This is a genomic window from Uliginosibacterium sp. 31-16 (assembly GCF_030730865.1).
GTDB lineage: Bacteria > Pseudomonadota > Gammaproteobacteria > Burkholderiales > Rhodocyclaceae > Uliginosibacterium.
This window is the reverse complement of the sequence record NZ_JAVALZ010000002.1, coordinates 452,888-680,254: the sequence shown is the minus strand read 5'-3', so window position 1 is coordinate 680,254 and position 227,367 is coordinate 452,888. Positions and strand designations below refer to the sequence as shown.

At 59.3% G+C, this 227,367-nt stretch carries 205 protein-coding genes, 2 tRNA genes and 1 pseudogene (2 of these 208 only partly in view); 129 read left to right on the top strand and 79 right to left on the bottom strand.

From position 1 onward, the window contains the following. From Q9Q94_RS10895 to Q9Q94_RS10880, 4 genes are all read left to right on the top strand, one after another. A protein-coding gene (locus Q9Q94_RS10895; protein ID WP_305980089.1) for a Ni/Fe hydrogenase subunit alpha crosses the window boundary here: on the top strand, positions 1–414 show its final stretch. 894 nt of this gene lie to the left of the window's left edge; only the last 414 of its 1,308 coding nucleotides appear in the window; its start codon lies off the left edge, out of view; it ends in the stop codon at positions 412–414. Between the two features lie 118 nt (positions 415–532). Further along, complete coding sequence (locus Q9Q94_RS10890; RefSeq protein WP_305980088.1) at positions 533–955, top strand: hydrogenase maturation protease; 423 nt, start codon at positions 533–535, stop codon at positions 953–955. Between the two features lie 381 nt (positions 956–1,336). Further along, positions 1,337–2,167, top strand: coding sequence for a hypothetical protein (locus Q9Q94_RS10885; RefSeq protein ID WP_305980087.1), 831 nt, complete (start codon positions 1,337–1,339; stop codon positions 2,165–2,167). 2 nt (positions 2,168–2,169) lie between these two features. Beyond that, complete coding sequence (locus tag Q9Q94_RS10880) at positions 2,170–2,580, top strand: hypothetical protein (protein WP_305980086.1); 411 nt, start codon at positions 2,170–2,172, stop codon at positions 2,578–2,580. A 153-nt stretch (positions 2,581–2,733) separates the two neighbouring features. Here Q9Q94_RS10880 and Q9Q94_RS10875 read toward each other — a convergent pair whose 3' ends face one another. The 3 genes from Q9Q94_RS10875 to Q9Q94_RS10865 are packed head-to-tail and all read right to left on the bottom strand — an operon-like array spanning position 2,734 to position 5,864. After that, positions 2,734–4,752 carry a CHASE2 domain-containing protein gene (locus Q9Q94_RS10875; protein ID WP_305980085.1) on the bottom strand — a complete coding sequence of 673 codons (2,019 nt, stop codon included), beginning with the start codon at positions 4,750–4,752 and terminating at the stop codon, positions 2,734–2,736. Between the two features lie 18 nt (positions 4,753–4,770). Further along, positions 4,771–5,415 (bottom strand): OmpA family protein, encoded by a 645-nt coding sequence (locus Q9Q94_RS10870; protein WP_305980084.1) that lies wholly within the window; start codon positions 5,413–5,415, stop codon positions 4,771–4,773. A gap of 2 nt (positions 5,416–5,417) precedes the next feature. Then, on the bottom strand, positions 5,418–5,864 hold the full coding sequence (locus tag Q9Q94_RS10865) for a FecR domain-containing protein (RefSeq protein ID WP_305980083.1): 447 nt from the start codon (positions 5,862–5,864) through the stop codon (positions 5,418–5,420). Between the two features lie 392 nt (positions 5,865–6,256). On the opposite strand from Q9Q94_RS10865, the gene Q9Q94_RS10860 reads away from it, so the two are divergent. From Q9Q94_RS10860 to Q9Q94_RS10835, 6 genes are all read left to right on the top strand, one after another. Beyond that, complete coding sequence (locus tag Q9Q94_RS10860; RefSeq protein ID WP_305980082.1) at positions 6,257–7,471, top strand: acetylornithine/succinyldiaminopimelate transaminase; 1,215 nt, start codon at positions 6,257–6,259, stop codon at positions 7,469–7,471. Between the two features lie 69 nt (positions 7,472–7,540). Next, positions 7,541–10,129 carry a PAS domain-containing hybrid sensor histidine kinase/response regulator gene (locus Q9Q94_RS10855; RefSeq protein ID WP_305980081.1) on the top strand — a complete coding sequence of 863 codons (2,589 nt, stop codon included), beginning with the start codon at positions 7,541–7,543 and terminating at the stop codon, positions 10,127–10,129. A gap of 173 nt (positions 10,130–10,302) precedes the next feature. Next, positions 10,303–11,448, top strand: a complete 1,146-nt coding sequence (gene carA, locus Q9Q94_RS10850) for a glutamine-hydrolyzing carbamoyl-phosphate synthase small subunit (RefSeq protein WP_305980080.1) — start codon at positions 10,303–10,305, stop codon at positions 11,446–11,448. A gap of 63 nt (positions 11,449–11,511) precedes the next feature. Beyond that, entirely contained in the window at positions 11,512–14,721 is a 3,210-nt protein-coding gene (carB, locus tag Q9Q94_RS10845) for a carbamoyl-phosphate synthase large subunit (RefSeq protein WP_305980079.1), read from the top strand. Positions 14,722–14,726: 5 nt separating this feature from the next. Next, positions 14,727–15,203: a transcription elongation factor GreA gene (greA, locus tag Q9Q94_RS10840; RefSeq protein ID WP_305980078.1), complete on the top strand. Its 477-nt coding sequence runs from the start codon at positions 14,727–14,729 to the stop codon at positions 15,201–15,203. A gap of 5 nt (positions 15,204–15,208) precedes the next feature. Continuing rightward, positions 15,209–15,661, top strand: coding sequence for a DUF4149 domain-containing protein (locus tag Q9Q94_RS10835; protein WP_305980077.1), 453 nt, complete (start codon positions 15,209–15,211; stop codon positions 15,659–15,661). Positions 15,662–15,712: 51 nt separating this feature from the next. Here Q9Q94_RS10835 and Q9Q94_RS10830 read toward each other — a convergent pair whose 3' ends face one another. Next, a complete protein-coding gene (locus Q9Q94_RS10830; protein ID WP_305980076.1) occupies positions 15,713–16,183 on the bottom strand; it encodes a YhbY family RNA-binding protein in 471 nt (156 codons plus the stop codon). Between the two features lie 45 nt (positions 16,184–16,228). Between Q9Q94_RS10830 and Q9Q94_RS10825 the strand changes: the two genes are divergently transcribed. The 25 genes from Q9Q94_RS10825 (at position 16,229) to fusA (ending at position 43,239) form a co-directional block, all read left to right on the top strand. After that, complete coding sequence (locus Q9Q94_RS10825) at positions 16,229–16,852, top strand: RlmE family RNA methyltransferase (protein WP_305980286.1); 624 nt, start codon at positions 16,229–16,231, stop codon at positions 16,850–16,852. Between the two features lie 111 nt (positions 16,853–16,963). Further along, positions 16,964–18,859 (top strand): ATP-dependent zinc metalloprotease FtsH, encoded by a 1,896-nt coding sequence (gene ftsH / locus Q9Q94_RS10820; RefSeq protein ID WP_305980075.1) that lies wholly within the window; start codon positions 16,964–16,966, stop codon positions 18,857–18,859. A gap of 68 nt (positions 18,860–18,927) precedes the next feature. After that, the gene (gene folP / locus Q9Q94_RS10815) at positions 18,928–19,782 is read left to right on the top strand and encodes a dihydropteroate synthase (RefSeq protein WP_305980074.1); all 855 of its coding nucleotides are present in this window, start codon (positions 18,928–18,930) and stop codon (positions 19,780–19,782) included. A gap of 99 nt (positions 19,783–19,881) precedes the next feature. Beyond that, a complete protein-coding gene (glmM, locus tag Q9Q94_RS10810; RefSeq protein WP_305980073.1) occupies positions 19,882–21,234 on the top strand; it encodes a phosphoglucosamine mutase in 1,353 nt (450 codons plus the stop codon). Between the two features lie 100 nt (positions 21,235–21,334). Further along, a complete protein-coding gene (locus Q9Q94_RS10805) occupies positions 21,335–22,342 on the top strand; it encodes a PstS family phosphate ABC transporter substrate-binding protein (protein WP_305980072.1) in 1,008 nt (335 codons plus the stop codon). A gap of 188 nt (positions 22,343–22,530) precedes the next feature. Then, positions 22,531–23,382, top strand: a complete 852-nt coding sequence (pstC, locus tag Q9Q94_RS10800; protein ID WP_371929841.1) for a phosphate ABC transporter permease subunit PstC — start codon at positions 22,531–22,533, stop codon at positions 23,380–23,382. A gap of 1 nt (position 23,383) precedes the next feature. Then, positions 23,384–24,307: a phosphate ABC transporter permease PstA gene (pstA, locus tag Q9Q94_RS10795; protein ID WP_305980070.1), complete on the top strand. Its 924-nt coding sequence runs from the start codon at positions 23,384–23,386 to the stop codon at positions 24,305–24,307. A gap of 46 nt (positions 24,308–24,353) precedes the next feature. Then, positions 24,354–25,136: a phosphate ABC transporter ATP-binding protein PstB gene (pstB, locus tag Q9Q94_RS10790; RefSeq protein ID WP_305980069.1), complete on the top strand. Its 783-nt coding sequence runs from the start codon at positions 24,354–24,356 to the stop codon at positions 25,134–25,136. A gap of 83 nt (positions 25,137–25,219) precedes the next feature. Further along, entirely contained in the window at positions 25,220–25,576 is a 357-nt protein-coding gene (gene secG / locus Q9Q94_RS10785) for a preprotein translocase subunit SecG (RefSeq protein ID WP_305980068.1), read from the top strand. A 74-nt stretch (positions 25,577–25,650) separates the two neighbouring features. Next, positions 25,651–25,735: transfer RNA gene (locus Q9Q94_RS10780), tRNA-Leu, on the top strand. A 68-nt stretch (positions 25,736–25,803) separates the two neighbouring features. Beyond that, positions 25,804–26,178, top strand: coding sequence for an NADH-quinone oxidoreductase subunit A (locus Q9Q94_RS10775; protein ID WP_305980067.1), 375 nt, complete (start codon positions 25,804–25,806; stop codon positions 26,176–26,178). A 49-nt stretch (positions 26,179–26,227) separates the two neighbouring features. Continuing rightward, complete coding sequence (locus tag Q9Q94_RS10770) at positions 26,228–26,719, top strand: NADH-quinone oxidoreductase subunit B family protein (RefSeq protein WP_305980066.1); 492 nt, start codon at positions 26,228–26,230, stop codon at positions 26,717–26,719. Beyond that, positions 26,719–27,318: an NADH-quinone oxidoreductase subunit C gene (locus Q9Q94_RS10765; protein WP_305980065.1), complete on the top strand. Its 600-nt coding sequence runs from the start codon at positions 26,719–26,721 to the stop codon at positions 27,316–27,318. Before Q9Q94_RS10770 ends, Q9Q94_RS10765 begins: the two co-directional genes overlap by 1 nt. Then, complete coding sequence (locus Q9Q94_RS10760) at positions 27,311–28,564, top strand: NADH-quinone oxidoreductase subunit D (RefSeq protein ID WP_305980064.1); 1,254 nt, start codon at positions 27,311–27,313, stop codon at positions 28,562–28,564. Before Q9Q94_RS10765 ends, Q9Q94_RS10760 begins: the two co-directional genes overlap by 8 nt. 19 nt (positions 28,565–28,583) lie before the next feature. Then, a complete protein-coding gene (gene nuoE, locus Q9Q94_RS10755; RefSeq protein ID WP_305980063.1) occupies positions 28,584–29,060 on the top strand; it encodes an NADH-quinone oxidoreductase subunit NuoE in 477 nt (158 codons plus the stop codon). Further along, positions 29,057–30,373, top strand: coding sequence for an NADH-quinone oxidoreductase subunit NuoF (gene nuoF / locus Q9Q94_RS10750; RefSeq protein WP_305980062.1), 1,317 nt, complete (start codon positions 29,057–29,059; stop codon positions 30,371–30,373). The genes nuoE and nuoF overlap by 4 nt, the downstream gene beginning before the upstream one ends. 2 nt (positions 30,374–30,375) lie before the next feature. Further along, a complete protein-coding gene (gene nuoG / locus Q9Q94_RS10745) occupies positions 30,376–32,712 on the top strand; it encodes an NADH-quinone oxidoreductase subunit NuoG (RefSeq protein ID WP_305980061.1) in 2,337 nt (778 codons plus the stop codon). Next, positions 32,712–33,761, top strand: coding sequence for an NADH-quinone oxidoreductase subunit NuoH (gene nuoH, locus Q9Q94_RS10740; protein WP_305980285.1), 1,050 nt, complete (start codon positions 32,712–32,714; stop codon positions 33,759–33,761). Before nuoG ends, nuoH begins: the two co-directional genes overlap by 1 nt. Before the next feature lie 3 nt (positions 33,762–33,764). Then, positions 33,765–34,253: an NADH-quinone oxidoreductase subunit NuoI gene (gene nuoI, locus Q9Q94_RS10735; RefSeq protein ID WP_305980060.1), complete on the top strand. Its 489-nt coding sequence runs from the start codon at positions 33,765–33,767 to the stop codon at positions 34,251–34,253. A 39-nt stretch (positions 34,254–34,292) separates the two neighbouring features. Further along, positions 34,293–34,931 (top strand): NADH-quinone oxidoreductase subunit J, encoded by a 639-nt coding sequence (locus Q9Q94_RS10730; RefSeq protein ID WP_371929847.1) that lies wholly within the window; start codon positions 34,293–34,295, stop codon positions 34,929–34,931. Further along, a complete protein-coding gene (gene nuoK, locus Q9Q94_RS10725; RefSeq protein WP_371929846.1) occupies positions 34,931–35,236 on the top strand; it encodes an NADH-quinone oxidoreductase subunit NuoK in 306 nt (101 codons plus the stop codon). Before Q9Q94_RS10730 ends, nuoK begins: the two co-directional genes overlap by 1 nt. A 7-nt stretch (positions 35,237–35,243) precedes the next feature. After that, positions 35,244–37,274 carry an NADH-quinone oxidoreductase subunit L gene (gene nuoL / locus Q9Q94_RS10720; protein ID WP_305980057.1) on the top strand — a complete coding sequence of 677 codons (2,031 nt, stop codon included), beginning with the start codon at positions 35,244–35,246 and terminating at the stop codon, positions 37,272–37,274. Positions 37,275–37,317: 43 nt separating this feature from the next. Next, positions 37,318–38,799, top strand: a complete 1,482-nt coding sequence (locus Q9Q94_RS10715) for an NADH-quinone oxidoreductase subunit M (RefSeq protein WP_305980056.1) — start codon at positions 37,318–37,320, stop codon at positions 38,797–38,799. A 40-nt stretch (positions 38,800–38,839) separates the two neighbouring features. Further along, positions 38,840–40,399 carry an NADH-quinone oxidoreductase subunit NuoN gene (gene nuoN / locus Q9Q94_RS10710; protein WP_305980284.1) on the top strand — a complete coding sequence of 520 codons (1,560 nt, stop codon included), beginning with the start codon at positions 38,840–38,842 and terminating at the stop codon, positions 40,397–40,399. Positions 40,400–41,190: 791 nt separating this feature from the next. Continuing rightward, positions 41,191–43,239 carry an elongation factor G gene (gene fusA, locus Q9Q94_RS10705; RefSeq protein WP_305980055.1) on the top strand — a complete coding sequence of 683 codons (2,049 nt, stop codon included), beginning with the start codon at positions 41,191–41,193 and terminating at the stop codon, positions 43,237–43,239. 64 nt (positions 43,240–43,303) lie between these two features. Here fusA and ubiG read toward each other — a convergent pair whose 3' ends face one another. Both ubiG and Q9Q94_RS10695 read right to left on the bottom strand, forming a co-directional pair. Continuing rightward, positions 43,304–44,008, bottom strand: a complete 705-nt coding sequence (ubiG, locus tag Q9Q94_RS10700; protein WP_305980054.1) for a bifunctional 2-polyprenyl-6-hydroxyphenol methylase/3-demethylubiquinol 3-O-methyltransferase UbiG — start codon at positions 44,006–44,008, stop codon at positions 43,304–43,306. 99 nt (positions 44,009–44,107) lie between these two features. Next, positions 44,108–44,833, bottom strand: coding sequence for an OmpA family protein (locus tag Q9Q94_RS10695; RefSeq protein ID WP_305980053.1), 726 nt, complete (start codon positions 44,831–44,833; stop codon positions 44,108–44,110). Between the two features lie 817 nt (positions 44,834–45,650). On the opposite strand from Q9Q94_RS10695, the gene gyrA reads away from it, so the two are divergent. The 22 genes and pseudogenes from gyrA (at position 45,651) to ilvN (ending at position 73,741) form a co-directional block, all read left to right on the top strand. Then, positions 45,651–48,257 (top strand): DNA gyrase subunit A, encoded by a 2,607-nt coding sequence (gene gyrA, locus Q9Q94_RS10690; RefSeq protein ID WP_305980052.1) that lies wholly within the window; start codon positions 45,651–45,653, stop codon positions 48,255–48,257. Then, a complete protein-coding gene (gene pheA / locus Q9Q94_RS10685; RefSeq protein ID WP_305980051.1) occupies positions 48,254–49,318 on the top strand; it encodes a prephenate dehydratase in 1,065 nt (354 codons plus the stop codon). The genes gyrA and pheA overlap by 4 nt, the downstream gene beginning before the upstream one ends. Before the next feature lie 42 nt (positions 49,319–49,360). Then, a complete protein-coding gene (gene hisC, locus Q9Q94_RS10680) occupies positions 49,361–50,461 on the top strand; it encodes a histidinol-phosphate transaminase (RefSeq protein ID WP_305980050.1) in 1,101 nt (366 codons plus the stop codon). A 1-nt stretch (position 50,462) separates the two neighbouring features. Next, positions 50,463–51,332 (top strand): prephenate dehydrogenase/arogenate dehydrogenase family protein, encoded by an 870-nt coding sequence (locus tag Q9Q94_RS10675; protein WP_305980049.1) that lies wholly within the window; start codon positions 50,463–50,465, stop codon positions 51,330–51,332. Between the two features lie 4 nt (positions 51,333–51,336). Continuing rightward, positions 51,337–52,623 (top strand): annotated as a pseudogene (aroA, locus tag Q9Q94_RS10670) (3-phosphoshikimate 1-carboxyvinyltransferase); the annotation flags it as partial. A 7-nt stretch (positions 52,624–52,630) separates the two neighbouring features. Further along, positions 52,631–54,349: an arginine--tRNA ligase gene (gene argS / locus Q9Q94_RS10665; RefSeq protein WP_305980048.1), complete on the top strand. Its 1,719-nt coding sequence runs from the start codon at positions 52,631–52,633 to the stop codon at positions 54,347–54,349. Next, positions 54,349–55,026: a (d)CMP kinase gene (gene cmk, locus Q9Q94_RS10660; protein ID WP_371929840.1), complete on the top strand. Its 678-nt coding sequence runs from the start codon at positions 54,349–54,351 to the stop codon at positions 55,024–55,026. The genes argS and cmk overlap by 1 nt, the downstream gene beginning before the upstream one ends. A gap of 106 nt (positions 55,027–55,132) precedes the next feature. Next, complete coding sequence (rpsA, locus tag Q9Q94_RS10655; protein WP_305980047.1) at positions 55,133–56,842, top strand: 30S ribosomal protein S1; 1,710 nt, start codon at positions 55,133–55,135, stop codon at positions 56,840–56,842. Positions 56,843–56,862: 20 nt separating this feature from the next. Then, a complete protein-coding gene (locus tag Q9Q94_RS10650) occupies positions 56,863–57,147 on the top strand; it encodes an integration host factor subunit beta (RefSeq protein WP_305980046.1) in 285 nt (94 codons plus the stop codon). 86 nt (positions 57,148–57,233) lie between these two features. Continuing rightward, the gene (locus Q9Q94_RS10645) at positions 57,234–57,542 is read left to right on the top strand and encodes a lipopolysaccharide assembly LapA domain-containing protein (protein WP_305980045.1); all 309 of its coding nucleotides are present in this window, start codon (positions 57,234–57,236) and stop codon (positions 57,540–57,542) included. A gap of 6 nt (positions 57,543–57,548) precedes the next feature. Further along, the gene (lapB, locus tag Q9Q94_RS10640) at positions 57,549–58,724 is read left to right on the top strand and encodes a lipopolysaccharide assembly protein LapB (RefSeq protein ID WP_305980044.1); all 1,176 of its coding nucleotides are present in this window, start codon (positions 57,549–57,551) and stop codon (positions 58,722–58,724) included. Positions 58,725–58,763: 39 nt separating this feature from the next. After that, on the top strand, positions 58,764–60,086 hold the full coding sequence (locus Q9Q94_RS10635) for a UDP-glucose/GDP-mannose dehydrogenase family protein (RefSeq protein WP_305980043.1): 1,323 nt from the start codon (positions 58,764–58,766) through the stop codon (positions 60,084–60,086). Then, positions 60,083–61,033, top strand: a complete 951-nt coding sequence (gene rfaE1, locus Q9Q94_RS10630; RefSeq protein WP_305980042.1) for a D-glycero-beta-D-manno-heptose-7-phosphate kinase — start codon at positions 60,083–60,085, stop codon at positions 61,031–61,033. Before Q9Q94_RS10635 ends, rfaE1 begins: the two co-directional genes overlap by 4 nt. 5 nt (positions 61,034–61,038) lie before the next feature. Next, the gene (gene rfaD / locus Q9Q94_RS10625; protein ID WP_305980041.1) at positions 61,039–62,043 is read left to right on the top strand and encodes an ADP-glyceromanno-heptose 6-epimerase; all 1,005 of its coding nucleotides are present in this window, start codon (positions 61,039–61,041) and stop codon (positions 62,041–62,043) included. 45 nt (positions 62,044–62,088) lie between these two features. Continuing rightward, positions 62,089–62,520 carry a helix-hairpin-helix domain-containing protein gene (locus Q9Q94_RS10620; RefSeq protein WP_305980040.1) on the top strand — a complete coding sequence of 144 codons (432 nt, stop codon included), beginning with the start codon at positions 62,089–62,091 and terminating at the stop codon, positions 62,518–62,520. Positions 62,521–62,660: 140 nt separating this feature from the next. Then, positions 62,661–62,984, top strand: a complete 324-nt coding sequence (gene fdxA / locus Q9Q94_RS10615) for a ferredoxin FdxA (RefSeq protein WP_305980039.1) — start codon at positions 62,661–62,663, stop codon at positions 62,982–62,984. Between the two features lie 97 nt (positions 62,985–63,081). Continuing rightward, positions 63,082–65,769 (top strand): PD-(D/E)XK nuclease family protein, encoded by a 2,688-nt coding sequence (locus Q9Q94_RS10610; RefSeq protein ID WP_305980038.1) that lies wholly within the window; start codon positions 63,082–63,084, stop codon positions 65,767–65,769. After that, the gene (locus tag Q9Q94_RS10605) at positions 65,766–69,044 is read left to right on the top strand and encodes an exodeoxyribonuclease V subunit beta (protein ID WP_305980037.1); all 3,279 of its coding nucleotides are present in this window, start codon (positions 65,766–65,768) and stop codon (positions 69,042–69,044) included. The genes Q9Q94_RS10610 and Q9Q94_RS10605 overlap by 4 nt, the downstream gene beginning before the upstream one ends. 143 nt (positions 69,045–69,187) lie before the next feature. Continuing rightward, on the top strand, positions 69,188–69,667 hold the full coding sequence (locus Q9Q94_RS10600; protein ID WP_305980036.1) for a CBS domain-containing protein: 480 nt from the start codon (positions 69,188–69,190) through the stop codon (positions 69,665–69,667). Between the two features lie 92 nt (positions 69,668–69,759). Further along, the gene (locus Q9Q94_RS10595) at positions 69,760–71,460 is read left to right on the top strand and encodes an AMP-binding protein (protein ID WP_305980035.1); all 1,701 of its coding nucleotides are present in this window, start codon (positions 69,760–69,762) and stop codon (positions 71,458–71,460) included. A 333-nt stretch (positions 71,461–71,793) separates the two neighbouring features. Next, on the top strand, positions 71,794–73,458 hold the full coding sequence (ilvB, locus tag Q9Q94_RS10590) for an acetolactate synthase large subunit (RefSeq protein WP_305980034.1): 1,665 nt from the start codon (positions 71,794–71,796) through the stop codon (positions 73,456–73,458). 1 nt (position 73,459) lies between these two features. After that, positions 73,460–73,741 carry an acetolactate synthase small subunit gene (gene ilvN, locus Q9Q94_RS10585; RefSeq protein ID WP_305980033.1) on the top strand — a complete coding sequence of 94 codons (282 nt, stop codon included), beginning with the start codon at positions 73,460–73,462 and terminating at the stop codon, positions 73,739–73,741. A gap of 118 nt (positions 73,742–73,859) precedes the next feature. On the opposite strand, the gene Q9Q94_RS10580 is transcribed toward ilvN, so the two are convergent. Then, a complete protein-coding gene (locus Q9Q94_RS10580) occupies positions 73,860–74,705 on the bottom strand; it encodes a Smr/MutS family protein (protein ID WP_305980032.1) in 846 nt (281 codons plus the stop codon). Between the two features lie 129 nt (positions 74,706–74,834). Beyond that, entirely contained in the window at positions 74,835–75,791 is a 957-nt protein-coding gene (gene trxB, locus Q9Q94_RS10575) for a thioredoxin-disulfide reductase (protein WP_305980031.1), read from the bottom strand. A 277-nt stretch (positions 75,792–76,068) separates the two neighbouring features. On the opposite strand from trxB, the gene Q9Q94_RS10570 reads away from it, so the two are divergent. From Q9Q94_RS10570 to Q9Q94_RS10555, 4 genes are all read left to right on the top strand, one after another. Then, positions 76,069–76,743, top strand: coding sequence for a Crp/Fnr family transcriptional regulator (locus tag Q9Q94_RS10570; RefSeq protein WP_305980030.1), 675 nt, complete (start codon positions 76,069–76,071; stop codon positions 76,741–76,743). Between the two features lie 86 nt (positions 76,744–76,829). Beyond that, positions 76,830–79,151, top strand: a complete 2,322-nt coding sequence (locus Q9Q94_RS10565; RefSeq protein WP_305980029.1) for a DNA translocase FtsK — start codon at positions 76,830–76,832, stop codon at positions 79,149–79,151. A 19-nt stretch (positions 79,152–79,170) separates the two neighbouring features. After that, entirely contained in the window at positions 79,171–79,782 is a 612-nt protein-coding gene (lolA, locus tag Q9Q94_RS10560; RefSeq protein ID WP_305980028.1) for an outer membrane lipoprotein chaperone LolA, read from the top strand. A 9-nt stretch (positions 79,783–79,791) separates the two neighbouring features. Continuing rightward, positions 79,792–81,117 (top strand): replication-associated recombination protein A, encoded by a 1,326-nt coding sequence (locus Q9Q94_RS10555; RefSeq protein WP_305980027.1) that lies wholly within the window; start codon positions 79,792–79,794, stop codon positions 81,115–81,117. Here the strand turns inward: Q9Q94_RS10555 and Q9Q94_RS10550 are convergent. Continuing rightward, positions 81,111–81,374 carry a hypothetical protein gene (locus Q9Q94_RS10550; RefSeq protein WP_305980026.1) on the bottom strand — a complete coding sequence of 88 codons (264 nt, stop codon included), beginning with the start codon at positions 81,372–81,374 and terminating at the stop codon, positions 81,111–81,113. The two genes, Q9Q94_RS10555 and Q9Q94_RS10550, sit on opposite strands and share 7 nt — an antisense overlap. 270 nt (positions 81,375–81,644) lie before the next feature. On the opposite strand from Q9Q94_RS10550, the gene serS reads away from it, so the two are divergent. From serS to Q9Q94_RS10530, 4 genes are all read left to right on the top strand, one after another. Next, entirely contained in the window at positions 81,645–82,934 is a 1,290-nt protein-coding gene (gene serS / locus Q9Q94_RS10545) for a serine--tRNA ligase (protein WP_305980025.1), read from the top strand. A 182-nt stretch (positions 82,935–83,116) separates the two neighbouring features. Beyond that, positions 83,117–84,241 carry a hypothetical protein gene (locus tag Q9Q94_RS10540; protein WP_305980024.1) on the top strand — a complete coding sequence of 375 codons (1,125 nt, stop codon included), beginning with the start codon at positions 83,117–83,119 and terminating at the stop codon, positions 84,239–84,241. A gap of 20 nt (positions 84,242–84,261) precedes the next feature. Next, positions 84,262–85,179 (top strand): zinc-ribbon domain-containing protein, encoded by a 918-nt coding sequence (locus Q9Q94_RS10535; RefSeq protein ID WP_305980023.1) that lies wholly within the window; start codon positions 84,262–84,264, stop codon positions 85,177–85,179. Positions 85,180–85,203: 24 nt separating this feature from the next. Next, positions 85,204–85,794 (top strand): hypothetical protein, encoded by a 591-nt coding sequence (locus Q9Q94_RS10530; protein ID WP_305980022.1) that lies wholly within the window; start codon positions 85,204–85,206, stop codon positions 85,792–85,794. Positions 85,795–86,079: 285 nt separating this feature from the next. Here the strand turns inward: Q9Q94_RS10530 and Q9Q94_RS10525 are convergent. Then, a tRNA-Val gene (locus Q9Q94_RS10525) sits at positions 86,080–86,155 on the bottom strand. A 125-nt stretch (positions 86,156–86,280) separates the two neighbouring features. On the opposite strand from Q9Q94_RS10525, the gene gltX reads away from it, so the two are divergent. Beyond that, on the top strand, positions 86,281–87,669 hold the full coding sequence (gltX, locus tag Q9Q94_RS10520) for a glutamate--tRNA ligase (protein ID WP_305980021.1): 1,389 nt from the start codon (positions 86,281–86,283) through the stop codon (positions 87,667–87,669). Positions 87,670–87,844: 175 nt separating this feature from the next. Here gltX and Q9Q94_RS10515 read toward each other — a convergent pair whose 3' ends face one another. The 3 genes from Q9Q94_RS10515 to pflB all read right to left on the bottom strand — a co-directional run bounded on the left by Q9Q94_RS10515 (position 87,845) and on the right by pflB (position 91,736). Beyond that, positions 87,845–88,348, bottom strand: coding sequence for a hypothetical protein (locus Q9Q94_RS10515; protein WP_305980020.1), 504 nt, complete (start codon positions 88,346–88,348; stop codon positions 87,845–87,847). Between the two features lie 88 nt (positions 88,349–88,436). Beyond that, positions 88,437–89,270 carry a pyruvate formate-lyase-activating protein gene (gene pflA / locus Q9Q94_RS10510; protein WP_305980019.1) on the bottom strand — a complete coding sequence of 278 codons (834 nt, stop codon included), beginning with the start codon at positions 89,268–89,270 and terminating at the stop codon, positions 88,437–88,439. Positions 89,271–89,474: 204 nt separating this feature from the next. Then, positions 89,475–91,736, bottom strand: a complete 2,262-nt coding sequence (gene pflB, locus Q9Q94_RS10505) for a formate C-acetyltransferase (RefSeq protein WP_305980018.1) — start codon at positions 91,734–91,736, stop codon at positions 89,475–89,477. Between the two features lie 558 nt (positions 91,737–92,294). Here pflB and Q9Q94_RS10500 point away from each other — a divergent pair. Beyond that, positions 92,295–93,707, top strand: coding sequence for an MBOAT family protein (locus tag Q9Q94_RS10500; protein ID WP_305980017.1), 1,413 nt, complete (start codon positions 92,295–92,297; stop codon positions 93,705–93,707). 2 nt (positions 93,708–93,709) lie between these two features. Then, complete coding sequence (locus Q9Q94_RS10495; RefSeq protein ID WP_305980016.1) at positions 93,710–94,837, top strand: DUF459 domain-containing protein; 1,128 nt, start codon at positions 93,710–93,712, stop codon at positions 94,835–94,837. Here Q9Q94_RS10495 and Q9Q94_RS10490 read toward each other — a convergent pair. The 3 genes from Q9Q94_RS10490 to rquA form a co-directional block, all read right to left on the bottom strand. Next, the gene (locus Q9Q94_RS10490) at positions 94,834–95,901 is read right to left on the bottom strand and encodes a hypothetical protein (protein WP_305980015.1); all 1,068 of its coding nucleotides are present in this window, start codon (positions 95,899–95,901) and stop codon (positions 94,834–94,836) included. The genes Q9Q94_RS10495 and Q9Q94_RS10490 overlap by 4 nt on opposite strands. An 80-nt stretch (positions 95,902–95,981) precedes the next feature. Then, a complete protein-coding gene (locus tag Q9Q94_RS10485) occupies positions 95,982–96,185 on the bottom strand; it encodes a cold-shock protein (protein WP_305980014.1) in 204 nt (67 codons plus the stop codon). A gap of 239 nt (positions 96,186–96,424) precedes the next feature. After that, on the bottom strand, positions 96,425–97,183 hold the full coding sequence (gene rquA / locus Q9Q94_RS10480) for a rhodoquinone biosynthesis methyltransferase RquA (protein WP_305980013.1): 759 nt from the start codon (positions 97,181–97,183) through the stop codon (positions 96,425–96,427). A 165-nt stretch (positions 97,184–97,348) separates the two neighbouring features. Between rquA and Q9Q94_RS10475 the strand changes: the two genes are divergently transcribed. Continuing rightward, on the top strand, positions 97,349–97,756 hold the full coding sequence (locus Q9Q94_RS10475; protein WP_305980012.1) for a bacteriohemerythrin: 408 nt from the start codon (positions 97,349–97,351) through the stop codon (positions 97,754–97,756). 112 nt (positions 97,757–97,868) lie between these two features. Here the strand turns inward: Q9Q94_RS10475 and Q9Q94_RS10470 are convergent, their stop codons facing one another. Next, positions 97,869–99,830: a U32 family peptidase gene (locus Q9Q94_RS10470; protein ID WP_305980011.1), complete on the bottom strand. Its 1,962-nt coding sequence runs from the start codon at positions 99,828–99,830 to the stop codon at positions 97,869–97,871. A gap of 91 nt (positions 99,831–99,921) precedes the next feature. On the opposite strand from Q9Q94_RS10470, the gene Q9Q94_RS10465 reads away from it, so the two are divergent. Then, complete coding sequence (locus Q9Q94_RS10465; protein WP_305980010.1) at positions 99,922–100,821, top strand: DMT family transporter; 900 nt, start codon at positions 99,922–99,924, stop codon at positions 100,819–100,821. After that, a complete protein-coding gene (locus Q9Q94_RS10460) occupies positions 100,814–101,377 on the top strand; it encodes a hypothetical protein (protein ID WP_305980009.1) in 564 nt (187 codons plus the stop codon). The genes Q9Q94_RS10465 and Q9Q94_RS10460 overlap by 8 nt, the downstream gene beginning before the upstream one ends. A gap of 122 nt (positions 101,378–101,499) precedes the next feature. Here the strand turns inward: Q9Q94_RS10460 and Q9Q94_RS10455 are convergent, their stop codons facing one another. From Q9Q94_RS10455 to Q9Q94_RS10410, 10 genes are all read right to left on the bottom strand, one after another. Further along, positions 101,500–102,483 (bottom strand): phosphatidate cytidylyltransferase, encoded by a 984-nt coding sequence (locus Q9Q94_RS10455; RefSeq protein WP_305980008.1) that lies wholly within the window; start codon positions 102,481–102,483, stop codon positions 101,500–101,502. A 53-nt stretch (positions 102,484–102,536) separates the two neighbouring features. Then, positions 102,537–103,160, bottom strand: a complete 624-nt coding sequence (locus tag Q9Q94_RS10450) for a 1-acyl-sn-glycerol-3-phosphate acyltransferase (protein ID WP_305980007.1) — start codon at positions 103,158–103,160, stop codon at positions 102,537–102,539. Continuing rightward, positions 103,147–103,584 carry a hypothetical protein gene (locus Q9Q94_RS10445; RefSeq protein WP_305980006.1) on the bottom strand — a complete coding sequence of 146 codons (438 nt, stop codon included), beginning with the start codon at positions 103,582–103,584 and terminating at the stop codon, positions 103,147–103,149. The genes Q9Q94_RS10450 and Q9Q94_RS10445 overlap by 14 nt, the downstream gene beginning before the upstream one ends. A 26-nt stretch (positions 103,585–103,610) precedes the next feature. Further along, entirely contained in the window at positions 103,611–104,057 is a 447-nt protein-coding gene (locus Q9Q94_RS10440; RefSeq protein ID WP_305980005.1) for a hypothetical protein, read from the bottom strand. Continuing rightward, complete coding sequence (locus tag Q9Q94_RS10435; protein WP_305980004.1) at positions 104,033–105,520, bottom strand: dual specificity protein phosphatase family protein; 1,488 nt, start codon at positions 105,518–105,520, stop codon at positions 104,033–104,035. Before Q9Q94_RS10435 ends, Q9Q94_RS10440 begins: the two co-directional genes overlap by 25 nt. 118 nt (positions 105,521–105,638) lie before the next feature. Beyond that, positions 105,639–107,393, bottom strand: a complete 1,755-nt coding sequence (locus Q9Q94_RS10430; RefSeq protein ID WP_305980003.1) for a bifunctional alpha/beta hydrolase/class I SAM-dependent methyltransferase — start codon at positions 107,391–107,393, stop codon at positions 105,639–105,641. 175 nt (positions 107,394–107,568) lie between these two features. Beyond that, positions 107,569–108,177, bottom strand: coding sequence for a CDP-alcohol phosphatidyltransferase family protein (locus Q9Q94_RS10425; protein ID WP_305980002.1), 609 nt, complete (start codon positions 108,175–108,177; stop codon positions 107,569–107,571). 60 nt (positions 108,178–108,237) lie between these two features. After that, complete coding sequence (locus Q9Q94_RS10420; RefSeq protein ID WP_305980001.1) at positions 108,238–108,636, bottom strand: hypothetical protein; 399 nt, start codon at positions 108,634–108,636, stop codon at positions 108,238–108,240. A 148-nt stretch (positions 108,637–108,784) separates the two neighbouring features. Further along, a complete protein-coding gene (gene recJ / locus Q9Q94_RS10415) occupies positions 108,785–110,494 on the bottom strand; it encodes a single-stranded-DNA-specific exonuclease RecJ (RefSeq protein ID WP_305980000.1) in 1,710 nt (569 codons plus the stop codon). Beyond that, on the bottom strand, positions 110,491–111,624 hold the full coding sequence (locus Q9Q94_RS10410) for a hypothetical protein (RefSeq protein ID WP_305979999.1): 1,134 nt from the start codon (positions 111,622–111,624) through the stop codon (positions 110,491–110,493). Before Q9Q94_RS10410 ends, recJ begins: the two co-directional genes overlap by 4 nt. Before the next feature lie 69 nt (positions 111,625–111,693). On the opposite strand from Q9Q94_RS10410, the gene Q9Q94_RS10405 reads away from it, so the two are divergent. Both Q9Q94_RS10405 and lolD read left to right on the top strand, forming a co-directional pair. Then, positions 111,694–112,953: a lipoprotein-releasing ABC transporter permease subunit gene (locus Q9Q94_RS10405; protein WP_305979998.1), complete on the top strand. Its 1,260-nt coding sequence runs from the start codon at positions 111,694–111,696 to the stop codon at positions 112,951–112,953. Beyond that, entirely contained in the window at positions 112,946–113,656 is a 711-nt protein-coding gene (gene lolD / locus Q9Q94_RS10400) for a lipoprotein-releasing ABC transporter ATP-binding protein LolD (protein WP_305979997.1), read from the top strand. The genes Q9Q94_RS10405 and lolD overlap by 8 nt, the downstream gene beginning before the upstream one ends. Before the next feature lie 134 nt (positions 113,657–113,790). Here the strand turns inward: lolD and Q9Q94_RS10395 are convergent, their stop codons facing one another. Together Q9Q94_RS10395 and Q9Q94_RS10390 are read right to left on the bottom strand one after the other, a co-directional pair. Beyond that, the gene (locus tag Q9Q94_RS10395; protein WP_305979996.1) at positions 113,791–114,489 is read right to left on the bottom strand and encodes a hypothetical protein; all 699 of its coding nucleotides are present in this window, start codon (positions 114,487–114,489) and stop codon (positions 113,791–113,793) included. An 89-nt stretch (positions 114,490–114,578) separates the two neighbouring features. Further along, on the bottom strand, positions 114,579–115,136 hold the full coding sequence (locus Q9Q94_RS10390) for a DUF2062 domain-containing protein (protein WP_305979995.1): 558 nt from the start codon (positions 115,134–115,136) through the stop codon (positions 114,579–114,581). 43 nt (positions 115,137–115,179) lie between these two features. On the opposite strand from Q9Q94_RS10390, the gene Q9Q94_RS10385 reads away from it, so the two are divergent. The 4 genes from Q9Q94_RS10385 to Q9Q94_RS10370 all read left to right on the top strand — a co-directional run bounded on the left by Q9Q94_RS10385 (position 115,180) and on the right by Q9Q94_RS10370 (position 118,452). After that, on the top strand, positions 115,180–116,010 hold the full coding sequence (locus Q9Q94_RS10385; protein WP_305979994.1) for a ComEC/Rec2 family competence protein: 831 nt from the start codon (positions 115,180–115,182) through the stop codon (positions 116,008–116,010). Between the two features lie 47 nt (positions 116,011–116,057). After that, entirely contained in the window at positions 116,058–117,632 is a 1,575-nt protein-coding gene (locus Q9Q94_RS10380) for a recombinase family protein (RefSeq protein WP_305979993.1), read from the top strand. Between the two features lie 100 nt (positions 117,633–117,732). Beyond that, a complete protein-coding gene (locus Q9Q94_RS10375; RefSeq protein WP_305979992.1) occupies positions 117,733–118,092 on the top strand; it encodes a hypothetical protein in 360 nt (119 codons plus the stop codon). A gap of 3 nt (positions 118,093–118,095) precedes the next feature. Continuing rightward, positions 118,096–118,452, top strand: a complete 357-nt coding sequence (locus Q9Q94_RS10370) for a hypothetical protein (RefSeq protein WP_305979991.1) — start codon at positions 118,096–118,098, stop codon at positions 118,450–118,452. Here Q9Q94_RS10370 and Q9Q94_RS18035 read toward each other — a convergent pair. Both Q9Q94_RS18035 and Q9Q94_RS10365 read right to left on the bottom strand, forming a co-directional pair. Further along, positions 118,428–118,802: a GIY-YIG nuclease family protein gene (locus Q9Q94_RS18035; RefSeq protein WP_371929839.1), complete on the bottom strand. Its 375-nt coding sequence runs from the start codon at positions 118,800–118,802 to the stop codon at positions 118,428–118,430. The two genes, Q9Q94_RS10370 and Q9Q94_RS18035, sit on opposite strands and share 25 nt — an antisense overlap. Before the next feature lie 3 nt (positions 118,803–118,805). After that, on the bottom strand, positions 118,806–119,087 hold the full coding sequence (locus Q9Q94_RS10365) for a hypothetical protein (protein WP_305979990.1): 282 nt from the start codon (positions 119,085–119,087) through the stop codon (positions 118,806–118,808). 18 nt (positions 119,088–119,105) lie between these two features. On the opposite strand from Q9Q94_RS10365, the gene Q9Q94_RS10360 reads away from it, so the two are divergent. Continuing rightward, positions 119,106–119,621, top strand: coding sequence for a thermonuclease family protein (locus Q9Q94_RS10360; RefSeq protein WP_305980283.1), 516 nt, complete (start codon positions 119,106–119,108; stop codon positions 119,619–119,621). On the opposite strand, the gene Q9Q94_RS10355 is transcribed toward Q9Q94_RS10360, so the two are convergent. The 17 genes from Q9Q94_RS10355 to Q9Q94_RS10275 all read right to left on the bottom strand — a co-directional run bounded on the left by Q9Q94_RS10355 (position 119,608) and on the right by Q9Q94_RS10275 (position 137,641). After that, entirely contained in the window at positions 119,608–119,829 is a 222-nt protein-coding gene (locus Q9Q94_RS10355) for a holin (RefSeq protein WP_305979989.1), read from the bottom strand. The genes Q9Q94_RS10360 and Q9Q94_RS10355 overlap by 14 nt on opposite strands. Next, positions 119,826–120,224 (bottom strand): hypothetical protein, encoded by a 399-nt coding sequence (locus Q9Q94_RS10350; protein WP_305979988.1) that lies wholly within the window; start codon positions 120,222–120,224, stop codon positions 119,826–119,828. The genes Q9Q94_RS10355 and Q9Q94_RS10350 overlap by 4 nt, the downstream gene beginning before the upstream one ends. 5 nt (positions 120,225–120,229) lie before the next feature. After that, the gene (locus tag Q9Q94_RS10345) at positions 120,230–122,062 is read right to left on the bottom strand and encodes a phage tail fiber protein (protein ID WP_305979987.1); all 1,833 of its coding nucleotides are present in this window, start codon (positions 122,060–122,062) and stop codon (positions 120,230–120,232) included. 57 nt (positions 122,063–122,119) lie between these two features. After that, the gene (gene terL / locus Q9Q94_RS10340; protein WP_305979986.1) at positions 122,120–123,661 is read right to left on the bottom strand and encodes a phage terminase large subunit; all 1,542 of its coding nucleotides are present in this window, start codon (positions 123,659–123,661) and stop codon (positions 122,120–122,122) included. Then, positions 123,631–124,134, bottom strand: coding sequence for a hypothetical protein (locus tag Q9Q94_RS10335; RefSeq protein WP_305979985.1), 504 nt, complete (start codon positions 124,132–124,134; stop codon positions 123,631–123,633). The genes terL and Q9Q94_RS10335 overlap by 31 nt, the downstream gene beginning before the upstream one ends. Next, positions 124,127–124,405, bottom strand: coding sequence for a hypothetical protein (locus tag Q9Q94_RS10330; RefSeq protein ID WP_305979984.1), 279 nt, complete (start codon positions 124,403–124,405; stop codon positions 124,127–124,129). Before Q9Q94_RS10330 ends, Q9Q94_RS10335 begins: the two co-directional genes overlap by 8 nt. A 3-nt stretch (positions 124,406–124,408) precedes the next feature. Next, a complete protein-coding gene (locus Q9Q94_RS10325; RefSeq protein ID WP_305979983.1) occupies positions 124,409–127,567 on the bottom strand; it encodes a hypothetical protein in 3,159 nt (1,052 codons plus the stop codon). Continuing rightward, positions 127,567–130,035, bottom strand: a complete 2,469-nt coding sequence (locus Q9Q94_RS10320; RefSeq protein ID WP_305979982.1) for a hypothetical protein — start codon at positions 130,033–130,035, stop codon at positions 127,567–127,569. Before Q9Q94_RS10320 ends, Q9Q94_RS10325 begins: the two co-directional genes overlap by 1 nt. Before the next feature lie 8 nt (positions 130,036–130,043). Next, on the bottom strand, positions 130,044–130,613 hold the full coding sequence (locus Q9Q94_RS10315) for a hypothetical protein (RefSeq protein WP_305979981.1): 570 nt from the start codon (positions 130,611–130,613) through the stop codon (positions 130,044–130,046). Between the two features lie 9 nt (positions 130,614–130,622). Beyond that, positions 130,623–131,084 carry a GNAT family N-acetyltransferase gene (locus Q9Q94_RS10310; RefSeq protein WP_305979980.1) on the bottom strand — a complete coding sequence of 154 codons (462 nt, stop codon included), beginning with the start codon at positions 131,082–131,084 and terminating at the stop codon, positions 130,623–130,625. An 11-nt stretch (positions 131,085–131,095) separates the two neighbouring features. Next, positions 131,096–133,063 carry a hypothetical protein gene (locus Q9Q94_RS10305; RefSeq protein WP_305979979.1) on the bottom strand — a complete coding sequence of 656 codons (1,968 nt, stop codon included), beginning with the start codon at positions 133,061–133,063 and terminating at the stop codon, positions 131,096–131,098. A 3-nt stretch (positions 133,064–133,066) separates the two neighbouring features. Further along, on the bottom strand, positions 133,067–133,624 hold the full coding sequence (locus tag Q9Q94_RS10300; RefSeq protein WP_305979978.1) for a hypothetical protein: 558 nt from the start codon (positions 133,622–133,624) through the stop codon (positions 133,067–133,069). Between the two features lie 91 nt (positions 133,625–133,715). Further along, positions 133,716–134,522 (bottom strand): phage capsid protein, encoded by an 807-nt coding sequence (locus Q9Q94_RS10295; protein ID WP_305979977.1) that lies wholly within the window; start codon positions 134,520–134,522, stop codon positions 133,716–133,718. A 201-nt stretch (positions 134,523–134,723) separates the two neighbouring features. Beyond that, a complete protein-coding gene (locus Q9Q94_RS10290) occupies positions 134,724–135,437 on the bottom strand; it encodes a hypothetical protein (protein ID WP_305979976.1) in 714 nt (237 codons plus the stop codon). Continuing rightward, positions 135,427–135,663 carry a hypothetical protein gene (locus tag Q9Q94_RS10285; RefSeq protein ID WP_305979975.1) on the bottom strand — a complete coding sequence of 79 codons (237 nt, stop codon included), beginning with the start codon at positions 135,661–135,663 and terminating at the stop codon, positions 135,427–135,429. Before Q9Q94_RS10285 ends, Q9Q94_RS10290 begins: the two co-directional genes overlap by 11 nt. A 49-nt stretch (positions 135,664–135,712) precedes the next feature. Further along, the gene (locus Q9Q94_RS10280; protein ID WP_305979974.1) at positions 135,713–137,356 is read right to left on the bottom strand and encodes a portal protein; all 1,644 of its coding nucleotides are present in this window, start codon (positions 137,354–137,356) and stop codon (positions 135,713–135,715) included. Between the two features lie 3 nt (positions 137,357–137,359). Beyond that, positions 137,360–137,641 (bottom strand): hypothetical protein, encoded by a 282-nt coding sequence (locus tag Q9Q94_RS10275; protein ID WP_305979973.1) that lies wholly within the window; start codon positions 137,639–137,641, stop codon positions 137,360–137,362. 84 nt (positions 137,642–137,725) lie between these two features. Between Q9Q94_RS10275 and Q9Q94_RS10270 the strand changes: the two genes are divergently transcribed. The 3 genes from Q9Q94_RS10270 to Q9Q94_RS10260 all read left to right on the top strand — a co-directional run bounded on the left by Q9Q94_RS10270 (position 137,726) and on the right by Q9Q94_RS10260 (position 140,329). Next, a complete protein-coding gene (locus Q9Q94_RS10270) occupies positions 137,726–138,541 on the top strand; it encodes an FRG domain-containing protein (protein ID WP_305979972.1) in 816 nt (271 codons plus the stop codon). Between the two features lie 375 nt (positions 138,542–138,916). After that, positions 138,917–139,678 carry a hypothetical protein gene (locus Q9Q94_RS10265; protein WP_305979971.1) on the top strand — a complete coding sequence of 254 codons (762 nt, stop codon included), beginning with the start codon at positions 138,917–138,919 and terminating at the stop codon, positions 139,676–139,678. Continuing rightward, positions 139,679–140,329, top strand: coding sequence for a hypothetical protein (locus tag Q9Q94_RS10260; RefSeq protein ID WP_305979970.1), 651 nt, complete (start codon positions 139,679–139,681; stop codon positions 140,327–140,329). A gap of 547 nt (positions 140,330–140,876) precedes the next feature. On the opposite strand, the gene Q9Q94_RS10255 is transcribed toward Q9Q94_RS10260, so the two are convergent. Then, positions 140,877–141,101, bottom strand: a complete 225-nt coding sequence (locus Q9Q94_RS10255) for a hypothetical protein (protein WP_305979969.1) — start codon at positions 141,099–141,101, stop codon at positions 140,877–140,879. Positions 141,102–141,662: 561 nt separating this feature from the next. On the opposite strand from Q9Q94_RS10255, the gene Q9Q94_RS10250 reads away from it, so the two are divergent. From Q9Q94_RS10250 to Q9Q94_RS10225, 6 genes are all read left to right on the top strand, one after another. Further along, on the top strand, positions 141,663–142,124 hold the full coding sequence (locus Q9Q94_RS10250; protein ID WP_305979968.1) for a hypothetical protein: 462 nt from the start codon (positions 141,663–141,665) through the stop codon (positions 142,122–142,124). Next, positions 142,125–142,757 (top strand): hypothetical protein, encoded by a 633-nt coding sequence (locus Q9Q94_RS10245; protein ID WP_305979967.1) that lies wholly within the window; start codon positions 142,125–142,127, stop codon positions 142,755–142,757. It abuts the gene before it with no gap. Positions 142,758–142,885: 128 nt separating this feature from the next. Then, on the top strand, positions 142,886–143,194 hold the full coding sequence (locus Q9Q94_RS10240; RefSeq protein WP_305979966.1) for a hypothetical protein: 309 nt from the start codon (positions 142,886–142,888) through the stop codon (positions 143,192–143,194). Continuing rightward, a complete protein-coding gene (locus tag Q9Q94_RS10235; protein ID WP_305979965.1) occupies positions 143,194–143,478 on the top strand; it encodes a hypothetical protein in 285 nt (94 codons plus the stop codon). Before Q9Q94_RS10240 ends, Q9Q94_RS10235 begins: the two co-directional genes overlap by 1 nt. After that, the gene (locus Q9Q94_RS10230) at positions 143,475–144,539 is read left to right on the top strand and encodes a hypothetical protein (RefSeq protein WP_305979964.1); all 1,065 of its coding nucleotides are present in this window, start codon (positions 143,475–143,477) and stop codon (positions 144,537–144,539) included. The genes Q9Q94_RS10235 and Q9Q94_RS10230 overlap by 4 nt, the downstream gene beginning before the upstream one ends. Before the next feature lie 14 nt (positions 144,540–144,553). After that, on the top strand, positions 144,554–146,035 hold the full coding sequence (locus Q9Q94_RS10225; RefSeq protein WP_305979963.1) for a DUF5906 domain-containing protein: 1,482 nt from the start codon (positions 144,554–144,556) through the stop codon (positions 146,033–146,035). 82 nt (positions 146,036–146,117) lie between these two features. Here the strand turns inward: Q9Q94_RS10225 and Q9Q94_RS10220 are convergent, their stop codons facing one another. Next, positions 146,118–146,423, bottom strand: a complete 306-nt coding sequence (locus tag Q9Q94_RS10220; RefSeq protein WP_305979962.1) for a GIY-YIG nuclease family protein — start codon at positions 146,421–146,423, stop codon at positions 146,118–146,120. Positions 146,424–147,111: 688 nt separating this feature from the next. On the opposite strand from Q9Q94_RS10220, the gene Q9Q94_RS10215 reads away from it, so the two are divergent. Genes Q9Q94_RS10215 through Q9Q94_RS10205 form a run of 3 tightly spaced genes read left to right on the top strand, consistent with a single transcriptional unit; the run spans position 147,112 to position 148,277 of the window. Further along, positions 147,112–147,309, top strand: coding sequence for a hypothetical protein (locus Q9Q94_RS10215; protein WP_305979961.1), 198 nt, complete (start codon positions 147,112–147,114; stop codon positions 147,307–147,309). Then, on the top strand, positions 147,306–147,572 hold the full coding sequence (locus Q9Q94_RS10210) for a hypothetical protein (RefSeq protein ID WP_305979960.1): 267 nt from the start codon (positions 147,306–147,308) through the stop codon (positions 147,570–147,572). The genes Q9Q94_RS10215 and Q9Q94_RS10210 overlap by 4 nt, the downstream gene beginning before the upstream one ends. Positions 147,573–147,632: 60 nt before the next feature. Beyond that, the gene (locus Q9Q94_RS10205) at positions 147,633–148,277 is read left to right on the top strand and encodes a tyrosine-type recombinase/integrase (RefSeq protein ID WP_305979959.1); all 645 of its coding nucleotides are present in this window, start codon (positions 147,633–147,635) and stop codon (positions 148,275–148,277) included. 97 nt (positions 148,278–148,374) lie between these two features. On the opposite strand, the gene Q9Q94_RS10200 is transcribed toward Q9Q94_RS10205, so the two are convergent. Then, complete coding sequence (locus tag Q9Q94_RS10200) at positions 148,375–149,130, bottom strand: hypothetical protein (protein ID WP_305979958.1); 756 nt, start codon at positions 149,128–149,130, stop codon at positions 148,375–148,377. A 109-nt stretch (positions 149,131–149,239) separates the two neighbouring features. Here Q9Q94_RS10200 and Q9Q94_RS10195 point away from each other — a divergent pair, with 109 nt between their 5' ends. The 7 genes from Q9Q94_RS10195 (at position 149,240) to Q9Q94_RS10165 (ending at position 156,887) form a co-directional block, all read left to right on the top strand. After that, entirely contained in the window at positions 149,240–149,446 is a 207-nt protein-coding gene (locus tag Q9Q94_RS10195) for a hypothetical protein (protein WP_305979957.1), read from the top strand. A 308-nt stretch (positions 149,447–149,754) separates the two neighbouring features. After that, complete coding sequence (locus Q9Q94_RS10190; RefSeq protein ID WP_305979956.1) at positions 149,755–151,398, top strand: DNA internalization-related competence protein ComEC/Rec2; 1,644 nt, start codon at positions 149,755–149,757, stop codon at positions 151,396–151,398. Positions 151,399–151,464: 66 nt separating this feature from the next. Then, positions 151,465–152,310 carry an alpha/beta fold hydrolase gene (locus Q9Q94_RS10185; protein ID WP_305979955.1) on the top strand — a complete coding sequence of 282 codons (846 nt, stop codon included), beginning with the start codon at positions 151,465–151,467 and terminating at the stop codon, positions 152,308–152,310. Between the two features lie 111 nt (positions 152,311–152,421). Further along, positions 152,422–153,255 carry a helix-turn-helix domain-containing protein gene (locus Q9Q94_RS10180; RefSeq protein ID WP_305979954.1) on the top strand — a complete coding sequence of 278 codons (834 nt, stop codon included), beginning with the start codon at positions 152,422–152,424 and terminating at the stop codon, positions 153,253–153,255. Between the two features lie 123 nt (positions 153,256–153,378). Next, positions 153,379–155,241, top strand: coding sequence for an ABC transporter substrate-binding protein (locus Q9Q94_RS10175; protein ID WP_305979953.1), 1,863 nt, complete (start codon positions 153,379–153,381; stop codon positions 155,239–155,241). 263 nt (positions 155,242–155,504) lie between these two features. Further along, entirely contained in the window at positions 155,505–156,218 is a 714-nt protein-coding gene (locus Q9Q94_RS10170; protein WP_305979952.1) for a DUF599 domain-containing protein, read from the top strand. Positions 156,219–156,293: 75 nt separating this feature from the next. Beyond that, entirely contained in the window at positions 156,294–156,887 is a 594-nt protein-coding gene (locus tag Q9Q94_RS10165) for a YigZ family protein (RefSeq protein ID WP_305979951.1), read from the top strand. 30 nt (positions 156,888–156,917) lie between these two features. Here Q9Q94_RS10165 and Q9Q94_RS10160 read toward each other — a convergent pair whose 3' ends face one another. Beyond that, positions 156,918–157,307, bottom strand: a complete 390-nt coding sequence (locus tag Q9Q94_RS10160; RefSeq protein WP_305979950.1) for a hypothetical protein — start codon at positions 157,305–157,307, stop codon at positions 156,918–156,920. Between the two features lie 414 nt (positions 157,308–157,721). Continuing rightward, on the bottom strand, positions 157,722–158,120 hold the full coding sequence (gene msrB, locus Q9Q94_RS10155) for a peptide-methionine (R)-S-oxide reductase MsrB (protein WP_305979949.1): 399 nt from the start codon (positions 158,118–158,120) through the stop codon (positions 157,722–157,724). Between the two features lie 135 nt (positions 158,121–158,255). Between msrB and purL the strand changes: the two genes are divergently transcribed. Continuing rightward, positions 158,256–162,182: a phosphoribosylformylglycinamidine synthase gene (gene purL / locus Q9Q94_RS10150; RefSeq protein WP_305979948.1), complete on the top strand. Its 3,927-nt coding sequence runs from the start codon at positions 158,256–158,258 to the stop codon at positions 162,180–162,182. Positions 162,183–162,356: 174 nt separating this feature from the next. On the opposite strand, the gene Q9Q94_RS10145 is transcribed toward purL, so the two are convergent. Beyond that, complete coding sequence (locus Q9Q94_RS10145; RefSeq protein WP_305979947.1) at positions 162,357–163,646, bottom strand: alginate lyase family protein; 1,290 nt, start codon at positions 163,644–163,646, stop codon at positions 162,357–162,359. Positions 163,647–163,827: 181 nt separating this feature from the next. Between Q9Q94_RS10145 and Q9Q94_RS10140 the strand changes: the two genes are divergently transcribed. Together Q9Q94_RS10140 and Q9Q94_RS10135 are read left to right on the top strand one after the other, a co-directional pair. Beyond that, the gene (locus Q9Q94_RS10140) at positions 163,828–164,289 is read left to right on the top strand and encodes an anti-virulence regulator CigR family protein (RefSeq protein ID WP_305979946.1); all 462 of its coding nucleotides are present in this window, start codon (positions 163,828–163,830) and stop codon (positions 164,287–164,289) included. A gap of 120 nt (positions 164,290–164,409) precedes the next feature. Beyond that, positions 164,410–164,631, top strand: a complete 222-nt coding sequence (locus tag Q9Q94_RS10135) for a DUF1161 domain-containing protein (RefSeq protein WP_305979945.1) — start codon at positions 164,410–164,412, stop codon at positions 164,629–164,631. Between the two features lie 67 nt (positions 164,632–164,698). On the opposite strand, the gene Q9Q94_RS10130 is transcribed toward Q9Q94_RS10135, so the two are convergent. The 4 genes from Q9Q94_RS10130 to Q9Q94_RS10115 are packed head-to-tail and all read right to left on the bottom strand — an operon-like array spanning position 164,699 to position 169,717. Further along, complete coding sequence (locus Q9Q94_RS10130; protein ID WP_305979944.1) at positions 164,699–166,213, bottom strand: glycosyltransferase family 39 protein; 1,515 nt, start codon at positions 166,211–166,213, stop codon at positions 164,699–164,701. Then, entirely contained in the window at positions 166,213–167,769 is a 1,557-nt protein-coding gene (locus Q9Q94_RS10125) for a glycosyltransferase family 39 protein (RefSeq protein WP_305979943.1), read from the bottom strand. The genes Q9Q94_RS10130 and Q9Q94_RS10125 overlap by 1 nt, the downstream gene beginning before the upstream one ends. A gap of 8 nt (positions 167,770–167,777) precedes the next feature. Next, positions 167,778–168,794: a glycosyltransferase family 2 protein gene (locus Q9Q94_RS10120; RefSeq protein ID WP_305979942.1), complete on the bottom strand. Its 1,017-nt coding sequence runs from the start codon at positions 168,792–168,794 to the stop codon at positions 167,778–167,780. Next, positions 168,791–169,717: a lysylphosphatidylglycerol synthase transmembrane domain-containing protein gene (locus Q9Q94_RS10115; protein WP_305979941.1), complete on the bottom strand. Its 927-nt coding sequence runs from the start codon at positions 169,715–169,717 to the stop codon at positions 168,791–168,793. The genes Q9Q94_RS10120 and Q9Q94_RS10115 overlap by 4 nt, the downstream gene beginning before the upstream one ends. A gap of 190 nt (positions 169,718–169,907) precedes the next feature. Between Q9Q94_RS10115 and Q9Q94_RS10110 the strand changes: the two genes are divergently transcribed. The 4 genes from Q9Q94_RS10110 to Q9Q94_RS10095 all read left to right on the top strand — a co-directional run bounded on the left by Q9Q94_RS10110 (position 169,908) and on the right by Q9Q94_RS10095 (position 173,625). Further along, a complete protein-coding gene (locus Q9Q94_RS10110) occupies positions 169,908–171,206 on the top strand; it encodes a threonine/serine exporter ThrE family protein (RefSeq protein WP_305979940.1) in 1,299 nt (432 codons plus the stop codon). After that, positions 171,203–172,123 (top strand): arginase, encoded by a 921-nt coding sequence (rocF, locus tag Q9Q94_RS10105; protein ID WP_305979939.1) that lies wholly within the window; start codon positions 171,203–171,205, stop codon positions 172,121–172,123. The genes Q9Q94_RS10110 and rocF overlap by 4 nt, the downstream gene beginning before the upstream one ends. Before the next feature lie 153 nt (positions 172,124–172,276). Then, positions 172,277–173,227 (top strand): diguanylate cyclase, encoded by a 951-nt coding sequence (locus Q9Q94_RS10100; RefSeq protein ID WP_305979938.1) that lies wholly within the window; start codon positions 172,277–172,279, stop codon positions 173,225–173,227. Beyond that, positions 173,227–173,625 (top strand): response regulator, encoded by a 399-nt coding sequence (locus Q9Q94_RS10095; RefSeq protein ID WP_305979937.1) that lies wholly within the window; start codon positions 173,227–173,229, stop codon positions 173,623–173,625. The genes Q9Q94_RS10100 and Q9Q94_RS10095 overlap by 1 nt, the downstream gene beginning before the upstream one ends. 146 nt (positions 173,626–173,771) lie before the next feature. Here Q9Q94_RS10095 and gloB read toward each other — a convergent pair whose 3' ends face one another. Then, positions 173,772–174,545: a hydroxyacylglutathione hydrolase gene (gene gloB, locus Q9Q94_RS10090; RefSeq protein ID WP_305979936.1), complete on the bottom strand. Its 774-nt coding sequence runs from the start codon at positions 174,543–174,545 to the stop codon at positions 173,772–173,774. Positions 174,546–174,571: 26 nt separating this feature from the next. Between gloB and Q9Q94_RS10085 the strand changes: the two genes are divergently transcribed. Further along, on the top strand, positions 174,572–175,303 hold the full coding sequence (locus Q9Q94_RS10085; RefSeq protein ID WP_305979935.1) for a class I SAM-dependent methyltransferase: 732 nt from the start codon (positions 174,572–174,574) through the stop codon (positions 175,301–175,303). A gap of 37 nt (positions 175,304–175,340) precedes the next feature. After that, positions 175,341–175,814, top strand: coding sequence for a ribonuclease HI (rnhA, locus tag Q9Q94_RS10080; protein WP_305979934.1), 474 nt, complete (start codon positions 175,341–175,343; stop codon positions 175,812–175,814). Between the two features lie 118 nt (positions 175,815–175,932). Here rnhA and Q9Q94_RS10075 read toward each other — a convergent pair whose 3' ends face one another. The 3 genes from Q9Q94_RS10075 to Q9Q94_RS10065 all read right to left on the bottom strand — a co-directional run bounded on the left by Q9Q94_RS10075 (position 175,933) and on the right by Q9Q94_RS10065 (position 178,618). Then, entirely contained in the window at positions 175,933–176,325 is a 393-nt protein-coding gene (locus Q9Q94_RS10075; protein ID WP_305979933.1) for a VOC family protein, read from the bottom strand. Between the two features lie 14 nt (positions 176,326–176,339). Beyond that, entirely contained in the window at positions 176,340–177,116 is a 777-nt protein-coding gene (locus Q9Q94_RS10070; RefSeq protein ID WP_305979932.1) for an SDR family NAD(P)-dependent oxidoreductase, read from the bottom strand. A gap of 143 nt (positions 177,117–177,259) precedes the next feature. Next, positions 177,260–178,618, bottom strand: a complete 1,359-nt coding sequence (locus tag Q9Q94_RS10065) for a hypothetical protein (protein WP_305979931.1) — start codon at positions 178,616–178,618, stop codon at positions 177,260–177,262. A 240-nt stretch (positions 178,619–178,858) separates the two neighbouring features. Here Q9Q94_RS10065 and Q9Q94_RS10060 point away from each other — a divergent pair, with 240 nt between their 5' ends. Together Q9Q94_RS10060 and Q9Q94_RS10055 are read left to right on the top strand one after the other, a co-directional pair. After that, positions 178,859–180,223, top strand: a complete 1,365-nt coding sequence (locus tag Q9Q94_RS10060) for an MATE family efflux transporter (protein WP_305979930.1) — start codon at positions 178,859–178,861, stop codon at positions 180,221–180,223. A 491-nt stretch (positions 180,224–180,714) separates the two neighbouring features. Further along, on the top strand, positions 180,715–181,962 hold the full coding sequence (locus Q9Q94_RS10055) for an OmpP1/FadL family transporter (RefSeq protein ID WP_305979929.1): 1,248 nt from the start codon (positions 180,715–180,717) through the stop codon (positions 181,960–181,962). A 216-nt stretch (positions 181,963–182,178) separates the two neighbouring features. On the opposite strand, the gene Q9Q94_RS10050 is transcribed toward Q9Q94_RS10055, so the two are convergent. Continuing rightward, positions 182,179–182,412, bottom strand: a complete 234-nt coding sequence (locus tag Q9Q94_RS10050) for a hypothetical protein (RefSeq protein ID WP_305979928.1) — start codon at positions 182,410–182,412, stop codon at positions 182,179–182,181. Between the two features lie 19 nt (positions 182,413–182,431). On the opposite strand from Q9Q94_RS10050, the gene Q9Q94_RS10045 reads away from it, so the two are divergent. The 6 genes from Q9Q94_RS10045 (at position 182,432) to Q9Q94_RS10020 (ending at position 188,414) form a co-directional block, all read left to right on the top strand. Next, positions 182,432–183,100: a DedA family protein gene (locus Q9Q94_RS10045; RefSeq protein ID WP_305979927.1), complete on the top strand. Its 669-nt coding sequence runs from the start codon at positions 182,432–182,434 to the stop codon at positions 183,098–183,100. 43 nt (positions 183,101–183,143) lie between these two features. After that, positions 183,144–183,785 carry a phosphoribosylglycinamide formyltransferase gene (purN, locus tag Q9Q94_RS10040; protein ID WP_305979926.1) on the top strand — a complete coding sequence of 214 codons (642 nt, stop codon included), beginning with the start codon at positions 183,144–183,146 and terminating at the stop codon, positions 183,783–183,785. Positions 183,786–183,794: 9 nt separating this feature from the next. After that, positions 183,795–184,856 carry a DUF3108 domain-containing protein gene (locus Q9Q94_RS10035; protein WP_305979925.1) on the top strand — a complete coding sequence of 354 codons (1,062 nt, stop codon included), beginning with the start codon at positions 183,795–183,797 and terminating at the stop codon, positions 184,854–184,856. 154 nt (positions 184,857–185,010) lie between these two features. Next, positions 185,011–186,276, top strand: coding sequence for an RsmB/NOP family class I SAM-dependent RNA methyltransferase (locus Q9Q94_RS10030; protein ID WP_305979924.1), 1,266 nt, complete (start codon positions 185,011–185,013; stop codon positions 186,274–186,276). Positions 186,277–186,288: 12 nt separating this feature from the next. Continuing rightward, entirely contained in the window at positions 186,289–187,527 is a 1,239-nt protein-coding gene (locus tag Q9Q94_RS10025) for a mechanosensitive ion channel family protein (RefSeq protein ID WP_305979923.1), read from the top strand. Between the two features lie 62 nt (positions 187,528–187,589). Continuing rightward, the gene (locus Q9Q94_RS10020; RefSeq protein WP_305979922.1) at positions 187,590–188,414 is read left to right on the top strand and encodes a mechanosensitive ion channel family protein; all 825 of its coding nucleotides are present in this window, start codon (positions 187,590–187,592) and stop codon (positions 188,412–188,414) included. Positions 188,415–188,517: 103 nt separating this feature from the next. Here the strand turns inward: Q9Q94_RS10020 and leuA are convergent, their stop codons facing one another. Next, complete coding sequence (gene leuA, locus Q9Q94_RS10015; RefSeq protein ID WP_305980282.1) at positions 188,518–190,173, bottom strand: 2-isopropylmalate synthase; 1,656 nt, start codon at positions 190,171–190,173, stop codon at positions 188,518–188,520. A gap of 227 nt (positions 190,174–190,400) precedes the next feature. Then, the gene (locus tag Q9Q94_RS10010; RefSeq protein WP_305979921.1) at positions 190,401–190,538 is read right to left on the bottom strand and encodes a hypothetical protein; all 138 of its coding nucleotides are present in this window, start codon (positions 190,536–190,538) and stop codon (positions 190,401–190,403) included. Between the two features lie 137 nt (positions 190,539–190,675). Here Q9Q94_RS10010 and Q9Q94_RS10005 point away from each other — a divergent pair, with 137 nt between their 5' ends. The 3 genes from Q9Q94_RS10005 (at position 190,676) to Q9Q94_RS09995 (ending at position 193,871) form a co-directional block, all read left to right on the top strand. After that, entirely contained in the window at positions 190,676–191,140 is a 465-nt protein-coding gene (locus Q9Q94_RS10005; protein WP_305979920.1) for a MarR family winged helix-turn-helix transcriptional regulator, read from the top strand. Beyond that, complete coding sequence (locus Q9Q94_RS10000; RefSeq protein ID WP_305979919.1) at positions 191,137–192,213, top strand: HlyD family secretion protein; 1,077 nt, start codon at positions 191,137–191,139, stop codon at positions 192,211–192,213. Before Q9Q94_RS10005 ends, Q9Q94_RS10000 begins: the two co-directional genes overlap by 4 nt. Before the next feature lie 137 nt (positions 192,214–192,350). Further along, positions 192,351–193,871: a DHA2 family efflux MFS transporter permease subunit gene (locus tag Q9Q94_RS09995; protein WP_305979918.1), complete on the top strand. Its 1,521-nt coding sequence runs from the start codon at positions 192,351–192,353 to the stop codon at positions 193,869–193,871. Positions 193,872–193,924: 53 nt separating this feature from the next. On the opposite strand, the gene Q9Q94_RS09990 is transcribed toward Q9Q94_RS09995, so the two are convergent. The 6 genes from Q9Q94_RS09990 to Q9Q94_RS09965 all read right to left on the bottom strand — a co-directional run bounded on the left by Q9Q94_RS09990 (position 193,925) and on the right by Q9Q94_RS09965 (position 199,665). Further along, positions 193,925–194,782, bottom strand: a complete 858-nt coding sequence (locus tag Q9Q94_RS09990) for a D-hexose-6-phosphate mutarotase (RefSeq protein WP_305979917.1) — start codon at positions 194,780–194,782, stop codon at positions 193,925–193,927. A gap of 80 nt (positions 194,783–194,862) precedes the next feature. Beyond that, positions 194,863–195,477 (bottom strand): DNA-3-methyladenine glycosylase I, encoded by a 615-nt coding sequence (locus Q9Q94_RS09985; protein ID WP_305979916.1) that lies wholly within the window; start codon positions 195,475–195,477, stop codon positions 194,863–194,865. Further along, on the bottom strand, positions 195,474–195,785 hold the full coding sequence (locus tag Q9Q94_RS09980) for a putative quinol monooxygenase (protein WP_305979915.1): 312 nt from the start codon (positions 195,783–195,785) through the stop codon (positions 195,474–195,476). The genes Q9Q94_RS09985 and Q9Q94_RS09980 overlap by 4 nt, the downstream gene beginning before the upstream one ends. Before the next feature lie 35 nt (positions 195,786–195,820). Beyond that, the gene (locus tag Q9Q94_RS09975) at positions 195,821–198,523 is read right to left on the bottom strand and encodes a bifunctional acetyl coenzyme A synthetase (ADP forming), alpha domain/GNAT family N-acetyltransferase (RefSeq protein ID WP_305979914.1); all 2,703 of its coding nucleotides are present in this window, start codon (positions 198,521–198,523) and stop codon (positions 195,821–195,823) included. 106 nt (positions 198,524–198,629) lie between these two features. Continuing rightward, a complete protein-coding gene (locus Q9Q94_RS09970) occupies positions 198,630–198,872 on the bottom strand; it encodes a hypothetical protein (RefSeq protein ID WP_305979913.1) in 243 nt (80 codons plus the stop codon). A 181-nt stretch (positions 198,873–199,053) separates the two neighbouring features. Beyond that, positions 199,054–199,665 carry an acetate uptake transporter gene (locus tag Q9Q94_RS09965; RefSeq protein ID WP_305979912.1) on the bottom strand — a complete coding sequence of 204 codons (612 nt, stop codon included), beginning with the start codon at positions 199,663–199,665 and terminating at the stop codon, positions 199,054–199,056. Positions 199,666–199,866: 201 nt separating this feature from the next. On the opposite strand from Q9Q94_RS09965, the gene Q9Q94_RS09960 reads away from it, so the two are divergent. Further along, on the top strand, positions 199,867–202,551 hold the full coding sequence (locus tag Q9Q94_RS09960) for a cation-transporting P-type ATPase (RefSeq protein ID WP_305979911.1): 2,685 nt from the start codon (positions 199,867–199,869) through the stop codon (positions 202,549–202,551). Positions 202,552–202,887: 336 nt separating this feature from the next. After that, a complete protein-coding gene (acs, locus tag Q9Q94_RS09955; protein WP_305979910.1) occupies positions 202,888–204,870 on the top strand; it encodes an acetate--CoA ligase in 1,983 nt (660 codons plus the stop codon). A gap of 244 nt (positions 204,871–205,114) precedes the next feature. Here the strand turns inward: acs and Q9Q94_RS09950 are convergent, their stop codons facing one another. Next, a complete protein-coding gene (locus Q9Q94_RS09950; protein WP_305979909.1) occupies positions 205,115–206,149 on the bottom strand; it encodes a hypothetical protein in 1,035 nt (344 codons plus the stop codon). Between the two features lie 361 nt (positions 206,150–206,510). On the opposite strand from Q9Q94_RS09950, the gene Q9Q94_RS09945 reads away from it, so the two are divergent. The 3 genes from Q9Q94_RS09945 (at position 206,511) to Q9Q94_RS09935 (ending at position 209,542) form a co-directional block, all read left to right on the top strand. Then, complete coding sequence (locus Q9Q94_RS09945; RefSeq protein WP_305979908.1) at positions 206,511–206,888, top strand: PH domain-containing protein; 378 nt, start codon at positions 206,511–206,513, stop codon at positions 206,886–206,888. 302 nt (positions 206,889–207,190) lie between these two features. Beyond that, the gene (locus Q9Q94_RS09940) at positions 207,191–208,147 is read left to right on the top strand and encodes a hypothetical protein (protein ID WP_305979907.1); all 957 of its coding nucleotides are present in this window, start codon (positions 207,191–207,193) and stop codon (positions 208,145–208,147) included. Positions 208,148–208,993: 846 nt separating this feature from the next. Continuing rightward, positions 208,994–209,542, top strand: coding sequence for a transposase (locus tag Q9Q94_RS09935; RefSeq protein WP_305979906.1), 549 nt, complete (start codon positions 208,994–208,996; stop codon positions 209,540–209,542). A 402-nt stretch (positions 209,543–209,944) separates the two neighbouring features. Here the strand turns inward: Q9Q94_RS09935 and Q9Q94_RS09930 are convergent, their stop codons facing one another. The 5 genes from Q9Q94_RS09930 to Q9Q94_RS09910 all read right to left on the bottom strand — a co-directional run bounded on the left by Q9Q94_RS09930 (position 209,945) and on the right by Q9Q94_RS09910 (position 216,472). Then, positions 209,945–210,817 carry a formate dehydrogenase accessory protein FdhE gene (locus Q9Q94_RS09930; RefSeq protein ID WP_305979905.1) on the bottom strand — a complete coding sequence of 291 codons (873 nt, stop codon included), beginning with the start codon at positions 210,815–210,817 and terminating at the stop codon, positions 209,945–209,947. A gap of 305 nt (positions 210,818–211,122) precedes the next feature. Next, positions 211,123–211,743, bottom strand: coding sequence for a formate dehydrogenase subunit gamma (locus tag Q9Q94_RS09925; RefSeq protein WP_305979904.1), 621 nt, complete (start codon positions 211,741–211,743; stop codon positions 211,123–211,125). After that, the gene (fdxH, locus tag Q9Q94_RS09920; protein WP_305979903.1) at positions 211,740–212,642 is read right to left on the bottom strand and encodes a formate dehydrogenase subunit beta; all 903 of its coding nucleotides are present in this window, start codon (positions 212,640–212,642) and stop codon (positions 211,740–211,742) included. The genes Q9Q94_RS09925 and fdxH overlap by 4 nt, the downstream gene beginning before the upstream one ends. 12 nt (positions 212,643–212,654) lie before the next feature. Then, positions 212,655–215,711: a formate dehydrogenase-N subunit alpha gene (gene fdnG, locus Q9Q94_RS09915; RefSeq protein WP_305980281.1), complete on the bottom strand. Its 3,057-nt coding sequence runs from the start codon at positions 215,709–215,711 to the stop codon at positions 212,655–212,657. Between the two features lie 485 nt (positions 215,712–216,196). Beyond that, positions 216,197–216,472: a DUF2917 domain-containing protein gene (locus Q9Q94_RS09910; RefSeq protein WP_305979902.1), complete on the bottom strand. Its 276-nt coding sequence runs from the start codon at positions 216,470–216,472 to the stop codon at positions 216,197–216,199. Positions 216,473–216,571: 99 nt separating this feature from the next. On the opposite strand from Q9Q94_RS09910, the gene gcvA reads away from it, so the two are divergent. After that, on the top strand, positions 216,572–217,528 hold the full coding sequence (gene gcvA / locus Q9Q94_RS09905) for a transcriptional regulator GcvA (RefSeq protein ID WP_305979901.1): 957 nt from the start codon (positions 216,572–216,574) through the stop codon (positions 217,526–217,528). Between the two features lie 113 nt (positions 217,529–217,641). On the opposite strand, the gene Q9Q94_RS09900 is transcribed toward gcvA, so the two are convergent. Further along, positions 217,642–218,253: a TetR/AcrR family transcriptional regulator gene (locus tag Q9Q94_RS09900; RefSeq protein ID WP_305979900.1), complete on the bottom strand. Its 612-nt coding sequence runs from the start codon at positions 218,251–218,253 to the stop codon at positions 217,642–217,644. A gap of 183 nt (positions 218,254–218,436) precedes the next feature. On the opposite strand from Q9Q94_RS09900, the gene Q9Q94_RS09895 reads away from it, so the two are divergent. From Q9Q94_RS09895 to Q9Q94_RS09880, 4 genes are all read left to right on the top strand, one after another. After that, on the top strand, positions 218,437–220,515 hold the full coding sequence (locus Q9Q94_RS09895; RefSeq protein ID WP_305979899.1) for a VIT and VWA domain-containing protein: 2,079 nt from the start codon (positions 218,437–218,439) through the stop codon (positions 220,513–220,515). After that, positions 220,512–221,171 (top strand): rhombosortase, encoded by a 660-nt coding sequence (gene rrtA / locus Q9Q94_RS09890; protein WP_305979898.1) that lies wholly within the window; start codon positions 220,512–220,514, stop codon positions 221,169–221,171. Before Q9Q94_RS09895 ends, rrtA begins: the two co-directional genes overlap by 4 nt. A gap of 159 nt (positions 221,172–221,330) precedes the next feature. Beyond that, positions 221,331–224,012, top strand: coding sequence for a hypothetical protein (locus tag Q9Q94_RS09885; RefSeq protein WP_305979897.1), 2,682 nt, complete (start codon positions 221,331–221,333; stop codon positions 224,010–224,012). A gap of 290 nt (positions 224,013–224,302) precedes the next feature. Next, positions 224,303–225,208 (top strand): patatin-like phospholipase family protein, encoded by a 906-nt coding sequence (locus Q9Q94_RS09880; protein WP_305979896.1) that lies wholly within the window; start codon positions 224,303–224,305, stop codon positions 225,206–225,208. Between the two features lie 91 nt (positions 225,209–225,299). Here Q9Q94_RS09880 and Q9Q94_RS09875 read toward each other — a convergent pair whose 3' ends face one another. After that, on the bottom strand, positions 225,300–226,028 hold the full coding sequence (locus tag Q9Q94_RS09875; RefSeq protein ID WP_305979895.1) for a pectate lyase: 729 nt from the start codon (positions 226,026–226,028) through the stop codon (positions 225,300–225,302). Positions 226,029–226,512: 484 nt separating this feature from the next. On the opposite strand from Q9Q94_RS09875, the gene Q9Q94_RS09870 reads away from it, so the two are divergent. Beyond that, the gene (locus Q9Q94_RS09870; RefSeq protein ID WP_305980280.1) at positions 226,513–226,851 is read left to right on the top strand and encodes a helix-turn-helix transcriptional regulator; all 339 of its coding nucleotides are present in this window, start codon (positions 226,513–226,515) and stop codon (positions 226,849–226,851) included. A gap of 41 nt (positions 226,852–226,892) precedes the next feature. Then, on the top strand, positions 226,893–227,367 hold the 5' portion of the coding sequence (locus Q9Q94_RS09865; RefSeq protein WP_305979894.1) for an SRPBCC family protein. 26 nt of this gene lie beyond the right edge of the window; 475 of the gene's 501 nt are visible here — the first part of the coding sequence; it begins with the start codon at positions 226,893–226,895; its stop codon lies beyond the right edge, outside the window.

The window sequence follows — 227,367 nt, the reverse complement described above, 5'->3', positions numbered from 1 at the left end:
AAATTCCCCTCGCACAACATGTTCATGAACGTCGCCGCGCGTGCGCTGGAATGCTATCTGGCGATTGTCGACACGCTCGACATCCTGCAGCACTACAAGCTGCCGACCCGCCCCTGGCGCGATTTCACCCCGCGTGCCGGCGTTGGCCATCACTGCACCGAAGCCCCGCGCGGCATGATCTATCATCGCTTCGAGCTGGCCAGCGATGGCCGGGTAAAGACCGCCACCATGATCCCGCCCACCTCGCAGAACCAGGCCCGGCTCGAGCAGAACCTGCATTCCGCGGTCGAACACTATGGTCTCGATCACCCGGATGACGATCTGCGCCAGCTATGCGAAAAGGTCATCCGCAACTACGATCCCTGCCTGTCGTGCTCCACGCACTTTCTCAAGCTGACGGTCAATCGCGGGTGAGCATGGCAGCCTGGGTTCATGCGCCGTCATCCCGGCGAAGGCCGGGATCCAGTGCCACGCGCCAAAGCTGGATTCCGGCTTGCGCCGGAATGACGCCAATTGATGGGCGTGGCCGGACATGAGCTTCACCCTCATCGCCGGCATCGGCTCTCCGCACTGCGCGGACCGCCTCGGCTGGGCGGTGATCGAAGCACTGCAGGCAGAAGCGTTGCCCGTGCCGGTGAAGCTCGTCGCCTGCAGCCTGCCGACCGAACTCACCCCGCTGCTGCTCGACGCATCGCGCGCCATCGTCATTGATGCGCTGCTCGGCGGCGGCCCCGCCGGCACGATCCATCAACTGCGCACCGAGGACCTCCCGCAAGCCGCGCTGCGCCTGTCTTCCCACGGCGTCGGGCTGGTGGACGCCGTCCTGCTTGCCTCTGCGCTGGGCATGCCTGCAGACCGGCTCTGCGTGCTGGCTCTGGACGTGGTGCATCACGACGCCCCCATTCAGCCCGAGTGGGTGGAGGCGCTCGTCCGGCGGGTGAGGGCGCTGCTCTGAGCGGGCAAGCCTTACACTGCCGCATGCTCTCTCGCCCTGCCATCGAGTCCTTCTGTCGCCAAGCCGCGCGGGCCGATGCGCAGGCTTATGCGCTGGCGGCAGGCTTGCGAGCCTATGAGCATCTGCTTGGCCTGTCGGTGCTGCTTCGCCCGGCGCAGGCAGCAAGCGAGGTGGCTGCATCAACGGGCGTTTCGCTCGTGATCCAGGCCTTGCCCCGTCAGCCGCATCCATGGCCAATCTTCAGCCATGCCGGCCACAAACGTCCGCCCCGCGCGGCTGCGCAGGCAGAGTGGCTGCACAAGCCCGCCCGATGCGGCTCTCCAGCATGCCCGTGGCCGCCCGGCCCGAACTTCCCGTTTCTCCATTCAAGGAGCTTTGCGTATGAATGCCCGCCCAAACCGTTTGCCCCTGCGTGCCTTCGCCCTGGCGTGGCTGGCCCTGCCGTTGCTCGCCGCCTGCGCCGTGCTGCCCAGCCCCGGCCTGCAGCGCGCCAAGGCCGGCGAAGCCTTGTTCGAAGACCGCTGCAAGAATGTGGCCGGCATCAAGATCTACAAGACGGTCGCGGATGTGGAGGGGATTGTGTTGCTGAAGGTGAGGCCCACGGCAGGGGATCGGGAATGGGCTGATCCGATGTGGCCGGGGGCTGCGTTTGCGGGGGAGGCAAAGGAGAAGGAGTACATCGACACATTTCTTTGGTATGAAAACGCGTTCGGTACGTCCAATAGCCCAAGGCTGATCACCCCGAAAGATCGAGGCTATATCAGCTCGAACCCTTCCGATCATCCCGGCTACCGCTATGTGGATGTGGTGGATGCGGCGACGGGGAAAAGGGAGAGGTTTTCGGGGTTCTATGACCGGCCTTGGGAGCGCGACCCTGAGCGCTATTCCTCAAAGAACCTCTATTCATTCTGGAAATTGAAGCATGAGCCGGCACCGGCGGACGGGCCGCGGTATGGGGTGACGTATGAAGATCATGTAATCCCCGAAGAGCGGGCGCTGGGGCTGGCGAGCAGCACGGTGAAGGTGCTGGACCTGAAGACCAACGAAGTGCTGGGTGAGATGACGCGCTATGCGTGGACATCCGCCTCACCGAATCCGGCGAATCCGACTCCATGGCTGACTGCCCGTACCTGTGGTAGTGGATTCAATACCCGTGAAACGCAAACGCGTTTGTTTGTTGATCAAGTTCTGCAACCGCGCAAGGACAAGTAATCATGAGCACTCTTGATATCACAACCGCCTACAAATACATCAACCTGCAGATGGCGGCAGAGGTTTTGTATGACTTTAATGCAGTGGAAAATGGCTTAACGCTCGTTCCTGGCGCGGTAAGAGCGTATCCAACGATTCGTGAAGAGCCCCTTAAGCTGGGCAACCTCCACGCCTCCAAATTCACCGCCACGCAGGCGGCGGAGTTTTCCGCGCACTGGAAAGTCGTCGAGCATAAGTCGAACACCACCACAGGCTTCTCCGGCACCTTGCTGCAATGCTACAAAGACGATCCCGCCACGGGCGCGAAAGCCGGTGAACTCGTCCTCTCCATGGGAATGGTGCGCGGAGCGCTCCCTACAGCCAATGCCATTAAGTTAGCCGTTCGTGCTGAGCGTAAGGAGCAAAGCGACTGAAGTCGAAGCATGATCGGCGGGGCCCAGACCCTTCGACTTCGCTACGCGCAGATCTGAGCTCGCAAAACCTTCCCCGTCCTATTCAACCGGCCGAACGGCAGACGAACCATTGGAAGGGTGCGCGGTGCGCACCCTGCAGCTGATGGCCTCTCGCTACTGATCTGAGCACGCGGGCGGGTCTGCGAAGGTCTGGGCCGCCTTCAGGAATTCCTGGTTCCTTGCCTGGAAGGCTGCCACCAGATCGGGGTCGAACTGGGTGCCGGATTGTTGCGTGATGAATTCGCAGACCTCGGCGTGTGTCATGGCTTTCTTGTACGTACGCTGGCTGATCAGGGCGTCGTAGACGTCGGCCAGGGCCATCAGGCGTCCGGCCAGCGGGATGTCCTTTTTCTGCAATTGGTGCGGATAGCCGTGGCCATCCCAGCGCTCGTGGTGGGATTCGATCATCTGCCGGGCGTAGTTGAGAAAGGCCTGTTTTTCGGGATGGCCTGAATCTGCGACGATCCTTGAGATGGCCGTGGCCCCGATCAGGGGGTGAGTTTGCATGAGCTTGTATTCGTCTGCGTCGAGCTTGCCGGGTTTCTGCAGGATGCGGTCCGGGATGCCGACCTTGCCGATGTCGTGCAGCGGGGCGGATTTGGCCAGCAGTTCGATGTCGGATTCGGTGAGCTGGCGGTAATCCGGGGTGGTCGCCAGTTGCCGGGCCAGAATTTCGACATAGCGCTGGGTGCGGCGGATATGTCCGCCGGTTTCCTTGTCGCGTGCTTCGGCCAGCACGGACATGCTGACGATGATTTCATCCTGCGCTTCAAACAGATCCTGAGTGCGCAGGCGCAGCTTGCGGGCCTCTATGCCGTATTTCAGCAGGCTCAGGATGCTGGTGGTGAGGATCAATACCAGGATTGGCAGGAGTGGCGAGAGGTGCAGGCCCCGCACAATCAGCAACTGGCCGGCGCCCCAGTACAGCCCGACGATGCCGGCACCGAGCGCGAGCAGCGACAGGACAAAGCCGGCGCGACTCAGCAGCAGGGTTGCCAGAAGCCCGGCCAGCAGGATGAGGAAGAGTTCTGCTGCATTGGCCCAGTCGGGGCGCGCAAGGAAGGTGCCCGCGAGGATGTTGTCGATGATTGTGGCGTGGACTTCCAGCCCGTAAATGGATTGACCGAAGGGGTTCAGGTGCAGATCGCCCAGCCCCTTGGCGGCGGCTCCGACGAGAACAATCTTGCCTTCGAGGCTGCCTGGCGGTTGCGTGCCATTCAGGATCATCAGGGCGGAGAGGGTGCGATGGCGCGCACTGCGAAAATCCACCAGCAGATTGCCGGCCGCGTCGGTGGGGATGCGCCGTTCGCCCCAGTACAGCGCCGTTTCTGAAGGGTTCCGGATCTGCCTGAGATGGCGTTGTGGCGAGGCGAGGAGCAGGGCGCTCATGGCCAGCGAAGGGAGCGCGTCTCCGTTCATCTGAAGCAGCAAGGGGGTGCGGCGGAAGGTGCCGTCGATATCTTCCTGTGCGTTGGTAAAGCCTTCGGCGCTGGCGGCTTCGGTCAGGATCGGCAAGCTGCGGATGGCTCCCTGAGGCTTGATCAGGGTGTCGCCAGCATTGGCCGAGCGGATCAGTACCATGCCTGCCGGGGCGGCCGGTGGTGCCCGGTTGCCGGGTGTGGGGCGGGAAAAGTCGAGGTAGTAACCCAGCACCGTATTGCCTTTGGCGATGGCATTGGCGAGGCGTTGCGAATTGCTGTCCTGCGTGGAGGTTTGCGGTGTGGCGGCGGTGAGCAGATCGCGCTGGCGTTCCTGCTGGATGACTTCGGGCGAGGTGCGGTCTGGCTCCGGCATCAGGAAATCCAGTGCGATCACCTTGGCGCCCAGACCCTGCAGGCGCTCGACGAGCATGGCCAGGCGGTAGCGCGGCCAAGGCCACTGCCCGAAGGCTGCGAGGCTTTCTTCGTCAATCTCCACCAGAACGGGAACGTCGGATTGCGGTGGCGTAGCGCGACGCGTCGCCAGCTGATCGTAGACGAACAGATCTGCCATCTGCACCAGCCGGGGCTGGAGGATGGACAGCAGGGCGACGAACAGGGTCAGGCACAGTCCTGTCGCGTAGAGCGGGAGTCGTTTTGTCCACCAGAGGCCAGACTCCGCAAAAGCCGGTGAGGTGTCGGAGGTTTCCGGCATGAAATGGACAGCTGAGGGTTAGTGAACGACGACCACAACGCGCCGGTTGCGCGGCTCTGCGACTCCGTCTGGCGTGGGGATGAGAGGATTGCCCTTGCCGTGGGAACTGACAGAAATCAGCTCGGGTTTGACGCCGCTTTGCAGCAGCAGGCTCTTGATCTGTCTGGCCCGATCCAGCGAGAGGGCATCATTGAGCTTGTCCGAGCCGGTGGCGTCGGTATGCCCGCTGATGCTGACGCTGATCGCTATCGGCCTTTGGCTGGCGGACACGATATCCGGGATGATTTTCTGCGAGTCTGCCGTCAGTTTTGTGCCGGATTCGAACATCAGGGTGAAGGTTTGCGCAGGCGGTGGCTCGATCGCCAGAACTTCCCGGAAGGTGCTGGCGATGTACTCCGGCGATGCGGTGGTGATGGCCGAGGGAGGCTTGCTGCTGCCGCTGGTCCGGGTCATGTCGCCGGGCTTTTCGAGCGTCTGCGAGCCGGCAGTGGTACTGACCTCCGCTTTGCCGACGTGACCATTCGCGTCCGGGACGAGAATGATCGATTGTCTGGCGCAGCCGGTGAAGAGGATGAGAAGCAGGCCGAACAACAGGCCGAATAACAGGATGACCGGTTTGCATGCTGAGGGGCATTCCGCCCGGGGCGGTCTCTGATTGTTCATGGCTACTCCTTGATTTCGATGAGTAGTTTGGTGCCGCGCACGGCGATGGTGGCATCGGGGGTTTGCAGTTGAACCTTGTCCGGGGCAAGCTTGACGATCTGCCCGGAGATATAGGAGAGGGTGCCCTTTACGAATTGCAGCGCCAGAGCAAACTTGCTCTCTTTGGGTTCAAAGGCGTAGTCGACCAGCGTCATCTCGCTGCCTGAGCCCAGCGAGATGGTGGTGTCGTCAGTCAATACGATGCCAAGCGCACCGGGCTTTCCGGTGCGGATCCGGTCGCCGCGCAGCAGCGTCGCGCCAGCCTTGCCGGGCAGGGTGCTTCCGTCACGATGGATGGTGGCGAGTCCCTCGATGGTCTGGATGTGGCCGATCGTTTCGGCCGGCGGATCGGCGATGGCCGGGGTGGATAGCAGTAGCGCGAAGAGAACGGTACAGACGGATGTTTTCATGGCAAGGCATCCTGCAGTCAGCATTGATGAAGCGGATGCGCCTCTTGTGCCTGGCAATCCTGCACTGGGGGCATCGGCGATAAATCAATCTAGCAGGAGCGGTCCGGCAGAGCTGCCGGAGTGTCCCAAGGGGCGAGAGCGGCCTGATTCCTGCAGGTTTCCGGCTTCTGCAGGAGGCAGGCCGGAAACCCGCTGTTCGCTTGCCTTGCGGCCGTGCCTGCCTGAAGAGGTCCGCCACGCGCGGCTCTCCGGGCATACTCCCTTCATCTCAAGCGGAGTTGTCCTGAAATCAGGCCTGCCCGCTGGTCACGCTTGCGGCCGGATGGGGTGCTTTGCCCGTAAAATGCGGGCAGGCTGCCACGGGGCGGCCGTTCAGAAGAAAGGATTTGCAAGTGAAGCCCGCTGTTCAACGCGCCGATTTCGATCGCTACATGGTTCCCGTGTTTTCCCCTCTCGACATGATTTTTGTGCGAGGCGAGGGATCGCGCCTGTGGGATCAACAGGGCCGCGATTACATTGATTTTGGTGCGGGCGTGGCGGTCACTTCGCTGGGGCACGCGCATCCGGTGCAGGTGCAGGCGCTGACCGAGCAGGCGGCCAAGCTGTGGCATGTGTCGAACTACTACACCAATGAGCCGGCGCTGCGCCTGGCGAAGAAACTGTGTGAAGCGACTTTTGCCGAGCGGGTGTTCTATTGCAATTCGGGTGCCGAGGCGAACGAGGCGGCCTTGAAGCTGGCGCGCAAGCGTGCGGTGGATAAATACGGCCCCGAGAAGATCGACATCATTGCCTTCAATGGCTCGTTCCACGGCCGGACCTTCTTCACCGTGTCGGTGGGCGGGCAGGCGAAGTACTCTTCGGGCATGGGCCCGAACCCGGCCGGCATCGTGCACATCGATCTGCACGATGAAGCCGCGCTGCGCCGCGTGGTGGGCAAGAACACCTGCGCGATCATCGTCGAGCCGGTGGTGGGTGAGAGCGGCGTGGTGCCGGTGAAACCGGAGTTCCTGAAGCTGCTGCGCGAGTTGGCAACGGAAGTCGATGCGACGCTGATCTTTGACGAAGTGCAATCCGGCAACGGCCGCACCGGCGCGCTTTACGCCTATATGAACACCGGCGTCGTGCCGGACATCCTGACGACGGCGAAGGGTATCGGCGGCGGTTTTCCGATTGGCGTGATGCTGACCACCGCTGCGGTGGCGGACAAGCATTTCACCCCCGGCGTGCATGGCAGCACCTTTGGCGGCAACCCGCTGGCCTGCGCGGTGGCCGAAGCCGTGTTCGACGTGATCAGCCAGCCCGAAGTGCTGGCTGGCGTGAAGCGCAAGGCCGCGCATGCCGCGCAACGCCTGCGCGCGATGGGCGAGCAGCATGGCTGCTTCGCGGAGGTGCGCGAATCCGGCCTGTGGCTGGGCTGCGAGCTGACGCCGAAGTTTGCCGGCAAGGCGGGCGCTTTCATGGCGGCGGCAGCGAGCAACGGGGTGCTGCACATCGTGGCCGGACCGAACGTGGTGCGGATCGCGACCTCGCTGATCATTTCCGACGCCGAGCTGGACGAGGGGCTGGATCGCCTTGAAAAGACCTGCGTGCAGATGGCAGCGGGCTGAATGGGTGACGGGGTGAAAGTCCCGTCTTTCTGTATTCCCTGTCTCAAAACCTAAGCGACCCCGGTATTCATGCCTCCTGAGTTCTCCAGCCAGCCAGCTCCGGATCTGACGACACTGCGCGATGCCTTGCGGGCACTGGCGGTGCGTGCCGGGCTGAGTGATGGTTTCGAGGACCCGGGCGCCGAGCCGCTGCGCCTGATCTGGCGCCTGATGCGGGTGATGGATCAGCAGTTGCGTGAGAAGGATCGTCTTTCGCTGGCCCTGGATAATCGCCACGATGGTTTGTGGGACTGGGATTTGCGCAGTGGCCAGTTCTTTCTCAGCGAGCTGTGGACGCGTGGGCTGGGTTATTCCGAGGGCGAGTTTGGCAATACCCGGGCGGACTGGGAGGCGATGATCCATCCCGAGGATGTGGCGGCGGTGCGCGAGCGCATTGAGTTGCATCTGGCCGGGGGCAGCGAGGACTTCGAGTCTGAATACCGCCTGCGTGCGCAGAACGGAGACTGGCGCTGGATCGCGACCCATGGCCGGGTGGTGGCGCGTACGGCAGATGGCCAGCCGGTGCGGGTGGTGGGGACGCACCGCAACGTGACCGAGCGCAAGGGCTGGGAGCTGGAGATGCTGCGTGCCAAGGAAGCCGCAGAGTCCGCGAGCCGCGCCAAGGGTGATTTTCTGGCCAACATGAGCCATGAAATCCGCACGCCAATGAACGGCATCATCGGCATGACCGAGCTGGCGCTGGATACCCAGCTGGATGCGGAGCAGCGTGGCTATCTGCAGACGGTGAAGTCCTCGGCCGAATCCTTGCTGGCTATCATCAACGACATTCTGGACTTCTCGAAGGTCGAGGCCGGCAAGCTGGAGCTGGAGGATATCGAGTTCTCTCTGCCTGCCGTGATCTCCGATACCTTCAAGGCGCTGGCCTTGCGGGGGCACCAGAAAGGCCTGGAACTGGTGTTCGGCATTGCGCCGGGTACGCCGCATGTGTTGCGTGGCGACCCGAATCGCTTGCGGCAGGTGTTGATGAACCTGTTGGGCAATGCGATCAAGTTTACCGAGCAGGGAGAGGTGGAAATATCGGTCAGATCGGTGCTGCGTGAAGGGACGCATGTGCGCTTGCAGTTTGACGTGCGCGATACCGGCATCGGCATTTCGCGCAGCAAGCAGGGCGAGGTGTTCGGGGCTTTCTCGCAGGCTGATACGTCGACGACCCGGCGTTATGGGGGCACAGGTCTGGGTCTGGCGATTTGCCGGCGTCTGGTGGAATTGATGCGCGGGCGGATCTGGCTGGTCAGCGAGCAGGACAAGGGCAGTACTTTCTCGTTCACGGTGGAAGTGGATGCCGTGCGCAATACCGTGAAGACGGAACGGCTTGACCCGCGCTATGCGCGCATGAATGTGCTGGTGGTGGAGGATAACGCCGCGGCGGCGCGAGGTTTGATCGAAAATCTGCGGGGCTGGGGGTTCTCGGTGGATCGGGCGGCGACTGGCGAAGAGGCCGAGGCGCTGCTCAAGCAGGCCAGCAAGAGCGGCTTTCCCTTTGACATCATGCTGGTCGACGCCAACATGCCGGAGCCGGGCGGTTTTGCCCTGCCGGCGTATTTTCACGGGGAAGGTGCGTCTTGCGACCGCATCATCATGATGCTGACCTCCGATAGCCAGCGTAATGATGCGGCACGCTGCCGTCAGTTCAGCGTGCGTTCAAATGTGGTCAAGCCGGTCTCGCCGAATGATTTGCTGGATGCGGTCCGCTTGGCTTTGACGCCGGCGCAGGACGAGGAACCGGAAAGCCCGCTGGCTGAATTCCAGATTGATGAGAAGCTGATTCGCGCTGCGGGCTTGCCGCAGAAGGCCAAGTCAGTGCTGCTGGTTGAGGACAATCCGGTGAATCAGACCGTAGCAACCAAGATCCTGCAGCGTGCAGGGTATGAGGTGGTGGCTGCGGGAGACGGGCAGGAAGCGATTGAATGGTTCGAGAAGCGACGCTTTGATCTGATCCTGATGGATGTGCAGATGCCGGTACTGGGCGGGCTGGATGCGACCAAGGCGATCCGTGCCCGTGAAGCCCGGCGCAGCTGGGCAATGTCGGGCCGCTGGGAAGTGACACCAATCATCGCCATGACGGCGCACGTGATGCAAGGGGATCGTGAGCGCTGCCTTGAAGCCGGGATGGATGATTATGTTTCCAAGCCAGTTCAGCCCAATGAATTGTTTGCGGCCATCGAACGGGTGACGCGGCGTCTTGAAGCGACTGATTTTGAAGGCAATCTGGCGGCCATGGCGGCTGGTGTGGATGTGGAAGCGAACGATGCGCCGGTCGCCGATTTGTCGCAGACCCGCGCCCTGCTGGATGGTGATGAGGATTCGCTTCTGTCGTTGATCAGGATTTTTCTTTCCGACTATGCCAAAAACTGTACCCTGCTGGAGCAGGCTGCCCGCAAGAAAGATGGCAAGGTTCTGTGTTCGGTCGCGCATTCGCTTAAGTCTTCGGTAGGGGTGTTTGGTGCGGCAACTGCTGCGGAACTTGCTCAGCAGGTAGAGGTTGCGGCCCGCAAGGGAGACGTCGACAAGGCGGCTCACGGGGTGTCAGGCCTGCTTGCCGAGTTGTCACGCGTGGCTGCTTATCTGCGCGCACAATTGCCCGATGACAATGCCTGAACCTGCGACGGGCATTGCTGAAAGCATCGGTTTCAAGCTATAATCGCCAGAGTTTTCAAGCGGGACTTGTCTGGAAAGACGGGTCCCGTTTTTCACGTCGGACCCATCGACTTGGCTGTCATGACTGACAGTCCGGGGGAGGGTCCGATTTCACAGGAATTCAGGAGTCATCGATGACGGACACCCTTTACGCCCTTCTTGCCCTTGCTGATGGTACTGTTTTTCAGGGGCAAGGCATTGGCGCTGTGGGCAAAAGCGTTGGCGAGGTGGTGTTCAATACCGCCATCACCGGCTACCAGGAAATCCTCACCGACCCCTCCTATACCCGCCAGATTGTCACGCTGACGCATCCGCACATCGGCAATGTGGGAGTGAACCGCGAAGACTGCGAGGCGGGCAAGGTTTACGCTGCCGGTCTGGTCATTCGCGATCTGCCTTTGCTGGTGTCGAACTTCCGCTCCGAGCAGACGCTGGACGCCTACATGAAGACCGAAAACATGGTCGGGATTGCCGGGATTGATACCCGCAAACTCACTCGCATCCTGCGGGAGAAGGGCGCCCAGGCCGGCTGTCTGGTTACCGCAACGAATGCCAAGGATCTGAATGCCGAGGCGGCGATTGCCGAAGCACGTGGTTTCCCCGGGCTGGCGGGCATGGATCTGGCCAAGGTGGTGACGACGGACCAGTCCTACACCTGGACTTCGGGCGAATGGAAGCTGGGTAAGGGGTTTATCGAGCAGGCCCAGGCGAAGTTCCACGTCGTGGCCTATGACTTTGGCGTGAAACGCAACATCCTGCACATGCTGGCAGAGCGTGGCTGCAAGCTGACCGTGGTGCCGGCGCAGACCTCGGCTGCCGAAGTGCTGGCGCTGAATCCGGACGGGGTGTTCCTGTCCAATGGGCCTGGCGATCCGGAGCCTTGCGATTACGCGATTGCTGCTGCCCGCGAATTTCTCGACCGCAAATTGCCGACCTTTGGTATCTGCCTGGGGCACCAGATTCTGGGCCTGGCAGCAGGCGCCAAGACCCTGAAGATGAAGTTTGGCCATCACGGCGCGAACCATCCTGTGAAGGATCTGGATAGTGGTCGCGTGCTGATCACCAGTCAGAACCACGGTTTTGCTGTAGATGAAAAGACGCTGCCTGCGAATGTGCGGGCCTCGCATGTGTCCTTGTTTGACGGAAGCCTGCAGGGGCTGGTCTGGACGGATCGCCCGGCACTGTGTTTTCAGGGGCATCCGGAAGCGAGCCCGGGCCCGCATGATGTGGCCTACCTGTTCGATCGGTTCATCGATTTGATGGCCGCAGCCAAGCAATAAGCTTCATGGTAGGGCGCGGCTGTGGTGCGGCGCTCCAAACAGTAACGAAATTCAGGTGTTGATATGCCCAAGCGGACAGACATTCAATCCATCCTCATCATCGGCGCCGGCCCGATCATCATTGGTCAGGCCTGCGAGTTCGACTATTCCGGCGCCCAGGCTTGCAAGGCCCTGCGCGATGAGGGTTACAAGGTCATTCTGGTCAACAGCAATCCCGCGACGATCATGACTGATCCGAACATGGCGGATGTGACCTATATCGAGCCGATCACCTGGCAGGTACTGGAACGCATCATCGACAAGGAACGTCCGGACGCAGTGTTGCCGACCATGGGTGGCCAGACCGCATTGAATGCCGCGCTGGACCTGTGGCGCCATGGTGTGCTGGACAAGTACAAGGTCGAATTGATCGGGGCGACGCCGGAAGCCATCGACAAGGCTGAAGACCGCCAGAAGTTCAAGCAGGCGATGGAGAAGATCGGCCTGGAGTCGGCCCGCTCCGGTATCGCTCACAGCATGGAAGAGGCACTGGCCGTGCAGGCCAAGGTCGGTTTTCCGGCGATCATCCGTCCGTCATTCACCATGGGTGGCACCGGCGGTGGCATTGCTTACAACATCGAAGAATTCAACGAGATCTGTACGCGTGGTCTGGACCTGTCTCCGACGCGTGAGTTGCTGATCGAAGAATCGCTGCTGGGGTGGAAAGAGTTCGAGATGGAGGTTGTGCGCGACAAGCACGACAACTGCATCATCGTGTGCTCTATCGAGAATCTTGATCCGATGGGTGTGCATACCGGCGACTCGATCACCATCGCACCGGCTCAGACCTTGACCGACAAGGAATATCAAATCATGCGTAACGCCTCGGTGGCGGTGCTGCGTGAAATCGGCGTGGATACGGGTGGCTCGAATGTGCAGTTCTCGGTAAATCCGGCTGACGGTCGACTGATCGTGATCGAGATGAATCCTCGCGTTTCGCGTTCTTCCGCTCTGGCATCAAAAGCCACCGGTTTTCCGATTGCCAAGGTTGCGGCCAAACTGGCCGTTGGCTTTACGCTGGACGAGCTCAAGAACGACATCACTGGCGGAGCGACTCCCGCTTCGTTCGAGCCCTCCATTGACTACATCGTCACCAAGGTGCCGCGGTTTGCCTTCGAGAAATTCCCGCAGGCCAATTCACGCCTTACCACCCAGATGAAGTCGGTGGGCGAGGTAATGGCCATGGGGCGTACCTTCCAGGAATCTTTCCAGAAGGCTTTGCGTGGCCTGGAAGTCAGTTCCTACGGACTGGATGAAGTCGAGTGTGATCGCGAAGAGCTGGAGCATGAGCTGGCCAACCCCGGTGCCGAACGCATCTGGTACGTGGGTCAGGGTTTCCGCGAGGGCATGAGCCGCGAGGAACTGCACAGCCTGACCAAGATCGATCCGTGGTTCCTCGCGCAGATCGAGGATCTGGTGCTGACCGAGAAGAATCTTGCCGGTCGCTCCCTGAAGAGTCTGGATGCTGCTGCGTTGCGCGCTCTCAAGCGCAAAGGGTTCTCTGATCGTCGTCTGGCCAAGTTGCTCGGGTCGGATGAAACCGCTGTGCGCCTGCATCGTCATTCGCTGGGTATTCGTCCTGTGTACAAGCGGGTTGATACATGTGCCGCAGAATTTGCCTCGAATACGGCGTACATGTATTCCTGTTACGACGAAGAGTGCGAATCGCAACCGACCGACAAGAAGAAGATCATGGTGCTGGGCGGTGGCCCGAACCGGATCGGCCAGGGCATCGAATTCGACTACTGCTGCGTGCATGCAGCGCTGGCCATGCGTGAAGATGGTTACGAAACCATCATGGTCAATTGCAATCCGGAAACAGTGTCCACTGATTACGACACTTCTGATCGTCTGTATTTCGAGCCCCTGACGCTTGAAGATGTGCTCGAAGTTGTTGCTATCGAGAAGCCGGTTGGTGTGATCGTGCAGTTTGGTGGTCAGACTCCGCTCAAGCTGGCCCGTGATCTGGAAGCCAATGGCGTGCCGATCATTGGTACCAGCCCGGACATGATTGATGCTGCTGAAGATCGCGAGCGGTTTCAGAAGCTGCTGCACGATCTGGGTTTGCGCCAGCCGCCCAATCGTACGGCTCGCAACGAAGCCGATGCCTTGCGCCTGGCGGCCGAAATCGGCTACCCGCTGGTGGTTCGCCCGAGCTATGTGCTGGGCGGTCGCGCGATGGAAATCGTGCACGAGCAGAAGGATCTGGAGCGCTACATGCGCGACGCGATCAAGGTGTCCAACGATTCTCCGGTACTCCTCGACAGGTTCCTCAATGATGCGACCGAGATTGATGTGGATGCGCTCTCCGATGGCTCGCAGGTGATCATTGGCGGCATCATGCAGCACATTGAGCAAGCCGGCGTTCACTCGGGTGATTCGGCTTGTTCACTGCCGCCCTATACTCTGTCGAAGGAATTGCAGGACGAACTGCGTCGCCAGACCGAGTTGATGGCTCGCGGACTGAGCGTGTGTGGTCTGATGAACGTGCAGTTTGCGATTCAGGGCGAGACTGTCTACGTGCTGGAAGTGAATCCGCGTGCGTCGCGGACTGTACCTTTCGTGTCGAAGGCCTGTTCGTTGCCGTTGGCCAAGATTGCTGCCCGCTGCATGGCTGGCCAGTCTCTGGCTTCTCAAGGCGTGACTCGCGAAGTCATTCCACCGTATTACTCGGTGAAGGAAGCTGTCTTTCCGTTCAACAAGTTCCCCGGTGTGGATACCATCCTCGGCCCGGAGATGAAGTCGACCGGCGAAGTCATGGGTGTGGGCAAGACATTTGCCGAGGCCTTCGTGAAGAGTCAGCTGGCGGCCGGTACACGTCTGCCGTCGTCGGGTACTGCCTTCGTCAGCGTCAAACAGACGGATCGCCCGAAAGCAGTGGATGTGGCACGTGAACTGGTTGATCTGGGCTTCAAGGTGGTGGCAACCAAGGGGACTGCTGCCTATCTGCAGGAAGCCGGCGTAACGGCGGTGACGGCAGTCAACAAAGTCGGTGAGGGGCGTCCGCACATCGTCGACATGATCAAGAACAACGAAATTTCACTGGTGATCAATACGGTCGAAGAAAAGCGTCAGGCCATCATGGATTCGCGCTCCATCCGTACCAGCGCACTGGCTGCGAAGGTGACCGTGTTCACCACAATCGAGGGTGCACGTGCCGCTTGCATGGGCATCCGCCATCTGAATGATCTCGAACCCTACGCGCTGCAAGAACTGCATGCGCAGCTGAGCTGATTGCCATGATCAAGACCCCGCTGACTGTAAATGGCGCAGAGTTGCTGCGCGTTGAACTGCATCGCCTGAAAACGGTTGACCGTCCGAATGTGATTGCGGCAATTGCCGAAGCCCGTTCGCATGGTGATCTGTCGGAAAACGCCGAATACGATGCTGCCAAGGAACGACAAGGCTTTGTGGAAGGCCGGATTGCCGAAGTTGAGAGCAAACTGTCGACGGCTCAGATCATCGATCCGAAGACTCTGGATGCAGATGGACGTTGTGTGTTCGGCGCCACGGTTGATCTGGAAGATCTGGCCTCGGGAGCCCGCGTGGTCTACCAGATTGTTGGCGAAGACGAAGCCGATCTTAAAGCTGGCAAGATTTCCATCAACTCGCCGATTGCGCGAGCTCTGGTAGGCAAGTTCGCGGGCGATGTGGCCGAGGTTCAGGCGCCTGGCGGAGTGCGCGAATACGAAGTCATCGACGTTCGCTACATCTGACGACGATGTCCCGTTTGGCGGATTATCTCTATGCGGTCGCCATTACCCTGTGGGTCGGGGCCCTATGGTCCATTGGGTACATTGCGGCACCGACCCTGTTCATGTTTGTGGCTGACCGTGGTTTTGCCGGAACACTTGCGGGCAAGCAGTTTGCCATCGTGGCCTGGCTGGGGATGGGGTGTTCGATTTACCTGCTGACCTACCTGTTTTTCAGGGATGGCGTACGGGCTTTCAAGCTTCTGGTTTTGTGGTTGATAGTCCTGATGCTCGTCCTGACGCTGGCAGGCCATTTCGGCGTCGCACCGATTGTCGAGAAGTTGCGTATCGAGATTGCGCGCGAGATGGTTGAGAGCGTCGTACGCAGTCGATTCCAGACTTGGCATGGAATTGCCAGTGTTTTGTGGATGGTCCAGAGCGTGTTGGGCGTGTTGCTGGTTACTCAGGTATTCAGGCGCTGATAAACAAAACGGGCAGTTTCCGGATGGGAACTGCCCGTTGAATTTTGTTAATCAGCGTGCACTCTTGCGTGCCCGGCCACTACCTGCGGTAGGCTTGCGGTAACGAGCCTCTGGCGCTCCGGCCATGGATTTGCGCGGGGCGTTGCTGGTTGTCGGGCGGCCCGGGCGCTTGTCAAAAGCCGCGTCCTTGCCGGCTGATTTGCCGCGGGACGAGCGTTTGGGCGCTGTGACGGTTTTGTTCGCATGCAGGTCCGGGTTGAGGCGGTAAACAACCAGTAGCTTGCCAATATTCTGCACGGCGGCGCAATTCAGCTCGGCGCAAATTTGCAGAAGATAGGTAGCGCGAGCCTCGCGATCGTCGCCGTATACCCGGATCTTGATCAATTCGTGGGCTTTGAGGGCAACATCGATTTCCTTCAGGACTGCCGTGGTCAGGCCGTTGCCGGCGATGCTTACGACAGGGTCTAGATGGTGTGCTTTTGCGCGCAGTTCGCGTCGCTGAACAGATGAAATATCAGACATTGAGTGCAATTCCTTTTCCAAACATCGATTTTACCTTTATCGGCCATGAAACGCAGTAAAACCAGCAAAGGCTGGATGCAGGAGCATCTGAACGACCCTTGGGTTCTCAAGGCTAAGGCCGAAGGCATGCGTTCGCGCGCGGTCTACAAACTTCTGGAAATTGACAAGAAGGATCGTCTTCTGAAGCCGGGAATGGTTGTGGTGGATATGGGGTCAGCGCCCGGTTCCTGGTCACAGGTCGCGGCCCCGCGTATCAAACCGGGGGGGGAGTTGTTCGCGCTGGATATCCTGCCGATGGACCCGTTGCCGGAAGTGACCTTCTTGCAAGGGGATTTTCGTGAAGAGTCGGTTCTGGCCGAATTCGAACGTTTGCTTGCCGGGCGTGTCGTAGACCTTGTACTTTCAGATATGGCCCCCAATATGTCAGGCAATGCAGTCAGTGACGATGGCCGGATGATGTGTCTGGCCGAGTTGGCTCTGGATTTTGCTCAGCAGCATCTGCGCCCTGGCGGCAATATGCTGATCAAACTGTTTCAGGGAGCCGGGTTCATGGAGTATCGGGCCGCAATGATGAAGATGTTTCATACGGTTCATTCGCGCAAACCCGAGGCTTCCAGAGATCGTAGCGCCGAGGTTTACCTGCTGGGACTGGACAAACGGCAGGTCTGATAGAGAGAGTCCATGGTTCCGATTGATTGTTGCCAGGAACCATTCGGACATAGAATCGGTCCAGTATGTGATGTGTCCGGTCTTTTCGGCCGGATCGAATCGGGAGTTGCCTTGAACAACAACGTTTTCAAAAACATTGCCATCTGGCTGCTGGTGCTGGTAGTGGCTTATTCCGTTTTCAGTCAGTTCGGCAACCGTCAGGCTGCCCAGAACACGCTGGATTACTCCCAATTCATGGAAGAGGCCAAAGCAGGCCGAATTTCCAAGGTGGTTCTGGATACCCAGAATTACATAGCGCTGGCGCAGACCCAGGAGGGGCGCCAGGTGACGGTGAACTATCCGCCGAACATGTGGATGGTTGATGACCTGCAGAACAAGTACGGTGTGGCTATTTCGGTCAAGCCGAAGGAAGAACAGTCTTTCCTTGTCAGTCTGCTGATCCAGATGTTGCCGATTGCCTTGTTGGTGGGGCTGTTCTTCTTTTTCATGCGACAGATGCAGGGCGGCGGCAAAGGCGGAGCGTTCTCGTTTGGCAAGAGCAAGGCACGCATGCTGGACGAATCGGCCAATTCCATCACCTTTGCGGATGTTGCGGGCTGCGATGAAGCCAAGGAAGAGGTGGCAGAACTGGTCGAATTCCTGCGAGATCCGTCGAAATTCCAGAAGCTTGGCGGCCGTATCCCGAAGGGCGTGCTGATGGTCGGCTCGCCGGGAACCGGCAAGACCTTGCTGGCCAAGGCGATTGCTGGTGAAGCCAAGGTGCCGTTCTTCAGTATTTCAGGTTCGGATTTTGTCGAGATGTTTGTCGGTGTTGGCGCCGCACGCGTACGCGACATGTTTGAAAACGCCAAGAAACACGCGCCTTGCATCATCTTTATCGATGAAATCGACGCGGTGGGTCGTCAGCGTGGTGCCGGTCTGGGGGGCGGAAATGATGAGCGTGAGCAGACCCTGAACCAGTTATTGGTTGAGATGGATGGTTTTGAAGGGCAGACCGGGGTGATCGTGATTGCCGCGACCAACCGGCCGGATGTGCTGGACCCCGCCTTGCTGCGCCCTGGCCGCTTCGACCGTCAGGTAACGGTACCGCTGCCCGATATTCGCGGTCGCGAACAGATTCTCAAGGTGCACATGCGCAAGGTGCCGGTTGCTCCCGATGTGGACCCGACCGTGCTGGCGCGTGGTACGCCCGGTATGGCGGGTGCGGATCTGGCCAATCTGGTGAACGAGGCGGCCCTGTTTGCGGCACGCAGCAACAAGCGGCTGGTCGATATGGACGACTTCGAGCGAGCCAAGGACAAGATTTTCATGGGTGCCGAGCGCAAGTCCATGGTGATCATGCCTGAAGAAAAGAGAGCAACGGCTTATCACGAGTCTGGCCATGCCATCATTGGCTCGCTGCTGCCTGGGTGTGATCCGGTGCACAAGGTCAGCGTGATTCCGCGCGGCCGTGCCTTGGGCGTAACCCTGTCACTGCCGGAGCGGGATCGTTTCAGCTGGTATCAGGATCAGATGCTGGCACAGATCAGCATGCTGTTCGGTGGCCGTGTGGCCGAAGACCTGTTTGTCGGCAAAGTGTCGACCGGTGCTTCGAATGACTTCGAACGCGCAACAGGCATTGCCCGTGACATGGTTACCCGCTACGGGATGTCCGCGGCGATGGGGCCGATGGTGTACGCCGAGAACGACGGCGAGGTCTTCCTGGGGCGCTCGGTGACTACTCACAAAAATGTGTCTGAAGCCACGTTGCAGCAGGTGGATGCCGAGATTCGCCGCATTATCGACGAGCAGTACGCACTGGCGGAGCGCCTGCTTGAAGAGAATCGCGACAAGGTCGAAGCCATGACGGCAGCGCTGCTGGAATGGGAAACCATTGATGCAGACCAGATCAAGGACATCATGGAAGGTCGTTCTCCGCGGCCTCCCAAACCGTCTTCAAGCATCGTTCCGCCTAAACCCGATGAAGGCCCGGGAGCCGAGCCGAACGCGCCGGCACCTGCCGCATGAGCATTTGCTGATGTTGTTCCAGCCCCGCTTTGGCGGGGCTTTTCATTTTTTACTTGTGTGGTTCGATCATGACTAGTCTTGTCCCTGTCTGGCAGTGCGGCCAGTTCGAGTTGAAATTCGATCTGCCGGCGATCATGGCGATCATCAACGTGACGCCGGACTCTTTTTCCGGTGACGGGCTTTCCGGCTCCATCGAAGCCTCGTTGCGTCAGGCAGAGCTTGCTTTGTCGAATGGCGCCCGGATTCTGGATGTGGGTGGGGAGTCCTCGCGCCCAGGCTCCGAATCGGTCTCGGTAGAACAGGAGCTGGAGCGAGTGATACCGGTAGTCGAGGCTCTGGTTCAACTCGGGGCTCCGGTGTCGGTGGATACGGTCAAGCCGGAGGTGATGTGTGCCGCGATTGCGGCAGGTGCGACCATCATCAACGATATCAATGCCTTGCGTGCTCCGGGGGCCATCGACGTGGTGGCTGCTTCCGATGCCGGGGTTTGCCTGATGCACATGCAGGGGCAGCCACGCAGCATGCAGCAGGCGCCGAGCTACGATGATGTGGTGGCCGAGGTGGATGCCTTCCTGCTGGAGAGGTGCGCCGCGCTTGAGTCTGCAGGGGTAAGGCGGTCAAGAGTGGCGCTGGATCCGGGTTTTGGTTTTGGGAAGTCGCTAGAGCACAATCTGCGCCTCTTTCGGGGCATGCCACTTGTAAACGCCCATGGATACCCGCTTTTGGTGGGGGTGTCCCGCAAAACCATGCTGGGTGCGGTGACCGGGCGAGCAGTGAATGAGCGTATGCCCGCGAGCATTGTGACAGCGGTGTTGGCCGCTCAGCGGGGGGCGTCGATCCTGCGTGTGCATGACGTGGCGGCAACCCGGGACGCCCTGGCAATGTGGGCGGCGATTGAGCATGACCGCTTGAACGCCTATTGAGACTTGGCCAAGTCAGTCGACGATCTCCCATCGGCCGGTGTGTGATTGTCAGCAGTCCTTGCGGCAGGCACAATCCGCCTCCACTCAAAGGAGATCAGCGTGGCGCGTAAATATTTCGGTACGGATGGTGTGCGTGGGCAGGTGGGTGTCAGCCCGATCACGCCGGATTTCGTGATGCGCCTAGGCTATGCGGCGGGTAAAACGCTGGTGGCACGTGAGCATCTGAAGGAGGGCGAGCATCCTGCTGTGCTGATCGGCAAGGACACCCGGATCTCTGGTTACATGCTGGAAGCTGCGCTGGAGGCCGGTTTTGCCGCTGCGGGCGTGCATGTGATCCTGGCTGGGCCGATCCCGACGCCGGCCGTGGCCTACCTTACCCGTGCGCTGCGTCTGCAGGCAGGGGTAGTGATCTCCGCTTCGCACAACCCGTACTACGATAACGGGATCAAATTCTTCTCGGCAGGCGGCTCCAAGTTGCCGGATGCGGTGGAAGAAGATATCGAACGGCATCTGGACGAGCCGATGGGCTGTGCTGAATCCGCCGCTCTGGGACGAGCGCGCCGGATCGAAGATGCTGCCGGGCGCTACATTGAATTCTGCAAGAGCACCTTCCCGAATGATCTGAACCTGCGTGGCCTGAAAATTGCGCTGGACTGCGCCAACGGTGCGGCCTATCAGATTGCGCCCAAGGTTTTTCACGAGCTGGGCGCCGAGGTTGTCAGTGTTGGCATCGCTCCGAATGGTTTGAACATCAACGATGGCGTAGGGGCTACCGTGCCGTCCAGCCTGCGCGAAGCCGTGCTGAAGCATGGCGCGGATATTGGCATTGCTCTGGACGGCGACGCAGACCGGTTGCTGATGTGCGATCGCTCTGGCGAACTGTATGACGGAGACAAGCTGTTGTTCGTGATCGCACGTGCCCAGCAGGTGGAAGGCCGGCTGGATGGGGTGGTTGGCACCTTGATGAGCAATCTGGGGTTCGAGCATGCGGTCAAGCGACTGGGCGCCGATTTCGTGCGTGCCAAAGTGGGCGACCGCTATGTGCTGGAGCAGCTTATCGAGAAGAGCTACAAGCTGGGCGGCGAAAACTCCGGGCACATCATCTGCCTGGATCGACATACCACCGGGGATGGCATCGTGTCGGCGCTACAGGTGCTGGCGGCACTTTGCCTGCGCAATGAAACCTTGCCAGAGGCCTGTGCCGATTTGGTGTTCTACCCGCAAAAGCTGATCAATGTGCGGATGAAGGCCGGATTCGACTGGAAAGCTGATCAGGGCATTGCTGCCGCACAGAAAGAGGCCGAAGCCGAGTTGGGCAATGAAGGCCGGGTGTTGTTGCGGGCTTCGGGTACCGAACCCTTGTTGAGGGTGCTGGTTGAAGGTGCGGATGGTGAGAAAGTCGAACGCTTGGCGAGGCAGATCGCTGCGGCAGTGAGTAGGGCTGTCGAGTGAAGACGACCATCTGACTACTTTGTTGCTTGTAGCAAAGCTGTAACAAAGCATTCATATACTGAGTCCGTTGGTTCTTGTTCCAACTAATCAGGAGATTGCGATGAATGGTTTCAAGCTGGTCGTGACGGCCGCACTGGCGGCAGCAGGTTTTGTTTCTGTGGGCGCTCACGCCCAATCCGTGATCAAGATCGACGGTTCTTCTACCGTTTTCCCGATTTCCGAAGCCGCCGCCGAAGATTTCCAGAAGCTCAAGAAGGGTGCCGTGAAGGTGACTGTGGGTATGTCCGGCACCGGCGGTGGTTTCAAGAAGTTCTGTGTGGCAGATGCCTCGTTGCGCACGGACATTTCGGACGCTTCGCGCCCGATCACGGCCAAGGAAATGGAAGCCTGCAAGGCTGCCGGGGTCCGGTATATCGAACTGCCGGTGGCATTTGATGCCCTGACGGTTGTGGTGAGCAAGAAGAACCCGCTCAACAGCATCTCGGTTGATGATCTGAAGAAGATGTGGGAGCCGGCCGCCCAAGGCAAGATCACGACCTGGAAGCAGGTTAATCCCGATTTCCCTGATGGCGCATTGAAGCTGTACGGCCCGGGTACCGACTCCGGAACGTTTGAGTACTTCACTGAAGCCACCGTTGGCAAGGCCAAGTCTTCCCGTGGCGATTACACTGCTTCGGAAGATGACAATGTACTCGTTCAGGGCGTCTCGCGTGACACTGGCGGCATCGGCTACTTCGGGTATGCCTATTACGCCGAGAACATGGACAAGCTGAAGGCTCTGGCCATTTCCCCCGCAGCCGGCAAACCTGCTGTACTGCCTTCCGAAAAGGCGGTGATCGATGGTTCCTACAATCCCTTGTCGCGTCCGATCTTCATCTATGTGAATGCGGATTCTGCCAAGCGCCCGGAGGTCAAGGAGTTTGTTGAGTTCTACGTAAAGAACGCCGGCAAGTTCTCCAAGGAAGTGAAATACGTGCCGCTCTCCGATGCTGACTATAAGCATGCACTGGATAACTTCGGCAAGGTTCGTACCGGTACCGCCTTTGGTGGCCACAATGAGGTCGGCGTGAAGGTTTCTGATCTTCTCAAGCGCGAACCGAAGGAATAATCCTGTCCCGAGATCAGGCCCCGGTAAAAACCTGTTGCAAGGTTTTCCGGGGCTTTTTTAGTGATTTGAACGCCTTCGCTTGGTAGACTGGAATGATTCAAACCGCTGTAGCAGAGAGTGAGAGCGCCATGAGCGTGGTAAGTGACAGGCTGAAGCGTAGCCGAATGCGCAATTTGCAGGAAACCTGTGTGGAAACCCTGCTGTTTCTGGCAGCCTTTATCTCGGTCGTTGTCACCTTGGGAATTGTTTACATCCTGGCGTCGGAGTCCCTTGTCTTTTTCAAGTCGGTTTCGCTGGTTAGCTTCCTGACCGATACCCAGTGGACGCCGCTATTTGATGATGCGCATTACGGCATTCTGGTGCTTATCTCTGGCACGCTGACAAGCTCTGCCGTTGCTCTTGCCGTTGCATTGCCGTTAGGGACGGTGATTGCCATCTATCTGTCCGAATTTGCTTCATTCCGGGTTCGCGAAATGGTCAAACCGGTACTGGAGCTTCTGGGGGGCGTGCCGACCATCGTATTCGGTTATTTTGCCCTGATCACCGTGACGCCTATCCTGCAGAAGATCTACCCGGATCTGCCCGGCTTCAACATTCTTTCCGCAGGCTTGGTCATGGGCGTGATGATCATTCCTTATGTCAGCTCACTTTCGGAAGACGCCATGCGTGCTGTTCCGATGAGTCTACGCGAAGGCGCATATGCCATGGGCTCCACTCGACTGCAGACTGCTTTGCGCGTGGTCTTTCCTGCTGCATTTTCCGGCGTGGCATCGGCTTTCGTGCTCGCAATTTCGCGTGCAGTCGGTGAAACCATGATCGTGACGGTAGCCTCTGGCGGGCAGCCGAACCTCACCATCAATCCCGCCGAGTCTGCCATGACCCTGGCCTCCTATATTGCGGGGGTTTCGCAAGGCGATCTTCCACATGATTCGATCGGTTACCAGACTATTTTTGCAGCCGGCCTGACGCTGTTCGTGATTACGTTGCTGTTGAATATATTTGGTCACTGGATGCGCAAGAAGTATCGCGAGGTGTATTGAAATGCAAGAAAACGATCTGCAAGCCATTCGCGCCTTGATCGCAACTCACAAGCGTTGGGACTGGGCTTTTGGTGTTTTGGGGTTGGCCTGCTTGATGCTGGGGGTGCTGACACTGGTAGCCCTGTTCAGCGACATGTGGATGGCAGGGGCTGAGCGCCTGAACCTTGACTTCATGACGAGCTTCCCTTCACGCCGTGCTGGTCAGGCGGGGATTCTCGCTGCCTGGGTTGGTTCCGTGCTGGTCATGCTGGTGACTGCTGCTGTTGCGATTCCTCTGGGGGTAGCAGCGGGGGTTTATCTCGAAGAGTACGCGCCGAAGAACTGGATGACTGACATCATTGAGATCAACGTATCGAATCTGGCCGGGGTGCCTTCCATCGTTTATGGCCTTCTCGGTTTGGGCATGTTTGTGTACACCTTCGGATTGGGACGCAGCATCCTGACTGCCGGGCTGACCTTGGCGCTGTTGATCCTTCCGGTGGTGATCGTTGCGACGCGTGAATCCATTCGTTCCATACCCCAGATGATCAGGGAGGGTGCTTATGCTTGTGGAGCCACTACCTGGCAGACGGTGCGTGACCACATCGTGCCGTATTCGAGTGCTGGGATACTGACTGGAGTGATTATTGGCATGGCGCGTGCGATTGGTGAGACAGCGCCCTTGATCGTGGTGGGGGCTGTAACTTTCATTGCGTATCTGCCGCCCGTACCGATGACGGGCGAGCCTGCGGCAGGCCTGTTTGACTGGGCTTCCGCCGCCTTCACGGTGCTTCCGATCCAGATGTTCAACTGGACTTCGCGTCCAGATGCAGCGTTTCATGCCAATGCCGCCGCCGCAGGTCTGGTGCTGGTTTGCATGACCTTGCTGATGAATGCCACCGCGATCTGGCTGCGCTACCGACTGCGCAAGAACATAAAGTGGTAAGGCGGTTTTTTGCCTCCCCTGAACCGAATTAGCAGAGAAATTTCAAATGAGCATCCAGACAACTCCTGAACGCATCAAGGCTGAAGTGAAAGATTTCAACTTTCATTACGGAGCATTCCACGCGCTGAAAAATGTGAGCATGCCTATCCATGAGCGCAAGGTCACTGCGCTGATCGGCCCTTCTGGTTGTGGAAAGTCGACCTTGCTGCGTTCATTCAATCGCATGCACGATCTATATCCAGGCAACCGCTATGAGGGCGAGATCCGCCTGCATCCAGACAACACCAATTTGCTTGATCAGGAGGTAGATCCGATCGAGGTTCGCATGCGCATCAGCATGGTGTTCCAGAAACCGAACCCATTTCCGAAGTCGATTTACGAAAATGTTGCCTACGGGTTGCGTGTGCGTGGCGAGCGGAGCAGGGCGGTACTGGATGAAAAGGTGGAGCAGGCATTGCGCGGCGCAGCCTTGTGGGATGAAGTCAAGGATCGGCTGAGCAGCTTGGGCGCAAACTTGTCTGGTGGGCAGCAGCAGCGTCTCTGCATAGCACGTGCCTTGGCGACAGATCCGGAAATCATCCTGTTCGACGAACCGACTTCAGCGCTGGATCCGATCGCGACGGCCAGTATCGAGGAATTGGTGACCGAACTGAAGAGCAAGGTCACGATTCTCATCGTGACGCATAACATGCAGCAGGCCGCTCGTGTCTCGGATTACACTGCCTATATGTACCTGGGTGAGATGGTGGAGTTTGGCGTTACCGACCAGATGTTCATCAAGCCACAGAAGAAGCAGACCGAAGATTACATTACAGGTCGTTTTGGCTAAGATTGGCGCGGTTTTCGTTGACCTGACGAACTGCGCTGTCTATAATCCGCGCTTCATTTCAACAGCACCTTGCGTCCAAAAAAATGGGTAGCTACTGGTTCAATCTTCTGCTTGTGCTGCACATCCTGATCGGGTGTTCCGTCATCGGCTTCGTGCTGCTTCAGCACGGTAAGGGGGCGGACATGGGTGCTGCCTTTGGTAGTGGTGCGTCAGGTAGTCTGTTTGGGTCGTCTGGTTCTGCGAACTTCCTCAGTCGCACAACGGCGATTCTTGCTGCTTTGTTTTTTGTTTCCAGTCTTGCACTTAGCTATTTTGCCTCGAAGTCGCATGTGCAAGGCCCCAGTAACTTGATGGAAGGTGTGGTTGCTCCCGTCGTTCCTGGTGTGGTTCCAGCTTCGGCGCCGGTTTCCAGTACTCCGGCCCAGGATGTTCCCAAGTAAATCTATAGTGTAGATGTGGATGTGCGTGGCGATCTTGAAGGTCGCTGCATATAATCCCTAAGTGTTTAAGTAGTGCCGACGTGGTGAAATTGGTAGACACGCCATCTTGAGGGGGTGGTGGCGCAAGCCGTATGAGTTCGAGTCTCATCGTCGGCACCAAATTGATTGAAACGCCCGCCTACCCAGCGGGCGTTTTGCGATGGACAGTTTTTTCGTAGGAAGCAGAGATGCTAGATAACTACTTTCCTGTTCTGATGTTCATCGCAATTGGCTTGTCCATTGGCGTACTGCCTATGGTTCTGGGCCGCCTGCTAGCACCCAACAGACCTGACCCACAAAAAATATCTCCCTACGAATGCGGATTTGAACCGTTCGAGGAAGCGCGCATGCGCTTCGACGTACGCTACTATCTGATTGCGATACTCTTTATCCTGTTTGATCTTGAGGTGGCATTTTTGCTGCCTTGGGCATCTATCGTCAAAGAGTTGGCGGGTACCGAGTCGGTACGGCTGTTCGGGTTCTATGAAATGTTTGTGTTTCTCGGAATTCTCGTAATCGGATACGTGTACGTCTGGAGGAAAGGCGCGCTCGACTGGGAGTGATCCTGCGTCGTGTCTGAGTCCGGACGCCCGTGTAAGCAAGGGGCGCTCTGTGAGCATCGAAGGTGTTTTCCGCGAAGGCTTCGTCACAACATCGCTGGATGCCGTCATAAACTGGACGCGCACTGGCTCCTTGTGGCCGATGACTTTTGGTCTGGCATGCTGTGCTGTGGAGATGATCCATGCCGGCTGTTCCCGTTACGACCTTGATCGATTCGGTGTGGTGTTTCGCCCGAGTCCGCGTCAATCCGATCTTATGATCGTTGCCGGTACGCTATGCAACAAGATGGCTCCTGCTCTGCGCAAGGTGTATGACCAGATGGCCGAGCCGCGCTGGGTCATTTCCATGGGATCCTGTGCCAACGGCGGTGGCTATTATCATTATTCGTATTCGGTTGTACGAGGTTGCGATCGAATCGTACCGGTCGATGTGTATGTTCCGGGTTGCCCGCCGACAGCTGAGGCGTTGATCTACGGCATTCTTCAGTTGCAGAACAAGATTCGCAGGACCAACACCATCGCACGCGAAGAGGTGGCCGCGTAATGACCCGACTGGAACGCTTAGCTGAAGCATTGACGCGAATTCTTGGAGAGCGCATGCAGGCCCTCGTACAGGAGCTCGGTGAACTGACTCTGGATGTGAGGGCGCAGGACTATCTTGAAGTGGCGCGCCAGCTTCGCGATCACGACGAATTGGGCTTTGAACAACTGATTGATCTGTGTGGCGTTGACTACTCAGGCTATGGCGGCCAAGAAGTGCATGTCGGGCGTTTTGCCGCTGTTTCACATCTGTTGTCGATCCGGAACAACTGGCGCTTGCGTTTGCGTGTGTATGCGCAGGATGACCACTTTCCTGTTTTGCATACGTTGAACGAAATCTGGCCGGCAGTCTCTTGGTTTGAGCGTGAAGCCTTTGATTTTTTCGGAATCATGTTTGAAGGTCATCCAGATCTGCGGCGCATCCTGACCGATTATGGTTTTGTTGGCCATCCGTTCCGCAAGGACTTCCCCGTTTCGGGGTTCATGGAAATGACCTACGACAAGGAGCAAGGGCGCGTGGTCTATCAGCCGGTGAGCATCGAGCCGCGTGAAAATACGCCGCGCATTGTGCGCGAGCCTTCCTACGGGGGCGGCCGTGGCTGAAATCCGTAATTACACAATCAACTTCGGTCCGCAGCATCCTGCTGCACACGGAGTGTTGCGTCTGATCCTTGAACTTTCCGGTGAGATTGTCGAACGAGCCGATCCGCATATCGGTTTGCTGCATCGTGGGACCGAAAAGCTTGCCGAAACGCGCACCTGGATTCAGTCCGTGCCCTACATGGATCGTCTCGATTACGTTTCCATGATGTGCAACGAGCATGCGTACTGCATGGCGATTGAGAAGCTTGTGGGGGTTGATGTGCCGCTGCGGGCACAGTACATCCGGGTGATGTTCGACGAGATCACCCGGATTCTGAACCACCTGCTCAATATCGGGACTCATGCGCTGGATATTGGTGCCATGACCATGGTGCTGTATACCTTCCGTGAGCGCGAAGATCTGATGGATGCCTACGAGGCTGTTTCCGGTGCGCGTATGCATGCGGCTTATTACCGGCCGGGCGGTGTTTACCGTGACTTGCCGGAACAGATGCCGAAATATCAGGTCAATAAATACAAGGATGCGGCGACCGTTAAAAAGCTCAATACGGCTCGCGAAGGTTCGTTGCTGGATTTTCTGGAAGACTTTACCAATCGTTTTCCGACGTATGTAGATGAATACGAAACCCTGTTGACAGATAACCGGATCTGGAAACAGCGCACGGTCGGAATCGGTGTTGTTTCGCCCGAGCGGGCACAGGCCTTGGGCTTTACGGGCCCGATGCTGCGTGGCTCCGGCATCGTCTGGGATTTGCGTAAAAAACAGCCTTACGAAGTGTATGACCGCTTGGATTTTGATATACCGGTAGGTACCAATGGCGACTGTTACGATCGGTATCTGGTGCGAGTGGAAGAGATGCGCCAGAGTAATCGCATCATCAAGCAGTGTATTGCTTGGTTGCGTCAGAACCCCGGGCCGGTCATTACCGACAATCACAAGGTTGCGCCTCCCAAGCGTGAAAAGATGAAGAGCAACATGGAGGAGTTGATCCACCATTTCAAGCTTTTTACCGAAGGCATGCACGTTCCTGAAGGACAGGTGTACGCAGGCGTTGAGCATCCCAAAGGAGAGTTTGGTGTGTATGCCGTTTCCGATGGAGCCAACAAGCCTTGGCGTTTGAAGCTCCGGGCGCCTGGTTTTGCGCATCTGGCCGCTATGGATGAAATGGCTAAGGGCCACATGATCGCTGACGTAGTAGCGATCATTGGAACGATGGATATCGTGTTCGGCGAGATTGATCGCTGACGCGCCCGGGACCTTGAAAATGCTGAGTTCTGAATCCCTGCAGTTGATTGACCGAGAAATAGCAAAATACCCAGCCGACCAGAAACAATCGGCGATCATGGGAGCGTTGCGCATAGCTCAGACCGAGATGCGCTGGCTTTCCAGCGAGACAATTGAATTCGTGGCGAGTTATCTGGGCATGCCGGCCATGGCTGCGTATGAAGTTGCCAGCTTTTACAACATGTACGATCTCGGGCCGGTAGGTACTCACAAAATCACGGTGTGTACAAATCTGCCGTGTGCTTTGTCTGGTGGTCTTGAAGCGGCTGAATATCTGCAGGAAAAACTCGGCGTTGGTTTCAATGAAACGACGGCTGATGGAAAATTCACCCTGAAGGAGGGTGAATGCATGGGTGCCTGTGGAGATGCACCGGTCATGCTTCATAACAATCACAAAATGTGCTGTCGGATGACGCGCCAGCAGATTGATTCGCTCATCGAGGAGTTGTCCAAATGAGCGAAACACGGTTGATTCTGGCGGATCTGGATGGTGATCGCAGTTGGCGACTTGCTGACTATGTTCAGCGCGGTGGGTATGAAGCGCTGAAAAAAATCGTCGCGGAAAAAACTTCGCCAGACGACATCATTGGGGTACTCAAGGCCTCCAATCTGCGTGGTCGTGGCGGTGCAGGATTTCCGACCGGTCTGAAGTGGAGTTTCATGCCCAAGGCCTATGTTGGCCCGAAGTATGTCGTCTGTAATTCGGACGAAGGTGAGCCAGGTACCTTCAAGGATCGTGACATCCTTCGCTATAACCCGCATGCAGTGATCGAAGGCATGATCATCGCTGGTTACTCCATGGGGTGTGCGGCAGGCTACAACTACATCCACGGCGAAATCTTCGAGGTTTATGCACGCTTCGAAGAGGCCCTTGAAGAAGCTCGTGCAGCGGGGCTCTTGGGCAAGAGCATTCTTGGGTCGGATTTCAGTTTTGAACTGTTTGCACATCACGGGTACGGTGCTTACGTCTGTGGTGAGGAAACCGGCCTGCTGGAGTCGCTGGAGGGCAAGAAGGGGCAGCCGCGTTACAAGCCGCCTTTCCCCGCAAGTTTCGGCCTGTATGGCAAGCCGACAACGATCAACAACACGGAGACCTTTGCTTCCGTGCCGTTCATCTTGCGCATGGGGGCCGAGGCTTTCCTGGGCTTGGGCAAGCCGAATAACGGAGGCACCAAGATTTTCTCGGTGTCAGGCCATGTGAATCGCCCCGGTAACTATGAAGTGCGACTGGGCACTCCATTTGCTGAACTGCTCGAAATGGCAGGCGGTATGCGTGCTGGCCGCAAGATCAAGGCTGTGATCCCTGGCGGCTCGTCGGCGCCGGTGATTCCGGGTGAGGTCATGATGGACCTGACCATGGATTACGACGCCATTTCCAAGGCTGGCTCCATGCTGGGTTCAGGTGCGGTGATCGTGATGGATGAGACGACCTGTATGGTCAAGGCGCTGGAGCGTTTGTCCTACTTCTATTTTGAGGAATCCTGCGGTCAATGCACGCCTTGCCGTGAAGGCACTGGCTGGATGTACAAAATGATGCACCGCATCGAGCACGGCGAGGGCAGGGCTGAGGATCTCGCACTGCTGGACAACGTTGCAGAAAACATCATGGGACGCACGATCTGTGCGTTGGGCGATGCGGCGGCCATGCCGGTGCGAGGTTTCCTCAAGCATTATCGTGACGAATTCGCCTACCACATCGAAAACAAGCGTTGCCTTGTCCCTGTTGCGCTGCAACGGGAAGGCAGCCGGATTTACGTGCGCCAGGACTGAGCATGCTAGAGATCGAAATCGACGGCCAGAAAGTGGAAGTAGCGGCAGGCAGCACCGTGATGGAGGCTGCACATAAGATTGGCAAGCACATTCCCCATTTCTGTTATCACAAGAAACTTTCCATTGCAGCCAATTGCCGGATGTGTCTGGTTGACGTGGAGAAAATGCCCAAAGCCGTGCCTGCGTGCGCAACGCCGGTGGCTGCGGACATGAAAATCAGCACCGGCTCGGAAAAAGCCGTCAAGGCACAGAAGGCGGTGATGGAGTTTCTGCTGATCAACCATCCGCTTGATTGCCCGATCTGTGATCAGGGTGGCGAATGTCAGTTGCAGGATCTTGCCGTGGGGTATGGAGCATCCGGCTCACGCTACCAGGAAGAAAAGCGTGTTGTGTTCAACAAGAACCTCGGCCCGTTGATCAATACCGACATGACACGCTGCATCCACTGCTCGCGTTGTGTGCGTTTTGGTCAGGAAATTTCGGGCGTGATGGAGCTTGGCATTGCCAACCGCGGTGAACATTCCGAGGTGATGGCCTTTGTGGACCGCTCAGTCGATTCAGAACTCTCCGGTAATGCGATTGATCTGTGCCCGGTCGGGGCGCTGACTTCCAAACCGTTCCGTTTTGGTGCGCGGTCGTGGGAAATGGCGCGCCGCAAATCGGTGAGCCCGCACGACTCATTGGGAGCAAACCTGCAGGTGCAGGTCAAGCACGACAAAGTAATGCGCGTCCTGCCGCTGGAAAATGAAGACGTAAATGAGTGCTGGATTTCAGACAAGGAACGTTTTTCCTATGAGGGGCTGCAGGCTCCGGATCGCCTGACAGAGCCGCAAATCAAGCATGGCGGGGTTTGGCACAAGGTCGACTGGCAAACCGCACTCGATTACGTGGTGCGTACTTTGAACGACATCAAGAGCGATCACGGCGCCGAACAGATCGGGGCCCTTCTTTCACCGCACAGCACGGTTGAAGAAATGTTCCTCGCACAGAAACTGGTGCGCGGCATTGGCTCTGACAACATCGACTCCCGTTTGCGTCAGATTGATTTCAGGCTTGATGGCAAGCGCGCTGGCGCCCCTTGGCTGGGCATGCCTGTAGCTGCCTTGTCTACGCTGGATGCCGCACTGGTCGTTGGGAGTTTCCTGCGCAAGGATCATCCCCTGCTGGCTCAGCGCCTGCGTCAGGCACAGCGCCGTGGTGGCAAGATTTCTCGTGTCAATGCAGTGGCTGATGACTGGCTCGTTCCATTGGCGGCTGAAGTGATCGCTGCTCCGGATCAGATGGCCGTGTCGCTGGCCGCCGTGCTGGCGGCTTTGGTCGAGAAGACTGGTGCCACAGTTATTGCAGAATGCGCCGAGCTGGCAGGCAAAGCGGTAGCAAGTGATGCTGCGCGGGCCGTAGCCACAGCCTTGCTGACAGGCGAACAACGCGCGGTGTTGCTTGGCAATTTTGCTGTTCAACATCCGAATGCGACTTCCTTGCAGATTTTGGCAGCTGAAATTGCCCGCATCGCAGGGGCGGGTTTTGGTTTCCTTGGGGAGTCTGCAGGCTCGGTTGGTACCTATCTGAGCAAAGCCTTGCCACTGAGTGGCGGCATGAATGTTGCCCAGATGCTGGCTTCGCCACGCAAGGCGTACATTCTGCTGGGGGTTGAACCTGAGCTGGATTGTGCTGATGGAGCTGCGGCACAGGCCGCGCTGGCGCAGGCGACAAGTGTGATTTACATGGGCAGCTTTGTGGGCAAGGCTGCTGAATATTCTGATGTGATGCTGCCAATTGCTCCGTTCAGTGAAACCTCTGGCAGTTTCGTGAATACCGAAGGCCGTGCCCAGTCGTTCAGTGCCGTGGTCAAACCTTTGGGCGAGACACGCCCGGCCTGGAAGGTGTTGCGCGTACTTGGCAATCTGTTTGGCCTTGATGACTTCGACCAGGAGTCTTCCGAGACTGCTCGCGACGAAGTACTGGCGGGCGACATCGCTTCGCGTCTGAACAACGCGGTGATTGGCGCCGTGGTGAGTCAGGATGCAGTCGCTGCCGGCTTGCAGCGCATCGCCGACGTCCCAATCTATTTTGCTGACCCTCTGGTGCGGCGCGCGCCATCATTGCAGAAAACCCGTGATGCGGCACTGCCACTGGCGCGCTTGAATCCGGCGACATTGGCGCAGCTCGGGATTGAATCAGGACAGGACGTAAAAGTGATCTCCTCGCAGAGCCGCGTCCAGCTTCGTTCAAGGGCTGATGCCTCTGTACCTCAAGGCTGCATGCGGGTCTCCGCAGCACATGCCTCGACAGTGGCTCTGGGAGCCATGTTTGGCGAACTCAGCGTGGAGCTTGCATGATGGATCAACTCCTGCAACCTTTTGCCAGCTTCTTTGGCCCGCTGTGGGTGGTGGTTTGGACATTGTTCAAGATTGTCCTGATTGTTGCTCCGTTGATGGGCGCGGTGGCTTACATGACCTTGGCAGAACGCAAGGTCATAGGCTGGATTCAGGTACGTATCGGTCCTAACCGGGTTGGGCCATTAGGCTTGCTGCAGCCAGTGGCTGATGGCCTCAAGCTTCTGTTCAAGGAAATCATTTCGCCCGCCAAAGCCAGCAAGGAACTGTTCTTTCTTGGCCCGGTCATGGCAATTGCCCCGGCGTTTGCAGCGTGGGCAGTGGTACCGTTTGCGGACGGCTTGGTTCTGGCGAATGTTAATGCCGGCCTTTTGTTTCTGATGGCCATTACCTCGTTGGGGGTGTATGGCGTGATCATTGCCGGCTGGGCCTCCAATTCCAAGTACGCATTCCTTGGCGCCATGCGCTCTGCTGCGCAGATGGTGTCCTATGAACTGGCGATGGGTTTTTCTCTGGTGTGCGTGCTGATGGTTTCTGGATCGTTGAATATTTCCGAAATCGTCACAGGGCAGGGCGCAGGCCGTTTTGCTGACCTGGGCCTGGGGTTCCTTAGCTGGAACTGGCTGCCGCTGCTGCCAATGTTCTTTGTCTATTTCGTATCAGGGGTTGCTGAGACCAATCGAGCGCCTTTTGACGTGGTGGAAGGCGAGTCTGAAATCGTGGCGGGGCACATGATCGAGTATTCCGGCATGGCCTTTTCCATGTTTTTTATTGCCGAGTACGCCAACATGATTCTGGTGGCGGTGTTGACGGCAGTGTTTTTCCTTGGCGGCTGGCTCTCACCGGTGGGCTTTTTGCCCGACGGAATCTGGTGGCTGCTGGTAAAAGCCGCAGTGCTGCTGTTTGTATTTTTGTGGATCCGAGCCACATTCCCGCGCTTCCGCTACGACCAGATCATGCGTCTGGGCTGGAAGGTCTTCATCCCGTTGTGCTTGCTCTGGGTGCTGGTTGTTGGCATCTGGATCCTGTCACCCTTGTCGATCTGGAAGTAAATCATGGGTGCTGTGAAAGACTTTTTCGGCAGTGTTGTTCTCCTAGAACTGTTCAAGGGCTTGGCCTTGACCGGCAGGCATATGTTTGCGCGCAAAATAACGATCCAGTATCCAGAAGAGAAAACGCCGCAAAGCCCGCGTTTTCGCGGTCTGCACGCTTTGCGTCGCTATCCGAATGGTGAGGAGCGGTGTATCGCCTGCAAACTTTGTGAGGCTGTATGTCCTGCCATGGCGATCACCATCGATTCCGCGCAGCGGGAGGATGGCTCGCGGCGGACAACGCGTTACGACATTGATCTGACCAAATGTATTTTTTGTGGTTTCTGTGAAGAGGCCTGTCCGGTGGATGCCATCGTCGAAACACGCCAGCTTGAGTATCACGGTGAGAGGCGAGGAGATCTCTACTACACCAAGCAAATGCTGCTTGCCGTAGGCGATCGCTATGAAAAGCAGATTGCTGAAGACCGGGCGGCTGACGCCAAATATCGCTAAGACAGGATTGCAAAAGGTTCAACCGAGGAATCCATGGCTATTTCGTTTCCGACAATCTGTTTTTACCTGTTTTCAGCGATTCTTGTTTTCGCCGGACTCAGGGTCATTACGGCGCGCAACCCTGTGCATGCCGTGCTCTATCTGGTTCTGGCCTTCTTTACCTCGGGCATGATCTGGATGCTAATGCAGGCAGAGTTTCTTGCCATTGCGATTGTGCTGATTTATGTCGGTGCCGTGATGGTTCTCTTCTTGTTCGTAGTGATGATGCTGGATATCAATGTCGACAAGATGCGTGAAGGCTTCTGGCGCTATCTGCCGGTCGGCCTTGTCGTGGCTGCAATCATGGTCGCCGAAATGGCGATGGTGTTGAATGGCCGTTACTTCCGTCTCGAAAATCAACCTGCTCCGCAAGCCGTAGATGCCGGCTACAGCAATGCTCAAGACCTTGCCCGGGTGATCTTTACCGACTACGCCTATCCTTTTGAGCTGGCCTCGCTGATCTTGCTGGTGGCCATGATTTCAGCGGTGATGCTTACCTATCGTCGTCGGGAGTCGATCAAACACATGGATCCGGCTGCCCAGATAGCCGTAAAGGCCAAGGATCGCCTGGTGATTCATTCGATTCCCGCTGAAAAAGAAGAAAGTGGTGCCGAGTCCACCGCGGAGGTCACAAAATGATGGTGCCGCTTTCACATGTGCTGACCCTTGGTGCCGTGCTTTTTGCGTTCAGCGTGGTTGGAATTTTCCTGAACCGCAAGAACCTGATTGTCCTGCTGATGGCCATCGAACTGATGCTACTGGCAGTTAACATGAATTTCGTAGCGTTCTCTACCTACTACGGTGACGCTGCCGGCCAGATCTTTGTCTTCTTCATTCTGACTGTGGCTGCGGCCGAGTCCGCCATCGGGCTGGCTATCCTGGTCGTACTGTTTCGTAATCTGCGTTCCATTCATGTCGATGATCTCGACAGCCTGAAGGGTTGAGAGCCTGATGACTTCCATGCAGAAACTCTATCTTCTCGTTCCTCTGGCTCCGCTGGCAGGAGCCATTCTGGCAGGCCTGTTTGGCAAGCTGATTGGTCGTACGGCTTCACATGTGGTCACCATCCTTGGAGTGCTGACAGCTTTTATTGCCTCTGTTTTCATTTATCAAGATGTGCGAGCCGGCCACGAATTCAATGGTGCGCTCTACACCTGGGCGACCAGCGGAGGAATTCGCTTTGAAGTTGGCTTCCTCATCGACAGCCTGACTGTGATGATGATGCTGGTGGTGAGCTTTGTGTCACTCATGGTGCATATCTACACGATTGGCTACATGGCTGAAGACCCCGGCTACCAGCGCTTCTTCAGCTATATCTCGTTGTTTACCTTCGCGATGCTGATGCTGGTGATGAGCAACAACTTCCTGCAGCTCTTCTTCGGCTGGGAGGCGGTGGGTCTTGTCTCCTATCTGCTGATCGGTTTCTGGTATACCCGGCCGACGGCGATCTACGCCAACCTCAAGGCCTTCCTGGTTAATCGCGTAGGCGATTTCGGATTCCTGCTGGGGATTGGTCTGATAGCTGCATTTGCTGGCAGCCTGAATTACGCGGAGGTGTTTGCCAAAGCGCCTGAACTGGTCCAGATGGTGGTTCCTGCGACTGGCTGGCCGCTTATGACGGCTATATGCATCGGGCTGTTCATCGGAGCAATGGGGAAATCCGCTCAGATACCTCTGCATGTATGGCTGCCCGATTCCATGGAGGGCCCGACGCCGATTTCCGCGTTGATTCATGCGGCGACCATGGTGACTGCCGGGATTTTCATGGTGGCACGCATGTCACCGCTGTTCGAGCTATCTGAAACAGCACTGTCATTCGTAATGATCATCGGCGCGACGACGGCCCTGTTCATGGGCTTCCTCGGCATCGTGCAGAACGACATCAAGCGTGTGGTTGCCTATTCCACGCTGTCGCAGTTGGGTTACATGACGGTGGCTCTCGGTGCTTCGGCTTACTCTGCTGCTGTTTTCCACCTGATGACTCACGCCTTCTTCAAGGCGCTGCTGTTTCTTGGTGCCGGGTCGGTAATCATCGGCATGCATCACGATCAGGATATGCGCAACATGGGTGGTCTGTGGAAACACATGAAAATCACATGGATTACATCATTGCTCGGCTCTGTTGCATTGATCGGTGTCCCTTTTACTTCTGGCTTCTATTCCAAGGACATGATTATTGATGCGGTGCTCGAATCCCATCGTTGGGGCTCAGGCTATGCCTATTTCTGCGTAGCGGCTGGTGTGTTCGTTACGGCGTTCTATTCTTTCCGCATGTATTTCATGGTGTTTCATGGTGAAGAGCGTTTCGGCAAAGCCCACGATGATCATTCTCATGAAGCGAAGCATGACAGTGATCATGAGCATCATGGTCTTGCTGCCGGGCAGAAACCGCACGAGTCCTCGTGGGTTGTAACAGTTCCATTGATTCTTTTGGCCATACCATCCGTACTGATCGGTTTCTATACCATTCAACCCATGCTGTTCGGGGATTGGTTCAAGGGAGCGATATTCGTATCCGAACATAATGACGTTCTGAAGGAAATCGGAGGCCATTTTCACGGCTCGTTTGCCAAGGCGCTGCATGGCTTTTTCAGCCTGCCGTTCGTGATGGCTATGGCGGGCGTTCTGTTGTCTTGGTTTTTCTACCTGAAGCGGCCGGATATTCCTTCTGCCATCCAGAAACGGTTCGCTGTTCTCTACACCTTGCTGGACAACAAGTACTACTTCGACCGGTTTAATGAAATTGTGTTTGCTGGCGGGACGCGTCTGTTGGGGCGTTGCTTCTGGAAAGGTGGTGACCAAGCTGTCATTGATGGCGTTCTGATCAACGGTTCTGCTCGCTTGGTCGCTTGGATTTCACGGATGTCACGTTTATTGCAGAGTGGCTTGGTGTATCAGTATGCGTTTTGGGTGATTATCGGTGTAGTGATCCTGCTGGCCCTCTGGTGGCCGTATCTGCGGGCAGGGATGGCCGCATTTTGAAGTGCCGCACCTTCCGACGTAAAAGAATTCACGGAAAGCAAAGATGACCAGCTTGCCTTACCTCAGTTTCTCTATATGGATCCCGATTTTCGGAGGTCTGCTGACGCTGTTTGCCCACTCTGAACGAAATGCCCACGTGGCACGTTTCATGGGTCTGTTCTTTTCGCTGGCAGGTTTTCTTGTCACATTGCCCTTGTATGTGCAGTTTGATGCAAGCAGTAGCACCATGCAGTTCGTTGAACACACAAACTGGATTCGCTACTTCAATGCGCATTACTCGCTCGGCGTGGATGGTATTTCGATGCCATTCATCATCCTCAACAGTTTCATAACCGTGATCGTAGTGCTTGCATGCTGGGAAGTGATTCAGAAAAAAACGGCGCAGTATGTTGCTGCGTTTCTGATCATGTCGGGGCTCATGAACGGGATTTTTTCGGCTCAGGATGGCGTTCTGTTCTATGTTTTCTTTGAAGCATCCTTGATCCCCCTGTATCTGGCCATCGGCATATGGGGCGGGCCGAATCGAGTGTATGCGGCAATCAAATTTTTCCTTTACACGCTGGCAGGCTCCCTGCTGATGCTGCTGGCCTTCATCTATCTGTTTCAGCAGTCTCAGGGCAGTTTTGACCTGGCTGACTGGCATGCTTTGAAGTTGGACATGCGAGCGCAGAGCTGGATTTTCTGGGCATTTCTTGCGTCGTTCTCCGTCAAAGTGCCAATGTGGCCGGTGCATACCTGGCTGCCGGACGCCCACGTTGAAGCGCCTACAGGGGGGTCTGTGGTGCTGGCTGCAATCGCCTTGAAATTGGGGGCGTACGGGTTTTTGCGTTTCTCGTTACCAATAACACCAGATGCCAGTCAGGCGATGGCTCCAGTCATCATTGCCCTATCCTTGATTGCGGTGATCTATATCGGTTTTGTTGCTGTTGTGCAGACCGATATGAAGAAGCTGGTTGCTTATTCGTCAATTGCGCACATGGGATTCGTGACCTTGGGCTTTTTCATGTTCAACCCCTTGGGGGTTGAGGGTGCCCTGGTGCAGATGATCTCTCACGGATTTGTATCGGCAGCCATGTTCCTGTGTATCGGGGTGCTGTATGACCGTATGCATAGCCGGGAGATTTCCGATTATGGCGGCGTAGTAAACGTCATGCCAAAGTTCGCGGCGGTTTTCATGTTGTTTTCCATGGCCAACGCAGGACTGCCGGCAACCAGTGGATTCGTGGGCGAATTCATGGTTGTGCTGGGCGCAGTCAAATACAATTTCTGGGTGGGCTTTGCAGCCGCGACCACATTGATTCTCGGTGCTGCTTATACCCTCTGGATGTACAAGCGCGTTATGTTTGGAGCTGTGATCAACCCGCATGTGGCCGCACTGACCGACATCAATCGCCGCGAGAGTTTGTTCCTTGGTGTGCTGGCTATTTGCGTATTGATAATGGGGCTCTACCCCTTTCCGATAACCGAAGTGATGCATGCCTCTGTTGACGATCTGCTCAAGCATGTAGCTGCGGGCAAATTGTGATCAATAGATTGAGCGTAACTGGTAACTGCATAGGCGCATGATGGAATTCCAGATCCCGAATTTTTATCCAGCAGCTCCGGAGCTTGCTGTCGTGGCGATCAGCTTGCTGACTCTGCTGCTTGTTTCCTTCGCACGCCGTCGCGCTAGCCAGATAGCCTATTACATGACGCATGTGGCTTTGTTGCTCGCAGCCGTTCTGACTATTCATGTCAGTCGCGACTTCTCCGCAACGATCGGCAAACTCTATGTACAGCTTCCTTTCAGCGAGTTTCTGCGTAATCTGGGACAGATCGGATTGGCGTATCTGGGCAGTAGCGAGATGAGCTTCACTTTTGGACAAATGTACTTGGCGGATCCTCTGGGAGATTTGCTGAAGGTAGTCGTTTGCGCTTCTGTCGCGATGGTTCTCATATATGGGCGCCGCTATTTGCAAGACCGCAAACTGGAGTCAGCTGAATACTATTTGATCATTCTCTTTGCGGTCCTCGGGGTCATGGTATTGATTTCTGCGGGCAGTTTATTGTCGGTATATATCGGTCTTGAGTTGCTCTCTCTGTCTTCGTATGCCTTGGTAGCCATCAATCGGGACTCTATCCGTTCGACTGAAGCGGCCATGAAGTATTTCGTACTTGGGGCATTGGCTTCTGGCTTGCTTCTTTATGGCATGTCAATGGTTTACGGGGCGACGCAATCCTTGGGGTTGGTTGATGTTGCGCGTTCCCTGGTTGATCCCCAGTCTGCCAATCGGACTGTTCTGCTTTTTGGTCTGGTATTCGTAGTTGCGGGGGTCGCTTTCAAGCTTGGTGTGGTGCCCTTTCATATGTGGATTCCAGATGTATATGAAGGCGCGCCGACGGCAGTGACTGCACTGATTGCCTCTGCTTCCAAGCTTGCAGCCTTTGCAATGGTTTGCCGTTTATTGGCGCTGGGGTTGTGGGATCTTGTCGAACACTGGAAATTGATGCTTCTTTTTACCGGCGTAGCTTCAATCGTTCTTGGAAATCTGACTGCAATAGCCCAGTCCAATCTGAAGCGTATGTTGGCGTACTCAGGTATTTCACACATGGGCTTTCTGCTGCTGGGGTTTGCCTCTACGACGTCGCATGGTTCAACAAATGCTTACGCCTCTTCGCTTTTCTATGTGCTTACGTATGTGCTTACTACGTTGGCAGGCTTCGGAATAATTTTATTGATGTCACGAGCAGGATTTGAAGCCGAAAGTCTGGATGACTTCAAGGGACTGAACAAGCGCAGTAGTTGGTGGGCAGGCCTGATGGCCGTAGTCATGTTTTCAATGGCCGGTTTGCCATTTTTTGTCGGATTTTTTGCGAAATTCTTTGTTCTGCAGGCGCTCTGGTCCGCGGGTTACGCTGCATTGGCAGTCCTGGCCGTGGTGATGTCACTGGTGGGGGCGTTCTACTATCTGCGGGTTGTGAAAATCATGTTTTTTGACGAGCCTGCCGCTGATTTTTCAGGAATAGAAGCATGCTTTGGGGTGCGTTGCCTGCTTTCTGTCAATGTGCTGGCAATAGCACTATTAGGTTTGTTTCCGAGTTTTTTGATGCAGACTTGTGTGCTTGTTGTGCAAGGGTCTCTTTAAAACATTGTTTTTATTTATGGAGAAAGCCAGTTTAGCTGGCTTTTTTTTCGAGCATTATTCTTGAAGCTTTATGTTGTTGGATTTCGGACCGCCAACAAAAATATTTTTGCAAGGTTACTTTTCAATATCACTGATTCAATCTGTGCAAAGAGATGACAGACCACAAGCACTTCAACTTAGCCATCAATATCAAGATTTATTTATGCGATTCATCGAGCCTAGGACAACGTGAAACAAACGAAGATACCAATGCACTAGGGCATCGATCTCTCTGACCACTCGCAGAGCAAGTTCTATATGGTGGAAAAACGATCTAATGAACGACCAAGGAGACACTAGACCAAACCCCTGCTCAGCGATTTCATCAATGTCTTGCCATGATCTCAAGTCAGTGACTGATAGAGTTTTTGGTGATGCTTGTGGGTATTTCTGATCAAGGCATTGGTCTCTGTCTCGATATCTTTACCGGTTGGGTCTTGGTTACACAGGTATGGCTGTATTGACTCCTCCCTGGCAAGGGTTAAACGTTGGCAAGTAACGCCTGAATGAGAGGGCGTTTGTGAGCGTGTTTCAAATGAGGCTTAATGAGACAGATGCAGGCGCTGAAGCCAAACTCATTCCACGCCTCGAAGAATTGTCACTAACCCCGCTCTCGATGCATGCTCCGATATTCGAATCTCGTGCTGAGGCCCAGAAGGGCAAAGTTTCCGCTTGCTGTCGATGCTGATTGAAACGGGCATGTAGCGGGTGTAGTGTCGCTTCATGCTACATCAACAAGAGGAGACACGAAGATGCCTGCCGCACAGAATATTCGTACTCTGGCTTTGCTGGGTCATGCTGGATCCGGTAAAACAACTCTGATTGAGAATCTGTTGGCCCTTGGAGGCGCCATTACACAGGCTGGTAGCGTCGAAAAGGGGACGACGGTCTGTGATTACGATCCTCTTGAAAAAGAGCATCAACATACCGCCAAGCTCGCCACCGCATTTATTGATCAAGGGGAGGTGCGTGTCCAGCTTCTTGATACACCAGGATTTCCCGATTTCGCTGGTCAAGCGATCGCCGCGCTTGATGCGGCAGAAACAATAGCTATCGTTATCAATCCACAGAATGGCATCGAAATAAGTGCTTCAAGAGCTATGCTATGGGCGCAAACCAGAAAACTCTGTCGTTTTATCGTCGTGAACCGTATAGATGTTGAGCGTTTGAATTTATCTCAGGTTCTTGAGGATTTACAGGCAACGTTCGGACGTGAATGCTTGCCTGTCAATTTGCCTGCGGATGGTGGAAAACGTGTGGTGGACTGTTTCTTTAACCGGTCTGCTGATTCGACCGATTTTGGCCGCATCGAAGATGCACATCGTGCCATTGTTGAACAGATTGTCGAGGTTGATGAAGCCTTAATGGAGCGCTATCTGAACGGAGAAGAGCTGGCCCCGGACGTTTTGCATGATGCTTTTGAGAAAGCTTTGCGTGAAGGGCATCTTGTACCTGTTTTGTTCACCTCGGCTCGTGCTGATGTAGGGGGGCGCGAGTTGCTGGACTTCATCGTACGGCTTGCGCCCAGTCCACTAGAGGGGAATCCTCCTTTGTTTGAAAAATGGATGAACGGGAAAAGTGCTTCAGTTGAAGCATTTAATGCCACACATTGTCCAGATGATCATGTGATCGCCCATGTTTTCAAGGTTGAGGTTGATGCCTATCTGGGGAAAATCGCGACACTGCGAGTATTGCAGGGAACCATAACACCAGACAGCATGCTTTTTCTTGGGGATGCGCGCAAACCGTTTCGAGTAGCACATTTGTATAGCATTCAAGGCAAGCAGCTGACGCCAATCATTAGCGCGGGTCCCGGTGAGATATGCGCGATTACAAAAATTGAGGATGTTGCATTTGATGCCGTGCTGCATGATGTGCCTGAAGATGCATCCATCCATTTTCGACCTTTACCTATTCCACATGCAGTTTATGGCTTGGCTGTTCGAGTCAAGCGGCGCGGGGAAGAGCAGAAGCTGGCAGAAATTTTGCATCGCTTGGCCGTCGAGGATCCCGGGTTACAAGTGGAGAGCGATCCGACGACACATGAAGTGGTTATTCGTGGACAAGGCGAGTTGCATCTTGGCAGGGTGTTAGAGCGGATGAGCTCGCTGTACAAGTTGGATGTGGATAGCCACTCGCCAACCATTCCATATCGAGAAACCATTACTCATGGCGCCGAAGGACATCATCGGCACAAAAAGCAAAGTGGTGGGGCAGGGCAGTTTGGCGAAGTATTCTTACGTGTGTCGCCACTCCCTCGAGGCGAAGGCTTCCGCTTCAAAGATGAAGTTAAGGGCGGTGCGATTCCTGGTGTTTTTATTCCCGCCGTGGAAAAAGGCGTTCGTGAAGCGCTGGGTTCGGGGGCTATTGCTGGTTTCCCCGTACAGGATATTGAAGTTACCGTGTATGACGGGAAGACTCACCCCGTTGACGGGAAAGAAATCGCTTTTGTAACCGCGGGCCGAAAGGCTTTTCTTGATGCGGTGAGGAATGCCAGACCCGTGGTGTTAGAACCGTTGGTTGATCTGGAGCTAACTGTACCCGATTATGCTTATGGAGACGTTTCTGGTGAAATATCTTCTCGGCGCGGGCAAGTAACCAATACTGGAAATGCTCGTACAGGAATGGTTTCTATCAATGCGCGGGCACCTTTGTCTGAATTGAGTGATTTTCAAAATCGCCTCAAGTCGATTACTGGTGGTCAGGGGAGTTACACGCTTGAGTTGTCTGAGTACGAAGCGACCCCTCCAAATATTCAATTGCAATTGATGTCTGCTTTCAAGCCACAAGATGATGAATAATTTTACGGAAATTTGACTAAACCTAGCGAAAAGGCTGATGTAAAATCAGCCTTTTTTAATGGCCTTATTCTTGTTTTTTTGCGAAAATTAAATAATTAACATCCGTTTTCTGATTGATGTAATAGGCTTTGCTTAGTGGGTTGTAGCTCATGCCCGAAAATTCATGAAGATCAAGGCCTGCATTGCGCAAATAGCGAGAGATCTCAGAAGGCCTTAGGAATTTTGAATATTCGTGAGTGCCACGCGGCAGCATATTGAGAATGTACTCAGCACCTATGATCGCAAGCATATAAGCTTTAAGGTTGCGATTGAGCGTTGACAAGAAAACGTGCCCCCCTGGTTTGAGCAATCTGGAGCAGGCTTGTATTACGCTACCAGGGTCCGGGACGTGCTCAAGCATTTCCATGCAAGTAACAACGTCAAATGAAGCAGGTTGCTGTGCAGAAAACTCTTCAGCAGATATCTGCCGGTAATCTACCAACAGATTGCTTTCAAAGAGATGTAAGCGAGCAACGGAAAGAGCTTTTTCCGACAGATCAATTCCTGTGACACTTGCCCCTTTTTGAGCCATGCTTTCGGTTAATATGCCGCCCCCGCAGCCAATATCCAGCACGGTCTTCCCGGCAAGTGATGTGTGCGAATCAATCCACTCCAAACGGAGGGGATTGATGTCGTGTAACGGCTTGAATTCCGATTCGGGATCCCACCAGCGGTGAGCTAATTCGCTGAACTTGGCCAGTTCGTTTTCGTCGGCGTTAATGCTGTGCATGGAGATCCTTGCTCATTCAAGGGATAGATTCTCGCAGAGTTGGTGGACGAAAAAAAGCCCAGCAAATGCCGGGCCTTTTTCTGAGTCTGAACTGATCGCTTACTTGGTGCCGACAGCTTCCAGTTCTACGCGACGGTCAGGAGCCAAGCAGTCAACCAGCTTCTTGTTCTTGCCGCTGTCTGCTCCCAGCTTTTCGCAGGTTTTTCCTGTGATGGGCTGAGCTTCACCCTTGCCTTCGGTGTAGACCTTGTTGGCTGCAATCCCTTGGCTAACCAGGAAGTCTTTGACGGCAGCTGCGCGCTTCTCCGACAGTTTCTGATTGTAGGCAGGCGAACCGATGCGGTCAGCATGACCAACGGCGATGATCACTTCCAGAGCCTTCAGTTTCTTGGCGCTGTCAGCGAAAGTGGTCAAGTTGTCTTTGCCAAGGTCGCTCAGGTCGGCTTTGTCGTAGGCGAAGAGCGCATCGCTCGGCAAGCTAACTTTCTGAGCAGCTGGCGTTGGTGCTGCAACAGGCGCTGCTGCGGGCTTTTCCGCGACAGCGGCGGGAGGGGTTGCTACAGGGGCTGCAGCAACTGGAGCGTCAGCTTTGATTTCACCGCATTCAACGCCGACTGGCTTGCCAGCTTCGGTCATCACGCTTTTGATCAGATCTGTGGAGTAGTTGTTGCTGCGCAGACAATTGCCCAGCCCGTCTTTTTCCACGATGTTCCCAGATCCTATGACATAGGGTTGAATGGGGGCGGATTTGACGACGATTTGTGCTTGAGCGCTGGCGGCAAAACTTGCGATGGCTGCCAGAATGAACAGATGTGATTTTTTCATATTCTCCTCGTTGCAAGGCTGATTGCGAACAACAATGGACAGATCGGTTTCCCGATGCCCCCGATTACCATTATAGGCTAGAAAGAATTTGGCTAATTTCAATGTCTTGACGCTATACCAAACAAATTTTCTTGGCAGCGCTTACCTTGAAGCCATGATCCTTAGCACTTCGAAGCATTCTGCCACAGGCGTGAAATGCGCAGCAATTCTTTGTTGCTCTTGTGCAACAAATTTCTAGCGCGAGTGCGGGGATTGCCGTAAACCCACACTGGTGAGGCTGATTCTCTGCTAGCAGCGAGCAAACCTGTTTCAGCTGAGGCTGCATTTTCTGAACAAGACGACCAATTTGGTGTTTGGGTTGCTGCGTGAGTGAGCGTTCGTCGAATTGTGGCCGTCTTTTTTTGGGGGGTATGCCGCGTGTTGGTGAGTGCAAATGATCGGGGTGTCAATCAGGCGTTCTTTCAGGTGCGCCTCGGTGCAGAGCGCTTATGCCACGTGGGCTACGCCCTGTCGTGCTTCCGGCGCGAAAGCTGTGCATGAGCTAGTGCCAGCTTGGAAGGTGGACTGCTCTGTGGGTCGCTTGTCCGCACCGTATGGTAGGGGGGTGAGCGATTGTCCCGTATTCGCCTTGTTCGTTGGTTTCGTTTGGCGGCAGGCCGTCCAAATCTGGCCTCGCAGACTTCTATGGTCAGGCCCGCTTGTATGGGAGGGTATGTTTGGATGGTGGCTTAGGGCTGCGCTGATCTGAGAAGGGGGGCGAGAGCGTGTTACAATTCTGAACTTTTAGCGCACTTAACCGGACCCTTCAAAAGCGCCTATGAATTCGTTTGCCAAGGAAACGCTGCCTATCAGTTTAGAGGAAGAAATGCGTCACTCTTACCTTGATTACGCAATGAGCGTAATCGTAGGGCGGGCGCTGCCGGATGTGCGTGATGGCTTGAAGCCGGTGCATCGTCGGGTACTCTATGCGATGCATGAAGCGAATAATGTCTGGAATCGCCCATATGTGAAATGTGCTCGGGTGGTCGGCGACGTGATGGGTAAGTTTCACCCTCACGGAGATTCGGCAATTTACGATACGCTGGTGCGAATGGCGCAGGATTTCTCGTTGCGCTACACCTTGGTCGACGGGCAGGGCAACTTCGGTTCCATTGACGGCGATGCGGCAGCAGCGATGCGTTATACCGAATGTCGTTTGGAGAAGATATCTGCGGACTTGCTTGCAGATATCGACAAAGAAACTGTTGATTATCAGCCCAATTACGACGGTAAGGAGTTGGAACCAACTGTCCTGCCGACCCGCATTCCCAATCTGTTGATCAATGGTTCGGCCGGTATTGCGGTGGGGATGGCGACCAACATTGCGCCTCATAATCTCTCCGAGGTGATTGAGGCGTGTCTGACCCTGCTGTCGAATCCTGATACGGATATCGAAGAATTGATCAAGATCGTTCCCGCACCGGATTTTCCTACTGCGGGTCTGATCTATGGCTTGCATGGTGTCCACGAAGGTTACCGCACGGGGCGTGGTCGCGTTGTGATGCGTGCGCGGACCCATTTTGAAGACATGGAGCGTGGCAATCGTCAGGCGATTATTGTTGACGAAATCCCATACCAGGTTAACAAGAAGACGTTGCTTGAAAAAATCGCCGAGCTCGTTGGCGATAAAAAGATCGAGGGGATTTCAGATCTGCGTGACGAGTCGGACAAATCCGGCATGCGCGTGGTCATTGAGCTGAAGCGTGGTGAAGTCGCTGAGGTTGTACTGAACAATCTGTTCAAGCAAACCCAGTTGCAAGACACTTTCGGCATGAACATGGTGGCGCTGGTCGATGGGAAGCCGCGCCTGCTGAATCTCAAGCAGATGCTGGAGTGCTTCCTTTCACATCGTCGTGAAGTGGTGACGCGCCGTACGGTATTTGAATTGCGCAAGGCTCGTGAGCGTGGTCACATCCTTGAAGGACTGGCTGTGGCTCTCTCCAATGTCGATGAAATAATCGCGTTGATCAAAGCTGCACCAACTCCGGCAGATGCCAAACGGGAGTTGATAGAGCGAGTCTGGCGCTCTCAGCTTGTTGAGGAGATGTTGGCCCGGGCGATGTCTGATGACTATCGCCCTGAAGGTCTGGCTGCCGATTTTGGTTTTTCGGCCCAGGGCTATCGTCTTTCCGAGGTCCAGGCTCAGCGCATTCTCGAAATGCAGTTGCAGCGCCTGACCAATATGGAGCAAGACAAAATTGTCGGTGAATATCGCGATGTAATGGCTGAAATAGCAGATCTGCTCGACATCCTTGCCAAGCCCGCACGCATTACTGCAATCATTGAAACAGAGCTGCGTGCCGTTCGTGAGCAGTTCGGTGATCCCCGAAAGTCTGAAATCGTATTGAATACTGCAGATATCAATATTGAGGATCTGATTGCGCCGGAAGATATGGTGGTGACGCTTTCCCATACCGGCTACTTCAAACGTCAGCCACTCACGGATTATCGAGCCCAGAAGCGCGGCGGTCGCGGCAAGCAGGCTGCGGCGATGAAGGAAGATGATTTCCTCGATCAACTCTTCGTTGCCAACACCCACGATTTCATATTGTGTTTCTCGAATCGTGGCCGACTGTATTGGTTAAAGGTTTATGAGGTTCCTGAGGGTAATCGGACTTCGCGCGGCAAGCCGATTGTTAACCTTTTCCCGTTGGTTGAGGGAGAGAAGATCACTGCTGTATTGCCCGTCAAGGAGTTTGATGAAGGTCATTTCATCTTTATGGCGACTGCTCAAGGCACAGTGAAAAAAACCCCGCTCACTGATTTTTCCAATCCGCGCAAGGCAGGAATAATTGCAGTTGGTCTGGATGATGAAGATTTCCTGATCGGCGTGGCTGTTACAGACGGGGATTGCAATGTCATGCTTTTCTCGGATGCAGGCAAGGCTGTCCGATTCAATGAAAGCGATGTCAGGCCGATGGGACGCACCGCTCGTGGTGTGCGCGGCATGATGCTGGAGGATGGACAGTGCGTATTGTCCATGCTGGTTGCTCAAGGTGAAACCCAGAGCGTTTTGACGGCAACTGAAAATGGCTATGGCAAGCGGACTGCGATTGGTGAATATACGCTGCATGGCCGTGGTACCAAGGGCATGATTGCTATTCAAGCTTCGGAGCGGAATGGCAAACTCGTTGGCGCGGTGCTGGTCGATCCGACTGATCAAGTTATGCTGATTTCCGATAATGGCGTGTTGATTCGTACTCCTGTGAAAGATATTCGGGAACTTGGTCGCTCCACTCAAGGTGTTACCCTGATCAATCTGGATGCTGGCTCAAGACTCTCTTCCATCGTCAAGATTGCTGATAGCGATGACGAGAGTGCAGAGGGCGACAGTGACGTTGCTGAGGCTGGCGAGGAAGCTGCGGGTGAGGATGGCGTGGAATGAGTGATGAGTTACTGAAACTCCGCACCGAGATTGACCGGCTGGATGCTGAGATTCTTGAGCGCTTGGCGGCTCGTGCGCAGTGTGCAAAACGTGTTGGTGAAGTGAAGCAAGGGCCACTTTATCGTCCTGAGCGTGAGGCTCAGGTGCTGCGCAGCATTGCAGAAAGAAATCCCGGGCCACTGTCGAACGAGGCGGTGCAGCGTATTTTTCGTGAAATCATGTCATGGTGTCTTGGGCTGGAGCAGCCGCTCAAGGTTGCTCATCTGGGGCCCTGTGGTACGTTTTCTGAAGCTGCAGCCAGTAAGCATTTCGGTGGTTCGCCAGCGCTCATGCCTCAACAAACCATTGATGACGTGTTTCATGCTGTGGAAGCAGGGGCTGTCGAGTACGGCGTGGTTCCTGTCGAGAATTCGACGGAAGGTGCAATCAGCCGGTCCCTTGATCTGTTGCTCTCAGGGAATGTGTCTGTTTGTGGTGAGGTCAGTCTGCGCATTCGACACAACCTTATGAGCCGTGCCAAGAGCTTGTCAGGGGTCAAACGGATTTACTCGCATTCCCAATCACTGGCTCAATGCAATGACTGGCTTGCGCATCATGCACATGATATTGAGCGCAGGCCTGTTTCAAGCAATGCCGAGGCGGCACGTCTGGCTGCCGATGATGTCGAGGCAGCAGCGATTGCGGGGGAAAGAGCTGCACAGCTGTACGATTTGCCTGTTTTATTTGCCAATATCGAGGATGACCCGAACAACACCACGCGTTTTCTGGTCATCGGTCAGCACGATGCAGGACCTTCAGGGCGTGACAAGACTTCGCTGATCTGCTCTGCGCCGAATCGTCCAGGTGCCGTACATGCGCTGCTGCAGCCGTTCGCGGATCAAGGCGTGAGCATGAGCAAGCTGGAGTCCCGCCCTTCGCGGACTGGTCTGTGGGAGTACGTCTTTTACGTCGATGTGGAGGGGCACCGGGAAGACCCTTCGGTTGCCGCTGCGCTCCGGACGCTGGTGGATCGGGCCGCTTTCGTCAAAGTTCTGGGCTCTTACCCCGTTGCCGCGATTTGAGCGAGAAGCACCGCAGGGCTTCCACCTTCTCGGAGTTGAATGATGAGTGTCGAGCAACGTGCGCCGGCGTATATCCGTGCTATTTCTCCCTATATTCCAGGCAAGCCGATCGAAGAACTGGCGCGTGAGATGGATCTTGATGAAGCAAAAATCGTCAAGCTCGCATCCAACGAAAACCCGCTGGGCATGAGTCCAAAAGCGCGTGCAGCCATGCAGGCACCACTTGATGGGCTGGCGCTTTATCCCGATGGGAATGGCTTTGCACTGAAGCAGGCGCTGGCGAAGAAACTTGGCGTGAGCATGGATTGCTTCGTGCTTGGTAATGGCTCGAACGATATCCTGGAGCTTGTCGCACGCACTTTTTTGTCGGCTCGCGCTGATGCGGTTTATTCCCAGCACGCTTTTGCGGTTTATCCGTTGGCGATCCAAGGGGTGGGGGCACGTGCAATCGAGGTGCCTGCGCGCTTCTTTGGCCATGATCTGGCGGCGATGGCTGATGCGATTACCCCAGAGACCCGTGTCGTTTTCATTGCCAATCCGAATAATCCTACAGGTAGCTTTCTGCCGGGCGCGGTGATAGAGGACTTTCTCGAGCGTGTGCCGGCAGATGTGCTGGTGTTGCTCGACGAGGCTTACAACGAATACTTGCCTCCTGGGCTGCGTTACGACAGCGTGCGTTGGCTGGCGCGTTTCCCGAATCTTCTGATTACGCGGACTTTTTCCAAGATTTACGGTCTGGCTGGGCTGCGCGTGGGGTATGGGGTTGCCAATCCTGCTGTGGCGGATCTGATGAACCGTGTGCGTCAGCCATTCAATGTCAATAGTCTGGCGCTGGCCGCAGCTCAAGGTGCGCTGTCGGATGATGACTTTCTGAAGCGCAGTTATGAGAACAATTGTGCTGGAATGGCTCAGCTGATCAAGGGTCTTGAAGCCATGAATCTGCAGCACATTCCCTCCGTGGGTAATTTTCTGACGTTCCGTGTTGGTGATGGTGCAGGGGTGAACAGACGTCTACTGCAGCAGGGGGTGATCGTTCGTCCGATCAGCAGCTACGGTATGCCGGAGTGGCTGCGAGTGACGATCGGCCTGCCTGCCGAGAACGACCGCTTCCTTGCTGCACTGGCTGTTGCGCTGAAAGGCTGAGATGTTCAAGCGTGTTGTCATCTGTGGAGTCGGCCTTATCGGTGGATCCTTTGCGCTAGCGCTTCGCCAAGCCGGTCTCGTGGAAACCCTTGTTGGGATTGGTCGTCGGAGGGAAACTCTCGAAGAGGCCCGCCAATTGGGGCTGATCGACGAGGTTGCAACGGATTGGAGTGTGGCTCTCAAGGGGGCTGATCTACTGTTGCTGGCCATGCCTGTTGGTCAGATGAATGCCGTGATGGCTGCTGCAGCCCCGCATCTGGAGCCTCAAACGCTGGTGACCGATGGTGGTAGCACCAAGGCGGATGTTTTCGAGGCGGTTTACAGTCATCTGAATCACCGTCTTGAAAATGTGGTGCCTGCGCATCCGATCGCCGGGGCTGAAAAAAGTGGTCCATCAGCTGCGTTTGCCGAGTTGTATCAAGGCAAGCGGGTAGTGCTGACCCCCTTGCCGGAAAATTCTCCGGAATCCATCGAGCGTATACGTGCTGCGTGGTCCGCTTGCGGCGCTATGGTGGGGCAGATGAGCCCGCAGGATCATGATCGGGTTTTCGCGGCGGTGAGTCATTTGCCGCATTTGCTGGCTTTTGGTTTGGTGCATGAAATCCAGGGGCGTGGCAATGCCGAACAGTTGTTCAGTTTTGCAGCTTCCGGGTTTCGCGATTTCACGCGTATTGCTGGCAGTCATCCGGAAATGTGGCGGGACATCTGTTTGGCAAACCGGCATGCTTTGCTGGCTGAGCTGGACGCCTATCTGACCGAACTGGCTTATCTGCGTGCCTTGCTGATGCAGGGCGACGGAGTGGCACTTGAATCCTTGTTTGCCGAGGCATCTGCTGCGCGCAATGCCTGGGCAGAAAAATACCTGAAATAGACTCATGGAATATCTGGATCTTAAACCCCTGTCGCAGGCGCAAGGGGTGGTGCGTTTGCCTGGCTCAAAAAGCATTTCAAACAGAACCCTCCTGCTGGCAGCCCTCTCCGAGGGAGTCACCGACATACGTGATCTGCTCGCCTCAGATGACACAGAGCGCATGCTCGACGCCTTGAATACGCTGGGCGTTTCAGTAGCCCAGTCTGGCGACAAGAACTATTGCGTCACGGGGGCTCCGCGAGGTTTTATCAACAAGGATGCCGGCCTTTTTCTCGGCAATGCCGGTACTGCTTTCCGTCCGCTGACGGCTGCCTTGGCGCTTTCTGGCGGCTCCTACAAATTGCATGGCGTTTCGCGCATGCACGAGCGGCCGATCGGTGATCTGGTTGATGGTCTGCGCCAGATCGGCGCGAACATTGAATATTTGGGTAATGAAGGATTTCCGCCACTTCAGATCCGTCCGGCCCAGATCAAGGCCGGTGGGGTGGTGAAAATCCGCGGCAATGTTTCGAGCCAGTTTCTGACTGCTTTGCTGATGGCTCTGCCGACCACTGGTGTCGAAACGACGGTAGAAGTGATCGGCGAGCTGATTTCCAAGCCCTATATTGAAATCACCTTGCGTCTGATGGCCCTGTTTGGTGTAGAGGTGCAACGCGAGGGCTGGCAGCGTTTCGTGATCCCGGGGGGGCAGCGCTATGTGTCTCCGGGTACGGTGTATGTCGAAGGTGATGCATCATCGGCCTCCTACTTTCTGGCTGCCGGCGCTATCGGCGGTGGCCCGGTTCGTGTGGAGGGGGTGGGGCGCAACAGCATCCAGGGTGATGTTGCTTTTGCTCAGGCGCTGGAGGCCATCGGTGCACAGATTGAAATGGGCGAGAACTGGATCGAAGCGCGAGCACCGATGAGTGGCAAGCTGCGTGCTTTTGATATGGATTTCAACCACATCCCGGATGCGGCGATGACGCTGGCCGTGGCTGCGTTGTTCTGTGATGGTCCTTGTCGCTTGAGCAATATCGGTAGTTGGCGCGTGAAGGAAACCGACCGTATCGCAGCCATGGCCAATGAATTGCGCAAGGTCGGCGCGACGGTGGAGGAGGGAGCAGACTGGCTGCGGGTGATGCCGCCCGCAAACCTCACGGCAAACGCCTCCATCGACACCTATGATGATCACCGGATGGCCATGTGCTTGTCCCTGGCCACCTTGGGCGGAGTGCCTGTCCGGATCAATGATCCGAAATGTACCGCCAAAACTTTTCCTGAATATTTCGAGGTTTTTGCCTCGGTAACCAAGTAAACCCATGAAGCAGACCCTGATTGAACTTCTGGATGCACGCGTCCGCGCCGCATTGACCGCAGTAGATTGTCCCGATGCGCCGGCCGTGATCCAGCCTGCCGGGCGTCCTGAATTTGGTGACTATCAGGCCAATGGCGTGATGGGGGCTGCCAAAGCTCGCAAGATGAACCCGCGTCAGCTGGCCGAGCAGGTGGTGGCGAAGCTCGATCTGGCAGGTATTGCCGACAAGCTGGAGATTGCTGGCCCGGGTTTCATCAATATCACTTTGGCACCGGAGTTTCTTGCGGGTCTGGCGAATGCTGCTTTGGTTGATGACCGTATCGGTGTGCCGCAGCCTGCCTCGCAACGTGTGATAGTGGATTATTCCTCACCCAATCTGGCCAAGGAAATGCATGTAGGTCATTTGCGCTCAACCATCATTGGTGACGCGCTGGCTCGCGTGCTGCGCTTCCTTGGGCATGAGGTGATTGCGCAGAACCATGTGGGTGACTGGGGAACCCAGTTTGGCATGCTGACGGCTTATCTGATCGAGTCGGAACAGGAGGGCGATGTCGCGCTGTCGGATCTGGAGGATTTTTACCGTCGCGCTAAACAGAAATTTGATGCTGATGACGCCTTTGCGATGCGAGCCCGCGAATATGTGGTCAAGCTGCAGGGCGGTGATGCGCAGGTTAATGCGCTGTGGCAGAAATTCCTTGATGTGTCGCTGCATCACTGTGAGGCTGTCTACGAAAAGCTGGGCGTGGGACTTGAGCGCAAAGATGTGCGTGGTGAAAGCGCTTACAACGACGATCTCCCGGTGGTGGTTGCTGATCTGCAGGCGAAGGGGCTGGCGGTTGAGAGCGAAGGCGCGCAGGTTGTTTTTCTTGAAGAGTTCAGCAACAAGGAAGGTGAAGCGCAGGCCTACATCGTGCAAAAGCAGGACGGCGGCTACCTGTATTCGACCTCGGATCTGGCTGCAGTGCGTTATCGGGTTGGTACACTCAAGGCGGATCGGGCGCTGTACGTGGTGGATGCACGTCAGGGCTTGCACTTCCAGCAGATGTTTACGCTGGCTCGCAAGGCAGGTTATGCATCGGATGTTGTGAAGCTGGAGCACGTCGGTTTTGGCGTGATGCTGGGTGAGGATGGCAAACCCTTCAAAACCCGCGCGGGTGGAACTGTAAAGCTGGCCGAATTGCTGGATGAAGCAGAACACCGGGCCTTTGCTCTGGTCAGCGAAAAGAATGCCGAAATGCCGGAAGCGCAGCGCCGTGAAATAGCACATGTAGTCGGTATCGGTGCGGTGAAATACGCGGATCTGTCGAAAAACCGAAACAGCGATTACGTCTTTAGCTGGGACAGCATGCTGTCATTCGAAGGCAATACCGCGCCCTATCTGCAATATGCCTATACGCGGATTGCCGGTGTTTTCAGACGTGCAGAAGGCTTTGATGCGAATGCGCAGATCGTATTGAACGACGAAGCCGAGCGTCAGCTAGCATTGATGCTAGCGCGCTTTGCTGAAGCTTTGCAGTCGGTGGCACGTGAAACCATGCCACATTTTTTGTGTATCTATCTGTACGAACTGGCAGGCCAGTTCATGCGCTTCTACGAAGCTTGTCCGGTACTCAAGAGTGAGGGTGCTGTGCGGGATAGTCGCTTGCGGCTGTGTGAGCTGACCGCGCGTGTCCTCAAAACGGGTCTGGGGTTGCTGGGTATTCAGGTTCTGGAGCAAATGTGATGGTGGCTGCAGTCCCCGTGATTGCGATCGATGGTCCGACCGCCTCAGGTAAAGGCACCGTCGCTGGCCTTGTGGCGGAGAGGCTGGGTTGGCATTACCTTGATTCGGGAGCCATCTATCGCCTGCTGGCGCTGGCTGCGCTCAAGCGTGGCCTGGATCTGACTGACGAAACAGGTCTGGCTGTTCTTGGGCGAGAGCTTGATGCAGGGTTTGTTGATGGCCGCATCTGGCTGGACGGAGAGGATGTGTCGCTGGATGTGCGGCGCGAAACAACTGGTAACGCTGCATCGAAAATAGCCGCGCTGCCAGCTGTGCGAGTGGCCTTGTTGGCGCGACAGCAAGCATTCTGTGTGGCCCCTGGCCTAGTTGCTGACGGGCGGGATATGGGATCAGTGGTTTTTCCGGCCTCCTTCCTCAAGATTTTCCTGACTGCGACGGCCGAGTCCAGAGCGGAGAGGCGCTATAAGCAGTTGATCGAAAAGGGATTGGCTGCTAATATCGACGATCTTCTACGCGATTTGCAGGAGCGTGATGCCCGCGATGCCTCGCGAGCCATTGCGCCTCTTCGACCGTGTGAAGACGCGATTGTGCTCGATACGACCAAGCTTTCCATCGATGACGCAGTGCATTTTGTGCTGAATCTCGCTGTACAGCGTGGTGTCGTGCCAGTCGCTTGAGTCTCCGGTAGCCGTTTGATGGTGTCTCATCTGTCTCCGGCCTGATTTTCCGGGTATTTCAATCCTTAACCTATGCCGTGCTTGCGCGGTACCGAGTCCTTTCCCTATGTCCACTTCTGCAACTGAAAGCTTTGACGAAAGCTTTGCCGCTCTCTTTGAAGAAAGCCTTAATCGCCAGGAAATGCGTGCTGGCGAAGTCATTACGGCTGAAGTCGTGCGTATCGACAACAACTTCGTTGTTGTTAATGCCGGCCTGAAATCCGAGAGCTACATCCCCCTCGACGAGTTCCGCAATGATCGCGGTGAACTCGAAGCTACTCCGGGCGACTACGTCCTGGTGGCAATCGAATCCCTCGAAGACGGCTACGGCGAAACCCGCCTGTCGCGCGACAAAGCCAAGCGCATCGCCGCCTGGAACTTCCTGGACAAGGCTTTGACCGATGGCGAATTGGTCAAGGGTGTTGTCACCGGCAAGGTCAAGGGCGGCCTGACCGTCATGACCAATGGTATCCGTGCGTTCCTGCCGGGTTCGCTGGTCGACATGCGTCCGGTCAAGGACACCACGCCGTTCGAAGGCAAGGAATTTGAATTCAAGGTCATCAAGCTCGATCGCAAGCGCAACAACGTTGTTGTGTCGCGCCGTGCCGTGCTTGAAGTGACCATGGGCGAAGAGCGTCAGAAGCTGCTGGAAAATCTGCAGGAAGGCACGATCGTCAAGGGTATCGTCAAGAACATCACAGACTACGGTGCATTCGTGGATCTGGGTGGTATCGATGGCCTGCTGCACATCACCGATCTGGCTTGGCGTCGTGTCCGTCATCCGTCCGAAGTGCTGACGGTTGGCGATGAAGTGACCGCTAAGGTGCTGAAATTCGATCAGGAAAAGAATCGCGTTTCGCTGGGCATGAAGCAACTCGGCGAAGATCCGTGGGTCGGCATTTCCCGTCGTTATCCGCAAGGCACCCGTTTGTTCGGCAAGGTTACCAACATTACCGACTACGGCTCATTCGTTGAAGTCGAGCAGGGTATCGAAGGTCTGGTTCACGTGTCCGAAATGGACTGGACCAACAAGAACATTCACCCGACCAAGGTTGTCCAGCTGGGCGACGAAGTTGAAGTGATGATTCTGGAAATCGACGAAGATCGCCGCCGCATTTCGCTGGGCATGAAACAGTGCATGGCAAATCCGTGGGACGAATTCGGCCAGAACCACAAGAAGGGTGACCGTGTGAAGGGCGCGATCAAGTCGATTACCGACTTTGGCGTGTTCATTGGTCTGCCGGGCGGTATTGATGGTCTGGTGCACCTGTCCGATCTGTCCTGGAGCCAGACTGGCGAAGAGGCAATCCGCAACTTCAAGAAGGGTGATGAGCTGGAAGCCGTTGTGCTGGCCATCGACATCGAGAAGGAGCGTATCTCTCTGGGTGTCAAACAGCTGGATGGGGATCCCTTCACTTCCTTCGTGGCCACTCACGACAAGAACAGTCTGGCTCGCGGCACCGTCAAATCGGTTGATGCGCGTGGTGCTGTTGTTGATCTGGGCGGTGACCAAGAGGGCTACCTGCGTGTGTCCGAGTTCTCTCGCGATCGCGTGGAAGACCTTTCAACCGTCCTGAAGGTTGGCGATACTGTCGAAGCGATGATCATCAACGTGGATCGCAAGACCCGCTCGATCAACCTGTCGATCAAAGCCAAGGACCAGGCCGAGCAGAACGAGGTCATGAGCAAGTTGTCTTCCGACAACTCCGCTGCCAGTGGTACGACCAATCTGGGCGCACTGCTGAAGGCCAAGCTCAATAACGCTCAGCAGCAATAAGCATTGCCGTGCCTGATAGCATGACCAAGTCTGAACTGATTGAGCGCTTGACCGCGCGCTTTCCGCAGCTTGGTGCGAAGGACGCTGATTTTGCGGTAAAGATGATTCTCGATGAGATGGCCGCGTGCCTTGCGCGCGGTCAGCGCATCGAAATCCGTGGGTTCGGCAGTTTTGGGCTCAATTACCGGCCGCCGCGCGTGGGACGCAATCCCAAGTCTGGCGACAAGGTGATGGTGCCTGAAAAGTATGTCCCGCATTTCAAGGCAGGCAAGGAGTTGCGTGAGCGCGTGGATCACGTCGAGTGATCTGCGGTTGTATTACCCGCTGAATGAAGAGGGCGGCCTTCGGGCCGCCTTCTTTTTTGTCTCAGCCTGAAGGATAATCACGCACCATGCAAATCCTGATCCGGCTGCTGCGTGCAGCGTTCCTAATATTCGCGTTCTGTGTCCTGTTCGGTTTTGCCATCAAGAATGATGGTCTGGTGACAGTTCACGCATTTTTTGACACTGACTGGCAAGTGCCGCTCGTGGTGGTAATGCTGCTGATGTTCGTTGCAGGAGTTTTGCTTGGTGTAACTGCTATTGCAGGAACTGCATTCATGTTGCGGCGCGAAGTTTCGCGCTTGCGCAAACTTGCTCCCGTAGTTTCTCCTTCAACCCGCCTGCGTGGGCGCTCCGGCGACTCTCAGGATTCTGTTTGATCATCCATGGACTTTGAACTCTGGTGGTTGTTGAGTTGGCCGCTCTTTTTTGGCTTGGGCTGGCTCGCCGCCCGCATCGACATCAAGCATCTGGTGCGCGAATCGCGAAGTCTGCCGCGATCATATCTGTCTGGCTTGAATTTTCTGCTGAACGAACAGCCGGACAAGGCGATCGATGCCTTTCTGGAAGCCGTCAAGATTGATCCCCAGACTGTGGAATTGCATTTTGCTCTGGGTAGCCTCTTTCGCCGACGTGGCGAACTGGATCGGGCTATCCGGATTCACCAGAGTCTGGTTGATCGTGAAGATCTGAGTGAAGAGCAGCGGTTCCAGGCCCTCGAAGAGTTGGGGCAGGATTACCTCAAGGCTGGTCTGCTGGATCGTGCCGAGTCTGTCTATCTGGGGCTTCGCGGCACTCCCAAGAGTGAAGTGGCCAATGATGCACTGCTGGAAATTTATCAGCAGGAGAAAAACTGGTTGCGTGCCATTGAAATTGCGCGTGACATGCCGCGTCGCGGGAGTCATCGCTGGGAAATTGACATCGCGCACTTTTATTGTGAACTCGCGGCCACCGCTCTGGCGCACTCTGATTTTGACGAGGCGCATCGCCAGCTTGCCCAGGCCCTGGAAACCAATCGCAAATGTGTTCGAGCCAGCCTGTTGCTCGGTGATGTGCTCGCCGGGCAAGGTAATGATGTCGCTGCTGTCGCGGCCTGGCAGGAGATCGGTGTGCAGGATCCGACTTATCTGTCTCTGGTTGCCGAGCGCTTGATGGATGTACAGCGCCGTCTGGGGCAGGAGGAGAAAGGGGCTCAGTTCCTTCGTACGCATCTGGGACAGACTCCTTCGCTTGATCTGCTGGAAATTGTTTTCAAGTGGGAAATCGAAAAGCAGGGGCCGGAAGCCGCTTACGCCCTGGTGCGCGATGAACTCAAGCGCAACCCCACCATGCTTGGGCTGGAGAAGTTGCTGGAAGCGGCCATCCACACGGTGGATGGTGACCGCAAGGGTGATGTCGAGCTGGTCAAAGGCTTGATTCATGGGCATACCCGCCGGGTGGCGCGCTACTGCTGCAAGGACTGTGGTTTCAAGGCACGCCAGTTTTATTGGCGCTGTCCGGCGTGTGGTGGCTGGGAAACCTATCCGCCCAAACGTACCGAAGAATTTGATCTGGCTATCTGAGCCTGATTACCCCTCATTTTTTCTGGGATGAAGTGAACGATGAAAATCACCGTTGTTGGTACGGGCTATGTAGGGCTGGTGTCGGGCGCTTGTCTGGCCGAAGTAGGCAATGACGTGCTGTGCCTGGATCTGGATGCCGAGAAAATCCGCATCCTGAAGGAAGGTGGAATTCCCATCCACGAACCGGGGCTGGACCAGGTTGTTGCACGTAATATTGCTGCGGGACGCCTGCATTTCACGACTGACGTGGAAGAAGCTGTGCGCCACGGCACCATCCAGTTCATCGCCGTGGGGACTCCGCCTGACGAAGATGGCTCGGCCGACCTCAAATACGTTCTGGCGGCTGCTCGCAATATCGGGCGCACCATGACTGACTATAAAGTCGTCATCGACAAGAGCACCGTGCCGGTTGGCACCGCCGACAAGGTTCGCGCGGCGATTGCTTCTGAACTCCAGAAGCGTGGCGTGGAAGTGCCTTACAGCGTTGTCTCCAATCCGGAGTTCCTCAAGGAAGGCGCTGCCGTGGATGACTTCATGCGTCCGGACCGTATCGTTGTCGGCGCAGAAGACGAACAAGCCATCAACCTGATGCGTGCCCTGTATGCGCCTTTCCAGCGCAATCACGAAAAGCTTGTGATCATGGATGTGCGCTCGGCTGAACTCACCAAATACGCCGCCAACGCCATGCTCGCCACGCGCATCAGCTTCATGAACGAGCTGGCGCTGCTCGCCGAAAAAATGGGTGCTGACATCGAACAGGTTCGTCAGGGAATTGGCTCTGATCCGCGCATTGGCTGGCATTTCCTTTACGCTGGCTGTGGTTACGGGGGGTCCTGTTTCCCCAAGGATGTCAAAGCCCTCATCAAGACTGCGGCTGATGCAGGTCAGTCCCTGAAAGTCCTGCAGGCTGTCGAAGATGCCAACGACGCGCAGAAGCAGGTTCTGGTCGAAAAGATCGTTGCTCGTTTTGGTGCAGATCTTCAAGGCAAGCATTTCGCCATCTGGGGCTTGGCCTTCAAGCCCAACACGGATGACATGCGTGAAGCTCCGAGTCGCGTGATCATTGACGAGCTGTTCAAGCGCGGTGCTACTGTCACTGCTTACGATCCGGTCGCCATGGACGAAACTCGCCGCATCTTCGGTAACGAGCCGCGTTTGAAGTATGCAGATCGCCCAATGGCGGCTCTTGAGGAAGCGGACGCGCTGGTGATCGTGACCGAATGGAAGGAATTCCGCAGTCCTGACTTCGCTGCCATCAAGACCGTACTGAAGAGCCCGGTCATTGTTGATGGACGCAACATGTACACCACCGATCTGCCGCGTGCTGCAGGGTTGGAGTACTACGGAATCGGCCGCAAATGAACATCTGTCATCCTCTGCCTGCAATGCCTGACACCAGCCGTGCGCGCGTGCTGGTTGTTGGTGATGTCATGCTGGACCGTTACTGGTTCGGTGAGGTCAATCGCATCTCGCCCGAAGCTCCGGTGCCGGTCGTGCATGTACAGCGCTCGGAAGAGCGTCCTGGCGGGGCTGCCAATGTCGCCCGTAACGCGGCCGCGCTGGGCGCCCGATGTTCCCTGCTGTCCGTGGTGGGAAATGATGAGCCGGCGCAGGCGCTGGAACGGTTGCTGGCGGATGATGGTGTCAGAACGCTGCTGCACCGCGATCCCTCCCTTTCCACAACCATCAAGCTGCGTGTGCTGGGGCGGCAGCAGCAATTGCTGCGGATCGACTTTGAAAATGCGCCAGCGCACGAAGTGCTGCGCGACAAGCTCGAAGCCTTCAAGACCCTGCTGCCTGAGCACGACGTGATCGTGCTTTCCGACTATGGCAAGGGCGGCCTTGCGCATGTTCAGGAAATGATCAAGCTGGCGCGTGCTGCCGGCAAGATCGTGCTGGTCGATCCCAAAGGGGATGACTACAGCAAGTATCAGGGTGCCAGCCTGCTGACGCCGAACCGCTCTGAGCTGCGCCAGGTCGTGGGCAGGTGGCGTGATGATGCCGATCTGGCTGAGCGGGCTCAGCGCCTGCGCGCCGAACTGAAGCTCGAAGCCCTGCTGGTGACGCGTTCGGAGGAAGGCATGAGCCTGTTTCGGACGGATGGTTCTTCCGTGCATGAAGGCACGCGCGCGCAGGAAGTGTTTGATGTTTCAGGCGCGGGCGATACGGTGATTGCCACGCTGGCTGTCATGCTCGCCAGTGGTACCAGCATGTTCGATGCCATGTGCCTGTCGAATCACGCAGCCGGTATCGTTGTCGCCAAGCTGGGAACCGCTACGGTTACGCTAGAAGAAATGCTCGCGGAGTAAAAACAATGTCTCGTTACTACATCGTCACCGGCGCAGCCGGCATGATCGGCTCGAATCTGGTTGCAGGCCTCAATGCTCGCGGCATCACCAACATCATCGCGGTCGACAACCTGACCAAGGGCGACAAGTTCCGCAATCTGGTCGATTGCCAGATCGCTGACTACATGGACAAGCACGACTTCCGCGATGCCCTGAATGCCGGCGCGTTCGACGGTGCTGTCGAAGCCATCCTGCATCAGGGCGCCTGCTCCAATACCATGGAGCATAACGGCCAGTACATGATGGACAACAACTTCCGCTACACGGTGGAAGTGCTGGACTTCTGCATCGCACAGAAAGTGCCGATGCTGTATGCCTCGTCAGCAGCCACCTACGGCGCCTCCAGCACATTCCGCGAAGAGCCGGAATTTGAAGGCCCGCTGAATGTGTACGGTTACTCCAAGGTGCTGTTCGACCGCGTGCTGCGCAGCCGCTGGAATGAGCTGACCGCGCAGGTTGTCGGCTTCCGTTATTTCAACGTGTACGGCCCGCGCGAAGAGCACAAGGCCGGCGCGGGTTCCTCGGTTGCCTTCAATGCCTTTCACCAGTTCCGCAAGGAGGGCAAGGTAAAGCTCTTCGTTGGCTGCGATGGTTATCCGGATGGCGGGCAGTTGCGCGACTTCATCTACGTCGAAGACGTGGTGCGTGCCAACCTGTTCTTCCTTGAAAATCCCGATAAATCCGGCATTTTCAACCTCGGCACCGGCAAGGCGCAGAGCTTCAACGATGTCGCGGTCGCTGTCGTCAACGCCTTCCGCGAACATGCCGCTCAGCCCGTGCTGACCCTGCCGCAGATGGTTGCCGAGGGGCTGATTGAGTACGTTGCTTTCCCGGATGTACTCAAGGGCAAATACCAGAGCTTCACCCAGGCAGACATCTCCCGCTTGCGGGCTGCGGGCTACACTGCGCCATTCAACGATGTCGCAACCGGCGTCGGCGAATACTGCAAGAAACTCATGGGGCGCCTGTAACAACATCAGGCTCCCCGGTTCCATTTCTGAAGAGGGGAGTCTGCAATGCTGAAAAAGCTGCTGGTAGGTCTCATTACCCTGATGGCCTCGGTCGGCATGGCCATTGCTGCGGTCAATATCAATACCGCAACACAGGAAGAGCTGGAGAGCCTGCCCAATATCGGCCCGGTCAAGGCCAAAGCCATCATTGATTACCGCAAGGCCAACGGTAACTTCAAAACCGTTGACGACATCAAGAGCGTCAAGGGTATCGGTGACATCTCTTTCGACAAGCTCAAGTCTCAGATCTCTGTAAGCGGCGCCACGGTGGTCGAGGCTGCCTCGGCAGCCAAGGCAGACAAGAAAGAGGCCAAGACCGAGAAGAAGGAACCCAAGGCAGACAAGAAGGCAGCCAAGGCTGAAGGGTCTGCTCCTGCCGCTGAGCAATCAGCGGCAAAGGCCGAGAAGAAAAGCAAGAAAAAGGACAAGAAAGACTGAACCCTCAAGTCTCTGATCCATAGCGCCCCGCATGCCGGGGCGTTTTGTTATGCAGGTATTCCGGGCGCGGGGGGCACGGCATGGCTACAATCAGCTATATTCGGGCCCGCACCATTCCCCACGACTGAAGAGAGACAGACATGACCTACGTAGTGACCGAGAACTGCATCAAGTGCAAATACACCGATTGCGTGGATGTGTGCCCGGTGGATTGTTTCCGCGAAGGTCCGAACTTCCTCGTGATTGATCCGGACGAGTGCATCGATTGCACCCTGTGCGTGGCCGAGTGCCCGGCTGAAGCCATCTTCGCCGAGGACGACCTGCCGGGAGATCAAGCCCACTTCACCGAGCTGAACGCCACCCTGGCCAAAGTCTGGCCGGCGATCGTCGAGCGCAAGGATCCGCTGCCGGACGCGGATGAGTGGAACAAGGTCGCTGACAAGCTTCAGCACCTGGAGAAGTGATTTCCTTGCGGGCCGCAATGGCTCGCAAGCGACAGAACAAGGCGCAGCGCCACCCCGGCCTGCGCCTTTTTATTGCCAATCGTGGCAGCATTGCGGCATGACGCTTGCCGTGAACAGCCTTGCCCCCGATAGCAGCTTCCTGCCTGCCTGTGCAGCGCACATCCTCGCCTTTGCCCGTCCCGCGCCGCTCTCCAGCGATCTCTCTCGCGCCAGTCTGCTGCTGCCCAATCTCAAGCTTGCCCCTGCGCTGAACCAGGCTCTGCTGGCCTGTGCCGGCGGCCCCTTGCTGCTCCCTCGCAGCAACACGCTTTCCGGCATGATCGAGCCTTGGCTTGCCGCGCAGCAACCCATGCCGGACGCACGCCGCCAGCTCATCCTGCACGCCTTGCTGCGGGGCCGCCCGGGGCTGGACGACGGCATGCTGTGGGATGTGGTTGCCGAGCTGACCCGGCTCTTCGACACCTTGACCGAGCATGCGGTGAAATTGCCGGATGACGAAGCCACGCTGCTTGCCCGACTCGAAACTGCTTTCGAGCTGAAGAACTCGCAGCCCCTGAATTTTGAGGCCAGCATCGTCAACACCCTGTGGCGTGCCGAATCGACCGGCGAAAATTCGCATGCCGTGGCGCGCCTGCTGGCCGCGGCACAGTGGATCGCACAGCTCGATGGGCCGCTGATCGTGATGCTGGAGTCGGCGGAGGCTGGCCCGCTGCAAGCTCTGATCGAAGCGGCCGCGCTGCGCGTGCCGGTGCTGGTGCTGCGGCCGGATCGCGCGCTGGCCGAAGGTGCCTTGCCCGAGCTGCTGCTGCGTGCCTGGCCGCTGGAGGGCGCGCAGCCTCTGCGGGAGCGTCTTGCCGGGTTTACGCCTGCGCAGCTCGATGCCGCTCGCCAGCGCCTGCAACTGGTCGCCGCCGAGAGCCTCGAAACGCTTGGCGAAGCCGTCGCCGATCAGGTGCTGGACTGGATCTGCGCCGGCAAGCAGCAGATCGCCCTGATTGCCTGCGACCGCCTCGCCGCACGCCGCGCGCGTGCCTTGCTGGAACGCGAAGGCGTGCTGGTGCAGGACGAAACCGGCTGGAAGATGGTCACCACGCGCGTCGCCGCCGTGGTGGATGCCTGGCTGGAAGTGCTGGCTTCGAACGCCTGGCACCGCGCGCTGATTGACCTGCTGCGCGCGCCGCTGCTCTTTGCCGATCTTGATCCGCTGGTGCGAGCGCAGGGGGTGGATGCGCTGGATCGACTGATCCGAGAATCCGGCATGAGCAACGGGCTGGAACGCCTGTGCGCGCTTGCCCGGAAAGACGCGCCCGCCGCGGTGCCACTGCTGGAGCGCCTGATCGCTGCCAGCGCCGTTATCAATCCGCAGCAGCAGGCGAGCATTGCCGACTGGCTGCGGCGCCTGCTCAAGAGCCTGGAATTGCTCGGCGCGCTGCCGCATTTCACGCAGGATCAGGTCGGCCGCAAGTGGCTGGAATGGCTGGAAGCCCGCACCGCCGAACTGTCTGCCGAGCAGGGCAGCTTCCGCTTCGCCGCCTGGCGCACCTGGTTCAATCGCCAGATGGATGCCGAGCTCTATCGCGACGAGAGCATCGACAGCCCGGTCATCATGACCCACCTCGCCGCCACCCGCCTGCGCAGCTTTGACGCCGCCATCGTCATTGGTGCCGATACCGAACATCTCGCGCCGCCCGCCGCGCCCGGCTGGCTCACCCACGCCGGTGTGCGTCGCGAACTTGGCCTGCCGGGGCTGGACGCCGAGCGCCGCCAGTTGCGCGAAGATCTCGCCGGCCTGCTGCTCGCCAGTGATGAGTCCGTCATCGCCTGGCAGAGCCTGCGTCGAGACGAAGCCCTGATGCCCGCCGCCGAGGTGGCCGTGCTGGAAGCCGCACTGGGCCTTGCTGTCGAAGGATGGGTGGTGAAGAAGGCCGTCGCACGCGGCTGTCCGGCCAGTGCCGAAATCGAACCTACCCGCGTGCCCGCGCCTTCAATTCCGTCCGGACGCGTGCCGGAGCGCCTCTCCGCCAGCGGGCTCAAGGCCCTGATCGACTGCCCGTACCGCTATTTCGCGCGCTACGTGCTGCGCCTGGCCGAGCTCGACGAGCTCACCGAAGGCATGGAGAAAAAAGACTTCGGCGAGCAGCTTCACGCCATCCTGCATCGCTTCCACTCCGAGCACCCGCGCCTTCAGGCTGAAACCGACGAAGTGTTGCTTGCCGCGCTGGAAGCCATCACCGAAGACGCCTTCGCCGAAGCCGTCAGCCGCAACTTTCAGGATCACGCCTGGCGCCTGCGCTGGCGCGCCCAGCTGGCCGACTACCTTGCCTGGCAGCGCGCGCGCGAAGCCGAGGGCTGGCACTGGCAGGCCGGCGAAGTGGATGCCGCACGCGAACACGAACTCGGCGCCGGCCGCAGCCTGCAGCTCATCGGCCGCATCGACCGTGTGGATACCCGTGCCGACGGCGAGCAGGCCTTGCTCGACTACAAATCCCGCGGACTCAAGCTGCTCAGGGATCAGGTCAAGGACCCGGACGACGTGCAGCTCGCCTTCTACACCCTGCTGCAAGGCACGCGCATCGCCGAAGCCGCCTACGTCGCCCTGGATGGCAATGAACTCGGTGCCGCCCCGCTCGACGCCCCCGAAGAACGCGCCGCCGCCCTGCAGGACTGCATCACCGAAAGCTTCAACGCCCTGCACGCCGGCGCCGGTCTGCCCGCACAGGGCACGGCGGGGGCTTGCCAGTATTGCGAGATGCGCGGGCTATGCAGGAAAGAGTGGACCGAATGAACGCAGAACAACGCATGGCTGATCGCATCAAGGCCCTCGACCCCGCCCGCAGCGTGGCGGTGGAGGCATGCGCGGGCAGCGGCAAGACCTGGCTGCTGGCTTCGCGTCTGCTGCGCCTGCTGCTGGAGGGCACCCAGCCCGGCGCGATCCTGGCCATCACCTATACGCGCAAGGCGGCGCGGGAGATCGAGGCACGGCTGCGCGGGCTGCTCGCCGAGCTGGCGACGGTGCCGGAGGCCGCTGCGCTGAAAATGCTGACCGAGCGTGGCTTGCCGCCGGCCGAGGCGCAGGCGCTGCTGCCCCGCGCGCGCGCACTGTTCGAGACGGTGCTGCATGCCGAGCCGGCGATCACGATCACGACTTTCCACGGCTGGTTTGCGCGTCTGCTCTCGGGCGCACCGCTGGAGAGTGGTGCGGCGGGGCGCACCCTTGACGAAGCCGCATCCAGCCTGCTTGACGAGGCATGGGCCGCGCTGGCGGCCGACTGTAGCCAGTCTCCAGCCGGTCCCCTCGCAGAAGCCCTGCTGTGGCTGTACGCCGAGCTGGGCGCGTCGAACACGAAGAAGCTGCTCAAGGGTTTTGTGGATCGCCGCGCGGAGTGGCGGGTGTGGGCGGATTCGCTGGGTGGCCTGCCGGGCGTGCTGGCGGCAAGCTTCGGGGTGGGCGCCGATCCGCTGGCTGAGCTGTTTGCGCCGCTGCGGCTGGATGAGCTGGAGGAGTTTGCCCGCCTGCTGGGGCTGAACACGGCGACGGATCAGGCGCTGGGTAATACGCTGGCGCAGGCGGTGGTGGATGTGCGCAATGCGGCCGGGGAGGCGCTGGATTCCGGCCTGCGCCGGAATGACGCCATTTTTGAAGTCGTGCGCGCCGCTTTCCTGACCAAGGAAAACGGTGCCCGCGCCCGCAAGCCCAGCGCGGCGCAGGCGAAACGCCTGAGTGCCGGCGGCGAGGAGCGCTACCTTGCCTTGCATGCAGCCTGGAGCGAGCGGCTGGTGGCGGCGTTGGGGGCGCTGCAGGATCAGCGCAACGCTGAGTACAACCACCGCGCGCTGCTGGTGGGCGAAGTCCTGCTGGCGAAGCTCGAAGAGCTGAAGCGCTCGCGCCGGGTGATGGATTTCTCCGATCTGGAAGCCGAGATCGATGCACTGCTGGCGCAGGAGGGCACGGCGGCCTGGCTGCAGGCGCGGCTGGATGCGCGCTACAAGCACATCCTGCTCGACGAGTTTCAGGATACCAATCCGCTGCAGTGGCGCATTCTGCGTGGCTGGCTGGATGCTTACACGGGCGCCGGGGCGCAGCGGCCGAGCGTGTTTCTGGTGGGCGATCCGAAGCAGTCGATCTACCGTTTCCGCCGCGCGGAGCCGAAGCTCTTTGCGGCGGCGGCCGAGTATTTCGCACGCGACTTCGGCGCCGAGCGCATCGGCAACGTGCATACCTTCCGCAACGCGGGGGGCATCGTCGCGCTGGTGAACGCGGTGTTCGACGGCGTGGCGGGCTTCACGCCGCAGACGACCGAGCATCCCGATCTGCCCGCGCGTGTCGAGTTGCTGCCGCTGATTCCGGCGGCGCCCAAGGGGACGGTCGCGGACGCCGGCGTGATGCGCCATCCGCTGGAGGAGGCGCGCGTCGACGCGGAAGATGTGCGCCGCGCCGAGGAGGCCGCCCTGATTGCGACGCGCATCAACCAAATCGTCGGCTGCTGGCTGGTGCGCTGCAAGCAGGGCGAGCGGCCGGCGCGCTACTCGGATGTGCTGATCCTGACGCGCCGCAAGACCCAGCTCGCGACGTATGAGGCGGCCCTGCGGGCGGCCGGGATTCCTTTTGTCAGCCCGGGGCAGGGCGGGCTGCTGCCGACGCTGGAGGCGCAGGATCTGCTCGCCGTGCTGCGCTTCCTCGCCGATCCGGCGGACAATCTTCGGCTGGCGCACAGCCTGCGGACACCGGCCTTCAACTTTACTGACGAAGATCTGCTGGCGATTTCCGCCGCACCCGGCGCCTGGTGGCCGGCGCTGCAACGCTTTGCGGCAGACGCCGAATCACCCGCCATGCAGCGTGCGGTGGCGCTGCTCAGCGGCTGGCTGGAGGCCGCCGCGCATCTGCCGGCACATGACCTGATCGACCGCATCTTCCACGAATCCGGCTGGTTCGCGCGCTGTCGTGCGGCCGTGCCGGCGGCGCTGTGGCCGGGCGTGCATGCCAACCTCGAAGCGCTGCTGGAACTGGCGCTGAACGTGGATGCGGGGCGCTACCCGAGTCTGACGCGCTTCGTCGATGAGCTGGCGCGTTTGTCCCGCTCCGATGAAGAGGCACCGGACGAGGGTCTGGTGGCGTCGGCCGGAGACGGGTTGGGGCGGGTGCGCATCATGACCATCCATGGCGCCAAGGGCCTGGAGGCGCCGATCGTGTGGCTGATCGATGCCAACTCGACGCCGCGCAGCGGCGAGGGCTACGGCGTGGCGATGGACTGGCCGGCGGATGCCAGTGGGCCGCGCCATTTCTCGCTGCTGGGCAAGCTGGCCGAAGCCGGGCCGGCGCGCCAGCCCTTGCTGGAAGCGGAAAAAGCCGCTGCTGAACGTGAGGAACTGAACCTGCTCTACGTGGCGATCACGCGGGCCGAACAGGTTTTCATCGTCAGCGGCATCGAACCGAACCGCGCGCAGAATGCAGTGACGCCGTGGAAGCGGATTGAAGCCGCCCTGTCGCAGATCGGCGCGCAGCAAGGTAGCGCGGGCGGGCTGCCTGAAGAGCCGCGTGCAGCGGACTTCTTCGGGCAGGCTGGTCTGCAAGCCAGACCCGATGCGGCTCTTCGGCAGGTGCCAAAAACGGGCAAACAACGCAGCGCGGCGCCTGCCGGGCTGGCGGAGAATGCGGCCGGCCTGGCTTTCGGCACCGCGATGCATGCCTGGCTGGAGGCGAAAAGCGCCGGCTGGCCACTGCCGCAAGTCGCTCCGGAGGTAGAGCGCGCCGCACGCGGGCTGTGCGAGCGCCCGGCGCTGGCGCGCTTCTTCGATCCTGCGCAGTACCTCCGCGCCGGCAATGAAACGGCCTACCTCGACGCCGCCGGCGAGCTGCGCCGTATCGACCGCTGGGTGGAATGCGAGGACGCGATCTGGGTGCTGGATTACAAGAGCGGCAAGGCGTCGGAAGAAACGCTTCTGGCGGATTACAGATTGCAGATTGCAGGCTATCGTGAAGTGCTGCGGACGATTTTCCCGGATCGCCCGGTGAAGGCGCTGCTGGTGTTTGCCGAGGGTGGCGAAATCCCCGTCGAGTGAGGCAGAGGCGAATTTTCAAGTCCGTTCGGCCCGAGTGGCACGAAGTGCTGTATCGAGGGTGGGGCCCATGCCTCGATACACGCCTGCGGCGCACTCGGCACGAACGGTATGTCAGAGCTTGCCGAAACTTTCAGGAGGAAATCATGCTGCTGAGTGATGTGCTGGCGATCAAGGGCAAGCTGCTCTACACGATTTCTCCGCAGAAAACCCTGGCGGATGCATTGGCGCTGATGACCGAGCAGGACATGGGTTCGCTGGTCGTGATCGAGCAGGGCGCACTGAGCGGCATGCTGACTTTTCGCGAGGTGCTGGCGGCAATCCATCAGGCCGGACCCGCCTGGCAGAGCGTGCCGGTGGCCGAGGTAATGCTGCGCGACCCGGCGGTGGGCGAACCCCGCATGGATCTGCACGAGCTGCGCAGCCACATGATCGATCATCACCAGCGTTATCTGCCAGTCGTGGAAGGTGGCACGCTGCTGGGCGTGATTTCGTTTCATGACGTGGCGCGTGCCGTGCTGGAGGAGCAGGGCTTCGAGAGCCTGATCCTGCGCAACTTTGTGCGCAACTGGCCGGATGAGGTCTTGCCGGTCGGCAAGCCGAGCGCCAATTGTTCTGAGCGTTGATAAGGCTAAAACCTATACGTTCGGGTATCCTCTCGCTCCATTAAAACTGCCAGTGCTCGTGCTGCACTGCAGTGTAATCAAGGGGTTGGTGGATGGAGAAGGTCTGGCTGAAAAGCTACCCGGCAGGCGTGCCGGCAGAAATCGATTTGGCGGAATATGCCTCGCTGGCGGATTTTTTCGCGCGGGGCGTGGCGCGTTGGGGTGACAAGGTCGCCTACATCAACATGGGGGTTCAGCTGACCTATCGTCAGGTCGATGCACTTTCTGCCCGCTTTGCTGCCTATCTGCAGGGCACGCTGGGGCTGCCCAAGGGTGCGCGCATCGCATTGATGATGCCGAATGTGCTGCAGTATCCGGTGTGCATGTTCGGTGCGTTGCGCGCCGGCTACACCGTGGTCAATTGCAACCCGCTGTACACCCCGCGCGAACTGGAACATCAGCTCAAGGATTCGGGCGCTGAAGCCATCGTGGTGATGGAAAACTTCGCGCATACCCTGCAGGCGGTGATTGCGAACACGGCAATCCGGCATGTGGTGGTGACCAGCCTGGGCGAAATGCTCGGCACGCTGAAGGGCTCGCTGATCGATTTCGTCGTGAAGCGCGTGAAGAAAATGGTGCCGAAGTGGCAGTTGCCGCAGAGCATGCGCCTCTCGCGGGCTTTGACACTCGGCAGCCAGCAGGCTTTGCAGCCGGTCGAGGTGACGCGCGATGACATTGCGTTCCTGCAGTACACCGGCGGGACAACCGGGATTGCCAAGGGCGCGATGCTCACGCACGGCAACATTCTCGCCAACCTGTTGCAGGCTCAGGTGTGGATCGGCGGCCGCTTGCGCTGGGGCGGTGAGTTCGTCGTCACCGCGCTGCCGCTGTATCACATCTTCTCGCTTACCGTGAATTGCTTCGTGTTCTTCATGATGGGTTCGCGTAACTTGCTGATCACCAATCCACGGGATATCGGTGGCTTCATCAAGGAGCTGACGAAATATCAGTGGTCGGTCATTTCGGGGGTCAATACGCTCTTCAACGCGATGATGAGCCATCCGAAATTTCCGTCGCTGAGTTTTGCCGACCTGCGCCTGTCTGTCTCGGGGGGCATGTCGCTGCAGAAAACCGTGGTGGACAAATGGCGTGCCTTCACCGGGCATACGCTCATTGAAGCCTATGGCCTGACCGAGGCGTCACCGGGTGTGTGTTGTTGCCCGATCGACCAGACCGAGTACAACGGCTCGATTGGTCAGCCGGTGCCGTCGACCGACATTTCGCTGCGGGACGAGAACGGGCAGGAGGTGGCACTTGGCCAGCCGGGCGAGCTCTGCGTGAAGGGGCCGCAGGTGATGAAGGGCTACTGGAATGCGCCTGCCGATACGGCACAGGTGATGACGGATGATGGCTATCTGCGTACCGGTGACATTGCCCTTGTGGACGAACTGGGCTTCGTGCGTATTGTCGATCGTAAGAAAGATACGATTCTGGTGTCCGGTTTCAATGTGTATCCGAATGAGGTAGAAGATATCGTCGCCACTCACCCTGGTGTGGCCGAGGTCGCCGCCATCGGCGTTCCCAGCGAGCATTCCGGTGAGGCAGTAAAGATCTTCGTGGTGAAAAAGGATTCGGGGCTGACCGAGAAAGACCTGATCAGGCATTGCAAGAAGAGCCTGACGGGCTACAAGGTGCCGCATCTGATCGAGTTTCGAAGTGATTTACCCAAGACTAACGTCGGTAAAATTTTGCGACGTGCCTTGCGGGATGAAGAGCTTCTGAAAGCGCGGACTGAGGCTGCGCGCGCCTCCTGAGGCGTTTAGTGCCATGCAGACCATGGGCTTCTCGGGGTTATTCGCCGCGCTGAGGACACTTGTGTGTTGTCGTCCCCTGTGCTTCAATTGAATCGCGTTTCTCACTTCTGTTTGGCAACCTCTTCGTGAACTCCGCTCACTGCATCGCTGACCGTTCTGCTTCTGTCACTTCCGTGGCAGCTGTAGTCGTACGCGTAGTAGTAAGCGTAGGCGGCAACGCGCCGTAACGGGGACGAGTCGAGCTCAAGAGATTCAACCCCGCCGGCGCGAGCCGGGCGGGGTTTTTTTATGCCCCACGGCATCGCTGGCCAAACCCAAAATAGGAGCATGAACATGCAGTTGAACGGGGCCCAATTGATTGTCAGGCTGCTCGAGCAGCAGGGCATCACCACCCTTGCCGGCGTTCCCGGCGGTGCCGCCTTGCCGCTTTACGATGCCTTGTCGCAGAGCACGATTCTTCATCACGTACTGGCGCGTCACGAGCAGGGTGCTGGTTTCATCGCCCAGGGCATGGCACGGGTGAGTGGCAAGGCCGCAGTCTGCCTGTCCTCCAGTGGCCCGGGTGCAACCAATCTTGTCACCGCCATTGCAGACGCCAAGCTGGATTCGATCCCGCTGGTGTGCATCACCGGGCAGGTGCCAAGCAGCATGATCGGCACCGATGCCTTCCAGGAGGTGGATACCTACGGCATCTCGATTCCGATCACCAAGCACAACTGGCTGGTGCGCGATGTGCGCGATCTGCTGGAGATCATTCCGGCCGCTTTCCGGATTGCCGAGTCCGGGCGGCCTGGCCCTGTGTGGGTGGATGTGCCCAAGGATGTGCTCAGCGCAAAAATCGAGATCGAGGCCCTGCCACTGCCGGCGGTTCGGGATGCCCTGCCGGAGGCGGATTCCGGTCTGATCGGCCGCGCCGCTGAACTGATCAATGCAGCCAGAACTCCGGTGCTGTATCTCGGCGGTGGCGTGATCGCCGCCGAGGCCAGCGCAGCGGCGGTAGCTCTGGCTGAAAAGGCGGGCTTGCCGACGACCATGACCCTGATGGGCCTTGGTGTCATGCCGATGGATCACTCGCTGTCGCTGGGCATGCTGGGCATGCATGGCGCCCGCTATACCAACTATGCGCTGGAGGAGGCCGATCTGCTGATCGTGCTGGGCGCGCGCTTCGATGACCGCGCGATTGGCAATGCGGAGAAGTTCTGTCCGAACGCTGCGGTGGTGCATATCGACATTGATCCGGCCGAGCTGGGCAAGATTCGCCGCCCGAACGTGGCGATTCATGGTGATGTGGCGCGCGTGCTGGAACTGTTGCTGACGCAGGTGCAGGCAAATCCGCGGGCCGCATGGGTGGCTCGCGTGAATGATCTCAAGCGTCAGCATCCGCTGGCCTTGCCGGGCATGGATGATCCGCGCAGCCATTATGGGCTGGTGCGTGCCGTGGCAAGTCTGCTGGATGATGAGGCGGTGATTGCGACGGATGTAGGTCAGCACCAGATGTGGGTGGCGCAGGCTTATCCCTTCCGTCGTCCGCGCCAATGGCTGACTTCGGGCGGATTGGGAACCATGGGTTTCGGTATGCCGACGGCTATCGGTGCGGCATTGGCGCAACCCGAGCGTACGGTGGTGTGTTTTTCCGGCGATGGCAGCCTGAAAATGAATATCCAGGAAATGGATACGGCGGTGGAGGAGGGCGTCAACATCAAGGTGGTGTTGATGAACAACCAGTCGCTTGGCCTCGTGCACCAGCAGCAGGACATGTTCTACGGCCAGCGCATCTTTGCGGCGGACTATCGGCACCAGACCAATTTCCAGATGATTGCAGCCGGCTTCGGCATGGCGGTGTATGACCTCGACAAGACGGACGATCCGCGGGCGATGCTGGCGGAGGCACTGGCTGCGCGAGGCCCGGCGCTGATTCATTGTTCGATCGACGTGAACCAGAAGGTGTTCCCGATGGTGCCCCCGGGCGCGGCCAATACCGAAATGATTGGAGGCTGAAATGGACGTGCAGAAAGTGGTGCTGGAACTGACAGTCAAGAATCACGCGGGAGTCATGTCGCACGTATGCGGTCTGTTCGCGCGGCGTGCCTTCAACGTGGAAGGCATTCTGTGCATGCCGATTGCAGGCAGCGACGAGAGCCGGATCTGGTTGCTGGTTTTTGATGACGCGCGCCTGTCGCAGATGATCGCGCAGGTGGAAAAACTCGAAGACGTGGTGCGCGTGGTCCGGCATGGCGCCGATCACCAGGTGTTCGAACGGCTCGAAGAGTTCTTCAAGTAAGCCTCTGCAGGCGCGTCCTGTATTTGCGGGATCGTGTCTTGCAGGGCTTCTCTTTCGATCTGGCGCAGGACAGGTTTGGGTCGGATATCCACGCTTGGGTGTCCGACCCAAACCACATCTATAGCAAGGGCGCGGGTCTTGCGGATGCCTTGAGCAGCACGATCAGGGCGCCGGCGCCGCCATCCGGCAGGCGTGCCTGACAGTAGGCCATCACATCCGCATAGTTCATCAGCCAGCCGGCGACGAGTTTTTTGAGCACCGGCTCGCGCCCAGGTGAGCCACGTCCTTTGCCGTGCACTACGCGTACGCAGCGGATGCCTTCCTTCTTCCAGCGCCCCATGCAGGCGGCGAGCAGTTCGCGCGCCTCGTCGCGGTTGCAGCCGTGCAGATCGATCTGATCCTGTACGACCCAGCGGCCCCGGCGCAGATCGCGGATGACCGAGCGCGGGACGCCGTTTTCCAGATAGACCAGCTCATCACCCCCCTCCAGACGCAGCTCCAGTGATGTTGGCGCGTAGATGGATTCGGCCAGTGCGGCCTGCTCGTCGCGTTCGCGCTGCAGCGGGCGCGGCGGGGGCTTGGGGGTTTCGGGGACGATCTTGTCTGTCTTGATCGGCTGCACGCCACGCAAGGCTGTAGCCAGATCGGCCGCCTCGCCGGAGAGCGGCTTGTGGTGAGGATCTTCAGCCAGCCATGCTGCAGGTACCCAGTCGTCGCCCTTCTTCGGCAGGGCTGCCTGAAGATCCTTGTCCAGAGCCGCTTCGCGGGCACGTGGCAAGGGCGCAGGTTTACGGTTTCCGATTTCGGCGCGATTGTGCGCGGGCAGGGCGGTGACACCCGCAAGCGCGTGGCGGAGCAGGCTGGCCTCGTCGACTTCGTCAACGGCAACAACCCGCCGGGGGGCGGGTTGTTCTTTCAGCTTGCGCTTGAGTTCGGCGAGCGCAGGCAGGCGGGTCTTGCTCATACAGTCAGGAAGCCGCAACAAAATGGAGTGAAGCGTAGCGAAACGGTTCTGGCTAGGCGCACCGACGCTGACAGTACAAGGCGTACGGCAAGGAGGTGCAACAACGCCAGAAACATTTTTTACGGCTTCCTAGAGGGAGCCGAGGTAGCGCTCCGCGTCTAGCGCCGCCATGCAGCCGGTGGCGGCCGAGGTGATGGCCTGGCGGTAGTTGTGGTCTGCCACGTCGCCAGCGGCGAAGACGCCCTTGATGGTGGTCTGGGTGGCGTTGCCGTGCTGGCCGGTCTGTACCGTGAGGTAGCCGGTTTCGTTCATGTCGAGCTGACCCTTGAAAATCTCAGTGTTCGGCGCATGGCCGATGGCGATGAACACGCCTTGCAGGGCAATGTCTTTCGTCGCGCCGGTTTTGACGTTCTTCACGCGCATGCCATTCACGCCTTTGGCGTCGCCAAGCACTTCGTCGAGCGTGGAGTCCAACTCCAGCACGATCTTGCCTTCCTTCACCCGCTCGTAGAGCTTGTCGATCATGATGGCTTCGGCGCGGAACTTGTCGCGGCGATGTACCAGCGTCACCTTGCTGGCGATGTTGGCGAGATACAGGGCCTCTTCCACGGCGGTGTTGCCACCACCGATCACGGCGACTTCCTGATTCTTGTAGAAGAAGCCGTCGCAGGTGGCACAGGCGGAAACGCCGCGGCCGGAAAATTTCTCTTCCGAGGGCAGGCCCAGATACTTCGCAGTGGCGCCTGTCGCGATGATCAGTGCATCGCAGGTGTAGGTGCCGGAGTCGCCCACCAGCGTGAAGGGGCGCTCGGTGAGTTTGGTGGTGTGGATGTGGTCGAAAATGATCTCGGTGTTGAAGCGACGAGCGTGCTTTTCGAAACGCGCCATCAGTTCCGGGCCTTGCACGCCATCGGCGTCGGCGGGCCAGTTGTCGACTTCAGTGGTGGTCATGAGCTGGCCGCCCTGAGCCATGCCGGTAATCAGCACCGGTTTGAGGTTGGCGCGTGCGGCGTATACCGCAGCGGTATAACCGGCCGGGCCGGAGCCGAGAATGATCAGGGGGTGGTGCTGGGTCGTTCCGCTCATGGGGGCTCCTGCTTTGAAAGTATTGTGTGTGCGGATTATAGCCGAGGCGGCTGGATGAGCCGATTGGTGTTGGCAATCGGACCGATTGTCCGGACCGTGCGCAGATATTTGCGCACGGTCATGTCGGATGGTTCCATCCGTGATATCCGTCACATATACTTGGCGGAATACAATACTCATGCAGGCATCTTGCCGCATGAACGACAGCAGAACCTGGTGGGTTGAGCCAGGCATTATCTGCGCCCGATGCTCGGCATCGTGAGCGCGCGGAGGGTGAATGAGCAACAGGCATGCGGTTTCGGCTACGGCCCTGAGTACCTTGCCGGTATTCCAGGGGCTGGAAATCGGTCAACTGGAAGAGATTGCGCGTCACGCCGGCATGCGCCGGGTCGCTCGCGGGGTTGCCGTGGTGCAGGCTGGCGAGGCTACAGACAATGTCTACTTCGTGCTGAACGGCAGCATGAAGGTTCTGGTCAGTGACGAGGATGGGCGTGAGGTGATCTTCACCATCATTGGCCAGGGCGCCGTTTTTGGCGAAATGGGGATGCTGGATGCGGCACCGCGTTCGGCTTCGGTGGTCTCTGCCATGCCATCCGATCTGGTGGTGTTCTCGCAAGCGGATTTCCTGAACATCATGAAGACCTACTTCGATGTGTGCCTGCGTGTCATGGGGAATCTTGCCCAGCGTCTGCGAGAGGCCGACAGGAAAATCGAGAGTCTGGCGCTGATGGACGTATATGGCCGGGTGGCGCGCCTCCTGCTGGATCTGGGCGAGCAGGTTGATGGCAAGTGTGTCATCCGCAAGAAAATCTCCAAGCAGGACATCGCCAAGATGATTGGAGCCTCCCGTGAAATGGTGTCCCGGGTGATGAAGGATCTGATTGCCCGCGGCCTGATCGAAGAGTGTGCCAATGGGCATCTGGTGCTGCTGGAGCAGATTGACGCCCTCTGATCGCTTGCTTGCGTTGCGCATGGGGGGGCTGGCTTGGCCTGTCTGTATAATCCCTGATCCTTACCGTTCGCCGCGCGCCTGAACCCATGCTGTTTCGCTCTGCCAACCGCTCTCCTAGCCAGCCGCTGCCCGAGAAAATCGGTGCCTTGTTGCGCGAGGCGGGCTGGCTGCTGCTGGCTGCGGCCGGAGTTTTTCTGGCCATGATCATGTTTGGTTACACCCAGGCAGATCCTGGCTGGTCGCATGCGGTCGACACAGCCCGCGTCGCCAACCCCGGCGGACGCTTTGGCGCCTGGCTGGCGGATGTGCTGCTGCAATTGTTCGGCAGCTCAGCCTGGTGGCTGGTCATCCTGATGTTCTGGGGCTTGTTGATTGGTGGTCGGCGGTTTCGTGAAGATCTGGACTCGGATCACCGCTCATTGATCATTGTACTGGCAGGTTTCTTCATCGTGCTGCTGACTAGCTGTGGCATCGAGGCGGTGCGTTTCCACAGCAGCCACGCGAGTCTGCCCGGAGTGCCGGGCGGGGTGATCGGCACCGAGTTTGGCAGCATGGCGACCCGCTACCTCGGATTTACCGGCGGCACCCTGATTCTGCTGGCGGCCTGGGCCGGTGGATTGAGTCTGTTCGGTGGTTTTTCCTGGCTGAATGCGGTCGAAAAGCTGGGATATGCTCTGGAACGCACCTGGGAGCTGGCGCGGAATGCCCTGCAGCGCTGGCAGGATCGCAAGGCCGGCAAGGAAACTGCCGTCAAGCGCGAGGAGAAGGTCAAGCGCGAGCGCAAAAAGCGGGAAGATGCGCCGCCGATGGAAATCCACATCGAGCCGGCCATGAAGACTGAGCCGATCAAGATCGTCGAGGCCGCGCGTACGGACAAACAACGGCAGGTCGGTCTTTTTGGTGATGCGGGCGCCGGTGGGGGACTGCCTGCTCTTAATCTGCTGGACATGCCCAGTAACGATGTCGAGCCGCCTTCAGTTGAATCCCTCGAATACACCTCGCGTCTGATCGAACGCAAGCTGGCCGATTTCGGCGTGGAGGTGAAGGTACTGGCGGCGTATCCGGGGCCGGTGATTACGCGCTACGAGATTGAGCCCGCGATCGGGGTGAAGGGCGCCCAGATCATGAATCTGGTCAAGGATCTGGCCCGTGCCTTGTCCGTGGTCAGCATCCGCGTGGTCGAGACGATTCCCGGCAAGGCCTGCATGGGCCTCGAAATTCCGAACGTGAAACGCCAGACCGTGCGGCTGTCCGAGATCATTGGTTCGAGGGTCTATCACGACATGGCTTCGCCGCTGACCGTGGCGCTGGGCAAGGATATCGGCGGCAACCCTGTCGTGGCGGATCTGGCCAAGATGCCGCACCTGCTGGTCGCGGGTACGACTGGCTCAGGCAAGTCGGTGGGCATCAACGCGATGATCCTGTCTTTGCTCTACAAGGCAGAGGCCGACAAGATCCGTCTGATCCTGATTGACCCGAAGATGCTGGAACTTTCCGTTTACGACGGCATTCCGCATCTGTTGGCCCCCGTGGTGACCGACATGAAGCACGCCGCGCACGCCTTGAACTGGTGTGTGGGCGAGATGGAACGGCGCTACAAGCTGATGTCCGCTCTCGGCGTGCGTAATCTGGCCGGCTACAACAAGCAGATCGCCGACGGGATGAAGTCCGGCTCGCCGATCAAGAATCCGTTCTCGCTGACACCCGAAAATCCCGAGCCGCTGGATTCTCTGCCGATGATTGTGGTGGTGATTGATGAACTGGCTGACCTGATGATGGTGGTCGGCAAGAAAATCGAGGAGCTGATTGCACGTCTGGCGCAGAAGGCACGTGCTGCCGGCATTCACCTGGTTCTCGCTACCCAGCGCCCGTCGGTGGACGTGATTACCGGTCTGATCAAGGCCAACATCCCCACACGCATGGCCTTCCAGGTGTCCAGCAAGATCGACTCACGTACCATTCTTGACCAGATGGGGGCCGAGTCTCTGCTGGGCATGGGTGACATGCTCTATCTTGCTCCAGGCACCGGTTTCCCGACGCGGGTACATGGCGCCTTTGTCGACGACAAGGAAGTGCACAAGGTCGTCGAGTTTCTCAAGACTACCGGCCAGCCGAACTACGTGGAAGGCATGCTCAGCGGCGCTTCGGAAGAGGGGGGCGAAGGCTCCGGTGATCTCTTTGGCGAGGGCGGTGGCAACAGTGACGGCGAGTCGGATGAGCTCTACGACAAGGCCGTGGCAATCGTGTTGCAGACCCGCCGCCCCTCGATTTCGCTGGTTCAGCGCCATCTGCGCATCGGTTACAACCGTGCTGCCCGCCTGATCGAACAGATGGAAAAGTCCGGTCTGGTTTCGGCGGCGAATGCGACGGGCAGTCGCGAAGTCCTCGCGCCAGCCCGCGAACAGTAATTTTCTGGAAACTCTCCGCATGAAAAAAATGATTCTTTCGGCCTTGTGTCTGGCTTTGCCGACACTGGCTTCCGCTGCTGCCATTGATCAGCTGCAGGCATTTCTGGATGGCACCAAGACAGCCAAAGCCAGTTTCAGCCAGAAAGTCATCTCCAAGACCGGTCGCGCCGGACAGAATGCCAGCGGTACGATGAGTTTCCTGCGTCCGGGCAAGTTCCGCTGGGAGTACACCAAGCCCTACAACCAGCTGATCGTGGCGGACGGCAACAAGCTGTGGAGCTACGACAAGGAGCTCAATCAGGTCGTCATCAAACCCATGAGCCAGGCATTGGGCGCTACGCCGGCTGCGCTGCTGGCGGGCAGCAATGATTTCAAGAAGAACTTCACGCTCAAGGAAGATGGCGCCTCCGATGGTCTCGAATGGGTGGAGGCAATGCCGCGCAACAACGAGGCTGGTTTCGAGCGTGTACGCATCGGACTGAAAGGTAATCTGCCGCAGACCATGGAAGTACGCGACAACTTTGGCCAGACGACTGTGCTGCTGTTCGGCAGTTTCGAGCGCAACCCGAGTTTGCCGGCGGATACGTTCAGCTTCACGCCGCCCAAGGGGGCGGATGTGGTGGGCGAGTAAGCTGTATCGATGACTGATCTTTTCTCTGCCCCGCCTGCCCCTGACAAAGTCCCCCTGGCCGAGCGCCTGCGCCCGATTACGCTGGACGATGTGGTGGGTCAGCTGCATCTGCTTGGCCCTGGCAAGCCGCTGCGCCTGGCGGTGGAGTCCGGCAAACCTCACTCCATGATCCTGTGGGGGCCGCCGGGGGTAGGCAAGACTACTCTGGCGCGGCTCATGGCACGGCATTTCGATGCCGAGTTCATGGCCTTGTCGGCGGTGTTTGCCGGTGTGAAAGATATCCGCGAGGCGGTCGCGCAGGCCGAGATGCTTCGTGACACAACGGGGCGTCGCACTATCCTGTTCGTGGATGAAGTCCATCGTTTCAACAAGAGTCAGCAAGATGCATTTCTGCCCTACGTTGAGTCGGGTTTGCTGACCTTCATTGGCGCAACCACCGAAAACCCTTCGTTTGAAGTGAATTCGGCACTGCTCTCGCGAGCTTCGGTGTACGTGCTCGACAGCCTCAAGCCCGAGGAAATGCAGCAATTATTCGCGCGTGCCTGCCGCGAAGCCTTGCCCGATCTGAGCTTTACCGATGAAGCGCGTGACCGTCTGATCGGCTGGGCCGATGGTGATGCACGGCGTTTCCTGAATGTGCTGGAAACGCTTGAAACAGCGGCCAGTGCCGCAGGCGTCCGCGAGATCACCGGCGAGTTCGCCGAATCGACGCTGGCGCAGAATCTGCGCCGTTTTGACAAGGGCGGCGAAGCCTTTTACGACCAGATATCGGCTCTGCACAAATCAGTGCGTGGTTCAAATCCCGATGCCGCCTTGTACTGGTTCGTGCGCATGCTGGATGGCGGTGCAGATGCCTTGTATCTGGGGCGGCGCATCGTGCGCATGGCAGTGGAAGACATCGGCCTGGCCGACCCGCGGGCCCTGACCCTGTCGCTGGAGGCCTGCCAGACCTATGAACGTCTTGGCTCACCCGAGGGCGAGCTGGCGCTGGCGCAAGCAGTTGTATATCTGGCAGTGGCGGCCAAATCGAACGCACTGTACATGGCCTACAACGAGGTACGGCGTTTCGTGAAACAGGATGTGAGCCGGCCGGTGCCGATCCATCTGCGCAATGCACCGACCAAGCTGATGAAGGATCTGGGCTACGGCAAGCAGTATCGCTACGCGCACGACGAGCCGGGCGCCTACGCTGCCGGTGAAAACTATCTGCCTGAAGGGATGCCTGCAGTCAGCTGGTATGAGCCGACTGACCGCGGGCTGGAAGCCAAGATTGCCCAGAAGCTTGCCTACCTGAAAGGTCTGGATCGCGCAGCGCGAGACGCCGGGGATCAGTGAACGAGCGGGTGTGCCGAGCGGAATTCGGCATACACATGGAGCACGTGTTCTGCTTTATCCATGGCGCCATGGGCCATGGCTTCCGAAACCAGATCGGAGAGGCAACTGCAGATCAGCGCCACGCCCTCGTCGGTTTGCACCAGGCTGCATGCCATCGGGCCTGCGATTTCCTCGGGGATGTGCTCGTGTTCGGCGAACAGCTCCACTTCGTCATCGGTCAGATCACAGTAATCCAGGCAGTCTTGCATGGTTAACATTTCATCGGGCTCCTCTGCTGGTTTTGTGCGGCATGTGGCTGATTCTTATGTGAGCCACACACTCCAAGCTAGCGGACCCGAGGCGTATAGCCAGTTGCCATTGGCTATGCGCAGAGCAATGTGCAATTGCATTCGGCAATGTCCGGTGCAGAGCCCGTGGCAGAGCGATCAATACTTGAGCGTATGCGACAAAACTTTGCGCTGCACAAAGGCTGATTTCGTTGCGTCGTGTAAACTGCGCCCTCCAGAAAAACAGAATTCTCCATCGCCATGCTTGATATCCAGCTTCTCCGCACGCAACTCGATACCGTTGCCGAGCGTTTGGCCAGTCGCAATTTCGTGCTTGATGTCGTTGCTTTCCAGTCCATGGAAGACGAGCGCAAGACTCTGCAGACCCGCACTCAGGAGTTGCAGTCCAGGCGCAACAGCCTCTCCAAGCAGATCGGCATGCTCAAGGGCAAGGGCGAAGATGCTTCTGCCGTGATGGCCGAGGTTGGTGGTCTGGGCGATGAGCTGAAATCCTGTGAAGAGCAGCTGGGGGCCCTGCAGACACGCTTGAATGATTTCCTGGCCCGCATCCCGAATCTGCCGAACGAAGCCGTGCCGGTGGGCAAGGATGAATCGGCCAATGTGGAGGTGCGTCGCTGGGGCACGCCGCGCGTGTTCGATTTCCCTGTCAAGGATCATGCCGATGTCGGCGAGCCGCTGGGTCTGGATTTCGATATGGGAGCCAAGCTGGCCGGGGCGCGTTTCTCCTTCCTCAAGGGGGGCATGGCACGCCTGCATCGCGCGATTGCCCAGTTGATGCTGGATACGCAGACCGGCGAACATGGTTATACCGAGTGCTACACCCCCTATATCGTGAATCCGGATGTGCTGTTCGGCACGGGACAGCTGCCGAAGTTCGCCGACGACATGTTCCGTGTCGAGCGTGGCGGTGAAGACGGTCAGACCCAGTACCTGATTTCGACTTCGGAAATTTCCCTGACCAACATGGTCAAGGACTGCGTGCTCAAGGCTGAAGATCTGCCGATCAAGCTGACCGCGCATACCCCGTGCTTCCGCTCGGAAGCCGGCAGCTATGGACGCGACACCAAAGGCATGATTCGTCAGCACCAGTTCGACAAGGTCGAGATGGTGCGCATCACGAAGCCGGAAGACAGCTACGTGGCGCTCGAGGAGATGGTTGGCAATGCCGAAGCCGTGTTGCAGAAGCTGGGGCTGCCGTATCGTGTCGTAGCGCTGTGCACCGGCGACATGGGTTTCTCTGCCGCGCGTACCTACGACCTTGAGGTCTGGCTGCCGGCACAGAATACCTTCCGCGAGATTTCTTCGGTATCCAACTGTGAAGCTTTCCAGGCGCGGCGCATGCAGGCGCGGTTCAAGGCCGAGACCGGCAAGAACGAGCTGGTGCACACCCTGAACGGTTCCGGCCTGGCGGTAGGCCGAACCCTCGTGGCGGTGCTGGAAAACTACCAGCAGGCTGACGGATCGGTGGTGATTCCGGATGCGCTCAAACCCTACATGGGGGGGCTGGAAGTGCTGAAACCCCAAGCCTGATCAGCGATTCGGACGGCACAAACAGAAAGCTCCCTGCGGGGAGCTTTCTGTTTGTGCCGTCGGGCGGGCGTGGTCTGCCCTTTGGAGCACTGAAATACCGGCTTTCGGGCAAGCCGGTAACATTCGTCCTTCGCGTGTACGCAGGCAGGCGCAAGACCTGCACTTTGTTTCTTGGGGGAAACATGCTTGGTAACCTGACCACAGACAGTCGGTATTCCGTGCTTCGCGCGGTCGAAGCGCTCTCGAACTGGAGGGCACTGGCGCTGATCGGTGCGGCTGCTCTGCTGACTGCCGTGCTTTATGGGGTGGGTGCCCGGCTCGGTTTTTTCATGCTGAGCCTGACCGCATTGATCGGCATGGTGGTGATGGCTGCCGGTATGAGCGCAGCCGGGGTTTGCCTGCTTGATCAGGGGCGCAACAAGCCGCTGCGCAGCTTGCCGGAATACTTCGCGGCGGGGCTGGTGGCATTGCCTCGTCTGCTTGGGCTGGGCCTGCTGATCGTGCTGGCCTACCTGGCCCTGTTCATCATCTCTGCCGTGCTGCTGTTCCTGTGCAAGATTCCGGTGCTGGGCGCCTTGCTGCTGGCCGTGCTGATTCCGGTTCTGGTCACGGTTTTTGCGCTGGCGGCAGCCGCGGTTTACATCATGCTGGTGCTGGCGGCACCGGCAATCTGGGATGGGCATGGCGTCCTGACGTCCTTTTCTGCGGCACTGAAGATTGCCCGTACCCATCCGTGGGAAGTGCTGACCAAGATCGCACTGGGCCTGATCCTGTGCTGGCTGGTGTCGGCATTCTTTCTGGCCTTCGTGATGCTGGCCAGCCTCCAGGTCGGCGGTCTCAGCGCCAGCATCATTGGCGTGGGCGGTGGTTTCGGCTTGGCCGGTCTGGGGGGCATGGGGCATGGCATGGACGGCGCTGGCGGGCTGATGATTGCGGCCGCATTCGGCTATGGTCTGGTCTTTGCCGTTGTGGCTGCGCTTCTGTCGATGATGCCGGTGATGGTGTCCGTGCTGACCTGGCTGGAATTCAGCGTGAAAATCAATCTGGAGGAAGCGGCCGCCGAAGCGGCAGGAGCGCTCCAGTCCGTGAAGCAGACGGTGGCCGAGGCGCAGCAGAAATATGCAGCACCCGCCGCGCAAGCCGCATCGAACAAGGCTGACGCGCCTGCCACGCCGGAGAGCCGCGTGCAGCAAGGCGCTGCCGCCGACCTGCCGGCAGATAAAGCAGCGGCGCGGTGCTCCAGGTGTGCTGCGGACGTGCCGGTTGGTGATATGTTCTGTTGCGTGTGCGGCCAGCGCATGGCCTGACAGTCAAGCGGGAGAGAGTGATGATCTGCGCCAATTGCCAGAATGTACTGAAAGACGACGCCAGATTCTGTGGCAAATGCGGTACGCCGGTAGCGGTGCCGGCGAGCGATGCCCTGATTTGCCTCGTATGCAATACGCCGATCAAGCCGGGCGCCACGTTCTGTGGCAAGTGCGGCACGCCGACAGGCGGAGCCGACTCCGACATGACCGTGATCCTGCCGAAAGCGGGGGCCAAACCCGCCGCCCCGCCGGCCAGCCCGGCAGCTGTGCCGGCGACACCAGTTCCGCCTCCGGTGAGCGGCAATGCCGAGGATGGTGCGACGGTGATTTTGCCGGCCTCTCATCCGGCGCGACAGCCCGCTCCGGAACCGGCGCGTCCCCCTGCGCCCAAGCCGGTCCGGATGTCATTGCCCGAGTCGGCGGCAGAAACGGTCATGTGTCTGGACTCGCTGCAACATGCATCAAAGAAAAAACGCCCGGATGCGGCTGCGCGCGCACCAAGCTCATCGCTGGCTCAGGAGCTGGAGAAACAGCTTGGCGGAGCTGAAGGAATCGAAAGAAAAGGCAAGACGGCGGTTGCCGCAATTTTTGCAGCGCTGGGGGTTCTGGTGCTGGTCGCTCTGGGCGCAGGCTGGTATCTCACGCGCAGTAGTATGCCGCCGGCGCCCGTCGCGACTGCGGCCGTTTCCGAGCCGGTAGCGGAGCCTGCGGTGTCTGTTCCCGTAGCCATGGAATCCCCGCCGATGGAGGCCGCGTCTGCGCCGGTCGTGGTCGAAGCATTGCCGGTGATTGAGCCGGCGCCTGCGCCCGCCCCGGCGCAACCGCAGGCAGAACCGACCAAGCCAACGAGCAAACCTGCTGCCCGGCCGGTGAAGAAACTGAGCGAGGAAGAAGAGTATCTGCGCCAGATTCGTCGTCAGCTTGAGCAGCAGCGCTGAGCCGATTTTTCAGGAGAAAGAGTAATGAAACGAATCATGATGATTGCTGGCAGCCTCGCGCTGGCAGCGTGTGCCAGCAATTCCGGCAAGAACGAAACTCCGCCCCCGCCGGCGGCTGAGAGCGCACCGATCGTCTATGCCGCCAAGCCGACGACGAACCTGTTTGCACCCTGGCTGCTGGTGCGTGATCGGGATGTGGCGGATGCGCGCGCCTTTGACGAGATGGTACGCAAGCTGAGTCTGCCGGTTGCTTCGGACGTCTCGCGTGTAGCGCAGAAGAATGACGAAGGCCGCAGCCTGATCGTGGATGTCTGGAAGGGCACCAACATGGGTGTGCCGCCGGCCGCACTCAAGAAACGCACGCCACAACTGCAACAGGCCGTGACGCTGGCAGGAGAGTTTGCCGCGAACCGTGGCGAGCAGGCGCGCATCATTGTGTCGGTGAGCGATGCCGACAAGCCTTCCGTACGCAAGTGGCTGGAAAGCGGACTGGCCAAGGGACGCGGCAGGTTCCCCACCGAACTGCAATGGAAACCCCTGAAGAAGGGCGATCTGCCTTTCGTCCGGATTGAGCCGGCTGACCCGCAATACGCTTTCGGCCCGTTCAGCAAATAAGCCCGAATGCGTGGCGGACTGCAGAAAGCCTCCTTCGGGAGGCTTTTGTTTTTTCAGCCGCAGCCGCGAGAGCCGCATGCAGCGCACCTCTGCAGCATGATGTGCTGGAAATGACCGTGGATGATGAGTCTTGGGGGCAGGGGGCTGCAGAAGCAGGCTGGAAGCCGCTTTGCGGGAAGCCATGAAAGTGGCGTTGGGTCGCCATTCCTGCAGGCCAGTGTGTAATGCGCTGGCGGCGAGAGCAGGCATGAAAAAGCCCGGCGCAAAGGCCGGGCTTTCATGTTCTGGTAGGCGATACTGGACTCGAACCAGCGACCCCGTCCGTGTGAAGGACGTGCTCTACCAACTGAGCTAACCGCCTGCAAGCTTGGGGAAAAAATGCTTCCCGTCACAAGAGAGGCCGAATTATAGGGAGAGATTTCCACTTCGTCAAAGGTTTGATCGCTTAAAATAGCGGGCTTCCGATTTAATGATGAGCCGTACGCCATGAGCACTCCCGTTCGTACCCGTTTTGCCCCCAGCCCGACTGGTTTTCTGCACATTGGCGGTGCGCGCACAGCGCTGTTTTCCTGGGCCTATGCGCGTCGCCACGGCGGGCAATTCATCCTGCGCATCGAGGACACGGACGTGGCGCGTTCCACGCCCGAAGCCGTGCAGGCGATTCTGGACGGCATGAACTGGCTGGAGCTGACGCATGACGAAGGTCCGTTCTACCAGATGCAGCGCATGGATCGCTACAAGGAAGTGATCGGCCAGATGCTTGCCGCCGGCACGGCCTATTACTGCTACACGCAGCCCGAAGAGCTGGAAGCCATCCGTGAGGCACAGCGCGCACGCGGCGAAAAACCGCGCTACGACGGCCGCTGGCGTCCCGAAGCGGGCAAGACGCTGCCGGCCATTCCGGCGGGCGTGCAGCCGGTGGTGCGCTTCAAGAATCCGGTGGATGGCGTGGTGGCCTGGGATGATCTGGTCAAGGGTCGTATCGAGATCGCCAACGCCGAACTCGATGATCTGGTGATCGCCCGCGCCGATGGCACGCCGACCTACAATTTCTGTGTGGTGGTGGATGACTGGGATATGGGCATCACCCAGGTGATCCGCGGTGATGATCACGTGAACAACACCCCGCGGCAGATCAACATCCTCGCCGCGCTGGGCGCGACGCTGCCGCAATACGCGCACCTGTCGATGATTCTGGGCGATGACGGCACCAAGCTCTCCAAGCGCCATGGCGCGGTGAGCGTGATGCAGTACCACGAAGAGGGCTACCTGAAGGAAGCGGTCATCAATTATCTGGCGCGTCTGGGCTGGAGCCATGGTGATGACGAGATCTTCTCGCGCGAACAGCTGGTGGAGTGGTTCGATCTGGATCACATCACGCCCTCGGCCGCACAGTTCAATACCGAAAAACTCAAGTGGCTGAACGCGCATTACATCAAGCAGACCGAGCCGGCAGTGCTGGCGGCGGATGTGGTTACGCGTCTGGCTGCGCGCGGCGTGGATCTGGCGGCCGGGCCCGATCTGGCGGCGGTGGTGGCGTTGTACCGCGAGCGTGTCTCAACCTTGGTCGAGCTGGCGGACAGCGTGGAGCCGTATTACCTGCATGCACAGCCGGGAGCCGAGTTGACCGCACAACACCTGACCGAGACCGCTTTGTCTGCGCTGGGCGTGCTGGCGGGCAAGCTGGCTACGGCGGCATGGGACAAGGCGGCCTTGAGTGCGATCATCAAGGAAACCTGTACGGAGCTGGGTCTGAAGATGCCGCAGCTGGCGATTCCGCTGCGCGTGAAATTGCTGGGCGTGGCGCAGACGCCGTCGATCGATGCGGTGCTGGAAGTGCTGGGCCGCGAGGCTGTGCTGGCGCGCCTGAAATAAGCATCTATCTGGAGAGTCGCTCCCTGCTTGGCTTTCAGCAGGTCATGTCCGGAAAGTGAGGCAGGGTGTGGCTCTTCAGGTAAGCATCATGTCGGTGGATTGACGTGCTGAAACAGTAAAAAAGCCGACCCGCGGGTCGGCTTTTTTATGTGGACCGGAAGTGAGAATTCCGGCTTCAGTGAGCGTCTTCTTCGTCAGCGGGTTTGCCGAGTTCTTGAGTCGCCAAGGCCCACATGATTTCGAGATCGAACTGATGTACGCCACGCGCTTCCTGTGCGATGAATTCCCGCCAGGCTTTGGCATGGGCTGAGCGCTCGACCAGTTGCTGTACTTCCTGGTCCTGCGTGGGTGTATTCGTTGCATCCAGCGGCTTGAGGTAGTAGCTGCGCGAATCCGCAACGGCAATGGCAATGCCAGCCAGGAGAATGCCGGCTGCGGTGATGATCCAGACAGTTTCGATCAGGGTCGAGCCGGTTTGAATGAGCGAGCCGCCGATGATGATGCCAAGCAGAATGGGCGCTGAGGCGGTCAGGGTCGTGGACAGACGACGCCAGCGCTGGCGCAGCATCTCGATCCGGGCAGGATCGCCGATGGCTTTGCGCGCGATGCGTACGGAGCTGGCTGCGCCGGGCTCGGCAAGGTCAAGAAGTTGTTCAGGCGTCTGCGGGGTTTGAGGCATGGGTTGTCGCTTCGGTTTGGCAAGGTTCGGTCGATATTCCTGACCGGCAATCACGGGCAGTGTTTCAATCGGTATTTGCTGGCTGGCTTCAGCTCGGACAATTCAGTCCATAAGAACGGAACATGGCCTTGACGGCTTCAGTGGCTTCGGGGGTCGGCGTGGGCGTGTCGCCCAGTTCGTATTTCATGCCCATCTGTTCCCATTTGAATTTGCCGAGCTGGTGGAAGGGCAGGACGTCCACGCGTTCAATATTGCCCAGCGTCGCCGCAAAGGCGGCGATGCCCTTGATGTTGTCCGGCGCATCGGTATAGCCGGGGACGAGCACGAAGCGCAGCCACACCGGGCGTTTGCGGGCTGCCAGACGGCGGGCGAAATTCAGCACGGGTTCGACCTGCTTGGCAGTGACGCGCAGGTGGGTGGCCGGGTCCCAGCTCTTGATGTCGAGGAGGAACAGGTCGATCTCGTCGAGATCGGCGTCGGAGAGGCGCTCGCCGAGATAACCATTGGTATCCAGCGCAGTGTGCACGCCCATCTCGTTGGCGCCACGAATGATGTTCATGACGAAGGGCGCCTGCACCAGAGGTTCGCCTCCCGAAATGGTCAGCCCGCCACCGGCAAACCGCAGGTAATCCTTGTACTTCTTCAGTTCGTCGAGCACGTCGTCCACGCAGGAGAGCTGGCCGTGCTTCAACTTCCAGGTATCCGGATTGTGGCAATAGAGGCAACGGAATTCGCAGCCGGTTGTCCAGAACACCACGCGCATGCCCGGGCCGTCAACGGCAGAGCCGGTTTCTTCCGAATGCAGGAAGCCCCAGCGGCCTTCCTGAGCCAGCCGATCGGCGTCGGCATCGTCCATCGTGTTGTCGATGGTGCGCAGTTCGAAACGACTGCCTTTGAGCGAGGGTTTTTCTGCGGGGTTCATGGGGGCGTGTTCCAGATAAAAAAGTCCCGACACCGCTTGCGCAGTGCCGAGACCGGATTGTGACGGAACTTTGTGGCTCCGCCTACGGGGCAAACTCAATTTGCCCCGTCAAGTTGCGGGTTCAGACCTCTCCGGACAAGAAACTGGATAAATTTCTTGTTCGGCTGACTTCATGCCTTGCTGTGCAAGGCTTTCAGCCTCGTTTCAGACCTCACCGTGGAAGGTGCGGTTGATCACGTCAAGTTGTTGCTCTTTGGTCAGCTTGATGAAGTTCACCGCGTAACCCGACACACGAATGGTCAGTTGCGGGTATTTCTCCGGGTGTTCCATGGCGTCGACCAGCGTGTCGCGGTTCAGCACGTTGATATTGACGTGGAAGCCGGTGGTGCCGAAGAAGCCGTCCAGCGAACGGGCCAGATTGGCAACCTGGTCGGTGCGGGTGGAGCCCAGACCACTCGGAACGATCGAGGAAGTCATGGAGATACCGTCCTGGCAATGCTCGTACGGGATCTTGGCAACCGACATGGCGCTGGCCACGAAACCCAGCTTGTCGCGGCCGTGCATCGGGTTTGCGCCCGGTGCAAACGGCTCACCCAGGCGGCGGCCGTCCGGCGTGTTGCCAGTGCTCTTGCCGTACACCACGTTGGAGGTGATGGTCAGGACCGACTGTGTATGCAGCGCGTCGCGGTAGGTGCTGTGCTTGCGCAGCTTGTTCATGAAGGTTTCAGCAAGCCAGGTGGCGTACTGGTCGACTGCGTCGTCGTTGTTGCCGAACTTCGGGAAGTCGCCTTCGGTGATGTAGTCGGTGACCAGACCGGTTTCATCACGCACAACCTTGACCTTGGCGTTCTTGATAGCGGACAGCGAGTCAGCCACCACGGACAGGCCGGCAATGCCGAAAGCCATGGTGCGCAACGGATTGTAGTCGTGCAGCGCCATTTCGATACGCTCATAGGCGTACTTGTCGTGCATGTAGTGGATGCAGTTCATGGCATTCACGTAGGTGCGGGCCAGCCATTCCATCGCGATGTCGTAGTTCTTCATCACGGCGTCGAAGTCCAGCACGTCGCCCTTGACCGGTTCGAAAGCCGGCATCACCTGGTCGCCGGTCATTTCGTCGCGGCCGCCGTTGATTGCATACAGCATGCACTTGGCGAGGTTCACACGGGCGCCAAAGAGCTGCATCTGCTTGCCTACGCGCATGGCGGACACACAGCAGGCAATCGCCGTGTCGTCGCCCCACGCCGGACGCATCAGTTCGTCGGATTCGTACTGGACCGAGGAGGTGTCAATCGACACCTTGGCACAGAACTTCTTGAAGCCTTCCGGCAACTTCGGCGTCCAGAACACGGTCATGTTCGGCTCCGGTGCCGGTCCGAGCGTGTAGAGGGTGTTCAGGAAACGGAAAGAGTTTTTGGTGACCAGCGAACGGCCATCCTCCGAGATGCCGCCGAGGGACTCGGTCACCCAGGTCGGGTCGCCGGAGAACAGGGCATCGTATTCCGGGGTGCGCAGGAAGCGGACGATACGCAGCTTGATCACGAAGTCGTCGATGATTTCCTGGGCTTGCGATTCGCTCAGGGTGCCTTCAGCCAGATCGCGCTCGAAGTAGGCGTCGAGGAAGGTCGAGGTGCGGCCCAGCGACATGGCGGCGCCGTTCTGTTCCTTCACTGCGGCGAGGTAGCCGAAATACAGCCACTGCACGGCTTCCTTGGCGGTCGCTGCGGGCTTGGAAATATCGAAGCCATACTTGGCAGCCATGACCTTCAGTTCGGACAGGGCCTTGAGTTGCTCGGACAGCTCTTCACGGTCGCGGATGATCGCGTCGGTGGAGTGTGCGCCGTCGATGGATTTCTTTTCGAGTTTCTTGGCTTCGATCAGCTTGTCGATGCCGTACAGGGCTACACGGCGATAGTCCCCGATGATGCGGCCACGGCCGTAAGCGTCGGGCAGGCCGGTCACGATGTGCGAGCGGCGGGCCTTCAGCACGTCAGCCGGGTAGGCATCGAACACGCCTTCGTTGTGGGTCTTGCGATACTTGGTGAAGATCTCGGCAACCTTCGGGTCAACCGGGAAGTTGTAGGCCTTCAGGCTGTTCTCGACCATGCGCCAGCCGCCGTTCGGGAAAATCGCGCGCTTGAGCGGAGCTTCGGTCTGCAGGCCGACGATCACTTCATTGTCTTTGTCGATATAGCCGGCGTCATGCGCGGTGATCGAGGAGGGGATCTGCGAAACGTCGAGAACGCCTTTTTCGCGCTCCTGCACGAACAATTCGGACAGCTTGTTCCAGATGGCGGTGGTGCGGGGAGTGGCCGGGGCGAGGAAAGCATCGTCGCCTTCATACGGGGTCACGTTGGTCTGGATGAAACTGCGCAGATCAACAGCTTGTTGCCATTGGCCAGGCTTGAAGCCGCGCCAGGCGTGCGCAACTGCGCTGTCGAGGGAGAGAGTGTCGCGTTCGGACATGAAAACCTCCAGATGATGAGTAATCGAAACCTGTTTATGCCCCGGTCGGGCTTTTTTTGCGGAATCCCTTTTTTGAAGGAATTCCACCCTATTCGTCACATTGCGTTATCGGCGCCTGTCTTCCACTCTTGATGCCCTTCTGCGCTGCGATTCACCTGAAACACGCCGGTTGTGCCATGCAGACCTTCCGGGTCTGCTTCAAGGGCGCCTGCTGTATCGGGATCGCACGGCATCCAAACTGCTTGACCGTAATGCTAGTGGGTGGATTCTGTAAAACCGAATCGAATGTTCGGATGTTGTTATAAAGGAATGTGAAGGTGCAGTGCACAATGCTTATCTATTTGATATTCAAATCAAAAAGGGTCTTGTATTGCACCGCACAAGCTGTTTTTCGAGGGGGTTTGTTGTTTTTTGGCAAGGATTGAAATTTCCACGTTTTTCGGTCCGGTAATTTCCTTCCGTGTGACGCACCTTTCCTCGCCGCAAGCCTAGCAGAGTCGGCCCTCTGGCTCCTTGTTTGGTAACATGTGCGCCGCATTTAACCTTGCATCTTCCTGCATGCTGTTTCCTACTGTTGAATACGCGCTGTTCTTTCTCCTGTCGCTGCTGTTGGCGTGGGGCGGCTTGCGTTGGCATGCCGCGCACAAATTTGTTCTGCTGGCTCTGAGCTATGTTTTCTATGGCTTCTGGGATTGGCATTTCGTCCCGCTGCTGTTTGCCATTTCCCTGTGGGGTTGGGTTGCGACACGGGGCATTCAGCACGGAGCACGACCGCGTCTGTGGCTGGGGCTGGGGGTTTCTGGCTGTCTCGGGGTGCTTGCGTACTACAAATATTCCGCGTTCTTTTTGCAGGGGCTGGTTGATCTGGCCGCCCTGTGCGGGGTGAGCCTGAATGTCGGTGTGGAGTCCCCATTCCTGCCTCTGGGCATCTCGTTCATGACCTTTCACGCCATCTCGCTGATGATGGATGCGTTGCGAGGCAAGCTTGATGAACGCGTGCCTCTGTCGGATGCGTTGCTTTATGTTGCCTTCTTCCCGCAACTGATTGCCGGCCCGATCCTGCGGGCTTCGAGCTTCCTGCCGCAATTGCAGCGTGCGCCCGACCCGGCGCGCATCGATACCTCACGGGCCTTGCTGCTGATTGTCGGAGGTCTGTTCAAGAAGGTAGTGATCGCCAATACACTCGCTACGCTGCTTGTTGATGATGTGTTCGCAAACCCTGCAGCCATGAGTGCGAGCCAGGTGCTGTTCGGTATCTACGGTTATGCGGTGCAGATTTACTGCGATTTTTCCGGTTACACCGACATTGCCATCGGTTGCGCATTGCTGCTGGGTTACCGGTTTCCGGATAATTTCAGCGCACCTTATACGGCGGCTTCTCCGCAGGAATTCTGGCGGCGGTGGCACATTTCCTTGTCGAACTGGTTGCGTGATTACCTTTACATTCCGCTTGGTGGCTCACGTGGCGGGAGCTGGCGTACCCGTCTGAATCTGTTGCTGACCATGCTGTTGGGTGGCTTGTGGCATGGTGCAGCCTGGAACTTTCTGGTGTGGGGAGGCTGGCATGGTCTGATGCTGGTTGCGCATCGCGAATGGGACAAATTCTGGCGTGTGCGCGAGACCACCTGGCGTAATTCCTCGTGGTGGCCCTGGGTGGCGCGTCTGTTGCTGTTTCACGCAGTATGTCTGGGCTGGGTGTTTTTCCGCTGCAGCGATTTTTCTTCCGGGCTGGCCGTCCTGGAGCGTCTGTGGGGTGGAGCCTGGCAGGCGGACTTGCCGCCAGGGATCTTGCTGTGCGTGTTTGCCGGGATCGGTTTTCAGTATGTGCCGGCCCGCTGGCTCCTGCGGCTGCAGCTGGTGGGGATCCGCATGCAACCCGTGTTGCGCGGCCTGACCTTTGCGGGCTTGCTGCTTTTGCTGGAAGTTCTGGGTCCGAGTGATCCTGCTCCGTTCATCTATTTCCAGTTCTGAGTATGCGTCGCTACGAATCTCTCCCCCGCATGTTCCTGACCTTGCTGGCGGCATTGCTGTTCGGTGTTTTGCTGGAAGCCGAGGGCTTGCATACCTGGGCTGAGCGTCTTGGTGTCGGTACGCTGCGTGAAATTGCCTTGCCGGTTACAAGCACGTGGAACAGCTGGTTGCAGCCCGCTGGATTCGGGCGGGCGCGAGTCGTGGCATTGCAAACGAAAACCCGGCTGGCGCCTGTGATGCTTGGCGCAATGGCAGAGACACCTGAGCCCATGAGCCTGTCGCGTGTCGACAGTGTCCCTGCGTTCATTGCGGAAGCGATGCACCTGTCTTACCTGCGTCCGCCCCTGATCGAGTCCGTGCCCGGGATTGCTGCCAATGAAGCGCAGGCGGGATATGTCTCGCGTCTGCCCATGCAAGCTTCGGAGCAGGTGCCCCTGCCGGTGATCGGCAGCGGATTGCAGGTCGTGCTGGCGGGAGATTCGATGATGGCTGTCGGGTTGGCGCCGGCACTGACGCGAGGTCTTGCCGGCGACAAGGGCGTGCGTCTGGTGAAAGCCTATCGGTCCGGCACCGGATTGGCCCGCCCCGAGGTCTACGACTGGCTGCAGCAGTACCCGCAGATGCTGGGGATGGTGCGCCCTCAACTGGTGATTTGTGCGCTGGGTGCCAATGATGGCCAGAATGTGCAGGTTGGCAAACAGGTGCTCGAATTCGGCTCGCAGGAATGGGATGATTTCTATCGCGTTCGTTTGAACGCTTATCTGGACATGTTGCTCAAGACCCAGGCACGCGTGCTGTGGGTTGGCATGCCCGTCATGAAAGAGCGGCGCTTTGCCCAGAAAATGCGTCACATGAACGAACTGGTGCGGACGGAGTTGCAGCGTTATCCGGCCGTAACCTGGCTGGACCCGAATCCGGCACTGGGTTATGCCGATGAGGTGTTTGCGCAGTATCGGCCGGGAGAGCGCGGCAAGCTCGTCAAGCTGCGTGCCGATGACGGCATTCACATGACGGATGAAGGCGCCGGCTATCTGCTGGGGCCGATCCGGGACTGGATCGTACGCATGTCAGCGCAGGTACCGGAACTTGCTCCGGCTTCTACTGAGCAGGTCGCCGGGGGCTTGCTTTAGCGTTGGCAGTGGTCTTCGGTGAGTGCTTCGGCGTAAGGTTTGCCGCTTGGCCATATGCCCAGAAAGCGGTTTTCGGGGTTGCTACGGTCAAAAATTTCGGCCGGATAATTCGCGCCGCCAACCCAGTCGACCAGGCGGGTCGCCAGTCGCCAGTAACCGTAATAGTCGAGCAGATTGAGCGAGGGCGAGGTTTCAAATTCCCGACGCCCCGGGATTTCTGCCGGCACTCGGGCGCGTGAATCGGGAAAGTCATAGCGGCTGTCCGGCGCACCCGGCGAGCCGTGTCCGGCCTGGATGCGCACACCCTCATCACTGTCCGACGGGAAGAACAGCAGGGCACGCTTCTGTTCGGGAAAATGGCACAGACGCGCGGCAATGCTGCGTGCGGTGGGCACGCCGATGCTCGTGTCGGCGTAGCCCGAGACCATCACTGTGGGCAGCCCGGCGGGCAATTTCTCGATGGGGCCAAGAATGCTTCTGGCCAGAGGCCCCTTGGCGACGTGGTGCGCATCCCCGGGGGCGATGAGCAACAAGGCGCGTGGTTCCGGCAGCCCGAAGCGCTCCGGCTTGATGGCCAAATTCAGTGAGATTGATGCGCCCATCGAGAAGCCCAGATAGAGCACCTTGCTGGTGTCTACCAGTCCGGGACGCTGCGTTTGCAGCAGGGCCAGTGCCGCAGCGTCGGCCTGTCCGGCAAGTGTGGTGACCAGCTGGGGCGGGGTGTCATCGCCATCCTGATAGACAGGAAAGATCACGACGGCACCGCGTCGCACGAGCAGGTCGATCAGACCACCGAAATTCTTCGGGTTCATGCCCAGCCAGCCGTGGTGAAAGAACACGAGCGGGGCTGCTTTGGGGGACGGGTTCTGCGGGATGAAAACATAGGCCCGGCTGGGGCCGTCGCCGAGTGTTACGACTTCCACGTCGCGATGAATGCGCTGGGCTTGCCAGGCTTCTGGTGCGTAGCGGCGTACCAGGGTTTGTGCATCATCCTGCGCGTAAAGAGCCAGGGGTTGCAGCAGGAAAGCCAGCAAGAAGCCTGAAGCAAGGCAGACACGCAACATGGAAAGGACCGGTAGCAAGAACGATGAAAACAAAAAAGCCCGGCATGGAGCCGGGCTTTTCAGGCGATCAAGCGATCCGCTTACTCAACGCGGATGTTGGAAGCCTGTTTGCCCTTCGGGCCTTCGGTGATGTCGAAGGCTACACGCTGATTTTCAGCCAGCGAGCGGAAGCCCTTGGACTGAATTGCGGAGAAGTGTGCGAAAAGATCTTCGCCACCGCCGTCCGGCGTGATGAAACCAAAACCCTTAGAGTCATTGAACCACTTGACGATACCAGTTGCCATGTTTGGAGCATCCAAAAAAGTACAAAAAACCGGGCCGCGCCCGGCGAGGACGAAAGTCTGACAGGAAGGGGATTTACTACTGAAGCACCGCCGGGGCGGAGACTGGAGAAAATCACTTACAGCACTGCCCGAAAATCGTGCTCGGGACTATGAAACAACAGGCCCAGTTTGGCAAGCGTTTTCTATGCTGTGCGGCTGGAGTGTGGCGGAACTGCCCGCGCGGGCAGTTCCTGCCTGCCTCAGCGCGTGGTTTTGTGCTTTACGCTGACCACCTGATAGACCCCGCCGAAGAGGGTTTCCTTGCTCCACTCATAGCGCTCCGGCTGGCTCGCGAAATGTGAGATCTCGTTTTCCCACAAGGCGTGAGCGAAGGGCTCCAGCAGGCGATTGACCAGTTTCAGGATGTAGCGCACGGGTTGCCAGCGGGCCGGGCCGTGGTAGTCGACGAACAGCACTTCGCCATGCGCCGGCATCTGCGCCAGCATGTTGTCGACGATGCGACGTTTCCAGTCGTCCGGCACTTCGTGCAGCAGCATGAAGTTGCAGATCAGGTCATAGGTCTCGCCGGGCTCTGCGATGTGCAGGGCGGCATCCTGGCGGATGACCCGGGTCCAGGGCATGGCATCGAGTTTGCTGCGGCCGTGAGCGATCTGGATCGGCGTGACATCGGTCAGGTGGAAACAGCCTTCGGGGCCGGTGCGCTGCGCGGCGCGCTGCACCAGATCACCGTATACGTGGGCGACCTGCCATACGCGCATGCCGGGGCGAATGCGCTCCAGATAGCGGCGCATCAGGCGCTGGTCGTTGCAGAAAAGCAGGGTTTTCACCACCAGATTGTGGTCCAGCCAGCGCACCCAGGCTGGATCGACGTAGGCCCAATCGTAAACCTCGGTCATGTACGCAGGCATTTCGGTACAAGGGGTGGGGTGGGTGAGTCGTGGTGCTGCATGAGCGAGCTGCTGGTCTTGCTTGGCTGCTTCGTAAGTCGTGTCGATCATAGCTTGAAACCTGTTGCTGACGCGTAAAACGATAGCAGTTCATAATTCGCCGCAACTTGCGCTGGACCAAAAATTGTAGCGATGCCGCGCATTAGGATACGTTCGTGCCGGCGTGATTCATGTTGCCGGCGGGCCAGGTTTTCCAAGAACAAATCCGGGGGCGGCATGCGTGTCATGCAATGGAGTGAAGCGCTCAGCGTGGGCGATGTGCAGATCGATGCGGATCACCGTGAGCTTTTCTGTCTGCTCGACCAGTTGCGCGAGGCCGTGCGCACAGGTCAGTCCGGGCCCTCTCCGGTGGAGATCCTGAGCGAGCTGGTGCGGTGCACCGAAGCGCATTTCCGGCTCGAAGAACAGTTCATGCACCGTGTCCGGTTTGCTGATTTGTCCGCCCACAAGGCTGAACACGACAAATTGCTGGCGCAGGTGCGCGAGCTGCACGCCAAGGTTGCCCAAGGGGATCTGCCCTTATCGCTGTCGGTGTTCGGGTTTCTGTATGGCTGGCTGGCGCGCCACATCGAGATCAAGGACAAGACCTTGTCCGTCGCCCTGAAAAAATCGATTACGGATTGAATGCCCTGAAGAGGCGCGCCGGACAAGCCTCTTCAGTTGCCCATCTCGTCAAGCCTCTCCACGCAAGGCTCTCCTGCGTGTTTGCCTGAGGATGCCCGCCGGACGCGGCTCTTCAGGCAGGCTTCTTCACGAACTGCATTGCCACCGGCTCGGCACCCAGCCCCGGCGGGGCGCTGCGCAGGATGTGCTTCTTCATCTTGCCCATCACGTGCATCTCGCAGGGCTTGCAGTCGAAACGCAGATTGAAGGTCTCGTTGCCGGAGACCAGGGTCATTGGCTCCGCACGCACCTGACCCTGCACACCTTGCACCCCTTTGGCCTGCTTCGGACAGAGGTTGAAGGAGAAGCGCAGGCAGTGCTTGGTCACCATCAGGCTGACTTCACCGGCTTCCTCGTGGGCCTCGTAAGCCGCCGCGATCAGCTTGACGCCGTGGCGGGTGTAGAAGGCGCGCGCTGGCTGGTTGTAGACGTTGGCGAGGAATGTCAGGCTGTCGTCCGGGTAAGGCACTGGCGGCTCGGTTTCGGCCACCCGGCTCGGACGCGGGTGGGCCGCCAGGCGTGCGGCTTCCAGCGCGGCCACGCCATCGCGGCGCAGCGCGTTGAGCTGGCTGGCGGGCAGGTACCAGGCCTGGCTGCAGGCGATGTCGATCTTGCCGGCCGTGAAGATCGTGTTGCCGAGCTTGCCTAGCTGTTCGCGCAGGCCGGCTTCAAAGCGCTCCGGGTGTTGCGCCGGCTGCTTGTCGCAGGCGAGCAGGGCGCTGGCGGTGACGCCGTCCTCGTCCCGCAGTTCAAGGCGGAAGCCTTCAGGCGTTTCCGCGAAAACCATGTCGGTGCGGATCAGGCGGCGTGAAGAAGCCTTGATCAGTGCCTGTTCCCAGGCCTGATCGTGATTGCGATGAATCTCGATGCCCGGCTTGAGACCCGGCAGCTCGCTCATGGCCTGATTGGGCTGGATCTTCCAGCGTTTGCCGTCGAGCTGCTTGACCACATTGGCCTGCAGACCGACGACCTCGCGCTTGTGCATGTAGTTCAGGCCGTCGCCGTTGGCCAGCGCTCCGTCTGCCTCAATCTCGATGCCATCCGGCAGCACGCGCAGGATGCTGCCGAGTCGGGTGCCGACGTACTTTGGCGAATCGAAGGCGCCGATGTCTTCCTTGCGGCCGGTGGCGAAGTAATCGGTGTGCTCGCGGTGAAAGCTCTTGTCCGGGTCGGGCGTGAACAGTAACTCGGTGCGGCCGCTGCTGGCGCGGGCCAGCTCCGGGCGCGCCTCCAGCACTTCGTCGAGCAGGCGCCGGTAATGCCCGGTGATGTTCTTCACGTAGGCCATGTCCTTGTAGCGGCCCTCGATCTTGAAGGAGCGGATGCCGGCGTCGATCAGCGCGGCGAGGTTGGCGCTCTGGTCGTTGTCCTTCATCGACAGCAGATGCTTCTCGAAAGCCACCACGCCGCCTTTGGCATCCTTCAGCGTGTAGGGCAGGCGGCAGGCCTGCGAGCAGTCGCCGCGATTGGCGCTGCGCCCGGTGTGCGCATGCGAGATGTTGCACTGGCCGGAGAAAGCCACGCACAGCGCGCCGTGTACGAAATATTCAAGTGCTACATCGGCCGGCACGGCGGCACGCGTGGCAGCGATTTCCTTGAGTGACAGCTCGCGCGCCAGCACTAGTTGCGAGAAGCCTGCGTGTGCCAGGAAGGCCGCCTTTTCCGGCGTGCGGATGTCGCACTGGGTTGAGGCGTGCAGCGCGATCGGCGGGATGTCCAGCTCGAGAATGCCCATGTCCTGAACGATCAGTGCATCCACGCCGGCCTCAAAGACCTGCTTGATCAGCGTCCGCGCCGGCTCAATCTCGTCGTCGTGCAGGATGGTGTTCAGCGTGACGAAAATCTGTGCGTGGTAGCGATGAGCAAAACGCACCAGCTCCTCGATTTCGCGCACCTCGTTGCTGGCGTTGTGGCGCGCACCGAAGGCCGGGCCGCCGATGTACACCGCATCCGCGCCGTGCAGGATGGCTTCGCGGGCGATGTCGACGGTACGCGCCGGGGCGAGGAGTTCGAGGTGATGACGGGGCAGGCTCATGGACGACAGCGGTCAAGCATTGCGGGATGCAGATGATACGCTGCGGCGCGGCGCGCTAAACTCCGGCTTTGCGCCGCATCTGTAATCTTTCATGAAATCCTCGCTTCACCTGCCCCGCGAGGGGCTGTTGCTTCTGTTGATCGTCGTGCTCGGCTGGGGCCTGAGCTGGACCGTGATCAAGTATTCGATTGCCGAGATTCCCCCGCTCAGCTTCCGGGGCGTTTCGGCCGTGTTCGGTGGCTTCTGTCTGCTGATGCTGGCGCGGCTCAACGGGCTCTCCGTGCGTCTGCCGGCGGGCGTGCTGCCCCGCCTGCTTGTTCTGGCGTTCATCAACATCACCGGCTGGAACGCGCTCTCCACTTACGGCGTGCTCTATCTGCCGTCCGGCCGTGCCGCGCTGCTGGCCTACACCATGCCGCTGTGGTGCGTGCCGCTGTCCGTCTGGTGGCTGGGCGAATCACTCAGCGCGCGGCGCATCGTCGCCTTGCTGCTCGGGCTGGTGGGTGTGGCTGTGCTGATGGGAGAGGGGGCGCACGCGATCATGGCGTCCCCCGTCGGCGTGCTGCTGATGGTTTCCGCCGCCTTGTGCTGGGCCTGTGGCGTGGTGCTCTTCAAACGCTGGAATCTGCGAGTGCCGACCCTGGTCCTGACCGGCTGGCTGCTGATGCTGGGCGGGGTGCCGCTGCTGCTCGCCGCGCTGGTCGTGGATGGCCTGCCGCAGCGCGTGCCGGGGAACGGGGCGCTGTTCGGCCTGTGCTTCTCGGCACTGATCACCTTCATGCTGTGCAACTGGTCGTGGAACCGGCTGGTGCTGCTGGTGCCGGTGTCCGTGTCCTCGCTCTCGTCGCTGTTGGTGCCACTGGTCAGCGTGGCCTCGGGGGCACTGTTTCTCGGTGAGCAACCCGGCTGGCGCGAGGCGCTGGCGGCGCTGCTGATTCTCGGCTCTGTGGCGGTGATCAACAGCAGTCCGCGTGGCGCCCGTCATGGCTGATTCATCGCACCGCCTGCCCGTGCGGATGGCCGCTGTGGCCTGGTTGTGGGGGCTGGCCGAGGCGACGCTGTTTTTCATCGTGCCCGACGTGCTGCTCAGCGTGCTGGCCTTGCGCCGGCCCTGGGCGCAGGTCTGGCGTGCTTGCCTGTGGGCGCTGGCCGGGGCCTTGCTGGGCGGCGTGCTGATGTATGTCTGGGCAGCGCGAGCCGAGTCGTCCGCACTGGCGATGCTGCAGCAGATCCCGGCGATCAGCGCCGCGATGTGTGATGCGGTGGCCCGACAGCTTCACGAGCAGGGCGCGCTGGCGCTGTTCATCGGTCCGCTGACGGGCACGCCGTACAAGATCTACGCGGCCCAGTCCGGCGCGCAGGGAGCCAGTCTGCTAGTGTTTCTGGCGATCAGCGTGCCGGCGCGCCTGCTGCGGTTCCTGATCGTCGCCGGGCTGGTGCGTCTGCTCTGTGAGCGTTTGCCCGGCCTGTCGCTGCGTTGGCGCGTGGCGGTGTGGGCGCTGGCCTGGGGCGGATTCTATGCCTGGTATTTCTGGGAGTTTTCCTGACAAGACATGCCTGCAGAGCCGCTTTTGGCGGTCATCTTCAGGCATGCGTGGTGGATAAGCTCGCCAGTATTAATTCTGCAGGCAGCCTGTCTGAAGAGGTCCGCTGCAAGCGGCTCTCCAGCCTATGCCGTAAAGAAATAGCGCACGAGGTGGAAGAACACCGGCGCCGAGAAGCACACCGAATCCAGCCGGTCGAGCATGCCGCCGTGGCCTTCGATCATGTGGCCCCAGTCCTTCACGCCGCGGTCGCGCTTGATGGCGGACATCACCAGCCCGCCGGCAAAGCCCATCAGGGTGATCGCCAGCGCCATGCCGGCCGCCTGCAGCGGCGTGAACGGCGTGATCCAGAACAAGGCGGCGCCCAGCCCGGTGGCGCTGGCAACCCCGCCGAGGAAGCCTTCCAGCGTTTTCGAGGGCGACACGTTCGGCGCGATCTTGTGGCGACCCAGCAGCTTGCCCCACACGTACTGCAGCACGTCGGAGGACTGCACCACGAGGATCAGGAACACCACGAGCAGCAGGTTGCGTTCCTCGTAACCGGCGATGTTCAGTGCCAGCAGCGCCGGCACATGCGAGATTGCATACACGCAGATCATCAGGCCCCACTGCGTCTGCGTGGCGCGCGCCAGAAAGTTCTGCGTCTCGTGGCCGAGGCAGGCCAGGAAAGGCATCAGCAGGAAGGCGTAGACCGGGATCAGGATGCTGAACATGCCGTACCAGTGTTGCCATACGAACACGTACTGCAGCGGCAGGAACACGAAGAAGCAGGTCAGCAGCGCATAGTGGTCGCCGCGCCGGGTGCTGGTCAGCGTGATGAATTCGCGCAGCGCAAAGAAGGACACCAGCCCGAAGAGGACGACCACGCCCGTCTGCCCGCCCAGCAGCGCGATGCCGATCACCGCCACCATCACCCACCAGGCATTGGTGCGCGCGACCAGATTCGCCACCACGCCGTTTTCCCGCCCCAGCTTCCAGCGCAGCAGCCAGCCCACGATGCTGGCGAACAGCAGCACCGCGCCGATGCCCAGAAACAGGTGAAAGGTCGCCTCGCGTGCCGCTTCGGGGACCTGGTTCGGAATGCTTTGCAGGGAGTTGGTCAGGTTCATGCTCAACCTTCAGTGGGAGCGGCCCTGGGCCGCGTGTGTCGTGTGGGAGGCGTTCAATGCTTCGGCATCATGTCCAGCACCGCCTGGCGGGCGCGGACCAGAAAGTCCGGCTTGGCCTCGTCAGCACCCAGCCCCACCGGCGCGCCAAAACTCAGGATGCACACCAGCGGCACCGGCAGCAGATTGCCCTTGGGCATCACGCGGTTCAGGTTTTCCATGCGCACCGGCACGAACTCAACCTGCGGATTGTCCCGCGCCAGGTGATACAAGCCGCCCTTGAAGGCCTGCATCTCACCATCCAGCGAGCGCGTGCCTTCGGGGAAAAAAATCAGCGAATCGCCCGCATCGAGGGCCGCCTGCAGCGGCGCCAACGGGTTGTGGCCGGCCGAGGGCCTGGCGCGCTCCACCAGTACGCCACGGAACACGCGATGGATCAGGTAGCGCCGCAGGCTGGATGCGCCCCAGTAATCCGCGCCAGCCACCGGCCGCGTCTGGTAACGGATCGAGGGTGGCAGCATCGCCCACAGCAACAGGAAGTCCAGATGGCTGGAATGATTGGCGAAATACAGGCGCTGGCGCGGCTCGGGCCTGCAGCCCAGCCAGTTGGCGTAGGCCCCGGTCAGAATACGGGCCAGAGCGATCAGAAAGCGACCAACAAGACGATCAAACCATTGCATAGAGGAGACAGACGCCGGCCAGCAGCAGAAGAAGTTGCCCGCATACTACCGCAGCCAGCCGCTGCACGAGCCCCTTCGTCGCTGCCGCCCGCTGCGCCAGATCGCGCGCATCCGCCCCCTTGCGCAAGCCGAGTTGCCTCAGCGCTGCATCGAAATCCTGCAAGCCGGTCTGCTCATCCGCTTGCGCGGCAAGCAGCGCGAAAGCCGTTGCATCAAAGTTGATGCGCAAGGCGTACCAGGCCAGCGGCAGGCCCAGTGTCAGTGCCGCGCCGAAAAGCCACACCGCGAGCGGCCCGCCATGCAGGATCGCGAGCAGCAGACCGCCCGCCGCCGTGGCGCACAACAGCCCGCCGAAATATTGCAGCGGGCGCGTGCTGCGCAGGAAGGCGGCGGTGAGGGGGGCAAGTCGATGATGGTCTGGCACGAAATGCTACCGAACTGGCAGAGGGATCAATCGGAGAGTCGGTCTTGTGGCCGCTGGTACAAGCGAAGGTTAGTGTGAGCGGTGTCTATCAGTTTCGTTATGTGCTCAAACCATGAAGCGTTCTTCGCATAAAGGTGGTTTCCAATCCCTATCAAATTTTGTGCGCCAGCATATAGATTGTCTTTTTGCGGCAAAAAGAAAATCCACCGAACGATCGAATAACAAGGAATCAATGCCATATCAGAGTGAATCTGGCCGCACAGTGTTCGAAGGCGTGACCTCAATTCATCCTTTTGTTCTGTTGAAATCACGTCGATGTTGCAAAGCAGATCGGCATGCACAACAAATGTGTGTGAAATATCAGCAAGTGTCCGTTTGAGTTGATGAACCGGCTCAATCAATAGCTTCAAGACAAGTTGGCCGAAAATGAATACGCATGTGCCTGAGATTACCGTCGCAAACACGGAGTCCATGGGGCTTCCTTGGGGATTGGCAAGGTATTTATGGTAACTGGATTAAGCACAATCTGCGGCCTTGCCTGCCTGATCGTCGCAAGCGCTTGCTCCGGCGTGTGGCCGCGATGGCGCACCAGCCAGGCCGCCACGCAGGCGGCGCTGCGCGAGAAACCCAGCGCGCAGCACACCCACACGCGAAGCCGCTTCTGGTGGGCGTCTTCAATGGCATCGGCCGCGGAGGCAAGCTGGGCGAGGCTGGGCGGGATGAGGTCTTGCAGAGGCAAGCCAGATGCGGATTTCGGGCATGCGGCCAGCGGCAACTCGGCGGCGAGGTCGATGACGTGATCAATCTCATGCCGGGTCAGTGTGGCGGCGTCCGGCTGGCGGCCGAGGAAGACGCCGTCCAGCACTTCGGCGCCCACCGGCAACTTGCGTGTCCATAGCCAGACGTTGAGACGCGCGCCCAGCAGATAGGGGCCGAAGAACATCCAGCTGCGCCAGGGCATGCCGCCGTCGCGTTTGCCGAAGTGCGCCCCTTCGCCGAAGAGGTAGATGCCTGCTACACCGGCCAGCGCAGCGGCGGTCCAGTACAGCAGCCAGGCGAAGGCTGACGGGAAGAGCAGGGCTCCGAATCCCGCGCAGAGCAGGGCGCCGGCGAAGTAGTACAGCGCGAGACGCAGACGGCCCGGCTCATGCCCGCGCCAGCGCCATGTCGCGTCAGCGTCCGGCACCAGCAACAGGCACAGCGCGCCGGCCCAGAAGCCGGTCAGCAGGTCGATGAAGTGGTGCTGGTAAGTCGTGAGTACCGAGACGGCGATCATGGCGAACCAGAGGTGCAGGAGGCCGAGCATGCCAAGGGTGGGCCATCTTTGCGCAAGACCACCGACAAACCGTTCGTGCTGAGCGTAAGGAGCGAAGCGAGTGAAGTCGAAGCACTGCGCGCCCGCCGTTCCACCCTTCGACTTCGCTTTGCTACGCTCAGGGCGAACGGATTCAGAGAGCGGGGGTCTCAGAAAACCGGCATAGAACCGCCACAGCACGATCAGCAAACAGATGTGCAAGGACGGCGCCTGGTTGTAGGGCAGGTCGAAGCCGGTGAGCGCATCGAAGAGCGCACCGGCCCAGCCGTGGGTTTCCGGCCGGCTGAAGGAGAAGTGCAGCGGCCAGAGCAGGAAGCCTGTGATGCAGATGACCTGCGCCGCGAGCAGGCGTTTCGCGAGCCTGAAAAGCTCATCCCGGCTGCGCGCGGCAAACAGCGCGATGCCGTAGAGGAAATCGATGCTCCAGTAGGGCAGGATGGTCCAGGCGAGGAAGGGAATGTGGAGCTCCCAGCCGAACACGTACACGCCCACGTCGCTGCGCTGCGCCGTGAAGTGGTTGGCCGCGCTGTAGCTGCCGAAGAACAGCACGCCGAGAAAAGCGCCCCAGGCGAGGGCCTGGGGCCAGGGACGTTCGGGTTTGGCGGTGGAGGGTGTGGTCATGTGTGCGGGGGGCTACGCTCGAATGTGCCGTCATTCCGGCGCAGGCCGGAATCCAGTGTTGGTGTGTGCGACTGGATCCCGGCCTGCGCCGGGATGACGCCATTTGAATAGTCGTGTTTTACGCCGGATTCCTTCTGGCAATCGACACTGTAAAAATCCCCCATTCATCCGCCAGCGTATGCAGCTTGGTGAAGCCGGCGGCTTCCACCAGCTGATCCATCTCGGCCTGCACGCGGCGGCGCATCACCCAGGGTTTGCCGTCGCGGTGACTGCTGAGCACGCGGGCGATGAACTCCAGCTGTGGGTGCCAGGGCTGGCCGGTGTAGATGAGGTAGCCGCCGGGCTCGACGGCATCGGCCATGCCGGCCAGCGACGCCTGCAGCATCGCGTTGTCCGGGAAGAGCTCATACAGCCCCGAGACCACGCCAATCGTGGGTTTGGGCGATACGCTGGTGAGCGAGGCGCGATTGAACGCATCACCCTGCACGAAGCGGGCGATGCCTTGCAGACCCTTCTCGGTGATCAGCTTGCAGCCTTTCTCCACGTTCAATTCCGAAAAATCGCGCAGCAGGATGCTGTCTGGTTTCTGGGCAAGCTTCTCGATGCCTTCGAGGATGTAGCGCCCGTGACCAGCGGCGATGTCCAGCACATGCACCGGGCGGCCTTCTGTGCGCAGCTTGCCAATGGCCTCCTGCAGCAACTGTTCGGCGTGCAGCTTGCGCTGGCGGATGCCGCGCCAGCCGATGGCGTCCAGATAATTGCGGTCGATCAGGCGGCCGAAGAGGCTGCAGCCTCGCGCCTCGTTGCGATAGACGTAATCGAGCGTGCTGCCCGAGTCGAAACCGGTGGCAAAACCCAGGCGCACACCCTCGGAGAGACGGCCGATGGTGGCCATTGAGGCGCGTGCGAGCTTGAACATCCAGCCTTTGGGACAAAGCGGACTGCGTGGCTGGCTGAGTTTCTGGAATTCATCGAAGGTGTAGCCGTGCTGATGGGCGTTCAGCAAGTCCGGCCTGACCGGTGCGGCGTCGAATCGCGCGAGCAGGAAGTTGCGCAGTTTGGCAATCGCCAGATGACGATCCTTCTCGCCCAGGGTGTCATGGTAAAAGCCGTCGAGCACGTGCTTTTCTTTCACGCTGCTGCCCAGGCGCGCGAAGAATTCGTGCTGCGGGCCGTGATGCACCACCCAGTCGGCGCCGGAGATCAAAAGCTGGGTCGGCACGTGGATGGCGCCGGCATCCTTCACCACGCGTTCGGCGACTTCATACAAGGCCAGCAGGATGTTCACCGAAATCGGGCGCGCGATCAGCGGGTCCTTGTTGAAGGATTCAATCCGTGCCGGGTCATGCGTGAGGTAGTGCGCCTTCACGTAGGAATTCACGTAGAAATTGCCGAAGAGCTTGTGCATCAGGCTCAGGCCGGGCACGGCGAATGGCACGTAGAGCTTGACCTTGAAGGCCGGCGAGGCGAGCGACATGCAGCGGATCTGCGGGGCGTGGTCATGCACCCAGGCGCTCACCGTGACGGCACCCACGCTCTGCGCGATCACGCCCACATCCGACATCGGCAGTTTCTGCTCGGCCGCGGCAAAGCGCACGAATTCATCCACATCGTGCACCGAGCGGCCGAAGCTCGGTGAAAAACCGCGCGCTCCGCCGGTGCGGCCGTTGCCGCGTGCGTCCCAGGCGTAGAAAGCGAAATCTGGCAGGTCCAGCTCATCGACCACATGCGCCATGCGTCCGGAGTGCTCATGCCCCCGGTGGAACATCACGATCACACCGCGTGGCTGGGCGCTCTGGGCGGGCCAATGGCGGTAGAACAGCGATTCGCCATCGCTGGTGGTGAAGCTGCTTTCGATGACCTGGCGACTCATGAAACCTCCCGAAGGAAACGGCGTAATGCCGCGAGCCGTTAATATATCGACAAACTTCGATATGTTGTAAAGATTTTTACGAGCGGTATGAAAACGTGGTCTGGATGAAAGCTCGCCTCACCCCGGCCAAGCCCGCTCGATGCAGGCTTGGTCGGGCGCCGGGCGCCGGGTGGTTTCAGGCCTTTGCTGCGGCCTCGCGCAAGCCCTCGCGCACGCGACGGGCAATGGTCCACACGCACAGCAGGCTCAGCACCGGGAAGACCCATTGCTGCCAGGTCTGTGCAGGCAGACCGAGCCCGACGCCGAGGGCGAGCGCGCCGATCACGAAGGCGCGGTCACTCTTGCCGAAAGGGCCGTCGTAGCGGCGCGAGGCGCCTACCATCAGACCGATCACTCCCGTCATTTCGACAATGATCGAGAGCGCAATGAAGACGCTGACCCACAGCAGGTCAAAATAAGCGAGGAAGGCGAAAGGCAGATAGAGGCAGGCATCCGAGATCACGTCGGTGAGCTCGTTCAGGTAGGCGCCGAGCGGGGACTTCTGCCCGAATTCGCGCGCCAGCATGCCATCAATCGCGTTGAAAGCCATGCGCAGGAACATCCATAGCGGAATCAGCAGGAACAGCGCCGGCTGAGGAAACAGGCTCAGCCCGACGCCCAGCGCAACGGAAACGATGCAGGCGGCCAGCGTCACCTGATTGGCCGTAACGCCGGCATTGAAGAGGGCACGCGTGAGCGGGCGGAGCAGGTTTTGGAATTTTGGCTTGAGTGCGTAGATGCTCATGGTGTTTTTGTCGTTGTGATGATCGCTCCCGCGCTCAGCGTGGGAAAGATCAAACTGGACTCAGTTTGGATTGTTGCTTTTTTGAGGCATCAAAAGGTTTCTGAGTCGTTCGTTTGATTTTTTGATTTCTATTTTTGCTTTCGTCATGGTCAAAGGATCAACGCGGACCTCTCTATATATTCTTTCTGCAGGATGGCTGACAATGAATTTTCCAATAGGCTCGCCGTTTTCTATGTCGAATGTTTCGAAAGCGTACAGTCCTGGCGACTGTGTGGAGAGTAAGACTTTATACTTTCCAAAGTTGGGGTGGCTGGTTATCCCTTCGGCAACAAATACTTTGCCAACATCTTTTTCGGAGAGAAGACGGTTTTCCGAGATGATTTTGATTTCAGCTCCTAGGGCCGTATTTGCGGCAATAGCAACCAGAATAAAACTCACAAATTTTGTAAATGAAATCATGTGAAATGCCCTAACGAATAATATGGTTGCCGCGTAACTCGAATGGTCCAGCACGATTTGTAGGGCCTCAATGAGCAAGGCGAATTGCGCCGCATGTCACTGATTTTTCGCCTCGGCTTTGGCGCAATTGACGTCCTGTACTCCTGCATCAAGCCGCCTCAAAATACTCCAGCATCAACTGTACACTCGCCACACCTTGATATTCGTTCACAGATAGCCGATAGGCTGCACGGATCTGGCTGGGCACGGGATCGTTGCAGTTGAAACGGATCGCTTCGAACACTGCGCCGGGTTTCGACAGGGTCAGCTTGAGGTGTTTGTCCTTGAGCAGGCGCTGCTTGTCGACCTGAAATACGTCTTCAAAAAGCGGCGCTGCAAATCCCAGGCCCCAGATTTCGGCTTCGAGCAGGCGGGCCATGTCGAGATTCATGTAGCCGGTTTCCAGCGCGCCATCGGTTTCGAGCGTGCGTTGCAGGTCTTCGGGGCTGAGCAGCTCGGCGACGGTGCTGGCGAAGATCTGGCGGAAGCGTTTGAAATCCCGTTCGTGGATGGTGAGGCCAGCGGCCATGGCGTGACCACCGAACTTCAGGATCAGATCCGGGTGGCGCTTGGTGATCAGGTCCAGTGCGTCGCGCAGATGCAGTGCCGGGATGCTGCGACCGGAACCCTTGATCTCGCCATCACCCTCATGCTCACTGGCGCGGGCAAATGCGATGGTCGGGCGGTGGGCCTGATCCTTGATGCGTCCGGCGACGATGCCGATCACGCCCTGATGCCATTCGGGTTCGAACAGGCTGATGGCGGGGCCTTCGTCGATGCGTGTGGCATCCAGCGTGGCCAGTGCGGCGTCGCGCATCTCGCTCTCGATCTCGCGCCGTTCGCGGTTGAGCTTGTCGAGTTCCTGGGCGATGTTGAAAGCGCGGGCGTTGTCGTCGGTGAGCAGGCATTCGATGCCCAGGCTCATGTCCGACAGACGCCCGGCCGCATTCAGGCGCGGACCTAAGGCGAAGCCCATGTCGAAAGTGGTGGCACGCGCCGGGTCGCGCCCGGCGGCGCCGAACAGGGCGCGGATGCCGGCATGCATGCGTCCGGCGCGCATGCGCGCGATGCCCTGGCGCACCAGCAGGCGGTTGTTGGGATCGAGCTTGACGACGTCGGCCACGGTGCCCAGCGCGACCAGATCGAGCAGATTGGCGAGATTGGGTTCGGCCCGTTCCGGCGTGAACCAGTTGCGGCGGCGCAGTTCGGCGCGCAAGGCGAGTGCCACGTAGAACATCACGCCCACGCCAGCGAGGTTCTTGCTGTCAAACGTGCAGCCCGGCTGGTTGGGATTGACGATGACCTCGGCGCTGGGCAGTTCATCTCCGGGCAGGTGATGGTCGGTCACCAGCACGCTCATGCCCAGTGCTTGCGCCGCGGCGACACCGGCGACGCTGGCGATGCCGTTGTCCACGGTGATCAGGATTTCCGCTTCGAGCCGGGCGACCTCTGCCACCACGCTGGGCGACAGGCCGTAGCCATGCACCACGCGATCCGGCACGAAATAGTGCACGTCGGTCGCGCCCATCGCGCGCAGGGCGCGCACGCCGACTGCACAGGCGGTGGCGCCGTCGCAGTCGTAATCGGCGACGATGACCATGCGTGCGTTCGCTTCGATGGCGTCAGCCAGCAGGAGCGCGGCGGCGTGGATGCCCTTGAGCCCCTCGGGCGGCAGCAGCGTGGAGAGATCCGTCTTCAGCTCGGCAACCGAGGCGATGCCACGCGCGGCATACAGGCGGGCCAGCAGCGGGTGCAGGCCAGCTTCGGCGAGGCGGCGGGCAACGCTGGGAGAGGCCGGGCGCTGGGTCAGTTGGGTCATGCGGTGGTTTCGGGCTGAATCCCGGATGCCTGCAAGAGCGGCGCCAGACGGTCGTTTGCGAGAGGGCCGCGCCAGAAGGCCCAGCGGGAGCGGGTTTTCAGGGTGGCGCCGAGGAAAGCCTTGTCAGACGGCGCTTGCAGACGGATCTCGTGGAGCCGGCCGGCACACCAGGCCTGCCAGAGAGGTTGCAGCAGTTCGGCATCCAGCTCTTGCAAGCCCTCCAGCCAGCCCATGAAATCCCCAGCCAGTGCGGCGTCCTGCAGACGGGTGTCGTGCCACCAGCTGTGGCCGGCCTGCCCGCAGGCGGGGGAGTCTGCCGCATCGCTGGAGAACCATGTGGCACCGGTTGCCGCCGCGAGCCCGCGCAGCATGGGGTCGTCGCCGATCAGCGTGCCGGCCGGCCGGTGCAGCGTCGGGGCGCTATTGCCTTGACCCCAGAACCACAGGGCGTTGGCGGTGAGCTGCCCGAGTTCGCCGCGCAGACGGTTGAGCGGATGGTTGTAGAGCATGACCTGGATTTCGTTGGCCAGCCGTGCCCAGTCGCGCGCTTTTTCGCCTTCGGGCTGGAACAGTTCCACCGGGCGGCCCAGCACGTCGGACAGCGGGTGAAAGCGGGTGCTGACCGGCTCGCGCAGGTGCAGGTACCAGTGCTCCGGGCTGGCAGCGCGGAATTCGCCGATGTGGGCGAATTCGGTATTCAGGGCGTCGATCAGCGCGGCGACCTCGTCCGCTTGCAAGGCCAGCTCACGCGGGCCGCGCAGGATCAGCGAGGTGCTGGTGAACGCCAGTGACACCGGGTCGGCGCAGAGAATGCTGGCGTAGGGCGTTTCTCTGGAGGCGAAGGGCTGCTCGCGCCCGGTTGCCGCGCCTTCGGCCTCGCCTTCCCAGCGCAGCGCTCCCCAGGGCAGCTCTTTGGCGCCGAACTGGTGCGCCAGCCAGTTTGTGTAAGGCTCTCCGGCTTGCTGCTGAAGGCGGCCATGCCCGAGGATCGCGGCCAGACCGGGGAGCTTCAGTTCGTGCAGCGTCGCCGTGATGCCATGACCGGGCCAGACCAGTCCGGGCAGGACACAGGTGGCGCGGCGGGCAAGCCGGGGTTGGGCGCGGGGGCCCATGCTGGGATGAAAACTCACGGGATTCAGGCTTGAAATTGGAGGGCGCAGGGTGCGTCGAAGGCCGCAGCAGTGTAGCATTGCCGCGCCATGAAATTTCCTCTCCTCGTCGGCCTGCGTTATGTCCGGGCCAAGCGTCGCAATGCCTCCGGCGGCGGCTTCATTTCCTTCATTTCCTTTGCCTCGATGGCGGGTATCGCGCTGGGCGTGATGGCGCTGATCGTGGTGCTGTCGGTGATGAACGGTTTTCAGGAAGAACTGCGTAACCGCATTCTCGGAGTCGCATCGCATGCGCAGATCGTGTCCTTCGAGGGCAATCTGCAGAACTGGCCGGCGTATGCCGCGCAGGCTCGCAAGCGCTCCGATGTGCTGGCGGCCGCACCTTTCGTGCAGCAGCAGGCGATGTTTGCGATGGATCAGTCCGTGCGCGGCAGTGTGATTCGCGGAATCGACCCGGCGCTGGAAAACACCGTGGCGGATTTTTCGGAGTTCATGAAAAAAGGCAGCGGTGAGCTGACAGATCTGGTGCCGGGCGAATTCGGCGTGATCCTTGGCAAGGAACTGGCCGCGGCGCTCAGCGTGCGCAAAGGCGACAAGGTGACCCTGATCGCGCCGCAGGGGCTGGTGACGCCCGCGGCGGTGTTGCCGCGCGTTAAGCAGTTTCGCGTGGTCGGCATCTTTGAAGCCGGCATGTTCGAGTATGACTCCGGTCTGGCCCTGATCCACCTGAAGGATGCGCAGACCCTGTACCAGATGGGCGACGGGGTGAGTGGCGTGCGTCTGAAGCTGGCCGAGCTGTTCCAGGCGCGACGGATCGCGATGGAGTTGAGCAGCCAGATGCCGCCAGATGTGTATGTGAGTGACTGGACGCAGAGCCACGCCAATTTCTTCCGTGCGGTGCAGATGGAAAAGACGGTGATGTTCATCATCCTGTCGCTGATTGTGGCGGTGGCGGCCTTCAACATCGTGTCGGCCCTGGTGATGGCGGTGCAGGACAAGAAAGCGGATGTGGCCATTCTGCGCACGCTGGGCGCCAGCCCGGCCTCCATCATGGGCATCTTCGTGATTCAGGGCGCGGTGATGGGCCTGATCGGTCTGGGAGTCGGCGTGATCGGCGGCGTGACGCTGGCCCTGAACATCAGCACGGTGGTGCCGTGGATCGAGCGCACCTTCCATGTCCAGTTTCTCGCCAAGGATGTGTATTACATCTCGGATCTGCCCTCGCAATTGTTGTGGGGCGATGTGATCGGGGTGCTTGGCATTGCGTTTGTGCTGACGCTGGTGGCGACGCTCTACCCGAGCTGGCGCGCTTCGCGCATCAATCCCGCGGAGGCTTTGCGCTATGAGTGATGCAGCAATGAATGGCGGTGAAGTGATTTCGGATTACGTGCTGGAGGCCAGTGGCCTGTCGAAAACCTACGGCAGTGGCTCAACCGCCGTGCGCGTGCTGCAGGACGTGAGCCTCTCTGTGGGTCTGGGTGAGACGCTGTCGATCGTCGGCTCCTCCGGCTCCGGCAAGAGCACACTGCTGCACCTGCTCGGCGGGCTGGATACGCCGAGTGCCGGGACGGTCGAGTTGCTGGGCCGGCCGTTGACGAAAATGGGTGAAGCCGAGCGCGGCCGCATGCGCAATCAGGCCATGGGTTTCGTGTATCAGTTTCACCATCTGCTGCCCGAATTCACCGCGGTGGAAAACGTGGCGATGCCACTGATCATCCGTGGTCTTCCCCGCAGCGAGGCCCACGGTCGTGCGGCCCTGATGCTGGATTCGGTAGGGCTGGCGCACCGCATGGAGCACACGCCGGGCGAGTTGTCCGGCGGCGAACGTCAGCGTGCTGCGATTGCCCGGGCACTGGTGACCGAGCCGCGTGTGCTGCTGGCCGATGAGCCCACCGGCAATCTGGATCGGCAAACGGCGGCAACGGTATTCGAGCTGATGCTGGATCTGAACCGGCGTCTGGGCACCGCCCTGATCATCGTCACCCACGACCCGGAGCTGGCGCGCAAAGCTGCGCGGGTTCTCACCTTGCGGGATGGCGTGCTGCAGGACTGAAGGACTCCGGAGAGCCACATCCAGCGGGCCTCTTCAGGCAGGCATGCTGAAGATGGTTTGTTGATGCGGGTCTTGCGGCATCTGTGCCGGAGACCCTTTTCAGAAGCGGGTCTCCAGCTGCCGCACTGAACTCGTCAGTCCCCGAGAATTCCGTACCAGCCGAAGCCGATGCTGAAGCTGCTGGAATCCTTCACGCCGGCCACGCGGGCGGCGGTGAAGTCGATGCCGAGTTTTTCCGGAATGGCCCACAGGCGCAGACCGGTGGCTTGGGTTGTGCCGGCGCGCTGCGTGTTCTGTGCTTCAGCGAACAGCTGGATGCGTTCGTGCGGATCCCAGGTCAGCGCGAGATTGGCGAGGCGCACGTTCTGGTGTTCGATGCGGTCGCGTGCGTTACCCAGATTGGCGTGGGCCGTGAAGCCGGCGCCGATTTTCCAGCTGGCCAGCGCGAGCAGGCCGTTTTCAATGGGCTGCCAGCCATCTTTCTCGTCTTCACCCGCCGGGCTGAGACGCGAGCGGCTTGTCCAGGTTTTGGCTCCCAGACCGAGCGGACCGAACTTGAGCACTTCGGGTGCCCACTTCAGCGCCAGTGTCTGGCTGGATTCCTTCTGGGCCTCAGGCAGCTTTGCCCAGCCAAACTCCACACCGAGTTCGAATTCGCCCAGTCCGCAGGACGGAGATACGACCCAGCCACGGGTTTCTTCGCTGCGCTCGCGCCAGGCTTCCAGCTGGCATTGCCTGTCGCCCACCGTGCCGGCATCGTCCGTGCCGAGAGGACGACCGGCAAAGGCCGGCGTGGCAATGCTGAACAGCAAGGGCAGAAGGATCTTTTTCATGGTGTTCCAGTGCATGGGTGGGCAAGAGCACCGATCTTATCCAGTCAATGAGAACCGTTCTCAAGTAAAACAAGAGACCTTGATGAAAGTCAGGTTTTTGGGGGTCGTCGCTTTGCGGCCGCCGTGCGGCGCTGCTTCTGCGCGCGGCGCAACCAGAACTCCCATGCGTATTTGACGATGAAAAAACTGCTGCCGGCGAGAAGCAGAGCAAGCAAGGGCAAGCCGATGAGCAGCGGTTTGCCCAGCGCTTCCATCCACAGCCACCAGGCATGCAGTGTGGCGCCGAGCTCGTGCGGATTGATTTCCGGAGGGGAGAGGAAGCGTGCGTCGCTGCCGGTCACAAAGCGGCCGATGAAAAATGCAATCGCATACAGTGGGGCAATGGTCAGCGGGTTGGAAAACCAGGTGCCAACCAGTGCCAGGGGCAGATTGACGCGGAAGAATATGCACAACAGTGCAGCGCCGGCCATCTGCAGGGGCCCCGGGATCAGGCAGCAGAACAGCCCAACAGCAATGCCGCCGGCGGCGGAATGGCGGTTCAGGTGCCACAGGCGCGGGTGCAGCAGGGTGTTGCCCAGCAGGGCGAACACCTTGTGCTCGCGCAGCTTGTCAGGGTGGGGCAGGTGATGACGAATCAGTTTGCGCATGAGTGCATTATGGCTGAGTGGGCAGCTGCATTGACTGCTGACAATGCGGGTAGTTCAACGCGTGGAGGCCGACGGGCTGGCGATAATCCGTGGCATGCGTGCATGCGTGCTTGTTTTCGCTCTGGGGATCTGGCTGTGTCAGCAGCAGGCGCAGCTGCTGGCGTGGGCACCTCTTCTGGTGGCCGCGCTGGGCGCGCTTCTTGCCGCAGGCATGCTGAAGAGCTGCGCCAGATGGGCGTCATGGAGCATGCTTTGTCTGGCGGCTCTGCTGACGGGGCTGGCCTACGGGTGCTGGCGCGCGGAGCTGCGACTTGCCGAGCGACTGGCCGAGGCGCTGGAGGGGCAGGATGTGACGATCACGGCACGCATTGTCGATCTGCCACAGCCTTTCGAGCGTGGCTTGCGCTTCCAGGTCGATACGCTGGATGCTCCGCCGGGCATTCCGCCGCGACTGGCGCTGGCCTGGTACGCGAAAGGCAACCCGATGGTGGCGGAGCAGGATGCCTCGAGCATTCCGGCGCTGCATGCCGGTGAGCGCTGGCGCTTGACCGTCCGCCTGCGCCAGCCGCACGGCAGCATCAATCCGCATGGTTTTGATTACGAAGGCTGGATGTTCGAACGCGGCATCGGCGCGACCGGCTATGTGCGGCCCAAAGGGAGCAATGAGCGCCTTGCCGCGTTTGATGCCACGCCGATGGCGTATGTGGATCACTGGCGCGAATCGATCCGTGCCCGCTTTGGAAAAGCTCTGCCGGATTCGGAATGGCGTGGCGTATTGGTGGCACTCGTGGTGGGGGATCAGGCTGCGATTCCGAAAGCGCAATGGACGCTGTTTCGCCAGACCGGAGTCACTCATTTGATGAGATATTGGTGACTAGCAAAACATAAATATCGTCCCCATATCAGCATTCGGAGGTGCTCATGAACCGGGCTATTTCATACCTGCGGTGGTCTTCACCTGAGCAGGCCAAGGGTGACAGTCTTCGTCGCCAGCTTGAAGCTACGCAGCAATACTGTAAGGAACACGACCTTGTCTTGGATACCACGATCCGAGATGAAGGCATTTCCGCATACGACAAGTCGAACCTGAACGGTGCTTTCGGGTCTTTCCTTGCTGCTGTGCGGGCTGGTCGGATTCAGGTCGGCACAACGCTGATTGTCGAGTCTTTGGATCGCATGAGCCGTGCGAAGCCCATCGACGCTTTACACATTTTCTTGGAGATTATCCGAGCAGGCATCCGGGTTGTTACGCTGACCGATCAGCAGGTCTACACGACTGACACACTCACCGATGACTTCTCGAAGCTCATCATTTCCATCGTCGTGATGCAGCGAGCCCATGAAGAATCAGCAACCAAGTCCAAACGGGTCGGTGCTGCTTGGGCCAACAAGAAAAAGCTGGTCAAGGAGAACGGGAAGCTCCTGACTCGCCGTTGCCCGAACTGGCTGAAACCCAATGCCGACTTCACGGCTTTCGAGTTCGTGCCTGGACGCAAAGAGACTGTCGAGTTCATCGTTCAAGAGTCCTTGCGTGGCGTAGGCAATAACTCAGTCATGAGGCAATTGAACGAAAAGGGTGTCCTCCCGTGGTCGAAGTCTGGGATTTGGCAGCAGTCCTATGTCCAAAAAATTCTGAGTAGTCCAGCCCTGTACGGGGCTATCGACATCGACGGCGAGCTGATCGAGGACTACTACCCGCATGTGATGACGAAAGATGAGTGGCATCACATGCGGGCTGATCGAGATACCCGCCGCACAACCAAGGCCAACAACCGCAAAGGGACTCTCCTGACCAATCTGTATTCAGGGCTGCTCAAGTGCGGGTATTGCGGTTCCACGATGTCTGTTGCTGGGTACAAGGAGCGCCGCAATGGGTACGAGCGCAAGTATGTAGGCTGCAGGGGAGCACGAACCGGCAATACGAAGTGCAAGCACCACAGTTGGTTCATTGACGAGTTCGAACGGTCCTTCCTGTTCCACATCAGCAGCCTGGACTACACCCGCGTCTTTGGGCAGAACGACCAGTCACAGGAGCTTGAGGACGCCAAAGTGCAGTTGGCTGGATTGCTGGCAAAGCAGGCTGATATTGCAAAGAAGATCGAGAACCTGATCAGCATGATAGAGGACGCCCCGAACAAGACGCTGCTGACTCAATTGGCGAAGCGTGAGGAAGAGCAGGCCGATGTTGCGACAGCCATCAAAACGCTGCAACAGCAGGTCAATACGCTGCAGAGCAGGGTAGCGAACCGTGCAGGCCGTATGCAGATTCTGGTGAAGCTGTTCAAAGAGCTTCAACACCCCAAGTCGCATGATGAGCTGCGGGTTCTGCGTGAAACGCTCTTCACCGCCATTCATGACATCGTGAAGCAGATCGACATGTACCCATCAGGCAACACTGTGGATGGAACTAAAGATGACCGTTATGCCATCATCACGTACTTCAGTGACTATCAACAGCGACTTGATGCTGATCAGTTTGTCCGCTCTGGTAGCTGATACCGTTTTGCTAAGAGTATTGTCCAAATATATGTATTGCACGTTATCTGGAAGATACTCTTAGTAAATCCGGCGGGAAAAAGACAAGGGAGGGTTGTCTGTGAGTACACCGAAGAGTGTCAAGAATGCTGTGTTGGTTGTTTGGGGAACCCTTGCTGTATCGGCGATCAGCGCCTTGATTGCGAAAGTGGCTGGCCTAACGACTGAAGGCGAGTTCATCGGAAATCTGTTTGTCTATGCGCTGTTCTGCATCATCCCGTACAAGCTCGGGAACAGAAGCAATGCTGCTCGCTACGTCTATGCCGTCCTGTTCGTGCTTACGCTTGCCGTGATGCTGGGTAGCTCTGTGCATATCAACAAGATCGACTTCGTTGTTTCGATCCTGATGATCCCTGCTGAGATATACGTGCTGATGATGCTGTTTGGTCGGGAAGCGTCAGAGTGGTTTTCGGCGAAGTGAGGGATGAACGCGATGCATATGTATTTTGTTCGTTTAAACCCAGGATATTTAGGCGATCAGTTAGCCAAATTTTATGAGAACGTTAGTGAGCTTGGTGCCGTTAATCCTGGTGTTTCGGGTAATTTGAACCCATGTTTGGTTGCTTATTCTGGCTCAGGTGACCAGCTTGCTAAACAGTGCTTGATAGACGTTAAGAATGGAGCCGACCTTCTGTTTGTTGAAGAGATTACTGATCATTCTTTGAGCGCTGGTGCAGGTCATCGCGTTTATGCGGACAAGATTAAGCGCGTTTTTTTTAATGGGAAAAGTGTTCAGTACAAGAATTTGCAGGCATTTCAGGCTGGTAAGTTAAAGTTCTGATCATTCACCTGCCTGAATAGCTGCGCAATCGGATCGTGTCTTTTCGCAGTCGTGGTTCGATTGCCTCGCTTCCTGTTCTGTACCGGATGGCCGATGGCGATGAACTCTGTCAGCCAGTAGTCCTCCCACCGTTCAGCAACCTCATCATCCCCTGCCTGTTCTAAGACCTCGCAGTAAAGCTGAGTGGTGTAGCCACGCTGACGGCAATAGAAGTACAAGTCCTTCGTGGTTGAGGTGTCCCTGACCCCTCTCATGTGTTGCTTGAACCTGCGCTCCGGGTCAGTCGTGGTCCCGATGTAGAGACAGGTTGGCTCCGGGTCATTCACGAAAATTCCATAGACGTACTGCACAGCTCACGCCTTCTTGCGCTTGCTCGCTTTGAGCTGATCCTTGGCCGCCTGCAGATTGACTGAGTCGGCATAGACCTTCAGCGGAATTCCCAACAGCGACTGCTTGCTCATGAATGCCTGAAACTGATTCAGTGACAGGTTCAACTTCGCCACTGCTTCACGAATCTGTGCGTGCTCGCTTTCGAGAAGTTCGATGTATTCGATTGGCTCGCCATCGCTGATGCGTGCGAGAATCTCTTCAATCAGTTGTTCGCCAACTGTTTTTGTTCGTGTGTGAATGAACATCCCCAACCTTTGAGTGAAATGATGACGTTCATATTTATCGGGAAGCGTGGTTTCGTCAGGGTTTTGCTGATCCTTTGCTTGCTGTCTGCAGGAGCTGCATGTGCTGATGTCCTTCGAGGCATGGTGGTTGGCGTGCACGATGGCGACACGATCACCGTCTGGAATGGACAGGCCAATGAACGAATCAGGCTGTCAGGGATAGATGCACCGGAAACCAAGCAACCGTTCGGGGCTGTGTCGAAGCGCAACCTGTCCGATCTGGTGTTTGGCAAAGAAGTTGATGTCGAGTGGTCGAAGCGGGATCGCTACAAGCGGATCGTCGGTAAAGTGATGATTGCCGGTAAGGACGCATGCCTTGAACAGATCAGGGCAGGGGTGGCTTGGTGGTATCGGGAGTATGCGAAGGAACAGCCTGTTGCTGATCGTCGCTCATACGAAGATGCTGAGAACTCCGCAAAGAGTCAGAGGCGTGGTTTGTGGGTTGATGCGGACCCCACTGCGCCTTGGGATTGGCGCCACGCTAAACGTCGTTGATCTGCTTGATCAGTAGGTCGATGCGAAGCTTGCTCTCCGCTGCTTCACGGTCATTCTTGCGCTTTGTGAACCATGCCTGGACACACAGGCCGATTGCACCGACAAGAAAGCCACCAACTGCGCACCACTCCGTAACTGTCAGCCAGCCCCATATCGCTGACATGCTGCCTCCAAAGGTGGCTGTATAGATGGCGAACTCTTTGCTCATGGGCTGAGTGCTTTCAACTGATCAAGCGTGGTGCACTCATCCACCAATTCGGGTAGATCGCGTAGTCGCTGCTTCTCTGCAACAATAGTCGATGTGTTTGCTCCAGTTTCCAGTGCACGCTGGAAGGCAACATCCAGCTCAGCAAGAAGCGGAGTGCGCTTTTTTCTGAGTCGAGCTTTCGTCAGCGTTTGTGCGACAGCGAAGTCGATGACGATTACGCCATCATCGACTCTCCATGTTAATGGCGGCCATCCATCCGGTGCTTCTGCGTTCTCTAGCTTTGACCACGAAGCATCCACAATGCCTTTCGTGATCAGTTCTTCATCAGAAAAATCATCAATCAGTTGAACGGTTGAAACGTATGCGCCCGGAGTTTCGTAAAAGATAGTTTTCATGATTTTTACCCCAAAATTTCGAAGATAAAGGAATCGTTTGTGAAGTCTGGAGGGTCTTGCTCATCACGTTCAGAAGAAGTAAATCGAATTGATGTGGTTGTCTTGGTGACACCCCATCCAAGACCATCACTAGGCGATGCGTCAGGCAATGTCATCAGCACTCCGTAAGTGTTGTTCGCCATTGGGGTACTAAAAGTAAAAGTGAATGAGAGCGTATAAGGGCTTTCAGAGCGAGTGACGCTTGCGATATTGATCCCCTTGTACAAAGACCCTGTGCCACCTGTATCCCTCCAGTCGCAAAATGCTTTGACGTACTGAGGTGGAAGAGTGAGTGTTTCCCACCGAGCTTGTCCGATGGCGTCAGATGTCAGGATTTTGCCGACTCCCGGAGTACCGCCAGAGAACTGAAACATTGTTGTAATCGTGACTCTTCCAGCCGTATCGATTACCAATCTGTTTGCACTGCCTTGTGAGTCATAAATGCGGAATGAGTCGGCAAAATCCGTTCCAACAAAGTATCTGTCTGCAGAAGATGTCGTTGATAGCCATACCCCGGCACCTGATCCCTGCATTGCGATGTGCATGTTGTTGGTGAGTGAGACTTCCCCGACAGGATTGATCCGCATCCTTTCAACATTGCTTGTTCCGAAGATCAAAGGTATCGCTGCATGGCTCTTGATGGTGAATGCCCCTGCAGTGCAGTCTGTGTAGATTGTTGATCCGCCGCCGCTGCTTGTTGAGCTTGAGAACGCGTACAGGTTCCCGTTGTTAGAACCAGCTTGGAAACCAGCCAAACTAGCTGATCCCGCGTCGGTGTTGGCTATGCCAATCCATCTTGCACCTGCCGTAGGGGTAACAGTTCCAATCGCTACGTCACCGGTTGTGGTGATACGCATACGCTCAGATCCGCCTGCATAAAAGGCCAGCGGTAGATAAGCCCCTGTGCCACGAATCCCAGAGATGAGCATCACTGTGCTTCCGCCCGTTACAGCCAACTGAGCAAGCGACGAGTTCTCTGCGTCTGCACTAGAAAAAGCGGTAAATTGAGATGCGTAGCCAGTGCCGTTTGGTATAGCGCCAACATTGGTGCTGCTGTTGGCGATGCTGGTTTGGAACAACACACGCGAGCTTGCTATTGAGTTGCTGAAGTCACCAATGATCCGCTGACCTATCGATGTGAAAGACAGATTCCCGCCAACTTGCGCACTGCCTGCGTAAGGGGTGATCCGATCTGCTGCTGCAGTTGCTATCGTTGCGCTTGATGCAGCCGAACTTGCTGAGGCGGAAGCCGATGATGCGCTTGAAGCCGCAGCAGACTGGGAGGTTGCAGCAGCTAAAGCACTAGCTGCTGCAGCGTTCTGAATCGCGGTGATCTGGGGCACGTACTGCGCATCGTGGTACCCCTTGGTGATGGCGTCATGTGCTTCAACCGGGTCAGCGACATTCTTCATCCGGCGATTGCCCACATCGAATGTCCCGTCTGACACCTCCTTAAACGAGATGGTGTTCAAGTCCTGAAGCATCATGATGGTTCGGTCGAAGTCGGCGTCCATCACCTCTGCATCCAGTGGGCCGCCATTGATGTAGTCGGTGGTTCTGTCCAGCGCGACTCTGCGCTGAAGGCGAACTACCGTTCCGTCAGGAGGGGCGACAGTGAAGGTGACGTTTCCGCCTGAGCTGTACCCGTAGCCGCTGACGGTGAAGCCAGATGTCTGCTGTATTCCGTTGAAGTACACGAACAGGTCATTGGCTGAAACAACCTTGAAGTTGAAGGCGAATGCCTTTGATGCACCATTGGCGGTGTGGGTAGTAACGGTGCTTTGTACGGACATTGTCATGGAGGTTGTTCCTCTCTTTTTGTTTGCTGTATTTAATGATTCGTCGCCGATTGCCTCTTAAAAACTGAACCCGTCTAGCGCCATCTCGTGTTCGCCAGCAGTGCCGGTCCAGTTCATGTTTCGCTTACCTGAGCTGACGCCCTTCGTGATTCGGATTGGCTCGTTCAGGATGGCTGTGGCTACTGCGTCGATGTAATCGTCCTTTGTCGCTGCGCTGCCTTGGGTCACATGGAGCTTCGGGTTGAAGTCGCGGAGCTGGACGAAAAACGGGGATGACATGACCGAGCTATGGCAATGGATCACTTGTGCCGACAGGCGGACCTCGATGCCTTCGATGATCTTCTTGACCTTCGCTATGCTGGAGTGACGACCGACCACAGCAATCCCAGAATCTGCCGCTGATTTTCGGAGCAGGGCAGGAAGGAATGCACCGACACCGTTGTCCTCAATCGTGACCTGGGGCACTTTGAATTCCTTGGCGTAACCGACCACCTGGCTACATTGCTCTTCAGCTTCGCCGGTCAGGCGGAATGTCCTATGCACGTAGTAGTGCCCATCCATCGTTGTGAAAACGATTGCCAGTACGCTGTCGTCGCTGTTCTTTCGGTTGGTGGCTGGGTCCCAGATGCAAGAACAGGACACCATGCGCTTGCCGCCGATGGACAAGACTGTCTCGCCATTGGCGGTGTAGTAATCAATCTCGCTGCGGTACTCGATCAGGTTGGCTGCATCGAAGAACACGTCATCAGCGTTCATTGGGATCAGCTGTTGCTGAGACATGAACTCAGCCCGTGATTTCGACGTGCGCTGCTTCTTGAGAATCTCTTGGAGTGGGAAGCGCTCAGGCCATGCTGAGATGCCTGTCAGCGTTGGGAACTCGCCTGCTGTTTCAGTGAGCAGCGGGATTTTCAGACTCGATGAACCCTTGTCGATTTGCTCTGGGTAGATCGAGTCGAAAGAGTGAGGCGTTCCGACAAAGAGCGTGCGGCCACCCGGATTGAGCAGGTTGTGTGCTTCGGCGATACGAGTGCGGAGCATGTCTCGCAAGCGTTCGTTGTGAGCGTTCTTCGGGACTTCCACGTCATCGAAGATCAACCAGTCGCAACGTGAGCCGGTGACGTTTGAGAGGATGCCTTTACACCAGCAGCTCGGATTTCTTGGGTCGTCTGATCCCGTTACCCAGAACTGATCTTCACGCCACATGTTGTCCTTGCCACGAAGGTGCTTGGCAAGTGGGTGATTGGCGATGACGTTCGATACGTCACGGACGATCTTTACAGCAGTGTCGTGGTCAGCTGACTGCACAAGGATGCGCAGCGTCGGGTCTTTGACCAGAAGGTAGGTGATGAGCAGGGCAAGGATTGTCGACTTGCCTGCGTTTCGGAAAACCTGAAGGACAGCTTGCCCATCGTTCCATGATGAACTGTTGTCAAGGAACTGCAGGATGAGTAGGTGAAGCTGTGGGATGCACCACCCTTGCTGCTGTGCCCAGACTGCAAAGAAAACCTTGAAGTCGAATTCGGCGGTAGGTGCTCTGCGTCTTGGCTGGCCTCTAGTCTTGCGGCCTGCTATTGCCTGTTCTCGTTGTCCTTGGGCCATTGCGCCTCCACGGTGTATTGCTCCGTGTCAGCGCTTGGGCTCATCAGTGCTTCAAGCTGAAGATTGGCTTGGTCAATGATGTTCTGAGTTTCATCGGTTAGAGCTAGGTTGTTGGAATGATCGGAAAGAAGTTCGTCGCCATACTGGTCATCTGCTTCCAGTGTTAGGGCAACAGTTCGGGAGTTGTTGATGACTGCGATAACCCGACTGCAGTAGGTAAGTCGGTTTTCGTTGAGCTTGCGTTCGTCATTGGTCTGAAGCGCAAGGGGTGGTGCTTTGGATAGCACGCTCATTTCGACAGCAAGACGTTCGGCGAGCTGGCGCATCGACCTGATCATCTTCTTCTGCACCCGGTCAGGATTCGCTAGAACCTGATCGTGTGCCTTCTGCAGAGCTTTTCGCTCGGACTGTGTTGCCTTCAGTATTCGTGTCGCTGTGACGACTATTTTTTGTTCTTCTTCAAAGTTACTCAACGCTTCTCCTTTTCCTGATCTTCTCTCTCATGGCCGGGGTCGGTGCTGCTATGTCGTTTCTAGCAAGTGGTGGGCGCTTACCCTCTCGCTGTTGCTTGATGACATGTTTATGGTCTTGGACGACTTCCCTGAACAGCCTTGAGACGATATCTATATTTATTCTGGGTACGCGTTCCAGCCCACCGTAAGGCTTACGTTCTCGGCCTTTTGCGGTTTCTGTCGTGCGGGGCTGGATGTTCCAGTCTGTCTTGCGGGTGTACTTCGATGGCATGGGTTACTCCTTGATGGCTTGTTCTGCCTTGTCCAGCACTCCACGTAACCAGAGCAGGTTCTGAAGTGGCAGAAGCTTTCTGGCTCGATGCACGTCAGAGTCTTTCCATTCGCCGTGAGTGGCATCCTTGATGATCGTCGAGACGTCTTCGAGATGGCCCCAGCCCGGACCCAATATCTGACCTGTCAGGTTCACATCCCTGAATCGCTTCTGCTGATCGGTAATGCCAAGCATGGTTTGCGGTGTCTCGCCTGTGATGGCTAGAGCACGCTTGCCGACTTCGTAGGGCAGACCAAAGATGTTGGTGGCGTCTACTGCAGCCAGGACAACAGATCGTGGATCGGAATCGACTTCACCTTTCGACATCAGTTGCTTGAGCTGGTATTGCACAGCCCCAAGGAAGCCAAGAGCAACCAAGCCTTGCGCTTCTCGTGCTCCGAATCGCTGCCCCAAACCCGCAACCAGAAATTGCTCATGGCCAGCGAAGGTGAAGCTCTGGAATTGCCCAAGCAATGACCCTGTAGCTGTCCTCATCCATTTCGGTAGGGTGGCGGCATGAGGGGCAATCACGTAGTTGTTCGTGGCCTTGTACGCAGCATTGGCGAAAGCGTTGCGGGCTACTTCGTCATCCCATTGACTAGTGTTGGCGAAGCGGAAACCGTCTCGTGTTTCACCGTGTTTTGCGAACTGATCTGCAACCCGTGATGCCATGTCGCTGTCGATGCCGTGGCTGGCAAGGAAGGCCAGCTCGTCCTTCGGAAGCTGCGCATAGGACTGGATGCCACGTATCAGGCGGTTGGACAGGATCGTGCCTGTCAGGTCTTTAGAAAACGCCGTGTAATACTGCATTAGGGTCAGCTTGCCGAAGCGTTGGGACACCTGATCGAGCCCTTGAGCGACCATGCCTTTCCTCGCAAAGCGGTTGTCTAGGCCGTAGTCGTATAGGCTCTGAATGCGGGTGCTTAACGCTGCTTCGAAGCCGACACCAAGCTCCTTTGCTTCTTCACGGGTGATCGAGCGGAATTCCTTCGAGGTCGTGTAACGGACGAATGCTTTACCCCACGGTGCAATGCCATCAGCAGCAATCTGACGTGCAATATCCGACAGGTTCGAAATCAGCATCGAGCCAAGCTGGGTGACGGCGTTGTAGGTCTTGATGGTTGCGCTGGTCTTGGTCCACCAGTCGGCGTCTTGTAGCGGCTTCTTCTGCACGACCTTGTTTAGCCAGCTCAACTCCGCTTTGGCTTCCTTCACTCTGGCTGTGATGCCTTCCAGTGCTGCGTTGATTTGTGTGGCTGATTTGCCTTGCGACTTCAACAGTGTTTCAAGTTGCTGCTGGTATGAGCTGTGCAGCGTGTCGATGTGGGCAAGGTCTGTCGTCAGGTTGTTGTCGCCGAAGACGTCCTTGAAGGTGATGTCGTTGATCATCCTGCGGGAGTAGGTGTCGAGCACGTCGGTCGATGAGTTCACCAAGAAGGGAGCCAGCTCGTTGTCGGGGATTGCGAGAATCCGTTCCTTTAGCGGAGCTGCCTTGCCGATGAGATTTACGTCTCGTGCGCTGACCAGACTGTTGGTCATGCCCATGATTTGCGTGAACACGTCGCTTGCTACTTCCTGCGGATTTTCTGCACCGAAGTGATCAGCCCACCTTGCGACTACAGCTTTGAAGTTGGCTTCATTCGCGGCGATGCGGTCCTTGTCGTAGATGCGGTGCATGTAGGAGTCAGCAGCCTTTGTGGCGATGTCGCCTTCAGCCGTGGCCTTCTGAACTGCTTCATTGAACATCCCACGATCCATTGCTTCTTTGCCGAGTGGGGTGAGGATGTTCTGACGTGCCCAGCCAGCAAGGTTCTTTACCTGTGTGATTGCGCTTTCATCGCCATTGCGTAGGGCTCCTGATACCAACCGATCCAGATAGCCAGGTGTGAGGTACTTCGATGGGTTGGCTGCTACCTCTGCATCGGTGACATTCTCACCAACACGTCGAAGCTCTGCAGCTAGATCAGTTGGGGCAATGGACAGGTTTGCCTTGAAGTTCTTTGCTTCCTTGTTGAACAGATCACCAAAACTACCCATCAGCGTGTCGTGCTGTCGGTTGATGATGGTTTCTGCATCGTGCGGTGTGGCAATGCCGTCGAGGTTCTTGGCTCTGGTGTAGGGATCGACTGCCAGCTTTTGCTTCAGCTCACGGAGCTTGGCGAACAGCGGATTGGTCTTGTCGATTTCTGCGTGGCCTTCGATGAGGGACAGCTTTTCGTTTGGGGAAATGCCGGTGAGCGTAGAGTTACCGGACAAGGCTCTTTGCGAGTTCTTCAGAAAGCCTTCGCCTACCAGACGCTCTGAAGCCAGATCAGTTTGCTGAACGCCAGCAGCACCCACAGAGCCGAACTGTTTGTCAGGTGTAATGGCGTCAGCCAAGTGCTGCTCAACTGCGTCATGGGCGTGTGAAGCCATCTCCGCAGGCATGGTGTCTGCTGTGCTACCAATCATTTTTCTGGCAATGCCTGTGGCTGCGTTCTTTATGATCCACTTGGTGGCGTCCATTCCAAGAGACATACCAGCACCACCAAGGCCAGCGCCGACGATGTTGCTGACGGATTCTGATGTGGTGCGTTCTGCTTGGTTCTGGTGAAGTAACAGCTCTTTGCCTGTCTGGCCTGCGGCCATAGCGCCACCAACACGAGCTGCACGGAGCAAGGCATTGCCTTCACCACCTGTTGTCAGCAGCAGAGCAATATCGATTGGGTCTAGTGATCCTGCGACAAGGGTTGCTCCGAGCTGAGTCATGGTGCCTGCATTGGCGAGGTCTTGTCGTGCTCGTTCCCGCATGTGGAAATTCGACAGCAAGTCGTCTGCTTCATCCTTGTTGCGGGCCTTTGCGACGATGTGCTCGACACCCTTGTACTCGTCTGCGAATGGATCGAAAGATAGGTCTAGCTTTGGCCTGACACGGTTTGTGGTTGGGTCATTCAGCCAGTTCGTGATCGGGTTATTCAGCATGACTGTCGCCCCGATGGCGTCACCCATTGATGTCTTCTCGATAGGCTTTTCTTCACTGCGCAGGTTGATGCCGTGTTTTGCTGTTTCTGCAGTCGATTGCTTTGAGGTCAGAAGCTGGGCGTCGTAACTGGTGTCCTCATTAGATGAGTAGGTAATTGGCATTATTGGCCTCCCATGAAAGTGTCAGACTTTTTACGCTGACCGTGCATTGCCTGCCGCAGCTCATCCAGATTCCTCTGTTGTGTTTCTTCAGCCAATGCTGCCGCCGCTGTGCGTGCTTGCTGCTTTCCTGCGCTGGAAAGTCGCTTTGCTTCAGCATCTACAGCCGCCTTCACCTGATCAGGCGTTGGCGCGAATGTCCAGTTGGCTGTTGGGCTGAGTGGGTTGGCTGGATCTTGTCGAAGGCGTGAGTACAGATTCGTGTCTGGGTCTTTTACCCAAAGCTCGTACTTCTTGTTCTGCATCGTGGCCTGTGTTGGCACGAGCTGGACGTTCTCGCTGCGGAGTGCGACAGACTTGCCTGATCTCGTGATGAAGGACTGGCCTTTGAGGTCGTGATCTAGACCTTGCTGAACGAATGGCTCATCTACACCGAAGACTTTGCTGGGTGCTGCAAACGTCCATGCCTCTGTGCCGCCGTTGGTTAGCTTCGATTTACCGAAGCCCTTGCTGTTCTTGAGGTCGGCAAAGGCTGCGTGTTCCGCTGTGTCCTTGTCCATCCCTGCGGCCATGTTGTTCTTCACGGAAGATGCGAAGGCGTCAGCCATGAAATCAGGTACTGCACGCAGGCCACCGAAGCCAAGGATTCCATCACCGCTTTCTGTTCGTGCCAGTTTGGATAGGGCTGTTGAAGCCTTTTCTCTGACCTTTACCGGGTCTTTCGAGTACGCATCCTTGAACCTATCGTCAGCGATTTTGAGCTGCTCTGACGTTGCTTGCGCACGTGATGCACGCTCTTTGTCGAGGGTCGCAAAGTCCTTACCTTGTCGAGTGACGCCGAAGTAGTAGGCTTGGTTTTCTGGTGACAGGGCAGAGGTGATGAGTGGTGACACACCTCGTGGGTCTGACTTCTTGTCAGTCTGCTCGATGGCCTGAAGCTGTGCGATTGCACGTGCCTTGATGTTGGGATCAGCGGAACCAAGGGCACGATTCAGGTCAGATGCTTTGGTTGGTGGGATGGTCCCCGCCTGGACGTACCATTGAGCACGAACACCAGCCTGTTGCTCTGGCGTCAGAGCTTTGAAGTTGGGGTCACGCTCTTGGTAGTTGAACAGCGTGTCGAGCTTCTTCTTGTCTTCACCTGATGCATTCGCATAGCTTTGGCCGAGAGCAATATTTCCCTGAACTTCTTTTGCATCTCGAACATTGCCGATGTCGCGTTGAACGGCATCGAACGTGAGTGTCTGTGCGTGCATCATCGCTTCTGGGCTAGTAAGGCGCTTTTGCCACGTAGGGTCAGAAACGAATTTGCTGTCAGCTCCGTTCATGTGGATATCGAAGCTGGCATGAGCGAGTAGCTGAGCATCAGAGCGTTTCTGTGCGGCTTCCGCCTTGCGCTGCATGAGGTCAGCTTTGCGGAGCTGAAGGTCTTCGTAGTTGCGGAGCTGCTCATATGCTCGCTTTTCGACAGCATCGACCCGCTGTTGCATTTCATCGAGCTTTGGGCCTAGTGCCTGCTGGAAACCGGGTACTTGCAGGAACTCCTTCAGCAGGCCTGCATTGGCCGCATCCTGCTTCAGTTGCTTCTGGTAATACGCTTCGTCGCTCTCGCCTTTGGCTCGTGGTGCTTGGCGAGCGATGATGCCCGACACAACTGCAACAGCATTGTCGGTAGTAGCCTTCTGCAATCCCTTCACTCGATCTTCCTGACTGAGTGCGACCGCCGCTTGTGGTGTCGAGAATGCATCGAAAATGGCTTTGTTGTTCGACATCCAATTCTTGAATATCTCTTGTGGGTCTGTTCCTGTGGCCGATATCTGGGTGGTTGATGAGACTGCTGAACTGGCAATGCCGGTGACGCCAGCCTTTGCTTGATCCGTTTGGTGGGGGATCAGTACGTGTTTGGCTAGATCCTCGTTGTCGGTGTAGTCGCGGCCCTTGATCCAGAGGTTGGCTGCAGTTTGGACACGAGCGTCTGTGTGCTTGTAGAAGCCTTCGTCGTCGATGATCTGCTCACGCCCTTTATCGAACTCTGTCTTCGCATCTTCGACGGAAAGCGAGCCATCGTTTAGCCGCTTGCTGATATCAGCCCTCAGACCAGATAGCTTTGCCGTGTAGTTGATCTGCGCCTGTTTGAGCATCGAGTCATTGACCCCGAAGTTCAGGGCTTCTTCTTTGGCTTTCGTGTCTTCCTGCATCCTGCGCAGGGTTTCAGCCTTGTACTGATCGACACGCATGGATTGATCTGCAGCAGCGAAGCCGATGTTTGATGCCTGATCCAGAGCTTGTGCCGCAGCCCGACCAGCAACAGCTGTATCAGCCACTACGCCGCCATAGCCTTGAGGAACACGGATTGGTCCAAGGGCTGGGGCCACCGCATTGCCGAACTGGCCCGATGGGTCTGTGATCCTGCCTGCCGTTTGTTGGGGTAGGGCTGATCTGGTTTCTGGAATGAATAGTTGTCCTGCCATGTGCGACCTCAGGTTGTTGTAGTTGTTGTGGTCTTGGCCGTTGTCGATTTCTCGTAGAGACCGTATGAGCTGGCTGCCGAACTCAGCAGGGAAATTCCTGCCTGCCAGTTGGTGGCTGACTGATGAGCACGTGCTTCAACTTGCATTGCACGAGCCCGATTCGTACTCGACACTACTGCCATCTCACCTTCAGTTTTGTACTGCCAAGCTTTGTCGATACCGGAGTACAGAGCGGCGAGGGCGTCTGATGTGGCAAGGTCGGTGGTTTTGTCGCTCATGATCTGCGCTGAACCTGCGCCAACTACCAATCCTGATGCAGCAGCTTGTGAGGCTTGTGCTCCACGCATTGCCATCGCCTGCGCCTTGATCTTGTCCGCTTCGATCTGTGCTGATCGCATTGCATCGGAAGCAGCCAGGTCGTTCAGGTCGTTTTGTAGGTGCCCCTCGTAGGCTTGGTTTTCTGCAGCGATCTTGGCGTTATGGGTGTTTGTCTTTGCCGCTTCGGTGCTGGCGTAGGCGCTTGCTGCCGCAGCTGCTATTGCGGCGATTGCGAGATAGGTTGCTGTTGCGTATGCCATCGGTTCTCCTTAAACGAATTTCGAAAAGACGTAACCGACATGCTCAAAGCCAACACGTGCATACAGTCCAGCCGTTCTGTCTGTATTTACGTTGGTGCTGTTACTGATGATGATTTGTGTCGCACCTAGCTCGCGTGCCGTCTTCTCATAGGCGATGATCAAGCGGGCTCCTGCCATGCCGCCTCGTTTCTCTTTGCTGATGAACAGCGCTTGATCGCAGGCCATCAAGCCACCGCCAAACCAGTGCTGCATGACAAACCCGACCATGCCGCCAATCACTTCGGCGTTTTCTTCTGCGACCAACACGATGCCGGTGCCGACCTCAGGATTTGGATTGGTGATGCAGATTCGGAGGAAGGCGGCAGTGCCGACAGGGTTGTAATCCAGCCTGCTGTACTGGCTTTCGCTGTGCATTTCATGGCCGAGTTCAACCATGCGAGGTATGTCAGCAAGGGTGGCTTTTCTAATCAATTTTCTTCTCCTTAAACTTCCGCTACTGCTGCTTTGACGATCACGCCGAGCAGCGTGAATGGCTGCGCCGTGACTTGTTCGATACGAATGGTTTGTGGCTTTCTCCAGCCGGTGGCCTTGACCATAAAGTCACCAGTGAATGGCGGTATGGCCTCGCCGAGAGGGACAGCGGTTGTCCTGAATGGGTGGTCGTGCCCATTGACCCTGCAGTTGATTGAGTCCTGGACACGCAGCACGATTTCCGTAATGGACAGAGCCCGACCTTGGGTTGAACCCATGCCGCCATCGCCAAATTCAGGGTTCAGCGTTTCGATAACGGTTGTGTAGTGAGTGCCGACTTTGACGGTGCGTGCTGCGTAGTCGAGGCTGATGCTGCCCGTGGCATCGACTGTTCTTGATGCATGAACGTGGCCGTCAGCAACAACATCGACCGTCTCGCCAATGAGATGGTTAAAGCCGCTGAATGCTTTCGTTGGGCTTGCTGCGGTGACAACCTTCGAGCTGTCGGTGTAGATGCCGGTGTAGTCGAGTTTTTCGATGAAGCGCTTCAGGATTCCGTTGATCCAGCGGGAAACGACGAAGTACACGTCATCGTTCTTCGAGTTCTGCAGCGACACGACATTTTCGAAGAGGCCGTCAGTTGCGTGCCTTGCCCAGCCTGTAGATTGGAAGTCGCGGGACAGGGTGAGTGAGATGAGCTGGCCGTCTGATCGCACCATCCATGCGATGTAATCAGGGTCTTGAGCAAAGGCCATGTCGATTACGCCAGAACCTGTGATGTGCTCTGCGAACATCGTCAGGTCAGGTGCTACGTTGGCGTCTTCTGTCACCGAGTAGCTGATCGCACGCACCTTCTTCATGTCACGCTGAAGGAAGATCACTTCAGAGCCGATGCGGATTGGACGAACGCTGGATGTGCCGTGGAAGGTCTGTGGCTGAAGCTTTACGCTGGATGGAGTGATGCCGCTTGTGCCGCCTGCTGCGCTGAACTCTCCTGAGAAGGTGAGGGGCAACATGTTGCGGGCTGATACAAGGTGTCTGATCTGGTCGTAGCTGTTGGAAGCAATCGTGAACTCGATGCCGTCTGTTTCCAGTGAGCCTTGCGTAAAGGTCGTGTAATCGCCGGTAGCTGATCCCCACATCGTTTGCGGGTAGAGCGGTGCGCCTGCGAACCAGAGGCGCTGTTCGAAGAACGTGACAGCAGCAGGGTAGTTGTTGGGGCTCCACTTCAGATGAGGTGAGCCAGTTACGCTGCCGCTTACTGACCACTCTTGCCGATTCGAATCTGAGTACACGCACGTGATGGTCCATGTCTCGTTCGGAGCTATGTCGCTTGCCGATATCTCGACCAGCGTGCCATTACCTGTGCCTGTCTTTGTTACAACACCACACACCCCACCAGTTACCGTGAAAGTGAACTTGTCCCCGATTACGAACTTTGTTGAGCTGCTCAGAATCTTGAAGCTGATATATCCGCTTTCGTACCAGTAGTCGGTCAGGGCACGATGCGTGACTTCGCACTCGGTCAGCAGCCAAACTGCATCGCTGACCCGCTGCAGTTGCATTGGTGGGTACTTCGGGTGCGCAAAGAACAGCGTATTGCCTGATTGCGCATATGAGAGCTGGGGCAGGTCGTCTTCGGTGTATGGGCAGACAAGCTGGTAGTTGTTTGCGCCGTTCTTCACGAATGAAGAAGTGTTGTTCTTGATGAACTCGATCTTGCCGCCGTTGAACACGAGCACGTACGCAATGGACTCGTTGTAAACAAACGGGATCAGCTTGCAGGTCTGGTCCGAGTTGTAGACCTCATCAATGAATGTCGTGCCCGGTCTGCGAGTGCAGCCGCCGTGAAACAGCGGGTAGGCGTTGAGCATCGTGGATGTGGCACGCTCGTACTGCTGAAGGTCTGACCGTGCGAGTAGCCGTGGTGAAATCTCGCCCCACTGAAAGGCGTTCTGGAATTTCTGAAGATTCGGCATTGCTCAGTACCTCGCCGAAAGGAAGGTGCTGGGCTCCTGACCGAAGCTATCTGCTGTGTCCTCTGTGGAGTCGATGAACTTCGCCGCTTGAAACTTCTGGGAGAACGTGGCGAACAGCGCTTCACGGTATGAATTGCTCTTCGTGAAGGTGTAGGCCAGTTCGTAAGCGATGCGCTCAGCAAGTACATCGGCGAAGGCTTCATCCCATGACGCCGTGTCGATGTTGTCGAAGACGTAGCGAAGGGTGATGACTGGCACATCGGTGTAGATGCTCCTGCCTTCGAGCTTGTAGATCGGATTGCCTTCGATGCGCAGAACCCGGATGCAATCAGCAGGAAGAAGAAATGCGTACGTGTAGAGCGGGTGATCGTGTTGGGACAGGCGAGGCAGAATTGCCGTCTTGATGGCGAAGTTCCACGGATGCAGACGCAGCAGCGATTTGCGTACGTTGTCCCAGACGAGATTGACCTGTTGGGACTCGATGCTCCCGTCGTTCAAGCTGGTGATGGTGTTTGCACCAAGCTTCGATAGGGCGGTGTTGATGATCGTGATCTGAGACATTGGCTGTCCTCTTGTTCTTGTTTTGACTATTTAAGCCAGGGCAAGAAAAAGGCGACCCGAAGATCGCCTTTCAAAGAACTGCTCAGATGGATTACTCGACGCAGATGAACTTCGTCACGCCTGCGTTTTCGATGACGGTTGCCCCAAGGGAAACGTAGCTGTTGAACAACGTCGATACCTTTTGTGGCACGTAGTTAACTTCGGTTGTGATGTCCTTGCCGACAGCGATACCCAGAGCCTTCTTGCTGAAAGCGAAGCAGGTACGGTTGTTGGTTGCGATAGGCAATCTGGTCGACATGACCCAGTTGAAGCCGAAGACGTTTCCGATTGAACCTTGCTGGATTGCGTTGAGGGCGTTGTAGTCAGCGCTGGTGAGTTGCTGGATTTGAAGAGCTTCGGAAAGCTGCTTTGCACCGATCACGATCACTCGATCTTCTGGCTCGACATCGCTGCCGTTCAAGTAGGTCAAACACTCTGCGATCTTTGCGAGGGTGAAGCCGCCAGTAACGGTTGCCGTGGTGTTGGTTGCTGCAGCTAGGGCTGTGATGATTACGTCGTCAACCTTGCGACCGATAGCGCCGACGATTGAGTTCTTGTAAGCCTCTGCAAGGTTTGCATTGGTCTTGATCTCGTCGAGCTTGTCGAGGTACACGCCAGCGTAGTAATCGGCCAACGTGACTGAGACGGTTGATGCTGTTGGGTCCAGAGCCGTGATGTCTGAATCACGAGTCTTGGTGTTCGCTGTGATCGCAGCGACTTTAGGGAAGTTGTAGGTGGAGCCGACAACACCACGAATGGTGAGTCCTTGGTCCATCAGCTTTGTGCCTTTTTGCTGGAAGGCCAGCTTTACCTGATCGGACCATTGCTGAATGAATGCATTGGTTACTGAAGTTGCCATTTGTCATACCTCCGTGTTGGGGTTTTTGTTGTTGTTTTTCTGTCTTGTTCTGCTTGTCTCCCAACACGGGAGGGCACTGCTAACCGGCGAGCTGTGGGGTAGGCGTACCTGCTTGTCCGCTCGTCAGTTGATGACGATGTATTTATTGACGGGCAAAGAAAAAGGCCCCGAATCGGAGCCTTTGGATGGGTGCTGAACTGGTCAGCGGAAGTTGTGTTCGTACCAAGCTGTTACGCGGGCTTGGGCGTCAGAGTCGTTCTTGTAGTTAGGGTCTGACTGCATCTTGAGAACGTCGGCGTGGGTGAGTCCTGCTGCTGGTGATCCACGACCTGGCGCGTTGTCTTCCTTCAGCTCACCGCCGATCTGTGCAAGTAGCTGCATCACAACGGGGTGGTTCAGGACTGGATGGTCTGGGCTCAGGCTGGATGGTGCGAAGTTGTCGAATGCTCTGCGAGCAGCCTGCAGGTTGTCGTTGAACTGATCACCCCAGATTTCCTTGAGCTGGGCTGCTGCGTGTTCTGCCGGTGGGGCAAAGTTGGCAAGGGCTTGCTCGTATCGCTGCATGGCGAACGTGAATTGCTCTTTGGTGAAACCTGCAGCCAGTGCTTCCTGCTTGAAGGCTGATAGCTGCTCGTCGTTCAGCGAGTAGCCAAGTGTTGATTCAGGGGCTTCGTATTCGTCAGGTGCGGAGACAGGTACGCCTCCACGACTGGAGAATTTCTTTTCGAGTGACTGGTAGCTTTCAGCCAAGCGCTTGAAGTCTGGTTTCCCATCACGCACGAATTTGGCGGGGATGAACGAGTAGTCTTCCGCTTCGGGTGCTGGTGTTTGGGCTGCGCTGGTGTCAGGTGTGTCGGCTACTTCGGGTACTGGCGCTTCAGTGATTGCCTGTTCTGTAACGTTATCAGTCGTCATTGCTTGAATCCTCTTCTTGTTGTGGTTGTTGAGCACGAGCAAGTTGCCGGATGACAAACCTCAAGACAGACCGTTGGCCTTCACGGAAAGCGGTTTCGTATGAATCGCCGGGTGTGTGGGATTGGATGTCGTAGAAGCGACTGGTCAGCTCTTCAAACACCCGACTGCCGTCAGGACTGATCTGAAAAACTGCTGCGTAAAGCTGTGGGGTGATGCCTTGCGTCATGTTGTCTCCTGCAAATCGCGTGCTGCTTATTTAGTGATTTGCGGGCTTCTCATAGCGCTGGCTCTAGCTTTTGCTGTTCGGTCGGTGGCGGTGTCGCAGCCTGTGCTTCCTGAGCAGCTTGGGTCGCAGCAAGTTGAGCTTGGGCCTCTGCTTTCTGACGCCTGATCTTGTCGACAGCCTTTGCATCCCTGATCGTCGATACCGGAACGCCGAGAAGCTCAGCCTGCAGTCGGGTGGCCGCTTCGATGTCGTAGAGGTCTAGGATTTCGGTAGCGGCCTGCGCCTTGGTGGCAAGCCTCTGTTCGAACTGATCCATAGCTTGCAACTGCTTCAGCTTCTGGGCGTTGGCGAGTGGTGAGCTGTAGGTGACGGTGGCGCTGATGCCGCTGAGAGATTCAGGTGGTGTGCCCAGGTCGCCATCACGGAGCAGCAAACCGAAAATTCGTGTGATCAGTGGTAGAAGGAATTCAGCCTGCAGTCGCCCGAAGATAGGGCCAAGGATTTGCTGGATTAGGTTGGTGCGTGATGCCACTTCCGTAGCGGTCATGATCTGCTTGTCGGTTGGGCCAAGCTGATCAGCCAACAGGACTCTGCGAATCTGACCTTCGAGCCTTGCGATTTCGTTGATAGCGAACTGGATGTTGCCGCCTGTGGCGAGTGGCTTGATGCTGTCCGTATCGGCGGCAAAGATGATCTTCCTTGGCCCGATCTTCAGACTGCTCGTGCTGATCACACCATCGTCTTTGGCGACGAAGGTGCCAGCAATCGCCAGTTCAGCGTTCTGCATCATGAACTGCGTGACGGAGTTCAGCGTCTTGGCGTCTGGTAGTGCGTCATACATTGGCCCGACTGCGTAGTCAGTGTCAGGAATGCAAGACCAGCGGGGCACGATGACAGGCATTTCGTGGAAGCCTGACTCGTTGATCACGCTGCCTGATGCCTTGAGAACGTAGATCGACTCCCACGGTAGGTTTTTGTTCAGCTTGCCGCCTTTAACCTGCTTGCCGTTCTTTGACAGGCGAGGGCGGATGGCATGAATGACTTCATGCTGCTTCGTGTCGTATGGGTCGTCGTTGTAGCTGCGCTGGATTGGCTCAGGAAGGTTCGCAAAGCCGAAGCGTGCTACCAGTTCCGATGCGGTGAACAGCACCCTGCGGTAGATGGTGTCGATGTAACCTGAGCCGAGCGAATCAGCGCAGTACAGCGACTTGAGCGGCCATGCTTCAAAGTACAGCCTGCCATCACGCTTCTCGACATACAGGCCAGCCATGCCGCCGACCATCTCATCGACGAAGAACTCCAAGGCCACCGAGTCGTAATTCGAAACACGGTGAACCTGCTCAAACATCACTTTCGAGGATGTCTCAAGCCACTGCTTGGCGTCGTATTGGATAGAGTCGGATGCGACACCCGGAATGGCGAGTGAAAACCACTGCTGATTTGATGGGGTGAGGGCTCCCAGGACTGATGACGCTAGGAGCCTGACGCTGTCGGTGACTACCGAGCTAAGGCGCTCTGCTGTCTCTCGGGCTGCTTGCTGGGCTGCTGCGTACCCGTCTGAATCCTTGGCGAGGAAGCCGCCACGAAGCGGGTAGGAGTGCCTGAAGCAGTCGTCCCAATGCTTTTCTAGTGGCTGGCGCTGGGCGACAAGACGCTCGTAGGTCTTGATGAGTGAGGTTGCTCGCTGATCCATCCGTTAGCCCCCAAGCAGCGAGGCGTTTCTCTTACGGGTGGTCGGGTTGAGAGCATCTTCACTATCGTTTATGCCGTCGCCTTCTGCTGCTTTGGCGAGCAGGGACTTGCGAGCCTTTGCGGCGTCAGCTTCCTTTGCTGCCCTTGCTACCTTGTCCGACAGAACCTGCTGATCAGCTTTGTCCTGATCTGCCTTTCTCTGTGCTTCGATCCTTGCGGTCTCTGCGTCTGCCGCTGCCTTTTGTGCGCCGTAATCCGTTACTGGCGCCTTACCCCCTCCGCACATACCTGCCTCCGTTGTTTTTGTTTGGAGGTATTTATGAAAAAGGGTGAGAAAGTTGGCAGTTTGTCGTTTGCCTAGACGAGTGTCATGTCTCAGAATGACGCTTTAGGCGTTGTGGGTATTTTGGCGATGGTCGAAAGAAAACAACCTGTTGCTATTTTCGAGCAGACTGAAATCAAAAGCGTTACCGAGCTGGTCGAGCGAGTCTCGTCAATTGAGCTTTTTGTCGGAGATATGGTGCTTTATCGCGGTCAGTCACGCCAAGGGAACCTTCTGCCTGGGGTTTGTAGAAATAATCCGGATACCAATACAACCTCATTGGAGTGGAAGGCTCTCCAGCAGTTAAAAATTTTTGGCGCGGCTATTCATTCTGATATGAATACAACAAACCTTGACTGGCTTGTTTGGGCTCAACACTTTGGCATGAAAACAAGGCTACTAGACTGGACTAGCAATCCTTTGGCTGCACTTTGGTTTGCTTGCAACAGTAAGGAGTCTGGTGATGTTTGGCTTTACGCGTGGGATTTCTCAAGGCTTCATGTAGAGGATTTTTATAATCATGAATTGGTGGTTGAGGAAAGTAGCTCGTTTGTAAAAGCTGTTGACGACCCGTTTTCCCTCAAGAGTACTATGGTGTTTCAGCCTCGACTAAGCAATAAACGGGTTCAAGCGCAGCATGGTTGGTTTTCGATCCACCGGTTTAGTCAGAAACATAACCGGTTTATTTGTCTTGAAAATAATTCAGAAGCAGAGAATACGATGGCTGAATTCAAAATCCAAGGTAGGTCAAGAGTGAATATATTGTGGGAGCTAGATAAGCTTGGTGTGAATGAGCGAACGTTGTTTCCTGATGAAGACGGTCTTTGTAGCTACCTGAATTACAAGCTCAAGTTGGGGAAATAGGCCCGATACCGCCGGATTCCGAAGGTCATTGTTTTCGCCCACGTGCCCGCCGGTTCCCATATATGTGGGTTTTTCAAGATTCAGGTCGGAAGTGTCGGAAAAAGGCTGAGTTTCGATGATTGTGGGGCGGTTGCGAAATGCGATGCCCCCTGACCTGCGGTAGCCTCCGGGCCAGTCGTAACGGTTTCAATAACTTAGGGACACTCGACAACTTCTAGCAGTTTTTGTCGAGCCTAGTTTTGAATGCCGATGAGTATTAACGGATTTTATTGGGAAGACCCGTCTGATTAACTTTTTGTATAGTCTGAATCAGACGGTTTTCTCGAATCAGAGTGGCACATAAACGATAATCATTATCGTCCGTCAAGGGTTTAAGTGAGCGAGGATATGGAAGAAGACTCAAGCGATAAGGTAAGACGGAATTTGTTGGTCTATTCGTCGGTGATCGTGGCGTCAATTTCTCTTGGAATAACGCCGAGTATGCTAATTAAGCGATTGCTGGGGGATGAGATTAACGTTGGCTCGGATATTGGGACGGTTTGGTTGGTGCTGTTGCTTGTGCTGATCTATTTGTTCTTCAGGTTTTGGAATGATGTTGAGGCCAATAAGAGAAAGCAGATTTTTCTTGGGTATTTCAAAAACGGTTCAGGCGATGCTGCTAAACAAATAGTTCAGGAGGTTCTTGAACAGTGCGTATTGACTCAAAAGCTGCCGCGGATGGCTAATCTTGTTAAAGAGCCGGTGGCTTCTTCATTGGGTGTTGAAGTTTTGCAAGATAGTTTTTCGCGTACGCTTGGAGCCGCGTTGGATGATGGATTTTGGCGAAAGCACTTCCAGTGCGAATACACTCATAGCAGGATTCGTGTTGAAGTGTATGGTGCTGCTAGAAACTCTGATAACCGTAATTGCTGGGTTTGCCCCGCGAAGGTTACGGTTTTGGATGTCGGCTGGAAGGAGCGCTTCCCAGAAGAGTTCAGCGTTTTTGTGAAAATTGGATGGGTTAGGCTGTTTTTAGGAATGGCTCGGAGGTTGTTTGCAATATTTGTTTCTGAAGGGGCTTTAACTTTCTTGCTGCCGTCTTTCATGGCGGCGACCGCTGCGATTGTTTGCAGTATCCACGTGGTGTTGGGTAAGTAAATGGCTGATGAGGACTCAGGTTTGGACGAAGATGAAAGCAAGATCAGGCGCAACCTAGTGTGGCTGTCGTCTCTAATCGTCGGTTGGTGGTTCATTGGCTTGGACTTGTCTGAGGTCGCCAAGAAGCTGATTGGCACTGACAAGATTGACCATCCCGCACGTGTCTGGATCGTCATTGCCGTGATGCTGTACTACGTTGTGGCGCGGTTCTGGAATCAAGAAAAATCTACTGCATGTCGAAATGCTCTCATTGGCCTTCGTCGAGATGAAATTAAATCATCAGTTAATAAGCTGATAGGTCTGGAATGGAGTCATTCTGGAAGCGGTAAAAATCTAAAATATATTGGAAATAAGGTAGACAATCCGTCTAACACTATCCATGGACTTCTCGATAACCCTTTGCTGTTGGAGTGCTCTTTCTTCTATCGAAAAGGGCGTATCCAGATAAGCTCGGGTGGTGTATATGAAATTCGTACGTATGAGCTGCCGTTTGTTAGGCATTCTTGGTCTGTTTTTAAGCGTGTGTCTAAGCTTGTCTTCTGGGACAACGAGACTACGTACTTCGTGTTCCCGATGATCCTCTGGCTCGGTGCTGTCGCTATCACTGTTTGTAACCTGTGGAAGCTTGGCCGAGTTTGGCTGGGTGTTTGACGGCTTGCGTATGCGTGCATGTGCCCCAGGTTCGGAAGTTATTCTTTTTCCGGAGGTGTGCCGGAAAAGAATACGGAAAAGAAGTATGTGTTTACCTATGGGTACCAATGCTTTGGCTGCTTTTTATTCTTTTATTACTTTTAATTTAAAAAGAATAGAGTAGAGGGTGGTGGTGTATACACACATGCAGAGCCATTGCAGTAGGGTGCTGCTGCGCTGCAGAAGAGGTTGTTGCAGGAAAAAGAATAAAGAATAAATTCTGGCCTGTCGGCGGAATTCTATGCAGAGCAAGCATCCGGCACACATGCGAATTATTCTTTTTCCGGGTGCATCACGATAAGCGCTGGAAAAAGAATAAATCTGGTCGGCTTGCCGCTCACTCTCCGACCCTGCCTCGGCAGTTTCGAAATATGCTCACTCGCGAGCACTTACCAAGTCAGCTTGATCGCGCAGCTAGCGGAACCAGAGCAGACGACTGAGCCAAGCGCACCAGACACCCTAGTTAATTTAATGGTACGGATGCGAATGATGGACTTTGACTACGACGTCATCGAACCTTCACGACTTCGACGGAGTCGTCCATGCCTTCGACCTCCAAGTAGTAGCCGCCGTTTCGCTGAACGACTTTAGCGTAGGGCATGTAGGCGTAGTGGTAGAGGTACTTGTATTCCTTCTGGCGCCAAATGCCGGCATTGCCGCGAAATTCAAACAACGTATCCCGGTTCTTGAAGCCTTTGAAGGAGCCTCGTAGCTGTCCCTCTTGAATGATCATTGGCCCAACTCCGAAAAAGTTGCCCTGCTTGATATCGGGAGACAGGTTCGCTGTTGATCAGCGTCGAGGTCTACCTGCATGGGGCATGATTGACCAGCACACTGACATCATAGCAACAGCCCCGTGATCATGCCGCCATCGGTGATCAAGTTGTTCTGACCCTGTCAGCGCTGTCAATGCCCCGAGGCTATCACCTCAATCGAAACGTTCAATTGGCCTTTTTGATCAGGGTCTGGCACAGTGATACCCAGATTCAGTTCTTTGTTGAGGGGCTCTCGCACCTCAACCGCATAGGTAGTCCGCAAAAGACTACCGCAGCATCGCCGATGCGCAGTGCCAGTTTTACCTCAGTGCCGCCCTGACGGGAGTCGTCAGTTTCGTAGGCATCTGAGCAAACCCAAACTTTTTAAACAATTCGCCCTCGGCACCGGCTTTGTCACGCCTGTCGACCTGTTCTGGCCCTTTCGGTCTGCGCCTTCGTGCGTCTGCCGTTCAGCCCGGAAGGTCTTCGTGCGTCCAAAAATCGTCGGGGGAGGGCATCAATTCAATTAGGAGAATATTTTGATTAAACAATCCAAAAGCGTAGCTTTCGATCTTAAAAACGCTGTGCCCCTCTGGGCTGACCTGAGCAAAACGCCGGACGACTTCTTCGACTTTTGTGCTGAGAGCCAGACCATTCTCGGAGTTGCTGGCCTGCTCAAGGAGCGGGGTGATGTAGCACTTCGTGTCCAGACAGCTGTTGGCGATGCATTCGTCTGCCTGCATTACGACCCGAATGAGTCTTTTGCACGCAAGCGGTACGTTGCTGGCGATCCAGCCAGCCTGAACTGCAAAAAAACGAGTCTATGGGACGTCGGCGATCAGTCGTCTCCCGGACCTAGCCGCACCGACTACAGCGGTGTCCCAGGTAGTTTCGACATGTTTGCCCAAAACATCCTTGAGCTGGTCTTTGTTGATCTGGTCAGCCTTGAGGCCATTACACCTGCGGCGACTGCTCAACTGGCAGAAGGTAAGGTGGCCTAAATGAGTATTACATCCAACATCGGTTCACCGTCCGCACTTGAACTGAACGGCATCGTCCGTCAGCCTGATCAGGCCGGCCTTCCTGAGCACGAACTGCTCTTTCAGCACTTCACGGACACCGACAAGGTCATCATGCCGTTTTGGCATGATGAGCACGGGCCGTTCATGTGTGAGTTCGTTCTGACGGCTAATCCGGAATTTGTCCCTATGGATGAAACGGTTGGCATCAAGCCCATCTGCTCGCTTGACCTCTCCGCAGAGGACGAAGAATGGCTTGCATCGTGTGCTGAGTCGTTCTACTGGGGCTGGTCGAACTGGTCGGAGATGGAGCTGCCTATCTGTGCGTCCTTCTGGGTTAACACCTTCAACTCTGCTGGTTCGATTCGGGATTTCCTCGCGGACTTGATGCATCCCAGTTCGGACGTTGAACTGACGAATGTCTTCATCGCGCCGTTCGAAGAGGGGGGTGAAGGGGTTGAGGAAGATGGCGCCATTACCTTGGCGCCACATCTTCACTGCATCGTTAGTGCGCCTTCTCGCGATTCTCTGATCGAGGCCAGGATGCAACTGGCCCTTGATCACCCTGAAGTGTGCTTCAGCTTGAGCTTTTTCCAGCCTTGGCGTCAGGCTTGATTAAGTAGTGCTGTCGGGAGCGTCCAACTCTGAACGCTCCCGTTTTTTCAAGAGATTGCTGGATTTTTATATATACAGCTGTCATTTGAAAGCGTGGGTGACGCCACGCCACAGCACGGAGATTACACATGAATTCACACACCAAAACCACCACCACCCCAGCTCAGCTGCTTGCCCAGCTTGAGGATGTCATGCAGGTCGTGTCCGAGACCCTTTGGGTTTCGACCGGCTACCACCATTGGTTCCACTACGCACTGCTTCAGTTGCGCAAGCGGATCGCCAAGGGCCAGCTTCACCCTGACACGCCATACACCTACAGTACGGCTGCTGACGCTGAAGCCATCAAGGCAGCACACGCTCAGCTCGTCGCATCCAACCTGGCTCACACCGCCGCTGCAGAGCAGCTCTCTCAGCTTTTGAAGAGGGAGGTGAAGTGATGGGCAAGCACGAACACATCGAAGGGCCATCCATCCCTAACCCTTGGAAGGATCTTGCCAACCTGCAGCTCGAAATCGCTGAGCTTCGGTTCAAGGAATGCAGGTGGGGCAAGCTCACCGACTTTCTGCTGGCCCATGTCGAAAAGCTTGAGCAGGAGCTGGCCGAAGTAACCCAGAACTGGCATGCGGTTGTCGATGCTCACACCGAGTTGCTGCGTGAAAAGCTGAAGGCCGAGAGGGCGGCAAAGGATGCGCTGACTGACAGCGAAGGCGGTGAGGCATGACTGACCGCACCTTTAGGTTCCAGTTTTTCCAAGACCGTCACGACAACATCGTCCGCGATGAAGGCGCCTACTGCTTCACCTGGGCTGAGTTGATCGAGCTCTTTGGCAAACACCAGCCGACGGTCAATAAAGATACGGCGCTGTTCATCGCCGGTAGTTTCGATACCGGTTCAACGGCTATCCCTGCCACCCGAAAGCATTACGGTGCTGGAGGTAAGTTGGTTGCTGAAGCTCCGATTCTTGATGCAGGGATGCGCCGCCAAGCTGGCCGACTCGCTGCGAATGTCAGGACTGTCGAGGGTGTTGTTCTCGACAGCGATCAGGGCTGGTGTCTGGCGGACGCCAAAGTTGAGCTGCAAGGGCTGACACACTTGGGCTACACAAGCTATTCCCACCAGCAGCAAGACGAGTCAGGCCAATCCAAGGGTGATCGCTTTCGGGTGTTTATCCCGTTCAGCACGCCGTGTCCGGTTGATGAGTGGGTTTTGCGCCGCCAAGCCGTAACCGAACTGTTTCCGAAGATCGACCATTCCACCACTGCTCTGGCTCGTGGCTTTTACATCCCCTCATGCCCCCCAGGTTCTGAAGCCTTGGCGGATGTGTGGAGCGATACGGGCGATTGGCTGGATTGGCGTGACCTTGATCGCCGTAGCGAGCCAGCCATTGTTGTTCCGGTCGATTTGAAGCGCCTTACGCCGAAAGGCACGGGCAAGGTCGTCTGGGAGTCTTTTGATGCTGTGACCTTCATGCGGGATCGGGGGCTCTACATCCGTCAGTCCAGTGGCTTTAAGCACGACGTGGTTTGCCCCAACCATGCAGGCCATTCTGGTCAGGTCACGGCTGGAAGCGTGCTGTATGCGGAGCCGGGTCACTGGCCGACCTTCTATTGCTCGCACTCGCATTGCGCTGACTTCAATTTCTGGGAGCACTTCAAAGCCTTGCTCGGTCCTGGCTGGATGGCGGACTACTGCCTCCGTGAGCCTGAGATCGACATTGCCACGCTGGTTCCTGCGAATGCTGGTCGCCAGCCGTTTTCGCTATCCAACAAAAAACACGTATGACAGGAGGGCACATCATGTCCAAAGAAAATTCGCCCGAGGAACGAGACGCCATTGAGGCGAAGTACCGGGAACTCGCACGCAGCTTCATCAAAGACCACGACCTTTACTTCATGGCTCCCGAGGGGCGCTACTACATGTGGCTACCATCAAGCCTAAAGTGGTCGAGCTTGCCCGAGCAAAGCCTTCGGGCTGCACACCCTGAGTATCTGAGCAATGACCGCTGGCGGATTCTGCTGGGCGAGATGAAGGCGGCAAAGCGCAACCGGCACATCCAGAGGTGCACGTTTCTTCCGGTAACTGACGATGAGATGAACATCATGAAGTGGGACCACTGGTTGAAGCCAATCGAAGGGCGGACCGAGAACACCAAGTGGTTTGACTACCTGATCCAAGCCCTCGGAAATAGTACGCCCGACAACATGCTGCACATTCGGCAGGTTCTTGGCTGGAAGTACATGCACCCCGAAGACACCCAAATTCCTTGCCTGTGCTTCTATGGTGAGGGTGGGGCAGGTAAGAATCTTTTGGCTGACAAGGTCCTCCCTGTGGTTTTCGGTGCGGGATCGACGTGGTCAGGCCTGTTCGAGGCCGTGAAGAGCTTCAATGGTCAGTTGGCAGGCAAGGTCATCGTGAATTTCAACGAAGCCGCAGACTCCAAGCTTGATAACGATTACCTGAAGAACCTTGTTGGGGCGCCAGTCCTGCAGGTCAACGAAAAGCACCAGCGGGTGTATTCGGCTGACAACATCGCCCTCTACATGATCTCGACGAACAATGTCACCGGGGCAGTGAAGGTTGAGAACAACTCGTCAAATCGGCGCTGGAGCCTGCTGAAGATCAGCCGTGCGCTGGTCGCAATCGTGGCTGAGGCGGAAGGTGTTGATGTCACAACCGCCAAGGCGATGATCAGCAGCGCCGTTTCGACGGTTTGGACGAACCCGACAGAGGTTGCCCACTTCCTTTACGACTGCGTTGTTGCTGCAACAGGGCTTGGCGTGTGCCCACCAGCGCATCAGCCAGAGGCAGAAATGGCTGCATTGCGCACGTGCGATTCGGCAGACGAAATCATTCAGTCGGTGTTTGTCGATGACTCCCGTTTCGAATTCATCACGGTCTCAATGCTCTACGACCTCTATAAGCAGCATTCGGCGGACTCCTCGCCGGGTGCAACCCCACGGGGCAAGCAAAAATTCAACGCGTACGTGAGTGCCTACATCGAGCAGCACGGTCTGCCCGTTGGCAAGGCTGAGAAGGTGAACGTCAAGATGAGTACCGGAGGGTTTCAGACAGCCCAAGTCTGGTTCAGCAAGACTCAGCATGCCGGTGGCCCCACCAAGCTCAAGGAAAACTCCGGGTACTACGAGCAGGGCAGGTTCCGCTACGTCGATACAGAAATTGCTGGTTCGGAGCGGATGTTGTCGCTGGTGATGAACTTTGCAAAAGAGGGAGGTCCGATGAACGCAGCTCCGGCTAGGCAGTCGGCGGCTGGCGTATAAATACGCATGCCGAGTTCCATCGGTATTCTCCTGTGATGGGCCAGTCAATGGATCGACTGGCCCATTTTTGCTGCCTTGCGCTCTACTTGAGCTGAGTGTTCAGCTGTGGTTGAGTGCTTTGGATCAAGTCTCGCTCGATGCGATCACGCTCCGCTTGTTGTCCAACAACGGCTGCGAGAATGTGGGTTGCGCCAAGCCTTCGAGCAGACGGCCACTGTTCATGATTGGACAGGCGATCTTTGAGACTCTTCGCTTGCCCAATGTAGAACGGGTGCCAGCCGCCGCTAGGTTGCTTCTTTGCCATGATGTAAATTCCGCCAACGTCGTTCCAATTAACGTCAGGGGCGTGTGCGTCAAAGTTGACGCCTTTCCAGTGTGCATCAGCCATTTCGGGCTCCATAAAATTTTCACTTGCGTTGCCGTTGGTGCTCCAAAATGGCCGAAAGTGAAGTAAATTTAGAGCCAGCGAGCGACGTGCTTAGAGTACGTCGCTCGCCAGCGTTAACGTCGCTACCTGGACACCGTGCGCTGACCCCGCCAAGAGTGGCGCACGGCTTCCTCCCATCTCACCCGCAATCGGCAGCCTACTGCGGGTCTGTCAGTCTTATCTTCATCGCAATACCTCCCTAGTTTTACTTTTGGCTTTTGAAGCCATGCACGCCGTGAGTTTTTTCAGGCGGCGAAATCGTCACGCGTCTACAACCTGTAGTGGTTGCTTGCTCCCTAAGCCACTACATCTTGTATCGTTGGTCCCACTTTACCCGAATATTTGTCGTGCGGCAAACCGTTCGTCGGCTATTGTATTGACGTTGTCAATAAATTGTGAGCGCGTATGTGTTTCTGTGTGTTCCTATGTGTTTCTACGTGTTCCTGTGTTGCCGTAGTTACGAAGCCGCATCGGCATGCAAATTACACGGGCATTGATGTGCTGTTAAGTTAGAACCTGAAGATGGCTGCTAACTAACAGCAGCGTTTCAGGTTCCTGCTTGATATCCAAAAAACCAGCTGTGTACACCGGTCAGACCCCTGAATAAAATGTAATTGGCATTTTTGCCGTGCATTTTTCAGGTGATTCCATGACCTACGATCTTGATTGCCGCGACTCGTTTGCCGCCTTTCTTGGCGATGCGGCGGGTAACGCTGATCCCATCCCTGCATCAATCCTCTTCGACCTCATCGCCGCTGTTGAAGCTGGCTCAATCTCTGACGCCCAAGCCTGCTGCGATGAACTCCTTCGCCACGCTGAAATTGCCGACTACGGGAGCGAATCATGAGATTCCCGCATGGTCGTGTAGTCACCACCGCCAACTGCATGCGCTTCGCCGAAGAGAACGGGATCGACCTGCTGGCCGTCCTGGCTCGTCATCTCGCTTGCGATTGGCAAGACCTTCCGCCTGAAGATCGAGTCGCCAACGAGCAGGCTCTTGTCTCAGGTGGCCGAATCTTCAGTGCCTACAAGCTTCCGCAAGGTCGGGTCTGGGTCATCACCGAGGCCGACCGAGGCTCAACTTGCATCCTGCTTCCCGAGGACTACTGAAAACCCGGCAGAACTCGACAACGCAATAAATACGTTGTCGCTACGGAAAAGGAGACCGAGATGTTCAAGAAGGGCTATGACTCAAACCGCAATAACAAGCACGACCTATCAACCGTTGAGCCCATCAGGGAGCTTTCGGCCATTGCTGCTATCAAGGCATTGGTGGCTGACTCGCCACGGGAGTTCGCACTGTTCGTCATCGGGATCAACACGGCTTTCCGTGCATCCGATCTTCTGCGCCTGAAGGTGGGGCAGGTGAGGGGGCTTCAGGTGGGTGACGACATGCTGTCTAGGGAGCGCAAGACTGGCAAGTCTCGTCGGATCACGGCGAATCAGTCCGTGGTCGATGCAGTTGCGAAGCTGCTTGCCACAATGCCCGATGCTGAAGACCACGACTTCCTGTTCCAGTCGACACGGTGGGCTGATTGGACGAAATCCATCGAAGCCGGCAAACGGATCAAGGATCACCTGTCGGTGACGTTCCTCGCCCGGTTGATCAAGGAATGGTGTGCCGCAGTCGGCCTGACTGGTAACTACGGCACACACACTTTACGGAAGACTTGCAGCTATCACGCCTACAAGACGTTTGGGGTTCCGCTTGAGACGATCATGGAAATGCTCAACCACTCATCCCCGAAGACGACCCTTGGCTACCTGTGCATCCAAGACGAAGAGGTCAGGGCTGCGTATCTGAATACGCTGTGATTATTTCTTCTTGGTATCTGCCTTCGGGTCGTAGGATTCCATGACGAGCGTGCTTTTTGGAAAGCTTGGCTTTGCAAGCTGAGCGTTGTGTGCAGAGTCAAAGACCATCGTGCTCTTCGGAAAGGCAGGTTTTGCAGACTGCGGAACAGGTTGTGCTGGCTTTGCCTGATTGGTCGTTTGTTGCACAGGTGGCGTGGTTTTGGGTGTGGTGGCCATTAGATGTGTCCTCGTTAGCGACAATTTTTATTGTTTGTGGTTTTACATCGACCTGAGTGTAGTTGTAAAGCCATTTGGGTATGCATAAGAAAACCACAACAAAGGATGTGAATGCATAACGCTGCGCCCGCAAAAGCTTACTTTTTCTGTGTTCGTTTTGTTTGAAGTTGTGGTCAAAAGATTCTGTGTACTCTGTTAGTAGCCCGAGCTGTGCTTCTTTTAGGGCTTCCTCATCGTTTTGATAATTTTTAAAGAAATCCCATATGGCGGATGGTGCAGGTATTCTGGAATACCTGAAGTCGGTCAACAAAATATACGAAAGGTCTCGTGCAGCTATCCCAACCCCAATAATGGCTATTGCGAGAGGGGCCCAGAACAGTAATAGATTCCATTCCGAGAACGCACTTCCTCGCAAGCTGGTCATTAAGTAACCTGCTGCTGCCAAGCTTGGCGTGACCGCGACCGTAAATACAAAACTAATACGTGCTCTCAGTTTCTCTGTATTGGCTAATTCTGCTTCATATGCAGAGGCGGCGTGGTCGAGCAGCCATTTTATGGTTTCGTCGTTATGCCCCGGAGGCGGGGGATTGAGCGGAGGTATAGAGGAATTTCCCTGCTTTTTCTTCTGACGAGTCATGTGGTGAAGATACCCTCAGTGAGTCTGCAAAACAACTGTGTACACCGCCTTGGGATCAGGGTTCAATAGCCTTACGTTCATGTTGAACGCATAACCAAGGAGTTGAACCATGAGTCTCGAAGCTACCCTGCAGCAAGTCGACAAGCAAATCGCTGATGAGAAGACTGACCCTGTTGTTAAGGAAGCCTTGATTGCTTCCCGTGCGAAGGTCATCCGTGCCCACATCAAGACTCTGATGGATGAGGTCAAAGCTGCCCGTGCTTTGCTGCCGAAGCCTGTCAAGAAGGAGCCTGCACCTAAGCCCGCCAAGAAGTAAGCAGTGACAGTCGCACCTAGCTAGGATCACAAGTCCGTTTGCGTGCCCGTTACTGTGGACAAAAAACTTGGAAACAGGGCACAACTTTAGAGGTGGTATCCGTTTGGACCACCTCTTTTTTGCCTCGGGATCGGGTGCGTTCTCGGGCAAGCCTTGGTTTGATGCACATCCAGGCACCGTTCCAGCACCCAGCTACATCCGCATATGCCCAGAGGGGTCCAGAGCGCCTCTGAGGTGATGAAATCCGGGCCAAATATGGTTTCTTTGCCCAACCATCGGATTTCACAGAACCCCTCCAGACCCCTCAAATGCAACTGTGTACACCAGACGGCCAGCAGGGTAAGTTATGTTTTGCTAGACACGTTATAAGCATTTCAGGACTGCACGTGACCCTGATTGCCGCACTGCTGGCCTGGGCGGCAGGGGGCATCTGGCGGCGCGTGCCGCGGCTGGCCCTGCGCCTGCCGGCGCAGAAGGTGGCGTTGCTGGCGGGTGTGCTGGCAGCGGCGGGTTATGTGCTGCTTGCTGGTAGTGGCGTGCCCGCGCAGCGCACGCTCTACATGCTGGCGGTGGCAGCGCTGGCCCTGTGGCTGGAGCGGGGTGCCGGGGCCACGCGGGTGATGGCGCTGGCTCTGCTGGTGGTCTTGCTGATCGACCCTTGGGCGGTGCTGGCTGCGGGTTTCTGGCTTTCCTTCGGCGCAGTGGGGGCGCTGCTGCTGATGGCGAATGCGGTGCCGGAGCAGGCCGGTGTCGGGCATTGGCTGCTGAACTGGCTACGTGCCCAGTGGGCCGTCACGCTGTTCACGCTGCCGATGTTGCTCGGGCTGTTCCAGCAGTTTTCGCTGGTTTCTCCACTGGTCAATGCCATTGCAATTCCGTTGATCAGCATCGTGATCACGCCACTGGCGCTGCTTTTCGCGCTGCTGCCGCTGCCTTCCCTGGCGGAATTTGCCAACTGGCTGCTGGGCTGGCTGATGGGTTTTCTGCACTGGATGGCGCAGCTGCCGCTGGCCGTATGGCAACAGGCTGCGCCACCCTTCTGGCTGGTGGCGGTCTGCTGCGTGGCAGCCCTGTGGGCCTTTCTGCCGCGCGGTGTGCCGGCTCGCTGGATCGGTCTGCTGAGCTTCCTGCCATTGCTGGCGTGGACGCCGCTGCGTCCGGGCGCGGGTGAGGTTCAACTCACGGTGCTGGACGTGGGGCAAGGGCTGGCGGTGCATGTGCGCACCGCTGGCCATGATCTGCTCTTCGACACGGGGCCACAGTATTCGCCGGAAACGGATGCCGGCGAGCGCATCGTGATCCCTTATTTGCGGGCGGTCGGTACCCCGCGTCTGGACCGGCTTGTCGTGTCGCATGACGACAATGATCATGCCGGTGGCGCCGATTCGCTTCTGGCTGAATACCCTGTCGCCTCCTGGCGCAGCAGCTTGCCGGATATGCATGCCTTGCGGATGTTTCCCGTGCCGCACCAGCCTTGCCGGCGTGGTGAGCGCTGGGAGTGGGATGGCGTCGGTTTCGAGCTCCTGCACCCCTTCGATGATTTCAGCGGGAGCGATAACGAAATCTCCTGCGTGCTGCGCATCGAAACTGTTGCAGGCGCCATCTTGCTGACTGGCGATATCGAACAGCGTGCTGAAGCAGCTTTGCTGGCGCAGGGGCCGGGCAAGCTGCAAGCAACGCTGGTCGTCGCACCACACCATGGCAGTCGCAGCTCTTCCACGCCGGATTTCGTGGCCGCCACCGGGGCCCGCAGCGTGGTGTTTACGGCCGGTTATCGCAACCGCTTCCATCATCCGGCGCAGGAAATCGTTGCCCGTTACGTGCATGGCGGAGCAAGCCCTTATCGCTCGGATCAGGATGGTGCGATAGTCTTCAGCTTCGGCGTCGCAGGCATTGCCGTGCGGCGTGAACGCAGCGTGCAACAACGCTACTGGCATGACCGTACCGATTGAAAAGGAATTGACATGGAATGCTGCTGCCTGAGTAGATTGAAATCGCTGTTCAGCCCCCGATCCGCCATGCGTCGAGGCAAGGTGCAATGCCTGACCGGTAATCAGCTTCATCAGATGGTGTATACCGAGTGGGGCGAGGTCGATAATCCGCACGTGCTGATCTGCGTGCATGGCCTGACCCGCAATGGCCGTGATTTCGATGCGCTGGCGCAGACGCTCAGCCGTGACTACCGGGTGATCTGTCCTGATGTGGCGGGGCGGGGCCAGAGCGACTGGCTTGATGACGGGGCAGCCTATGTCGTGCCGATCTACATGCAGCACATGGTGACGCTGATCGCGCGAATGGGGGTAGCCAGGGTTGATTGGGTCGGCACCTCGATGGGCGGGCTGATCGGCATGGGCCTTGCCGCGCTGGCGCATTCGCCGATCCGCCGTCTGGTCCTGAACGATGTCGGCCCGCTGATCAATGCACAGGCCATCTGCCGCATCGGTGAATACGTCGGGCGTGCCCCGCGCTTCGAGTCCATCGAAGCTGCCGAGGCCTATGTGCGTGGGATCAGCGCTGGCTTTGGGGCGCTCTCTGACGCGCAATGGCGTCACCTCACCCTGCATTCCCTGCGCCAGGATGGGGATGGCTGGCGCATGGGCTACGACCCGGCCATCGGCGACACCATGCGTTCCACATTGGGCAATGCCAATGTAAATTTGTGGTCGGTGTACGAACAGATCCATTGCCCGACGCTGGTGCTGCGCGGGGCAGAATCCGATCTCCTCGGCGCAGCCACCGTGGCCGAGATGAGCCGGCGTGGGCCGTGTGCGGAGAGTGTCGAAATAGCCGCCGTGGGACATGCTCCGATGCTGATGGATCCGGCCCAGATTGCCGTCGTGCGGGATTTTCTGCTGCGGCCGTGAATGCCGGCAGGCTTCGGGAATATGCGCATTGCGATCAAGTGACGGCGGTACGCCGGAGGTATGCTTGCCCATCCGCCAACCATTACAGTCCGGTTTCGAGTTTCCATGCGCATGACGGTCGAACTCTTCTCGCTGCAAAGTCGCCGCGTGCGCAGCGTGATCGAGCATGTCGGCACGCATCTCGATGAAGATATTTCTCTGGCACGACTGGCGGATCTTGCCTGTCTGTCGCCTTCGCAGCTTGAGCGCCTGTACCGCAGCAAGGTAGGTGAAACGCCGCTGGCGACCTTGCGCCGTCTGCGCCTGGCCCGTGCCATGGAGCAGATCCGCAGCGGGCATGGCGATCTGCAGGATATTGGTCTGGCGGCAGGGTACGGCTCGGGCGCGGCCTTCACGCATGCCTTCGTGCGCCAGTTCGGATTTGCGCCCTCTCAGGTCCTCGTGCATGCGCCCGTCGCCACTCCCTTGCCAGCGCTGTATCTGGAGCGGCTGCCCGAGCGGCCAGCCTATGCAATGAACTACCAGGGCTGCGTGCGCGAGCAGCACACGGCCGCCGTGCCGCTGGTGGGCAATCTTGCCATTGCCGGGGTGCGCCGCTGGCGCAACTGGATCGCTCTGGATCGGGATTGCCCGCTGGGCGGCGCGCCCGAGCGCATCGTTTCCGTGCAGCACTTCGTTCCCGCGCTGGGGCTCACCCAGCCGGTTGCGCAGATCGACCGGATTGTGCAGGAAGAGGCGCTGTATGCCGTCTGGCACACGCTGCGCTTTCCACGCGCAGCCTTGCTGCCGGGCGTGCTCGAAGAAGTGCGGGCGACGCTGGGCTGCGTGCTGCGCGGGGACGCCCGCATGCTGCTGCGCGAGATCACGGTGAGTGGGTATACCGCACCGCAGGAGCGGCGCTTTGCGGTCTATCTGCCGGTTGAGCCGCTCAAACGCCGATCCTGATCAAGTCTTGCACTTTGCACAGAGCATTCTCGGTCTGCCGGCGATGGGCCGGTTTTCATCGAGAGAATAGATATGCTTCTGAGCTATCCATTGCGGAGCCGTCTTTGTCACGGTGCACTGGCGATGATGGCCGTCTTGGCCAGCCTGAACAGCCAGGCTTTCAGCGAAGCTCCCGAACTCGCCGCAAAAGTGGCGTCGGGCGATCTGGCGCCCGTGCAACGGCGCTTGCCGGACGCGCCGGAAGTCGTGCAGGCGCGTGAGAAGAATGGCCGCTATGGCGGCACCTTGCGCACGGCATTGCTCGCTACTGGTGACGAGAACGGTGTGTTGCGTTTCATCGCGCAAGGCATGACGCGCTGGGATGAAAAGTTCGACCGCATCCTGCCCAACATCGCCGCTGGCTGGACGGTGAATGCCGACGCCACCGAATACGTTTTTCAGTTGCGGCGAGGCATGCGCTGGTCTGACGGAGCTCCCTTCACCGCGGACGACGTGGTCTTCGCAGTGAATGATGTGATCGGCGTGCGCGAGGTGTTCGGCGCACCAGCCGACCGTTATCAGGCCGCCGGGCAAATCATGCGTGCCGAGAAGATCGACCCCTGGCAGGTGCGCATCCGTTTCGCCGCCGGCAACCGCATGCTGCCCGAGGAGCTGGCCGGGCCCTACGGCCATCATCCGGTGATCTATCCGAAGCACTACTGTGCGCAGTTCCACGCCGCCCACAATCCGCAGGCGGACGCCGAGGCGCGCGCGGCAGGTTTCACCGGCTGGGTCGCGCGCTTCAACCGTGAATGTCCGGCCTGGGGTGAGCGCTGGTCCACAGTCGCCAAACCGACGCTGGACCCGTGGCTCGTCAGCGAACCGATGGGTCGCGGGCTTGCCGCCGTGGTGGTGCGCCGCAACCCGTATTTCTGGCAGGTCGATCAGGCCGGGCGGCAGTTGCCGTATCTGGATGCCATCCAGTTCAATCTCTACAAGGATGCAGCCGCCATTCAGGCCGTCGCTGTGGCAGGGGATCTCGACCTGCAGATTCGTCACGTCAGCGGTGTGGCCCTTCGCGCACAACTGGCACCGCTGGTGGCACAAGGTCGTCACGTGATGTTGCGCCTGCCGGATGTGAACGCCTCGGCGGTTGGCCTGTATCTGAACCACACCACGCCGAACGAGGCCTTGCGCATGCTGTTTGCTGACGTGCGCTTCAAGGCCGCGCTGTCGCAAGCCATCGACCGCGAAGCCATTGCCAAAACGGTGTTCCTCGGCGAGGTCACACCCTGGCAGGTCGGCCCGCCGGCCGGACACCGCTTCTACAACCAGAAGCTGGCCGCGCAACACACGCAATTCGACCTTGCAGCCGCAAACCGCGCGCTCGACGCGCTGGGACTGGCGCAGCGCGACAGTGAGGGCTATCGCCTGCTGCCCGACGGCAAGCGTCTGAGCCTGCGTGCCATCGTCAACAACTACTCGAACCAGATGGTCGATACGCTCAAGCTGATCCAGCCTGCCTGGAAAACAGCCGGCATCGAGTTGCTGATCGAGGCGCAGGACCGTGTCGTCGTCGCCAACCGGGCACGCGCCAACGACTACGACATCGGTGTGGATGTCGTCTCCGGCGGCATCGACCCGACCCAGAACCCGCGCGCCTATCTGGCCCAGCACCCGGCCGATTCGCGCCAGAGCCTGCCCTGGGTGCTCTGGTACAACTCCGGTGGTCAGCGCGGCATCGAACCGTCGCCTGCCATGAAGCGCCGTCTGCTGTTGTGGGATCAGTGGAAGGCGGCCAAGACCGATGCCGAAGCCGACGGATTATTCCGTCAGATTCTTGTGATTGCTGCTGACGAGCTCGAAGTACTCGGCACGGTAAGTTCTCCCGCGCAGACCGGCATTCGTGCTTCCCGTCTGCACGGCGTGCCGGACAGCATGCCCGGTGCGTGGATCTGGCCGACGCCGAATCCTTCGTTGCCGCAGCAGTATTTCATGACCGAGTAAGACGTCCTCGAGAGGGGCGGGGTAGGGGACGGCGGGTCACCGGGGCCGGCCGTCCCCAAGCTCTTTCAATGTCTGTCTGTAGAGTGGCTTCTGGCGGTCCTCTGCGAGATGCCTGCCTGAAGATTAAGTCCGGGCGCGGCTTCCCGGACAGGTGGCTTGCAGACCAAGCCCGCATGCGGCTCGTCAGGCAGCCGATCAGTGCTGCTTGCGCCGCCCCGGCGGCTCGGGCATGCTTGCCCGATTGTCATCCGGGCGTGCAAACAATGCAGTTCTTCAGTTTCTTCTCCCAGTTTTCATGGGTGGACTGGGTCTCGCTGGGCTGGTTCCTGATCTGCTGGTTCGGCTACGAGCGGCTCGTGGAAAAAGGCTGGAAGGGGCATTCCACCCTGCTCGTCGAAGGTCATCGCCTGCGCGTGCAATGGGCGCGCCAGATGCTGACGCGCGAGAACCGCATCGTGGACTGTGCGCTGGTCAGCAATCTGGTGAGCAGCGTCAATTTCTACGCCAACACCTCCATCTATATCATCGCCGGCCTGTTTGCCACGCTCGGTACGCTGGATCGCTTCATGGACGCCGCTGCCGAGCTGCAGTTCGCCCGCAGCTTCTCGCGTGAGGCGATGGAGCTCAAACTGATCCTGCTGATCACCATTTTCGTGGTGGCCTATTTCAAGTTCACCTGGGCATTGCGCCAGTTCAATGTTCTCTCGATCACCACCGGTGCCGTGCCGCCCAAGGAATCCGACCCAGGCGAACTGGAGCGTTTTGCCCAGAAACACGCGGCGGTAAATACCTGCGCCGGTGATGATTTCAATCGTGGCCTGCGCGCCTATTACTTCGGCCTGGCCGTGCTCGGCTGGATGCTTTCGCCATGGCTGTTCATCGTCGCAACGACGGTGGTGGTGTATGTGCAGGCGCGACGTGAATTCGATTCGCCGGTGCTGCGGGCGCTGCGCGAAGCGGATGAAATGAAGGGCTAGGAGCGCAGAAAAAATCGGTGATTCATCGCTCCGCTACACTGCGCGGAGCCTCTTTTTTCCTTGCATTCTGCACTCATGTCCTACAGCCTTGCCGCGCCTGTTCACAGCGAACTTCTGATCAAGAAAAGCCGTTTTCTCGGCTGTGTCGAGAGTGTGCCGGACCGGACCGCGGCCCAGCAGCGTGTGGCGGAACTGTGGGCGCAGCATCCGGCCGCCTCGCATGTGTGCTGGGCGCTGCTCGCCGGTGGTCAATCGGCGGCGGTGGACGATGGCGAGCCTAGCGGCACGGCGGGTCGCCCGATGCTGGAAGTCTTGCGGCATCAGGATCTGGAAGGTGTGCTCGCCACCGTCGTACGCTACTACGGTGGCACTCCGCTGGGAGCGGGGGGGCTGGTGCGCGCTTACACGGGTTCTGTTGCAGAGGCGCTTCGGGATGCCAGAAAGGTGCCTCTCATCCGGCTGCGCAGCTTGCGATGCCAAGCGCCTTACGCACAGGAAGGCATGGTGCGCAGGGCGGTCGACAGCGCCGGTGCGACGCTGCTCGAAGTCCGGCATGGTGCGCTGGTGGAGTTCATCATCCGTCTGCCGGAAACGCAGGCCGATGCCTTCATCGAGCGGCTGAACGAAGCAGGGCAGGGGCGTATCGGGGTGAGCGCCTTCACCGGATAGGGCTGCGTTTTTGAAAACCCGCGATTGCCCTCATTCTGCAGGCGTTGCCTTGAGTACGCGCACGCACTCTTCCATGATCGACGCCCCCAGCTCGGAGACATGCCGCGGGTCCAGGGATTCCATGAGTTCGTGTGCCGTGTACAGGCCGGCTTCGCGTGACAGACCATTCCGGATCTGTGTGGCGACCTGATCACTCAGATCCGACAGATGCCGGCGCTCGCTCAGTGACAAGCGTTGCTTCGAGCGCATCAGCCAGTCGTTGCAGAGCGCTGCACCTTGCGCCTGGGTGATCCAGTGTGCGTGATCGTAGAAAGCCTCAAGCCGGTGAGCAACGAGAGCGTAAATCGCGGCTGCACGAATGCCCACTTCCGGTGTTCCTGTGCCCGGATCGAGCGTTGCTGGAGATGCGTTATCGGTCATCGTGATTCCTTGCTGCATCTGTCTTCATGCCGGATCCGTCCGGAGTGAATATGAAATCCGGGCGGCCTGTATTGACTCCCGTAGCCGAAGGACTTGAGAGATTTTTTCTCTGAAAAACGTTGTACTTTTCATTTCAAAGTACTAGCCTGAAATCGTGGTACAGCAAGTTAATGATTTGTCCGGAATGGTGCATTGCAAGTGAGAGGAGGCCCTATGCTGGGTAGTCCGCCGCAGTTTTTCAAGAGTGCCGGGTAAGACCTCAACGGCTTAAGCCGAATACCCGGGCCATGTGTGCCCAGGGTCTGGATTTACGAAGCCCATGCTTGAAACGCATGGGCTTCTTGCTTTTGTGCCGGAGAATTTGCATCCGGGCCCCTGCCAACGCTCAGCGTGGCAGGCCGGACGCTTTCCGGCTCAGGCCTTTTTCTCCAGCCGGATTGATGCTGAATTGATGCAGTAGCGTTGTCCAGTGGGCTCCGGGCCGTCATCAAAAACATGACCCAGATGCGCGCCGCACTGCTGGCAGATCACCTCGGTGCGATACATGCCGTGACTGAAATCCTCGACCTGACCGACATTCTCCGCTGCGGCCACACTGTGGAAGCTCGGCCAGCCGCAGCCGGCATCAAACTTGGCCTCTGAATTGAACAACTCGGCACCGCAGCAGCGGCAGTGATATTCGCCGGCATCCCATACGTTCCAGTATTCGCCGGTGAACGGTCGCTCTGTGCCTTTCATGCGAGCGACGCGGAACTGCTCCGGGTCCAACACTTCGCGCCATTCGGCGTCGGACTTCTCGATTTGACGGGGCATGTGTTCTCTCTGTGGGTGTGATTGTTCTATCTTCAAGACCTTACGGCATTTTGGCGGGGTTTTGGAGGGGCGCTTCCGGTATAATCGCGCCTCCCTCAGACCGGGTCTTGCCGGTTTCACTCCAGAGTATCCTTCATGTCCGAAATTCTCAGCCTTCGCGGCGCACCGGCCTTCTCGGCTTCGCGTCTGTCCCGTCTTTCCGAATCTCTGACCAGCGCTGGCGTGAAGCTCAGCGGGCTGGCCGCCGAGTTCTGGTATTTCGTGGAGATCAAGGAAGCGCTTTCGGCGCAGGAACTGGAGCGTCTGGTTGATCTGCTCGATGCCCGCCCGGCCACTGCTGCTGCGCCCGCCGGCACGAATCTGCTGGTGACGCCGCGTCTGGGTACGATCTCGCCCTGGTCCTCAAAGGCCACCGATATTGCCCACAACTGTGGCTTCGCCAAGGTGGTGCGTATCGAGCGTGGTATCCAGTTTTCGCTGAATGGCAAGTTCGCGCGCGAGGCCGTGCTGCCGCTGCTGCATGACCGCATGACTGAATCGGTGCTGGACTCGGTGGATGCCGCCGCCGGCCTCTTCGCCCACTACGCCCCGCAGCCTCTGACCAGCGTCGACATTCTCGCTGGCGGCCGTGCTGCCTTGGTTGTCGCCAATACCGAACTGGGTCTGGCCCTGTCGGAAGACGAGATCGATTATCTGGTCGAGAACTTCACGAAAGTTCAGCGCAACCCGACCGATGTCGAGCTGATGATGTTCGCGCAGGCCAACTCCGAGCACTGCCGCCACAAGATTTTCAATGCCGACTGGATCATCGACGGCCGCAAGGAAGAGAAGTCGCTCTTCGGCATGATCAAGGATACGCACAAGGCCCACCCGGAAGGCACCGTGGTGGCCTACGCGGATAACGCCTCGATCATTGAAGGCTTCGAAATTGACCGCTTCTACCCCGATGGCGAAGGGCAGTGGAAGTACCGCAAGGAACTGACCCACATCCTCGCCAAGGTGGAAACGCATAATCACCCGACCGCGATTTCACCGTTCCCGGGCGCGTCCACCGGCTCCGGTGGCGAGATTCGCGACGAAGGTGCCACCGGTCGCGGTTCGCGTCCGAAGGCCGGTCTGGCGGGCTTCACCGTGTCGAACCTGAACATCCCGGGCGCCACCCAGCCCTGGGAGAAGCAATACGGCAAGCCCGAGCGTATTGCCTCGGCGCTGGACATCATGATCGAAGGCCCGCTCGGCGCAGCTGCTTTCAACAACGAATTCGGCCGCCCGAACCTGACCGGCTATTTCCGTACCTTCGAGCAGGAAGTCGAAGGCGAAGTGCGCGGCTATCACAAGCCGATCATGATCGCTGGTGGCCTTGGCAGCATTCAGGCCGAGCAATCCTTCAAGACCAGGTTTGCCCCCGGCACGCTGCTGATCCAGCTCGGCGGCCCCGGCATGCTGATCGGTCTGGGCGGTGGCGCGGCTTCCTCAATGGCCACCGGCAGCAATGCGGCGGATCTGGACTTCGCCTCGGTGCAGCGTGGCAACCCGGAAATGGAGCGTCGCGCCCAAGAGGTGATCGACGCCTGCTGGCAACTCGGCGACAAGAACCCGATTCTGGCCATGCACGACGTGGGCGCGGGTGGCTTGTCCAATGCGATGCCGGAGCTGGCGGATTTTGCCGAGCTCGGCGCGCATTTCGAGCTGCGCAATATCCAGATCGAAGAACCGGGCATGAGCCCGCGTGAAATCTGGTCAAACGAGTCGCAAGAGCGCTATGTGCTGGCGATTGCGCCCGAGTCGCTTGGCCTCTTCGAATCCTTCTGTGCCCGCGAGCGTTGTCCGTTTGCTGTGGTCGGCACCGCGACCGGTGACGGTCGCCTGCAGGTGACCGATAGCCACTTCGGCAATCACGCGGTCGACATGGACATGCAGGTGCTGCTCGGCAAACCGCCGAAGATGACCCGTGACGTGGCCACGCGCCCGATCTACCTGCCGCCTTTCGACGTGAGCGAGATCGATGTGGCTGACGCCGCGCTGCGCGTGCTGCGCATGCCGGCCGTGGCCAGCAAATCCTTCCTGATCACCATCGGGGACCGCTCGGTGGGCGGCCTGACCGCGCGCGACCAGATGGTCGGCCCCTGGCAGACCCCGGTGGCCGATGTGGCCGTCACTGCGATGAGCTTCCACGGCTACACTGGCGATGCTTTCGCGATGGGCGAACGCACGCCGCTGGCCTGCGTGAATCCAGCCGCTTCGGGTCGCATGGCCGTGGGCGAATCCATCACCAATCTGCTTGCGGCAGACGTGGCGAAGATCGGCGACATCAAGCTTTCCGCCAACTGGATGGCCGCCTGTGGCCAGCGTGGCGAAGATGCGCGCCTGTTCGATACGGTCAAGGCTGTGTCCGAATTCTGTATCGGCGCCGATCTTTCGATTCCGGTCGGCAAGGATTCACTGTCGATGCGCACGACCTGGAAGGACGGCGAAGAAGCGAAGTCCGTGACCTCGCCGCTGTCCATGATTTCCACGGCGTTTGCGCCGGTGCAGGACATCCGCAAGACCCTGACGCCGCAGTTGAAGATCGAAGCCGGCCTCGAAACCGAACTGGTGTTGATCGATCTGGGCAAGGGCAAGCATCGCCTCGGCGGTTCGATCCTCGCGCAGGCCTACAATTCGGTCGGCGAACACGCGCCGGATATCGACGCAGCGACCATGAAGGCTTTCTTCAAGGGCATCACCGCGCTCAAGCAAGCCGACCTGCTGCTGGCCTACCACGACCGTTCCGACGGCGGCTTGTTCACGACGCTGGCCGAGATGGCCTTCGCCGCTCGCACTGGCATTTCGATCGAGCTGGATTCGGTGTGCTACGACGACATGGTCAATGACATCGATGGCGCGGAGAAGCGTCCGGACATGCTCAAGGGCCGCTTCAATGATCGCGTCTTTGGCGCGCTGTTTGCCGAAGAACTCGGCGCCGTCGTGCAGATCCGTCGCAGCGACCGCGAGCGCGTGCAGGCCATGCTGCGCGAAGCCGGGCTGGGCGCTGAAACCCACTTCATCGGCTTCCCGAATGATCGCGGCGCGTTGCGTATTCGCCGTAACGCCAAGACCGTGTTCGAAGCTGATGTGCACGAGTTGCTGCAGGTGTGGAGCGAGGTCAGCCATGAAATCGCCCGCATCCGTGACGACGCAACCAGCGCCGATCAGGAATTCGCCGCGCTGGCCGACAAGGTCGATCCAGGCCTGTCCGTCGCGCTGAGCTTCAACGCGGCTGAAGATGTGGCAGCGCCGTATATTGCCAAGGCCAGTGCGCGGCCGAAGGTGGTGATCCTGCGCGAGCAGGGCGTGAATTCGCAGAACGAAATGGCTTCGGCTTTCGAGGCGGCCGGCTTCGCGCCGTTTGACGTGCATATGTCCGACCTGATGGCCGGCCGCGTCAATCTGGCGGACTTCCATGGCCTGGCGGCGTGCGGCGGCTTCTCGTATGGCGACGTGCTCGGCGCGGGGCAGGGCTGGGCCAAGTCCATCCTGTTCAACGACAAGTTGCGTGAGCAGTTCGCCGGTTTCTTCCAGCGTAAAGACACTTTCGCACTGGGCGTGTGCAACGGTTGCCAGATGATGAGCAACCTCGCCGAGATCATTCCGGGTGCGGATGCCTGGCCGCGCTTCCAGCGCAACCGCAGCGAGCAGTTCGAGGCACGCACGGCGATGGTCGAAGTGCTGGAGTCCCCGAGCATTCTGCTCGCCGGCATGGCTGGCAGTCGCATGCCCATCGTGGTCAGCCACGGCGAAGGCCGGGCGGATTTCAGCCAGCATGGCGCCCAAGATCAGGCTCTGGTGTCGCTGCGCTTCATCGCCAACAACGGCGAAGTCGCCAGTCAGTACCCGGCCAACCCGAATGGTTCGCCGGCCGGCATCACCGGTCTGACGACTGCTGACGGCCGCTTTACGATCATGATGCCGCACCCGGAACGCTGCCGTCGCACGGTGCAGATGAGCTGGGCGCCGGATTCGTTGGGAGAGGATTCACCGTGGATGCGCATGTTCCGCAACGCGCGCGTCTGGCTGGGGTGATCTGGCTGCAAGTTGCCGCAAAAAAAGGGACCGTGAGGTCCCTTTTTTACGTCTCCCTGCAGAGGCGCTTGTGGCGGACGTCTCCGGCATGCATGGCTGAAAAGGCTTGCCGGGCTTGAGTCTTCAGAAGACCTGCCCTCTCAGGCCCGCCACAAGCGGCTCTGCGGGCAGGGCTCATTTTTTCGGCATCACCGGCCAGATCAGCCGGTCGATGCTGTTGAGCGTGGTGGGCGGCGGCGTGCCGAGCAGCTTGCTCATGGCGATGATTTCCTGTGTGTTGAAGCTGCTCACCGGCAGCTGGGCCACCACGTTGGCGTAGCCACCGCCGCCGTAAGCGCGCTCGGCACGCAGCATCACGCCCAGGGCCAACTCGGTTTCCGGCTTGCCTTCCAGCTCCGGGTAAGGCCAGGTCTCCGGTTGTGCGGCAAATTTGGCGAGATAGTTGATGCCATTCTTGATGCCGCGCGTCTTGTCGCGCTTCTTCCAGACATCCACCTTCACCTGCTCGCCATAGCGCGCGAGATTGCTCATCGCCTCCAGATTGAAGGCCGTGTAGTGGAAGGGCGTGGTGCGCTCCAGCTCGGCGTACTGCTTGCCTTCCAGTGAAATCTGGCTGGCGATGCGCAGGTCGACACCGCGTTCTACCGCCTGCTTTGCGGTTTTCATGTCGCCGGCAAACAGGGCGTAGTTCGCCACCTGCATGTCGTAGAAGGTGCCGTGGTTGTTGTGGGCGTTGAATTCCTCAATGCCGGTGTCGCTGGTCAGCATCCAGGTATTGAAGTCCTTGAACCATTTCTTCAGCTCGGTGATTTCCGCCGGAGTCAGCACGCTCGCCGGCTCCAGCAGGGCCACGGCGTCGATCACCATCCACAGGTTGCGGGTGTCGATCAGACCGATGCCCCGACCGTCGACCCGGCCCATCACGGCCTGGCCGTAACGCAGGTTCGGGTTCATGCGGGTCTGCGGATCAAGGAACCAGGTGCGGATGAAGTCAGCGGCCTTTTTTGCGTACTTCGTGTCGCCGGTGAAGTAATAGGCCAGCGACAGGTTCTGGGTGCCCAGACACATGATCTGCATGCGTACCGAATCGGTATCGCCGTTCTTGGACGAGGGGTTGAACTGACCATCTTTCTGGATGTAGGGCAGGCCGTCCGGTTTGGTCGGGTCCGGCCACCAGTAGGGCGCGAGGCTCATGTAGTCGTGCTTGTCGCCACTGGGCGGCATGATCTTCTTGTAGGTCACGGCTTCCGGTGTCACTTTCAGCAGGGCGCCGGCATCCTCGATCAGCTTGGCGTGCGCCGGCTTCAGGATGGCTTCGCCCGCGGCCACGCGCTGTCTGGCGTATTCAAGGTAGTGGCCATCCATGGTGATGACTTGCGGGGGTGCAGCCAGCGCGCCGCCGGCAATACCCACGGCGCAGGCTGCGCTGGCGAGCAGGTGGGGAAGCTTGAAACGGGCCGTCATGGTGTGTCTCCAGAAGTGTGTCCGCGGCGCTCAGCGGAGTTGCTAGGATCAATGCTGCGCTCGAGGTTAAACGATTACCTTTGGGTTGTGCAAGCTGGGCGAACCCTGATCCGGGCGCATGCAGCAGTGGCGCCCCGGATTGGGCTAGACTTCAGCTGTTTCCCGATGCATGGAGAGAGCGATGCGAGCAAGCACCCCGGCCATGGTTCTGGCCATCCTGATGTTGTGTTCCCCCTTGGCGCAGGCCAAAAAGGATGGCGCTCACGGCAATCCGCATGGCTTTCAGCAGGATGAGGAACGCCCTGGCAAGCCCGACAAGAAAGGGCGCGCGGACAGGCTGCAGGCTGAAGAGCCGCGTGCAGCAAGCATCTCCATCGGCATCACGCTGGGAGGCGCGCGCAGTCTGGTTCATGAGGCAGGCATCCCGCAGGGCAGCTTCCAGCCTTTGCCTCCGGGCATGCGCAATCGCCTGGCCAAGGGCAAGCCGCTGCCGCCGGGTATCGCGAAGAAGCAGGTGCCACCGGCCATGCTGGCCCGGTTGCCGGTGCATGCAGAGCATGAGTGGCTGGTGATCGGGGTTGATCTGGTGCTGGTGAACATCAGGACGAAGATTCCTGTGGACATCCTGCCGGGGGTGTTCTGAAAAAATACCCCTTGGTCTGGCTGTGTGCTGCTCACGTGAGCGCTTAAACTCGGGCCACATGCTTGAAGCCTTCACAGCCTGTGGTGGCTTTTCCAGACCCGAATCCAGAGAGGACCGAACATGAAATCAGTTTTGTTTGCCGTCATGCTGACGCTGCTGGCCGCACCGGCTTTCGCCATGAAATCCTGTGAGGAGCTGAAGTCCGAAATCGACGCACGCATCCAGGGGCACGGCGTGAAGAGCTACAGCCTGGAAATCGTGCCCAAGGGCGAGGCCAAGGATGCCAAGGTGGTGGGCACCTGTGAAGGTGGCAGCAAGGAAATCGCCTACAAGAAGCAGTAATGGCGACTGCGTGAAATGAAAAAGGGCCGCGAGGCCCTTTTTTCTTGTTTCACACTCATTGATCCACTTATTCGGCGGCGCGTGGATAGCCTTTGAAGCCTTCCAGCAGGATCACCTTGGCGTGTCGCTTGAGACCGGGTTCGACTTCGATGTTGATCAGCGCCAGCGCTTCCGCTTTGGTAAAACGCTCGCTGATGGCATTGAAGTCATCGTCCTGTGTTACCAGCAGCAGCGGGCGGCTGCTCGGCTCCTCGGTCAGGGGTGTGGTGAGCTGGTAATGATCGCCGGGGTGCTGATTGGGTGCCCAGGCCAGATGGTCTGTCTGCAGGTCGCGCAGTTCGTACAGCAGATGCGCCATCATCGTACGGTCGCTGGTCAGCAAGATGGCTCCGGAACGCGAGACCAGCAGCGGACGCACCTGGGCGGCAAGCTGGCTCCAGCCTTTTGCCCGTTTCAGCGGATCCAGTCGGGCCGGCTGCACCTGACTGGTGAGCCTGAAGTAATCGCCAAGATGATAGGCGCCGAACATCAGCACGAGATTCAGCCCCAGCGCTGCCATCCACCAGCGCGAACGCATGCGCGAGAGCTGCACCACGCCCAGCAGCAAGGCGGTAAGCAGGGCTGGCGCGGCCCAGTTGCCATTGGCTTCGGAGCGTAGCGCCTGGGCGAATACCAGCCCCAGCAGTGGCAGGCTGAAGCACAGCAGGAACTGGTAGCGTGGGTCGCGCCATTTGCGCGTGGCAAGTACCAGTCCGCCGAAGAACGCCAGCGCAAAGCCCGGGCCGAGCGAACCGATCTGGGCGAGCAGGAATTCACCCAGGTTGCCGCCCTTGTCATTGGAACTTACGTGGGTGATGTCGGCGGTGTGGCGCAGGGTCGGGAAGTCATGCGCCCAGTTCCACAGGATGTTGGGCAGCACGATCACGCAGGCCAGCGCGATGGCCGCCCACAGGCCCGGATGGGCAAACAGGTGACGGCGACGACGGTCCAGCAGCAGGTAAAGCACGGCAGACGCGGCAAACGCCGCCATGGTGTACTTGGCCATGATGCCCACGCCGACGGCCGCGCCCATCCACAGCCAGTCGCGCATCCGGTCGCGCTCGATGGCACGCAGCAGACAGAGCATCGCCGCCGTCCAGCAGAACAGCAGCGGGGCATCGGTCGAGATGGCCAGCCCCAGCGCCGAGACGATGGGGATCAGGGCAAAGGCCAGTCCGGCACGGAAGCCCACGCGCACATCGAAGAGCTTCTGCCCGAGCAGGAACAGCAGCCAGGCGGTGGCGGGATAGAGCAGTAGCGCCGGCAGCTTCACGGCCAGCAGGCCGTCGCCGAAGATAGCGGTGCTGGCTGCAATCAGCCAGGCAATCACCGGTGGCTTGGAGAAATAGCCCCAGTCCAGATCTTGTGCCCAGGTCCAGTACTGTGCTTCGTCGATATACAGCGTGACGCCCAGACGCGGGATCACCCACAGACGGTAGGTCGTCAGCAGCACCAGCAGGAGCAGCAGCAACAGTGGCTGCGGCAGGCTGGTGCTGGGTTCGGGCTTCTCGTTGCCCATGCGGATGCGGGTCCAGTCTTCCATTACTTCACCTTCACCAGCACGACGCCGCCTTCCTTGTACAGCACGTCAACATTCGCGTCAGCCGGCAGGCGGTCCACCCGCGTCAGTGCAATCTGACCCGGCTGGGCCTGCACGGTGGGGCTGACCTGCTGGCGATAGACCGAGAAGCTCGGCGCATGGAAATTCCACAGCACAGTCGGCTCCGCATACTGGCGTGCGGCCAGACCAGCGCGCTTCACCGGCCCCTGCAACAGATCGCCGACAAAGGGCGCGACCGAAACGGCCAGCAACACCGTCGTCGCACAGGCGATGCCCAGAGAGGCGCACCAGGCGGGCATCTGCAGCTTGCCTGCGCGCAGAAGAAGGACTAGAGCGGCTGTCAGCACCAGTGCTGTGAAGACGTAGTAGCCATGCGGGATCGCAGCCTGTACGCGTTCGAGCTGCGCGAGGTAGTAGGCATTCTTCACCCAGCCTGCCGGCGTGGCGTAGGCGGCCAGCGCAGGAAGTGCGAGGAAGAAGGCCAATAACACCAGCAGCGGCGCTGCCGCCAGCCAGACATTCGTGACCCGCTCGCGGTGGATCGCCAGCAGTGCGAACAGCGGTGTGCAGCCATACAGCGCGTAATGTGGCAGCTTGGTGCCGGAGAGCGAGAAGAACACCGTCACGAACAGGAACCACAGCCACAGGAAACGCCGTTCCGGCAATTTCCAGTCTGCCGGCAACTGGCGCACGGCGGCGATCAGCCAGGAAAGCCAGGGCAGCAGCAGGGCCGGGATCATCAGCACGTAATAGAACATGCTGCCCGAATGCCCCTCCAGCGAGCCCGAGAAACGCTGCACGTTGTGCTTGAGGATGAAGCCGTTGATGAAATCCTGACCGTGAATCGCCAGCGCTGCGGCATACCAGGGCACCGTGATCGCCAGCAGGATCACCCAGCCAAGCGGGTTGAACACGCTGCGCAGCCAGTCCTTGAAACGATGCGCCGTCAGGCAGTAGATCAGCGTGGTGGCGCCCGGCACCAGCAAGGCGATCGGTCCCTTGGTGAGCACGCCCAGTCCGATCCAAACATAGCTGCGCAAGAGCGGTGTGCGCTGGCCGGATTCCAGATGGCGCCAGCCATCCAGCAGGGCAAGTGCGAGCAGCATGTTGAGCAGCGCATCAGCGGTGGCGGCACGGCCGATCACATGCACGCCCAGACTGGTTGCGGCGATGCCGCAGGCCAGAATCCCGGCAGTGCGGCCGAAACGTTGCCAGGCGAACAGGCCGACGGCATAGCACCAGCCCGAGGCAGCCAGTGCCGAGGGCAGGCGGAAGCTCCACTCATTTGGCCCGAACAGCCACACGAACACCGCCTGACACCAGTAAATCAGGATCGGCTTGTCAAAGCGTGGCGCTCCGTTGAGCCAGGTCGACAGAAAGTCGTGGCGCACGAACATCTCGCGCGTCGCTTCCGAGAACGCGCCTTCGTCCACGTCGAACAGCGGCGCCCCGCCGAGGTTCATCAGGAACAGGACGGCGGGCAGGAGAAAGAGAAGCCAGCGCGCTGAGGACGAAAGAGAGTTGCCGGTTTGATCCATTGCGTGCTTCAGGCCTTATGCCAGGCCTCATCCGCCGTCAGGTTGTCCGGGTTGCGCACCTGATAGAGCTTGCCGGCGCCGGACTCGAAGTAGATGCGGGCCAGCGTTTCGGCCAGCACGCCGGAGAGGATGAACTGCACGGCCATGATGATCGAGAAGAAGCCGACCATCAGCAGCGGACGGGTGCCGATGGACTCGCCCATCACGAACTTGAGCACGGCCATGTAGCTGAGGATCAGGCTGCCGATGGCGCCGAGGATCAGGCCGGCACCGCCGAAGAAGTGCCCCGGGCGCGCACGGAAGCGCATGAAGAAGTACACCGAGATCAGGTCGAGCACTACGCGGAAGGTGCGCGAGATGCCGTACTTGCTCTCGCCGAACTGGCGGGCGTGGTGAGTGACGACCTCTTCGGCAATGCGCCGCGGGGTGGTGACGGTGGCCAGCCAGGCCGGGATGAAACGGTGCATTTCGCCATACAGGCGGATGTTCTTGAGCACATCGGCGCGGAAGGCCTTGAGGCTGCAGCCGTAGTCGTTCAGCGTCACGCCGGTGATGCGCGCGATCAGGCGGTTGGCGATGCGCGAGGGAATCTTGCGCAGGACCAGCGCGTCCTTGCGGTTCTTGCGCCAGCCGGCAACCATGTCCAGATCTTCATTGAGCAGGCGGCCGACCATGCGCGGAATGTCTGCCGGGTCGTTCTGCAGGTCACCGTCCAGCGTGACGATCACGTCGCCGCGGGCAGCGTCGATGCCTGCCTGCATGGCGGCGGTCTGCTTGAAATTGCGCATCAGGATCACCGGGCGCACGTGCGGGCCGAACTTGGCGCCGACGCGGCGCAGCTCGTTGGGCGTGGCGTCCGAGCTGCCGTCATCCACCAGGATCAGCTCCCAGGGATGGGCGTAGCCGGCCAGGCCTTCATGCACGCGGGTGATCATCGGCTCGACGTTTTCGGCCTCGTTGTACATCGGGATGACGATGGACAGGGTGTGCGCCGGGACGCTGATGACGGGAGTGGTTTCGCTCATGGTTGCGGACTTTCAAGTTTTGAAGCGGGTTCGGCGGCGGGCAGGAAGGCCAGCGCCAGACCGCCGGCGACAAGCGCGCTGGCGATCACGAAAAGATGCAGGGCCAGCGCGGCGTTCAGGCCGGCGGCAAAAGGAATGCCATGTGGGGCGAGCAGGGCGGCGCCACCGGCTTCGTAGGTGCCGAAACCGGCCACCCCCTGAATCGGCAGGATGGCCGCCAGTTCCACGCCCAATGCGCCGGAGAGGCCCGTCCACACTGAGTCTTGAAGCAGTGCCCCGAGCAGCCAGGCTTGCGCGGCAAGTTTCAGCGACCAGTTGGCGATGGTCCATAGCCAGCCACGGCCGTGGTGGCGGGTGGATTCGGCGAGTGCCGCGCGGATACGGTGTACGGTGGTGGCGAGTTTGCCTGCGCGGGCTTCAAGCTCCGGGTGGCGTGCGGCCCACACCGGGATGAGCCAGGCCGCGAACACGACGGCGGCAATCCACGCGGCACGTAGCGCCGGGTGCAGGTTCGGCCAGACGAAGGCGGCCAGCGCCAGCACCACGAAGGCATCCTGAATGCGCAGCCACAGCAGCGCCACGACGGCGCGGGTGCTGGGTACGCCGAACCAGCGGTTGAGCAGGATCGGGAAGGTGGCCTCGCCGCTGCGGAAGGGCAGGATGTTGATCGAGGCGTTGTGCAGCAGGGTCAGGCGCAGGATGGCGACGAAGCGGGCGCCGGTTTCCTCGGCAAACTCATCGTGTACGCGGGCCGCACGCAAGAGGTAGCTGGCGGCGAAGGCGGCGATGGCCAGTGCGAGTTCAAGAACGCTGATGTGCGCCAGACTGGTGCCCACCTCCTGCCAGCGCGCGCCGTGCAGCACCCAGGCGAGCAGGCCGAGCGTGATGGCCAGACCGGCGCCACGTTTGAGCCAGGTTTTCAATGTGCACACCCGCAGATGTGCCGAAGGACACTAAAGACAGGTAGCATCGCGCCGTGACTGAATTGCAGGAACATCGTGATTCGGAAGCCGTAGGTCCGGAGATTGCTTGAATCAGCAAGTCTACCATCTGGCTGCGGCTCACGCCCCATCGGGCAGATCACTCGCAGCAACTATTCACCACAGAAACTTCATGAGCGACACCTATATTTCTTCCTCCCCCGAGGCCGCCAGCAAGCTGAGCCACGAATCTGACGAGTTGCGTTTCATCCAGCGCGTGGCGCGCCTGCTGCTCCAGTACAACATGCGCACGTCGTCCCTGCGCGAGCGGCTCGAAGAAATCGGCCAGGCCTTGTGGCTGCCGCTGCAGGTGCAGGTGGGCTATCGCACGGTAACGGTTTACACGCCAGACGGCCTGCATGTGCATGCGCAGGCACCGGAATTCCGCATCAACATTGCAGTGAGTGCCGAAGTCAATCGCACCATCGACAAGGTCTGTGCCGGCAAGATGCTGCTGCCTGAGGCCATCAAGCTGCTGGACGAGGTCGAGCAGACGGCCGGGCGGCACAGCCGCTGGACGCTGTCGCTGATGTTCGGGCTGGCCGCTGGGGCTCTGGCCTGGCTGCTGGCAGCGGACTGGGCCGGCATGGCGGTGATCGCACTGTCTTCGGCGCTGGGCATGCTGGCCCGCCAGGAAATGCATCGTTATCACCCGGTGCTGTTTGCCATGCCCTTCGTGGCGGCGTTGATCGGTTCATTGCTGGGCGGCATCGTGATCCTGCTTGGCTGGACCCAGACGCCGGGCATCTGCCTGATCGTGCCGGCGCTGATGCTGGTGCCGGGGCCGCACCTCATCAACGGCCTCTACGACATGCTGGAAAACAACATGCAGACCGGCATTCCGCGTCTGGGCCTGTCCGCCGGGATTCTGGTGGCAGCGGCGATGGGCATCTTCCTGGGTGGCTGGCTCACTCTGGGCATGACCACCGTGCCTCCTTCGACGGTGGCGGCCCAGCCGATCCCGCTGTGGCTGGATATCGTTCTGGCCGGTGTGGCCTCCTGCGGCTTCGGCGCTTTCTACAACGCGCCCTGGCGAGTGCTGTGGACTTCGATAGCCTGCGGCATGGTCGGCCACGGCATCCGTTACCTGTGTCTGGCCAATGGCATGCAGCTTGAAATCGCCACCTTGTTCGCCTGTGTAGCCATCGGTTTCATGGCGATCCGCTGGGTCAGCAGCATGCGCATTCCGTTTGCGGCCGTGGCCTTTGCCGGGGCCGTGCCGATGATGCCGGGCGTGCTGATGTTCCGCAGCATTGGCGGAGCGATGGATATTGCCTTTGCCGGCCCGTCTGCATCCCTGACGCTGGTGGCCGGCACGCTGGCCAACATGTTCAAGGCGGCTTTCGTTGTCGGCTCGATGGGCATGGGGCTGCTGGCCGGCGCCTGGATCGGATCGCAGGTATTCCGCTTGCTGATCAAGGTGCGCACGTGAAACACCACATCAGCCTGATCGGCGCGCCCACCGACATCGGCGCAGGCATGCGCGGCGCCTCCATGGGCCCTGAAGCCCTGCGTGTGGCCGACCTTAAACCCATTCTGGAAAGCCACGGTCTGGTGGTGGATGACCGGGGCAATCTGACCGGGCCGACCAATCCCTGGCTGCCGCCGGTAGAGGGCTACCGTCATCTGGCAGAAGTCATCCACTGGAACCACTGCGTTCATGATGCGGTACTGGCCGAACTGCAGACAGGGCGCCTGCCGATCCTGCTGGGCGGTGACCATTCCCTGGCCATCGGCTCGATCAGTGCCGTGGCACGGCATTGCCGGGCGCAGGGCAAGCATTTGCGGGTGCTGTGGCTGGATGCACACGCCGACTTCAATACCTCGGTGATCACCCCCAGTGGCAATCTGCACGGCATGCCGGTGGCCTGCCTGTGTGGTCATGGCCCGGCGGAGCTGACCGGCCTGTCGGGGCAGTTGCCCGCGCTGGCGCCCGCGGACATCCGGCAAATCGGAATCCGCTCGGTGGATGAAGGCGAGAAGACCTTTGTACATGAGATGGGGCTGGACGTTTTCGACATGCGCTACATTGACGAAAACGGCATGCGTCACACCATGGAGCAGGCCCTGTTCGGGCTGGATGAGCACACCCATCTGCACGTGAGCTTCGACGTGGATTTTCTGGACCCCGAGATCGCTCCTGGAGTCGGGACGACCGTGCCGGGCGGGCCGACCTACCGCGAAGCCCAGCTGTGCATGGAAATGATTGCCGACACGGGCTGCCTGGGTTCGCTGGACGTGGTAGAACTCAACCCGGCGCTGGATGTGCGCAACAAGACGGCTGATCTGGCTGTCGACCTGCTCGAAAGCCTGTTCGGGAAATCGACCCTGATGCGCCGGAAGCCCTGATTTTCAGGGTGTTGGCGGCCCCGGCCCTAAAGCTTGTGGGCCATCTGGCCGAAAACAGATGAAGAATACCCTTGTGGCATGACGGTCAGCGTCGTGTCTGACACGTACCGGCGCTGTGGCCGGAACAATTGAACTGAGGAAGTACCGCCCCCGATGAAAGCCCTGGTGATCGACGATACGCTGACCAGCATGGCCGTGATCTGCGCCCAGCTGCGCAAGATCGGTATTGAACCCCTGTCGGCAACCGACGGCGCCACCGGCATCGAGATGTTCAAGGAACATCGGCCTGATCTGGTGCTGCTGGATGTGCTCATGCCCGGCATGGATGGCTATGAAACGGCCAAGCGCATCCGTCAGCTTGAACGCGACGGAGAATGGACGCCGATCCTGTTTCTGACCGCCCGTACCAATGACGAAGATCTGGAGCGTGGCATTGCGGTCGGTGGCGATGATTACCTGCTCAAGCCGATCTCGGAAATCGTGCTGACCGCCAAGGTTCGCGCCATGCAGCGCATTGCCCAGATGCGCTACTCGCTGGTGGTGCTGACGCGGCGCCTGGATGAAGCCAATCGCGAGCTGATCCGCCTGTCGTCCGTTGATGCCCTGACCGGCATTGCCAACCGGCGCCAGTTCGATGAATTTCTGCCGCGCGAGTGGGCGCGTGGCGTGCGCAGCGCCGCACCCATGTCGATGCTGATGTGTGATGTGGATTGTTTCAAGCAGTACAACGATCACTACGGACATCCGGCAGGTGATGAATGCCTGAAGTCGGTCGCCCGGGTGCTGCAGAATTGTGTGCGCCGCCCAGCCGATCTGGTCGCGCGTTATGGTGGCGAGGAATTCGCCGTGATTCTGCCGGACACCGGGCTGGCCGGCGCCGAGCGCGTCGCCGAGGACATCCGCCAGTCGCTTGAAGCGCTGGCCATGCCGCACGCCGGCGTGCCGCTGGGGCGGGTAACGATCAGTGTCGGCGTCGCCTGTACGGTGCCCCGGCGCGAGAACGGTTCAGCCGAGCAACTGGTGGCGGATGCCGATGCGATGCTGTACCGTGCCAAGCAGGCCGGCCGGAATCGTGTGCTGCTGGCCAGTGAGGATCTGTTGTGATGAGTACCTACAGCCGTTTCGCCGGGGTCAGCCTGATCATCATTGATGACAACGACACCACGCGTGCCATGTTGCGCGCGATCCTGCGTGCCGAGGGGATCGAAGTCGTGGCGGAAGCCAAGGATGGCGCCACTGGTCTGGCCCTGATCCGCAAGCTGCGTCCGTCGCTGGTGTGTCTGGATGTGATGATGCCGGACATGAGCGGCATCGAGGTGCTGGCCCAGATCAAGACCGAAATGCCCGACACGCGGGTGCTGATGGTGACCGGTTCGACGGACCGCGATACGGTGCAGGCAGCGATCTCCGGGGGCGCGCGCGGCTATCTGGTCAAACCCTTCAATGGCGCCAAGGTGATTGCCGCCGTGGAAACGGCGCTGGGGCGCAAAAAGCAGGACTGAAGCGGCCGCACCTTGCGTGCCCGAGAGCCGCTTCCCGCGGCCTTCTTCAGGCAGGCATGCGGAAGCGCCTTGCCCGGCAAGGGTCTTGAAGCAGGTGCACCGGAAAGCCTTGTCGGAAGCGGCTCTTCAGCCACCTCACTCGGCACTCAAAACGAGTCTTTCCACTGGCGCAATGCCGTGAAAACTTCCAGCGGGCCACGCAATGCGTGGCCTGCGTGCTTTTCAGCGGCCGCGATGACGGCCGGCTCGGTGCAGCGCAGGAAGGGATTGCTGGCCCGTTCCTCGGCCAGGCTGGAGGGCAGCGTGGAGCGGCCTTCTTCGCGCAGGGTCTCGCAAGACGCGCGTCGCGCCTTGATCTGCAGGTTGTCCGGTTCAACCGCCGCGGCAAAAGCCAGATTCGAGAGGGTGTATTCGTGGGCGCAGTACACGCGCGTCTCTGCGGGCAGGGCAGCCAGACGCTGCAGCGAGGCGAACAGTTGCGGTGCCGTGCCGCCGAGCAAGCGCCCGCAGCCGGCGGCAAACAGCGTGTCGCCGCAGAACAGGGCGCCATTCCACAGGCAGGCAATGTGCTCTTCGGTGTGGCCCGGCACGGCCAGCACGCGCCAGGGCTGGCTGAAGCCGTCGAGCGCAAGCTCCTGCCCATCGACGAGAACCTGGCTGACCTGCGGCATGGCCGGGCTGGCAGGGCCATAGACCGGCACGGCGCGGTGGGCGAGGAGTTCCGCGACGCCGCCCTGATGATCGGCGTGGCGATGAGTGAGCAGGATGGCCTCAAGGCTCAGTTTCTCCGCCGCAAGGAAAGCGAGCACCGGCGCCGCTTCACCCGGATCGACGACCACGCAGCGCGCGCCTTCGATCAGGGCCCAGATGTAGTTGTCGCGCAGGGCGGAAAGAGGAACAATCCGGAAGTCGGTTTTCATGACCGGCATTCTACGGAATCCACAGCATGTCCATCACCAATCTTGCGCAATGGCTAGGCACGCCTCGCGGTCAGTATCTGCTGGCCTGGGAGCAGCAGCGTGTCGACTTGGTGGTGGCCGACATCTTCGGTTTCAACGCGGTGCAGATCGGCTTGTGCGGGCATGATTTCCTGCGCGCCAATCGCATGCCTTACCGCCTGTGTGCAGGCGCCTGTCGCGAGGCGGAAGAGCCTGCCGCCGGCCTGCATCTGCTGGCCGAGGAGTTGCCGTTTGCCACGCAGAGCCTGGACCTGATCGTGCTGCCGCATGTGTTGGAGTTCGCCGCGCATCCGCATCAGGTGCTGCGTGAAGTCGAGCGCGTGCTGGTGCCTGAAGGCCATCTGGTGATCACCGGCTTCAACCCTTTCAGCATGTGGGGCCTGCGCCGCGCGCTGGCCGGCAATCTGGGTGAAATGCCCTGGCGCGGGCAGTACCTGTCGGTGCCGCGTCTGAAGGACTGGCTCAGCCTGCTGGGTTTTGAATCCCGCGCGGGCGGCTTTGGCTGTTATGCTCCGCCCGCCGCGAGCGCGGTGTGGCTGCGCCGCTGGTCATTCATGGAATCCCTCGGCGCCCACGGCTGGCCGATTGCCGGCGGGGCGTACATTCTGCAGGCGGTCAAACGGGTGCAGGGCATGCGCCTGATCACGCCGAAATGGCGCGAGCAGAGGGCACGCAAGAAAGCCATGGTGCCGGTGACCCACAAAACGCGCGAGTGGTAAGTCGCACGGCGCATTTTCCAATTTGATTCGAGTTTTCATGGAACAGATCGAGATTTTTACCGACGGAGCCTGCTCCGGTAATCCCGGCCCCGGCGGCTGGGGAGCCATTCTGCGCGCCGGCAGCGTGGAGAAGGAACTGTGGGGCGGCGAGCCCGCGACCACCAACAACCGCATGGAAATGCTCGCCGTGATCCGCGCGCTGGAAGCGCTCAAGCGCCCGCTGGCCGCCCGGGTTCATACGGACTCACAGTACGTCGTGAAGGGCATGAGCGAGTGGCTGCAGGGCTGGAAGAAGCGCGGCTGGAAGACCGCCAGCAAGGAACCGGTGAAGAACGAAGACCTGTGGCGCCAACTCGATGCCGAGGCCGCCAGACACCGGATCGAGTGGGTCTGGGTCAGGGGCCATGCCGGTCACACCGAAAACGAGCGCTGCGATGAACTCGCCCGCCAGGGCGTGGATGCCGCGCGCAAGGCGGGTAAACCGGTGGAGTTTTCAGGAACGGCCGCCTGAACGCAGATGTGCTGGAAAGCCGCATGCAGCGGACTTCTCCAGCATGCTCAGCCTGTCAGGCAATACCTGCGCGGCGGTGCGGCATGCCTGCCTGTAGCGTCTTGCTGCTGGCGCGTCTTCAGGCCACGATTTCGATCCGGTTGCCTTCCGGGTCCAGCACCACGCTCTCGTAATAGCCGTCGCCGGTGCGCCTCGGGCCGTCCAGGCGGGTGATCCCCGCCGCGACCAGCTCAGCCGTCAGCGCGTCGACGTTTGCCTCCGAACCGACGCTGACTGCCAGATGCGCGTAGCCGATGAACTGCTGGGGCGGAAAGGCCGGCGGGCGGTCGAACACATCCGGCCGCTGCATCAGCTCCAGCCGTGCGCCATCGGCAAAGCTCAGAAAGTACGACTGGAACTGTTTCGCCGGATTTTCATAGCGGGCATTGGCTTGCGCGCCAAAGTGCTGCACGTAGAAATCGCGCAGCACCTCGATGTCGCGCGCCCACAGGGCGATGTGTTCGATGCGCATGTTCGTCTTCCCGTTCAGTGCATGTGCTGGCCGCCATTCACATCCAGAATCTGCCCGGTGATGTAGCCGCTGCAGGCGTGCGAGGCGAAGAACAGGAAGCTCGGCGCGATGTCTGCACCCTGGCCGAAACGGCCCATGGGGATGCCGGCGGCAATGCGCTGGCGCACTTCTTCGCTCTTGTCGGCATGAAAGGCTGTATCGAACACCCCGGGCGAGACGATGTTGAAACGGATGCCATCATTCGTGTGGTAATCCACCCAGTTTTTGTGGATGTTGTGCAGCCAGGCCTTGGCCGCGCCGTACAGCGAGGCGCCGGGGCCGCCGCCGGTGTGGCCGGCTATCGAACCGACGCTGATCACCGCGCTGGTCTCGCCGCTGGCGGCGGCTGCCGCCTTCAGATGGGGCAGGGCGGCTTGCGTGCACACGAGGGCAGAGCGCATGTTCAGATCGCCCACCGCCTTGTAGAAATCATCGTCGATGTCGGTCAGCGCCTTGCGCCCGACCAGCCCGCCTGCGTTGTTGATCAGCACATCGATGCCGCCGAAGCGGGCCACAAAATCCGCCACCAGCTGGGTACAGGCCGCGCTGACAGACAGGTCAGCCGCGAAAAATTCGGCCTCGCCACCGTCCGCGCGCATGGCGCCGAGCAGGGCGTCCAGATTCTGCGGAGCATGGCGGCCGTTGATACCGACTTTCGCGCCACAGCGGGCGAAGGCCTGCGCCGCAGCAAGGCCAATGCCCATCGTGGAACCGGTGATGAGAACGCGCTTGCCTTTGAGATCGTTGAACATGGAGTGTTCCTGAAAAAATTTTGGGGGAGACAAGGATAGCTTGCATGCAAGCAGTACACCACGAGAAGCATGGTCGTCCGCCTGACCGTATTGATCAAGGCCCGTTGCTTCAGCGTGATGTCTGCGTGGCAACAGGCCTTGGCCTACTCCTTTTTCTCGTTGTCAGACAGTGAAACCCGCTGCTCGCCGAGACTGACTTCAACCTTGTCACGGAAAAACAGGATTCCAAAACGGAAGATGAAGGCTGCAACCGCATAGCCAACAATCGCCGTGAGCAACACCCACGGGAAACTCAGCAGATCAAAATAAACGACTTTTGCATACTCGCTGAAAAAAGGCAGTTTCAGCAAAACACCTTCTTTGCCGGCGAACTCAACGGCCAGGGAAATCACGCTCATGGTGACGAAATTCAGGCAGAACGCAGCCGAAAAGCCCTTGCGTGCGCGCAGACCGCAGCGACGCGTTGCCAGATGCCACGAAAGAATGAAGGTGCCCAGACCTGTCAGCGCCATGAATTCGGCCAGACTTCTTGCCAGAAGGATCTGCAGCGCAATCAGTGCAGCATAGATATTGATGGAGGAAGCCAGAGGGTCGCGCAACCTTTCGACCAGATAGCCCTTGAAGCGCCCCTCGCGTCGTGCCTGATTCATCTCCCTGAACACGCCAAACGAAACCTTCGCAAACTCCTTGGGGATGGCTGTCTTGATAAGCCGTGCCGTCATCATCGATGGTGCGTAGTGGCAGACGGCATCCAGAAATGACTCCTTGAGCAGTGACCAGTGCCTGAGCCCGGTTTTGGCTGCCCGCACGCCTTCATTCACCGATACGGAAGCCGGGACAATCCGGTTGTCGAGACTTTCGCCAATCTCGCGCCTGCGCGACAGGTAATGTGCGCGGAAGACCTGAATGAAACGGAAGACTCCGAATAGCCAGAGGAGCGTGCAGGTTATCCCCAGCAGGAACGGCACAGAAAGCCCCGGCGATCCTTTTCCAGCTACCGGCTCTGAGTACTCCGGACAGGCAGAAACGACGATCATCGGCATCTTGACGGTGAAGCCCGCACGCACCAGTTCCTTGAAAACATCATCATCACTCAGGGATTTCGCACAGCCCTCCAGCTCCGTGGGTACGATCGACTCGACCAGCTTTTCGAGGTCGGCTTCCTTGGCTTCCTGGCTGAAATCGGCTGCATAGAGAATCCGTACGGTTTTCTCGTCGCTCAGGTAATTTTCAGGCGTCATGAAGGGCAGATACGCCGAGTAGCGGCCCCAGTGCTTGAAGGGCAAAAAGGCTCCGCTCCACGCCCATTCATCGAAATGGATCTTGCCCTCGGGGAAAACGCCGTCCTGTTCAAGCTGCGCGAACGCAACCTCTTTCACGGTATCGCTTGCCGTGCTGTCAGCCGTTGCGGGCACAGGCTGATCCTTGCTGACGGATGCGGACGCAATCCACAAGATCGACACGACAAAGCACAGCGCAAAAACATAAACCCTGAATCTCATCAGATCTCCCTGTAGTTTTTTGTCATGGAGGCGGCGACGCGTGCGCTTGCTAAGCCGTGCGCGACGCATTACAGCACCTCTGATGCAGAAGTTGCTCCGCCTGGATCAAACGCTGCCGCCTTTCGGCAATCCCGGGAGCTCGGCGATGCCTCACCCGAGCTGCTTGCGGGGCCTCTCTGCCCTCCGTCCGAAACTGAATATTTGTCAGACAACTTTGCCGGGTAACGCTAAAATCCCGCCATGTCTGCAAACAAACTCCGCCTCTTCGCCATCACCTGGCCGATCTTTGTCGAAAACCTGCTGATGGTGCTGATGGGCCTGTTCGGCCTGTGGCTCACCAGTCGCATCTCGACCGGCGCGGTGGCGGCGTATGGGCTGGTCAACCAGATCCTGGGGGCGCTCCAGATCCTGTTTCGCGTGGTCAGCATCGGCACCAGCGTGGTCGTCACCCAGCATCATGGCGCGAATGACGAGGCCGGTGCCCATCAGGTTGCCAAGGCCGGTCTGGCCGCCTCCAGCTGGGTCGGGCTGGCCACGCTGGCCTTGCTGGCGCTGGACTCAAACTGGATTCTGGCCGCCATGCACCTGCCGGCCGAGCTGATGCCGCTGGGCATGCCCTACATGCAGGCGCTCGGCGTGGCACTGCTCTTCGATGCCGTGTCGATGACCATGATTGCCACCTTGCGCGCCTACACCTTCACGCGCGAATCGATGAAAATCGTGCTGGTGATGAACCTGGTGCAGGTCGCGCTCTCGGTGCCGCTGATGCTGGGTGTGGGGGATTGGCCGGGCTGGGGGCTGAACGGGCTGGCCGTGGCGATGGCGCTATCCCGCATGCTGGCGATTGCACTCGCCTGGCGGGTGTGGAGCCGCAAGCTCGATATCCATATCCACCTGCCGGACTGGCTGCGGCTGCGCTGGCGGCCGCTTTCCAGCATTCTGCACATCGGTCTGCCCGGTGCGGGCGAGAAGGTCGCCTTCCGCGTCAGCTTCATCATCAGTGTCGCCATGGTCGCCAGCATGGGCAAGGCCGCGCTGGCCACCCATGCCTACGTGTTCCAGGCGGTGCAACTCGTCACCCTGTTCACCAACTCGGTCGGCTTCGGCACCGAGATCGTCGTCGGCCACCACGTCGGCGCTGGCCAGTTGCACCGTAGCAATCGTGTGCTGTGGCAGGCGATGGCCTGGGGCATGGCGATCATGGTGACGTGCACGCTGGCGAGCTACATTTTTACGCCGCTGGCCGTGGCGCGAGCCACCAGTGACGCCGAGATCCTGCGCCTGGTGGGCCTGATCGTACTCGTCGAACTGGTGCTGGAGCCCGGCCGCGCGTTCAACATCGTCGTCACCAGCGGCTTGCGTGCAGCCGGTGATGCGCGCTTCCCCGTCAAGGTCAGCGCCGTGTCGGTGTTCCTGTTCGGCGTCGGCCTGGGCTGGCTGCTCGGCGTGTATATGGGCTGGGGGCTGGTCGGTATCTGGATCGGTTATGCCGCGGACGAATGCTGCCGCGGCCTCGCCATGGCCGCTCGCTGGGTGTCGCTGGGCTGGGTTCCCTACGCCCGGCGCACGCGCAAACGGATTCTTGCGCATATGCAGGCAGGCTGAAGAGCCGCGACTGGCGGGTTTCTTCAGGATGCTTGCCTGCAGACGAAGGCGGGGGGCGGTTCTTGGGACAGGGCGCAGTGCGCCCTGTTTTTTATTGCGCCGTACGTGGTATCCAATACGAGTCATGTTTATGTGGATACAACTAGAGTTTCCAGACATCCTGATCCACGAGGCAGCTGAGAAGCACTTGGCCGTCGTTCGTGAAACGTCAAATAGCTCAAGAGCATTTCTTCTAGTGGGCAGGCTCATGTTGGAGACGGGGAGACAAGGCTAATGACGCCCAATCCTTCCCTCGAGAGGACGCTTTCCGGTCTTCGGCCTCCAAGTGTTTATCATGTCAATGTTGATTTTTCTCAAAACGAATAACCCAAATGGGTTTGTCGTCAAGGATGATCGTTGTTATGTTCTGGGAAGGGGTGCAAGCGGGCTGTGTGGCCTGGCCCAAAAGCAGGTAGGCAGCCCGGCATATGAGGGCAGACAGGGAGCGTTGCATGCAGAAAGAAGTCATGGCCAGGGCAGTGGCCGCGGTTGGTCTGGGCTTGGTTGCGGGGGCTGCGCAGGCGTCGGGGTTCCAGTTGCAGGAACAGAACGCCAGCGGGCTCGGGAACGCGTATGCGGGGTCTGCGGTTGTCGGCGAGAACGCCAGCACGGTGTATTTCAACCCTGCCGCCATGACCAGGCTGGAAGGCAGTAACGTGTCGACAGGTTTGGTCTTGGTGAAGCCGAGCTACAAATTCAAGAACGACGGTTCCAGAAACACCCCGGCTTATACGGGGTCGGATGGCGGCGATGCGGGAAGTCTTTTTGAACTGCCCAACCTGTATGTGACGAGTCAGATTGATGGCAAATGGGTTGCCGGGATCGGCATGAATTCGCCTTTCGGCCTGCACACCGAATATAGCGGTGATTGGGTTGGGCGCTTCCAGTCGAAGGTCTTTGATATCGAGACCTACAACATCAACCCTTCGCTAGCCTATAAGGCAAACGAAAAGTGGTCGTTTGGACTGGGTTTGAACTGGCAGCGGATGGCGGCGCAATATGCGCGCGCTGCGGCGACAGTCAATTCGGCCTTCCAGAACACAGACATCAAACTGGACGTGGAAGGCGATGCCTGGGGGTGGAATACCGGGCTGACCTACAAGCCGAGCGAATCGACGGACATCGGCTTCGCCTATCGTTCACGCGTGATCCATCACCTGAAAGGAACGCTTTTCTCCAGCACACCGGCGGTTGCGGCGGGCTCTGCTGCCAAGGTCGATATGGCCTTGCCGGACACCTTCACCCTGAGCGTCTCCCAGAAGCTTGACGAGCGTTGGACGATGCTCGGCGATATCTCTCGCACCAACTGGAGCACGCTCGACAAGGTGCTGGTCAAGCGGGGTGACAATTCGGTTGTTCAGGTGCTGAATGCGAATTTCCGCGACACCTGGCGCGTGGCGTTGGGCGGCACCTGCACGCTCAGTGATCAGTGGAAGTGGAAGTACGGGGTGGCCTACGACCAGAGCCCTGTTCGTGGCGAAGAAGAACGCCGGGTGTCTTTGCCGGACAACAATGGCTACTGGTATTCCACCGGCGCGCAATGGAACCCGACCAAACAGTCGGCGCTTGATGTGGGGCTGACTTACATCCACATCCCGAAAGACCGGATTCACGCCAGCACTTCGACCCAAGGGATTGTGGAGGGTACCTATAAGGGGCACATCATCCTGCTGGGAGTGCAATACTCCGCGCGCTTCTGATCTGGCTTGTCTGACATCGGAACGGGGGGCTCCTTTGCGGGAGTCCCCGTTTGTGTTTATGGGGAGCCAAGGCCTCAGCGCAGATAATTAATGGTGTCGGGTTTGAACTGATTTCGTATGATCTTTCCTCGGCTTCGCGAACTGCAGCTTGCTCCTTCACCGTGCGTTGCAACGCGACCGACGGTGATCGCGGTGGCGAAAAAAGGGGGCTTCGTCCTAAGTCCCGTTTTTGAGGCTGTCGCAGGCGCTGATGTCGACGGTATCAAAGCCGGCGCGGAACCACTTCACGCGTTGGCCGCCGCCGGGGATGCGGTTGCCGCGGCGGTCTTCGAGGTTGCGGCTCTCTTCGTCGTCGAAACGCCTGCCGTGTCCTTGCCCTGAGGTTTGCGCCACATTCTGCATGGCTGGCGCGAATTGCGGCAGCGCTCCGGTATCATGGCGGCCTCGCACCTTCAGGCTTTGCCATCGTATGGAACTCTTCGCGCAATTCATCGGACTGGTCTCGCAGTTCTTCGACATCGTGCTGCACCTGGACAGGTTCCTGCCGCAGCTGGTGGCCGAATACGGCAGTTACATCTATGTGATCCTGTTCGCGATCATCTTCTGCGAAACCGGGCTGGTGGTGACGCCCTTCCTGCCGGGCGACTCGCTGCTGTTTGTCGCGGGGGGGGTGGCGGCAGCCGGGGGCATGGATATCACCTTGCTGTCGACGTCACTCTTTGTGGCGGCCGTGCTGGGTGACAACCTGAATTACTGGATCGGTCGCAGCCTCGGGCACCGCGTCTTCAAGTGGGAGCACTCGCGCTTCTTCAATCGTGCGGCGTTCGACAAGACTCACGGCTACTTTGAAAAGCACGGCGGCAAGACGATCATCATTGCGCGTTTCATGCCCATCATCCGTACCTTTGCGCCTTTCGTGGCCGGCGTTGCCGAGATGAGTTACCGCCGCTTCCTGCCGCTGGACATTCTGGGCGGCGCGATCTGGATTTTCTCGCTGACTTTTGCCGGCTATTTCCTCGCCAACATTCCTTTCGTGAAGAACAACCTGATGTTCTTTGTCGTGGGCATCATCGTGGTGTCGATGCTGCCGGTGTTCATTGCCTGGCTGGGCAGCCGCAAGGCCGCCGCGCAGCAGTAAGCTGCCGGCCCGACTGGCCCGAATCGAGTCCTGAATTGAAATCATGAAAAACATCGTCATCCTCATCTCCGGTCGCGGCAGCAACATGGAAGCCATCGTGCGGGCGGGCATTCCCGGCGCGCGCATCGCGGCGGTGATTTCCAACCGGCCGGACGCCGGAGGACTGAGCATTGCCCGTGGTTTCGGCATCGAAACCGTGGCCCTGGATCACAAGCTGTTTGCCGGGCGCGACGAGTTCGATGCCGCGCTCGCCGCCGAGATCGACCGCTTTGCGCCGGATCTGGTGGTGCTGGCCGGTTACATGCGCATCCTTACGGATGGTTTCGTGCGCCGTTACATGGGACGCATGCTCAACATCCATCCTTCGTTGCTGCCGTGTTTCACCGGCCTGCACACGCATCGCCGGGCCATCGAGGCGGGCGTGAAGGTGGCGGGCACCACGGTGCATTTCGTGACGCCCGAGCTGGATTCCGGCCCCATCGTGGCTCAGGCCGTGGTGCCGGTGCTGCCGGGCGATGATGAAGAGGCTCTGGCGGCGCGCGTGCTGAAGCAGGAGCACCGCATCTACCCGCAGGCGGTGCGCTGGTTCGTGGAAGAGCGGCTGATCGTCGAGAATGGCCGGGTGACGCTGCGTGACGCACAGAGCGGGCCGGAAGGCTGGTGCGTGCCACCGGTGGACGCATGAGATGAGGCCGTGCGACGCCCGCGCCCGCTGACCGTCGCCCTGCTGGGCTCGCTGGCCCTGCATCTGGCCGGGCTGATTGCGCCGGGCTGGAATCTGCCTGAAATGCCCGCCGAGGCGCCGCGCCTCGAAGCTACCCTGAGTGCGCCGCCGGCGCCTGCTGCGAAGTCTGCGGCGGGCACGCCCAAACGGCGGCCACGACCGGCGCCGGCGCCCTTGCCGGCGGATGCGCCGACCGCCCGCCTGCCGCCTGACACAACCGCTGCGGCTGAACCGCCTGCCGCACCTGAAACGCCCGAGCCTGCTCAGAGCCTGCCTGCAGAGCCGCCTGTGGCGGACTTCTCCGGGCAGTCTTCGCCAGCAGCCACGGCCAGCGCGGCTGCTGGCGATGCCTCCTCGCAGAGGCACGTCGCACAACGCTTGCCGAGGCAGGGGCGGGTGCTTTATAGCGGCACGGCGGGGGGCTTCATTGCGCTGAATGCGAATGGTCAGGCCAGTTGGGAGCATGACGGCGAACGTTTCCAGAGTCGTCTTTCAGCCGGTCTTGCCGGGCCGGATACGGCGCTGGATTTCCGCTCGACCGGGCGCCTGGCGGGCAGCCAGATCATCAGTGAGACCAGTAGCGATCAGCGCATGAGCAAGCATTCCACGAGCCTCATCGATCAGGCGGGTGGCAAGGTCATGATGCAGCGCGGGGCGGATACGCGCGAGCGCCAGATCAAGGGGCTGGCGGTGACGATTTCGGCGCTGCCGCAACTGCTGATGACGCTGGACGAGACGCTGGACAAGGCCGCGTTCTTCGTCGTGGGTGATTTCTGGGTGGCTGATTCGGTGCTGGTGGCTGCCGGCCGCGAGTATCTGCGCCTGCCTGCCGGGCAGATCGAGGCGCGGCGCTTCACCACGCGCGCCAACAACGGAACCCTGATCGAGGTCTGGCTGGCACCGGCCTGGCGCAACGCGCCCGCGCGGATTCGCATCGAACTGGGCGGGCTGGTGGTCGACCTGAAGGCGGCAGAAGTGGAAATCGACGGGGTCTTGCTGGCGCGGACGAAGGATGTGGCGGAGGGGCATTAACGCCCTTTGAAACTCCTTTTGGCGCTCGCGTGCCCAGAGCTTGCATGATCCGGTCACCCCGCGGCGGGGCTGCTTGCGGCTGTTCTGCCGCCTGAACCCGTGACGGATGGGAATTGATTGGCGGCAAACCCCGCACAAATGGGATAATCGCGGGATGACTACGAACATTACCTCCGCTCAGCTCGAAGCCGCCTCCGATGTACTCGAAGACGTGCTGCGTTTCCAGTACCCCGCCGATAGCGTGGTGTCCTCCTTCTTCCGCCAGAATCGCAATGCCGGCGCGCATGACCGTGCCTTCATCGCCGAAGCCGTGTATGGCGTGCTGCGCAATCTGCGCCAGGTGCAGGCCATCGTCGGCGAATCGGTGCGGGCGCGCAAGCTCGTGCTGGCCTGGCTGATCCGCGTCGAGGGCTACTCACAGCGCATGCTGGCGCCCTTGCTGTCGAAGAACGAGCTGGACTGGATCGCCGAGGTGAAGGCCGCGGCGTGGACGCCGACGACGCTGGGCGAGCGCACCAACATGCCGGACTGGCTCGCGGCGCGGCTGGCCGGGCAATTCGGCGAAGAGCGTCTGCTCGAACTGGCCGGTGCCTTCAACCGCCCGGCACCGCTGGATCTGCGCGTGAACCCGATGAAGGTCGAGCGCGACGCGGTGCTGGAGCGTTTCAAGATCGAGGGGATTGCCGCCAGCGCCGGGCTGTATTCGCCGCTGTGCATCCGCCTGGAAAACAAGGTCTCGCTGCAGAAGCATCCGCTGTTTCTCGATGGCAGCATCGAGGTGCAGGACGAAGGCTCGCAGCTGCTGGGCTTCCTCGTCGCGCCCAAGCGCAGCGAGATGGTGGCCGACTTCTGCGCCGGTGCCGGCGGCAAGACTCTGCTGCTGGGCGCGCTGATGCGCTCGACCGGGCGTCTGTACGCCTTCGACGTATCCGAGAAACGTCTGCAGAAGGCCAAGCCGCGGCTGGCGCGTGCCGGCCTGTCCAACGTGCATCCGGCGGCGATCGATCATGAGAACGACGCCCGCATCAAGCGTCTGGCCGGCAAGATGGATCGCGTGCTGGTCGACGCGCCGTGCAGCGGCTTCGGTACGCTGCGCCGTAATCCGGATCTGAAGTGGCGCCAGACCGAACCCGGCGTGATCGAACTGACCGAGAAGCAGGGCAGCATTCTGGCCTCGGCTTCGCGTCTGGTGAAGAAGGGCGGGCGCCTGGTGTATGCCACCTGTTCGCTGCTGGAAGTGGAGAACGATGTGATCGTCGACGCCTTCCTGGCTGCGCATCCCGAGTACAGACAAGTCCCGGCCAACGAAGTGCTGGCGCAGAGCAAGATTGCGCTGGATACCGGCGAGCGCCTGCGGCTGGACCCGCTGACCCACGGCACCGATGGCTTCTTCGCAGCGGTGTTCGAGCGGATTGCCTGAGGACTGTCGCGCATGGATGGTTTGCTGACCGATGTGCTGGTGCTGCTGACAACCCCCGCATCCCTGCGCGAGCTGCTGGTGCTGGCGGCCTTGCTGGCGCTGGCGGTGTTGCTGGCGCGTGGTCTGCGCAGCAAGGTCAATCGCGAGTCGTCAGTGGGCGGGCTGCGCTCGCTGGCGTTTCCGCTGCTGGCCATCCTGCTCTTGTCGGCCTTGCGTTTCGTTGCCCATCACAACGGCTGGAAGCTGCATTTCGTGGCAGTGGCCGTGCAGCTGCTGTGGGCCATGGTCGGCATCCGCATGGTGGTGTTTGCGGTGCAGCGCGCCTTTCCCAAATCGCCCTGGGTGACCAGCTTCGGGCGCAGCATTGCGGCGCTGGTGTGGCTGGGCGTTGCGCTCGATCTGCTGGGCATCCTGCCCGAGCTGATCCAGTGGCTCGACACCTTCGTGCTGCCGCTGGGCAAGACGCATATCACGCTGTGGGGCGTCTGCCAGGGGCTGGCCTCGGTACTCGGCGCGCTGGTCTTGGCCCTGTGGCTGGGCGGGGTGATCGAAGCGCGCCTGCTGCAGGTCGTGGGCATGGATCGCAGCGTGCAGATCGTGCTTTCGCGGGTGGTGAAAGCCCTGCTGATCCTGATCGCAGTGCTCGTGGGGATGGAGCTGGTGGGGCTGGACATCACCACCCTGTCGGTCTTCGGCGGTGCGCTGGGGGTCGGACTGGGCTTTGGCATGCAGAAGATCGCCAGCAACTACGTGTCCGGTTTCATCATCCTGCTCGACCATTCGATCCGGCTGGGCGACGTGATCCAGGTGGGCTCCGACCGTGGCGAGGTGATGCAGATCACCACGCGTTACACCGTGCTCAGGGCGGGCTCGGGCTCGCATTTCCTGCTGCCGAACGAGACGCTGGTGGGGTCGGTAGTGATCAACGACAGCTTCGCCGATCCGCGCGTGCGGGTGGCGGTGAAGGTTCAGGTGGCCTACCAGAGCGATGTGGAGCGTGCGCTGCAGATTCTCGAAGAGCTGCCCCTGCAGGAGGCGCGGGTCATTGCCGACCCGGCGCCAAAGGCCTTTCTCGTTTCGTTTGACGACAGCGGCATGACGCTGGAGCTGGGCTTCTGGATCAATGACCCCGAGAAGGGCAGCCTCGAAATCCGCTCCAACATCAACCGGGCCATCCTGCGGCGCTTCCGCGAGGAGGGCATCGAGATTCCCTTCCCGCAGCGCGAGGTGCGTTTGCTGAATCCGGCCTGATTCGGGCCTGATGCTGGTCTGATTCCGGCTTGAATTGCGGGCTTTTGCAAGGAGGCATGAGCATGGATAAATCGCTGGCTTTGCTGGATCAGGCGCAAACGCTGGTTGTGACCCAGGCGGTGAGCTTCGGGCCAAAACTGCTGGTGGCGCTGGTCATTCTGGCTGCCGGATTCTATGCCGGGCGCTGGGCGGGCAAGATGCTCAAGCGTTCATTGAGCCGCCTGCATCTGGAGCCGGATCTTGAATTGCTGCTGGTGCGCGTGTTGCGCATTCTGGTGCTGGCGCTGTTCGGCGTGATTGCCCTGCAGAATCTGGGCGTCGAACTCCTGCCGCTGATTGCCGGGCTGGGCGTGGCGGGGGCCGGCGTGGCACTGGCGATGCAGGGGCTGCTGTCGAATCTGGTGGCCGGGCTTACCATCATCCTGACCCATCCGTTCCGCATCGGCGAGTACGTCAGCATCATCGGCGTGGAGGGCGTGGTCAGCGACATCAGCCTGTTCAACACCGTGCTGCTGCATGCCGACAATTCGCGTGTGGTGGTGCCCAACCGCAAGATCGTTGGCGAGATCCTGCACAACTATGGCCACATCCGTCAGCTTGATCTGCGTGCTCAGGTCGCTTACGACAGCGACCACAATCAGGCACTGGCGACCGTGCTGGAGGTGCTGCAGGCGAATCCGCGCGTGCTTGCCGAGCCGGCACCGCTGGTGCAGATCACCACGCTGGCAGACTCCGGCGTGGTGATTGCCATCAAGCCTTGGGTGAGCGTGGCCGACAATCCGCAGGCCATCGGTGAGATCAATCAGGCCGTGCTGGAGGCCTTCCGCGCCCGCGGCATCCGCATGCCTTTCCCGCAGCGGGAAGTCCGGCTGCTAGGACAGGGCTGAAAAGCCGCTTCCCGCCTTGGTCTGCAGATAGCCTGTCTGTATAAGCGCGTCTGGCGGACTTCTTCAAGCAGGGTGCCCGCAGAAGTCCGCCGGATGCGGGTCTTCAGCCTGCCGTGACGCCGGAACGATTCAGTGCCGAGACGAGGGCGCGCAAGGATGCTTCCATGATGCTGGTCGAGCAGCCGGCGCCGAACACGGTGCCGGGGCGACCGGGCACCGTGATCTCGACGAAAGCCACGGCGCGGGCATCGCTGCCGGTGCCGAGGGAATGCTCCTCGAAACTGTGGATCGCGGCCTGTACGCCCAACGCGGCCAGCGCAGCAGCGAGCGGCCCGTTGCCGGTGCCGGCAAGTGTGCGGGGCATGCCGCCAGCTTCCACCTCCAGAGTGATGCCGTGGCGCTCACGCGACTCGTCGAGACGGTGGTCGATCAGGCGCAAGGGGCTTTCGGCGGTCAGGTAGGCCGATTCGAAGAGCTGCCACAGATCGCTGGCCGTCATCTCGGCGCCGGTGTCGTCCATGTGCTGCTGCACTACGCCGGAGAATTCCACCTGCATGCGGCGTGGCATGCTCAGGCCGTAGGCGTTTTCCATCAGCCAGGCGATGCCACCCTTGCCGGACTGGCTGTTCACGCGGATCACCGATTCGTAGCTGCGGCCAAGGTCGTGCGGGTCGATCGGCATGTAGGGCACGGCCCACTGTGCGTCCGCCTGCTGCACGGCAAAGCCTTTCTTGATGGCATCCTGGTGCGAGCCGGAGAAGGCCGTGAACACGAGGTCCCCCACGTACGGATGACGCGGATGAATCGGCAGGCGGGTGGCCTCTTCCACCACGCGGGCCACTTCATTGATGTTCGAGAAATCGAGGCCGGGATCAACCCCCTGGGTGTAGAGGTTGAGGGCAACCGTGACGAGGTCCACATTGCCGGTGCGCTCGCCATTGCCGAAGAGGCAGCCTTCGACGCGGTCCGCGCCGGCCATCAAGGCCAGTTCGGCGGCGGCGACGGCGGTGCCGCGGTCGTTGTGCGGGTGTACCGAAATGAGCGTGGCGTTGCGGCGCGTGAGGTGGCGGCTCATCCACTCGATCTGGTCGGCGTAGACGTTGGGTGTTGCACCTTCCACGGTGGCGGGCAGGTTGAGGATCATCGGCCGCGCGGGCGTGGGCTGCCACACGTCGGCAACGGCCTCGGTGATTTCGAGGGCGAAATCGAGTTCGGTGGCGCTGAAGACTTCCGGGCTGTACTGGAACACCCATTCGGTTTCCGGATAGCGCGCAGCCTGCTCGCGCACGCGGGTGGCGGCGTCCACGGCAAGACGGATACAGCCGGCGCGATCGACGCCGAAGACGGTGCGACGGAACTCCGGGGCGGTGGCGTTGTAGATGTGCACGATGGCGCGGCGGGCTCCGCGCAAGGCTTCGAAGGTGCGCTCGATGAGGTGCTCGCGCGCCTGGGTGAGCACTTCGATGGTGACATCATCGGGGATGCGCTTTTCCTCGATGAGGCGGCGGACGAAATCGAATTCGGTTTGCGAGGCGGCGGGGAAGGCGACCTCGATTTCCTTCAGGCCCACGCGGGTGAGCATCTCGAAGAAGGCGAGCTTGGTCTCGATGGACATCGGCTCGAACAGCGCCTGATTGCCATCACGCAGATCAGTGCTCATCCAGATCGGTGCGTGCTTGATGGTCTTGCCGGGCCACTGGCGGTCCGGAAGATTGATGGCGGGGAAAGCGGCGTATTTGCTGGCGGGATTCTTCAACATCGACATGATCGGGTTCTCCATTGCATTCGGAATTTGCTGGGTGTGGCCGAAGCAGGGGCAGCGGGCAACCACGAAATCATGGCCCGGTGCCCGGGGCGCAGTCGCAGCAAAGTGGTCAGCAGCATGATCATGTGGAATCTCCCTTGGGATGGATGCGCCAGACGCGCAAACGCTCAAACCTGCCTGAGGGCAGGGAACACAACAACCGGAACGAGGGGGTGGGGGTTTTATCTGCGCGTGCGGCGCAGCAGACGCTGCGATTGCAGACGCAGGGGCTGCAGGCGACGAGCCTGCAGTGCGCGCTTGGCGATGAGCACCAAGGCGAGGGAGAGAGTCAGAGCGAGGGCGGACGTGAACGTAGCCATGAGACGAACCTTACTGCCCGTGTCGGGGGTGCGTCAAGCACTGCAAAGCAGGATTTTGCAATCTGTTTGATTCGTCGGCTGGACAAATTGTCTGCAAGCAATATAATAAGCATTGCTTACTATATTGGCTGACGGCAATGAAGACGTCTGAGGAACGCTTGGGATTTCTGGTTACGGATGTGGCGCGCCTGCTGCGTCAGGCCTTTACCCAGCAGTTGCAGGCTGATGCCGGCGCCGGCCTGACGGTGGCGCAGGTGCGTGCGCTGGTCCAGTTGGCACGCCAGGAAGGCCTGCGTCAGGTGGATCTGGCCGAACACCTGGATATCCAGCCGATCACTTTGGCCCGCCTGCTTGATTCGTTGCAGGAGGAGGGCTTGATCGAGCGTCGCGCCGATCCTCACGATCGTCGGGCCTATCAGCTTTACCTGACCGCTGCCGCAACGCCTTATCTGGAAGAAGTGCGCCGGCACGGAGAGTTTCTTCAGCAGGCCGCATTGCGTGGGCTGGATGCCACGCAGGTCGCTGTGCTGCATTCCGCGCTGATCCAGATGCGCGCCAACCTAGCGCAGATGCGCCAACACTCACGAGAAGATGTTTCATGAGCAACACCGATGTGACCCCGACACCGCAAGCCACGCCACCTGTTCAAGTGCGCAACAGCCGTCTGCGCCTGATCCTGCTGCTCGTCGTTCCGCTGCTGCTGGCGCTGGGCGCCGGGGTGGTCTACCTGCGTGGCGGGCGCTCGGTGGAGACCGACAATGCCTATGTGAAGGCGGACAAGCTGTCGATCAGCGCCGAGGTGGCCGGGCCGGTGAAAGAAGTACTGGTGCAGGAGAATCAGGCTGTCACGGCCGGGCAGCCCTTGTTCAGCCTTGATCCCGAGCCCTTCGCGGTGGCGGTGGCCAAGGCCGAAGCCAAGATGGCGCAGGTACGCACTGATCTTGCGGCACTGAAAGCCAGCTATCGCGGCAAACAGGCCGAAATCACGGTAGCGCGTACACGCTCGAGCTTTGCCGACAAGGATCGCGCGCGTCAGGCCGATCTGGCCGCCAAAAATTTCATCCCGGTCTCCAAGCTGGATGACTCGAAACAGGCTTCCGAACTCGCCGCGCAGCAGGTGCTGGCACTCGAGCAGGATCTGAACCGCATCGCGCAGAGTCTGGGCGGCAGTGTGGATCTGCCGGTGGAGCATCACCCGTCCTGGCTTTCTGCCAAGGCCGAACTGAAACAGGCCAAGCTGAATCTGGCGCGTGTTGAAGTACGCGCACCGGTGGCCGGTACCGTCAGCAAGCTGCCCAAGCCGGGTCAGTATCTGAGTGCCGGCACGACCGCCATGTCGCTGGTTGCAGGGGGCGAGTTGTGGGTGGAGGCCAACTTCACCGAAACCGACCTGACCTTCATGCACCCCGGCCAGCCGGTGAAGATCCATATCGACACCTTCCCGGATCAGGTCTGGCAGGGCTCTGTCGACAGCTTGTCGCCCGCCACCGGAGCCGAGTTCTCGGTGATTCCCGCACAGAATGCCACTGGCAACTGGGTGAAGATCGCCCAGCGCGTGCCGGTGCGCATCCGCATCGAAGCCAAGGCTGAGCAGCCGCCACTGCGTGCCGGCCTGAGCGCGGATGTGGAGATTGCTACCGGCCACAAGCGCCGCCTGCTCGGTCTCTCCTTGTAACAGGCCGGTTTTCGGGACTCTTTCAAACCGTTCGTGCCGGGTGGCGCGCGGCGCCATATCGAGGCCACGGCCCAGTCCTCGATACACCGCGCGAAGCGCGGCACCCGGGCCGAACGGATTGTCACTGGATCAATCGCATGAGCAGCAACACTACAACCACTGCCGCGCCGGAGAAAAGCCATCGCGGCGCCATCACCGTTGCGGTCATGCTGGCGACCATCATGCAGGCGCTGGACACTACCATCGCCAACGTCGCCCTGCCGCACATGCAGGGCGCTTTGGGCGCCACGCAGGATCAGATATCCTGGGTGCTGACCTCCTACATCGTGGCCTCGGCCATCTTTCTGCCGCTGACCGGTTTTCTGGCTGCACGCTTTGGGCGCAAACGCATCTTTCTGTGGTCGGTGGTTGGTTTCACGCTGACTTCGATGTTGTGTGGTGCCGCACAGAACCTGACCCAGATCGTGATCTTCCGCCTGCTGCAGGGCGTATTCGGTGCGGCGCTGGTGCCGCTGTCGCAATCCGTGATGCTCGACACCTATCCGCGCGAGAAGATCGGCGCGGCGATGGCGCTGTGGGGCATGGGGGTGATGATCGGGCCGATCCTCGGCCCCAGTCTGGGGGGCTGGCTTACCGAGTATTACAACTGGCGCTGGGTTTTCTACATCAACCTGCCTTTCGGCATCCTTGCATGGCTGGGCATTGCAGCCTACGTGAAGGAAACCACCATTGATCGCAGCCGTATTTTTGATCTGCTCGGGTTTGCCTTGCTGGCAATATCCATCGGAGCCTTGCAGATGCTGCTGGATCGCGGCCATTCGCTGGACTGGTTTGCCAGTACCGAGATCATTGTTGAAGCGGCTCTGGCCTGCCTGTGTTTTTATCTGTTCCTTGCCCACATGTTCACGCATGAGCATCCCTTCATCGAGCCGGCGCTGTTCCGCGATCGCAATCTGAGTGTCGGGCTGATTTTCGTGTTCATCGTCGGTGTGCTGCTGCTGTCCACGATGGCTTTGCTGCCACCGTTCATGCAGAACCTGATGGGCTATCCGGTGATCGACGTGGGCCTGCTGCTTGCGCCGCGTGGCTTCGGCACCATGTTTGCGATGATGATCGTTGGCAAGCTTGTCAGCCGTATCGATGCGCGGGCTCTGATCCTGACCGGGCTTGGCCTGACCTGCCTGTCGCTGTGGCAGATGACCTGGTTTACCACCGAAACGACCGGCTTCACCATCGTCAGTACCGGCGTCGTGCAGGGCATGGGTTTCGGCTTTATCTTCGTGCCGCTGTCCACGCTGACCTTTTCGACGCTGGCACAGCGCTATCGCACCGAAGGCACCGGGCTGTACAGTCTGATGCGCAATATCGGCAGCTCCATCGGCATCTCGGTGGTCATTACCGCGCTGGCCCAGAATACCCAGCGCAATCATGCTGCCTTTTCCAGCTACATCAATCCGTTCAACGAATCCCTGCAGCGTGCGGTCGAGGCGGGCGTCTACAACCTGAGCACGACAAGCGGGCTGGTCAGCCTGAATGCCGAAGTCACCCGCCAGGCGGCTACTCTGGCCTACCTGCAGGATTTTCGCCTGATGATGTGGGTCACGCTCGTCGCGGCGCCGCTGGTATTGCTGCTGCGTGCGCCCATGAAAAAGGCCTGAAGCACGCCGGATCAATCCGGTGTGCTGCAGGCCTTGTGCCGAGCTGGTGAGGCTTACATGGCCACCAGCGTTTGGCGGCCCCACCAGCTTTCGGCGGGAGCCAGTTGCACCGGTTTCTGGATTGCCCCGGCCTCGACACACAGGAAGCGACGGAATCCGTTGGCAGGCAGATCGGCAATGGTGGCGCAGGTGTGTTCCCAGGGATTCCACACAACGGTATCAGGCATGCTTTCGGCATTGATACCGAGCGAGCGGCGGTGCTCGCGCAGCAGCAGCGGATTTTCGGTTTCGTAGTAGAGGCGGGTGGTCTCGCGGTCGATGACCACGGCAGTGCCGGTATCGACGACTTCTTCTATCGCATCCTTGTTGAGCAGGTTGCGGTAACGCTGGCCGCGCAAGCCTTCAAGGCTGACTTCCTCGACCTCCTTGACGCACAGGTAGGTGTGCAGGGCGGCGGCGAATTCAAAGGCCTGATCGCCGGTATTCTCGACTTCGAATTCGATATCGATGCGGGCGTTGGTCACGCCGATGCTCAGTTCGGCCTGGAAAGCATGCGGCCAGATCGCCCTGGTTTCTTCGCTGTCGGTGATGCGCAGGGCGGCCATGGCGAAATCGTCGCCAGCGCGGGCTGCGACCTTTTCCCACATGCGGGTGCGTACGAAACCGTGCTGGGGCAGCGGACCGGTATTGCCGAATTGCGGGAAGCAGACGGGCACCCCGCCACGCACTGGCGTGCCCAGCTGGAAAATTGCCTTGTCAGACATGTACAGGCGTTCTTCGCCGCCCGCCGGTTTCCAGGAAACCAGATGGCCGCCGTACAGCAGCACGATGGCCTCGGCGCCGTCGGGCGCGCGCAGATGGATGGCAGGGAGACCGTGGTAGTCGATGTCTTCGGCGATGGGAGTCGGCATGATCTTTGTCTGGCAAATTTTGAAGTTGCAAGAATACTGCTGCCGGAAGCCAAAGCCAATCCGGGTTTGTATTGAAGACCTCAGCGTTTCGACAGTTCGGCGTAGCGGTAGCAATCGACGGTATGGTCATTGACCATGCCGGTTGCCTGCATGAAGGCGTAGCAGATGGTGCTGCCGACGAAGCGGAAACCGCGCTTCTTCAGCGCTTTCGACATGGCGTCGGACTCCGGCGTGCTGGCCGGAATCTCGCCCATGCCGCGCCAGGCGTTCTGGCGTGGGCTGCCGCCGACAAAGCTCCACAGCCACGCGGGCACGTCGCCCGTTTCGGCTTCCAGCGCCAGCCAGGCGCGGGCGTTGTCGATGGTGGAGGTGATCTTCAGGCGGTTGCGCACGATGCCGGCATCCTGCATCAGGCGTTCAACATCGGCATCCGTGTAGCGGGCAATCCTGCGCACGTCAAAGCCCTCGAACGCACGGCCATAGTTGGCGCGCTTCTTCAGGATGGTGATCCAGGCAAGCCCGGCCTGTGCGCCTTCCAGCGTGAGCATCTCGAAGAGCCGCACCGGATCCCGCTGTGCGACACCCCACTCGGCATCGTGGTAGGTGCGGTACAGCGGGTCGGCAGCGCCGGCCCAGGTGCCCAGCCAGGCACAGCGGCAGCGCCCGTCACCGGACTCGTGTGGGTGTCCGCTCAATCTCTCATCTCGCTGACAGGCTGCAGGATGCGGATATCCGGCAGGCCACGCATCTTGCCGATCAGCATCAGTACGCTGCGGGTGACCAGCGCCGAATTCAGATGGCGCTTGTGGGCAGCGAGGCTCTCCCACACCTCGATGGTGTTGAAGCGACCCGGGCGTGCGGCATCGGCATACACATCAAAGCGCATGCAGCCTTCTTCCTGACGGTGAAGATCGGCCATCTCCTGCAGGATCTCGCGCACGGTGTCGACATGTTCCGGCTCGGCGTCGGCAAGGGTGATGACGTGAATGGAATGGGTAGGCATGAAATGACCGGGTCAGGCGGGCGCAAACGGGATTGTCAGTTGCGGGCGTTCGCTTTGGCAAGGTCCAGTGTACCGTGTTTCAATGTTTTATCTTCGGGGTCGGTGTGCAGCACGAAACCGATGCGTTCGACAAAACGCAGCATGCGTTCGTTGCTGGTGAGAAATTCACCTTTCATGCTCGTCAGGCCGCGTGCGTAGGCCGTGCTGATGATGGCTTCCATCATGCGTCGCCCCAGCCCGCTGTGCTGGTAGGCATCCGCCACAACGATGGCAAACTCGCAACTCGTGCCGTCCGGATTGGTGTTGAAACGGCTGACGCTCAGCTGTTTTTCCTGACCGTTTTCGAGGCAGGTCGCGATGAAGGCCATCTCGCGGTCGTAGTCGATCAAGGTGAGTTTCGAGAGCAGTGCCGGCGAGAGCTCGCGCAGCGCGCTCATGTAGCGGAAATACTTGGTTTCCGGCGAAAGATCGCGCACGAAGCCCTGGTTCATTTCCGCGTCTTCCGGCTTGATGGGGCGGATCGTGACCGGGGTGCCATCCTTGAGCTGCCAGCTCCACACCAGATTGGTGGGGTAAGGATGAATGGCCATGTGCTCGTAGCGTGCACTTTGACGGGCGTTGCGCCCGATCTCGATGCGCGCCTCGGCGGCAAGAATCCCGCGATCATCGATATACAGCGGATTGATTTCCAGCGAACGCAGCATGGGCAGCTCGCAGACCAGATCGGAAATGCGCAGCAGCAGATGCTCCAGCGCGTCGAAATCTGCCGCTGGCATTCCCTCCAGCGGGCCCAGCAGGCGCTCCGCATGGGTGTCGTGCAGCAGGTCACGCACCAGAAAGGCGTTCAGCGGGGGCAGGGCCACGGCACGGTCTGGCCAGTAGTTCGGGTCAAGACTGCGTTCGCCGAAACCGATTACCGGCCCGAAAACCGGATCACGCCACACACGCAGCATGAGCTCGCGTGCATACGGGCTGTGCCAGGTCGGTTCCACGCACAGACCGGCACCGAGCGCCTCGGGCAGGTGCTGCTCGATCTGGCTGGTGAGCTCTTCCCAGGCCAGATGCAGGCCCACGCTGCTGGCCAGATCATGGCGTGCGCTCAGGTGCTGCAGGCGGGTGCCATAGAGCGCCGCATTCGGCCGCAGGCTGACCGGGTAGCCCATCTGGGCTGCCGCTCTCTCCGCATCGCTGATCGAATGCACCACGCGCATTGCCGCCACCGGCACGTGAAAGGCGGCCAGCAGTCCTTGTGCCTCATGCCGGCGCAGGATGGTGCGACGATCCTTCAGGGCGCTGTCGATCAGGCCGATGGCCAATTCGCGCATCGGTGCTTTTTCGTATTCGAGCGGACCGGGCACCTGGGTCAGCAGCTGCTGGTTGCGGTAATACGAACTGATGTGCGAGAACAGGTCGACCGCGCTCTCCGGCGTGCGCAGCGACGGAATTCTGGCCATGCGAAAGATCTCGCGCGCTTCCAGACAGGCATCGTCACCCAGCCAGCAGGTGACGATGGGTTTGTCGGAAGTCTTGCTCAGTTCGACCACGCGGCGCGCCACTTCGCTCGGCTGGCTCATTGCCAGGGGCGAAAGCAGGCACAGCACACCATCCACGTTGTCATCCATCAGCAGCGCTTCGAGTGAGCGGGCGTAGCGTTCCGGGCTGGAGTCGCCTACCAGATCGACCGGATTCTCGCGTGACCAGTGGGTCGGCAGCACTTTCTCCAGGCGGGCGATGGTTTCAGGCGCCAGTCTTGCCATAACGATGCCCAGATCGCCGGCGCGGTCTGCCGCCATCACGCCGGGGCCACCGCCATTGGTGATGATCGCCAGGCGGTTGCCGCGCGGGCGGAAGTGTACGAACAAGCCTTTCAGATTGCTGAACAGCTGCGTCAGCGTGTTCAGACGCACCACGCCGGAACGCCGCAGCGCCGCGTCGAATACCGCGTCATCGCCGGTCATTGAACCCGTGTGGGCCTGCGCGGCACGCGAGCCGACCGGGTGACGGCCAACCTTGAGCACCATCACCGGTTTCACGCGGGCCGCCGCTCGCAGCGAGCTGAGGAAGCGGCGCGCATCGCGGATGCCTTCGATGTAAACAAGGATGGCTTCGGTGCGGAAGTCCCACACCAGATAATCAAGGATCTCGCCAAAATCGAGCTCGGCTGAAGAGCCCAGCGACACCACCGTGGAAAAGCCGACCTGATTGGGCCGCGCGTAATCCAGCACCGCGGCGCACAGCGCGCCGGATTGTGAAACGAAGCCGATCGAGCCATTCAGCGCGCCGCTGGAGGCAAAGGTCGCGTTCAGCCCCAGCAGCGGCCGTGCCACGCCCAGACTGTTCGGTCCCAGCAGGCGCATGCCGTAGCCACGGGCGATGCGCACGGTGTCGATTTCCAGCTGGGCGCCCAGTGCGCCACTCTCGCCGAAACCGGCCGAGAGCACGGCGGCGACCCGGACACCGGCCTGGCCGCATTCATCGATCAGCCCGGGAACGGTACCGGCTGGTGTGGCGATGACGGTCAGATCGACCTTGCCCGGCACTTCCCGGATATCGGCGAAACAGGGAACTCCCTGCACCGATTTGTATTTTGGATTGACCGCGTAGAGCGTGCCCTTGTAGCCCGCCGCCAGCATGTTGGCGACCAGGATTGCACCAAGGGCGTTCTCACGCTCGGTGGCTCCGATGATGGCCACACTGCGTGGCTCGAAAAGCGGTGACAGGTAGTGTTTTTCGTCCAAGGAGGCACCCCGGCGAGGCGGCTGACAGGCGGCTGCCTGACTCAGCTCAGTATGCCGTATCCGGGGCGACAGTAGGGCATTGGCACGCCCATCCGGACGGTGCGTCCTACATCTCGATGACGGTCGGTGGTTCGTCGTCGATGCTTTGCACGAAGCCTTCAGCCAGCAGGGTTTGAACTGCTGCTTCGGCCGCTTCTCCGATCATCAGCCGTTTGCACAGCTCGTTCCACGGTGTGTGGCCGTCGATCAGGATCAGGGTGCTGCGCAAACGCGAGGGCAGATGATGAGCGCGCGTGGCAATTTCTTCGGCGCCCTTGTGTGTCTTGCAATAGATGGCAGTTTGCAGCATGGCCATTCTCCGGTTGGGAATGGTTTGAAACTAGCTGTATACAAGGCTTGCAGCAATCCGGGAAAGACCGCGAGAGCGTAGAAAAGTGTTAATTCTGTGCATATGTCACGAAAAATGGGGCGCCCTGCCTGCGCAGCGGCGCCCCGTAAGGGTCTTCAGCAGTGCTGTCTGAAGATCCGCCTCAGGCGGCCTTCTTCAGGGCAACTGCGGCAGCGGGCTTGTTACCCAGCGGCAGCAGTTCGTAGCCGTAGATTTCGTTCAGGATCTGGGCGGCGGCGGCATACATGGCCGAAGCGCCGCAGAAGATGCCTTCCCAGCCGGCGATGTGGCTGATGGTCTCGTTGCCGGTTGCGTCGCCCAGTGCAAGCAATGCGAACAGCAGGGTCAGCGAGCCGAAGATCACCTGGGTGGCGCGGTTGAGCTTGAAGGTGCCGACGAACAGGATCGCGGTGAAGATGCCCCACATCACCAGGAAGGCGACCAGGCCGCCGGTGCTGGTGGCTTCCATCAGGCCGGTCTTCGGGAAGCTGACCAGGCCGACCAGCGCCATCCAGAAGAAACCGTAGGAAGTGAAGGCGACGGTGCCGAAGGTGTTGCCCTTCTTCCATTCCATGACGCCGGCGATCACCTGGGCGATGCCGCCGTAAAAAATGCCCATGGCGAGGATCATCGAATTCATGCCGAACAGACCGGCGTTATGCAGGTTCAGCAGGATGGTGGTCATGCCAAAACCCAGCAGGCCCAGCGGGGCAGGGTTGGCGGTGAAATCGGCGTGGTTGGCGTGATCGGCCATCAAAAAACTCCTGGAACGGTAGGCGGTGTGCAGCGGCAAGGGCTTCGGCAATCCGGAGCCGGCGCGGAGTGTGCCATCGATTGTTTTGCGTGCAATTCGTCTGGATCAAATTTAACAGGGCATTTCCCAAGAGCCTTTTTATGGATCCGTTAATAGAATTAATGGAGATCTGTTGCGTGTTGTTCTCCCGATGAGGTCAATATGAACAAGGAAAGTGCGAAGCCCTCTGTCTGGCATGCACAGACGGCTGACGCCGCCATGCAGACCCTTGATGCCACCCCGTCCGGCTTGTCCGCCACCGCCGTGAGCGAACGCCTTCTTGTACACGGCCCCAATCTGCTGCCACCGCCGCTGCGGCGCTCCGCCTGGCTGCGCTTCTTCGCCCAGTTCAACAATGTGCTGGTGCTGGTGCTGCTGGGCGCTGGCGTAGTCACCCTGCTGCTCGGGCACTACGTTGATGCCGGTGTGATTGTCGGGGTGACCATCCTCAATGCGTTGATTGGCTTCATCCAGGAAGGCAAGGCCGAAGCCGCGCTGGAGGCCATCCGCTCCATGCTCACGCCCACGGCCGCAGTGCTGCGCGATGGACAGCGCCAGAGCGTGGATGCGGCTGATCTGGTGCCCGGTGACATCGTGTTGCTGGCTGAGGGGGATCGTGTGCCGGCCGATCTGCGCCTGCTCGAAGCGAAGAACCTGCGCATCGAGGAGTCCGCCCTGACCGGTGAAGCCATGCCCGTGGAGAAGAGCCTGCAGCCTGTGTCTGCCGAGAGTGTGCCGGGAGACCGGCTGTGCATGGCCTTCTCCGGCACCCTGGTGGTGTATGGCGCCGGCCGGGGGCTGGTGGTGGAGACCGGCTCCCGCACCGAGATCGGCCAGATCAGCGCCATGCTCGCCAGTGTCGAGGAAATCGATACGCCCATGCTGCGCAAAATGGCGCAGTTCTCGCGCGTGCTCACCGTCGCCATCGCGATACTGGCCGCGGTGGCCTTCGTCTGCGGCGTATGGCTGGGGCATTACAGCTGGGGCGAGATGTTCATGGTGGCGGTGGGGATTGCCGTGGCGGCGATTCCGGAGGGGCTGCCGGCCATCGTGACCATCACGCTCGCCATCGGCGTACAGCGCATGGCGCGGCGTAATGCTATCGTGCGGCGCCTGCCGGCGGTCGAAACGCTGGGTTCGGTCACGGTAATCTGCACCGACAAGACCGGAACCCTGACCCGCAACGAGATGACCGTGCAACGCGTGGCCACCAGCGAGCATCTGTTCGAGGTCGGTGGCGTAGGCTACGGGCCGGAGGGCGGTATCCATCTTGACGGCCAGCGCATCGAGCCACGTGAATACGCCGTGCTGGGCGAACTGGCGCGGGCCGGGCTGCTGTGCAACGACGCTCAGGTGCATGCCGACGGCGCGCAGTGGCGTCTGCAGGGCGACCCGACCGAAGGTTCGCTGTGTGCCCTGGCGATGAAGGCCGGCTTGCAACAGGCGGCTGAAGACGCCCGTGCTCCACGCCGCGACGTGATCCCGTTCGCCGCAGAAAACCGCTTCATGGCCACCCTGCATGACACGGCGATTTACCTGAAGGGCGCACCGGAAGCCGTGCTGGCCCGGTGCAGACTGCAACGCACGCTGGCCGGTGATGTGCCGCTAGATCTGCCGCGCTGGGAGGCGCAGAACGACAAGCTCGCCAGTCAGGGGCTGCGCGTGCTGGCGCTGGCCAGTGCGATGCCTGATGCAGCACAGGCTGAACTGCCGCTCGAAACACTCGGCAATGACTTCGTCCTGCTCGGCCTCGTTGGCATCATCGACCCGCCGCGCGAGGAGGCGCAGCGCTCCGTGGCGCTGTGTCGCGACGCCGGCATTCGCGTCAAGATGATCACCGGCGACCATGCCATCACCGCGCGTGCCATCGGCCAGCAGCTCGGGTTGGGCGAGCCGGAATTCCGCAGCCTGACCGGCGCCCAGATCGAGGCCATGAACGACGAAGAGCTGCGCGACGCAGCCCAGCAGACGGACATCTTTGCGCGCGCCAGCCCGGCGCACAAGCTACGTCTGGTCGAAGCGCTGCAGGCGCGCGGCGAAGTCGTCGCGATGACCGGAGACGGCGTGAACGATGCGCCGGCGCTCAAGCGTGCCAGCGTGGGCGTGGCAATGGGGCAGAAGGGTACCGAGGTGGCCAAGGAAGCCGCCGAAATGGTGCTGGCTGACGACAACTTCGCCTCCATCAGCCATGCCGTGGAAGAAGGGCGCACGGTCTATGAAAACATCCGCAAGGCCATCCTCTACATTCTGCCCACCAACGGTGGCGAAGCCGGCGCCATCCTCGTGGCGATGCTGCTGGGCATGCAGATGCCGATCACGCCGGTGCAGATACTGTGGGTGAACATGGTCACCGAAGTCACGTTGTCGCTGTCACTGGCCTTCCTGCCCGTGGTTGCCGGCAGCATGCAGCGCCCGCCGCGTGATCCGGCCGAGCCGCTGCTGACCGGTTTTCTCGGCTGGCGCATCCTGATCGTTACCAGTCTGATGACGGCGGCTGCACTGATCCTGTTCCGCTGGGAGCTGGCTGCCGGAGCCAGTCTGGCCAGCGCACGCACGGTGGCGGTGAACATGGTCGTGGTGGGTGAGGTTGCCTACCTACTCAACTGTCGTGATCTGGAGCGCAGCGTACTGTCGCTGGAAGGCATTTTCGGCAACCGGCCAGCCTGGATCAGCATCGCCATCGTCATGAGCCTGCAGCTGGCCTTCACCTATGTTCCGTGGCTGCAGACCTGGTTTGGCACCGGCGATGTGTCGCTGGCCAGCTGGGGACGCATTGCGCTGGGCGGTCTGCTGATTCTGCTGGTGGTGGAAAGCGAAAAGGTCCTGGTGGCACGCTGGCGTCGATGACTGCCTGAAGAGCGGCCCCGGACAAGGCTTTGCGGGCAGCATCCCGCTACAGCCGCATGGGGCTTGCGGGTTCAGGAGGTACGCCTCAAGACGCCCGCCAGAAGCGGGTCTCCAGCAGGGTGCTGCGCTGGCCGAATCTGCCCGGAAGAGCCCTTCGCACCGGTTCCGGCGTGTGTCTGCCGTGTGTGCCGCCAAGTTTGTATGCACCTTTGGACATAAGGGGTATTGACAATGATCAAACGCCCGGCGGTGCGCTAGCATCGCTGCACCTCTCAGGGTCTACGCCCGCGCGATCCCGAGGGAAGCACGCACAAAACCCAATGGAGACACAGAGAGATGAGCGCAATCAATTCCGTGATGCAGGAAACCCGCGTATTCCAGCCGTCCGCAGAGACGGTGGCGCGCGCCACGATTTCCGGCATGGCTGCTTACGAGGCCTTGTGCAAGGAAGCCGAAACCGACTACGCCGGTTACTGGGCCCGTCTGGCCCGCGAGCACGTGAGCTGGAAAACCCCGTTCACCCAGAGCCTGGACGAATCCGAAGCGCCGTTCTATCACTGGTTCGCCGATGGCACGCTGAATGTTTCGTACAACTGTCTGGATCGCAACCTTGAGAACGGTAACGCCGACAAGGTCGCAATCATTTTCGAGGCCGACGACGGCACCGCCACCAAGGTCACCTACCGCGAGCTGCACACGCTGGTCTGCAAATTTGCCAACGGCCTCAAGTCGCGCGGCATCAAGAAGGGCGACCGCGTCATCATCTACATGCCGATGTCGATCGAAGGCGTGGCGGCCATGCAGGCCTGCGCGCGCATCGGTGCGGTGCACTCGGTGGTGTTCGGCGGTTTCTCCGCCAAGAGCGTGCATGAACGCATCATCGACGCCGGCGCGATTGCCGTGATCACCGCCGACGAGCAATGTCGCAGCGGCAAGAGCCTGGGCCTCAAGAGCGTCATCGACGAAGCGCTGGCGATGGGCGGCTGCGAAAGCATCCATACCCAGATCGTGTATCGCCGCACCGGCGCGCAGATCCCGATGCAGGAAGGCCGCGACGTTTTCCTCAACGAGCTGATCGCCAACCAGTCGGCGAGCTGCGAGCCCGAATGGGTCGGCGCCGAGCACCCGCTGTTCCTGCTCTACACCTCCGGCTCCACCGGCAAACCGAAGGGCGTGCAGCACTCCACCGGCGGCTACCTGCTGCATGCCATCCTGACCATGAAGTGGACCTTCGACATCAAGCCCGAAGACACCTTCTGGTGCACCGCCGATATCGGCTGGGTCACGGGTCACACCTACATCACCTATGGCCCGCTGGCCTGCGGCGCCACCGAAATCGTGTTCGAGGGCGTGCCCACGTATCCGGATGCCGGGCGTTTCTGGCAGACCATCGAGAAGCACAAGGTCAGCGTGTTCTACACCGCGCCCACCGCCATCCGCGCGCTGATCAAGGCGTCGGATGTTGATCCGAAAGTGCATCCGAAGAACTACAAGCTCGATTCCCTGCGCCTGCTCGGTTCGGTCGGCGAGCCAATCAACCCCGAAGCCTGGATGTGGTACTACGAGCAGATCGGCGGCTCGCGCTGCCCGATTGCGGATACCTTCTGGCAGACCGAAACCGGCGGCCACATGATCACTCCGCTGCCCGGCGTCACGCCGCTGGTGCCGGGCTCCTGCACCCTGCCGTTCCCCGGCATCCAGGCCGCCATCGTGGATGAAACCGGCCACGATGTGGAATGGGGCAAGGGCGGCTTCCTCGTCGTCAAGAAACCCTGGCCGTCGATGATCCGCACCATCTACGGCGATCCGGACCGCTTCCGCAAGAGCTACTACCCCGACGACCTCGGCGGCCGCCTGTATCTGGCTGGCGATGGCGCCATGCGCGACGCCAAGACTGGCAACTTCACCATCATGGGCCGCATCGACGATGTGCTGAACGTTTCCGGCCACCGCATGGGCACCATGGAAATCGAATCCGCGCTGGTAGCCAATCCGCTGGTGGCAGAAGCCGCGGTAGTGGGGCGCCCGGACGACCTGACCGGCGAGGCCATCTGCGCCTTCGTGGTGCTGAAACAGGTCCGCCCGACGGGCGACGCCGCCAAGGCCATGATCAAGCAGCTGCAGGACTGGGTGGCCAAGGAAATCGGCCCGATTGCCAAGCCCAAGGACATCCGCTTCGGCGACAACCTGCCCAAGACCCGCTCCGGCAAGATCATGCGCCGCCTGCTGAGGGCGTTGGCCAAGGGCGAGGAAATCACCCAGGACGTTTCCACTCTCGAGAATCCCGCGATTCTGGAGCAGCTCAAGCATTCGGCCTGACCTTCTGTGGTCGGATACCGGCGGGGCAAGGGCGGAAGCGCTTGCCCCGCTTTCCATTGCGCAGACCTGCGGGCTGGTTTGTGGCATGCCTGCAGAGCCGCTCCCGGCGGCACTCTCCGGAAGGTGTGCCTGCAGAGCCGCGCCCTGTGAGGCCCAGCGGGCAGGGTGGCTGCACAGGCCCGCCCCATGCGGCTGTGCGAGGGGGCTGCGCGCACCTGTGGCGCGCTTGCCTATACGCGCCGGCTCAGGGCAGCGCTGCTGCGAAATCGCTCATCACGTCGCTGAGTGCGGTGTGGTTCGGGCCTTCGCCAAAACCGTAAACCTTGTAGCGCGGCATGTAACGCAGCATGTAACGCTTTTTCATCGGCTGACGTGCCGCGCCTTCACCCTCGGCGAGCACTTCGATGTCATGGTAGCCGTGGCTGATCGAATCCAGCCTGTTGACCTGCAGGCTGGCCTTCACGCACCAGAAATCCGGTTCGGTTTCGACCATGCCTTCTTCGTCCTCTGCCTCTGCGTTCTCCTCGCTTGCCGGCGCAGAGGCCGCTTGCCGGGCTTTCTCCGCCGCGCTTTCGCTAGCCGCGGTTTCCTCCGCGCGTTTCTCGCTGCGATAGGCGAGGCAGCTGTCCAGATCGTCGAGTCGGGTTGTAAGGTGCAGCACGCTGACGAAGTCCTGCCCCTGCCGCTGGTAATACTGCTCTTCGCCGCTGCTGTTGCGCAGGCTGAAGCCCGCCTGCTTGGCCGACAGTTTCGGAAAGCTCACCACCGGCGGCGTCTCGCCCAGCTCGCCGGGGAGGATGCCGCTCTGGCTGGCGACTTCGACCCATTCGCCGTTCTTCTTCTCGCGCAAGCTCGCCATCACGTACCAGGCGGTATTTTCCACATCGACCAGCATGTCCAGCGTGCCCGCTGCCGCCATTTTGGCGATATCCACACTGCCGGTTTCAATCTTGGTGCTGATCTCCGGGCGCATTTCGCGGTAGCCGATCACCAGCAGCTGGCGCTTGCCGTCCGGCGAATCCTCGTGCGCCAGCAACTGCAGCAGCTGGTGATGCACGGTCGGCCGGTTCATCACCGTGTCCACATAGCGGGAGACCAGCCCGAAGCGCGTGCCGGTGCCGGCGTAAATGTCGGTGAGCAGGCGCGTGTCAGCATCCAGCTCGGCGGACTTGTTTCGGTCGCTCAGCATGGCCAGTGCGATCACCACGCACAGGAAGATGCCAATTGCGGCAAAGGCGATGGTCGCCACTTTCAGGGTCTTGCGAAGCTTGGGATTCATTGCGGGCACAGGGGCAAAAAGAGGGGGCTGAGTCGGGGCCGCATTTTACCCGGGCTGGCCCGCAGCGTGCCGCCACTCCTCGGCTGGCGCGGCGAAACATCCGGCCACCCAGCCACGTCTGGCGACTGCGGCCCCAAACAATCATCTGTCTCGGGCCCGTCATGCCCGCAGCAGGCCCTGCGCAGCGTGATGCAATTCACGTTCCCGCGCATTTATCCGGCATTCTTGATCTGGATCGGTATCCATCTTCCCCGCAAGACCTTGCGCAGTCCTAGAATCCCGTAAGCATTCGCAGCGCCCGCTGCGCGATGGCAAGCAACCGGCCGCAGAGCCCGCGAACACAACTGCAAGGAGACGCCGCATGGGAATCCTGTCTGGCCTGCTCGGCAATGCCGGCGTCGTGCCACCCGACAAACTCGCCGCCGACTATGGCCGCCTGCTGGTCGAGAATGAATCCATCGAAATCGGTTTCGTCGTGCTGCGCGACACCTTCGTGTTCACCAGCAAGCGCCTGATCCTCGTCGATATCCAGGGCTTCACCGGCAGCAAGATCGATTACCTGTCCGTGCCCTACAGCAAGATCACCAAATTCAGCATCGAAACCGCCGGCACCTTCGATCTGGATGCCGAACTGAAAATCTGGGTCGGCAGCGACCCCGAGCCGATTTCAAAGAAATTCAATAAGAAAGTGAATATCTACGACCTGCAGCAGGTGCTGGCTACGCATGTGCTGGGGTGAGCTTAGGGACGCTTTGATTTAAATGGGTTAAAAACCATTTATATTTTGTCGATCGCGGTCTAGCAGGTGTCGGCCAGGAGCGGACGGTTTAGGCTGGCGCTCAAAAGCTACCGTTCGCCACTGCTGCTTTTTCTGCCGGTTTAGTAAGTCGAAAGAGATGCGGCAGTATTGTGGAGACGCAGACGCAGACGCTGAGCGGGTCTCCATGAGTTTACGCTTGGCAGGTTGTACAACAGATCGGCAAGCTATGGCGCAATATTGCTGTTCAAATTTAACGTTAGCCCTCTTACTAAAGTGCCTCTATGAATGATCTCGCTCACGAAGATGTCGGATTCATCAAATACTCAGGAAGCGCTGTGCCGCATGGCGTCATAGACGCCGGAAGCGCAGGCATGGCACTAATTGGGCTTGACGAGGCACTACGTTTTTTTAATGAAAAACAATCGACCGAGTTCGCAAAACTGGACTACGAAATTCCGGTTAGAACCGAGGGCGGATCGTGGATTGCAATTGTTCTTGGTGCCATGGGGGCCGGAGCAGGTACGTTTGCGCTCTCCTATCTCAAAAAGGCCGGAGAGAAAATGGCTGAAAACGATTGCAAGGATATTGGCCTCAAAGATGTCCTAAAAAAATCCATGAGTGCAATGCAATATCTTGTGCGCTTGGTAAAGCACACAAAAAAGTCTAAAGGATGGGAAACACAAAATGTCCTTTGGCGGGAGAATGGAAATGAAGTTGGAATCCCAAACGATGCAGGAGAAGTTTTATTTATTCCTACAGAGTTCTTCAATTGGTACGCATCGATACCGCAGCGTTTGATCGTAAAAATGACGACGGTCGTTAGAGCCGAAAGAACTTTATCAATTGGTGTAATGAAGGGCGGAGTTTGCGAAGAAGTAACTGTGGGCGAAATCGACAAAATTTTGTTCTCAGAAGATACCTTAGATGCAGATGAGGACTTCCTGTTTCCGGAGCTGGAGCACGGGAAGACGGTTAAACTTGAAGGAAAGTTGATCCGTGGTAGCGAAGCGTCAAATTCAGTTGGCTTTGAGTACGAGGGCCATGTTCTTAACTGCATTCCAGATTTCGGCAATGTAAGACGTTTCAAATATGCCCTTTTTCTCAAATGCGTCATCGAGGGAACAGTAAGCCGCCTGACAAAGCAGCGTCTGGTCGCAGAGAAGCGACCAACGATCATTATTCACAAAGCGACTCCATTGGAAGATGACGGCCAATATAGCCTCAAGTTTCCGGGCTAACCCGGCAGTCGAGAGGGACGGCCACAAGCTGCGCTTGTGGTTCCCTACGCTTCGCTCCGGCCGCCCCTCACTTCTACGCTAGGCCGCAGAAAATTTGCAACAGCCTCACCTACAACAATGCAAGGGAGAAACAATTGTCAAACTACGCCAATCACTCTGTTTTAAAGAAAATTGAGCCGACGCAGCCATGGTGGAAGAGTACGTATGAGCCAGGTGACACAGTTCCTGTCTCTGGAATTTATATTTGCCTAGGCTGCAATCGGGAAATTACTTCCAATGAAAACGATCCATTTCCCCCGCAGAACCACCACCAGCACACCCAGGCTCAAGGGAGGATTCGGTGGAAATTGAACGTAAGGACCAACACTAGCGGTGAGTAGTGATCAATCTAAGGCCTAACCATTCAGTAGAGAGGGACAGCCTGCAAGCTGCGCTTGCAGGTTCCCTCCGTGCTTCGTGCTCCGGACGCCCCTCACTTTCACGTTGAACGTCCGCTTTCTCAAAACCTGGTAGGGTGCGCACCGCGCACGCTGACCCCGCGTCCGTTCTCGCACGATGCCCTTCAAGCGACCCGACGGTGGTTGGATTGTTGGGATTGGTGCGCAATGCGCACCCTACAGATTGAATCGATTCGCGCCAGCCAGGTAGGGTGCTCACCGCGCACGCTGACCCCGCGTCCGTTCTCGCACGATCCCCTTCAAGCGGCCGACGGTGGGTGGATGGTTGGGATTGGTGCGCAATGCGCACCCTACGTTTTTGGCATGTGCTGCGTGGCGTCCTTCCGGACGGCTTGCGAGAGGGCGTGTGGGTGGCGATGATCGGCGCTTTCCGCGTTGCGGCTGATCCATGTCGAGCTACCGTCGTTCAAATGCTGCCGGTGCTACCTTCTTCTTCACGGTGGTGATGCACCGCCGCCAACGCATCCTTACCGATGACCCTTTGCGTGTGGCTTTGCGCGATGCCGTGCGGCGGGTGCGGGCGGATATGCCTTTTGCCATTGATGCCTGGGTGCTGTTGCCGGATCATCTCCATTGCATCTGGACGCTGCCGCCGGGTGACGCGGATTTTGGGCGGCGCTGGGGGCGTATCAAACTACTTGTCACCCGCGCCGTGGCGACGGATTACGAACGGGCCGAATGGCGCAATGCCTCGCGCATTGCCCGACGCGAATCGACGCTATGGCAACGCCGTTTCTGGGAACACCAAATCCGCGACGATGCGGATTACGCTGCACACATGGATTACGTGCACATCAATCCGGTGAAACACGGCTTGGTGGGCGCCGTGGCGGAATGGCCGCATTCCACCTTTCACCGCCTCGTGCGCGCCGGGGTGTATCCGGTGGATTGGGCGGGCGGCGATGCGGAGTTGCCGGAATATCGGTTCGACGAGTAGCGCGTCACTTGATTCGCGCGGGCAAGCGAGCCGCGTGTAACCGGGTAGGGTGCGCACCGCGCACGCGGAACTGGCGTTTGCATCCGCTTAACATCCTTAACCAGTCCGTTTGGGGATGAAATTCTGGATTGGTGCGCAATGCGCACCCTACAGATTGAATGGATTCGCGCCAAGCGCATGACCTTGAATGAAAAACCGCCACTCCGGCGGTTTTTTGTTAGTTTCTCAAGACCCGCATCCGGCGTGGCCTGCAGGCCGGCCTGCCTGAAGACCCGCTCCCATCCTTGATTACCAGCCTGCCTGCCCGCAGAGGTCCGCCAGTAGTGGCTCTACGGGCAGGCAGGTGCAGAGCGTCCCAGGCTGCGCGCCCACGCAGGGCGTGGGTGCGATCAGCCGGACAAATCAGGCCGGGACAGCTTCACCTGCGCCAAGGAAGAGGTTGGGTGTGCTGCGTGCATAGCCTTGCTCGCCAACCAGCACGTCCAGCGCCAGGGTGGCGAGGTCGTCGGCTTGCGGGTCGATCTGGCTGTCGTGTTTCGGGAAGAAGGTCTTGATGTAGCTGTGGCAAGTGTCGCAGGCTTCGGCGCGCACGGCTTCGCTGCCGCCTTCGAGCCCGAAGTACTGGACGACTTCGCCCGTGTCGCAGTGGGTGCAGCGTGCGCGGATGGCGTTCCAGCGGGTGGCGCACAAGCTGCATTCGAGGTAGCGCAGGCCGTCCTTGCCTTCGCCGGCGTAGACGAGGCTGGCGTGCGGCGCGCTGCCGCAGCAGGGGCATGCGGCGGCGGGCACGGCCGTGGGCTGGCGGAAGCCGGGCAGGGCCTGGTGGGCGGCGTCGGCCCAGACCACTTGCAGGGCGGCTGCGATGATGAAGTCGCACGCTTCGGCGGGGGCAGTGTCAGGCTGGGCCGCGGCGCGGCTGAGGCCGGCGGCGAGCCGTGCGTCGAGTTCGTCGCCTGTGGGCATCGCTACGGACGGGAAGCTTTGCGCGAGCCGGGGAAGGATCTCTTTCGCGCGGGCGAGCAGGGTGGCCCGGTGCGCGGCGAGCAGCGGCATCTGCGGTGCTGAGACGATGGGCAGGGTGAAGGCGGGCAGCTGTTCCGCGAGGTTTTGTTGGGCCTCGAAAAGCCGGGCCAGCCAGGCGAGCCAGTCACCCAGCGCATGCCCACTGGCCAGCGCCCGCATGCGGGCGGCGCGGGTGGAGAAGAGTGTGGTGGCGGGGGCCAGGATGGCGGGCGGGGTGAGGGCGGAGGAAAGCGGGGTGTGCGCTGGCGTCATCGGGTGGGGGAACTGGCGTGATGAGTGGTGAGGGGGCTGGCATGGGGCGGGCGGCGAGGCCGGGGCGCTCATGCCAGCGGGGTTTCGGATGTCGTTGAGTGATCGGGTGAAACTTTGTTTGAACCTGGCGTGCGTAGTGCCGTTCGGGCCGAGAGCCGGGCTTTCGACAATCTCAGGATAAACCAGACTGTGTCCGGCCCGGTGCCGGGGCTCGGACCCCGCCCTCGATACACGCCCTGCGGGCGCACTCGGGCCGAACGGAGTTCGAACATCACCGGCCGGATCAATGCCTGCCTGCTTGTCGCCTATTTGCCGGTGACCTGCCGGTACCAGGCACGATGGTGCTGCTTGGCCCAGGCGCGGGTGACGGTGCCGTACCACATGGCGCGGATGGTGCCTTTCACCCAGATGGCGGCATACACGTGGACGAAGATCAGGGCGATCATCACGGCGGCCACGCCGGCATGCACCACGGCGCCCAGGCGCACGGCGGTGATGTCGAAGTGGAAGTACGCACGCCAGATCAGGACGCCGGACACCGTCATCAGCAGCATGCCGACGGCCAGCACCCAGAACAGCGCTTTCTGCCCGCCGTTGTATTTGCCTTGCTCGGGCATGTTGTGGTCGTCGCCATTGACCATTTCCTTCGCGCGCTTGAGCCACTCGATATCCGCGGAATTCATGATGTTGAGCTTGCGGAAGCGCAGGAAGATCGACAGGAATGAAACCGCCATCAGGATGCCGATGAAGGGGTGCAGGATGCGCGCCCACACCGGCCCGCCGAAGAGCTGGGTGAGCGGGAAGAAGGCCGGATGGAAGAAGGCCAGTCCGGAGAGCGCGAGGAGGATGAAGCAGATGCCGACCACCCAGTGGTTGGCCCGCTCGGACGCGGTGTAGCGTTTCAGGTCTTTCGGGTCGCGGATCATTTCGCACCTTCCTTCTCGTTGTCTTCCCGGTCAATCTCGTCTTCGGTTTCCTTTGAGACTTCGTTCGGGCCCATGGTCACGTAGTGGAACAGGCTGCCGAGTGCGACGCCGGCCAGGGCCAGCGTGGCCAGCGGCTTGGCGAAGCCTTTCCACAGCGAGACGAGTGGGCTGACCGAGGGGTCTTTGGGCAGCTTGCTGTAGAGCTGGGGTTTGTCGGCGTGATGCAGCACGTACATGACGTGGGTGCCGCCCACACCCTGCGGATCGTACAGGCCGGCGTTGGCAAAGCCGCGCTGCTTCAGGTCGGTGATGCGGGTGGCGGCGACTTCCTTCATGTCTTCCTTGCTGCCGAACTGGATCGCGCCGGTCGGGCAGGTCTTCACGCAGGCGGGCTCCTGGCCGACGGCCACGCGGTCCGAGCACAGCGAGCATTTGTAGGCCTTGCTGTCGAGCTTGGAGATGCGTGGCACGTTGAAGGGGCAGCCGGTGACGCAGTAGCCGCAGCCGATGCAGTTTTCCTGGTGGAAATCGACGATGCCGTTTTTGTACTGGATGATCGCGCCCGGCGACGGACAGGCTTTCAGGCAGCCCGGGTCGGCGCAGTGCATGCAGCCATCCTTGCGGATGAGCCATTCCAGTTTGCCGTTCTCTTCGGTTTCGGTGAAACGCATCACCGTCCAGGCTTCGGCCGAGAGGTCGGTCGGGTTGTCATACACGCCGACGCATTCGCCCACGTCGGCACGGATGTCGTTCCACTCCGAGCAGGCGACCTGACAGGCCTTGCAGCCGATGCAGGTGGTTACGTCGATGAGCTTGGCCACTTCGATGGGCTCACGCACCTGGGTGGAGGGCGTGGTGGTGGCCGAGCGGCGCAGGATGTCTAGCGATTGCAATGCCATGATCGGGCCTCCTTACGCTTTTTCCAGATTGACGAGGAAGGCCTTGTACTCGGGCGTCTGCGTGTTGCAGTCGCCCACGGCCGGCGGCAAGGTGTTGGTGAGGTAGCCCTTTTTGGCGACCGTCTCCCAGCCCCAGTGCAGCGGAATGCCGATCTGGTGCACGGTCTGCTTGTTCACCGTGAGTGCAGCGATGCGCTTGGTGACTACGGCGCGGGCCTTGATGAAACCGCGCTTGGAGCTGACCTTGACCCAGTCGCCCTGAACAATGCCTTTGTCTTTCGCCAGCGCTTCGCCGATTTCGACGAACTGCTCGGGCTGGGCAATGGCCAGCAGGCGCACCGATTTGGTCCAGAACTGGAAGTGCTCGGTGAGCCGGTAGGTGGTCGCCACGAAGGGGAACTCGGTGTGGGTGCCCAGACGCTCGCGGTCGCTCTTGAAGATGCGCACGGCCGGGCTGCTGACCACCTTGGGGTGCATGGGGTTGGTGCCGAGCGGACTCTCCATCGGTTCGTAGTGCTCGGGGAAGGGGCCGTCGACGAGCTTGTCGACACAGAACAGGCGGCCAACCCCTTCGGGATTCATGATGAAAGGATTCATGCCGGCGGCAGGGGCTGAGTCAACCTTGAAATCCGGCACGTCGCCGCCAGCCCAGCGTTCGCCATTCCAGGCGATGAGCTTGCGGCTGGCATCCCACGGCTTGCCGGCAACATCGCAGGAAGCGCGGTTGTAGAGGATGCGCCGGTTGGCAGGCCAGGCCCAGGCCCAGCCGGGGGTGTTGCCCAAGCCGGTGTCGGTGTTGTCGCGCCGCGCCATCTGATTGCCGGCCTGCGTCCAGCAGCCGGAGAAAATCCAGCAGGCACAAGCGGTGGAGCCGTCGTCCTGCAGGGTGGCGAAGCCGGGCAGCTGCTCGCCCTTTTTCACCAGCACCTTGGTCTTGTCGGCGGGGTCGGGAATGTCGGCCAGCGCACGGCCGTTGAGTTCCTTGGCCAGCTCTTCGGGCGTCGGGTTCTTCGGGTCGCGATAGGCCCACGAGAGGTTGAGGATCGGGTCGGCGAGCTTGCCGCCATCCTTGCGGTACAGTTCGCGCAGGGCCACGAAGAGTTCGCCGATGATCTCCTGATCGGACTTGGCTTCACCCGGCGGCTCGGCGCCCTTGAAGTGCCACTGCAGCCAGCGTGAGGAATTGACGATGGCGCCGTCTTCCTCGGCAAAACAGGTGGAGGGCAGGCGGAAGACTTCGGTCTGGATCTGGGCAGGGTCGACGTTGTTCGCTTCGCCGTGGTTCTGCCAGAACGTGGAGGTTTCGGTGGCGATCGGGTCGATGATGACCATGTACTTCAGTTTGGAGAAGGCGGCGGACACCTTGTTGGCGTCCGGGAAGGAGGCCAGCGGATTGAAACCCTGCACGATGAAGCCATTCATCTTGCCCTGATGCATCAGCTCGACGATCTGCAGCACGTCGTACATCTTGTCCCACTTGGGCAGCCAGTCGTAGCCCCAGTTGTTTTCGCGGGTGGCCTTGTCACCCCAGAACCACTTCATCAGGCTGACGAAGAATTTCGGGGTGTTGCTCCAGTAATTGAGCTGGCCTTCGGCAAGCGTTTTCGGGGTGGTCTGCGCCAGATAGGTGGCGAGATCCGGGTGGGCCTTTTCATTCGGCAGGGTGAGGTAGCCGGGCAGGGAAGTCGACAGCAGGCCGAGATCCGACAGGCCCTGGATGTTCGAGTGGCCGCGCAGGGCATTCACGCCGCCGCCGGGCATGCCGATGTTACCCAGCAGGAGCTGGATCATCGCCATGGTGCGGATGTTCTGCGCGCCGGTGGTGTGCTGCGTCCAGCCCAGTGCGTAGAGGATGGTGCCGACCTTGTCGGGTGCAGCGGTCTCGCCTAGATGTTTGCAGACCTGCAGGAAACCTTCCTGCGGGCTGCCGGTGAGGTTGCTGACGACCTCCGGGGTGTAGCGGGCGTAGTGCTGCTTGAGCAGTTGCCATACGCAACGCGGATGCGCCAGGGTCGGGTCGGTCTTGATCTGCCCTTTGCCATCCAGTTCGTAGTTCCAGCTGGCGCGGTCGTACTTGCCTTTCTCGGCGTCATAGCCGGAGAACAGACCTTCTTCAAAGCCGTAGCCTTCCTGGATGATGGCGCCGACGTTGGTGAAGGCCTTGACGTAATCCCACTGGATCTTGTCGTTGGCAATCAGCCAGTTGATGATGCCGCCTAGGAAAACGATGTCCGAGCCGGCGCGGATCGGCACGTATTGATCTGCCACCGAAGCGGTGCGGTTGAAACGCGGGTCAACCACGATCAGCTTGGCGCCGCGCTGCTTCTTGGCCTCGATGGCCCAGCGGAAGCCCACCGGATGCGCTTCGGCGGCATTGCCGCCCATGACCAGGATGAAGTCGGCATTCTTGATGTCGACCCAGCTGTTGGTCATCGCGCCCCGCCCGAAGGTGGAGGCCAGCGCCGACACGGTGGGGCCGTGGCAGACACGGGCCTGCGCATCGGTGGCGATGATGCCCAGTGAGCGCATGAATTTCTGGGTGATGATGCCGGTTTCATTCGACGAGGCAGAGGCCGTCAGCATCGCGGTGGACACCCAGCGATTCACCGGCACGCCGTCAGCGTTCTTGTCGATGATGTTGGCGTCGCGGTCGGCCTTCATGTGGCGGGCCACGCGTTCGATGGCTTCATGCCAGCTGATGCGTTTCCATTCCTTGCTGCCGGCTTCGCGTACCTCCGGGTATTTCAGGCGGCCTGGGCTGTGGATGAAATCCAGCAGCGCCGCACCCTTCGGGCAGAGTGCGCCGCGACTGACCGGGTGATCCGGGTCGCCCTCGATGTGGATGATTTCGGCTTTCGCGTTTTTCGCCCCGTCGCCTAGGCTGTACATCAGCAAGCCGCAGCCGACCGAGCAGTAGGTGCAGGTGTTGCGGGTTTCGCGGGTGCGGGTGAGCTTGTACTGGCGGACTTCGGCGCGGGCATCGGTGGGGGCCAGCCCCACCACGGCGAGACTGGTGCTGCCCAGCCCGGCTGCCGAAATCTTGAAGAACTGCCGCCGGTTGACCTTCAGGGCGGGCGCGGAGGTTTTTCTGGTATTCATGACGTTCCCTCTTGAATGAGCTTCGGCATGCCGGTCTGGTGAGGCCGGTCGTTATCCGGCGCCGCCAACTGCCTGCTTATATGCCATCGAACTCGTCGCGAACAGGCTGGTTAACCCGGAAAACCAGAAGGCGTTGCGGACCTGCGCGCAGGCAGACGAGGGTCTTTGAAAACGAGCAAGCCGTCACGGTTTTTGCCCGAATGGAGCCATCGGATGTTGGGGGGAGTTGCGGCGGCTGAATCGAGGGAGATGCCGCGAGCCGCCTTTGTGGCGGACGTTTCGTGGAGTTGGCTGAATAGGTCTGGCCGTGCTCTCAAGACTCGCATCCAGCAAGGCGTGCAGGTAATCCTGCCTGAAGAACTGCGCCCGTCCTTGTTCGCCAGCCTGCCTGCCCGAAGATGTCCGCTGGGTGCGGCTCTGCGGGCAGGGTTTGGTGAATCATGTTTAGGTCGGCATCACTCCGCCAGCGCCAGATTTGCGTACGGCACCGCGACAGGATCAGTGCTGCGCCAATGCAGGTGGGCGCTGGTGGCGGCTTCGATCAGGAGCTTGCCGGTACTGCGCAGCATGTGACTCTCGCCGGCCTCAAGGATGATGTCGACGGGGCGACCGGCTTCAGTGAGCCAGACCCGGCCGGTTAGAACATGCAGGCTCTGGCCTGGCCGGGCCGTCAGCACGCAGAGTCGGCCGGGGGCGATGTTGAGAGTTTGATTGACGAGTTTATCTTGCATGTTCTGCGCCTCTTGTGTCTTGCTTGAGTGGCATTCTGCGTGGTCAAGGGGTAGAGTTCAAACGAGCAAATTTCAACTACTCATGAGCTTAATTCACCTATGGATGCACCGGCCAGACTTCCGCCTTTGGGCATGTTGCGGGTCTTCGAAGCGGCTGCGCGCTTGGGCAGTTTCAGTGCGGCGGCGCAGGAATTGAATGTGACGCACAGTGCGGTGAGCCACCAGATTCGTGCGCTGGAGGAGCAGCTGGGCTTTGCTTTGTTCCACCGCGAGGGGCGCGGCGTGCAGCTCACGCTGGTCGGGCTGGAGCTGGCTGCGCGTGTGAACCGGGCGCTGTGCGAGATCGGCAGCACGGTGGCGCTGCTGCGCCAGCGGGCGAATCCGCGCCGCCTGACGGTGACGACGATGCCGTCGTTTGCCGCGCGCTGGCTGGCGCCGCGCCTGGGCAGTTTCCTCGAGCAGGAGCCGGATATCGAACTGAACATCGTGACGACCTCGACGGTGCTGGATTTCGCCCGCGATGGCATCGACATTGCGATCCGCTTCGGCTTCGGCGAGGCGCCGGGCCAGCAGGTGGAATTGCTGATGCGCGACGAGATGCTGGTGGTGGCGAGTCCGCAGTTGCTGGGCGATTCGCCGCCGGCCGTACCGGAAGATCTGCGCGATCGGCCGCTGCTGCGCTCGGACGGCGAATTCTGGCGCGGCTGGTTTGAATGCGTGGGGCTGGACTGGTCGGAGCCGCAGGGCGGCCTGTATTTCAATGATTCGGCCATCGTGCTGCAGGCGGCGCTGGATGGGCGCGGCTTTGCTCTGTCGCGGCGCAGCCTGTGCCAGCAGGAACTGGATGCCGGGCGTCTCGTGCAGGTCTTTCCGCAGACCTTGCCGAACACGCGCGCCTACTGGTTCGTGAGCCCGGCCGGCGTGGCGCTGACGCCGTTGGCCCAGCGCTTCCGCGCCTGGATCTTCGAGGAGGCCAGCCGCTGTCCGCCGGTGGCGGAAGATGCAGGGTCCGCTGCGCGCGTGAATGTGACGGCGCTGGAGCGCTGCGTGCATTGAGGCGCACGGCGGCTATTTGCCAGGGGATGGGCTGAAGAAGCCCGCGTGACAAGGGTTTGGCCGGGTTCTGCCTGCAGAGGTCCGTGCCGTGCGGGTCTGCGGCTGGTCAGTGCTCAGGCCTGTGTGCCGTGCCTGAATCCACGCAGGAAGTTTTCAACCAGCATGTGCGCCATCGCTTCTGCGTTTTGCTCGCCGGCCAGGTCCATGCGCTGGCGGATCTTCAGCAGACAGATGCCGTGTACGCCAGCCCACAGGACGCGTGCTGCCTGCTGGACTTCGCTGATGGAATTCTGTCCGGCCAGCGGCGTGAGTGAGGCCTCGACCAGGCCGAAGACCTTCTCTGCTTTCACCAGGTAGCCCGGAGGCAGGGTGCTGCCGTTGTCCGCCACGTACTCGAACAACATGTTCCAGCGGGCTGAGCGGGTTTCTGCATAGGCGATATAAGCATTGGCCAGGGCCAGCAATGCCTCTTCCGGCGTGACGGCGTCTTTCGCATGCGCGCGCAGCCAGTCGTACAAGGCATCCAGCGTGCGTTCATTGACCTGTTGAACGATGTCATCAAGGTTCGCGAACACAAGGTAGAGCGTGCCGACGGTGTAGTTGATCGCGGCTGCCAGCTTGCGCGCCGAGAGGCCCTTGAAGCCTTCCTCGGCGACGATTTTCTCGGCGGCGTCCAGCGCCATGCTGCGGATTTCTTCCCTGCTGTGATCGTTGCGTCTGGCCATGACGGTCTCCAATACCGGTTTCCAGAAAGTTTAACCGATTATTGAACGTTGTTTATTTGTGTGTTACAAAGGCAACTAAACGCTGTTCAATTGTTGTTCAGGCAGAGCATCTAGATGCTGCCGAATACGGGAACAGGTTTTTTTGCAGCATTAATTGAACGTTGTTTATTTGTGAGGCACAAAATGAACGCATTCCGGAAGAGTCCGAGTTATCTGGCGCGGCTGGCCCTCATGCTGATCGGCCTGCTGGCTGGCGCGGTGGCGCAAGCCGCGGGCTTGCTCACACCGAGTGACGGCAGTCTGCCGTCGCTTGATCTGCGCGAGCAGCATGTGAAGGTGGTGATCGAGGATGGCTACGCGGTGACCACGGTGGAGCAGGTGTTCCACAATCCGCACGACAAGGATCTCGAAGCGGTCTATTCCTTCCCGGTGCCCGCGCATGGCGCCGTTGGCGAATTCACGATGTGGATCGACGGCAAGCCGGTGACCGGCGAGGTGCTGGAGAAACAGGCAGCACGCCAGCTCTATGAGCAGGAGAAGAAGGCCGGGCGTGATGCCGGCCTGACCGAGAAGGACAGCTACAAGACCTTTGATATCAGCGTCTCGCCAGTGCGCGCAGGCAAGGACACGCGCATCCGCCTGGTGTATTTCCAGACCGCTGCGGTCGACACCGGCATTGGTCGCTATGTGTATCCGCTGGAAGAGGGCGGGGTTGATGAAGAGAAGCTGGCGTTCTGGACGGCCAACCCCAAGGTCAGTGGCAGCTTCAGCTTTGATCTGCACCTGAAATCCAGCTACCCGGTGGATGGCATTCGCTTGCCAAACCAGAGCCAGGCTCAGGTGACGCAAGTTGGCCCGGGCGAGTGGAAGGTGAGTCTCGCCAGCCAGGGCGCGGCAGGCCCTGCTGCCAATGAAGGCGGCAAGCAGTCTGCCCCGGCCTTCAACCCGACAGCCTCGAATGGCGCGGCTTTCACGCTGGACAAGGATCTGGTGGTGTACTGGCGTCACAAGGCCGGCCTGCCGGGCAGCGTGGATCTGGTGACCTACAAGCCGGATGCGAGCAAGCGCGGTACTTTCATGCTGACCGTGACGCCGGGTGATGACCTGAAACCGATCACCGAAGGCAGCGACTGGATCTTCGTGCTGGATATGTCCGGCTCCATGACGGGAAAATACGCCACGCTGGCGAACGGCGTGCAGCGCGCCATGGCCAAGCTGCGCCCGAATGACCGTTTCCGCATCATCCTGTTCAATGATCGCTCGACCGAACTGACCAAGGGTTACGTCAATGCCACGCCGGACATGGTTCAGCGCTATAGCGCCGAAGTGGCTGCCATCAAGCCGAGCAATGGCACCAATCTGTATGCCGGTGTGCAACAGGGGCTGGATTCCATCGAGGCGGACCGCACCAGCTCCATCGTGCTGGTGACCGATGGTGTCGCCAATGTGGGCGAAACCGCGCAGCGCAAGTTCATCGAACTGGTCAAACAGAAGGACATTCGCTTGTTCACCATGATCATGGGCAACAGCGCCAACCGCCCGCTGCTTGAAGCACTGACGCGCGCCTCCAATGGTTTTGCGATCAGCATTTCCAACAGTGACGACATTGTTGGTCAGTTGCTTACCGCAGTGAGCAAGGTCAGCCACCAGGCGCTGCATGGTGTGCAGGTGAAAATCAATGGCGTGAAAACCGCCGACCTGACGCCGAAGGAAATCGGCAGCCTGTATCGTGGGCAGCAACTGGTGCTGGTCGGCCACTACTGGGGCGATGGTCTGGCCAAGGTGGAGCTGACGGGCCGCATCTCGGGCCAGCCGAAGACCTACCGCACCGAATTCGCCTTCCCGGCGAAGACGACAGCCAACCCGGAGCTGGAGCGACTATGGGCCTACGCGACGATTGAGGAGTTGCAATCCGACATGGCTGACTTCGGCGAGAAGGCTGACCTCAAGCGCGCTGCCACGGATATCGCGCTGGAATATTCGCTGGTCAGCGATTACACCTCGATGCTGGTGCTGCGCGAAGACCAGTTCGCGGCTAACAAGATCGAGCGCCGCAATCAGGCGCGGGTCGGCATCGAAGAGGCTGCTCGCCAGCAACGCGCCCAGACCGCGCCGGTCGCGCATCGGGTGGATACACAGAAGCCGATGAGCAGTGGCAGCCGTGCGAGCCACAGCAGCGGTGGTGGCGCGCTGGATGGCTGGAGCGTGCTGGCGCTGCTCAGCCTGCTCCTCACCACCTTGCGCCTGCGTCGGGCGGCATGAGCGCACTGACGCAAATCCGTAGCAGCCATGGCAGCGTGGAGCTGCCGTGGCTCACCGGACTCGCGGTGGCTCTGGCCATCCTGCTGTGGGCAGGCTTTGGCCCGGCCCCCGCAGCGCTGGTCTTCGACCGAGCAGCCATCGCCTCCGGTGAAGTCTGGCGCCTGCTCACCGGTCATCTGGTGCACAGCGATGCGGGTCACGCACTGTGGGATATCGGTGCATTGGCGATCATCGGCTGGCTGATGGAGGCGCAGGGACGCAGGCGGATGCTGCTGGCGGCGCTGGTGGGTGTCGTGGCGGTGGATGTGTGCCTGTGGTGGGCCATGCCGGGGCTGGAGTTTTACTGTGGTCTGTCCGGCCTGCTCAACACCTTGTTCGTGGTGGCGCTGGCAGGTCTGTGGAAAGCGCATCGGCATCCGGTTTTTCCGCTCGCCGCACTGGTGCTCGGCGTGAAGCTGGTCGCCGAAATCGTGGCAGGGCAGTCACTCGTTGTCAGCACGGCTTGGCCCAGTGTGCCACTGACCCATCTGGCAGGGAGTCTGGGCGGACTGTGCTGCTGGGCAATGGCCGCAACATGGAACCGGAGACGGAGGAGGGATGTGGAAGGCCGGGGATTGCCTTCCTTTCACGAGAACGATGAAAAAGCCGTGGAGTGATGCCTTGATGCAACAAAACGAGCGGTTTCTTTGTTAAAGAAGGATTAATTTGAGTTAATTTCTGTAAGAATTTGCGGCTTTGTTGATTTTGAAGCGCCAGCGCGGCGCTTTGTCTGGCAAAAAACAAATTAACCGGGGGTTATCGTGAATTTCAGGAGAATGCTTGGCCTTGGGGTCTGTCTGGCCTTGAGTGCGCTGCTGGTTGCATGTGGTGGCGGAGGTGGCGGAGGCGGTGGTGGTGGCGGAGGTGGGGGCGGTGACAGCGGTTTCAGTTTTACTGCCGACAAGAGCAGCATCGCGCTGAGCTATGAAGAAGGCGATATTTACGGCGCCTCTACGTCCGTGACCGTTACGGCGCATGGTACCTATGCAGGCACCCTTTACGTCGGAGCGGTTGTTGACGGGCAGGGGATTTCGAACAGCATCCCGTTCTCACAGGTTTCTCAAACTCAGGGGGTTTTCACTCTCTCGGCGATGAGCGGGCTCGCGGCCGGCACTTATACCGGCAAGGTTCAGCTTCTGGCGTGCAGTGACTACTACTGCAACAACCTGATCGGTGGCACACCCCTTACGGTGAACTACACGGTAACCGTCAAGGCGGGCATGAAGGTGACACCTTCGCCGCTGACGATCAATGCGGTGAGTGGCCAGACTGGCAGTGGCCAGCTTGACGTTACCCTGCCGAGCGGCAGCTCCGCATTTACGGCAACGGCGGTCAGCGGCGACTGGCTCGAGATCGGGACGCAAACAGCTACGTCTGTCACCATCAAGACCAAAGCGTGGCGTTCAGGCAGCTATTCGGGCTCGGTCCGCATCAGTGCAGGCAGCAAGAGCACTGTTGTGCCGGTTAGCTACGTCGTTTCGGCACCTGTCGGCGGCGAACAGGACCTCGCTGTGACACCGTCCTCGCTGAGCTTCGGCCTCGTCGAGGGCGCGACCTCGGCGCCCAGCAGTCTCGCCGTCACGCTGCCCAGCTGGAATAGCTCAAGCGATGTGACGATCAGTACCGCATACACCTCCGGCAGCGCCTGGCTCAGCGTTACGCGTACCGCAAGCGGCGCCAATGTGGTGGCGAATGCGGCGCAACTGAGCAAAGGCACCTATTCAGCGACAATTACCTTCACGCCCGTTGCGCCCGGCACTGCTGTCAGCGTGCCTGTCGTGTTGACGGTCGGCAGCGGTCTGGCCCAGCCGGCGGCTGTTGATATCAATGTGAAGGCCGATACCGTAGCGTCAGCACTGCTTGGCAGCGTTCCCGTGCAGTCCAATGGCGTTGCGACTACCTGGACGGCCAGCTCGAACCAGTCCTGGTTGAGCCTCACGCGTGCGGCCGGCGCCACTGGCAGCAACATTGAGTATTCGGTCAGCAGCAGTGACGTGACGGCCTGGGACAATTTTTCCAGCAAGACCGCCACGGTTACCGTCACTCCCGCATTGGCGAACATGTCGCCGGTGAGTTTTACGGTCAAGGTCAGCAAGGCTCTGCCTGAGGTGTACTACCTCGGTCCGTATTCCGTGGTCTCAGGGAAGGAAACCCTGGTCCACGTCTATGGTCGTGGTTTCTCCGGCATTGCTGATCTGGCCGCGCGGACAAAAGTGGGCAGCCTCACGCCGACCCAGATCACGCTGGTTGATGACGCGCACCTTACGTTCAAGGTCACGCCGTCCGCAGCAGGCAACCATGTTGTTGAAGTGCCCAATGCACTCGGCACCCAGGCCGTGTCAGCCAAGCTGCGCAGCCTGGCTCCGGTTGATTTTTCTGAAGCCGTTGTGCCGTCCACTGGTGTCAAGCGCGCCATGGTCTATGACGCCGAGCGTCAGTCCGTCTATGCCGTCAATGTCACCGATAACGCGATTAATCGTTTCCGCTTCAACGGCAGTGCCTGGGTTTCTGATTCTGCTGCAGTAGCTTCGGTGCTGGATGCCGGCCTGAGCCCTGATGGCAACAGCCTGATGGTCACTGCCACGCCCGGTACGCTGCGCCTGCTTGATCCGGACAGCCTTGCCAGCACTTTCTCGCTGACCCACGCTGATGGTTTCGCCCGTAACTTTACCTATGTCAGCACAGGGATTGCGACGACCAATAATGGCTGGTCGTGGCTGATGACCAGTTCGGGGTGGAACCAACTGGCCTATTTTGATCACCGTACCCGCACCATGCAGCCACGCCCGGTACAAAGTGATCTGATGACCAGTTTCTACGGTGGCCCATGGATGGCGACGTCGCGCGATGGCGAACGCATGGTCGTCACGCAAAGTGCGAGCATTTCTCCGCTGCCGAAGCTGCTGTATCTGGATGCGACGAATCCGCTTCTCAAGTCGAACCCGGCGGGTGTGGATTACTCCATCAGGACGAGTCTGTCTGATGATGGTCGTCGCATGATGCTCGACCAGCGCGAGGTGCGCGATGCTTCCTTTGCTCTGGTGGGTAATGTGGTACTGCCCGACAGCGGCTACTACGCGATGGCTGGAGCGATGGCCCCTGATGGCTCCCGTGCGTATATCCTCGCCTATCCGGACAACACCAGTGCGCTGCCGCGCGTCTATGCCTTCGATTCGAGCGTGGCAGCCGGGGGCCAGACCAACCTGCCGGTTGTTGGCTACAAGACCCTGACAGCCTACCCGGGATGCACGGATTCTTCCTGCGAGACTGTGGTGGTTCATGCGGCGATCAGCCCGGACGGCAAAACGCTGTTCTTTGCAGGTGCTAAAAACCTGATCGTGACGTCCACGACTCTCAGCACGCTCGTTGCACCGAACAATGTCGTGAATGGAGTTACACCTCGCAAGAGCGTGCGCACGCAGGTATTCAACAGAAACTGGAATCCGGCAATGAACTGATGGCCGCATGATGGCTGCGCGAGTCGCGCAGCCTGTTGCAAATCCAAAAAGCCCGCCACCCGGCGGGCTTTTTTCATGGCATGCCCTGCGTCTGCGTGCATCCAGCCTGCTTTTCAGACGTGCATGCCTGAAGACCTGCGTCCGGCGGGCTTGTTCGCCTTGGCTGCCTGAAGATGCCCGCCCGGTGCGGGTCACAGGGCAGGTGTCGGGCGGTGCATGTGTTGCGTCAGTACATCCGGTGGTATTGTCGGTACTCTCAACCTGACGCCCGCCAGAACAGGAGTGCTGCCTTGAAACCACATCGTCCGCGCATCGGTCTTGCCCTGGGGAGCGGCTCCGCGCGGGGCTGGTCGCATATCGGAGTGATCCGCGTGCTGGAGCAGGCGGGCATCCGGCCCGACATCGTGTGTGGCACTTCGATCGGCGCCATGGTCGGGGCCGCGTATGCGGCGGGCGAGATGGAGCGCTTCGAGAGCTGGGTCAGTCAGCTGAGCTGGCAGGGTGTGGTGGGGTTTCTCGATCTGAAAATGGGCGGCGGCCTGATGGCAGGCGGCAAACTGGTGGAATTCTTCCGCTCGCGCTTTGATGATCAGGGAATCGAGCTGCTGCCGAAGGCATTCGGTTGCGTGGCTACCGATCTGAGTAGCGGCCGCGAGATCTGGTTGCGGGAGGGGTCGGTGGTGGATTCGGTGCGGGCTTCGATAGCCTTGCCGGGAATCTTCACTCCCTCGCTGTGTGATGGGCGGCTGCTGGTGGATGGCGGGTTGGTGAATCCGGTGCCGGTATCGCTGTGCCGGGCGATGGGTGCGGATATCGTGATCGCCGTGGATCTGAACTGGGATCTGGTCGGGCGCCGCTATCGCGTGCCGAATGCTTCACAGGCCGAGGCGGTGCCGGCGGGGAATGGCCTCGTCGATAGTTTCCTGTCGCGCTTCCGCCCTGCCAGGCCGGCGGCGGATGCGGCCGGGGCTGCGCCTGCCGCACCGTCGATGCTGGAAGTGCTGGCCACCAGCCTGAACATCATGCAGGTGCGCATCACCCAGAGCCGGCTGGCCGGCGAGCCGGCGGATGTGCTGATTCGTCCGCGCCTGTCGGACATTGCCATTACCGATTTTCACCGTAGTGCGGTGTCGATTGCCGAGGGGGTGCGGGCAGCCGAGCACGCCTTGCCGATGATCCGTGAGATGCTGGATTGAACGGGGGATCGTCTGCAGGAAAGTCCGCATGGTTTCAGACAAAAAAGCCCGCGAGTTCGCGGGCTTTTGCATGCTTGCCGATCGGGCCGGATCAGAATGCCTTGACGTCAGTCTTGGAAATGTCGCAGTAGGCGGTGTTCCAGAATTCGCCCTTGTTGACCTGCTTTTCGCCGGGCTGCACGCCGATGGCCTGCACGCAGACCTTGGGCGAGCCAAGCTTGTAGCCCTTGATCTTCATGCTGCGCACGGTGGCTTTGTCGCCGTAGTTCTGGTTCAGGCGCAACACATAGCCGGCGGTCACGCCATCCGGCTTCACGACCGGGCCATTGATGGTCACGCCGGTTGCCACCAGATAGCGCGGACCGCCGTTGCTCGAGCAGTCACCGCACGACGCCCACAGACGCTGGATGCGGTCGTAGGTCTGGAAGTCGCTCAGCTTGATGGTGCTGCCTTTGCCGTTGTGCTGGAAGACCTTGTCATCGGCTTTTGTGGCCGAACCGCCGACGACGTTCATGACCTTGCCCGAGCCGCCCTTCATGGTGGCGGCATCTTCGCAGACGCCGTCCCAGACGACATTGGTCAGCGTGCAGTTGCCCAGACAATGCACGCCGTCGGCCGCAGCGCCTTTCTTGAGGTGCACGTTCTTGAGGCTGGCGCCGTCCTGCAGGACGAACACCGGCTGTTGGGATTCGGATTGTCCGTCGCAGGAGGTGCCGACGGTGGCGCCGCCGTAATCCTTGGTGCCGGAAATCGTGGTGGTGGCCGAAGCCGAAGTGAGCGCCGTGGCGAGGCACAGGCTCAGAAGAAGCTTGCTGTACATGGTTTGTCTCCAGTGAATGGGTCTGTTCTTGTGTGTGCAAGAGGCTTGCACCGCGCATTCTCCTGCCAGAAATGGGCATTCGGCAAGTTGATTCGATTGTTTTAATAATTGACGAATTCACCGAAATTTCCTTTCAAACCAATTGCTTGTGTTCGTTCCCGGGGTGCTGGCTGGATTCCATGGATGATCCCGTCCGGAATTCCGCTCTGGCGCTGACGATTGCCAGGTGGAGGCTGTCTGAAGACCCTCTTCTGGCAAGGATCGCGGCGCGTCCGTTCTGAAAAGCCGCTGCTGGCGGACTTCTTCAGCCTGCCTGTCTGCAGAGGCCCATCCCATGCGGTGCTCCGGGTTGCCGGGCCGTGCGCGTCTGCAATAGTGAGGCAGGCCTTGCCCGAAGAAGGGCTTTTCCCCATGCGCTGACCGGGTTGACAGGCCTTGTCACGCAGACTAATTTACCAACTGGTTAAATAATCTTTCCGTGATCATGCCGCGTGATGAACTGAGTGCCACCTTTGCTGCTTTGGCAGACCCGACGCGCCGCGCCATCCTGGCCCGGCTGGCGCTGGGCGAGAGCAGCGTTTCGGCGCTGGCCGAGCCGTTTGCGATGAGCCTGCCGGCGGTGACCAAGCATCTGAAGGTACTGCAGCGCGCCGGGCTGGTTTCGCAGGGACGGCAGGCGCAGTGGCGACCGTGCAAGCTGGAGGCCAAACCCTTGCAGGAGGCGGCGGGCTGGATCGAGCAGTACCGGCAATTCTGGGAGCAGCGCCTGGACCGGCTGGAAGATTATTTGCGGGATTTGCAGGCTGGACAGACAAGAACGTGATGCAGATCGGCGACATGCCGGAACTTGAGGGAGCTGTGAGCATGAATACGACAGAGAGCAGGGAGCTGACCGGAGCGCCGAACGAAATCCGCATCGAGCGGGTGCTGGAAGCACCGCGCGAACTGGTGTGGGCCGCGATGACGGACCCGCAGCAGGTCGGGCACTGGTGGGGGCCGAACGGCTTTACGATGACGATCAGGAAAATGGATGTGCGTGTCGGCGGTGTGTGGGACCACACCCTGCACGGGCCGGATGGCACGAACTATCCGAATAACAGCGTTTTCAGAGAGGTCGTTGCGCCCGAACGAATCGTCTACGCTCATGAAGGAGTCCGGGAGGATGGGCCTGCGGTGAACTTCGTCGCCACCTGGACTTTCGAGGATCTTGGCAACACGCAGACACGCCTGACCATCTGCATGGTCTTTGATTCGGCACAGGCGCGCGAGCTGGTGGTGCGCGAGTTCGGTGCCATTGAAGGCGGCAAGCAGACCTTGGGGCGTCTGGCGGATTACCTTT

Excerpts from the sequence above, each read along its gene's own strand:
- Q9Q94_RS10485 (WP_305980014.1), bottom strand. The coding sequence starts at position 96,185 with ATGGCAACTGGTATCGTCAAGTGGTTCAATGACTCTAAGGGTTTTGGT.
- Q9Q94_RS10290 (WP_305979976.1), bottom strand. The coding sequence starts at position 135,437 with ATGACGACTGATAACGTTACAGAACAGGCAATCACTGAAGCGCCAGTA.
- Q9Q94_RS10580 (WP_305980032.1), bottom strand. The coding sequence starts at position 74,705 with ATGAGCAAGACCCGCCTGCCTGCGCTCGCCGAACTCAAGCGCAAGCTG.
- Q9Q94_RS10355 (WP_305979989.1), bottom strand. The coding sequence starts at position 119,829 with ATGAGCAAAGAGTTCGCCATCTATACAGCCACCTTTGGAGGCAGCATG.
- lolA (WP_305980028.1), top strand. The coding sequence starts at position 79,171 with ATGAAAAAAATGATTCTTTCGGCCTTGTGTCTGGCTTTGCCGACACTG.
- lolD (WP_305979997.1), top strand. The coding sequence starts at position 112,946 with ATGAGTGATGCAGCAATGAATGGCGGTGAAGTGATTTCGGATTACGTG.
- Q9Q94_RS09945 (WP_305979908.1), top strand. The coding sequence starts at position 206,511 with ATGGGAATCCTGTCTGGCCTGCTCGGCAATGCCGGCGTCGTGCCACCC.
- pstB (WP_305980069.1), top strand. The coding sequence starts at position 24,354 with ATGAGCATCCAGACAACTCCTGAACGCATCAAGGCTGAAGTGAAAGAT.
- Q9Q94_RS10620 (WP_305980040.1), top strand. The coding sequence starts at position 62,089 with ATGCTGAAAAAGCTGCTGGTAGGTCTCATTACCCTGATGGCCTCGGTC.
- Q9Q94_RS09960 (WP_305979911.1), top strand. The coding sequence starts at position 199,867 with ATGAACAAGGAAAGTGCGAAGCCCTCTGTCTGGCATGCACAGACGGCT.
- pheA (WP_305980051.1), top strand. The coding sequence starts at position 48,254 with ATGAGTGATGAGTTACTGAAACTCCGCACCGAGATTGACCGGCTGGAT.
- Q9Q94_RS10000 (WP_305979919.1), top strand. The coding sequence starts at position 191,137 with ATGAGCAACACCGATGTGACCCCGACACCGCAAGCCACGCCACCTGTT.
- Q9Q94_RS10110 (WP_305979940.1), top strand. The coding sequence starts at position 169,908 with ATGAGCGACACCTATATTTCTTCCTCCCCCGAGGCCGCCAGCAAGCTG.
- Q9Q94_RS10380 (WP_305979993.1), top strand. The coding sequence starts at position 116,058 with ATGAACCGGGCTATTTCATACCTGCGGTGGTCTTCACCTGAGCAGGCC.
- Q9Q94_RS10120 (WP_305979942.1), bottom strand. The coding sequence starts at position 168,794 with ATGAGCGAAACCACTCCCGTCATCAGCGTCCCGGCGCACACCCTGTCC.
- pflA (WP_305980019.1), bottom strand. The coding sequence starts at position 89,270 with ATGAACCCCGCAGAAAAACCCTCGCTCAAAGGCAGTCGTTTCGAACTG.
- Q9Q94_RS10020 (WP_305979922.1), top strand. The coding sequence starts at position 187,590 with ATGGATAAATCGCTGGCTTTGCTGGATCAGGCGCAAACGCTGGTTGTG.
- nuoF (WP_305980062.1), top strand. The coding sequence starts at position 29,057 with ATGAGCGAAACACGGTTGATTCTGGCGGATCTGGATGGTGATCGCAGT.
- Q9Q94_RS10165 (WP_305979951.1), top strand. The coding sequence starts at position 156,294 with ATGTCCTACAGCCTTGCCGCGCCTGTTCACAGCGAACTTCTGATCAAG.
- Q9Q94_RS10855 (WP_305980081.1), top strand. The coding sequence starts at position 7,541 with ATGCCTCCTGAGTTCTCCAGCCAGCCAGCTCCGGATCTGACGACACTG.
- Q9Q94_RS09965 (WP_305979912.1), bottom strand. The coding sequence starts at position 199,665 with ATGGCCGATCACGCCAACCACGCCGATTTCACCGCCAACCCTGCCCCG.
- nuoH (WP_305980285.1), top strand. The coding sequence starts at position 32,712 with ATGGATCAACTCCTGCAACCTTTTGCCAGCTTCTTTGGCCCGCTGTGG.
- Q9Q94_RS10205 (WP_305979959.1), top strand. The coding sequence starts at position 147,633 with ATGTTCAAGAAGGGCTATGACTCAAACCGCAATAACAAGCACGACCTA.
- Q9Q94_RS10350 (WP_305979988.1), bottom strand. The coding sequence starts at position 120,224 with ATGAAAACTATCTTTTACGAAACTCCGGGCGCATACGTTTCAACCGTT.
- Q9Q94_RS10360 (WP_305980283.1), top strand. The coding sequence starts at position 119,106 with ATGATGACGTTCATATTTATCGGGAAGCGTGGTTTCGTCAGGGTTTTG.
- Q9Q94_RS10875 (WP_305980085.1), bottom strand. The coding sequence starts at position 4,752 with ATGCCGGAAACCTCCGACACCTCACCGGCTTTTGCGGAGTCTGGCCTC.
- Q9Q94_RS10370 (WP_305979991.1), top strand. The coding sequence starts at position 118,096 with ATGAACGCGATGCATATGTATTTTGTTCGTTTAAACCCAGGATATTTA.
- Q9Q94_RS10610 (WP_305980038.1), top strand. The coding sequence starts at position 63,082 with ATGACGCTTGCCGTGAACAGCCTTGCCCCCGATAGCAGCTTCCTGCCT.
- ilvB (WP_305980034.1), top strand. The coding sequence starts at position 71,794 with ATGCAGTTGAACGGGGCCCAATTGATTGTCAGGCTGCTCGAGCAGCAG.
- rrtA (WP_305979898.1), top strand. The coding sequence starts at position 220,512 with ATGAGCGCACTGACGCAAATCCGTAGCAGCCATGGCAGCGTGGAGCTG.
- purN (WP_305979926.1), top strand. The coding sequence starts at position 183,144 with ATGAAAAACATCGTCATCCTCATCTCCGGTCGCGGCAGCAACATGGAA.
- Q9Q94_RS10295 (WP_305979977.1), bottom strand. The coding sequence starts at position 134,522 with ATGGCAACTTCAGTAACCAATGCATTCATTCAGCAATGGTCCGATCAG.
- Q9Q94_RS09980 (WP_305979915.1), bottom strand. The coding sequence starts at position 195,785 with ATGCCTACCCATTCCATTCACGTCATCACCCTTGCCGACGCCGAGCCG.
- fusA (WP_305980055.1), top strand. The coding sequence starts at position 41,191 with ATGCCTGCCGCACAGAATATTCGTACTCTGGCTTTGCTGGGTCATGCT.
- serS (WP_305980025.1), top strand. The coding sequence starts at position 81,645 with ATGCTTGATATCCAGCTTCTCCGCACGCAACTCGATACCGTTGCCGAG.
- Q9Q94_RS10330 (WP_305979984.1), bottom strand. The coding sequence starts at position 124,405 with ATGCCATCGAAGTACACCCGCAAGACAGACTGGAACATCCAGCCCCGC.
- carB (WP_305980079.1), top strand. The coding sequence starts at position 11,512 with ATGCCCAAGCGGACAGACATTCAATCCATCCTCATCATCGGCGCCGGC.
- Q9Q94_RS10890 (WP_305980088.1), top strand. The coding sequence starts at position 533 with ATGAGCTTCACCCTCATCGCCGGCATCGGCTCTCCGCACTGCGCGGAC.
- Q9Q94_RS10320 (WP_305979982.1), bottom strand. The coding sequence starts at position 130,035 with ATGGCAGGACAACTATTCATTCCAGAAACCAGATCAGCCCTACCCCAA.
- Q9Q94_RS10230 (WP_305979964.1), top strand. The coding sequence starts at position 143,475 with ATGACTGACCGCACCTTTAGGTTCCAGTTTTTCCAAGACCGTCACGAC.
- Q9Q94_RS10390 (WP_305979995.1), bottom strand. The coding sequence starts at position 115,136 with ATGCGCAAACTGATTCGTCATCACCTGCCCCACCCTGACAAGCTGCGC.
- nuoI (WP_305980060.1), top strand. The coding sequence starts at position 33,765 with ATGGGTGCTGTGAAAGACTTTTTCGGCAGTGTTGTTCTCCTAGAACTG.
- Q9Q94_RS10475 (WP_305980012.1), top strand. The coding sequence starts at position 97,349 with ATGCGTGTCATGCAATGGAGTGAAGCGCTCAGCGTGGGCGATGTGCAG.
- msrB (WP_305979949.1), bottom strand. The coding sequence starts at position 158,120 with ATGCCCCGTCAAATCGAGAAGTCCGACGCCGAATGGCGCGAAGTGTTG.
- Q9Q94_RS10500 (WP_305980017.1), top strand. The coding sequence starts at position 92,295 with ATGCTGTTTCCTACTGTTGAATACGCGCTGTTCTTTCTCCTGTCGCTG.
- Q9Q94_RS10125 (WP_305979943.1), bottom strand. The coding sequence starts at position 167,769 with ATGGATCAAACCGGCAACTCTCTTTCGTCCTCAGCGCGCTGGCTTCTC.
- Q9Q94_RS10220 (WP_305979962.1), bottom strand. The coding sequence starts at position 146,423 with ATGGCTGATGCACACTGGAAAGGCGTCAACTTTGACGCACACGCCCCT.
- Q9Q94_RS10195 (WP_305979957.1), top strand. The coding sequence starts at position 149,240 with ATGAGTCTCGAAGCTACCCTGCAGCAAGTCGACAAGCAAATCGCTGAT.
- Q9Q94_RS10540 (WP_305980024.1), top strand. The coding sequence starts at position 83,117 with ATGCTTGGTAACCTGACCACAGACAGTCGGTATTCCGTGCTTCGCGCG.
- rfaD (WP_305980041.1), top strand. The coding sequence starts at position 61,039 with ATGTCTCGTTACTACATCGTCACCGGCGCAGCCGGCATGATCGGCTCG.
- Q9Q94_RS10025 (WP_305979923.1), top strand. The coding sequence starts at position 186,289 with ATGGATGGTTTGCTGACCGATGTGCTGGTGCTGCTGACAACCCCCGCA.
- Q9Q94_RS10160 (WP_305979950.1), bottom strand. The coding sequence starts at position 157,307 with ATGACCGATAACGCATCTCCAGCAACGCTCGATCCGGGCACAGGAACA.
- Q9Q94_RS09885 (WP_305979897.1), top strand. The coding sequence starts at position 221,331 with ATGCTTGGCCTTGGGGTCTGTCTGGCCTTGAGTGCGCTGCTGGTTGCA.
- Q9Q94_RS10425 (WP_305980002.1), bottom strand. The coding sequence starts at position 108,177 with ATGAGCATCTACGCACTCAAGCCAAAATTCCAAAACCTGCTCCGCCCG.
- secG (WP_305980068.1), top strand. The coding sequence starts at position 25,220 with ATGGGTAGCTACTGGTTCAATCTTCTGCTTGTGCTGCACATCCTGATC.
- argS (WP_305980048.1), top strand. The coding sequence starts at position 52,631 with ATGAAGCAGACCCTGATTGAACTTCTGGATGCACGCGTCCGCGCCGCA.
- cmk (WP_371929840.1), top strand. The coding sequence starts at position 54,349 with ATGGTGGCTGCAGTCCCCGTGATTGCGATCGATGGTCCGACCGCCTCA.
- Q9Q94_RS10075 (WP_305979933.1), bottom strand. The coding sequence starts at position 176,325 with ATGCGCATCGAACACATCGCCCTGTGGGCGCGCGACATCGAGGTGCTG.
- Q9Q94_RS10045 (WP_305979927.1), top strand. The coding sequence starts at position 182,432 with ATGGAACTCTTCGCGCAATTCATCGGACTGGTCTCGCAGTTCTTCGAC.
- Q9Q94_RS10565 (WP_305980029.1), top strand. The coding sequence starts at position 76,830 with ATGCTGTTTCGCTCTGCCAACCGCTCTCCTAGCCAGCCGCTGCCCGAG.
- Q9Q94_RS10880 (WP_305980086.1), top strand. The coding sequence starts at position 2,170 with ATGAGCACTCTTGATATCACAACCGCCTACAAATACATCAACCTGCAG.
- Q9Q94_RS10405 (WP_305979998.1), top strand. The coding sequence starts at position 111,694 with ATGAAATTTCCTCTCCTCGTCGGCCTGCGTTATGTCCGGGCCAAGCGT.
- ubiG (WP_305980054.1), bottom strand. The coding sequence starts at position 44,008 with ATGCACAGCATTAACGCCGACGAAAACGAACTGGCCAAGTTCAGCGAA.
- Q9Q94_RS10715 (WP_305980056.1), top strand. The coding sequence starts at position 37,318 with ATGACCAGCTTGCCTTACCTCAGTTTCTCTATATGGATCCCGATTTTC.
- fdxH (WP_305979903.1), bottom strand. The coding sequence starts at position 212,642 with ATGGCATTGCAATCGCTAGACATCCTGCGCCGCTCGGCCACCACCACG.
- Q9Q94_RS10835 (WP_305980077.1), top strand. The coding sequence starts at position 15,209 with ATGTCCCGTTTGGCGGATTATCTCTATGCGGTCGCCATTACCCTGTGG.
- Q9Q94_RS10465 (WP_305980010.1), top strand. The coding sequence starts at position 99,922 with ATGAAATCCTCGCTTCACCTGCCCCGCGAGGGGCTGTTGCTTCTGTTG.
- lapB (WP_305980044.1), top strand. The coding sequence starts at position 57,549 with ATGGACTTTGAACTCTGGTGGTTGTTGAGTTGGCCGCTCTTTTTTGGC.
- Q9Q94_RS09935 (WP_305979906.1), top strand. The coding sequence starts at position 208,994 with ATGTCGAGCTACCGTCGTTCAAATGCTGCCGGTGCTACCTTCTTCTTC.
- leuA (WP_305980282.1), bottom strand. The coding sequence starts at position 190,173 with ATGTTGAAGAATCCCGCCAGCAAATACGCCGCTTTCCCCGCCATCAAT.
- rnhA (WP_305979934.1), top strand. The coding sequence starts at position 175,341 with ATGGAACAGATCGAGATTTTTACCGACGGAGCCTGCTCCGGTAATCCC.
- Q9Q94_RS10460 (WP_305980009.1), top strand. The coding sequence starts at position 100,814 with ATGGCTGATTCATCGCACCGCCTGCCCGTGCGGATGGCCGCTGTGGCC.
- Q9Q94_RS10060 (WP_305979930.1), top strand. The coding sequence starts at position 178,859 with ATGTCTGCAAACAAACTCCGCCTCTTCGCCATCACCTGGCCGATCTTT.
- Q9Q94_RS10675 (WP_305980049.1), top strand. The coding sequence starts at position 50,463 with ATGTTCAAGCGTGTTGTCATCTGTGGAGTCGGCCTTATCGGTGGATCC.
- Q9Q94_RS10435 (WP_305980004.1), bottom strand. The coding sequence starts at position 105,520 with ATGACCACACCCTCCACCGCCAAACCCGAACGTCCCTGGCCCCAGGCC.
- Q9Q94_RS10100 (WP_305979938.1), top strand. The coding sequence starts at position 172,277 with ATGAAAGCCCTGGTGATCGACGATACGCTGACCAGCATGGCCGTGATC.
- Q9Q94_RS10870 (WP_305980084.1), bottom strand. The coding sequence starts at position 5,415 with ATGAACAATCAGAGACCGCCCCGGGCGGAATGCCCCTCAGCATGCAAA.
- Q9Q94_RS10245 (WP_305979967.1), top strand. The coding sequence starts at position 142,125 with ATGAGTATTACATCCAACATCGGTTCACCGTCCGCACTTGAACTGAAC.
- Q9Q94_RS10420 (WP_305980001.1), bottom strand. The coding sequence starts at position 108,636 with ATGATTTCATTTACAAAATTTGTGAGTTTTATTCTGGTTGCTATTGCC.
- Q9Q94_RS10385 (WP_305979994.1), top strand. The coding sequence starts at position 115,180 with ATGCGGGTAGTTCAACGCGTGGAGGCCGACGGGCTGGCGATAATCCGT.
- Q9Q94_RS10170 (WP_305979952.1), top strand. The coding sequence starts at position 155,505 with ATGCAGTTCTTCAGTTTCTTCTCCCAGTTTTCATGGGTGGACTGGGTC.
- Q9Q94_RS10515 (WP_305980020.1), bottom strand. The coding sequence starts at position 88,348 with ATGCCTCAAACCCCGCAGACGCCTGAACAACTTCTTGACCTTGCCGAG.
- Q9Q94_RS10010 (WP_305979921.1), bottom strand. The coding sequence starts at position 190,538 with ATGGCTACGTTCACGTCCGCCCTCGCTCTGACTCTCTCCCTCGCCTTG.
- Q9Q94_RS10130 (WP_305979944.1), bottom strand. The coding sequence starts at position 166,213 with ATGGAAGACTGGACCCGCATCCGCATGGGCAACGAGAAGCCCGAACCC.
- Q9Q94_RS09930 (WP_305979905.1), bottom strand. The coding sequence starts at position 210,817 with ATGACGCCAGCGCACACCCCGCTTTCCTCCGCCCTCACCCCGCCCGCC.
- pstA (WP_305980070.1), top strand. The coding sequence starts at position 23,384 with ATGCAAGAAAACGATCTGCAAGCCATTCGCGCCTTGATCGCAACTCAC.
- Q9Q94_RS10185 (WP_305979955.1), top strand. The coding sequence starts at position 151,465 with ATGCGTCGAGGCAAGGTGCAATGCCTGACCGGTAATCAGCTTCATCAG.
- Q9Q94_RS10535 (WP_305980023.1), top strand. The coding sequence starts at position 84,262 with ATGATCTGCGCCAATTGCCAGAATGTACTGAAAGACGACGCCAGATTC.
- Q9Q94_RS10805 (WP_305980072.1), top strand. The coding sequence starts at position 21,335 with ATGAATGGTTTCAAGCTGGTCGTGACGGCCGCACTGGCGGCAGCAGGT.
- Q9Q94_RS10135 (WP_305979945.1), top strand. The coding sequence starts at position 164,410 with ATGAAATCAGTTTTGTTTGCCGTCATGCTGACGCTGCTGGCCGCACCG.
- recJ (WP_305980000.1), bottom strand. The coding sequence starts at position 110,494 with ATGACCCAACTGACCCAGCGCCCGGCCTCTCCCAGCGTTGCCCGCCGC.
- rfaE1 (WP_305980042.1), top strand. The coding sequence starts at position 60,083 with ATGAACATCTGTCATCCTCTGCCTGCAATGCCTGACACCAGCCGTGCG.
- folP (WP_305980074.1), top strand. The coding sequence starts at position 18,928 with ATGACTAGTCTTGTCCCTGTCTGGCAGTGCGGCCAGTTCGAGTTGAAA.
- Q9Q94_RS10530 (WP_305980022.1), top strand. The coding sequence starts at position 85,204 with ATGAAACGAATCATGATGATTGCTGGCAGCCTCGCGCTGGCAGCGTGT.
- Q9Q94_RS10140 (WP_305979946.1), top strand. The coding sequence starts at position 163,828 with ATGCGAGCAAGCACCCCGGCCATGGTTCTGGCCATCCTGATGTTGTGT.
- Q9Q94_RS10190 (WP_305979956.1), top strand. The coding sequence starts at position 149,755 with ATGCAACTGTGTACACCAGACGGCCAGCAGGGTAAGTTATGTTTTGCT.
- Q9Q94_RS10830 (WP_305980076.1), bottom strand. The coding sequence starts at position 16,183 with ATGTCTGATATTTCATCTGTTCAGCGACGCGAACTGCGCGCAAAAGCA.
- nuoE (WP_305980063.1), top strand. The coding sequence starts at position 28,584 with ATGCTGAGTTCTGAATCCCTGCAGTTGATTGACCGAGAAATAGCAAAA.
- gyrA (WP_305980052.1), top strand. The coding sequence starts at position 45,651 with ATGAATTCGTTTGCCAAGGAAACGCTGCCTATCAGTTTAGAGGAAGAA.
- Q9Q94_RS10645 (WP_305980045.1), top strand. The coding sequence starts at position 57,234 with ATGCAAATCCTGATCCGGCTGCTGCGTGCAGCGTTCCTAATATTCGCG.
- Q9Q94_RS09940 (WP_305979907.1), top strand. The coding sequence starts at position 207,191 with ATGAATGATCTCGCTCACGAAGATGTCGGATTCATCAAATACTCAGGA.
- Q9Q94_RS10270 (WP_305979972.1), top strand. The coding sequence starts at position 137,726 with ATGTCTCAGAATGACGCTTTAGGCGTTGTGGGTATTTTGGCGATGGTC.
- hisC (WP_305980050.1), top strand. The coding sequence starts at position 49,361 with ATGAGTGTCGAGCAACGTGCGCCGGCGTATATCCGTGCTATTTCTCCC.
- Q9Q94_RS10085 (WP_305979935.1), top strand. The coding sequence starts at position 174,572 with ATGTCCATCACCAATCTTGCGCAATGGCTAGGCACGCCTCGCGGTCAG.
- Q9Q94_RS10345 (WP_305979987.1), bottom strand. The coding sequence starts at position 122,062 with ATGACAATGTCCGTACAAAGCACCGTTACTACCCACACCGCCAATGGT.
- nuoL (WP_305980057.1), top strand. The coding sequence starts at position 35,244 with ATGACTTCCATGCAGAAACTCTATCTTCTCGTTCCTCTGGCTCCGCTG.
- fdxA (WP_305980039.1), top strand. The coding sequence starts at position 62,661 with ATGACCTACGTAGTGACCGAGAACTGCATCAAGTGCAAATACACCGAT.
- Q9Q94_RS10275 (WP_305979973.1), bottom strand. The coding sequence starts at position 137,641 with ATGTGCGGAGGGGGTAAGGCGCCAGTAACGGATTACGGCGCACAAAAG.
- Q9Q94_RS10600 (WP_305980036.1), top strand. The coding sequence starts at position 69,188 with ATGCTGCTGAGTGATGTGCTGGCGATCAAGGGCAAGCTGCTCTACACG.
- Q9Q94_RS10095 (WP_305979937.1), top strand. The coding sequence starts at position 173,227 with ATGAGTACCTACAGCCGTTTCGCCGGGGTCAGCCTGATCATCATTGAT.
- Q9Q94_RS10865 (WP_305980083.1), bottom strand. The coding sequence starts at position 5,864 with ATGAAAACATCCGTCTGTACCGTTCTCTTCGCGCTACTGCTATCCACC.
- Q9Q94_RS10225 (WP_305979963.1), top strand. The coding sequence starts at position 144,554 with ATGTCCAAAGAAAATTCGCCCGAGGAACGAGACGCCATTGAGGCGAAG.
- Q9Q94_RS10440 (WP_305980005.1), bottom strand. The coding sequence starts at position 104,057 with ATGGACTCCGTGTTTGCGACGGTAATCTCAGGCACATGCGTATTCATT.
- Q9Q94_RS10775 (WP_305980067.1), top strand. The coding sequence starts at position 25,804 with ATGCTAGATAACTACTTTCCTGTTCTGATGTTCATCGCAATTGGCTTG.
- Q9Q94_RS09870 (WP_305980280.1), top strand. The coding sequence starts at position 226,513 with ATGCCGCGTGATGAACTGAGTGCCACCTTTGCTGCTTTGGCAGACCCG.
- gltX (WP_305980021.1), top strand. The coding sequence starts at position 86,281 with ATGAGCACTCCCGTTCGTACCCGTTTTGCCCCCAGCCCGACTGGTTTT.
- Q9Q94_RS10175 (WP_305979953.1), top strand. The coding sequence starts at position 153,379 with ATGATGGCCGTCTTGGCCAGCCTGAACAGCCAGGCTTTCAGCGAAGCT.
- Q9Q94_RS10305 (WP_305979979.1), bottom strand. The coding sequence starts at position 133,063 with ATGCCGAATCTTCAGAAATTCCAGAACGCCTTTCAGTGGGGCGAGATT.
- Q9Q94_RS10650 (WP_305980046.1), top strand. The coding sequence starts at position 56,863 with ATGACCAAGTCTGAACTGATTGAGCGCTTGACCGCGCGCTTTCCGCAG.
- purL (WP_305979948.1), top strand. The coding sequence starts at position 158,256 with ATGTCCGAAATTCTCAGCCTTCGCGGCGCACCGGCCTTCTCGGCTTCG.
- Q9Q94_RS10765 (WP_305980065.1), top strand. The coding sequence starts at position 26,719 with ATGACCCGACTGGAACGCTTAGCTGAAGCATTGACGCGAATTCTTGGA.
- Q9Q94_RS10280 (WP_305979974.1), bottom strand. The coding sequence starts at position 137,356 with ATGGATCAGCGAGCAACCTCACTCATCAAGACCTACGAGCGTCTTGTC.
- Q9Q94_RS10300 (WP_305979978.1), bottom strand. The coding sequence starts at position 133,624 with ATGTCTCAGATCACGATCATCAACACCGCCCTATCGAAGCTTGGTGCA.
- Q9Q94_RS10240 (WP_305979966.1), top strand. The coding sequence starts at position 142,886 with ATGAATTCACACACCAAAACCACCACCACCCCAGCTCAGCTGCTTGCC.
- Q9Q94_RS10365 (WP_305979990.1), bottom strand. The coding sequence starts at position 119,087 with ATGTTCATTCACACACGAACAAAAACAGTTGGCGAACAACTGATTGAA.
- nuoN (WP_305980284.1), top strand. The coding sequence starts at position 38,840 with ATGGAATTCCAGATCCCGAATTTTTATCCAGCAGCTCCGGAGCTTGCT.
- Q9Q94_RS10200 (WP_305979958.1), bottom strand. The coding sequence starts at position 149,130 with ATGACTCGTCAGAAGAAAAAGCAGGGAAATTCCTCTATACCTCCGCTC.
- Q9Q94_RS09995 (WP_305979918.1), top strand. The coding sequence starts at position 192,351 with ATGAGCAGCAACACTACAACCACTGCCGCGCCGGAGAAAAGCCATCGC.
- Q9Q94_RS10490 (WP_305980015.1), bottom strand. The coding sequence starts at position 95,901 with ATGTTGCGTGTCTGCCTTGCTTCAGGCTTCTTGCTGGCTTTCCTGCTG.
- terL (WP_305979986.1), bottom strand. The coding sequence starts at position 123,661 with ATGGCCCAAGGACAACGAGAACAGGCAATAGCAGGCCGCAAGACTAGA.
- Q9Q94_RS10695 (WP_305980053.1), bottom strand. The coding sequence starts at position 44,833 with ATGAAAAAATCACATCTGTTCATTCTGGCAGCCATCGCAAGTTTTGCC.
- Q9Q94_RS10180 (WP_305979954.1), top strand. The coding sequence starts at position 152,422 with ATGACGGTCGAACTCTTCTCGCTGCAAAGTCGCCGCGTGCGCAGCGTG.
- carA (WP_305980080.1), top strand. The coding sequence starts at position 10,303 with ATGACGGACACCCTTTACGCCCTTCTTGCCCTTGCTGATGGTACTGTT.
- Q9Q94_RS10315 (WP_305979981.1), bottom strand. The coding sequence starts at position 130,613 with ATGGCATACGCAACAGCAACCTATCTCGCAATCGCCGCAATAGCAGCT.
- Q9Q94_RS10055 (WP_305979929.1), top strand. The coding sequence starts at position 180,715 with ATGCAGAAAGAAGTCATGGCCAGGGCAGTGGCCGCGGTTGGTCTGGGC.
- Q9Q94_RS10550 (WP_305980026.1), bottom strand. The coding sequence starts at position 81,374 with ATGTTAACCATGCAAGACTGCCTGGATTACTGTGATCTGACCGATGAC.
- Q9Q94_RS10145 (WP_305979947.1), bottom strand. The coding sequence starts at position 163,646 with ATGACGGCCCGTTTCAAGCTTCCCCACCTGCTCGCCAGCGCAGCCTGC.
- Q9Q94_RS10605 (WP_305980037.1), top strand. The coding sequence starts at position 65,766 with ATGAACGCAGAACAACGCATGGCTGATCGCATCAAGGCCCTCGACCCC.
- trxB (WP_305980031.1), bottom strand. The coding sequence starts at position 75,791 with ATGAGCGGAACGACCCAGCACCACCCCCTGATCATTCTCGGCTCCGGC.
- Q9Q94_RS10495 (WP_305980016.1), top strand. The coding sequence starts at position 93,710 with ATGCGTCGCTACGAATCTCTCCCCCGCATGTTCCTGACCTTGCTGGCG.
- Q9Q94_RS10430 (WP_305980003.1), bottom strand. The coding sequence starts at position 107,393 with ATGAGTCGCCAGGTCATCGAAAGCAGCTTCACCACCAGCGATGGCGAA.
- Q9Q94_RS10470 (WP_305980011.1), bottom strand. The coding sequence starts at position 99,830 with ATGAGCCTGCCCCGTCATCACCTCGAACTCCTCGCCCCGGCGCGTACC.
- Q9Q94_RS09895 (WP_305979899.1), top strand. The coding sequence starts at position 218,437 with ATGAACGCATTCCGGAAGAGTCCGAGTTATCTGGCGCGGCTGGCCCTC.
- Q9Q94_RS10235 (WP_305979965.1), top strand. The coding sequence starts at position 143,194 with ATGGGCAAGCACGAACACATCGAAGGGCCATCCATCCCTAACCCTTGG.
- Q9Q94_RS10595 (WP_305980035.1), top strand. The coding sequence starts at position 69,760 with ATGGAGAAGGTCTGGCTGAAAAGCTACCCGGCAGGCGTGCCGGCAGAA.
- Q9Q94_RS09925 (WP_305979904.1), bottom strand. The coding sequence starts at position 211,743 with ATGATCCGCGACCCGAAAGACCTGAAACGCTACACCGCGTCCGAGCGG.
- Q9Q94_RS10885 (WP_305980087.1), top strand. The coding sequence starts at position 1,337 with ATGAATGCCCGCCCAAACCGTTTGCCCCTGCGTGCCTTCGCCCTGGCG.
- Q9Q94_RS10395 (WP_305979996.1), bottom strand. The coding sequence starts at position 114,489 with ATGAAAAAGATCCTTCTGCCCTTGCTGTTCAGCATTGCCACGCCGGCC.
- Q9Q94_RS09875 (WP_305979895.1), bottom strand. The coding sequence starts at position 226,028 with ATGTACAGCAAGCTTCTTCTGAGCCTGTGCCTCGCCACGGCGCTCACT.
- Q9Q94_RS10005 (WP_305979920.1), top strand. The coding sequence starts at position 190,676 with ATGAAGACGTCTGAGGAACGCTTGGGATTTCTGGTTACGGATGTGGCG.
- Q9Q94_RS10260 (WP_305979970.1), top strand. The coding sequence starts at position 139,679 with ATGGCTGATGAGGACTCAGGTTTGGACGAAGATGAAAGCAAGATCAGG.
- acs (WP_305979910.1), top strand. The coding sequence starts at position 202,888 with ATGAGCGCAATCAATTCCGTGATGCAGGAAACCCGCGTATTCCAGCCG.
- nuoG (WP_305980061.1), top strand. The coding sequence starts at position 30,376 with ATGCTAGAGATCGAAATCGACGGCCAGAAAGTGGAAGTAGCGGCAGGC.
- ilvN (WP_305980033.1), top strand. The coding sequence starts at position 73,460 with ATGGACGTGCAGAAAGTGGTGCTGGAACTGACAGTCAAGAATCACGCG.
- Q9Q94_RS09910 (WP_305979902.1), bottom strand. The coding sequence starts at position 216,472 with ATGCAAGATAAACTCGTCAATCAAACTCTCAACATCGCCCCCGGCCGA.
- Q9Q94_RS10285 (WP_305979975.1), bottom strand. The coding sequence starts at position 135,663 with ATGACGCAAGGCATCACCCCACAGCTTTACGCAGCAGTTTTTCAGATC.
- Q9Q94_RS09970 (WP_305979913.1), bottom strand. The coding sequence starts at position 198,872 with ATGCTGCAAACTGCCATCTATTGCAAGACACACAAGGGCGCCGAAGAA.
- Q9Q94_RS10555 (WP_305980027.1), top strand. The coding sequence starts at position 79,792 with ATGACTGATCTTTTCTCTGCCCCGCCTGCCCCTGACAAAGTCCCCCTG.
- Q9Q94_RS09990 (WP_305979917.1), bottom strand. The coding sequence starts at position 194,782 with ATGCCGACTCCCATCGCCGAAGACATCGACTACCACGGTCTCCCTGCC.
- Q9Q94_RS10570 (WP_305980030.1), top strand. The coding sequence starts at position 76,069 with ATGAGCAACAGGCATGCGGTTTCGGCTACGGCCCTGAGTACCTTGCCG.
- Q9Q94_RS10030 (WP_305979924.1), top strand. The coding sequence starts at position 185,011 with ATGACTACGAACATTACCTCCGCTCAGCTCGAAGCCGCCTCCGATGTA.
- Q9Q94_RS10070 (WP_305979932.1), bottom strand. The coding sequence starts at position 177,116 with ATGTTCAACGATCTCAAAGGCAAGCGCGTTCTCATCACCGGTTCCACG.
- Q9Q94_RS10065 (WP_305979931.1), bottom strand. The coding sequence starts at position 178,618 with ATGAGATTCAGGGTTTATGTTTTTGCGCTGTGCTTTGTCGTGTCGATC.
- Q9Q94_RS09900 (WP_305979900.1), bottom strand. The coding sequence starts at position 218,253 with ATGGCCAGACGCAACGATCACAGCAGGGAAGAAATCCGCAGCATGGCG.
- gcvA (WP_305979901.1), top strand. The coding sequence starts at position 216,572 with ATGGATGCACCGGCCAGACTTCCGCCTTTGGGCATGTTGCGGGTCTTC.
- greA (WP_305980078.1), top strand. The coding sequence starts at position 14,727 with ATGATCAAGACCCCGCTGACTGTAAATGGCGCAGAGTTGCTGCGCGTT.
- nuoK (WP_371929846.1), top strand. The coding sequence starts at position 34,931 with ATGGTGCCGCTTTCACATGTGCTGACCCTTGGTGCCGTGCTTTTTGCG.
- rquA (WP_305980013.1), bottom strand. The coding sequence starts at position 97,183 with ATGATCGACACGACTTACGAAGCAGCCAAGCAAGACCAGCAGCTCGCT.
- pflB (WP_305980018.1), bottom strand. The coding sequence starts at position 91,736 with ATGTCCGAACGCGACACTCTCTCCCTCGACAGCGCAGTTGCGCACGCC.
- Q9Q94_RS10325 (WP_305979983.1), bottom strand. The coding sequence starts at position 127,567 with ATGCCAATTACCTACTCATCTAATGAGGACACCAGTTACGACGCCCAG.
- Q9Q94_RS10255 (WP_305979969.1), bottom strand. The coding sequence starts at position 141,101 with ATGATCATTCAAGAGGGACAGCTACGAGGCTCCTTCAAAGGCTTCAAG.
- Q9Q94_RS10455 (WP_305980008.1), bottom strand. The coding sequence starts at position 102,483 with ATGAACCTGACCAACTCCCTGCAAAGCATTCCGAACCAGGTCCCCGAA.
- gloB (WP_305979936.1), bottom strand. The coding sequence starts at position 174,545 with ATGAAAACCGACTTCCGGATTGTTCCTCTTTCCGCCCTGCGCGACAAC.
- Q9Q94_RS10825 (WP_305980286.1), top strand. The coding sequence starts at position 16,229 with ATGAAACGCAGTAAAACCAGCAAAGGCTGGATGCAGGAGCATCTGAAC.
- Q9Q94_RS10215 (WP_305979961.1), top strand. The coding sequence starts at position 147,112 with ATGACCTACGATCTTGATTGCCGCGACTCGTTTGCCGCCTTTCTTGGC.
- rpsA (WP_305980047.1), top strand. The coding sequence starts at position 55,133 with ATGTCCACTTCTGCAACTGAAAGCTTTGACGAAAGCTTTGCCGCTCTC.
- Q9Q94_RS10210 (WP_305979960.1), top strand. The coding sequence starts at position 147,306 with ATGAGATTCCCGCATGGTCGTGTAGTCACCACCGCCAACTGCATGCGC.
- Q9Q94_RS10450 (WP_305980007.1), bottom strand. The coding sequence starts at position 103,160 with ATGCAATGGTTTGATCGTCTTGTTGGTCGCTTTCTGATCGCTCTGGCC.
- Q9Q94_RS09950 (WP_305979909.1), bottom strand. The coding sequence starts at position 206,149 with ATGAATCCCAAGCTTCGCAAGACCCTGAAAGTGGCGACCATCGCCTTT.
- Q9Q94_RS10635 (WP_305980043.1), top strand. The coding sequence starts at position 58,764 with ATGAAAATCACCGTTGTTGGTACGGGCTATGTAGGGCTGGTGTCGGGC.